Annotated in this window: 228 protein-coding genes, 4 tRNA genes and 4 pseudogenes (2 of these 236 running past the window's edge); 109 read left to right on the top strand and 127 right to left on the bottom strand. The window is 66.2% G+C overall.

What is annotated here, in order from left to right; translation table 11 throughout:
• On the top strand, positions 1-472 hold the 3' portion of the coding sequence (locus SOM26_RS04515; RefSeq protein ID WP_320451543.1) for an ABC-F family ATP-binding cassette domain-containing protein. The gene continues 1,313 nt to the left of window position 1, outside the view; only the last 472 of its 1,785 coding nucleotides appear in the window; its start codon lies off the left edge, out of view; the stop codon is at positions 470-472.
• Between the two features lie 15 nt (positions 473-487).
• Here the strand turns inward: SOM26_RS04515 and SOM26_RS04510 are convergent, their stop codons facing one another.
• The 5 genes and pseudogenes from SOM26_RS04510 to SOM26_RS04495 form a co-directional block, all read right to left on the bottom strand.
• Positions 488-1,810 carry a TadE/TadG family type IV pilus assembly protein gene (locus tag SOM26_RS04510; RefSeq protein WP_320451542.1) on the bottom strand — a complete coding sequence of 441 codons (1,323 nt, stop codon included), beginning with the start codon at positions 1,808-1,810 and terminating at the stop codon, positions 488-490.
• Positions 1,811-1,815: 5 nt separating this feature from the next.
• On the bottom strand, positions 1,816-2,376 hold the full coding sequence (locus SOM26_RS04505) for a TadE/TadG family type IV pilus assembly protein (RefSeq protein ID WP_320451541.1): 561 nt from the start codon (positions 2,374-2,376) through the stop codon (positions 1,816-1,818).
• On the bottom strand, positions 2,376-2,957 hold the full coding sequence (locus tag SOM26_RS04500) for a TadE/TadG family type IV pilus assembly protein (protein ID WP_320451540.1): 582 nt from the start codon (positions 2,955-2,957) through the stop codon (positions 2,376-2,378). Before SOM26_RS04500 ends, SOM26_RS04505 begins: the two co-directional genes overlap by 1 nt.
• Before the next feature lie 116 nt (positions 2,958-3,073).
• A complete protein-coding gene (locus SOM26_RS17615) occupies positions 3,074-3,145 on the bottom strand; it encodes a hypothetical protein (RefSeq protein WP_414712020.1) in 72 nt (23 codons plus the stop codon).
• Between the two features lies 1 nt (position 3,146).
• Positions 3,147-3,761: pseudogene (locus SOM26_RS04495) on the bottom strand (dienelactone hydrolase family protein); the annotation flags it as partial.
• Positions 3,762-3,936: 175 nt separating this feature from the next.
• Between SOM26_RS04495 and SOM26_RS04490 the strand changes: the two are divergent.
• The 3 genes from SOM26_RS04490 to SOM26_RS04480 all read left to right on the top strand — a co-directional run bounded on the left by SOM26_RS04490 (position 3,937) and on the right by SOM26_RS04480 (position 6,891).
• A complete protein-coding gene (locus SOM26_RS04490) occupies positions 3,937-4,545 on the top strand; it encodes a DUF2238 domain-containing protein (protein ID WP_320451538.1) in 609 nt (202 codons plus the stop codon).
• Positions 4,546-4,847: 302 nt separating this feature from the next.
• Positions 4,848-5,627 carry an SDR family oxidoreductase gene (locus SOM26_RS04485; RefSeq protein WP_320451537.1) on the top strand — a complete coding sequence of 260 codons (780 nt, stop codon included), beginning with the start codon at positions 4,848-4,850 and terminating at the stop codon, positions 5,625-5,627.
• Positions 5,628-5,667: 40 nt separating this feature from the next.
• Positions 5,668-6,891 carry a threonine synthase gene (locus SOM26_RS04480; RefSeq protein ID WP_320451536.1) on the top strand — a complete coding sequence of 408 codons (1,224 nt, stop codon included), beginning with the start codon at positions 5,668-5,670 and terminating at the stop codon, positions 6,889-6,891.
• Positions 6,892-6,933: 42 nt separating this feature from the next.
• On the opposite strand, the gene SOM26_RS04475 is transcribed toward SOM26_RS04480, so the two are convergent.
• The 4 genes from SOM26_RS04475 to SOM26_RS04460 all read right to left on the bottom strand — a co-directional run bounded on the left by SOM26_RS04475 (position 6,934) and on the right by SOM26_RS04460 (position 12,073).
• Complete coding sequence (locus SOM26_RS04475) at positions 6,934-8,184, bottom strand: arsenic transporter (RefSeq protein WP_320451853.1); 1,251 nt, start codon at positions 8,182-8,184, stop codon at positions 6,934-6,936.
• Positions 8,181-9,293 carry a metallophosphoesterase family protein gene (locus tag SOM26_RS04470; protein ID WP_320451535.1) on the bottom strand — a complete coding sequence of 371 codons (1,113 nt, stop codon included), beginning with the start codon at positions 9,291-9,293 and terminating at the stop codon, positions 8,181-8,183. Before SOM26_RS04470 ends, SOM26_RS04475 begins: the two co-directional genes overlap by 4 nt.
• A complete protein-coding gene (locus tag SOM26_RS04465) occupies positions 9,290-10,579 on the bottom strand; it encodes an MFS transporter (protein WP_320451534.1) in 1,290 nt (429 codons plus the stop codon). The genes SOM26_RS04470 and SOM26_RS04465 overlap by 4 nt, the downstream gene beginning before the upstream one ends.
• A gap of 222 nt (positions 10,580-10,801) precedes the next feature.
• Positions 10,802-12,073, bottom strand: a complete 1,272-nt coding sequence (locus SOM26_RS04460; RefSeq protein WP_320451533.1) for an MFS transporter — start codon at positions 12,071-12,073, stop codon at positions 10,802-10,804.
• Between the two features lie 243 nt (positions 12,074-12,316).
• On the opposite strand from SOM26_RS04460, the gene SOM26_RS04455 reads away from it, so the two are divergent.
• From SOM26_RS04455 to SOM26_RS04445, 3 genes and pseudogenes are all read left to right on the top strand, one after another.
• The gene (locus SOM26_RS04455) at positions 12,317-14,713 is read left to right on the top strand and encodes a PAS domain-containing hybrid sensor histidine kinase/response regulator (RefSeq protein WP_320451532.1); all 2,397 of its coding nucleotides are present in this window, start codon (positions 12,317-12,319) and stop codon (positions 14,711-14,713) included.
• Positions 14,714-14,764: 51 nt separating this feature from the next.
• Entirely contained in the window at positions 14,765-15,106 is a 342-nt protein-coding gene (locus SOM26_RS04450) for a VOC family protein (RefSeq protein WP_320451531.1), read from the top strand.
• A 101-nt stretch (positions 15,107-15,207) separates the two neighbouring features.
• Positions 15,208-15,546: pseudogene (locus SOM26_RS04445) on the top strand (DUF3470 domain-containing protein); the annotation flags it as partial.
• A gap of 145 nt (positions 15,547-15,691) precedes the next feature.
• Here SOM26_RS04445 and SOM26_RS04440 read toward each other — a convergent pair.
• Together SOM26_RS04440 and SOM26_RS04435 are read right to left on the bottom strand one after the other, a co-directional pair.
• Positions 15,692-15,988: a hypothetical protein gene (locus SOM26_RS04440; protein ID WP_320451530.1), complete on the bottom strand. Its 297-nt coding sequence runs from the start codon at positions 15,986-15,988 to the stop codon at positions 15,692-15,694.
• A gap of 8 nt (positions 15,989-15,996) precedes the next feature.
• The gene (locus SOM26_RS04435; protein ID WP_320451529.1) at positions 15,997-16,176 is read right to left on the bottom strand and encodes a hypothetical protein; all 180 of its coding nucleotides are present in this window, start codon (positions 16,174-16,176) and stop codon (positions 15,997-15,999) included.
• A 166-nt stretch (positions 16,177-16,342) separates the two neighbouring features.
• Between SOM26_RS04435 and SOM26_RS04430 the strand changes: the two genes are divergently transcribed.
• Complete coding sequence (locus SOM26_RS04430) at positions 16,343-18,487, top strand: TonB-dependent receptor (protein ID WP_320451528.1); 2,145 nt, start codon at positions 16,343-16,345, stop codon at positions 18,485-18,487.
• Positions 18,488-18,618: 131 nt separating this feature from the next.
• On the opposite strand, the gene SOM26_RS04425 is transcribed toward SOM26_RS04430, so the two are convergent.
• From SOM26_RS04425 to pncB, 4 genes are all read right to left on the bottom strand, one after another.
• A complete protein-coding gene (locus tag SOM26_RS04425; protein ID WP_320451527.1) occupies positions 18,619-20,397 on the bottom strand; it encodes a retroviral-like aspartic protease family protein in 1,779 nt (592 codons plus the stop codon).
• A gap of 117 nt (positions 20,398-20,514) precedes the next feature.
• Positions 20,515-21,606, bottom strand: coding sequence for a Gfo/Idh/MocA family protein (locus tag SOM26_RS04420; RefSeq protein WP_320451526.1), 1,092 nt, complete (start codon positions 21,604-21,606; stop codon positions 20,515-20,517).
• 123 nt (positions 21,607-21,729) lie between these two features.
• Positions 21,730-22,248, bottom strand: a complete 519-nt coding sequence (locus SOM26_RS04415; protein WP_320451525.1) for a hypothetical protein — start codon at positions 22,246-22,248, stop codon at positions 21,730-21,732.
• Positions 22,249-22,424: 176 nt separating this feature from the next.
• On the bottom strand, positions 22,425-23,729 hold the full coding sequence (gene pncB / locus SOM26_RS04410; protein WP_320451524.1) for a nicotinate phosphoribosyltransferase: 1,305 nt from the start codon (positions 23,727-23,729) through the stop codon (positions 22,425-22,427).
• 311 nt (positions 23,730-24,040) lie between these two features.
• Between pncB and SOM26_RS04405 the strand changes: the two genes are divergently transcribed.
• On the top strand, positions 24,041-24,286 hold the full coding sequence (locus SOM26_RS04405) for a hypothetical protein (protein ID WP_320451523.1): 246 nt from the start codon (positions 24,041-24,043) through the stop codon (positions 24,284-24,286).
• A gap of 26 nt (positions 24,287-24,312) precedes the next feature.
• Here the strand turns inward: SOM26_RS04405 and SOM26_RS04400 are convergent, their stop codons facing one another.
• On the bottom strand, positions 24,313-25,734 hold the full coding sequence (locus SOM26_RS04400; protein ID WP_320451522.1) for a DUF2254 family protein: 1,422 nt from the start codon (positions 25,732-25,734) through the stop codon (positions 24,313-24,315).
• A gap of 211 nt (positions 25,735-25,945) precedes the next feature.
• Here SOM26_RS04400 and SOM26_RS04395 point away from each other — a divergent pair, with 211 nt between their 5' ends.
• A complete protein-coding gene (locus SOM26_RS04395; RefSeq protein ID WP_320451521.1) occupies positions 25,946-27,025 on the top strand; it encodes a patatin-like phospholipase family protein in 1,080 nt (359 codons plus the stop codon).
• 37 nt (positions 27,026-27,062) lie between these two features.
• Here the strand turns inward: SOM26_RS04395 and SOM26_RS04390 are convergent, their stop codons facing one another.
• Together SOM26_RS04390 and SOM26_RS04385 are read right to left on the bottom strand one after the other, a co-directional pair.
• Positions 27,063-27,722 (bottom strand): nicotinamidase, encoded by a 660-nt coding sequence (locus SOM26_RS04390; protein WP_320451520.1) that lies wholly within the window; start codon positions 27,720-27,722, stop codon positions 27,063-27,065.
• A gap of 162 nt (positions 27,723-27,884) precedes the next feature.
• Positions 27,885-27,974: transfer RNA gene (locus SOM26_RS04385), tRNA-Ser, on the bottom strand.
• Positions 27,975-28,169: 195 nt separating this feature from the next.
• Between SOM26_RS04385 and SOM26_RS04380 the strand changes: the two genes are divergently transcribed.
• Positions 28,170-28,967 carry a DUF1134 domain-containing protein gene (locus SOM26_RS04380; RefSeq protein WP_414712009.1) on the top strand — a complete coding sequence of 266 codons (798 nt, stop codon included), beginning with the start codon at positions 28,170-28,172 and terminating at the stop codon, positions 28,965-28,967.
• Positions 28,968-29,333: 366 nt separating this feature from the next.
• On the opposite strand, the gene SOM26_RS04375 is transcribed toward SOM26_RS04380, so the two are convergent.
• Together SOM26_RS04375 and SOM26_RS04370 are read right to left on the bottom strand one after the other, a co-directional pair.
• On the bottom strand, positions 29,334-29,747 hold the full coding sequence (locus tag SOM26_RS04375; RefSeq protein WP_320451519.1) for a hypothetical protein: 414 nt from the start codon (positions 29,745-29,747) through the stop codon (positions 29,334-29,336).
• Positions 29,744-31,063, bottom strand: coding sequence for a dihydroorotase (locus SOM26_RS04370; RefSeq protein ID WP_320451518.1), 1,320 nt, complete (start codon positions 31,061-31,063; stop codon positions 29,744-29,746). The genes SOM26_RS04375 and SOM26_RS04370 overlap by 4 nt, the downstream gene beginning before the upstream one ends.
• A 47-nt stretch (positions 31,064-31,110) precedes the next feature.
• Between SOM26_RS04370 and ygfZ the strand changes: the two genes are divergently transcribed.
• Positions 31,111-31,884, top strand: coding sequence for a CAF17-like 4Fe-4S cluster assembly/insertion protein YgfZ (gene ygfZ, locus SOM26_RS04365; RefSeq protein ID WP_320451517.1), 774 nt, complete (start codon positions 31,111-31,113; stop codon positions 31,882-31,884).
• Positions 31,885-31,896: 12 nt separating this feature from the next.
• On the opposite strand, the gene SOM26_RS04360 is transcribed toward ygfZ, so the two are convergent.
• The 19 genes from SOM26_RS04360 to SOM26_RS04270 form a co-directional block, all read right to left on the bottom strand.
• The gene (locus tag SOM26_RS04360) at positions 31,897-32,358 is read right to left on the bottom strand and encodes a hypothetical protein (RefSeq protein WP_320451516.1); all 462 of its coding nucleotides are present in this window, start codon (positions 32,356-32,358) and stop codon (positions 31,897-31,899) included.
• A gap of 754 nt (positions 32,359-33,112) precedes the next feature.
• On the bottom strand, positions 33,113-34,240 hold the full coding sequence (locus SOM26_RS04355) for an OmpA family protein (protein ID WP_320451851.1): 1,128 nt from the start codon (positions 34,238-34,240) through the stop codon (positions 33,113-33,115).
• Positions 34,241-34,356: 116 nt separating this feature from the next.
• Complete coding sequence (locus tag SOM26_RS04350) at positions 34,357-34,860, bottom strand: DUF2793 domain-containing protein (RefSeq protein ID WP_320451515.1); 504 nt, start codon at positions 34,858-34,860, stop codon at positions 34,357-34,359.
• A gap of 1 nt (position 34,861) precedes the next feature.
• The gene (locus SOM26_RS04345) at positions 34,862-36,985 is read right to left on the bottom strand and encodes a phage tail protein (RefSeq protein WP_320451514.1); all 2,124 of its coding nucleotides are present in this window, start codon (positions 36,983-36,985) and stop codon (positions 34,862-34,864) included.
• On the bottom strand, positions 36,985-37,368 hold the full coding sequence (locus SOM26_RS04340) for a peptidoglycan endopeptidase (protein WP_320451513.1): 384 nt from the start codon (positions 37,366-37,368) through the stop codon (positions 36,985-36,987). Before SOM26_RS04340 ends, SOM26_RS04345 begins: the two co-directional genes overlap by 1 nt.
• Positions 37,365-38,171: a phage/gene transfer agent baseplate hub protein gene (locus SOM26_RS04335; RefSeq protein ID WP_320451512.1), complete on the bottom strand. Its 807-nt coding sequence runs from the start codon at positions 38,169-38,171 to the stop codon at positions 37,365-37,367. The genes SOM26_RS04340 and SOM26_RS04335 overlap by 4 nt, the downstream gene beginning before the upstream one ends.
• Positions 38,168-40,441: a DUF2460 domain-containing protein gene (locus SOM26_RS04330; RefSeq protein WP_320451511.1), complete on the bottom strand. Its 2,274-nt coding sequence runs from the start codon at positions 40,439-40,441 to the stop codon at positions 38,168-38,170. The genes SOM26_RS04335 and SOM26_RS04330 overlap by 4 nt, the downstream gene beginning before the upstream one ends.
• A gap of 169 nt (positions 40,442-40,610) precedes the next feature.
• Positions 40,611-41,147 (bottom strand): tail tape measure protein, encoded by a 537-nt coding sequence (locus tag SOM26_RS04325; protein ID WP_320451510.1) that lies wholly within the window; start codon positions 41,145-41,147, stop codon positions 40,611-40,613.
• Positions 41,140-41,334 carry a phage tail assembly chaperone gene (locus SOM26_RS04320; RefSeq protein ID WP_320451509.1) on the bottom strand — a complete coding sequence of 65 codons (195 nt, stop codon included), beginning with the start codon at positions 41,332-41,334 and terminating at the stop codon, positions 41,140-41,142. Before SOM26_RS04320 ends, SOM26_RS04325 begins: the two co-directional genes overlap by 8 nt.
• Positions 41,331-41,639, bottom strand: a complete 309-nt coding sequence (locus SOM26_RS04315) for a gene transfer agent family protein (protein WP_320451508.1) — start codon at positions 41,637-41,639, stop codon at positions 41,331-41,333. The genes SOM26_RS04320 and SOM26_RS04315 overlap by 4 nt, the downstream gene beginning before the upstream one ends.
• Positions 41,636-42,043 (bottom strand): phage major tail protein, TP901-1 family, encoded by a 408-nt coding sequence (locus tag SOM26_RS04310; protein ID WP_320451507.1) that lies wholly within the window; start codon positions 42,041-42,043, stop codon positions 41,636-41,638. The genes SOM26_RS04315 and SOM26_RS04310 overlap by 4 nt, the downstream gene beginning before the upstream one ends.
• Before the next feature lie 10 nt (positions 42,044-42,053).
• Complete coding sequence (gene gp17, locus SOM26_RS04305) at positions 42,054-42,443, bottom strand: tail completion protein gp17 (protein ID WP_320451506.1); 390 nt, start codon at positions 42,441-42,443, stop codon at positions 42,054-42,056.
• The gene (locus SOM26_RS04300) at positions 42,440-42,937 is read right to left on the bottom strand and encodes a head-tail connector protein (protein ID WP_320451505.1); all 498 of its coding nucleotides are present in this window, start codon (positions 42,935-42,937) and stop codon (positions 42,440-42,442) included. Before SOM26_RS04300 ends, gp17 begins: the two co-directional genes overlap by 4 nt.
• Positions 42,938-43,131: 194 nt before the next feature.
• Complete coding sequence (locus tag SOM26_RS04295; RefSeq protein WP_320451504.1) at positions 43,132-44,127, bottom strand: phage major capsid protein; 996 nt, start codon at positions 44,125-44,127, stop codon at positions 43,132-43,134.
• Position 44,128: 1 nt separating this feature from the next.
• Entirely contained in the window at positions 44,129-44,509 is a 381-nt protein-coding gene (locus tag SOM26_RS04290) for an HK97 family phage prohead protease (RefSeq protein ID WP_320451503.1), read from the bottom strand.
• Positions 44,506-44,811: a DUF6127 family protein gene (locus tag SOM26_RS04285; RefSeq protein ID WP_056431169.1), complete on the bottom strand. Its 306-nt coding sequence runs from the start codon at positions 44,809-44,811 to the stop codon at positions 44,506-44,508. Before SOM26_RS04285 ends, SOM26_RS04290 begins: the two co-directional genes overlap by 4 nt.
• Positions 44,808-45,911 carry a phage portal protein gene (locus SOM26_RS04280; RefSeq protein ID WP_320451502.1) on the bottom strand — a complete coding sequence of 368 codons (1,104 nt, stop codon included), beginning with the start codon at positions 45,909-45,911 and terminating at the stop codon, positions 44,808-44,810. Before SOM26_RS04280 ends, SOM26_RS04285 begins: the two co-directional genes overlap by 4 nt.
• Before the next feature lie 152 nt (positions 45,912-46,063).
• Positions 46,064-47,374 (bottom strand): DNA-packaging protein, encoded by a 1,311-nt coding sequence (locus SOM26_RS04275; protein WP_320451501.1) that lies wholly within the window; start codon positions 47,372-47,374, stop codon positions 46,064-46,066.
• Entirely contained in the window at positions 47,374-47,853 is a 480-nt protein-coding gene (locus SOM26_RS04270; RefSeq protein ID WP_320451500.1) for a hypothetical protein, read from the bottom strand. The genes SOM26_RS04275 and SOM26_RS04270 overlap by 1 nt, the downstream gene beginning before the upstream one ends.
• A gap of 186 nt (positions 47,854-48,039) precedes the next feature.
• On the opposite strand from SOM26_RS04270, the gene SOM26_RS04265 reads away from it, so the two are divergent.
• Positions 48,040-48,115: transfer RNA gene (locus SOM26_RS04265), tRNA-Val, on the top strand.
• Positions 48,116-48,295: 180 nt separating this feature from the next.
• Here the strand turns inward: SOM26_RS04265 and SOM26_RS04260 are convergent.
• The 10 genes from SOM26_RS04260 to SOM26_RS04215 form a co-directional block, all read right to left on the bottom strand.
• On the bottom strand, positions 48,296-50,155 hold the full coding sequence (locus SOM26_RS04260; RefSeq protein ID WP_320451499.1) for a glycoside hydrolase family 127 protein: 1,860 nt from the start codon (positions 50,153-50,155) through the stop codon (positions 48,296-48,298).
• A 293-nt stretch (positions 50,156-50,448) separates the two neighbouring features.
• On the bottom strand, positions 50,449-52,176 hold the full coding sequence (locus tag SOM26_RS04255; RefSeq protein WP_320451498.1) for a hypothetical protein: 1,728 nt from the start codon (positions 52,174-52,176) through the stop codon (positions 50,449-50,451).
• 20 nt (positions 52,177-52,196) lie between these two features.
• A complete protein-coding gene (locus tag SOM26_RS04250) occupies positions 52,197-53,273 on the bottom strand; it encodes a protein-glutamate methylesterase/protein-glutamine glutaminase (RefSeq protein WP_320451497.1) in 1,077 nt (358 codons plus the stop codon).
• A gap of 5 nt (positions 53,274-53,278) precedes the next feature.
• Positions 53,279-54,130, bottom strand: a complete 852-nt coding sequence (locus tag SOM26_RS04245) for a CheR family methyltransferase (RefSeq protein ID WP_320451496.1) — start codon at positions 54,128-54,130, stop codon at positions 53,279-53,281.
• A gap of 73 nt (positions 54,131-54,203) precedes the next feature.
• On the bottom strand, positions 54,204-54,707 hold the full coding sequence (locus SOM26_RS04240; protein WP_320451495.1) for a chemotaxis protein CheW: 504 nt from the start codon (positions 54,705-54,707) through the stop codon (positions 54,204-54,206).
• The gene (locus SOM26_RS04235; RefSeq protein ID WP_320451494.1) at positions 54,704-56,506 is read right to left on the bottom strand and encodes a methyl-accepting chemotaxis protein; all 1,803 of its coding nucleotides are present in this window, start codon (positions 56,504-56,506) and stop codon (positions 54,704-54,706) included. Before SOM26_RS04235 ends, SOM26_RS04240 begins: the two co-directional genes overlap by 4 nt.
• A gap of 48 nt (positions 56,507-56,554) precedes the next feature.
• Entirely contained in the window at positions 56,555-57,058 is a 504-nt protein-coding gene (locus SOM26_RS04230; protein WP_320451493.1) for a chemotaxis protein CheW, read from the bottom strand.
• 4 nt (positions 57,059-57,062) lie between these two features.
• Positions 57,063-59,057 (bottom strand): chemotaxis protein CheA, encoded by a 1,995-nt coding sequence (locus SOM26_RS04225; protein WP_320451492.1) that lies wholly within the window; start codon positions 59,055-59,057, stop codon positions 57,063-57,065.
• A complete protein-coding gene (locus SOM26_RS04220) occupies positions 59,054-59,422 on the bottom strand; it encodes a response regulator (protein ID WP_320451491.1) in 369 nt (122 codons plus the stop codon). Before SOM26_RS04220 ends, SOM26_RS04225 begins: the two co-directional genes overlap by 4 nt.
• Positions 59,419-59,733 (bottom strand): STAS domain-containing protein, encoded by a 315-nt coding sequence (locus tag SOM26_RS04215; RefSeq protein WP_320451490.1) that lies wholly within the window; start codon positions 59,731-59,733, stop codon positions 59,419-59,421. The genes SOM26_RS04220 and SOM26_RS04215 overlap by 4 nt, the downstream gene beginning before the upstream one ends.
• Here SOM26_RS04215 and SOM26_RS04210 point away from each other — a divergent pair.
• Positions 59,723-59,956: a hypothetical protein gene (locus tag SOM26_RS04210; protein WP_320451489.1), complete on the top strand. Its 234-nt coding sequence runs from the start codon at positions 59,723-59,725 to the stop codon at positions 59,954-59,956. The two genes, SOM26_RS04215 and SOM26_RS04210, sit on opposite strands and share 11 nt — an antisense overlap.
• 219 nt (positions 59,957-60,175) lie before the next feature.
• On the opposite strand, the gene SOM26_RS04205 is transcribed toward SOM26_RS04210, so the two are convergent.
• Positions 60,176-60,994, bottom strand: coding sequence for an arylamine N-acetyltransferase family protein (locus tag SOM26_RS04205; protein ID WP_320451488.1), 819 nt, complete (start codon positions 60,992-60,994; stop codon positions 60,176-60,178).
• Positions 60,995-61,099: 105 nt separating this feature from the next.
• Here SOM26_RS04205 and SOM26_RS04200 point away from each other — a divergent pair, with 105 nt between their 5' ends.
• Positions 61,100-62,035 carry an L-threonylcarbamoyladenylate synthase gene (locus tag SOM26_RS04200; RefSeq protein ID WP_320451487.1) on the top strand — a complete coding sequence of 312 codons (936 nt, stop codon included), beginning with the start codon at positions 61,100-61,102 and terminating at the stop codon, positions 62,033-62,035.
• A gap of 106 nt (positions 62,036-62,141) precedes the next feature.
• Here the strand turns inward: SOM26_RS04200 and msrA are convergent, their stop codons facing one another.
• A complete protein-coding gene (gene msrA, locus SOM26_RS04195) occupies positions 62,142-62,681 on the bottom strand; it encodes a peptide-methionine (S)-S-oxide reductase MsrA (RefSeq protein ID WP_320451486.1) in 540 nt (179 codons plus the stop codon).
• A gap of 80 nt (positions 62,682-62,761) precedes the next feature.
• On the opposite strand from msrA, the gene galE reads away from it, so the two are divergent.
• Complete coding sequence (gene galE / locus SOM26_RS04190; protein WP_320451485.1) at positions 62,762-63,766, top strand: UDP-glucose 4-epimerase GalE; 1,005 nt, start codon at positions 62,762-62,764, stop codon at positions 63,764-63,766.
• A 4-nt stretch (positions 63,767-63,770) separates the two neighbouring features.
• On the top strand, positions 63,771-64,610 hold the full coding sequence (locus SOM26_RS04185) for an HpcH/HpaI aldolase/citrate lyase family protein (RefSeq protein WP_320451484.1): 840 nt from the start codon (positions 63,771-63,773) through the stop codon (positions 64,608-64,610).
• Here the strand turns inward: SOM26_RS04185 and SOM26_RS04180 are convergent.
• Complete coding sequence (locus SOM26_RS04180; RefSeq protein WP_320451483.1) at positions 64,587-65,312, bottom strand: phosphatase PAP2 family protein; 726 nt, start codon at positions 65,310-65,312, stop codon at positions 64,587-64,589. The genes SOM26_RS04185 and SOM26_RS04180 overlap by 24 nt on opposite strands.
• Positions 65,313-65,570: 258 nt before the next feature.
• On the opposite strand from SOM26_RS04180, the gene SOM26_RS04175 reads away from it, so the two are divergent.
• The 3 genes from SOM26_RS04175 to SOM26_RS04165 all read left to right on the top strand — a co-directional run bounded on the left by SOM26_RS04175 (position 65,571) and on the right by SOM26_RS04165 (position 71,333).
• Positions 65,571-65,696 carry a hypothetical protein gene (locus tag SOM26_RS04175; RefSeq protein ID WP_320451482.1) on the top strand — a complete coding sequence of 42 codons (126 nt, stop codon included), beginning with the start codon at positions 65,571-65,573 and terminating at the stop codon, positions 65,694-65,696.
• Positions 65,697-66,906: 1,210 nt separating this feature from the next.
• On the top strand, positions 66,907-68,751 hold the full coding sequence (locus SOM26_RS04170; protein ID WP_320451481.1) for a methyl-accepting chemotaxis protein: 1,845 nt from the start codon (positions 66,907-66,909) through the stop codon (positions 68,749-68,751).
• A 2,042-nt stretch (positions 68,752-70,793) separates the two neighbouring features.
• Positions 70,794-71,333: a hypothetical protein gene (locus SOM26_RS04165; RefSeq protein ID WP_320451480.1), complete on the top strand. Its 540-nt coding sequence runs from the start codon at positions 70,794-70,796 to the stop codon at positions 71,331-71,333.
• 55 nt (positions 71,334-71,388) lie between these two features.
• On the opposite strand, the gene SOM26_RS04160 is transcribed toward SOM26_RS04165, so the two are convergent.
• A complete protein-coding gene (locus SOM26_RS04160; protein ID WP_320451479.1) occupies positions 71,389-72,303 on the bottom strand; it encodes a hypothetical protein in 915 nt (304 codons plus the stop codon).
• Positions 72,300-73,115 (bottom strand): HipA family kinase, encoded by an 816-nt coding sequence (locus SOM26_RS04155; RefSeq protein ID WP_320451478.1) that lies wholly within the window; start codon positions 73,113-73,115, stop codon positions 72,300-72,302. The genes SOM26_RS04160 and SOM26_RS04155 overlap by 4 nt, the downstream gene beginning before the upstream one ends.
• Before the next feature lie 124 nt (positions 73,116-73,239).
• Between SOM26_RS04155 and SOM26_RS04150 the strand changes: the two genes are divergently transcribed.
• The gene (locus SOM26_RS04150; protein WP_320451477.1) at positions 73,240-73,575 is read left to right on the top strand and encodes a type II toxin-antitoxin system RelE/ParE family toxin; all 336 of its coding nucleotides are present in this window, start codon (positions 73,240-73,242) and stop codon (positions 73,573-73,575) included.
• 60 nt (positions 73,576-73,635) lie between these two features.
• The gene (locus SOM26_RS04145) at positions 73,636-73,932 is read left to right on the top strand and encodes a helix-turn-helix domain-containing protein (RefSeq protein ID WP_320451476.1); all 297 of its coding nucleotides are present in this window, start codon (positions 73,636-73,638) and stop codon (positions 73,930-73,932) included.
• A 45-nt stretch (positions 73,933-73,977) separates the two neighbouring features.
• Here SOM26_RS04145 and SOM26_RS04140 read toward each other — a convergent pair whose 3' ends face one another.
• A complete protein-coding gene (locus SOM26_RS04140) occupies positions 73,978-75,048 on the bottom strand; it encodes a phage portal protein (RefSeq protein WP_320451475.1) in 1,071 nt (356 codons plus the stop codon).
• A gap of 17 nt (positions 75,049-75,065) precedes the next feature.
• Here SOM26_RS04140 and SOM26_RS04135 point away from each other — a divergent pair, with 17 nt between their 5' ends.
• From SOM26_RS04135 to SOM26_RS04080, 12 genes are all read left to right on the top strand, one after another.
• On the top strand, positions 75,066-75,302 hold the full coding sequence (locus tag SOM26_RS04135) for a hypothetical protein (RefSeq protein WP_320451474.1): 237 nt from the start codon (positions 75,066-75,068) through the stop codon (positions 75,300-75,302).
• 135 nt (positions 75,303-75,437) lie between these two features.
• Positions 75,438-75,668, top strand: a complete 231-nt coding sequence (locus SOM26_RS04130; RefSeq protein ID WP_320451473.1) for a hypothetical protein — start codon at positions 75,438-75,440, stop codon at positions 75,666-75,668.
• A gap of 63 nt (positions 75,669-75,731) precedes the next feature.
• Positions 75,732-75,944: a hypothetical protein gene (locus SOM26_RS04125; RefSeq protein WP_320451472.1), complete on the top strand. Its 213-nt coding sequence runs from the start codon at positions 75,732-75,734 to the stop codon at positions 75,942-75,944.
• A 216-nt stretch (positions 75,945-76,160) separates the two neighbouring features.
• Positions 76,161-77,129 carry an XRE family transcriptional regulator gene (locus SOM26_RS04120; protein ID WP_320451471.1) on the top strand — a complete coding sequence of 323 codons (969 nt, stop codon included), beginning with the start codon at positions 76,161-76,163 and terminating at the stop codon, positions 77,127-77,129.
• Positions 77,130-77,335: 206 nt separating this feature from the next.
• A complete protein-coding gene (locus SOM26_RS04115; RefSeq protein ID WP_320451470.1) occupies positions 77,336-78,691 on the top strand; it encodes a hypothetical protein in 1,356 nt (451 codons plus the stop codon).
• The gene (locus SOM26_RS04110; protein WP_320451469.1) at positions 78,688-79,209 is read left to right on the top strand and encodes a hypothetical protein; all 522 of its coding nucleotides are present in this window, start codon (positions 78,688-78,690) and stop codon (positions 79,207-79,209) included. The genes SOM26_RS04115 and SOM26_RS04110 overlap by 4 nt, the downstream gene beginning before the upstream one ends.
• Entirely contained in the window at positions 79,206-79,535 is a 330-nt protein-coding gene (locus tag SOM26_RS04105; protein WP_320451468.1) for a hypothetical protein, read from the top strand. Before SOM26_RS04110 ends, SOM26_RS04105 begins: the two co-directional genes overlap by 4 nt.
• Positions 79,536-79,539: 4 nt before the next feature.
• The gene (locus SOM26_RS04100; RefSeq protein WP_320451467.1) at positions 79,540-79,761 is read left to right on the top strand and encodes a hypothetical protein; all 222 of its coding nucleotides are present in this window, start codon (positions 79,540-79,542) and stop codon (positions 79,759-79,761) included.
• The gene (locus tag SOM26_RS04095) at positions 79,758-80,156 is read left to right on the top strand and encodes a hypothetical protein (protein WP_320451466.1); all 399 of its coding nucleotides are present in this window, start codon (positions 79,758-79,760) and stop codon (positions 80,154-80,156) included. Before SOM26_RS04100 ends, SOM26_RS04095 begins: the two co-directional genes overlap by 4 nt.
• On the top strand, positions 80,153-80,440 hold the full coding sequence (locus tag SOM26_RS04090) for a hypothetical protein (RefSeq protein ID WP_320451465.1): 288 nt from the start codon (positions 80,153-80,155) through the stop codon (positions 80,438-80,440). The genes SOM26_RS04095 and SOM26_RS04090 overlap by 4 nt, the downstream gene beginning before the upstream one ends.
• A 32-nt stretch (positions 80,441-80,472) precedes the next feature.
• Positions 80,473-80,649 carry a helix-turn-helix transcriptional regulator gene (locus SOM26_RS04085; RefSeq protein ID WP_320451464.1) on the top strand — a complete coding sequence of 59 codons (177 nt, stop codon included), beginning with the start codon at positions 80,473-80,475 and terminating at the stop codon, positions 80,647-80,649.
• Complete coding sequence (locus tag SOM26_RS04080; RefSeq protein WP_320451463.1) at positions 80,646-80,858, top strand: helix-turn-helix transcriptional regulator; 213 nt, start codon at positions 80,646-80,648, stop codon at positions 80,856-80,858. The genes SOM26_RS04085 and SOM26_RS04080 overlap by 4 nt, the downstream gene beginning before the upstream one ends.
• Before the next feature lie 22 nt (positions 80,859-80,880).
• On the opposite strand, the gene SOM26_RS04075 is transcribed toward SOM26_RS04080, so the two are convergent.
• The 5 genes from SOM26_RS04075 to folK form a co-directional block, all read right to left on the bottom strand.
• On the bottom strand, positions 80,881-81,534 hold the full coding sequence (locus SOM26_RS04075; protein WP_320451462.1) for an NYN domain-containing protein: 654 nt from the start codon (positions 81,532-81,534) through the stop codon (positions 80,881-80,883).
• 130 nt (positions 81,535-81,664) lie between these two features.
• Entirely contained in the window at positions 81,665-82,183 is a 519-nt protein-coding gene (locus SOM26_RS04070; protein ID WP_320451461.1) for a hypothetical protein, read from the bottom strand.
• A gap of 176 nt (positions 82,184-82,359) precedes the next feature.
• Positions 82,360-83,646 (bottom strand): tyrosine-type recombinase/integrase, encoded by a 1,287-nt coding sequence (locus tag SOM26_RS04065; RefSeq protein WP_320451460.1) that lies wholly within the window; start codon positions 83,644-83,646, stop codon positions 82,360-82,362.
• A 156-nt stretch (positions 83,647-83,802) separates the two neighbouring features.
• A tRNA-Lys gene (locus tag SOM26_RS04060) sits at positions 83,803-83,878 on the bottom strand.
• Between the two features lie 20 nt (positions 83,879-83,898).
• Positions 83,899-84,375 carry a 2-amino-4-hydroxy-6-hydroxymethyldihydropteridine diphosphokinase gene (folK, locus tag SOM26_RS04055; protein ID WP_320451459.1) on the bottom strand — a complete coding sequence of 159 codons (477 nt, stop codon included), beginning with the start codon at positions 84,373-84,375 and terminating at the stop codon, positions 83,899-83,901.
• A 22-nt stretch (positions 84,376-84,397) separates the two neighbouring features.
• Here folK and SOM26_RS04050 point away from each other — a divergent pair, with 22 nt between their 5' ends.
• Positions 84,398-85,072 carry a uracil-DNA glycosylase gene (locus SOM26_RS04050; RefSeq protein WP_320451458.1) on the top strand — a complete coding sequence of 225 codons (675 nt, stop codon included), beginning with the start codon at positions 84,398-84,400 and terminating at the stop codon, positions 85,070-85,072.
• A 121-nt stretch (positions 85,073-85,193) separates the two neighbouring features.
• Here SOM26_RS04050 and aguB read toward each other — a convergent pair whose 3' ends face one another.
• The 9 genes from aguB to SOM26_RS04005 form a co-directional block, all read right to left on the bottom strand.
• The gene (gene aguB / locus SOM26_RS04045; protein ID WP_320451457.1) at positions 85,194-86,042 is read right to left on the bottom strand and encodes an N-carbamoylputrescine amidase; all 849 of its coding nucleotides are present in this window, start codon (positions 86,040-86,042) and stop codon (positions 85,194-85,196) included.
• A 19-nt stretch (positions 86,043-86,061) separates the two neighbouring features.
• Positions 86,062-87,096 carry a hypothetical protein gene (locus tag SOM26_RS04040; protein WP_320451456.1) on the bottom strand — a complete coding sequence of 345 codons (1,035 nt, stop codon included), beginning with the start codon at positions 87,094-87,096 and terminating at the stop codon, positions 86,062-86,064.
• A gap of 53 nt (positions 87,097-87,149) precedes the next feature.
• A complete protein-coding gene (locus SOM26_RS04035) occupies positions 87,150-87,602 on the bottom strand; it encodes a hypothetical protein (protein ID WP_320451455.1) in 453 nt (150 codons plus the stop codon).
• 132 nt (positions 87,603-87,734) lie between these two features.
• The gene (locus tag SOM26_RS04030; protein WP_320451454.1) at positions 87,735-88,739 is read right to left on the bottom strand and encodes an agmatine deiminase family protein; all 1,005 of its coding nucleotides are present in this window, start codon (positions 88,737-88,739) and stop codon (positions 87,735-87,737) included.
• Positions 88,736-90,367, bottom strand: coding sequence for a M28 family metallopeptidase (locus tag SOM26_RS04025; RefSeq protein ID WP_320451453.1), 1,632 nt, complete (start codon positions 90,365-90,367; stop codon positions 88,736-88,738). The genes SOM26_RS04030 and SOM26_RS04025 overlap by 4 nt, the downstream gene beginning before the upstream one ends.
• 80 nt (positions 90,368-90,447) lie before the next feature.
• Positions 90,448-91,356: a signal peptidase I gene (gene lepB / locus SOM26_RS04020; protein WP_320451452.1), complete on the bottom strand. Its 909-nt coding sequence runs from the start codon at positions 91,354-91,356 to the stop codon at positions 90,448-90,450.
• A gap of 27 nt (positions 91,357-91,383) precedes the next feature.
• Positions 91,384-91,755, bottom strand: coding sequence for a hypothetical protein (locus tag SOM26_RS04015; RefSeq protein WP_320451451.1), 372 nt, complete (start codon positions 91,753-91,755; stop codon positions 91,384-91,386).
• Between the two features lie 121 nt (positions 91,756-91,876).
• A complete protein-coding gene (gene rpsD / locus SOM26_RS04010; protein WP_261271057.1) occupies positions 91,877-92,491 on the bottom strand; it encodes a 30S ribosomal protein S4 in 615 nt (204 codons plus the stop codon).
• A gap of 161 nt (positions 92,492-92,652) precedes the next feature.
• Positions 92,653-92,892: a hypothetical protein gene (locus SOM26_RS04005; RefSeq protein ID WP_320451450.1), complete on the bottom strand. Its 240-nt coding sequence runs from the start codon at positions 92,890-92,892 to the stop codon at positions 92,653-92,655.
• Between the two features lie 101 nt (positions 92,893-92,993).
• On the opposite strand from SOM26_RS04005, the gene SOM26_RS04000 reads away from it, so the two are divergent.
• The gene (locus SOM26_RS04000; protein ID WP_320451449.1) at positions 92,994-93,302 is read left to right on the top strand and encodes a chorismate mutase; all 309 of its coding nucleotides are present in this window, start codon (positions 92,994-92,996) and stop codon (positions 93,300-93,302) included.
• An 11-nt stretch (positions 93,303-93,313) separates the two neighbouring features.
• On the opposite strand, the gene SOM26_RS03995 is transcribed toward SOM26_RS04000, so the two are convergent.
• From SOM26_RS03995 to rpiB, 7 genes are all read right to left on the bottom strand, one after another.
• Positions 93,314-93,562, bottom strand: coding sequence for a hypothetical protein (locus SOM26_RS03995; protein ID WP_320451448.1), 249 nt, complete (start codon positions 93,560-93,562; stop codon positions 93,314-93,316).
• Between the two features lie 60 nt (positions 93,563-93,622).
• Positions 93,623-94,348 carry an RNA methyltransferase gene (locus SOM26_RS03990; protein WP_320451447.1) on the bottom strand — a complete coding sequence of 242 codons (726 nt, stop codon included), beginning with the start codon at positions 94,346-94,348 and terminating at the stop codon, positions 93,623-93,625.
• A 230-nt stretch (positions 94,349-94,578) separates the two neighbouring features.
• A complete protein-coding gene (locus tag SOM26_RS03985) occupies positions 94,579-94,653 on the bottom strand; it encodes a GIY-YIG nuclease family protein (protein WP_320451850.1) in 75 nt (24 codons plus the stop codon).
• A 166-nt stretch (positions 94,654-94,819) separates the two neighbouring features.
• Positions 94,820-95,287, bottom strand: coding sequence for a transcriptional regulator NrdR (nrdR, locus tag SOM26_RS03980; protein ID WP_058716666.1), 468 nt, complete (start codon positions 95,285-95,287; stop codon positions 94,820-94,822).
• Complete coding sequence (locus SOM26_RS03975) at positions 95,288-95,479, bottom strand: hypothetical protein (RefSeq protein ID WP_320451446.1); 192 nt, start codon at positions 95,477-95,479, stop codon at positions 95,288-95,290.
• An 11-nt stretch (positions 95,480-95,490) separates the two neighbouring features.
• Positions 95,491-96,789, bottom strand: coding sequence for a serine hydroxymethyltransferase (gene glyA, locus SOM26_RS03970; RefSeq protein ID WP_320451445.1), 1,299 nt, complete (start codon positions 96,787-96,789; stop codon positions 95,491-95,493).
• A 34-nt stretch (positions 96,790-96,823) separates the two neighbouring features.
• Positions 96,824-97,267 carry a ribose 5-phosphate isomerase B gene (rpiB, locus tag SOM26_RS03965; RefSeq protein ID WP_320451444.1) on the bottom strand — a complete coding sequence of 148 codons (444 nt, stop codon included), beginning with the start codon at positions 97,265-97,267 and terminating at the stop codon, positions 96,824-96,826.
• A 128-nt stretch (positions 97,268-97,395) separates the two neighbouring features.
• Here rpiB and SOM26_RS03960 point away from each other — a divergent pair, with 128 nt between their 5' ends.
• Both SOM26_RS03960 and SOM26_RS03955 read left to right on the top strand, forming a co-directional pair.
• On the top strand, positions 97,396-97,845 hold the full coding sequence (locus SOM26_RS03960) for a hypothetical protein (protein WP_320451443.1): 450 nt from the start codon (positions 97,396-97,398) through the stop codon (positions 97,843-97,845).
• A gap of 44 nt (positions 97,846-97,889) precedes the next feature.
• Positions 97,890-98,438 carry a Uma2 family endonuclease gene (locus SOM26_RS03955; RefSeq protein WP_320451442.1) on the top strand — a complete coding sequence of 183 codons (549 nt, stop codon included), beginning with the start codon at positions 97,890-97,892 and terminating at the stop codon, positions 98,436-98,438.
• Between the two features lie 148 nt (positions 98,439-98,586).
• Here SOM26_RS03955 and hemA read toward each other — a convergent pair whose 3' ends face one another.
• Both hemA and murI read right to left on the bottom strand, forming a co-directional pair.
• Positions 98,587-99,828 (bottom strand): 5-aminolevulinate synthase, encoded by a 1,242-nt coding sequence (gene hemA / locus SOM26_RS03950; RefSeq protein ID WP_320451441.1) that lies wholly within the window; start codon positions 99,826-99,828, stop codon positions 98,587-98,589.
• Positions 99,829-100,037: 209 nt separating this feature from the next.
• Positions 100,038-100,835, bottom strand: a complete 798-nt coding sequence (gene murI, locus SOM26_RS03945; protein ID WP_320451440.1) for a glutamate racemase — start codon at positions 100,833-100,835, stop codon at positions 100,038-100,040.
• Positions 100,836-100,938: 103 nt separating this feature from the next.
• On the opposite strand from murI, the gene plsY reads away from it, so the two are divergent.
• From plsY to topA, 4 genes are all read left to right on the top strand, one after another.
• Positions 100,939-101,544 carry a glycerol-3-phosphate 1-O-acyltransferase PlsY gene (gene plsY, locus SOM26_RS03940; protein ID WP_320451439.1) on the top strand — a complete coding sequence of 202 codons (606 nt, stop codon included), beginning with the start codon at positions 100,939-100,941 and terminating at the stop codon, positions 101,542-101,544.
• Positions 101,537-102,616: a DNA-processing protein DprA gene (gene dprA, locus SOM26_RS03935; protein ID WP_320451438.1), complete on the top strand. Its 1,080-nt coding sequence runs from the start codon at positions 101,537-101,539 to the stop codon at positions 102,614-102,616. Before plsY ends, dprA begins: the two co-directional genes overlap by 8 nt.
• Complete coding sequence (locus SOM26_RS03930; RefSeq protein ID WP_320451437.1) at positions 102,613-103,116, top strand: GNAT family N-acetyltransferase; 504 nt, start codon at positions 102,613-102,615, stop codon at positions 103,114-103,116. The genes dprA and SOM26_RS03930 overlap by 4 nt, the downstream gene beginning before the upstream one ends.
• 190 nt (positions 103,117-103,306) lie before the next feature.
• Positions 103,307-105,934 (top strand): type I DNA topoisomerase, encoded by a 2,628-nt coding sequence (gene topA / locus SOM26_RS03925; RefSeq protein ID WP_320451436.1) that lies wholly within the window; start codon positions 103,307-103,309, stop codon positions 105,932-105,934.
• A gap of 48 nt (positions 105,935-105,982) precedes the next feature.
• Here topA and SOM26_RS03920 read toward each other — a convergent pair whose 3' ends face one another.
• Positions 105,983-106,285, bottom strand: a complete 303-nt coding sequence (locus SOM26_RS03920) for a hypothetical protein (RefSeq protein WP_320451435.1) — start codon at positions 106,283-106,285, stop codon at positions 105,983-105,985.
• A gap of 74 nt (positions 106,286-106,359) precedes the next feature.
• Positions 106,360-107,205, bottom strand: a complete 846-nt coding sequence (panC, locus tag SOM26_RS03915) for a pantoate--beta-alanine ligase (protein WP_320451434.1) — start codon at positions 107,203-107,205, stop codon at positions 106,360-106,362.
• Positions 107,206-107,280: 75 nt separating this feature from the next.
• Here panC and SOM26_RS03910 point away from each other — a divergent pair, with 75 nt between their 5' ends.
• From SOM26_RS03910 to pgmG, 3 genes are read left to right on the top strand one after another with little or no spacing between them, the layout of a single operon-like run.
• Positions 107,281-108,105 carry a division plane positioning ATPase MipZ gene (locus tag SOM26_RS03910; protein WP_320451433.1) on the top strand — a complete coding sequence of 275 codons (825 nt, stop codon included), beginning with the start codon at positions 107,281-107,283 and terminating at the stop codon, positions 108,103-108,105.
• Positions 108,102-108,383 carry a J domain-containing protein gene (locus tag SOM26_RS03905; RefSeq protein ID WP_320451432.1) on the top strand — a complete coding sequence of 94 codons (282 nt, stop codon included), beginning with the start codon at positions 108,102-108,104 and terminating at the stop codon, positions 108,381-108,383. The genes SOM26_RS03910 and SOM26_RS03905 overlap by 4 nt, the downstream gene beginning before the upstream one ends.
• A complete protein-coding gene (gene pgmG, locus SOM26_RS03900; RefSeq protein WP_320451431.1) occupies positions 108,373-109,761 on the top strand; it encodes a phosphoglucomutase/phosphomannomutase PgmG in 1,389 nt (462 codons plus the stop codon). The genes SOM26_RS03905 and pgmG overlap by 11 nt, the downstream gene beginning before the upstream one ends.
• A gap of 356 nt (positions 109,762-110,117) precedes the next feature.
• On the opposite strand, the gene SOM26_RS03895 is transcribed toward pgmG, so the two are convergent.
• Both SOM26_RS03895 and SOM26_RS03890 read right to left on the bottom strand, forming a co-directional pair.
• A complete protein-coding gene (locus tag SOM26_RS03895; RefSeq protein WP_320451430.1) occupies positions 110,118-111,224 on the bottom strand; it encodes a M14 family metallopeptidase in 1,107 nt (368 codons plus the stop codon).
• 4 nt (positions 111,225-111,228) lie between these two features.
• Entirely contained in the window at positions 111,229-111,849 is a 621-nt protein-coding gene (locus SOM26_RS03890) for a DUF4136 domain-containing protein (protein WP_320451429.1), read from the bottom strand.
• 187 nt (positions 111,850-112,036) lie between these two features.
• On the opposite strand from SOM26_RS03890, the gene ykgO reads away from it, so the two are divergent.
• Positions 112,037-112,162, top strand: a complete 126-nt coding sequence (gene ykgO / locus SOM26_RS03885) for a type B 50S ribosomal protein L36 (RefSeq protein ID WP_003046794.1) — start codon at positions 112,037-112,039, stop codon at positions 112,160-112,162.
• Between the two features lie 9 nt (positions 112,163-112,171).
• A complete protein-coding gene (locus SOM26_RS03880) occupies positions 112,172-112,831 on the top strand; it encodes an HAD family hydrolase (protein ID WP_320451428.1) in 660 nt (219 codons plus the stop codon).
• 80 nt (positions 112,832-112,911) lie between these two features.
• Here SOM26_RS03880 and SOM26_RS03875 read toward each other — a convergent pair whose 3' ends face one another.
• The gene (locus SOM26_RS03875) at positions 112,912-113,514 is read right to left on the bottom strand and encodes a L,D-transpeptidase family protein (RefSeq protein ID WP_320451427.1); all 603 of its coding nucleotides are present in this window, start codon (positions 113,512-113,514) and stop codon (positions 112,912-112,914) included.
• Between the two features lie 197 nt (positions 113,515-113,711).
• Here SOM26_RS03875 and SOM26_RS03870 point away from each other — a divergent pair, with 197 nt between their 5' ends.
• The 16 genes from SOM26_RS03870 (at position 113,712) to SOM26_RS03795 (ending at position 127,408) form a co-directional block, all read left to right on the top strand.
• Positions 113,712-114,431, top strand: a complete 720-nt coding sequence (locus SOM26_RS03870) for a murein L,D-transpeptidase catalytic domain family protein (RefSeq protein ID WP_320451426.1) — start codon at positions 113,712-113,714, stop codon at positions 114,429-114,431.
• A 179-nt stretch (positions 114,432-114,610) separates the two neighbouring features.
• The gene (hisG, locus tag SOM26_RS03865) at positions 114,611-115,273 is read left to right on the top strand and encodes an ATP phosphoribosyltransferase (RefSeq protein WP_320451425.1); all 663 of its coding nucleotides are present in this window, start codon (positions 114,611-114,613) and stop codon (positions 115,271-115,273) included.
• Positions 115,270-116,565: a histidinol dehydrogenase gene (gene hisD / locus SOM26_RS03860; RefSeq protein WP_320451424.1), complete on the top strand. Its 1,296-nt coding sequence runs from the start codon at positions 115,270-115,272 to the stop codon at positions 116,563-116,565. Before hisG ends, hisD begins: the two co-directional genes overlap by 4 nt.
• A complete protein-coding gene (aac(6'), locus tag SOM26_RS03855; protein ID WP_320451423.1) occupies positions 116,562-117,023 on the top strand; it encodes an aminoglycoside 6'-N-acetyltransferase in 462 nt (153 codons plus the stop codon). The genes hisD and aac(6') overlap by 4 nt, the downstream gene beginning before the upstream one ends.
• A gap of 24 nt (positions 117,024-117,047) precedes the next feature.
• The gene (gene nusB / locus SOM26_RS03850) at positions 117,048-117,503 is read left to right on the top strand and encodes a transcription antitermination factor NusB (RefSeq protein ID WP_320451422.1); all 456 of its coding nucleotides are present in this window, start codon (positions 117,048-117,050) and stop codon (positions 117,501-117,503) included.
• A 16-nt stretch (positions 117,504-117,519) separates the two neighbouring features.
• Positions 117,520-118,425 (top strand): thiamine-phosphate kinase, encoded by a 906-nt coding sequence (gene thiL / locus SOM26_RS03845; RefSeq protein WP_320451421.1) that lies wholly within the window; start codon positions 117,520-117,522, stop codon positions 118,423-118,425.
• Between the two features lie 264 nt (positions 118,426-118,689).
• Entirely contained in the window at positions 118,690-118,908 is a 219-nt protein-coding gene (infA, locus tag SOM26_RS03840) for a translation initiation factor IF-1 (RefSeq protein ID WP_007403889.1), read from the top strand.
• 14 nt (positions 118,909-118,922) lie between these two features.
• A complete protein-coding gene (locus tag SOM26_RS03835) occupies positions 118,923-119,492 on the top strand; it encodes a Maf family protein (RefSeq protein WP_320451849.1) in 570 nt (189 codons plus the stop codon).
• Entirely contained in the window at positions 119,485-120,435 is a 951-nt protein-coding gene (locus SOM26_RS03830; RefSeq protein ID WP_320451420.1) for an Rne/Rng family ribonuclease, read from the top strand. Before SOM26_RS03835 ends, SOM26_RS03830 begins: the two co-directional genes overlap by 8 nt.
• Positions 120,432-120,599: a DNA gyrase inhibitor YacG gene (locus tag SOM26_RS03825; RefSeq protein WP_320451419.1), complete on the top strand. Its 168-nt coding sequence runs from the start codon at positions 120,432-120,434 to the stop codon at positions 120,597-120,599. Before SOM26_RS03830 ends, SOM26_RS03825 begins: the two co-directional genes overlap by 4 nt.
• A 31-nt stretch (positions 120,600-120,630) precedes the next feature.
• A tRNA-Phe gene (locus SOM26_RS03820) sits at positions 120,631-120,706 on the top strand.
• A gap of 340 nt (positions 120,707-121,046) precedes the next feature.
• A complete protein-coding gene (locus SOM26_RS03815; protein ID WP_320451418.1) occupies positions 121,047-122,021 on the top strand; it encodes a HamA C-terminal domain-containing protein in 975 nt (324 codons plus the stop codon).
• Entirely contained in the window at positions 122,021-124,570 is a 2,550-nt protein-coding gene (locus SOM26_RS03810) for a DEAD/DEAH box helicase (RefSeq protein WP_320451417.1), read from the top strand. The genes SOM26_RS03815 and SOM26_RS03810 overlap by 1 nt, the downstream gene beginning before the upstream one ends.
• Positions 124,571-124,874: 304 nt before the next feature.
• A complete protein-coding gene (locus tag SOM26_RS03805; protein WP_320451416.1) occupies positions 124,875-125,597 on the top strand; it encodes a hypothetical protein in 723 nt (240 codons plus the stop codon).
• 5 nt (positions 125,598-125,602) lie between these two features.
• Positions 125,603-126,427, top strand: a complete 825-nt coding sequence (locus SOM26_RS03800; protein WP_320451415.1) for a hypothetical protein — start codon at positions 125,603-125,605, stop codon at positions 126,425-126,427.
• Positions 126,428-126,634: 207 nt separating this feature from the next.
• A complete protein-coding gene (locus SOM26_RS03795; protein WP_320451414.1) occupies positions 126,635-127,408 on the top strand; it encodes a hypothetical protein in 774 nt (257 codons plus the stop codon).
• 441 nt (positions 127,409-127,849) lie between these two features.
• Here SOM26_RS03795 and SOM26_RS03790 read toward each other — a convergent pair whose 3' ends face one another.
• The 7 genes from SOM26_RS03790 to SOM26_RS03760 form a co-directional block, all read right to left on the bottom strand.
• Positions 127,850-128,842, bottom strand: a complete 993-nt coding sequence (locus SOM26_RS03790; protein ID WP_320451413.1) for a hypothetical protein — start codon at positions 128,840-128,842, stop codon at positions 127,850-127,852.
• A 116-nt stretch (positions 128,843-128,958) separates the two neighbouring features.
• Positions 128,959-129,390: a hypothetical protein gene (locus SOM26_RS03785; protein WP_149682743.1), complete on the bottom strand. Its 432-nt coding sequence runs from the start codon at positions 129,388-129,390 to the stop codon at positions 128,959-128,961.
• Between the two features lie 11 nt (positions 129,391-129,401).
• Positions 129,402-130,052 (bottom strand): hypothetical protein, encoded by a 651-nt coding sequence (locus SOM26_RS03780; RefSeq protein WP_320451412.1) that lies wholly within the window; start codon positions 130,050-130,052, stop codon positions 129,402-129,404.
• 50 nt (positions 130,053-130,102) lie between these two features.
• Positions 130,103-130,231 (bottom strand): hypothetical protein, encoded by a 129-nt coding sequence (locus SOM26_RS03775; RefSeq protein WP_320451411.1) that lies wholly within the window; start codon positions 130,229-130,231, stop codon positions 130,103-130,105.
• Positions 130,228-130,887 carry an SEN1982 family lipoprotein gene (locus tag SOM26_RS03770; protein WP_320451410.1) on the bottom strand — a complete coding sequence of 220 codons (660 nt, stop codon included), beginning with the start codon at positions 130,885-130,887 and terminating at the stop codon, positions 130,228-130,230. The genes SOM26_RS03775 and SOM26_RS03770 overlap by 4 nt, the downstream gene beginning before the upstream one ends.
• Before the next feature lie 29 nt (positions 130,888-130,916).
• A complete protein-coding gene (locus SOM26_RS03765; protein WP_320451409.1) occupies positions 130,917-133,166 on the bottom strand; it encodes a S8 family serine peptidase in 2,250 nt (749 codons plus the stop codon).
• 853 nt (positions 133,167-134,019) lie between these two features.
• Positions 134,020-134,910 (bottom strand): SDR family oxidoreductase, encoded by an 891-nt coding sequence (locus SOM26_RS03760; RefSeq protein ID WP_320451408.1) that lies wholly within the window; start codon positions 134,908-134,910, stop codon positions 134,020-134,022.
• Positions 134,911-135,005: 95 nt separating this feature from the next.
• Between SOM26_RS03760 and SOM26_RS03755 the strand changes: the two genes are divergently transcribed.
• Positions 135,006-135,827, top strand: coding sequence for a helix-turn-helix transcriptional regulator (locus SOM26_RS03755; protein ID WP_306996652.1), 822 nt, complete (start codon positions 135,006-135,008; stop codon positions 135,825-135,827).
• A gap of 121 nt (positions 135,828-135,948) precedes the next feature.
• On the opposite strand, the gene SOM26_RS03750 is transcribed toward SOM26_RS03755, so the two are convergent.
• Positions 135,949-136,833, bottom strand: coding sequence for a LysR family transcriptional regulator (locus SOM26_RS03750; protein WP_320451407.1), 885 nt, complete (start codon positions 136,831-136,833; stop codon positions 135,949-135,951).
• A 166-nt stretch (positions 136,834-136,999) separates the two neighbouring features.
• On the opposite strand from SOM26_RS03750, the gene SOM26_RS03745 reads away from it, so the two are divergent.
• From SOM26_RS03745 to SOM26_RS03705, 9 genes are all read left to right on the top strand, one after another.
• A complete protein-coding gene (locus tag SOM26_RS03745; protein ID WP_306996648.1) occupies positions 137,000-138,070 on the top strand; it encodes a catalase family peroxidase in 1,071 nt (356 codons plus the stop codon).
• Positions 138,067-138,663: a cytochrome b gene (locus SOM26_RS03740; protein WP_320451406.1), complete on the top strand. Its 597-nt coding sequence runs from the start codon at positions 138,067-138,069 to the stop codon at positions 138,661-138,663. Before SOM26_RS03745 ends, SOM26_RS03740 begins: the two co-directional genes overlap by 4 nt.
• A gap of 114 nt (positions 138,664-138,777) precedes the next feature.
• Positions 138,778-139,665: an SDR family oxidoreductase gene (locus tag SOM26_RS03735; protein ID WP_320451405.1), complete on the top strand. Its 888-nt coding sequence runs from the start codon at positions 138,778-138,780 to the stop codon at positions 139,663-139,665.
• Positions 139,666-140,072: 407 nt separating this feature from the next.
• On the top strand, positions 140,073-140,450 hold the full coding sequence (locus tag SOM26_RS03730; RefSeq protein WP_320451404.1) for a DUF333 domain-containing protein: 378 nt from the start codon (positions 140,073-140,075) through the stop codon (positions 140,448-140,450).
• Positions 140,451-140,619: 169 nt separating this feature from the next.
• A complete protein-coding gene (locus tag SOM26_RS03725) occupies positions 140,620-141,123 on the top strand; it encodes an RNA polymerase sigma factor (RefSeq protein ID WP_320451403.1) in 504 nt (167 codons plus the stop codon).
• A gap of 34 nt (positions 141,124-141,157) precedes the next feature.
• Positions 141,158-142,084 carry a FecR family protein gene (locus tag SOM26_RS03720; protein WP_320451402.1) on the top strand — a complete coding sequence of 309 codons (927 nt, stop codon included), beginning with the start codon at positions 141,158-141,160 and terminating at the stop codon, positions 142,082-142,084.
• Positions 142,060-144,480 (top strand): TonB-dependent receptor, encoded by a 2,421-nt coding sequence (locus SOM26_RS03715; protein ID WP_320451401.1) that lies wholly within the window; start codon positions 142,060-142,062, stop codon positions 144,478-144,480. The genes SOM26_RS03720 and SOM26_RS03715 overlap by 25 nt, the downstream gene beginning before the upstream one ends.
• A 40-nt stretch (positions 144,481-144,520) precedes the next feature.
• Positions 144,521-145,276, top strand: coding sequence for a putative hemolysin (locus tag SOM26_RS03710; RefSeq protein WP_320451400.1), 756 nt, complete (start codon positions 144,521-144,523; stop codon positions 145,274-145,276).
• 224 nt (positions 145,277-145,500) lie between these two features.
• Positions 145,501-146,268 carry an outer membrane protein gene (locus SOM26_RS03705; RefSeq protein ID WP_320451399.1) on the top strand — a complete coding sequence of 256 codons (768 nt, stop codon included), beginning with the start codon at positions 145,501-145,503 and terminating at the stop codon, positions 146,266-146,268.
• Positions 146,269-146,456: 188 nt separating this feature from the next.
• Here SOM26_RS03705 and SOM26_RS03700 read toward each other — a convergent pair whose 3' ends face one another.
• On the bottom strand, positions 146,457-146,897 hold the full coding sequence (locus SOM26_RS03700; RefSeq protein WP_320451398.1) for a winged helix-turn-helix transcriptional regulator: 441 nt from the start codon (positions 146,895-146,897) through the stop codon (positions 146,457-146,459).
• A gap of 70 nt (positions 146,898-146,967) precedes the next feature.
• Here SOM26_RS03700 and SOM26_RS03695 point away from each other — a divergent pair, with 70 nt between their 5' ends.
• The 3 genes from SOM26_RS03695 to SOM26_RS03685 all read left to right on the top strand — a co-directional run bounded on the left by SOM26_RS03695 (position 146,968) and on the right by SOM26_RS03685 (position 149,470).
• Positions 146,968-147,924 (top strand): aromatic alcohol reductase, encoded by a 957-nt coding sequence (locus SOM26_RS03695; RefSeq protein WP_320451397.1) that lies wholly within the window; start codon positions 146,968-146,970, stop codon positions 147,922-147,924.
• A gap of 110 nt (positions 147,925-148,034) precedes the next feature.
• The gene (locus tag SOM26_RS03690) at positions 148,035-148,883 is read left to right on the top strand and encodes an aldo/keto reductase (RefSeq protein WP_320451396.1); all 849 of its coding nucleotides are present in this window, start codon (positions 148,035-148,037) and stop codon (positions 148,881-148,883) included.
• Between the two features lie 26 nt (positions 148,884-148,909).
• The gene (locus SOM26_RS03685; RefSeq protein WP_320451395.1) at positions 148,910-149,470 is read left to right on the top strand and encodes an NADPH-dependent FMN reductase; all 561 of its coding nucleotides are present in this window, start codon (positions 148,910-148,912) and stop codon (positions 149,468-149,470) included.
• A gap of 16 nt (positions 149,471-149,486) precedes the next feature.
• Here the strand turns inward: SOM26_RS03685 and SOM26_RS03680 are convergent, their stop codons facing one another.
• The gene (locus SOM26_RS03680; RefSeq protein WP_320451394.1) at positions 149,487-150,101 is read right to left on the bottom strand and encodes a TetR/AcrR family transcriptional regulator; all 615 of its coding nucleotides are present in this window, start codon (positions 150,099-150,101) and stop codon (positions 149,487-149,489) included.
• A 47-nt stretch (positions 150,102-150,148) separates the two neighbouring features.
• On the opposite strand from SOM26_RS03680, the gene SOM26_RS03675 reads away from it, so the two are divergent.
• Positions 150,149-150,994 (top strand): oxidoreductase, encoded by an 846-nt coding sequence (locus SOM26_RS03675; RefSeq protein WP_320451393.1) that lies wholly within the window; start codon positions 150,149-150,151, stop codon positions 150,992-150,994.
• A gap of 427 nt (positions 150,995-151,421) precedes the next feature.
• Here the strand turns inward: SOM26_RS03675 and SOM26_RS03670 are convergent, their stop codons facing one another.
• The 4 genes from SOM26_RS03670 to SOM26_RS03655 are packed head-to-tail and all read right to left on the bottom strand — an operon-like array spanning position 151,422 to position 157,412.
• A complete protein-coding gene (locus SOM26_RS03670; protein WP_320451392.1) occupies positions 151,422-151,679 on the bottom strand; it encodes a hypothetical protein in 258 nt (85 codons plus the stop codon).
• Between the two features lie 6 nt (positions 151,680-151,685).
• Entirely contained in the window at positions 151,686-154,949 is a 3,264-nt protein-coding gene (locus tag SOM26_RS03665; protein WP_320451391.1) for an error-prone DNA polymerase, read from the bottom strand.
• The gene (locus SOM26_RS03660; protein WP_320451390.1) at positions 154,949-156,769 is read right to left on the bottom strand and encodes a Y-family DNA polymerase; all 1,821 of its coding nucleotides are present in this window, start codon (positions 156,767-156,769) and stop codon (positions 154,949-154,951) included. Before SOM26_RS03660 ends, SOM26_RS03665 begins: the two co-directional genes overlap by 1 nt.
• Positions 156,651-157,412, bottom strand: coding sequence for an ImuA family protein (locus SOM26_RS03655; RefSeq protein ID WP_320451389.1), 762 nt, complete (start codon positions 157,410-157,412; stop codon positions 156,651-156,653). Before SOM26_RS03655 ends, SOM26_RS03660 begins: the two co-directional genes overlap by 119 nt.
• A 462-nt stretch (positions 157,413-157,874) precedes the next feature.
• Here SOM26_RS03655 and SOM26_RS03650 point away from each other — a divergent pair, with 462 nt between their 5' ends.
• Positions 157,875-158,501 (top strand): SOS response-associated peptidase, encoded by a 627-nt coding sequence (locus SOM26_RS03650; protein WP_320451388.1) that lies wholly within the window; start codon positions 157,875-157,877, stop codon positions 158,499-158,501.
• A gap of 2 nt (positions 158,502-158,503) precedes the next feature.
• Positions 158,504-159,484 (top strand): MBL fold metallo-hydrolase, encoded by a 981-nt coding sequence (locus tag SOM26_RS03645; protein WP_320451387.1) that lies wholly within the window; start codon positions 158,504-158,506, stop codon positions 159,482-159,484.
• A 389-nt stretch (positions 159,485-159,873) separates the two neighbouring features.
• On the opposite strand, the gene SOM26_RS03640 is transcribed toward SOM26_RS03645, so the two are convergent.
• The gene (locus SOM26_RS03640) at positions 159,874-160,752 is read right to left on the bottom strand and encodes a 3'-5' exonuclease (RefSeq protein ID WP_320451386.1); all 879 of its coding nucleotides are present in this window, start codon (positions 160,750-160,752) and stop codon (positions 159,874-159,876) included.
• A gap of 26 nt (positions 160,753-160,778) precedes the next feature.
• Positions 160,779-161,546, bottom strand: coding sequence for a hypothetical protein (locus SOM26_RS03635; protein ID WP_320451385.1), 768 nt, complete (start codon positions 161,544-161,546; stop codon positions 160,779-160,781).
• Between the two features lie 125 nt (positions 161,547-161,671).
• Here SOM26_RS03635 and SOM26_RS03630 point away from each other — a divergent pair, with 125 nt between their 5' ends.
• Complete coding sequence (locus tag SOM26_RS03630; RefSeq protein ID WP_320451384.1) at positions 161,672-161,959, top strand: ArsR/SmtB family transcription factor; 288 nt, start codon at positions 161,672-161,674, stop codon at positions 161,957-161,959.
• A gap of 492 nt (positions 161,960-162,451) precedes the next feature.
• Positions 162,452-163,453 (top strand): hypothetical protein, encoded by a 1,002-nt coding sequence (locus tag SOM26_RS03625; protein ID WP_320451383.1) that lies wholly within the window; start codon positions 162,452-162,454, stop codon positions 163,451-163,453.
• Here SOM26_RS03625 and SOM26_RS03620 read toward each other — a convergent pair.
• Complete coding sequence (locus tag SOM26_RS03620; RefSeq protein WP_320451382.1) at positions 163,450-164,517, bottom strand: hypothetical protein; 1,068 nt, start codon at positions 164,515-164,517, stop codon at positions 163,450-163,452. The two genes, SOM26_RS03625 and SOM26_RS03620, sit on opposite strands and share 4 nt — an antisense overlap.
• Positions 164,518-164,582: 65 nt before the next feature.
• Here SOM26_RS03620 and SOM26_RS03615 point away from each other — a divergent pair, with 65 nt between their 5' ends.
• From SOM26_RS03615 to SOM26_RS03590, 6 genes are all read left to right on the top strand, one after another.
• Positions 164,583-165,116: a hypothetical protein gene (locus tag SOM26_RS03615; protein ID WP_320451381.1), complete on the top strand. Its 534-nt coding sequence runs from the start codon at positions 164,583-164,585 to the stop codon at positions 165,114-165,116.
• Positions 165,117-165,227: 111 nt separating this feature from the next.
• Positions 165,228-165,797 carry a hypothetical protein gene (locus tag SOM26_RS03610; RefSeq protein ID WP_320451380.1) on the top strand — a complete coding sequence of 190 codons (570 nt, stop codon included), beginning with the start codon at positions 165,228-165,230 and terminating at the stop codon, positions 165,795-165,797.
• Between the two features lie 72 nt (positions 165,798-165,869).
• On the top strand, positions 165,870-166,706 hold the full coding sequence (locus SOM26_RS03605) for a hypothetical protein (RefSeq protein WP_320451379.1): 837 nt from the start codon (positions 165,870-165,872) through the stop codon (positions 166,704-166,706).
• A gap of 67 nt (positions 166,707-166,773) precedes the next feature.
• On the top strand, positions 166,774-169,134 hold the full coding sequence (locus SOM26_RS03600) for a TnsB C-terminal domain-containing protein (RefSeq protein ID WP_320451378.1): 2,361 nt from the start codon (positions 166,774-166,776) through the stop codon (positions 169,132-169,134).
• Positions 169,135-169,160: 26 nt separating this feature from the next.
• Positions 169,161-170,117 carry an ATP-binding protein gene (locus SOM26_RS03595; RefSeq protein ID WP_320451377.1) on the top strand — a complete coding sequence of 319 codons (957 nt, stop codon included), beginning with the start codon at positions 169,161-169,163 and terminating at the stop codon, positions 170,115-170,117.
• 2 nt (positions 170,118-170,119) lie between these two features.
• The gene (locus SOM26_RS03590; protein ID WP_320451376.1) at positions 170,120-172,036 is read left to right on the top strand and encodes a TniQ family protein; all 1,917 of its coding nucleotides are present in this window, start codon (positions 170,120-170,122) and stop codon (positions 172,034-172,036) included.
• 101 nt (positions 172,037-172,137) lie between these two features.
• On the opposite strand, the gene SOM26_RS03585 is transcribed toward SOM26_RS03590, so the two are convergent.
• Entirely contained in the window at positions 172,138-173,706 is a 1,569-nt protein-coding gene (locus tag SOM26_RS03585) for a ComEC/Rec2 family competence protein (protein ID WP_320451375.1), read from the bottom strand.
• A 374-nt stretch (positions 173,707-174,080) separates the two neighbouring features.
• Positions 174,081-174,311 carry a hypothetical protein gene (locus SOM26_RS03580; protein ID WP_320451374.1) on the bottom strand — a complete coding sequence of 77 codons (231 nt, stop codon included), beginning with the start codon at positions 174,309-174,311 and terminating at the stop codon, positions 174,081-174,083.
• Between the two features lie 168 nt (positions 174,312-174,479).
• Between SOM26_RS03580 and SOM26_RS03575 the strand changes: the two genes are divergently transcribed.
• The gene (locus SOM26_RS03575) at positions 174,480-175,859 is read left to right on the top strand and encodes a hypothetical protein (RefSeq protein WP_320451373.1); all 1,380 of its coding nucleotides are present in this window, start codon (positions 174,480-174,482) and stop codon (positions 175,857-175,859) included.
• Between the two features lie 188 nt (positions 175,860-176,047).
• Positions 176,048-176,324, top strand: a pseudogene (locus tag SOM26_RS03570) (IS66 family transposase); the annotation flags it as partial.
• A 539-nt stretch (positions 176,325-176,863) separates the two neighbouring features.
• Here SOM26_RS03570 and SOM26_RS03565 read toward each other — a convergent pair.
• Positions 176,864-177,630 (bottom strand): annotated as a pseudogene (locus tag SOM26_RS03565) (IS5 family transposase).
• Positions 177,631-177,940: 310 nt separating this feature from the next.
• Between SOM26_RS03565 and SOM26_RS03560 the strand changes: the two are divergent.
• Positions 177,941-179,380, top strand: coding sequence for a methyl-accepting chemotaxis protein (locus SOM26_RS03560; RefSeq protein ID WP_320451372.1), 1,440 nt, complete (start codon positions 177,941-177,943; stop codon positions 179,378-179,380).
• 605 nt (positions 179,381-179,985) lie between these two features.
• Positions 179,986-180,159 (top strand): hypothetical protein, encoded by a 174-nt coding sequence (locus SOM26_RS03555; protein ID WP_320451371.1) that lies wholly within the window; start codon positions 179,986-179,988, stop codon positions 180,157-180,159.
• 102 nt (positions 180,160-180,261) lie between these two features.
• Here the strand turns inward: SOM26_RS03555 and SOM26_RS03550 are convergent, their stop codons facing one another.
• The 7 genes from SOM26_RS03550 to SOM26_RS03520 form a co-directional block, all read right to left on the bottom strand.
• Entirely contained in the window at positions 180,262-181,137 is an 876-nt protein-coding gene (locus tag SOM26_RS03550) for an FAD:protein FMN transferase (RefSeq protein WP_320451848.1), read from the bottom strand.
• 98 nt (positions 181,138-181,235) lie between these two features.
• Entirely contained in the window at positions 181,236-182,081 is an 846-nt protein-coding gene (locus SOM26_RS03545) for a DUF4198 domain-containing protein (RefSeq protein ID WP_320451370.1), read from the bottom strand.
• A gap of 20 nt (positions 182,082-182,101) precedes the next feature.
• A complete protein-coding gene (locus SOM26_RS03540; RefSeq protein WP_320451369.1) occupies positions 182,102-182,590 on the bottom strand; it encodes a DUF2271 domain-containing protein in 489 nt (162 codons plus the stop codon).
• A 17-nt stretch (positions 182,591-182,607) separates the two neighbouring features.
• Positions 182,608-183,237, bottom strand: a complete 630-nt coding sequence (locus SOM26_RS03535; protein ID WP_320451368.1) for a PepSY-associated TM helix domain-containing protein — start codon at positions 183,235-183,237, stop codon at positions 182,608-182,610.
• On the bottom strand, positions 183,234-183,917 hold the full coding sequence (locus tag SOM26_RS03530) for a Fe2+-dependent dioxygenase (protein ID WP_320451367.1): 684 nt from the start codon (positions 183,915-183,917) through the stop codon (positions 183,234-183,236). The genes SOM26_RS03535 and SOM26_RS03530 overlap by 4 nt, the downstream gene beginning before the upstream one ends.
• A gap of 19 nt (positions 183,918-183,936) precedes the next feature.
• Complete coding sequence (locus SOM26_RS03525; protein WP_320451366.1) at positions 183,937-186,336, bottom strand: TonB-dependent receptor; 2,400 nt, start codon at positions 186,334-186,336, stop codon at positions 183,937-183,939.
• A 198-nt stretch (positions 186,337-186,534) separates the two neighbouring features.
• Positions 186,535-187,848 carry a DUF6602 domain-containing protein gene (locus SOM26_RS03520; RefSeq protein WP_320451365.1) on the bottom strand — a complete coding sequence of 438 codons (1,314 nt, stop codon included), beginning with the start codon at positions 187,846-187,848 and terminating at the stop codon, positions 186,535-186,537.
• Positions 187,849-188,142: 294 nt separating this feature from the next.
• Between SOM26_RS03520 and tnpA the strand changes: the two genes are divergently transcribed.
• The 6 genes from tnpA (at position 188,143) to SOM26_RS03490 (ending at position 198,028) form a co-directional block, all read left to right on the top strand.
• Positions 188,143-188,517, top strand: coding sequence for an IS66-like element accessory protein TnpA (gene tnpA / locus SOM26_RS03515; RefSeq protein WP_320451364.1), 375 nt, complete (start codon positions 188,143-188,145; stop codon positions 188,515-188,517).
• On the top strand, positions 188,514-188,867 hold the full coding sequence (tnpB, locus tag SOM26_RS03510; RefSeq protein ID WP_346432683.1) for an IS66 family insertion sequence element accessory protein TnpB: 354 nt from the start codon (positions 188,514-188,516) through the stop codon (positions 188,865-188,867). Before tnpA ends, tnpB begins: the two co-directional genes overlap by 4 nt.
• A 61-nt stretch (positions 188,868-188,928) precedes the next feature.
• Entirely contained in the window at positions 188,929-190,482 is a 1,554-nt protein-coding gene (gene tnpC / locus SOM26_RS03505; protein WP_320451363.1) for an IS66 family transposase, read from the top strand.
• 381 nt (positions 190,483-190,863) lie between these two features.
• On the top strand, positions 190,864-193,290 hold the full coding sequence (locus tag SOM26_RS03500) for a hypothetical protein (protein WP_320451362.1): 2,427 nt from the start codon (positions 190,864-190,866) through the stop codon (positions 193,288-193,290).
• A 111-nt stretch (positions 193,291-193,401) separates the two neighbouring features.
• Positions 193,402-195,828 carry a sensor histidine kinase gene (locus SOM26_RS03495; protein ID WP_320451361.1) on the top strand — a complete coding sequence of 809 codons (2,427 nt, stop codon included), beginning with the start codon at positions 193,402-193,404 and terminating at the stop codon, positions 195,826-195,828.
• Between the two features lie 4 nt (positions 195,829-195,832).
• A complete protein-coding gene (locus tag SOM26_RS03490; RefSeq protein ID WP_320451360.1) occupies positions 195,833-198,028 on the top strand; it encodes a hypothetical protein in 2,196 nt (731 codons plus the stop codon).
• Here SOM26_RS03490 and SOM26_RS03485 read toward each other — a convergent pair.
• The 6 genes from SOM26_RS03485 to SOM26_RS03460 form a co-directional block, all read right to left on the bottom strand.
• Entirely contained in the window at positions 198,025-198,834 is an 810-nt protein-coding gene (locus SOM26_RS03485; RefSeq protein WP_320451359.1) for a phosphoadenosine phosphosulfate reductase family protein, read from the bottom strand. The genes SOM26_RS03490 and SOM26_RS03485 overlap by 4 nt on opposite strands.
• Positions 198,831-202,202 carry a hypothetical protein gene (locus SOM26_RS03480; RefSeq protein WP_320451358.1) on the bottom strand — a complete coding sequence of 1,124 codons (3,372 nt, stop codon included), beginning with the start codon at positions 202,200-202,202 and terminating at the stop codon, positions 198,831-198,833. Before SOM26_RS03480 ends, SOM26_RS03485 begins: the two co-directional genes overlap by 4 nt.
• Positions 202,196-203,122 carry a DUF4007 family protein gene (locus tag SOM26_RS03475; RefSeq protein ID WP_320451357.1) on the bottom strand — a complete coding sequence of 309 codons (927 nt, stop codon included), beginning with the start codon at positions 203,120-203,122 and terminating at the stop codon, positions 202,196-202,198. The genes SOM26_RS03480 and SOM26_RS03475 overlap by 7 nt, the downstream gene beginning before the upstream one ends.
• Position 203,123: 1 nt before the next feature.
• The gene (locus SOM26_RS03470; RefSeq protein WP_320451356.1) at positions 203,124-204,251 is read right to left on the bottom strand and encodes a cysteine desulfurase family protein; all 1,128 of its coding nucleotides are present in this window, start codon (positions 204,249-204,251) and stop codon (positions 203,124-203,126) included.
• Positions 204,248-204,877, bottom strand: coding sequence for a DNA adenine methylase (locus SOM26_RS03465; protein ID WP_320451355.1), 630 nt, complete (start codon positions 204,875-204,877; stop codon positions 204,248-204,250). Before SOM26_RS03465 ends, SOM26_RS03470 begins: the two co-directional genes overlap by 4 nt.
• Before the next feature lie 990 nt (positions 204,878-205,867).
• Positions 205,868-206,050 carry a hypothetical protein gene (locus SOM26_RS03460; protein ID WP_320451354.1) on the bottom strand — a complete coding sequence of 61 codons (183 nt, stop codon included), beginning with the start codon at positions 206,048-206,050 and terminating at the stop codon, positions 205,868-205,870.
• A 120-nt stretch (positions 206,051-206,170) separates the two neighbouring features.
• Between SOM26_RS03460 and SOM26_RS03455 the strand changes: the two genes are divergently transcribed.
• On the top strand, positions 206,171-206,452 hold the full coding sequence (locus SOM26_RS03455) for a DUF427 domain-containing protein (protein ID WP_320451353.1): 282 nt from the start codon (positions 206,171-206,173) through the stop codon (positions 206,450-206,452).
• 250 nt (positions 206,453-206,702) lie between these two features.
• On the opposite strand, the gene SOM26_RS03450 is transcribed toward SOM26_RS03455, so the two are convergent.
• Genes SOM26_RS03450 through SOM26_RS03435 form a run of 4 tightly spaced genes read right to left on the bottom strand, consistent with a single transcriptional unit; the run spans position 206,703 to position 209,045 of the window.
• Positions 206,703-207,602, bottom strand: a complete 900-nt coding sequence (locus tag SOM26_RS03450) for a pirin family protein (RefSeq protein WP_320451352.1) — start codon at positions 207,600-207,602, stop codon at positions 206,703-206,705.
• Positions 207,595-208,056: an NUDIX hydrolase gene (locus SOM26_RS03445; RefSeq protein ID WP_320451351.1), complete on the bottom strand. Its 462-nt coding sequence runs from the start codon at positions 208,054-208,056 to the stop codon at positions 207,595-207,597. The genes SOM26_RS03450 and SOM26_RS03445 overlap by 8 nt, the downstream gene beginning before the upstream one ends.
• Positions 208,053-208,745, bottom strand: a complete 693-nt coding sequence (locus tag SOM26_RS03440) for a glutathione S-transferase (protein WP_320451350.1) — start codon at positions 208,743-208,745, stop codon at positions 208,053-208,055. Before SOM26_RS03440 ends, SOM26_RS03445 begins: the two co-directional genes overlap by 4 nt.
• A 3-nt stretch (positions 208,746-208,748) precedes the next feature.
• Positions 208,749-209,045 carry a BolA family protein gene (locus SOM26_RS03435; RefSeq protein ID WP_320451349.1) on the bottom strand — a complete coding sequence of 99 codons (297 nt, stop codon included), beginning with the start codon at positions 209,043-209,045 and terminating at the stop codon, positions 208,749-208,751.
• A 40-nt stretch (positions 209,046-209,085) separates the two neighbouring features.
• Here SOM26_RS03435 and SOM26_RS03430 point away from each other — a divergent pair, with 40 nt between their 5' ends.
• Positions 209,086-209,700 carry a J domain-containing protein gene (locus tag SOM26_RS03430; protein WP_320451348.1) on the top strand — a complete coding sequence of 205 codons (615 nt, stop codon included), beginning with the start codon at positions 209,086-209,088 and terminating at the stop codon, positions 209,698-209,700.
• A 133-nt stretch (positions 209,701-209,833) separates the two neighbouring features.
• On the opposite strand, the gene SOM26_RS03425 is transcribed toward SOM26_RS03430, so the two are convergent.
• A complete protein-coding gene (locus tag SOM26_RS03425; RefSeq protein WP_320451347.1) occupies positions 209,834-210,598 on the bottom strand; it encodes a VOC family protein in 765 nt (254 codons plus the stop codon).
• A gap of 193 nt (positions 210,599-210,791) precedes the next feature.
• Between SOM26_RS03425 and cobS the strand changes: the two genes are divergently transcribed.
• From cobS to SOM26_RS03405, 4 genes are all read left to right on the top strand, one after another.
• A complete protein-coding gene (gene cobS, locus SOM26_RS03420) occupies positions 210,792-211,796 on the top strand; it encodes a cobaltochelatase subunit CobS (protein WP_320451346.1) in 1,005 nt (334 codons plus the stop codon).
• 5 nt (positions 211,797-211,801) lie between these two features.
• Entirely contained in the window at positions 211,802-213,625 is a 1,824-nt protein-coding gene (cobT, locus tag SOM26_RS03415; RefSeq protein ID WP_320451345.1) for a cobaltochelatase subunit CobT, read from the top strand.
• On the top strand, positions 213,622-213,867 hold the full coding sequence (locus tag SOM26_RS03410) for a ribbon-helix-helix domain-containing protein (protein ID WP_320451344.1): 246 nt from the start codon (positions 213,622-213,624) through the stop codon (positions 213,865-213,867). Before cobT ends, SOM26_RS03410 begins: the two co-directional genes overlap by 4 nt.
• Before the next feature lie 263 nt (positions 213,868-214,130).
• Positions 214,131-215,144, top strand: a complete 1,014-nt coding sequence (locus tag SOM26_RS03405) for a PepSY-associated TM helix domain-containing protein (RefSeq protein WP_320451343.1) — start codon at positions 214,131-214,133, stop codon at positions 215,142-215,144.
• Here SOM26_RS03405 and SOM26_RS03400 read toward each other — a convergent pair.
• Both SOM26_RS03400 and SOM26_RS03395 read right to left on the bottom strand, forming a co-directional pair.
• A complete protein-coding gene (locus tag SOM26_RS03400; protein ID WP_320451342.1) occupies positions 215,125-215,481 on the bottom strand; it encodes a GntR family transcriptional regulator in 357 nt (118 codons plus the stop codon). The two genes, SOM26_RS03405 and SOM26_RS03400, sit on opposite strands and share 20 nt — an antisense overlap.
• Positions 215,482-215,564: 83 nt before the next feature.
• The gene (locus tag SOM26_RS03395; RefSeq protein WP_320451341.1) at positions 215,565-216,155 is read right to left on the bottom strand and encodes a nitroreductase family protein; all 591 of its coding nucleotides are present in this window, start codon (positions 216,153-216,155) and stop codon (positions 215,565-215,567) included.
• Between the two features lie 129 nt (positions 216,156-216,284).
• Here SOM26_RS03395 and SOM26_RS03390 point away from each other — a divergent pair, with 129 nt between their 5' ends.
• Positions 216,285-217,871 (top strand): peptide MFS transporter, encoded by a 1,587-nt coding sequence (locus tag SOM26_RS03390; protein ID WP_320451340.1) that lies wholly within the window; start codon positions 216,285-216,287, stop codon positions 217,869-217,871.
• Between the two features lie 190 nt (positions 217,872-218,061).
• Here the strand turns inward: SOM26_RS03390 and SOM26_RS03385 are convergent, their stop codons facing one another.
• On the bottom strand, positions 218,062-219,054 hold the full coding sequence (locus SOM26_RS03385; protein ID WP_320451339.1) for an aldo/keto reductase: 993 nt from the start codon (positions 219,052-219,054) through the stop codon (positions 218,062-218,064).
• On the bottom strand, positions 219,051-220,295 hold the full coding sequence (locus SOM26_RS03380) for a dicarboxylate/amino acid:cation symporter (RefSeq protein ID WP_320451338.1): 1,245 nt from the start codon (positions 220,293-220,295) through the stop codon (positions 219,051-219,053). The genes SOM26_RS03385 and SOM26_RS03380 overlap by 4 nt, the downstream gene beginning before the upstream one ends.
• 98 nt (positions 220,296-220,393) lie before the next feature.
• On the opposite strand from SOM26_RS03380, the gene glmM reads away from it, so the two are divergent.
• The 5 genes from glmM (at position 220,394) to SOM26_RS03355 (ending at position 224,524) form a co-directional block, all read left to right on the top strand.
• Positions 220,394-221,734 (top strand): phosphoglucosamine mutase, encoded by a 1,341-nt coding sequence (glmM, locus tag SOM26_RS03375; RefSeq protein ID WP_320451337.1) that lies wholly within the window; start codon positions 220,394-220,396, stop codon positions 221,732-221,734.
• Positions 221,734-221,958, top strand: coding sequence for a DUF1272 domain-containing protein (locus tag SOM26_RS03370; RefSeq protein WP_320451336.1), 225 nt, complete (start codon positions 221,734-221,736; stop codon positions 221,956-221,958). The genes glmM and SOM26_RS03370 overlap by 1 nt, the downstream gene beginning before the upstream one ends.
• A gap of 57 nt (positions 221,959-222,015) precedes the next feature.
• A complete protein-coding gene (gpmA, locus tag SOM26_RS03365; RefSeq protein ID WP_320451335.1) occupies positions 222,016-222,702 on the top strand; it encodes a 2,3-diphosphoglycerate-dependent phosphoglycerate mutase in 687 nt (228 codons plus the stop codon).
• Positions 222,703-223,002: 300 nt separating this feature from the next.
• Positions 223,003-223,461, top strand: a complete 459-nt coding sequence (gene purE / locus SOM26_RS03360) for a 5-(carboxyamino)imidazole ribonucleotide mutase (protein WP_320451334.1) — start codon at positions 223,003-223,005, stop codon at positions 223,459-223,461.
• 7 nt (positions 223,462-223,468) lie between these two features.
• The gene (locus tag SOM26_RS03355) at positions 223,469-224,524 is read left to right on the top strand and encodes a 5-(carboxyamino)imidazole ribonucleotide synthase (protein ID WP_320451846.1); all 1,056 of its coding nucleotides are present in this window, start codon (positions 223,469-223,471) and stop codon (positions 224,522-224,524) included.
• Between the two features lie 3 nt (positions 224,525-224,527).
• Here the strand turns inward: SOM26_RS03355 and SOM26_RS03350 are convergent, their stop codons facing one another.
• Together SOM26_RS03350 and SOM26_RS03345 are read right to left on the bottom strand one after the other, a co-directional pair.
• A complete protein-coding gene (locus SOM26_RS03350) occupies positions 224,528-225,355 on the bottom strand; it encodes a TonB family protein (RefSeq protein ID WP_320451333.1) in 828 nt (275 codons plus the stop codon).
• Between the two features lie 39 nt (positions 225,356-225,394).
• Positions 225,395-226,326 carry the 3' portion of a DUF885 domain-containing protein gene (locus tag SOM26_RS03345; RefSeq protein WP_320451332.1) on the bottom strand. Its footprint extends 874 nt past the window's final position, so only the last 932 of its 1,806 coding nucleotides appear in the window; the start codon falls outside the window, past its right edge; the stop codon is at positions 225,395-225,397.

Here is a 226,326-nt window from a genome sequence, read left to right as displayed (position 1 = left end):
CGACCTGTTGCAGGAGGTGATCGGCGATTACGAGGGGACCGTCCTGATCGTCAGCCACGATCGCGACTTTCTCGACCGCACGGTCACGGTGACGCTTGGGCTCGACGGGTCGGGCAACGTCGATGTGGTGGCGGGCGGCTATGCCGACTGGGTCGCCAAGCGCAAGGCCGCGCCCGAGGCGAAGAAGGCCGCCGCCAAGGCCACGCCCTCCCCCGCCGCGCCTGCCCAGGCGAAGACCAAACTCAGCTACAAGGACCAGCGCGATTACGAACTGCTGCCCAAGCGGATCGAGGAGCTGGAAGCCGGTATCGCGCGCGACGAGGCCAAGCTGGCCGACCCCGATCTCTATGCCAAGGACCCCGCCCAGTTCGACCGGCTGATGAAGGCGATCGAAAAGGCGCGGGCGGACAAGGACGAGGCCGAGATGCGCTGGCTGGAACTGGCCGAACAGGTCGAGGCACTCGCGGGATAATCCCGGCTGCGCGCGTCACCGGGTGATGCGCGCGGTCGCCACGGCGGTCTGGAACAGGGCACCCATCGCCGCCGCGATATCCTGATCGGTCGACACCTTGGTATAGAGGCCGGGCGACGCACAGGCCTGGAGCGCGGGCTCGATCTTGTAGAGATAGGGCGCGACGTTCTTCTCGGACCAGGGATCACCGGTCAGCGCGTCGGACAGATATTCGGTATAGAGCACCGCGATCCGAATGCCGCGCGCCTTGATCATGTCGCATTTGGCGGTTTCGAGCGGAATCTCGGGCACCCCGCTGGCGCGATATTCGTCGCGCATCCCGTCGGTGACGATGAACATGACCCCCTGCGCCGCGGCGGTGCCGATGCCGGTGCCGGGCGCGGTGATCAACTGGCTGTTGATCTGGTCCATCGCGTCGCTGGTGCCGGTATCGGTATCCCGGAAACCGACTTCGGTCGATTGGCATGCCGATGTCGGGCATCCGTTTTTGTAGAATAACGAAGGCTTCAAATCCTTCGACTTGCTCGCCGCGTCCGCCATGTGGGGCGTCTTGCCCTGCAGAATGGCAAAGCCGCCTTTCCCCCGGAAGGTCGCGATCGCGATCTGGTATTGCGCACCGTTCTTGCTGGACGTGCTGGTCGCCGTGTCCGCCAGCTTCGAAAGCGCGGCCCCCTCCTCGTCGATGCGCAGGTTCAGGCCATAGGACTTGGCGACGCCGTAAAGATCGGTGACGTTGCCGTTCGCATCCCGGCCGGTCAGGTCATTGGTCGAATGACAGGCGAACTGGCATTTCTGCGAATTGCTCGCCGCCACCTTGGCCAGCCCGGCGCTGGTCGTGGGCAAGGCCATCGAACTCGACACGTCGAGCAGCATGTAGAAATCGATGTCGGGCGCGGTCGCGTTGGTCGTCTGGGACTGGCCCGAGATGGCGAGCGTGTTCACCCCCAGGATGGCGGCGAAGACGTTGTTCGACGTGCCCGTGTAAGTGACCACGGCATTGCGCCGCCCCATATTGTCGGTCGGCGCGGTGATTGCGACGTTCGTGATGGCGATCTCGCCCGCATTGACGAGGCTGGTGGCCTGAGCGTTGAAGACACGCAGGGCATAGGCCACCGCCGCGTCGTCGCTCATTCCCAATGCGGTCTTGCTGACGGCGGACAACGCCGCGGAATCGGCGATCGCATTCAGCTTCGTCCGCGCCTTCATCGCGCGGGCGTAATCGATCCCCATGCCGATCGAGAAGACCAGCACCGGCAGGGCCAAAGCGAACATCATCATCACCGCGCCCCGGCGATGCCGAAGCACGCCGGACACGGCGCGAAGGAAGGACAGGTTCATGAGGGTCAGCAATCCGAACAGGCGATCTGGTCCGTATTGCGCGGGACCATCCATATGATGTCGTCGAGTCTGATGGAGCCGAACGTGCCGAAGGTCGCGGCCGGGCGATAGTCATAGCTGACCTGCGCGACCAGAAAGCTGCTGCCCGGGGCGCTCATCGCGGGGTTGACCCGCACCCGTATACCACGCGGATACGGATAGGTGTTCTGCCCACGGCTCCAGATGATGAAGGTCCGGCCCTGGCTGTCGGTCGTGATCTCGGTCAATCTGATCTGCGCCGTGGCGGGCGCATAAGGCTGCATCACCTGCGCGGCGGCGAGCAGATTGGCCTGGATTTCAGCGGCCGTGGTCGTGCCGGTCGTGTTCTGCGCGACCAGGTCGGCGGCGGCGCGGGTGGTGATCGTCACCTTGCGCTTGCAGGACATGGCATCCTGCAACTGCACCCCGCCCAGATACAGGAGCAGCATGACCGGCAGCACCAGCGCGAATTCCACCATCGCCACGCCGCGTCGGTCGCGCAATATCGCAAGCCCGGCCCGGGCGCGCATCTTCGCGATCACGCGCATCAGCTATAGGCTTCCGACTTGGAGACCGATGTCGCCATCAGCACCGACTGGCCGCTGCTCGCCCCCGACAGGTCGGCGGACGGCGCGATCCGCATCGGCCAGAGATAGATGAAGCGGATCATCACCAGCGACCCCTGCGCCCCCAGGTCGTAGGAAAAGGCATTGGTCGGCTTCCCATTTTGGTCAAAGGTCAGCGCCAGGCCGTCGCCGCCCGGCACCGTGCCGGACCCCGCGCTCCGCACATCGACATAGAGCCGCGCGCACGACATGAAGCCGGGCAGCCCCTTGCACGCCGCCTGGCGGAACCGCTCGGCCAGCTGGGCGGGGGTCATGCCCTGGCCGCTCGACTGGATATCGGCGAACTGCGCCTGGCCCGTCACCACGCTGCGCGCCGATATCTCGACCGCGCTTTCCAGCGCTTCCTGCGCGAAATAGGCCAGGCTCGTCTGGAGGATCGCCAGGATCAGCGCGATAAAGGGTGTCGCGACCAGCGCGAACTCGACGATCGTCGCCCCTCGCCGATCCGACAGGATCGAACGCGTCGTGCCCGGACGGCGGCGCGATGATAAGCGAGTCAGCATAAGGCGGGAAGCATCTCTGTTTCCGCCCATAATGGTCACAAGTCGTTAAACTTCGGCAAAGAAATACGCCGCCGCAACGGAAAGCGACCGATCCGGCCGCCCCCCGTCAGTCGCCGTCAGTCAGCGCAGCGCGCGTGCGTACAGCGCCAGCGTCCAGCCCATCGCCTGCAGGAACAACGCCGGGTCATAGCGCGGCCCTTCATCGCGCAGAAAGGCATGCTGTCCCGCGACCTCATGCCATTCATAGGACGCGCCCACCTCTTCCAGCCGCGCCCGGATCACCTCGCGCCCGGCATAGGGGACGTGCGGGTCCTGCCGTCCCCAGACGAACATCGTCTCGGCCTTCAGCGCGTCCATCCGCGCCAGGCTGTCGTCATGGCGTCCCTCGCCCAGCGAGCCCGAATGGATGTCGGTCGCATAGAAGCACGCCGCCGCCCCCACGCGCGGGTCGAGGGCCGCACGATACGCCAGATGCCCGCCCAGGCACACGCCGAAGGTCCCCAGCCGTCCGTTGCACGCCGGGTGCGCGGCCAGCGCGGTCAGGGCCGCCCTCGCATCGGCATCATAGGCGGACACGGGCTTGGTGAATTTCAGGTCGTTGCCCCGGTCTGTGCCGGGCTTGTCATAGGCGAGCACCGTGCCGGCGGGCTCATATTCATGATAGACCTCGGGCACCGCGACGACATAGCCCTGCCCCGCCAGCATCGCCGCCAGCCGCCGGATGGGGGCCGTCACCTGATAGATTTCGGAGAACAGGAGGATGCCGGGGAAGCGCCCGTCGACCGCGGGGCGGAACAGGTGCATCCGCATCGCGCCGCTGCCGGGCACCTCGACATCCTGAAATTCGTCGCTGCGTATGATCATGGCGGGCCTGTCCTGATGGGATGGCCGCCCTTCGCATCCCGGGCGGGCCGGGGCAACCGGGATGCGCTTGCCCTGCTCTCGCCCGCCGCTATCGTCGCGGCATGACGGTGGGCCGATGACAGGGAGCGGGATGCGACTGGCGCTGCTGAGCGCGGTCTGGGTGGTGGGGCTGATCACCTCCGGGACGCAGCCGTTCGACCGGGCGACCTGGTGGATGGAGGTCGCACCGGTGCTGGTGGCGCTGCCGCTGCTCTGGGGCTTGCGACACCGCTTTCCGCTGACCGGGCTGGCGCTGGCGTTGATCGGGATTCACGGCCTGATCCTGATGCTCGGCGGCGCGTACAGCTATGCGCGGGTGCCCGCCGGGGACTGGGTGCGGGACTGGCTGCATCTGGCGCGCAATCCCTATGACCGGCTGGGCCATTTCGCGCAGGGCTTCGTGCCCGCCATCGTCTTTCGCGAAGCGCTGATCCGGCGGGGCGGTCTGGCGCGCGGCGCGCTGCTGACCGTCCTGGTGATCGCCTGCTGCCTGGCGGTCAGCGCCGCCTATGAACTGGTCGAATTCGGTGCGGCGATGGCGCTGGGCCAGGGCGCGGACGAGTTTCTGGGGACGCAAGGCGATCCCTGGGACACGCAATGGGACATGCTGATGTGCCTGATCGGTGCGGTGACGGCGGTGGTGACGCTGTCGCGGGTGCATGACCGGCAGATTGCGGGGCGGTAATTTGTTCGCGCGGAGGCGCGGAGACGCGGAGGTGTCTGGACCTGCCGCACCGTACTCCATCCTCTCGATCGGAAGACAAAGCCGGTCTTTTGTGGATGAAAGCAGCCTGCGGCCAGGCGGGACACCTCTGCGTCTCCGCGCCTCCGCGCGAACAAAAAAGAGATGAAGGGGAGGCCGATCGGTGGTAAAAGTCCCCCACCCAACCCCGGGAGCGTTCGAAATGATCCAGCGTCACCGCTGACGCGGCACAGACGTTTATCGGCGGCACGATCCGCCCCCTGCCCCATCATTTCGAGAGATTTATGCAACGCTTGCACAACAAGACGTGCGTCGTCACCGGCGCCGCGCGTGGGATCGGCTACGCCATCGCCCGCCGCTTTCACGACGAAGGCGCGACCGTCATCCTGACCGATCGCGATACCGACTCCGGCCGGGCCGCCGCCGACGCGCTCGGTTGTCGCTTCGAGCGGCTGGACGTTGCCGAAGAGGCCGACTGGACCCGGTTGGCCCAGGCCCTTCCCACCGCCGACGTCGTCGTCAACAATGCCGGGATCACCGGGTTCGAGGACGGTTTCGTGCCCCACGACCCGGAACATGCCAGCCTTGCGGACTGGCGCGCGGTGCACCGGGTCAATCTGGACGGCACGTTCCTCGGCTGTCGCTATGCCATCGGCGCGATGAAGGCGGCGGGTGCGGGGTCGATCATCAATATCTCGTCGCGCTCGGGGTTGGTCGGCATTCCCGGAGCCGCAGCCTATGCCTCGTCCAAGGCGGCGATCCGCAACCATAGCAAGACGGTCGCGCTCTATTGCGCACAGGCAGGGTGGAGGATCCGCTGCAACTCGATCCACCCCGCCGCGATCCTGACCCCGATCTGGGGACCGATGCTGGGCGACGGGCCCGACCGCGCGGCGAAGATGGCCGCGCTGGTCGCCGACACGCCGCTGAAACGCTTCGGCGAGCCGGACGAGGTGGCGGCGATCGCCGTCATGCTGGCCTCGGACGAGGCGACCTATATCACCGGTTCGGAATTCACCATCGACGGCGGCCTGCTCGCCGGATCGGCGGCGACACCGGGCTAAGCCTATGGCGCCGGGCGGTTTCGGCCGATAGGCTGACCCCATGAATCGCAACCTCACCGAAGACCGCCCGACCTTCGTCACCCATCTGGAATGCTCGCTGACCGGCGAGCGTTACGAGGCGGACCGGCTCCACGGCCTGTCGCGCGCCGGGCGACCGCTGCTGGTGCGCTACGACCTGGAGGCGCTCGGCCGGGCGGTGTCGCGCGACGCGATCGCCGCGCGCGAAACCGATCTGTGGCGCTGGCGCGAACTGCTGCCCGTGCGGCGGACCGACAGCATCGTGTCGCTGGGCGAGATCGAGACGCCGCTGATCCCGATTCCGCGTTCGGGCGGAGGATCGGTGCTGGTCAAGGACGAGGGGCGGCTGCCCACGGGCTCGTTCAAGGCGCGCGGGCTGGTGATGGCGGTGGCGATGGCGCGCGAACTTGGCGTGACGCGGATCGCCATGCCGACCAACGGCAATGCGGGCGCGGCGCTGGCCGCCTATGCCGCGCGCTGCGGGATCGAGACGGTAATCCTCTGCCCGGAGGAAACGCCGGAAGTGAATGTCCGCGAGATCGCCGCGCAGGGTGCCCGCGTCTGGCGGGTCAACGGCCAGATCGACGAATGCGGCGCGATCGTCGGGCGCGGCGCGACGGAGGGGCGCTGGTTCGACTTCTCCACGCTGAAGGAGCCGTACCGGATCGAGGGCAAGAAGACGATGGGGCTGGAACTGGCCGCGCAACTTGGCTGGGAACTGCCCGATGCGATCTTCTATCCAACCGGCGGCGGCACCGGCCTGATCGGCATGTGGAAGGCGTTCGACGAGATGGAGCGGCTGGGCTGGATCGGATCGAAGCGGCCGCGCATGTATGCGGTGCAGGCGAGCGGCTGCGCGCCCATCGTCCGCGCCTATGAGGCGGGCGAGGAGCATGCCGAACGCTGGGAGGATGCAGCGACCGTGGCGGCGGGGATTCGGGTTCCGAAGGCCGTCGGCGACTTCCTGATCCTGCGTGCGGTGCGCGAGTCCGGCGGCGCGGCGCTGGCGGTCGGTGACCCTGCGATCCTGAAGGCGGTGGAGGACTGCGCGAAGAAGGACGGCCTGTTGCTCTGCCCCGAGGGCGGCGCGACGCTGGCGGCGTACAAGCAGGCGGTGCGCGACAATCTGGTCGACGAGGATGAGCGCGTCGTGCTGTTCAACTGCGCCACCGGGCTGAAATACCCGATGCCGGAGGCGGGGCAGTGGCTGGACAAGGACGGGCCGATCGACCTGGGGGCGCTGTAAGCCCTTGGCCTTCGACTTCGCTCCAACCTCTTCCACAGGCCCCTACCCGATCAACAACCGCATCCCCAGCGCCGCCAGCAACGCCAGCGGCATCGCCACCGCACCGACCTTCAGGAAGGCGAGGAAGCTCACATCCTCGCCCTCGCGACGGATCGCCTGAAGCCACAGGATCGTCGCCAGCGATCCCGTCACCGACAGGTTTGGCCCCAGGTCGACACCGATCAGCAGCGCGTCGGTGACGATCTGCGGCGGATGCGCCTGGGCGATGGCGCTGCTGGCAACGAGGCCGGCGGGCAGGTTGTTCATCGCATTGCTGACGAACGCCAGCGTCGTGCCCGACACCGCCGCAGCGCGTGTCGGATCGGTCAGCATGTCGCGAAGCCCCCGCGCCACCCAGGCGATCACGCCGGTCCGGTCGAGCGCCTCGACCAGCACGAACAGCCCGGCGACCAGCGGCAGCACGCCCCAGGATACCGACTTCGCCAGCGTCACCGGCGAACGCCCGGCCAGCAGCGACACGATCACCGCCGTCGCGATCCCGGCGATCGCGGTGGGCAGGCCCAGTTCGGCATCCAGCGCCGACACGATAAGCAGCAGCAACGCGGTCAGCACTATCCCCGCAATCGCCAGCTTGCCGCCGGTCGACAGCGGATCGCGCGCCACGTCGCACTCGCACGTCCCCGCGATCCGTGCCCGCTGGATGAAACGCAGTACCGCGAAGGTTACCACAATCGACGCGATCGAGGGCAGCGCAAAGGCCTTCATCCACGCGCCCAGCGGCGGCATGTGCCCGCCGTACAGAACGAGATTGGCCGGGTTGGAGATGGGCAGCACGAAGCTGGCGGCATTGGCGATCAGCGCACAGGCAAAGAGCAGGGGTAGCGGATCGGCCTTGGCCTTCTTGGCTGCGACGAACACGGCCGGGGTCAGCACCACGGCGGTCGCATCGTTGGACATGAAGGTCGTGACCACCACGCCGGTCGCATAGACGAGCGCGAACAGCCTGGCGCGCGACCGGCCCGCCATGTTGACGGCGGTGGCCGCGATCCAGTCGAATGCGCCATGCTCGCGCGCCGTTTCGCTGAGCAGCATCATGCCGATCAGGAAGAGATAGACGTCGGTGCCCTTGGCCACCGCCTGCCCGGCCTCGTGCCAAGGCATCAGCCCCAGCACGATCAGCAGGACCGCGCCCGCCACCGCCCAGATCCATTCGGGCCAGCGCATCGGCCGCGCGATCACGCCCGCGGTGGACAGCCCCGCAATCGCCCAGGTGGCCCCATAGGCAAAGGTCACCATCCGCATCCATTCTTGTTCGGGCCGAGCTGGGCCCCGTCGATCCCGGCGATAGGCCAGGCGCCGATCGCGTGGCAATCCTCGCCCGGTGCCACGGGCAGGCGGCGCTTCGGGATGGAATGGGCATCGCGGACCAGACAGTCGATCCGGTCATGGCCCGTGCCGCAGTGGACCTCGACGGCGTTCAGCCCTTCCGCCAGGGTCACGCTCGCGCGCCACAGGCCGTCCTCGCCGCGCACCATCGGCAGGTCGATCCCGCCGACCCGCGCGACGGGATGCGCATCGTCGGTCGCGGCGAACACCCGCGCCACCAGCTCGACCGCGCCGGGCCTGGGCACCTGATGCGGATCGGTCGGCCGCGTGATCAGGCGGATGTCGCCCGGCGATACGATCTGGACATGCGGCCAGGGCGCATCCAGCCGCCGGAAGCGCCAACTGACCACCCGGTCCTGAACACAGACGATGGCGAAGCCCGGCGCCCCGCCATCCTCCTCGATCTGCGCGGTGGAGCGGGTTGCGCCGTACAGGACGCGGCCGTCGTTCAGCAGTTCGTTATAATGGGTGTGGCCGGTATCCACGAAGGTGACCTCGCCGTCGATGAACTGGCGCGCGATCCGGTCGCCATCGGCCGCCAGATCGCCGGGATAGGCATGCATGAAGATCAAGGGCACTTCGCCCGATGCCTTCGCCCGCGCCAGTTCCTCGGCCAACCGGTTGCGGTGGTGCATGGTCAGCCGGAAGTCGGGCCCGCCCGCCCCGGCCGAGACGATGTCGAGGAACAGGCAGCGATGGCCTGCGATCACCTCGGTCTCGGGCCGGTTCGCCTCGGGGATCGCGGCGTCATAGGCGGACAGGTCGCCCGGCTCGAAATCATGGTCGCCGGGGATGATCCGCCATGGCAGCGACAGCGGTGCCAGCGCGTCGATCATCCGGGCATATTGCGCGGGCGTGCCGTGATTGGCGTTGTCGCCGGGCACGAAGACGAAGTCCGCATCGCCCATCCGCGCATTCACCTGCGCGACGATGGTGTTCAGTCGGTCGAGCCCCTGCCAGTCGTCCGCTTCGTCCAGATGCAGGTCGCCGATATGGATCCAGGCGATACCGCTCATGCCTGTGCCTCCTCGGGCTTGGCTCCACCGGAACAGGCGGGGCGCAGAATGCCCGCAAAGCCGATCCACAGCCCCAGGCTCGCCACGGCAAAGCCGCCGAGGATGTAGAAGGCCGTCTGATAGCCCAGCTCCTGCGCCAGCCAGCCGCCGATCGCGGGCGACAGCGATGCGCCGACACCCTGGATGGTCATGACCGCACCCTGGCCGACATTGACCCGGCCGGTGCCGCTGAGCAGGCAGGCGACGAGGCCGGGCACCGCGACACTCTGCAACCCCGCGCCGATGCCGTCGAGCGCCTGGACCGGCCAGACGCCCCAATGCTCGATGAAGCTGCCCGCCAGGAACCCGCGCAGGGGCAAGGCGGCGAACGAGATCAGCAGGACCAGCCAATAGCCCCGCCCGGCGGCGACCTTCATCGCGACCAGGCTGGCGACGATCATCACCGCCTGCGCCACCATCACGGTCGTCGCGGTGAACATCGCCGCATCGCCCTTGCCCGCGCCGACGACGGCCATGCCGTACAGCGGCAGCATCGCGCCGTTGCCCAGATGGAAACACGCCAGCGCCGCCGCCAGGATCAGCATCGGCTTGTTGGACAGCAGTGCCTTGAAGCCTTCCGCCTGGCCGCCGTCCTGGTCATCCTCGCCTTCCTTACCCTCCAGGCCGCGTGCGGCGCGGTGGTCGATCGCCCGCTCGGGGATCGACAGGACCGAGATGATCGCCAGCACGCCGAACGCGGCGGCAAGAAAGAAGATGGCGGGCATGCCGAACTTCCAGCCCATGAATCCCGAGAGTCCCGCGCCGACCATGTTGCCCGCATGGTTCCAGGCCTGGTTGCGCCCGTTCTGCGCGTTGAAACCCTTCTGCCGGACGACGCCCAGCGTCATGCCGGTCACGGCGGGACCGATCGCCGCGCCCGCAATGGCGGTCGCCACCTGGCTGACCCCGACGACGATGCCCGTCTGCGACCAGAGGATCAGGAAGGACGCCAGCACCGTGCAGATGCCGGTGATGACGACGACCCAGCGCTTCTTGTCGGTATGGTCGATGAACGCGCCCGCCGGCACGGTCATCACCATGCCCGCCACGCCGCCCAGCGTCATGACGGTGCCGATCGGCCCCGTCTGCCACCCGCGTTGTTGCAGGAACACGCCCAGGAACGGGCCGATGCCCGCCTGCATGTCCGCCATGAAGAAGTTGAGCGATTGTAACCAGCGCGTCGCGCGGCGGCGATCGCCATCCGACGGCTGGGACGTCCGTGTATCGGGCAGGGCTGCCGTGGCCATGATAGTCTCCGCACTGTGCGGGGCCCCAACCCGGAAACACTTTGAAATATCCGGTTTTTATATAATTTATGTTGGGGCAATTCGCCAAACCTTGGCCAAGACATTGTTATTATAGCCAGAATGCTTGAATTGCGCCCATTCGACACCCAGCGATCCTGTCAGAAACTTCATCCGGCGACGATGGAACCTTTTTCCGTCACCACGGCGAGGAGGCGGCTTCCCTCACGCCGGTCGCGGCAATCGCCGTTCGACCAGCAGGACGCCGATCGCGGCCAGGGCCAGGCAGGCGGCCAGGAAAAGCATCGGCGCGGTGTCGCTGCCCGTGCCGTCGCGGATCGCGGGCACGATCGCCTGGGCGATGAAGCCGCCCAGATTGCCGACCGAGTTGATCGCGGCGAACCCCGCCGCCGCCCGCGCCCCCGACAGGAAGCGCGGCGGCAAGGTCCAGAAGGCGGGCTGCCCCGAAAAGATCGCCGCCGCGCCCAGGCTGAGGCAGGCGAAGCGCAGCGGCACCGGCTCGACCACGACGCTCAGGATCAACAACACCGCCCCCGCCAGCGCGGGGCCCGCCGCATGCCACACCGGGTTGCGATACCGTGCGGCATGGCGCGGCACCGCCCACAGGGCGATGGCGACCAAGGTCCAGGGAATGATCCCCAGCAGCCCGTTGACGGTGTTGGAGACGCCGAACCCACGAATGATCGTCGGCAGCCAATAGCTGAGCCCGTACGCCGCCAGCGGAAAGCCGATATAGACCAGGCAGAGCAACAGGACGCGGGGGTCGCGCAGTACCGACAGGATGCCGCCATGTGCGCCCTCGCCCTCCGCGTCGCCCGCCGCCAGCTCGCGCGCCAGCCAGTCCTTCTGCTCCGCGCTCAGCCACGCGGCACCGGCGGGCGCGCGCGGCAGCGCGAACAGCACGACCGGTGCCAGCGCGATGGCGGGCACGCCCGTCGCCAGGAACACCCATTGCCACCCCGCCAGCCCCAGCGTTCCGTCCTGGTCGAGCAGCAGCCCGCCGACCGCGCCGCCCACTGCATTGGCGACCGCGCTGGCCAGCATGAACAATCCCACCGCCCGTGCGCGGTAGCGGACCGGGAACCACAGGGTCAGGACATAGAGAACGCCCGGAAAGAACCCCGCCTCCGCCGCGCCCAGCAGGAAGCGTAAGGCGTAGAACACGGTCGCGTTGGGCGTGAACGCCAGCGCCACCGTGACCGCACCCCAACTGGCAATGATCCGCGCGAACCAGCGATGCGCGCCGACCCGGTGGAGCAGGACGTTGCTCGGCACCTCGAACAGGAAATAGCCGATGAAGAACAGCGACGCGCCCAGCCCGAACGCCGCCTCGCTCAGGCCCAGCGCGTCCACCATCTGCAACTTGGCATAGGAGATGTTCTGCCGGTCGATATAGGCGACCAGATAGAGCAGGCCGAGCAGCGGCATCAGCCGCCACGTGATCCGGCGGACGGTCGCCTGTTCCAGCTCGTTCATGCTCTCTCCTCGGTCGCCGTCCTTGCGTCGTTCCTGGCGCGGCTCACCGTGCGATAGAGCGCTGCGGGGACGGCGATTGTCCACAGGCTTTGCGGCGAAAGCCATCGCTAAGCCGGACAAATTCGTTTACCATGGGTTTGTTCGTGACCCGATCGACGGCGCGCGAAGCCCGAGGATCCGACCCCCGTCATGCCAGCGACGTCTCATTTCCGCGACAATCTGTGCGGGAGTGGAGCCTGCGGAATGCTGATCGCGCAGACCGACTGGACGGCCAGCGGCCTGGACAGGATCGAGGACTGGAGCGCGTCGCTGCGCACCGCCACGCTGATCCTGCTGCGCTCGCCGGTGCCCATGGTGATGCTGTGGGGCCGGGACGGCATCATGCTGTACAACGACGCCTATTCGGTCTTTGCGGGGCAGCGGCATCCCGCCCTGCTCGGCGCGCCGGTGCGCGACGGCTGGGAAGAGGTCGCCGGGTTCAACGACCATGTCATGCGGGTCGTGCTGGCGGGCGGCACGCTGCGCTATCGCGACCAGGAACTGACGCTCCATCGCCATGGCGCACCCGAACAGGTGTGGATGAACTTGGATTACTCGCCGGTCTTCGACGACGACGGACAGCCCGGCGGCGTGATGTGCGTGCTGGCCGACACCACCGACCGCATCCGGGCCGAGGCGGCGCTGAGCGACAGCGAGGCGCAGTTCCGGCTGATGGTCGACACGGTGCCGCAGATCATCTGGATCGCCGATGGCGAGGGCCGGATGAAATTCCTGAACCGGCAATTCTCGGATTACACCGGCGCGCCGTTCCGATCGATGGCCCCGGCCGAGATTGCCGATGCGTTCATCCACCCCGACGACGCACCGCATGTCGTCGCCACGTTCCAGGCGGCGCGCGACAGCGGCGGCGTCCACCGGTGCCAGCACCGCATCCGCTCCGCCACCGGGGAATATCGCTGGTTCCTCGACCTGGCGCATCCTTACCGCGATCCGGAAACGGGGCAGATCGTCCGCTGGTTCGGATCGTCGGTGGACATTCACGACCGCAAGATGGCCGAGGACCGGCTCCACGCCCTGAATGCCACGCTGGAACAGCGGGTGGTCGAGCGGACCGCCGAGCGCAATTTCCTGGCCACGCTGGTCGAGCATACCGACGTCATGGTCATGGCGATCGACATGGATTTCAACATACTGGGAATGAACCGCGCGAATGCCGACGAGTTCGAGCGGATCTTCGGCAATCGCCCGTGCACCGGCGACAACATGCTCCGCCTGCTCGACGATCGCCCCGCGCTGCGCGATGAGGTCCGCCGTGGCTGGGAACGCGGCATGCAGGGCCACCAGGTGACCTTCGTCGACGAATTCGGCGACCCCGATCATACCCGCTGCTATTATGAAGTCCTCTTCCGCCCGCTGACCGACGAGGCAGGCGCGCAGATCGGCGTGTACCAGTTCGTCAGCGACGTGACCGAGCGCGTGCGCCGCGAAACGCAGCTGGCCGAGGCGCAGGAGGCCCTGCGCCAGGCCCAGAAGATGGAGGCGATGGGCCAGCTGACCGGCGGGGTCGCGCATGATTTCAACAACCTGCTGACCCCGATCGTCGGCACGCTCGACCTGTTGCAGCACAAGCAGCTGGGCGGCACGCGCGAACAGCGCCTGATCGCGGGCGCGGCGCAATCGGCCGAGCGCGCCCGCACGCTGGTCCAGCGGCTGCTCGCCTTCGCCCGGCGCCAGCCGTTGCAGCTGATCCCGGTCGACATCGCCTCGCTCGTCGCCGGCATGGGCAGTTTGATCGCCAGCACCACGGGGCCGCAGATCCGGATCGAGGTCGACATCGCCCCCGACCTGCCGCCCGCCGATGCCGATCCCAACCAGCTGGAAATGGCGCTGCTCAATCTGGCGGTGAATGCGCGCGATGCGATGCCGGGTGGCGGCACCTTGCGCATCGCGGTGTCGCACGAGCATGCCACCGACGCGCACACCCCGACGCTCTCGCCGGGCGACTATATCCGCCTGTCGGTCGCCGACACGGGCAGCGGCATGGACGCCGCCACGCTGGCCCGCGCGGTCGAGCCGTTCTTCTCGACTAAGGGCGTGGGCAAGGGCACCGGGCTGGGCCTGTCGATGGTCCATGGCCTTGCTTCGCAACTCGGCGGTGCGCTCGATATCGACAGCCATCCCGGACAGGGCACGCGCATCGACCTGCTCCTGCCGGTCAGCGGGTCGGCGGTCGACCCGGTCGTGACGGGCCCGTCGTGCGCCGGTCCGACACGGCGCAGCGGCCGCGCGCTGCTGGTGGATGACGAGGAACTGGTGCGTCACAGCACCGCCGACATGCTGGGCGACCTGGGCTATGCGGTGATCGAGGCGGCCTCGGCCGAGGAAGCGATGCGGATCGTCGACGATGGCGCGGCCTTCGACCTGCTGGTGACCGACCATATGATGCCCGGCCTGTCGGGGACCGAACTCGCCCGGCTGGTCACGGCCCGGCGGCCGGGCGTCTCGGTCCTGCTCGTGTCGGGCTATGCGGAGATGGACGGGGTCGAGCCGACCATGGCCCGCCTGACCAAACCGTTCCGCAAGGCCGACCTTGCCGCCTGCCTGGCGCGGTTCGCGGACACGGCGGAGGTCGCCGCCTGACCCTGCGGGGCCCCGTCCCCCGCTCCCTTTCGGTACGAAGGATATGCCCCGATGCCCCACCATGTCGTCGCCATCGTGCCCGCCTGCGACATGGAGGCCAGCACCGACTTCTACCGGTTGCTCGGGTTCGAAGTGGCGGCGGATTTCGGCGGGTATCGCATCCTGGAGGATAAGCGCGGCTGGCACCTGCATCTGAACCACATGCCCGGCTGGCCGCCCAGGGTGGAGGACTATCCCTTCGGCCTCTACCTCTATGTCGATGCCGTCGCCGAGCGCGTGCGCGACCGCATCATCGAACCCGGCGCCCCCCATGCCAAACCCTGGGGCACCTATGAATTCGCGATCAGCAATCCGACCGGGGTGCTGGTGCGGATCGGGCGAGCCATGGGGTGATGGGGCGATCGCCGCCTATGCATGAGGGCGACCTTGGCCGGATTGCGAATATCCGCGGCCTGACGCATGTCTATGCTTCGGCATAAGAAGGCACTGATGACATGACAGGGGTAATCACCGACGCCTGTATCCGATGCAAATATATGGATTGCGTCGAAGTCTGCCCGGTCGACGCCTTTTACGAAGGCGCAACGATGCTCGTCATCAATCCCCTCGAATGTGTGGACTGCGGCTGTTGCATCGAAGCATGCCCCGTCGACGCCATCGTCTTCGACACCGAAGAACGCGCCCAGCCTTGGCTGGCACTCAACGCCAAATATGCGAAGCTATGGCCAAACGTCACCTTCGACGGCGGACAGACATCCCCCGACGCGGATCACTATGCGTCTCTGCCCGATAAGTTCGACCAGTATTTTTCACCGGACCCCGGCAAAGGGGACATCGGCCCACCAGCCGGGTCTTCTCGAGCGAGGCACTGTGATCGCTGCACGAGGGAGACGTCGCTGGGAAAAGTGGCGCGGCTGATCCGCTCCATCTGGCGATAGCGGCTCGTTCCAGAACGATGCCTTATGTAGAATAATCGGCTCAACTCTCGTCGGGGAAGCGCGTCGCCTGTTCCGGGAAATGCACGCTATCCGCAAAGCCACTCCCGAGATCATATAGATAGAGCGTGACCGCACAGGGCTGCTGATTGGCCCATGTCACGGCGTCTTGCACCGACACGGCTTCCAACTCGTCGTAATCGACCGTGATACTCGGATCGCTCGCCGGCGCCTGGTCCGCGTCCAGACAGCTATTGTCGTGTTCGATGGCCTCAACGATCGCGTTCACCAGCCGCCAGCGATAGGGGCGCGTGCGGCGGTCGATGATGTTCCAGATCATGACCGCCCTCAGTGCAGCTTGGCGATCGCCAGTCCGTCTTCCTTGGCGCGCTGCTTGACCGACTCCTCGCTGCGGGTCAGCGCCTTGGCGATGGCCTTCAGCGCCATGCCCTTCTTGGCGAGCGTGTGCAGCTTCTGGATTTCGTCCTGACGCCAGGGCTGGCGGTGTCGTTCAAAGCGTTCGGCCATGCCCTCTTATAGCGGGGTCGCGCGGCCCTGACCATCGCGGCGGTGCCCGGCGGATTGCATGATGGCTGGCTTACAAATGCGTCATGAAGACTGCCACGTCTTGCCATCGCATCGCGGTGCAGCAAGATAGCCCCACCGGGAGACGTTATAACATTTGGGGTTGTCGATGCGTTTTTCTGCCCTCCTTTGCTGCGTCGCGTCGTCCGCGATCGCCCTCCCCGCCCTGGCCCAGACGCGGGGCGTTCCCGCCCCCCAAAGCGCTGGCGAAACCGACGCCGCGCCCGCGGGTCAGGTCAGCGACATCGTCGTGACCGCCAAGCGGCTGGACGAGGCGCGCGAGCATATCCAGCCGAGCCTGGGCGCGTCGAACTATGAGATCACCAGCGCGACGATCAAGGCGCTGCCCGGTGGCGAGAACCAGCAGTTCAACCAGATCCTGCTCCAGGCGCCCGGTGTCGTGCAGGACGGTTTCGGCCAGTTCCACGTCCGCGACGACCATAACGGCCTGCAATATCGCATCAACGGCACCATCCTGCCCGAGGGGCTGGCGGTGTTCGGCCAGACGCTGTCGCCGCGCCTGGTGGACAAGGTCAACATCCTGACCGGCGCGCTGCCCGCGCAATATGGCCTGCGCACCGCGGGCGTGATCGACATCACGACCAAGAGCGGGCTGTTCGACAATGGCGGCACAGCGTCGATCTATGGCGGCAGCCACAACACCATCCAGCCCAGCCTGACCTATGGCGGCTCGTCGGGGAGCACCAACTATTTCGTCTCGGGCGATTACCGGCACAGCGGCCTGGGGATCGAGAGCGTCGATGGCCGGTCCAACCCGGTGCATGACGATACCGACCAGTATCAGGGCTTTGCCTATGTCGACCATATCCTGGACGACCAGAACCGGCTGTCCTTCGTCGGCGGCTATTCCAACCAGTGGTTCCAGATTCCCAATCCCGTCGGCCAGCAGCCAGGCGGCACCTGGAGCGTCGCCGGGCAGAACACCTTCCCCAGCGAGAAGCTGAACGAGACGCAGCTCGAAAAGACCGGCTTCGGCCAGATCGCGCTGCTCCACGATGCCGAGCCGCTGACCGTCCAGGCCTCGCTTTTCGCGCGCTATTCGTCGCTGCGCTACCGCCCCGACATATTGGGCGAGCTGCTCTACAACGGTCAGGCGCAGCAGGCGTACAAGCAGGACTTCGCGATCGGCGGTCAGGTCGATGCGGTCTATCATGTCGGCACCGCGCACACGCTGCGCGGCGGCCTGCTCGTCACGCGCGACCGCTCGACCAGCGCGACCAATACCAGCGTCTTTCCGGTCGACGCCACCGGTGCCCAGGCGGGCGAGCCGATCGTAATCGCCGACAATAGCGGCAAGACCGCGACCAGCTTCAGCGCATATCTGCAGGACGAGTGGAAGCTCGCCCCCAAGCTGACCCTGAACTATGGCGCACGCTACGACATATATAACGGCTATCGGCGCGAGGGGCAGTTGTCGCCGCGCGTCAACCTGGTCTGGCAGCCGGGTGACGTCTATACGCTGCACGCAGGCTATTCGCGCTACTTCGTGCCGCCGCCGTTCGAGCTGGTCGGCAATACGAGCATCGGCAAGTTCATCGGCACCAGCACCTATCCGGCGGTCACCGTCAACGACGTGCCCTATGCCGAACGCCAGGATTATTTCGACGCCGGGTTCCAGGCCAGGCTCAGCCGTTACTTCACCTATGGCATCGACGCCTATTACCGCATCTCGAAGAATCTGATCGACGAGGGCCAGTTCGGCGCGCCGATCATCCTGACGCCGTTCAACTATCGACAGGGACGAATCGGCGGGATCGAGGCGAATATGAGCTATCAGCGCGGGCCGCTGCTCGCCTATGCCAATTTCGCCGCGGCGAAGGCCAAGGGGCGCAGCATCGTGTCGAGCCAGTTCAGCTTCGCGCAGGACGATCTCGATTATATCGCGCGGCGCTACATCTATCTGGATCACGACCAGACGTTCACCGGGTCGGCGGGCCTGTCCTATACGGTATTGCCGGGCACCAAGCTGGGCGGCAGCATGATCTATGGCTCGGGGCTTCGCCGCGACGACGATGTGAACAGCATCCCCAACGGTGCCAAGCTGTCGCCCTATGCGCAGTTCAACCTGACCGCGAGCCACCACCTGGCGGGGCCGAACCTGGATATCCGGTTCGACGTCATCAACGTGCTCGACCATAAATATGAAATCCGCGACGGCACCGGTGTTGGTGTCGGTGCGCCGCAGTTCGGGCCACGCCGGGGATTCTTCGTCGGGGTGTCGAAGGCGTTTTGATAATCCTCCCCGGCACGGGGAGGGGGACCATCCGAAGGATGGTGGAGGGGGATTGCCGCTCGGGCCGTTCCGTAGACGAGCCCCCCTCCGTCAGGCCTGCGGCCTGCCACCTCCCCGTGCCGGGGAGGAACTTATAGACCGATCCCGTATTTCCGGATCCGCTCCGGCATCCGCTTGTCGAGCGCGGTCGCCAGCGCGCGGTCGCGGGCCGCTTCTGTGGTGCGGCCCAGATGCTCCTCGGCGATCGACCGGCCGTACAGCGCCCAGGGACGCCTGGCGTCGATTGCCAGCGCCGCGTCGAAATCGGCCAGCGCCGCCTGGTCGTCCTTCTGCCGCAGATGGACGAAGGCGCGGCTGTCGAGAAAGCTGGGATTGCCGGTCATTACCCGCACCGCCGCGTTGCAATCGCCCAGCGCGCGGTCCAGATCCTTGTTCGCCAGCATCCGCGCCCAGCACCGGCCGTTCTGCGCCGTTCCCCGCCGCGCATCGTCGCGGTGCGCCGCCATCCACAGGTCAAACTGCCCGATCGCCTGGTCGAAGGCGTCCGCCCCCGAATAGAGCTGCGCCATCTGCAGCCGCGCGGCATCCTCGTGCGGCAACTGGCCGTCCAGAAGGTCGAGATCGGTGATCGTCCCCGCCGGATTGCCCGCACGCAGCCGCAGCCCCGCGCGGATCAGCCGCGCCTGCGTATCGCCGGGATCGAGCGTCAGGGTGGTGTTCAGGTCGTCGATCGCCAGCACCGGCCGCCGCTGGTCAAGATAGGCGAGTGCGCGCTGCCTGGGAAAGCGCGGATCCCTGGGCGCCATGACGATCGCCCTGGTGAAGTCGTCGATGGCATGGGGCAGGTCGTGCTGGGTGACGTACATCGCCCCGCGACGGCTATACCCTTCGGCATCGGTCGGGTCGCCCGCGCCCGCAATGCCCTGCACCGCCATAGCGGCGGTCGCATCGGCATGCGCCGCCGCGTCGAACAGCCGCCCGCCGGTATAGGTGAAATAGATGCGATGCTGCAGGTTGGAGACGTACAGGCGGTGCGACACGAAGAAGTCCGCGCCCAGCAGCATGTCGGTATCGCTCAGCGCCAGATCGGCGAAATGTAGGCGCACATTGTGCAGTTCCTCATTGCCGATCTTCAACAGCTTGAACCGGGCGCTCCACCCCTGGACGACATGGCGGCCCATGCCGCTTTCCCATCCCGCCGCCACGACCCCCGGATCGCCCGGATGAACCCCCGCGCGGGCGGCGGCGCGCAGGCTCAGCACGGTCTGCGGCGCGCCGGTGTCGAACGTCGCGTTCAGCTTGGCCCCGTCCAGCTCGACCGTGCCGACGGTGTGGAGATGCGCCGCCTCCTTCGTCTCGATCGGCATTTCGAAAAAGGGCTGTCCGTTCGTCCAATAGGCCAGGGCCGCATGGCCGCAGCCCATCGGCTTGAACAGCCGGACCATGCCGCCGGGCAGGTCATATTCGACATCGCCCAGCCCCAGGACGTTCTGGCCGATCAGCCCGCTCTGGCCCAGGTCGCTGCCCGATACGGTGAACTCGACATTGGGCACATCCAGCCCGGCCAGCGTGAAGTGCCGGACCGTGGCGAGGGTGCCATCGGTCTCGCCCCCGATCCCGCCCAACCGCATCCCCTCCGGCAACGGCTTTCGCGGCAAGTCCATCTCGCGCGCGACGGCGGGCCAGATATTGCTGAAAAAGGCGCCGCTATCCAGGATGAAGGGCGAAGGCCGTCCGTTGATCCGGGTATCGACGACCGCGCGCATACCCTGCATCGTCACCGGGATCGCGGCCATCTGGCCGAGCTTGCACGGCCCTTCCGCCCAGGCGGGCGATGCCATCCCGATCACGATGGCTGCCAGTCCCGCCGCCCTGCCCCGATACCCGATCATCCGCGCCACCATCCCCATGCCAGCCTGAGGACGTCAGCATATCAGCGGCGGGAACCAGCGAAGATGACGGCGGCCTGACATTCCCGAAATCTTCCCCGTCTGTTCCTCGCCTTACAGGGGAGGAATGGTGGCCCCTTATCCCAGTGTGATCCGCCGCCCTTCGCGCGCCGAGCGATAGATTGCCTCGATCACGCGCATGTCGGCCAATCCCTCCTCGCCCGGCACCAGCGGGTCGGTGCCGTTCAGGATACAGCCCGCGAAATGGTCGAGTTGCCCCGCATGTTGTCCCTTGCCCGCCGGAACCTGCTGCTCCTCGGTCCGGCCGTCGCGGCGGACCCACATCTTCTGGCCCTCATAGGATGTCGCGGGCTCCAGCTCGATATGGCCCTCCGTCCCCGTCACCCGGTACATATTGTGGTTCGAGCTGTAGCTCGACACGCAGGTCGCCTGGATGCCGGAGGGGAAGCGCAGGAGGAAGTTGATCCGGTCCTCGACCGTGCGGAAGCGCGGGTCGCTGCGGTCGGTCGATTCGATCGCGCTGACCTCGACCGGTTCCTCGCCGGTCAGGTAGCGGGCTGCGTTCAGGCTGTAGATGCCGATATCCATCAGCGAGCCGCCGCCCGACCATTTGCGCTCGAGCCGCCACTGGTTCGGTTGCGCGTTGAAGCCATGGTCGGCAGTGATGATCCGGGTCGGCCCGACAAAACCCTTCTTCGCCAGGTCGATCGCCAGCCGGTTGTGCGGCTGAAACCGCGATCGGTATCCGATCATCAGCTTGCGCCCCGCCGCCCGGCACGCCGCGATCATCGTGCGGCACTCCGCGACCGAGATCGCCATCGGCTTCTCGCACATCACATGCTTGCCCGCCCTGGCCGCGCGCACCGTATATTCGGCGTGCAGCGCGTTGGGCAGGATCACATAAACGACGTCGATATCCGGATTGTCGCGGATGCGGTCGAAATCGGCATAGGAATAGCGGTGGCTGGCGGGAATATTGTATTTCTCGCCGAAGCGCTGGAGCTTGGCCGGGGTGCCGCTGACCAGCGCGACCAGCCGCGACTGGTCGCACTCGGCGAATTTCGACATGATCAGCTCGGCATAGCGACCCAGCCCGACAATGGCATAGCCGACCTTGCGGTCGCGCGGCGCGGCGCAGGCCCCGCTGGCCGCCACGGCCAGCCCCGCGCCCAGCCCTGCGATGATCGTCCGACGGTCGGCGTCGCGCATGTCACTCTCCCATGATCCGGCCCGTGATGCGGCCCGTGATGCGGCCCGTGATGCGGCAGGGCGTAGTTCGCCCGCCGGATCAGGAGGTTACCATGACAGGATCGTCATCACCACCGGGATGGATCAAGGGGTCGGCGGTGTGGCGACCCGCTGCGCCTCGACGATCCGGGGGTCGGACCCAAGCGTGTAGAGATAGGCCTTTCGCCCTTCCGACCCCGGCGCCAGCCGCGCGAGTTGCCGGGTCTGCTCACGCGTCAGGGCGAAGCGGACATAGCCCGCCGTAACAAGGCACCGGTCGACCTCGGCCTGAAGCGTGGATTGCAGCGCATCGACCTGCTTGTCGGGATTATACATCCGGCGCAGCAGGACCTGCCTTTGGCTCTGCGTGAAGATGTCGTCGGTCGGGACGATCGGGGACACATTGGCTTCGCGGTCCAGCACGCGGGCGCCACGCACATATCGCTGGGTCGCCCCGTCCTGCGCCACGTCGCGCCGTGCGGCCTTCAGCATGCAGTCGCGGCTGCCGCCTTCGAACACCGCTCGCGACACGCCCGGCCTGCCCCAGCTGACACGGTCCGCGCGTCCGGCATGGGCCGCGGCCGACACGCCCAACAGGGCCAGCGCTAACACGATCTTCGGCATGACCTCTCCCAAGGCTTTATCGTGCCAAGCTATCGCAAGACACGGATGCCGTCATGCCTTTCTCCAGAGCCGATCGACATTCAGCAAAATGCCACAAATCCTCCCCTGCAAGGGGAGGAATGACGTGAATGTCGTTCGGCCCTCGTCCTGTGCTTACAGCGGACGAGATACGCAGTTCACACGCTGACCGCCTTGGCCCGACGCCCATCCTCGCCGAAGATACGCAAATAGCGCGCGATTTCCGACGGCTCACCGGTGGCCTTGGCGGGGTTGTCGGACAGCTTGACGGCCGGGCGGCCATCGGCGCTGATGACCTTGGCGACCAGCGAAATGGGCTCCAGCCCGGCCTCCCCCGCCGGGTCGCAGCCGCGAAAGTCGTTGGTCAGGTTGGTGCCCCAGCCAAAGCTCATCCGCACCCGGCCATGAAAATGGCGATAGGTCGCCTCGATACTGTCGACGTCCATGCCGTCGGAAAAGATCAGCAGCTTGGTGCGCGGATCGCGGCCATGCGCCTGCCACCAGGCGATGATCTGCTCGCCCCCTTCGATCGGCGGCATGGAGTCGGGGCGAAAGCCGGTCCAGTCGGCCAGCCAGTCGGGTGCCTTGCGCAGGAACGCGCTCGTCCCGAACGCATCGGGCAGCGCGATCAGCAGATTGCCGTCATACAGTGCCTGCCACTCCTCCAGCACGCGGTAGGGTGCCGCGGCCACGCCCGCATCGTCGGAGGCGAGCGCGGCGACCACCATCGGCAGTTCATGCGCGTTGGTGCCGATCGCCTCCAGATCATTGTCCATCGCCAGCAACACATTGGACGACCCGATGAAGCGGCTGCCCAGCCCTTCCTTCAATGCCTCGACGCACCAACGCTGCCACAGAAAGCCGTGCCGCCGCCGCGTACCGAAGTCGGAAAGGACCAGGTCGGGCAGCTCGCGCAAACGCTCCACCTTGTCCCACAGCTTGGCCTTGGCACGGGCATAGAGGATATCGAGCTCGAACCGCCCCTTGCCCTTCAGCGCGGCGCGCGAACGCAATTCGTTGACGATGGCGAGCGCGGGGATTTCCCACATGCTGGTCTGCGCCCAGGGTCCGTCGAAATGCAGCTCGAACTGTCCGTCGACCGTGCGCAGCTCGTATTCGGGCAGCTGGAACCGGCCGAGCCATTCGAGGAAGTCGGGGGTGAACATCCGCCGCTTTCCGTAAAAGCTGTTGCCCGCCAGCCAGATCAGCTCCTTCTTGCCGAAGCGCAAGCTGCGGGCATGGTCGAGCTGTTCGCGCAATTCGGCCTCGTCGATCACCTCGGCCAGACGGATGCTCTTGCTGCGGTTGATCAACGAGAAGGTCGCGTTCACATCCGGGTGAAGCTGGCGGATCATCTGCAGCATCAGCAGCTTGTAGAAATCGGTGTCGAGCAGGCTGCGCACCACCGGGTCCAGCCGCCATCCATGGTTGTAGACGCGGGTGGCGATGTCGGTGACGGGCATGAACGCTCCTGGAAAGGATGGGCAGGGTCGACCGGGCAGAACCGGTCACATCGGGGCAACCCACGGAATCGATGCACGATCCCCCGCCCCCGGACAAGCGGGACCGGCACGGGCTCGTTCACCTGGAACGGCCAACTGGTCGCCCCCTGCACGGTCACCAAGACCGGATAATCCGACAAGCGCCCCGCCATCACGCCGATGGCGGGGCCGTTTCCATCGCGCACGCCAGTCATCGGCTAAAGACACCGACCAGTGCAGGAACCACCCCGGCTTTCCCATGGTTGTATCGTCGCATTTTCGGGAGATTTGCGATGGACAAGGAACAGTGGAAAGCGACCGCTATGCTGACAGGTCGTAATATTCGCACCGTATCAGGCAATCTCCTGTCCTGCGTTACCGCATTTCATCAGATGAGCGATACACAGCGAGCGGCCGTACGCATTGTCATACCCGGCTGTATCAGCATAGATCATGCGCCCGCGGTGAGAACCTTGTCGCAGGACGTCATCAAACGTCTTGCCCACCGCTTGCCGATCCGCGTCGCGCCGGCCTGCTAAACTTCGAGTTTTGGTTCGTTCGACCGCTACGGCAAAATAGTGCCGTGGCTGTCCTCATTCGTTTTCCTTTGGTCCGGCGTCAACGCGCCCGCAAGTTCGGCCGCCACATCCTCCAACCCATGGCGCTGGCAGGCCGCCGAGCATCGGGCCAGCGCATGGACCATGACGCGGGTCGGGGTATGCGATGCCGCCAGTAGCGCCGCCGTCCGCAGCGCACCGGGCAGGTCGCGGCGCTGGCTTGGCGAGACGATCGGCAGCACCGCCGTCACCGTGTCGAGCAGCAGCGCCATCGTCTGGTGCTGGCGCGACTCGCTGGCGGCGACCATCAGGCTTTCGATCGTATCGATCAGCTGGCGCGGCAGGCGGTCGTCATAGCCCAGCCGGGCGCGTCCTTCGCCGCCGCCATCCGCTCTGACCGGATCGTCGCGCCAGGTGACGATCAGATCGTGCAGCGCCTGGATCGCGATCGCGCCCACCGCCGGATCGGACCGCGCCGTCGAGATCGCGGTCCAGCCGATCGTGTGCAGGTGGTGAAGGCTGTAACCCGCATCGTCGGCGATATCGCGCTTCTGGGTCAGGACGACCGCAGCGGCCACCATATCGGCCAGCGCCTCGTGCCCCGCCGACATCACGGCCAGCGGATCGCCGATCGTGACGAAGTCGCCGATCGCGGGGCAGATCGCGATCCGCAGGTCGCTGTGCTTCGCAAGTAACTCCTCCAGCGCCCGCACATCGACCCGCGCGACATGCCCGCTATGATCGGCGCGTACGATACGCCCGCCCTCGACGACGCACGGCCCGCTGGCGGCGAGGAGTGGCAACTGCCGGTTGCGCGCCGCGACGGCGGTGTCGACGATCGCCGCGATCAGCGTTACGGGGCGCATCTGGTCGATCGTGCCATAGATCAGGACGATCAGTGCAAACAGCGCGACCGCGCCCAGGATGGTCGACATCATCACGCCGAAGATGGGCGCGCGCGTATGCGTGGTCTGGACCAGCGTGATGAGCGCGAAGAGCGAGATGCCGACAAAAAAGCCGAACCATGCCCGGTTCGACGCCCGGCGCAGATAATGGTCGACGATCTGCGAATTGAGCACGGTCGCGCCCTGCTGCACCGCCAGGATCAGGATGGAAAAGGTGATCGAGGTGACGGTGAACAGGCTGCCCGCGATCGCGGTCAGGACGCCGATCGCCGACTGGGTATCGCCGACATATTGCGCCAGCCATGTGCGAAGCGGACTCCACGACCGTTGCGGCCCGGCATGATTGTCCAGCCAGTCGATCACCTCGGCCAGCACGACGAAGCCACAGACGATCAGCGCAGGCGCGGCGATGAACTCGAACATCGACCGGTGCAGCCGCTCGATCGTCGCGCGCACCGCCCGGCGGGGCGATCGCACCGGCTTCGGCGCGGGTCGCGCGCTGCCGTCCCATCCGGTGCCGGTCATCCCTGATCCCCCCTTGATCGTGATGCGCCGATCCAGTGGCGGCCGGTGCGGGGGCTCAACCGATCGTATCCGATATCGTTTCTTCTCCCGAAAAAGTGCAGGCGTACTTCTTGTTATGCTGCACCGCACCCAAAGTCGGTGATGGTCGTTGAGGCACCATATTCCCTATCGCCGTGCCGCCCGGCCCGGCCACGCAACACCGGAGCCACTCATGTCCGACCTGCTTTCAAGCCACCCGCCCCGTAACCGTCCCGTCACCTCGAAGGCGGGTCGCCCGCGGCTCGCCCTGGCGCTTCAGGGCGGGGGCGCACACGGCGCCTATGGCTGGGGCGTGCTCGAACGGCTGCTCGACGAGGATATCGAGATCGTCGCGGTCAGCGGGGCGAGCGCAGGCGCGCTGAACGGCACCGCGCTGGTCGCGGGCCTCGCCGCCGGTGGCCGGGCGGGGGCGCTGGCCGGGCTGGAGCGGCTGTGGAAGACGGTGTCCGACACCTCGCCGCTGCGCGCCTTCGACCATCAATGGGGCGGGCCGCTGTTCGAACCCTGGTTCCGCCGCACGCTGGAGGTGTCGAAGATGATGAGCCGCTATGTGGCCCAGGTGTCGCCGCAGCTGCGCGGCATGCGTGCGCTGCGCCAGGTCGTCTCGTCCAGCATCGACCTGGGCGCACTGACCCGTGACGAGGCACTGCCGCTGTATATCGCCGCGACCGCCGTATCGAACGGCGCGGCGCGGCTGTTCGGCAATGACGAGATCACCGTCGATGCGATCATGGCCTCGGCCTGCCTGCCCGACCTGTTCGCGGCGGTGACGATCGACGGCCAGGATTATTGGGACGGCGGCTTTTCGGCCAACCCGGCGCTGGAGCCGCTGATCTTCGCGGACCACGGCGCGACCGACCTGCTGATCGTACAGATCACGCCGTTCGCGGTCGACGATACGCCGACCTCGCTGGGTGGCATTGTCGGGCGGATGAGCGATATCGGCTTTAACGCCTGCCTGCTGCGCGACCTGAAGGCGCTGACCGATGTCCAGACGATCGCCCGCAGCGCGCGGTCGACCGACCCGGCGATGCAGGCGCTGGCCGCGACCAACCTGCACATGATGCCCGCCCCCCTGGCGCTGGGCGAGCGCGGTTCGGCCAGCAAGCTCGACACGCGCTGGTCGAAGATCCAGGAATTGCGCGAGCTCGGCCGCGCCACCGCCTCGGCCTGGCTGGACGAGAATGCCGCGCAGTTCCGCCGCAGTTCGACCCTCACCGAGGACGACCTGCCCGAGGCCGTTGCCGCCTGACCGTTGCGGGGAGGGGGCCGGTAGCCCCCTCCCCGCGTCAGAAACGCACGCCCGCTGCCCGAAACTGCGCCTCGGCCGCGTCGCGCGTCGTGCCGCCGCCCGCGATCGGCATGGCGATTGCGCGGCTATGGTCCTTCAAGACGACCGCCTCGAACCCCTCGCGCCGCGCATCCAGGGCGGACCAGCCGACACAGAAGTCATAGGCCAGCCCAACGAACACGCACCGCCGCACGCCCTTGTCGCGCAAATATCCGGCCAGCCCGGTCCGCGTCGTCTTGTCGTTCTCGAAAAAGGCGGAATAGGAATCTACCGCCGGATTGGTCCCCTTGCGCAGAATCAGTTCGGCCCGGTCAACGACCGCCGCGATGTCGGGATGGAATGCCGCCCCCGCGCTGCCCTGGACGCAGTGGTCGGGCCACAATATCTGTTCGCCATAGGGCATCGCCACGCTATCGAAGGGCCGCCGCCCCGCATGGCTGCTGGCGAAGGACGAATGCCCGGCCGGGTGCCAGTCCTGCGTCACGACGACATGGGCAAAGCGCGGTGCGAGCGCGGCGATCCCCGCCATGATCGCATCGCCATCCGCCACGGCCAGCCGCCCGCCGGGACAGAAGTCGACCTGAGGGTCGATGACGATCAGCGCGTCCGCCTGGGTGATGGGCCCGATAACGATGTCGTTAACTGCGGCATCCGCCATGCCTTCATCCCTTCCGATCACGCCGATCACCAATGTCGACGACTACCACGTGGTCATAACGTAGCCGTGGCAAAGGAAACCAGACCGCGACAGGATACGCCCAAGCGGTGATCGCCAAGACTGAGAGCGGACATCAGAATTTATCGGGGTATGCCGGCAAAATGGCGGAGACGGAGGGATTCGAACCCTCGGTACGGTTTCCCGTACGACGCTTTAGCAAAGCGTTGGTTTCAGCCACTCACCCACGTCTCCGGCTGCGGCGAGGTGCGGCTATAGCGGGGCCGGTGGAGGCAATCAACCGGGGATCGGGGGGATTTTGCACGGAAAATCGACTAGGGCGACAAAAGTGGCCCGGTAAATCGATCGGGCACCACCCCGTCATTCATTGCACTGCAAGGCGCGGGCTGGTTAACGTGACCTATCGGTTCGCCGGGGGAGTTGAATGTCATGCGTGTTGTCTGCCTGGGCCTGTCACTGCCTCTATCGCTGTCGGCATCGCTGATCGGCGGGCTGGCGATGATCGCCGCCGCGCCGCTCGCCGCGCAGGTGCGCACGATCGACCCGAATCAGGGTATCGACAGCGACCTGGCCACCCAGCCGTCGCGCCCCGCACCGCGCGTGCAGGATCGCAGTGTCCCGGATCAGCGCAGCACGCCTGCGCAAGACGACACCATGCCCCCGCCGCCGCCGGTGCAGCAGACGCCGGGCACGCCGCCTGCAACCACGCCGGAAACCCGCGCGACGCAGACCACGCAGGCCGCCGACACCTTCGAGCGCGACGACCTGCTGGCGGCGGGCGAAGGCGTCTTCGGCCAGGGTGCCGAGGGGCTGGCGGGCATCATCGAGCGGATCCTGCGCGAACAGGGTCGGCCGAACGCCTATATCGCGGGGCGCGAGGCGTCGGGCGCCTTTGTCCTCGGGGTCCGTTACGGCTCGGGCGTGATGACCCACAAGGTCGAGGGGCAGATGCCGGTCTATTGGACCGGGCCGTCGCTGGGCTTCGACATCGGCGGCGACGCGAACAAGGTCTTCGTGCTGGTCTACAACCTGTACGACACGGAGGAGCTGTTCCACCGCTTCCCCGCGGCCGAGGGGCGGCTCTATTTCGTCGGTGGATTTGCCGCGACCTATTTGCGGCGCGGCAATGTTGTACTGATCCCGGTGCGCCTGGGCGTCGGTTGGCGCGCGGGCGTCAATGTGGGGTATATGAACTTCACGCATAAGGCGCGGTGGTTGCCGTTCTGATTTCAAGGCGGCGGGGAGTGCTGGAACGCCAGGTTCCACCCTCCCCCTTGAACGGACGAAGCATCGTCTGACGCAGGGTCAAGGACCAACCACCGTTCAGGCTGAACGGTGGTTAGAGTTTGATCCATCCAATCCGAAGCGCCACCCCGGCGGAGGCCGGAGTCCAGTCGGGGGGCCGTTGTGATGGTCCGGCTCGCTCCATCATATGAAGCCTTCGCAACTGGACCCCGGCCTCCGCCGGGGTGGTAACGCAACAGGTCTGGTCTGGTGGATCAAATTTTAGGAATTGGGGTTCAGGGTTGGAGCCCTGCCACCCGTCGCGCCGGATCGCTGTCGCAGGAGGCCGCCCGCCCGACAAATCGCCCCCTACCCGCGCACCCGTAGCTGATACGGCTCGCTGACCGCGATCACCGGTACGTCCCAAGGGTGCGCCGCCAGCAGTCGGTCGGCCAGCGCCCCGATATCGGCATCCGCATCATACATCGCGGTCAGGATGACGGTCGGCGACCAGCTCGCCTGCCCCACAGCACCCAGCGTCGGCACCGCGCCTGCGCCGGGGCGAAAGCCTTCATAGCCGATGGCCAGTTCGACCACCTCGCGATAGCGGCCGAAATCGCCCAGCGGCGGGGTACGTAGGATGGCGAGGAGCGTGGCGGCAGTGGCGTCCCGCTCGACCGCATCCGGATCGCCCGCGATCAGCCCGGCGAGCGTGGGTGCCGCGACCGGGCAATAGACCCGGATATCGCGAACCCAGCGCACCACGCTCACCGCGTCACTCAACCGAAATCTACCGCTTCGAAGCGCAGCGGCTGGCCGGTCGGCGCGGCGGCCAGCTGATCCTCCCACATCGCGATCTCGCCGCGAATGATGGTGCCGATCGGCTTGCCGGTCAGTTCCATGCCGGTGAAGGGCGACCAGCCGCACTTGGACTGGAGCCACTGATCCTCGATCGTCCAGCGCTTCTTGAGGTCGACGATGGTGAAGTCGGCGTCATAGCCCGCCGCGATCCGCCCCTTGCCGACGATGCCGAAGATGCGCTGCGCGCCCGCGCTGGTCAGTTCGATGACGCGCTGGAGCGACAGGCGGCCATTGGCGGCATGGTCGAGCAGCAGCGGCAACAGCGTCTGCACGCCCGGCATCCCGCTGGGGCTGCCCGGATAAGGCTTGGCCTTTTCCTCCAGCGTGTGCGGCGCGTGGTCCGAGCCGATGACGTCGGGCACGCCCTGGTTCAGCCAGTACCACAGACCGTCGCGGTGCGCGCCCGAACGGATCGGCGGGTTCATCTGCGCCAGCGTTCCGAGGCGTGGATAGGCTTCCTCGCCCGCCAGCGTCAGATGCTGCGGGGTGACCTCGCAGGTCGCGATATCCCTGTGCTGCGCGATATATTCCAGCTCGGCAGGCGTGGTGACGTGCAGGATGTGGATGCGGCGATTTGCCGCCCGCGCCAGCCGCAGGATGCGGCGGGTGGCGAGCAGCGCGCTCTCGTCGTCGCGCCAGACGGGGTGCGAGGCGGGGTCGCCCTCGATCCGCTCGTCCACGCGCGCGTTCATCCGGTCCTCGTCCTCGGCATGGATGGCCACGCGGCGATGGCCCGAGGCGAGCACTTCCGCCAGCCGCGCATCTTCCGACACCAAGAGGTCGCCGGTCGAGGCGCCCATGAAGATCTTCACACCCGCCGTGCCCGGCATCCGCTCCAGCTCGGCCAGGTCGCGGGCATTGTGGTTGGTCGCGCCGACATAGAAGGCGTGGTCGCAGAACATCGTCCTGGCGCGCGTCAGCTTGTCGGTGATCGCGTCGGCCGAATCGGTGTTCGGCTTGGTGTTGGGCATTTCGAAGACGGCGGTGACGCCGCCCATCACCGCTGCGCGGCTACCGCTCGCCAGGTCTTCCTTGTGCATCAGGCCGGGTTCGCGGAAATGCACCTGGGTGTCGATGACGCCGGGCAGGATGTCGAGGCCGGTGCAGTCGATCACGCGGCCCGCATCGCCCTTCGCGCCGATCGCCACGATCCGACCATCGCGCACGCCGACATCGGCGCGGACCGGGCCGCCAGGCGTGTGGACGGTGCCGCCGGAGAGGAGGAGATCGAAGGTCATGGCAATCGGGCCTTTCGCATGGGGTGGCGCCCTCCTACCTTGACCGCATGAGCGATTCCACCCCGACGACGCAGCCTATGGTGCCCTCCATCACCGGCGCCACCACCCTGGCCGACCGCCGCCTGATCCGGGTCGCGGGTGAGGACGTACGCGGTTTCCTGCAGGGACTGGTGACGCAGGACGTGGCGGGGCTGACGCCGGATGCGCCGCGCTGGGGCGCGCTGCTGACGCCGCAGGGCAAGGCGCTGTTCGACTTCATCCTGTGGGCGGACGGCGATGCCGTGCTGATCGATGCGGAGGCCGTGCAGGCCGAAGCGCTCGCGCGGCGGCTGGCTATGTACCGGTTGCGGCGCGCGATCACGATCGAGCCGGTTGCCGGACTGGCGGTGCATTGGAGCCGGGACGCCGACGATCGCCCCCATGACCCGCGCCTGCCCGCGCTCGGCCGACGCTGGCTGGCCCCGGCGGGCGAGGCGGCGAGCGGGTGGGCCGCGCACCGGCTGGCGCTGGGCGTGGTCGAGGGCGTCGGCGAACTGGGCGCGGGCGAGACGCTATGGCTGGAGTGCAATGCGCGCGAGTTGAACGGCGTCAGCTTCACCAAGGGCTGTTATGTCGGCCAAGAGAATACCGCGCGGATGCATCACCGCTCCAAGGTCAATCGACGGCTGGTGGTGGCGCCGCTGGGCGAGGCAGGCGACCGGACGCGGGCGACCTATCCCGAACTGGGGCTGATGGTCGAGCATCGCCGCGTGGAGGCACTGGGCGATGCATTGCGCCCCGACTGGCTGGTGACGGCGCTGTCCGAGGAAGAAGCGGGCTGAACCGGCGCGCCGCTATTTCGCGGAGGACAGGGCGCTCGCGATATGGTGAGTCGGCCGTGCCAGCACATGGCCGACCTGTACCGCGATCGTCACTGCGGCGGCGATGCCGAACAGCCCGAGTGCCGCGAATTGCAACGTCCCGGAGATGGCGCGGCTGCGCTCGATCCGTCGCGCCGTATCGATCTCGCTGACCAGACGCTGCCGGACGTGGCGGCGATCGCCGCCGACGTCGCAGGGCGCCGGGCGCGACTCCAGACGCGGTTCGTTGACCAGAGCGTCGGGGCTGATCGTGTCTTGCGTTCGAATTCCCGAGAACCGGTCGCGCGTCCAGATCACGCGGCCGATCACGACCTGCCGCCCGCGTCGGATATCAACATATTCGCCCGGCTGCAGCGGATCGTCGCAGGCGATCATCATGCCGCGCGACGAGATATTGTGAATACAGGCATCGCCCCATCCGCGCACAGACTTCATGCGGCAGGCGATCAGAACTTGTCGGCGTGCCTCACGATTTTTGTAACCGGCCCCGCCATATCTCATAGCCATTCCTTCTGGATCGAAGAATGTGTCCATAATGGACAGCACCGAAGAAAGTATGAATCGGGCATGGCGATGCTTCGGCGGGCGCAGGGACACGTCGCAAGCATCTCAGGCGGCGCGATAAATTCTATCCCGGCGAAAGGAGGTGGCGGTGCGAATCCTAGGGAGAATCGACATTCATTTCATTCCTCCTCTGGAAGGGGAGGTGGCAGGCCGCAGGCCTGACGGAGGGGTGTCCAGGCCTTGAGAGGTCGCTCAGTCCTCGTGACTGGTGACACCCCTCCACCATGTTATGCATAGCCCTCTCCCCTTGCAGGAGCGGAATGCTCGTAGGCCACTAAAGTTTGATCCACCTGCCCTGAACTATTGCCCTACCACCCCGGCGAAGGCCGGGGTCTAGTTGCGAAGGCTTCGGCGATGAAGCGCACTGGATCATCACTACCGCAGCCCCAACCGGACCCCGGCCTCCGCCGGGGTGGTCCTTCAGCTTGGCTGGATCAAACTCTAAATTGGACATGCCGCAGCCCATCGCGAGCAGTAGCCGATGGGGCAAGGCAAGGCACTTGGCCCCGCGCAAAACCCGATGCCGGTCGTCCACCACGCCCCGCCACCGACGCCGGACGCAAAAAAGGAGGCCGGCTTTCGCCGACCTCCCTCTTTATCGCAATCAGCCTAGGCTGAGCGTGGCTTACTGGCCAGCGCCCGGACCGTAGGTGATCTCGACGCGACGGTTCTGCACTTCGCGCACGCCGTCGGCGGTCTGCACGCGCAGCTTGTCGCGCTGCTCGCCGAACGCTTCGGTCGTGATCGTGCCGTCCGGGATCGAACGCGAGGTCATGTACGCCTTCACCGCGTCGGCACGACGCTGCGAAAGGCCCATGTTGTAACGCGGCGTACCCGAGGTGTCGGTGTAACCCGCAACCATCACGCGCGCATTGCCGCAGCTCTGGTACTGCGTGATCGCGTTGTCGAGGATCGACGCGGCTTCCGGGGTGACGTCCGACTTGTCCCACTCGAAGAACACGATGAACGGACCCGGCGAGCACGCCACTGCCTCGGGAGCAGGCGGCGGGGGCGGCGGGGGAGGAGGAGGCGGGGGCGGCGGGGGCGGCGGCGGCGGCGGCGGAGCTGCCGGTTCGCCGAAGTTGTACGCCACGCCACCCAGGATCGAGTGCGAACGGAAACGGCCGTCGAACGTGTTGTTCGCGACGTCGACCAGCTTGACGTTCTCGGCGTTGAAGAAGCGATACTTCAGCGTCGCGTCGATGTGGTCGGTCAGCGGAGCACGGATGCCCGCCAGAGCCTGCCACGCGAACACGGTGTCCGAGTCGTTCAGGAAGTCGGCACGACGGTTCAGGGCGTAGTTCGCCTTGACGCGTGCGACGCCGACGCCGCCGCCGACGAAGCCCTGGATGCCATCATCCGAACCGAAGTCCAGCAAGCCGTTCAGCATGAAGCTGAGCGCCGAGGTGGAGCCACCGGCCAGAGGATAGTTGCCAGCCGCAACGGTGCCAGCACCGATGCCGGTGTTGGTCAGCGTGGTCGAGCTGAAACCGTCGACGGTTGCACGACGGTAACCGGCTTCGGTTTCCAGTCGGAAACCACCGAAGTCGTAACCCATCACGGCGTCAACGTCATAACCATAGTCATGGTCGACGCTGGCGACGCCAGTGCGCGTGCCGGTGACATCATAATCGATGTCTTCGACGATCATACCGCCGCCTTCGATGCCAACGTACCACGACTTGTCGCGGGCGAGGGCAGGCGAAGCCAGGGCGGTGGAGGCGAGTGCCAGAACAATGGCAAGCTTCCGCATCATAGTCCCCTTTCTTGGTTGTCACTACGGACAGCGCAAACCCACTATCGGAGCGTTGGTTTCCACGCAAGCAAACAAAAGCCCCGGACTGTGGCATTAAAGGCACAGGATTTTGGTCAGCCGGAGGCGATCAAACCATGGTCGCGAAGCGCGGCAACGATCAAACCAAGCGCAGATCGTGCTTCTGAATCAATGACTTGCCCACCATCCGGCAAAAGGATCCCGGGTCGTTGCGTGCCGACAACTTTTTTTCCGTCCACAATCAGCTCGCGCGCCAGGACACGCCCCGTGTGCCACGCCGTCCCGTCCCATTCGGACCGGCACTGCGCCGCATGGTTCCAGACCGAAAGACCGGCGCGCGGAACCAGGAACCGCCAGCCGCCATCGGTCCATCCGGCCAGCGCCTGCGCATGTCCCGCCCAGGCACCGGTCGGCCGGGCACCGACGATCCAGGCCTGCCCCGGCTGCGCGTCGCCGGGCGGGGTATCCAGCCCGACCGCCTCGACACAGGGCTGCACGACCAGGTCGAGCAGGCTCAGCGCCTCGTTGTGCGTGGTTTCCTTGTGCGCCTGTCCCGCCGCCAGCAGCGGCAATGTCCAGCGCGGCGTCTCGTCCATCATCTCACCCCTCCCCCACGAAACCGACCAGCGGGGCCGATGCGCCCCATATTCCCAGTTGCCGGATCGTCACCCGCGCACCGTCCGCCGCCTCGCCGGTCCAGCCGGGGGTGGACAGTTCCTCGACCCGGTCGCCAATGGCGATGCGATAGCGCTCCGCCTCCTCGCCGAGCGGCACGTCGACCCCGTCGAGCCAGCGCCGGCCGATCCTGCTGCGCCGCGTCCACCCGATCGTCACACGTCCGTCCGCCGCCCGCGTGCATCGCCACCCGACCGGCGCGGGCGGCAGGATCGAGGCACCGGTGACGTCGGCAAAGGCCTCCACGCCATCGCCACCGTCGCCCACGCCATGCGCCAGCAATCGGACGCGCTTGCCCAGCATCGTCATCGGCAGGTCGATCGTGCGGACGCATCCAGGCTCCAGCATGACGAAATCGGTGCCCGGCCCGGCCCGCCCGATCTGTGCCTCGGTCCCGCGCAGGCCGCGGTACAGCCCGCTCAGCCGCCAATGCCCATCCCCCAGCGGCCGGGCAGTGGCGAACTGGATCAGCTCGCCACCGATCCAGGCGATATTGGCCCCCGCCGCCAGCGCCGCCGGGTCGGCATCGGCAAGGTCCTGCGCCACGCGCACGTCGATGCTGCCGCGCCGATCGACCAGCCGCGCGGTGCCGCCGGGGCCGATCGCCGCCACCTTGCCCATCACGCCGGGCAGCGCGGTTCCCCCGATCGCGATCCAACTGGCCCCGTCGTCCAGGCTATAGGCCAGGTTCGCCTGTCGCCAGCCCGGCCCGCCCGCCGCCACGACCGACAGTCGTGGGCTCGACAACGGATCGTCGATCAGCGACGGCACCTCGAACGCGACCAGCCGGGTCGTGCCGATCACCCGATCGACAGGCCGTGCGATCCGGCCCGGCGACGCAGGCAGCCGGGCTGCGGCCTGACCGAGCGGAACGCAGGTCAGCCGGACTGCCATCGCCTCCCACGCCGCCTCGACCACCCGCCAGCGCCCATTCTCGCCCATGATGGCGATCGTCGCGCCCGGCGTGATGGCCAGCGCATCGGGACCGAGCGTCAGCGTGCGCCGGACCCGCTCGGCCGCGCGTCGCGCCAACCGGCTTTCCGCCAGCGTCCGCGCGGTCGACGAGTCGAGCGCGGCGGCCAGGTCCAGTCGTTCGTCCCGTACACCGCCGGGGCGACGCGCGCGCTGCGTGCCGATCTGATAGTCTCGCGCCGGATCGTAATGGGCCACGGTCATGCTGGCGGGCACCACCGCCTCTGCTGCGATGGTGCGCATGCCGCGCTTTCCCGGCCGCTCCTCCCCCATCCCCTCGTCCCGGACCGCTTGCGCCGGCGCCGTGCCCGGCATCACCAGTCGCAGACCTGCGCCGTCCGCCACCCACTGGCCGCCGCCGATCTCGGCCAGCGTCGCCAGCACGGCACCGATGCTGCCGCCCCCCGCCGCGAAGCCCGCCACGGGCAATCCGGGGTCACCGCCATGGACCAGCGGCGACAGCGTCTGCGCGATCGTTCCGCATGCAACGGGACCAGCATCCGCCTCCACCTCGAAGGTCAGTTGCGGGATACGGTTGCCGAACTCGGCCAGCGCCAGCCCCTCGAATACCGCATAGGCGAGCCCCCGAAAGGCGGACGCCCGCGCGCCCTCGATCGAGGCGATCAGCGGGTCGACCGGCTGGTCCTCGGTGCCGGGATAGATGCGAAAGCCGGTCGCCACCTTGAAGTCGCCCGCGCTGCCGCGCAGCAACCGGCCATCGGCCCAGATCCGCCCCACCCGCCGGATCGCCCGCCCCGACAGGGCGACCGCGAAGTTGGCGGAATAGCTATAGCTTTCGGTGGCGGGCCGCCCCTTGCCCCCGCCGGTCAGCCCGCGCGCCTCGACTAGGTCGGTCGCCCAGATCAGCGGCCCGGCGACACGCATCGTGCCGAAGATGGCGGGCATCTGCGTGCCATAGGTCGAGGTCTGGACCGACAATTCGGCCAGACGCGGCCCCTGTCGCCGGGGCGATCCCAGCACCGCATGGTCGACCCGGTTGCCGATCAATGCCCCGATCGCACCGCCCACCGGCCCCAACAGCGCACGCCCTACCGTGCTCAAGACCAAGGTCGCCATTACCCCTCTCCCTTCCAATATCCGAGCACCGGCCAGGGCGGCACACCCGGCCGCCAGGCGACGCGGCGAAGCCCCGCATCGGCATGGACGATCCCGTCGCTTACCCGGATCGCCAGATGCAGTTGCCCCGGCCCGGCACGCAGCAGCAGGACCGCACCGGGCGCGTCCCCGCCGCGCGCGAAGGCGGCATCGAGCATCGCCGCCACCCGCCCCGCGTCCCCGCTGCGCCAGCCATAGCCGGTCGGCGCCGACCGCCCCGTCGCCAGCGCGACCAGCCCGACGCAATCGACCCCATGCACCACATCGCGACCGTGCAACCGGAACCGCACGCCGACCAGCGCCCGCGCCGCCGCCTCCACATCGTCGATAGGCTCGGGGGTCATGCGCCGGGGTATCGGGTCAGCAGGTCGATGCCCGGCAGGAACGGCTCGCCCCGGAAGTTCATGACATTGGCGAAGCGCGACAGGCAGGTTTCGAGGCGCTTGTCGCACCCCTCGACCAGTTCGATCAGCGCACCCGGCGCGACGGGGAAGGCGGGCGCGGCGGACAGCCATAGCTGCGTGCCCTCCGATCGCGCCACCGCGCCCTCCAGCCCGGCATTGTCGCCGCCGAACCAGATCAGCCGCCCCTGGCCATAGGCGTTCGCCACCGGCTCGATGGTATCGAGCGCCAGGCCGACCTCGCCGTCCCACGCCGTCACCCGCGCGAACCGCCGCCGCCCCGCCATCGCGACGCGACACCGCCGGTCGCCCAGCATCGCGCGGCAATCGGGCGAGGTCTCCTCCGCCACCGGCCGGTCGAGCAACGCCCCGACCCCGCGCAGTTCGGCGGAGAAACCACCCTCGCCCAGTTGCACCGCACCGATCGTCCCCTGGCCCAGCGGCACGGGCGCGCCCTCGCCGCTCCAGTCGACCGCGATCGCCGCCACGCTCGCCCCGTCCCAGCGCCCGCCGAGCAGATCGCGCTCGCCGATCGCCGCACTGGTCAGCGCGCCCGATGCCTCCATCAGATCGGGGGCGAGCGCACCGCCGCGCAGGATCGCACTGGGCGTCAGGCCGGGCGCGGCGCGGTAACGCAGCCCTTCGATCCACAGGTCGTGATCATGCCCGGTCAACCCGATCGTCACCCCGTCGCGACGCTCGATCCGCCAGCACAACACCCAGGTGGTCAGCGTGTCCGCACTCATGCCTCGCGCACCTCGACCAGCGGGACGGAGGCCGCCGCGCCGGCCCGAAAGCCCGCCAGGGTCACGCTCAGCCGGTCCTCGGCGAAGCGAACGGGCACGTCGAAGGTGAAGCTGGCCGTGATCGCCGCGCCGCTGGCGGGCGCGGTGTCGAGCAGAAGCCACCCGCCCGGCTCCAGGGCGAAGCCGGTGACGCTGCGGCCCGCGACCTTGGCCGACACGCTGCCAGCGACCGGCCGGGTGATGCGGCGCGACTGGTCGCCATAATGGCGGACCAGCGCGAACCGGCGCGTGCTGCCGTCGCCCCGGCCCAGCACCTCCTCGGTGCCGATGCTGTCGAACGGATCGCGCAGGCGAAAGCCCCGCGCCGGCCCCATCCGCGCCCGGAAAAAACCGAGCAGCGCCGCGATATCCTCGGCCGAGCGGAGGCCGGGGCCGACATCATAGGTCGTGCGCGCCTCCGCCCAGGCGGCATTGCGCGCCTCTCGCCCGCCCGCCCCGGTCAGGATCGCGGTCGAGAAGCCCGGCGTCACCTCCGCCTCGCGGCCCAGCGCCAGCGGGAACAGCACATCGTCGAAAGCCTGCATCTCGTCCTCCTCCCCTTCCCAGCATGCGAACCCGTCGCGCATCACCTGCGGCACCGCCCACAGGAAGGTCGCCGCCACACCCCGCGCACGCGCCGCCTCCGCCGCCCCGGCGATCCAGCCCCATTGCCCGCGCTGGTCCGCGCGCAGCACGAAGCCCGACAGATAATGCTGGCGCTCCGGGGGATAGCCGAGCCGTGCCTCGGCCAGCGCCACGCCCTTGCGGGTCGCGGCGGTGTCGCCCGCCGTCACCCAGTCATAATCCTCGAGTTGCAGCACATCGAAGGCCGGACTCGCCCAGCCGACCGGCATGTTGGCGCGCTTTGCCTCGGGCGCGAGCGGATCGAGCACGGTCGGCAGATAGGTGAGCAGATGCGTGACGCAGCCCGGCGCCGCCGCCTTCGCCGCCGCGCACAAAGCGGCGGTCGAGGCAGCCAGGCACGCCCCCGCCCGGTCGAGCGTGTCGCGCTGCGCCTGGGTCTTGCTCCCCGCCATGCTCGCCATCGGCACCGGCGCGAAGGCCGCCACCGCCGCCGCATCGTACAGGCACGGCGCGCCGTCCGAGGGGCGCACCCACCACCAGGGCTCGCCGACCTGGAACTGCGGCCGCACCCCCGCGACCTGCCCGATCGCCAGGAACGCCCGCGCGACAGCTTGAAGATAGGCCATCGCCCCCGAATGCGCCGGGCTGAGCAGCGTCGACGGCGGCTCCCAGCCGGTCAGCGCGGGCGCGCCGTCGGCGGATCGCTGTTTCCAGTCGCCCCAGCAATGCGCGTCGAACAGCTCATAGGACAGCGACCAGATCAGGTCGTAACCCAGCGCCTTCGCCTCATGCGCGAACCCGCGATGCCATGCCTCACTTGCAACGTTCAGCGCACCGCCGCTCAGGCTGGCGTACAGCCCCTCCCCGCTGCGTTCGAGCCGGAAATAATGGCTCATGCCGACATAATGGACGATGCCGCCGCGATAGCCGAGGTGCAGCATGTTGCGCAGCAAACGCTGCGGCGTCAGATGATAGCTGTCGTCATAGCCGCTGGCGATGCGGAAACCCTGTTCGGGCAGAACCGCCGCCCCGACCCCGATCACCGCGCCCGGGCCGTCACAGGCAATGCCGGTCAGCTCGGCCCAGCCCTCCTGCGGCTGGGCCAGGAAGCGTGCGCCCGCGTCGTAATCGGGTGCCACCAGCGAAACGAACATCCGGTCGACATCCCCGGCCCAGACGGGGTCGCGATCCTCGGGAAACCGGAACCCGCCTGCCAGCGAGGCGAAGTCGATGACGACCTCGGCATCCTCGGGCGTGCCGGTCGCGTAATTCCACAGCCGCACATACCAAGCGCGGGGCCGACCGTTCTCGTCGCGACCCTCGATGGTCAGCGTCGGCCCGTGCCGTGCATCGAGCGGCTTGATCCCGCCCGACCGCCAGCGGAACCGCAACCGGCAATCGCGATAGTCGCGCACCGTGTCGTAGCGCAGCAGCGGATGATCGTGCCGGTCGGCCGATTCCCAGATCAGCCCCGCCAGATCGTCAGCGCGGTAGAAGACCGTATCGACACGCACGGCATCGGGCGCGGTCGCGACCACCGCCGCCATCATCGGGCGCGGGAAATCGACCGTCCAGTAACGCGGATCGAAGCGCGACAGCATGTCGCTCCGCTGGTCGCGGCGTTCGCTATGCAGACACCATGGCATGGGTTCTTCTCCCAGATTGCGAGGCTCCCGCCCCTCCACCACCGCTTCGCGGCGGTCCCCCTCCCCAAGCCAAGCTTGGGGAGGAATGGGTTCTCAAATCCTCCCCATGTCCGATGGGGAGGGGGGCCGCGTCCGCAGGATGTGGTGGAGGGGCAAGGCCCCCGCGCCCTCAGTCCTCGGACAGCGCCGCGCGCACCGCGCGCGCCACCTGGCGGCTGGAGCGTTGCAGCACGCCGCCCGCTTCCCCCGCCCCGGCGTTGATCGTGATCGCCACCCGCACGTCACGCGCGGCCCCGCCGGGGCGCAGCGTCTCGACACGCCCGCTGCTGGTCGGCACGAAGACCTCGGGCCCGCGCTCGCCGACCAGATAGGGACGGTCGGGCGATACCGGTCCGCCGGTCGCCCGCCCCGGCAGGCCCGAGGCCAGCCCGCCCAGCAGGCCGAACAGGTCGCCATCGCCGACCGCGCCCAGCCCCTGTTTCAGCGCCGCCCGCGCAATCTGGTCGAGCACCGACAGCGCGGTCGCCTTCAGTTCCTCGAACCCGAACTTGCCGGTCCGGGCGGCGCGCAGCAGCGCCCCCTCCACCGTGCGGGCGCCCAGTTCGGCCGCGTCGCCCAGCCCGCGCGACAGCTCGGTGCGCATCGTCGCCATGTCGGCGGCGAAGCCCCGCATGTCGATGCGGGGTACGAAATCCTGTTCATCCATCCGGATACATCTCCCGCAACCGGGCGAGCGTGGCGGACGAGGATGGCTCACGCCCGTCCCCGCCCGTCATCGCCGTCACGATCCCCTGAAGCTCGGCGGGGGTGGCGCGCCAGAAGCGGTCGGGCGACCAGCCCAGCACCGCCCCCGCCATTCCCGCAAGCCGCGCCGCCGCCTCCGCGAACGTCACCGCCCGCCCAATATCTGGCGCAGCAATTGCCGCAGCACCGGCGCCAGTGCCGCCAGCCCGAGATCGACCAGCGCCTCGCCCAGTTGCTCGCGGCTCAGCCCCTCGGGCACCTCGCGCAGGCAGTGCCAGATCAGCGCCGCCGCCTCGCCGAGCGACAGCTTCCCCTCGCCCGCGCGCTCGACCAGCTCGAACAGCGGGCCCAGTTCGCCCTCCGCCGCGACCAAAGCCTGGAAGCTCGGCCGCACGACCAGCTCCGCGCCGCCGACGCGAACGCTCGCCTCGCCGCGCACCGGATTCGCGCTCACGCCGACACCACGGGGCCAGAGCTTTCCAGCGCCAGCGTGTAGGTCCGCTCACCGCCGAAATCGCCGCTGTAATCGAGGCGCGTGACCAAGAAGCGCCCGGTCATCGACCCGCCACTCTCGAAGCTCAACCGATAGGTTTCGATCGTGCCCGCCAGCGCATGGCCGCGCATCCGCGCTTCCGCCGCCGATCCGGTGAAGACGCCCGCGCCGCCCACGCTGACATGGCGCACGCCCGCGCCCGACAGCAATTCGCGCCAGCCGCCCGAATCCTTGTTCGTTACCACCACCGTCTCGCCATTGATCGACAGCTGCGTGGTGCGCAGCCCCGCCATCGTCGCGAAGGCGGGCGGCTCGGCCCCGTCGCCGATCTTGAGCAGAAAGGCGCTTCCCTTTTCGATTGCCATGTCCGTCCCCCTATTGTCCCATACGCCACAGCCGGGCGCGCCATTCGACGCTCGCGGTCCAGCGTGCCCCCGTCTTGGCCATGCGGGTCGCCATCACGGTCCAACCCCCAACCCGCCATCCGTCTGCCAGCATGTCCGGCAGCGCGATCGCCTCCACCGCCTGCATCGCGGTGCGCAGGCGGAGCGGCCGCTCGCCCTCGTCGGCCAGCGTGACGGTCACGCGCAGTTCACGCCCCTCAATTCCCGCCGCGCCCCAATCGCTCTCGCTCGGCTCGCCCAGCACCGCCTGCGGCACGCTGGCCCGCACCGGCACGGCATCGAACAGCGTCACCGCCAGCGGCTGCAATACCGTCCGCAGCTTGGCCAACAGGCCGCCGCGCAACGCCTCGCGCGCGGTCATGGCCGCCTCGGCACGTCGAGTCGCATCCCCCGCCAGGGCCGCCACAGCGCGGCGACGGCGGCGGGCGGGACGGCGGCGGCATCGCGATTGTCGAACAGATGCGCGCCCATGATCGCCACGCCGTGCGCGATCTCGGGCGGCAGCGCGGCCCAGCCATCGGCAAGTCCGGCGCGGTAACGGACCAGCGCCGCCTCGCTCGGCCGGACCCAGCCCCGGCCATCGCCGTCGATCTCGCCCAACCCGTCCGACAGGATTGCCCGCACGGGCACCGCCGACAATGCCTGCCAGTCCACCCCGCCCGCCAAGCGCTCCTCAACCATCCGCTCGACCAGCATCTGCCCGCAAAAGGATTCGGCGAGCCCCAGCGCGACACCCGCGACCCGCTCGACCAATGCGACTTCGTTCCCTTCCTCCAGGCGGAGCAGCGCACGGATTGCGCCCGCCGCGGCCGTCACGGTCGCAAGGGGCATCGCCTCCTTCGTCCCGCTCATCATGAATTCTCCTTCACCGATACAAGTTGCGACAGGCGCGACACACGGGCGTCACAGTTGGGGCGCAGAGGGTTGTTCAGCCGCTGCCCGCCTCCCCCTTGGGCACCGGCCATGCCGACCCCGCGCCCCCCGGCCGGTTCGGCATCCTCCCTGAACTACGGGGCAGCCCCTTGCGGCTGCCCCGATTTTTCACCGGTTCAGGTGGTCGCGAACTTCATCAGCTTGATCGCCTCCGAGTCGCTGACGCAGCCGCCGATTCGCCGCGTGGCGTAGAAGGTGACGAACGGCTTGTTGCTGTACGGATCGCGCAGGATCGCGGTTTCGGCACGCTCGGTGATCAGATACCCCGCCTGGAAATTGCCGAAGGCGATGGCGCAAGCATTCTCCGCGATATCGGGCATGTCCTCCGCCTCGATCACCGGATAGCCGAGCAGCGTGGCGGGCTGCCCCGCCGCGAGCCCCGGCGCCCAGAGGAACTGGCCGTCGGTCGTCTTCGCCTTGCGGATGCGTGCCGAGGTGGCGGCATTCATCACAAAGCACGCCCCCTGGCGGTACGGCGCGCGCAGCAACTGGACCAGATCGACCAATCGGTCTTCCGCCCCGGCTCCGAACGCACCCGGCGCGCCGCTGGGCAGATACTGCAGCGCGCCGAACGGACGCACCCCGTCCCTGGCGGCCGAGATGGCATTGGTTAAAAAGCCCTTGGGCCGGTTGACGCCCGATCCGTTGACGAAGGCCTGCCCCTCGGCGCGGGCGAACTCGGTCGCGATCTCGCCCGCGAGCCAGCCCTCCACGTCGAAGGCCGCATCGTCCAGCATCGCTTGGCTGGCCGACGGGTTGGCGTACAGCTCGCCCATCGGCGGGGCGAGTTCGATGAAGCTGGGCGTCGCCGTCTCGGGCCGCGCCGCCGTCTCGCTTGCCCAGCCGGACGGCGTGCCGCCGGTCGTCACCAGCTTGCGATAGCCCGCCGAGCCGACGGTCACGACATTCGCGATACCGCGAATCGGCGAGACGTTGCGCAGGACCGAGGCGATCGCCGCGTCGATCTCACGCGGCACGGCGAACCCGCCGCTGTCCCCGGTGGTGCCGGTAAAGGCCTTCAGCTCGACGGTGCTGCCGCTGCGCACATAGCCATCGAAAGCGCCGCCGCCCTTGCGCGCGCCGTCCAGCACGGGCCGTTCGATCACGTCCATATCAGTCCCCCTTGGTCAAAATGTGAATCACGCGGGCGAGCGGTTGCATCGGCACCGTCACCAGGCTGATCTCGATGAGTTCGGCCGACAGGATCGCGCGGGCGCCGCCCTGATGGACGACGCGCGGCCGGTATCCGACCGACAGGCCCGCCACCGCGCCTGTCCGGACCATTGCGGCCAGTGCCGGGTCGTCGACCGTCCCCGCGACCGACAGGCCCGTATCGTCCTCGGCCAGCGCGGTGATCCGCCCCATCGCGCTGCCCCGATGCTGCCAGAGCAGCGGCACCATGCCCGCATCGGCGAATGCGCCGCGCCGCATGACGTCGCCCGCCCGGTCCATCCGGTCCCAGACCGCGGCATAGCCGGTGAAGGAAAGGCTCATTTCAGCCAGTCCTCCATGCCCAGCCGCATCGCGATTCCCGCCAGCAGCAATGCGCCGAGCAACCGGGTCAGCCAGCCGACCGCGCTTTTCCACACCGACGACTTGGCCTCGCGCCAGGCGGTCAGCAGTTCGCGGAGTTCGGCGACATCCTCCGCGGCGTCGGCATCGGCGAGGCCCAGCCGGGTGAGTGCCCGCGTCGCGCCGAGTTCGCCCGCTTCCTCCGCGACCGCGCGCAACGTGACGAGGTCCGCGCCGCTATCCGCCGCCTGCGCCAACAGCCGCGCCAGAACATCACCGCTCATGACAGGCCGACCATCTGGCGCTTTTCCGCCGAATCGAGAAAGTCGGCCGATGCCGCCATGGCCCAAAGCATCTGGCGTTCCTCGGCCAGCGCGGTGACGCGGTTGACGTCGACCGCCAGGCTCGCGCCCTCGAACCAGCCCGCCAGCCCTTGCGCCAGCCCGCTCAGGATGGCCCCCGCCAACGGCAGGATCGCCTGCCGCCATAGCGCGCGGTTCGCCTCGCGGTAATTGGCATAGGTATTGTCGCCGGGCAGGCCGAGCAGCATCGGCGGCACCCCGAAGGCGAGTGCGATCTCACGTGCCGCCGAGGATTTGGTGGCGTTGAAGTCGAGTTCCGCCGGCGTCAGGCTCATCGCCTGCCATTTGAGGCCACCTTCCAGCAGCAGCGGACGCCCGGCATTGCCGCTTCCCGCAAACCCCTCCATCTCGGCGCGCAACCGCTCGAACTGGTCCGGGGTCAGGGTCGAGCCGTCACCCGGATCATAGACCAGCGCGCCCGATGGCCGCGCCGCATTGTCGAGCAGCGCCCGGTTCCAGGTGGCGGCCGCGTTGTGGATCGCGATCGCCCCCGCCGCCGCGCCCAGGCAGCCCAGCCCGTAATGATCGTCGAGCGGGTGGCAGCTTTTCAGATGCACGACATGGCCGCGCACCGGATCGACCGGCAACGTCGTCACCCGCCCACCGGCGCGATAGAGGAACGCGGCGGGCCAGCCGCTGGCGTCCAGCTCCATCGTCACCCGCTCGGGGCGCAGCGCGAACAGCTCGGCCACCTCGCCCTCGGCATCGCGCAGGATCTGCACATAGGCGTTGCCGTGCAGCAGCATATGCGTCGCGACCGTCTCCAGCAGCGCCTGCCCCTCGCTGCGCGCCGCGACCAGGGCGACGAGTTCGGAATGCGAGGCGGTGAGCGGCGCATCGGCCAGCCCGCCCGCGACCATCCGCACCGCGCGCTGCGCCACCGGATTGCGCAGATAGCCCTCGCGCACCTGCGTTTCATAGGACGGTGCCGAGCCCGTCAGCGGCACCCCCGACCGGGCCAAACCCAACCCGAGCAGCGGACGCGCGGCCCCCCGCCCGGTCTTGCGACCGAACATCCTCATCTCGAATCTCCTTTAGCTCCTCCCCGGTACGGGGAGGTGGCAGCGCGAAGCGCTGACGGAGGGGGGCTTCCACACAGGTCGCCCTTTGCGGCACGCCCCCTCCACCACCGCTTCGCGGCGGTCCCCCTCCCCGTTCCGGGGAGGATTACGCGCTATAAATTCCGTATCCCCGGCGCGCCCCGCCCCGACAGCATCAGCTCGGTCAGCGCCCACACCAGCGCGTCGGCCCGATCCGGCGAGCGGCCGGGCCCGTCATAGGCCCCCGCCACCCCCAGCCCGCAAAGCTCGTCCTCCAGCGCCGGGAAGCCCCGCGAATGCCACACGCGACCCTGCGCATAGAGGAACGACACCGGCTCCGCCCGCGCGGTCTTTCCGATGGAGGCATAGACCAGATGCACCGGCAGGGTCGGATCGGCGAGCCGCAGCACGCTTTCCACCATGTCGCCACCCTGGTTACGCTCGGCCACCACACGGTCCGCCCGGTTCCGCCTGGCGCACCCTGCGACCCGCGCCGCCCAGCCCTCGGGCGAAAGCCCCGCTTCGCTGGCATCCTCCAGCACATAGCCGTGCCCGTCGCGGCCCAGCCCGACCGCAACGATCCCGCAGGCATCGCCGCTGCTCGTCGCGGGCGGATCGACGCCGACCACCACCCGGTCGAGCGATGGCACCGTCCTGGCCCGTTGCCGGTCGAGCAGCGCGCGGGTCCACAAGGCCCCCTCGCGGTCGTCGACCATCTCGCCGTCGAGTTCCTGTCGCCCCAGCCGCGTGTCGCCATATTGCGCCAGCATCGCGTCTTGGAAACTGTCGGGCAGATGCGCATTGTCGCTGGTCCGCCCGATCGTCTCCACGCAATCGGGCAGCGCCATGACCTTGCGCATCAAGGGCGTCGCGCGCGGCGTGGTCGTGACCAGCACGCGCGGCCGCTCGCCCAGCCGGAGGGTCATCATCAGATTGTCCCATCCGGCCTCCCCCTTCCACTTGCCCAGTTCGTCGCACCACGCCGCGTGATGCTGCGGCCCGCGCAGCGCCTCTGGCGCGGCGGCCGAATAGGCGAAGCCGATCGCGCCCGACGCGAAATGCACCTGCCCCAGGCTGCCGATCCATTTCGGCGTCTCGCCCTTGCGCGCCACCGCCAGCAGCCCGCTTTCGCCGCGCACCATCACCCGTTCGACATCGCGCAGCGTCGCCCCCATCAGCGCGATCCGCGCACCCGGATTGTCGCGGGCGAGCGCACTCACCCACTCCGCCCCCGCGCGCGTCTTGCCGAAACCGCGGCCTGCGCGGATCAACCAGACCCGCCAGTCGCCCGGCGGCGCCACCTGTCCGTCATGCGCCCATAATTCCCACCGCTCGACCAGCTCGCGCTTCTGCGCCGGGGTCAGGGCCGCCAGCGCCTGTTCCCGCGCATGGGGCTCCAGCATCGCCAGCGTGGCGAGCCGCGCCGCCGCATCGTGCCCCGCCATCACGCCATCCCCTTCAACCGCCGCCGCGCCAGCCCGTCGAGCGCACGTTCCAGTGCCGCATCGGTTTCCGCCGCACTCGCCCGCACCGCGTCGCTCCCGGCGTCACCCGCACGGGCCAGCGCATCACGGCGCGCGAGCAGCTTCAGATAGAATTGCACCTCGGTGGCGCTGAGCGGCGGGGTGATGGAGAGGCCGGTGGTCCCCGCACCGGCCTCTCCGCCCCCCTCCCCGTCCCCGGCCGCCAACAGGGCGAGCATCCGGCGCAGCAGCCCTTCCTCGACCAGCGCGTGCGCCGTGCCGATCGCCGCGTCCCAGGCCTCGCCAAAAGCCCGGTCGCGCCGCCGCAGGGCCTGCGCACCACGCAGCGTCTCTCCCACCGCCCGTGCCGCCGCCCCCGCATCGGCGCTGATCGCCAGCGCCGCCAGGAATTGCCGTCGCCGCGCGAGCGTCCACCGCGCGCCCTCCCCCATTCCGGCCATTCCCGCTCCCCCCGAAGCACCGGAGGCCGACCGGGCCACTCCCCCGACCCCGCCCGCCTCCGATGTTCCCTTTATGTACCGGAGGCCGTCAGTTTTGTATCCAACAAACGAACCAGCCTGGTTGGTCGCGCAAAAGCGGCTTGCCAGATGCAAGGCGCATCGGCATTAGGCGGTCTTCCCGAGAGGGGGCGATTAGCTCAGTTGGTAGAGCGTCTCGTTTACACCGAGAATGTCGGCGGTTCGAGCCCGTCATCGCCCACCATTTTCCCGATTTATCGCTTCGGCAGCAACGCCCTCATATTCCTGCCCTGCGGAGGGAGGGGGACCATGCGCGGCATGGTGAAGGGGTGTCCCACCCGTGAGGATGGTCCAACCTCTCCGACCGTGACACCCCTCCGTCAGGCCTTCGGCCTGCCACCTCCTTGCCGGGGAGGAATGACGCTCAGGCCAGCTTCCAGTAGGTTGCGTACCGCTCATGCGCGATGCGGTGGTACGGGACCAGCCGTACCGGTCGGCCATCCGCGGCCGGGACGGTGAATTCCAGCGGCTTGCCCGTCGCGGCGATCTTATTCGTCAGTTCCTCCGGTTCGCCCGACAGGACCGGCGCCTGGAAGGGCGTGTCGTTATACTCGCCATATTTGCGCTCGCTGACGATGATGTCCGCCCCCGGGGCCAGATCCTGCCGCCCGAGCGCGCCTGCCAGGACGAGCGGGCCATAGGTGAAGGCGACGATGTCCGGTGCGGCGGGCGTGCTCTCGAATCCGGATTCCATGACCAGGCGCCATTCGACCGTGTCGCCGGTCTTCCACGTCCGGGTCAGTTCGGCATAGCTGCCGGGCTTGTCCGAGCGCGACACCTCCGCGCCGTTGACCAACAGGGTCGCCGTGCGGCTCCATTTCGGGTGGCGCAGCTTCAGGGTGAGTTCGGTCGGCTGGCGCAGTTTCCAGCGGAATTGCGTGTTCGCCGCCTCCGGGAAGTTCGTCACCTGGGTCAGTTCGGCCCCCTGATCCGCCCAGGTCAGGGTCGAGGGGATGAACAGGTTCACATAGAGCGTGCGGTCGTCATGGAAGTAGATCGAGTCGCGATACTTCACATGATTTTCCATCCCCGTGCCGGTGCAGCACCAGAAGCTGTCCTCCGGCGTGTGATAGAGCTTCATGTAGCCCGGCCGCGCGCCCTGGAAATAGGTCGCCATACCTGAGTCCGGGTCCTGCGAGGCGAGGATGCCGTTGTAGAGGGTGCGCTCGTAATAATCGGCATATTCGGCCTGCGGATCATGCAGGAACAGCGCGCGGGTCAGCTTCAGCATGTTATGCTGGCCGCAGGTTTCCGACCCCTTGGCCGAGAAGACGTGCTTGTCGAAATCCGCCATGGCGAAGAAATATTCGCCATCGCCGTGCCCGCCGGTCGCGTACGAGCGGGTATCCGCGACCGTCCGCCAGAAAAAGGCGGCGGCGTTGCGATACTGCTCATGGCCCGTCGCCTCGAACACGCGCTGGAACCCGATGATCTTGGGCACCTGGGTATTGGCGTGCATCCCGTCGAGGTGATCCTGCCCCTTGGCCAGCGGGTTCAGAATCGCCTTTTGCGAGAAACGCTCGGCAAGGCGGGCATAATCGCGGTTGCCGGTCATGAAATACAGGTCCGCATAGACCTCGTTCATGCCGCCATATTCGGTCTGCAGCATCGTCTCGAACTGCGCGTCCGACAGCGGCTTCGTCGCCACGACGCCCCAGTCGGCCAGCCGGATCAGCACCGCACGTGCAGGCTCGCTGCCGGTCAGCAGCGCCGCGTCGCGCAGGCCCGCATAGACCTTGTGCAGCGTGTACCAGGGCACGCCGGTGATCGGCTCGCCCCGCAGGTGCGCCGCGACCACCGCGGCCCCCTTGGGGAAAGCGCAGACCAGCCCGCTGCCCGCCGCCTGCTGGCACGCGGCCAGTTCCCCGGCGATATAGTCGATGCGCTGGCGATACCGCTTATCCTTGGTCGCGCGATAGGCGAGCGCGCAGGCCGAGAGATAATGGCCCAGCGTATGGCCATGGCAGTTGATCTCGGCCCATTGCTGCTCCGATTCCCAGCCGCCATAGACCGGCGCCTTGGGTTTCAGCCCGGCATTGGTGCGGAAATTGGCGAGCATCCGGTCGGGCTGGAGGCGCATCAGATACGCCTCGGTCATCTTCTGCGCATGGAGGAAGGGGCTGTCCGCCAGCGTGACATCGGCCATGTCGAAGGGCTGGACCGCCGTGGCGGGTGCCGTCGCGACCGGCCTGGCCACGCCCTGCGCCCAGGCGGATGCGGGCATGACCGCCCCCCATCCCGTCGCCAGCGCACCGATGCTGGCCCCAAAAGCGGCCTGGGTCAGGACGTCGCGACGCGACGGGGCGGAACAGCATGAGGACACCGATCTTCTCCGACTATTTATATTTTCCTTTTGGGTGACAGGATCGGGCGGGCGACGCAATATCTTTGTCATCCCGGCCGATAAACGCGGAAACGCAACGACCGGAATCCCGTCGCCCGTCCCGAGCGATTCCACGAAGACCTCTATTTGTCAGACAGGAAAATCACACCTGTCCGACATCGCTTCACCCCGGATCAGAACAATCCGTCATCGTCGTCATCGTCGAACGATACCGCGATCGGCGCGGGGGCGGCGGCGATCATGTCGGGCAGCAGGAAGGCGGCGTGGATGTGGCGCTCTGCCGCCATGGTGTAGAGGCTTGCCGCCCAAGGCAGCAGTTCGTGCAGCACCCGGATGTCCGCCGCGCTGAGCTCCGTCTCACTGGTGCATTCGGGCGCGACCCGGTCGGCATAGTTCAACAGCGTCTCGGCCACCTCGCTCAGGGTATCGGCAAAGGCGCGCTGGCCGCCCAGTTCCATCGCGCTGGCCTCCAGCGAGGACAGGACCCGCCGGGCATCGCCGCCGCCCCGCGTCATCGCCAGTGACGAGCTTTCGCAGGCCCGCCGCACCACCGAAAGCGCCTCGGCCAGGGCACCGCCTGTGTCCGACTCGCCGTCATGGCCGTCCTGGACCAGGTCGATCGCGCTCAGCACCGTGATCAGCCGTCCGACCGCCAGGCTCAACTGGTCTAGGCGGCTGGCGCAGGGGGCTACCTCCTTGGCGATCACCGCCACCGCGCGCCCCAGCGTCCCGTGACGACGGCACAGCAACTGGGTGTTGGTCGAGATGTCCTGGACGTTGACCGCGATGTTGCGGATGCGCCCCAGCCCCTCGGTCAGGTCGGCCAGCGTACGCCCGACAAAGCCGGTCAGCTGCGCCAGATGCCCGTCCGCATCGCAAAGCTGGTCGGTGACGTTGCCCAGCGTCGCGATGCCGTGCTCCAGCTTGAACAGCAGCTGGCCGTCGTCGCCGCCCTGCGACCCCAGCAACTCGCGCAGATGGTCCGCCAGCGGCCCCAGCCGGTCGATCGCCGCGACGATCGCCGTCAGCTCGCGGCCGAACTCGTCGGCCATCGCGTTCAGCTGTGCCGCGATCAGCCGTGCCATATGGGCCCGCGCGCCCGGCGGCAGGGCCGCGCCCCCGCCCTCGTCGGCGACGATACGGGCCAGCATCGCGATCGCATGTTCGGCGCGCTGGCGCACGCTGTCGCCGATCTGGATCGCGCCCAGGATGCGGGAGACTTCACCCTGCACGGTACGCACGATGCCGCCGACCTCGTCGGTCATGCGCATGACCGACTGGACATGGTCCTGCAAAGCGTTGGCGTTGGCGGTCAGCTCGGTCGGGATCGTCGTGCCGGTGCGCGCGCATTCGGCGGCGAGCAGGCGGTCGGCCTGCTGCACGTCGCCGACCACCCGCCCGAACTGGTCGAGCTGGCGTTCGATCTGGCGCAGTTCCTGGCGTCCGCTGGACAGTTTTTCGTCCATGCCGACGACGAAGTTGAAGAACGCCGCCTCGCCCGACGAGGCGATCTTGATGTTCATGCCATAGATGCCGAGCAGCTTCAGGATCGTGCTGACCTCGTTCAGCAGGCCGCGCAACTCGCGGGTACGTCCGGTCAGCGTCTCGACCTCGATCGCGCGGCGGCGCTGGATCATGGGCAGGCTGATGAGGCGATAGGCGACATCACGCAACTTGCCGACGGCGACGCCTGCGGTGTCGGGCGACAGCGCCTCGCGGATCGCGGTCAGCCCCTCGGCCATGCCGTCGATCGTGCCGATCGCGGTGGCCAGCGTCTCGCCGGTGTCGCGAAAGGCGTCCTCCAGCCCTCCCATCCGGCTGTCCAGCCGCTCGGCCAGCATCGCGAATGTGGTGGCGCCGCCGTCTTCGGCGATGGCGGTATCGGTGTCGATCCGGGCCATGTACATGATGTCGTCTTTCCTTAGCGGGCCGTGGCGTGGAGCAGTTCGCGCGCGACGCTGCCCAGCGGAATGATCTTGTCGTGTGCGCCGCGCGCGATCGCTTCCTTGGGCATGCCGAACACGACCGAGGTCGCCTCGTCCTGCGCAAAGGTGCGTGCACCCGCCTGCTTCATCTCGAGCAGGCCGCGCGCGCCGTCGTCGCCCATGCCGGTCAGGATGATGCCGACCGCGTTGGACCCGGCGTTGCGCGCCGCCGAACGGAACAGCACGTCGACCGACGGGCGATGCCGCGACACCAGCGGCCCCTCGCGCACCGACACGACATAGCGCGCGCCCTGCCGCTCCAGCATGGTATGGCGCAGGCCGCCCGGCGCGATCAGCACCCGGCCGCGCATCACCGTGTCGCCGTCCTCGGCCTCCTTGACGTCGACCTGGCACAGCCCGTCGAGCCGCTTGGCAAAGGCGCGGGTGAAGCTTTCGGGCATGTGCTGGACGATGACGATACCCGGCGAATTGGCGGGCAGCGCCTCCAGCACCTCGCGCAGCGCCTCGGTCCCGCCGGTCGACGCGCCGATGCACACCACCATCTCGGTCGTGCGGCTCATCGCGCGGCCGGTCGGCGGCGGCAGGACGGCGTCGGCGGTCAGCTTCTTGGCCGGCTCGGTGGTTCGACCTGCGGGACGGCGCGCGCCGATCCGCGCCTTTGCCGCGCCCTTCACCGTCTCGCGGATCATCGCATGCGCCTCGACCAGATGGTCGGCGACGCCGACACGCGGCTTCAGGATGACGTCGACCGCCCCCGCCTCCAGCGCCTGGAGCAACGTCTCAGACCCTTCCTCGACCAGCGAGGAGCACATGACGACGGGGATCGGATGCTGCGACATCAATTTGCGCAGGAAGGTGATGCCGTCCATGCGCGGCATCTCGACGTCGAGCGTGATGACGTCGGGCACCTGCTCCTGGATGTAACGCGCCGCGGCGAAGGGATCGGCGGCGGCGGCCATCACCTCGATCTGCGGATCGGCGGACAGGATCGCGGTCATCGCCTGGCGGACGCTGGCGCTGTCGTCGATCACGAGGACTCGGATTTTCGGCATGACGCTCAAATCCGCTGGAAGACGGTGTTGGCCACCGCCTTGAGGGGAAGGTCGAAGCCGGTGATCGATTCCGAATGGCCCAGGAATATCAGGCCGCCGGGGCGCAGACATTCGGCCAGACGGCGAACCACCTTTTCCTGGGTCGGCTTGTCGAAATAGATCAGGACGTTGCGGCAGAAGATGATGTCCATCGGATCGCCGACCGGATAGCGCGCATCCATCAGGTTCATCTGCGCAAAGCCGATAGCCGAGCGCAGCTTGGGTACGATGCGCATCTCGCCGCGTTTCGGATCGCTGGCCTTCATCGCATAGCGGTTGCGCAAGGCGACCGGCACCGGATCCAGCATCGACGAAGGATAGATGCCGCGCCTGGCGGTATACAGCACCTCGCTGTCCAGGTCCGTCGCCAGGATGCCGAAATCGGGCCCGCCTTGATCCTGGGCGAAGGAGTCGAGCAGCATGGCCAGCGTATAGGGCTCCGCCCCCGTCGAGCACGCGGCGCTCCATACCCGCAGGCGACGCATCCCTTCGTCGCGCAGGCGCGGCATCACGGTGCCCATCAGATATTCGAAATGCTTGGGCTCGCGGAAGAAGTCGGTCTTGTTCGTCGTGACCGCGTTCAACAGATGCTCGCGCTCTTCGTCCAGATGGCTGCCCTCGAACAGCCAGCTGCAATAGGCGCTGAGGGTGGACAGGCCGGTCGCGCGCACCCGGCGGCGCAGGCGCCCCTCGATCATGGTAATCTTGGCCGGGGGCAGGCGGATGCCGCACTCCTGATAAACATAGGCCGAAATTCGGTCGAAATCGCGGGGTTGAAGCGCATCGGCGGATACCGCCACGCGGGCCTGGCTGCTCAAAGGGACGGCTCCGGTGATAACGAGGGAAGGAGCGGTCGGCGGCATTCGCGCCGCCGACCGCGAAATAGGACGATCAGGCCGCGAGGCCGAGATCGCCGAGCGCGGCGTCGACGTCCTCGGCACCGAACAGGCGCACCGGGTCGAGCAGCGCGACGAAACCGGCCCCGCGCCGCAGGATCGCCTCGATCTGCTGCGACCGCCAGCGCCCGCCGAGTTCGGGCGAGCCCTCCACCGCATCCGCGCCGAAGGTGGCGACGTCAAGCACCCGGTCGACCACCAGCCCGAGTGCGAACGGCGCCCCGTCCGCCCCGGCGATATCGACGACCAGGATCCGCGTCTTGAGCGTCACCGCGACCGGCGTCATGCCCAGCCGGACGCGCAGGTCGACCATGGGCACCGACGCGCCGCGTACGTCGGTCAGGCCCAGGAACCAGTCGGGTGCGTGGGGCACCCGATAGGCCTGACGATGATCCAGGATTTCGCGGACCGCGGTCACGGGAAGGGCGAATTCCTCGTCGCCCAACCCGAACACCACGACCTGGACGTCGCCGCCCGCTAGGGTCGTGCCCTGGGTCATGCGGCACGTCCGAAAGCGGCGTCTTCGTCATCGGCGCCACCGTTCGTCAGGTCGAGTGCGAAGCCGCGCACCCGTGCCTGCTGATCGGCGACCGAGCCTGCGCGCGGGGCCGGCTTGGCCGGGCGCGATGCCGTCGCACGCGCCGGGGCAGGCTTGCGGACCGCCGTCTTGCCGGCGCCGCCCTGACCGCCCTTGTCGACACGGAAATAGGCGATGCTCTCCTGAAGCTCCTCGGCCTGGCTGGCCAGTTCCTCCGAGGTGGACGAGATCTGCTCGGACGCGCTGGCATTCTGCTGCGTGACCTTGTCGAGCTGCTGGATCGCCTCGTTGATCTGCACCGCGCCGATATCCTGCTCGCGGCACGCGGCGCTGATCTCGGCGACCAGCTCGGCGGTGCGGCGGATGTCGGGGACCAGCTTGGTCAGCATCTCGCCCGCCTGGGTCGCGGCGGACACGGTATCCGACGACATGCCGCTGATCTCCGCCGCCGCCGACTGGCTGCGCTCGGCCAGCTTGCGCACCTCGGCTGCTACGACCGCAAAGCCGCGACCATGCTCACCCGCGCGGGCCGCCTCGACCGCCGCGTTCAGCGCCAGCAGGTCGGTCTGGCGGGCGATTTCCTGCACGATGCCGATCTTGTCGGCGATGGTGCGCATCGCGACAACCGCCTTGGTAACGGCCTGGCCGCTGATCTCGGCGTCCTGCGACGACTGGCGCGCGATCTTTTCGGTCTGGGTCGCGTTGTCGGCATTCTGTTTGATGTTGGCGGCCATCTGCTCCATCGAGGCCGAGGCCTCTTCGGCGGCGGCGGCCTGTTCGGTCGCGCCCTGGCTCACCTGCTCGGACGAAGACGACAGCTGCTGGCTGCCCGCCGCGACATTCTGCGCCGCCTGGGTCGCGTCACCGACGACGCCGCGAAGACGCTCGACCATCGCGACCAGCGCATGGCCCAGCATGTCCTTGTCGGACAGCGGCTGGTGATCGACGGTCAGGTCGCCCGCCGCGATCGTATCGGCCAGTTGGGCGCTTTCGCGCAGGCTGACGGTCATGCGGTTGACCGTCCCGACCAGATCCTTGATCTCGTCGTTCGACGTGACGGAGATCTCGTGGTTCAGGTCGCCGACCGCCACCGCGTCGAGTGCCTGCGACACCTTGTTCAGGCCCCCGGCCACCAGGCGCGAGATCCAGAAAGCGCCCGCCGCCGCGATCAGGACGGCGATCACCGCCACCACGATCAGCAGGTTGCGCGCATTCTCGTAATTGGTCTGAGCTTCGTCGCTGGCGGTCTTCATGCTGGCCTGATTCATCTCGATCAGCTGGCCGATCGCCGCCGACATCTTGCCGGCGATTTCGCGCGACTTTTCCATCGACAGCGCGCCCGCCTCGGCTCTCCTGTTGGTCTTGGTGAGCGAACGGATCGATTCGTTTACCGGGACATAGGCCTGATAACTGCGCTGGATGTCGTGCCAGACCGGCCGCGACACCTCGGTCGAGCCCGCCAGCCCCTGCGTGATCAGCGTATCGATCTCACCGCGCGCCTTCATCAGTTCGACGTCGAACTTCTCGGTCAGGTCCACGTCGCTGGTCAGCGCCATGTTCTTTTCCATGCGCAGCGCATAGCTGATCCGCTCGTTCAACCGCTCCGAGCGGTCGAGCCGGGTGACCGGGCCTGAAATCATGGCGTCGGTCGTCTCGTTCAGCGAACCCATGCGGGCGACGCTGACTCCGACGATGACGAGGAGAAGTGTAATGATGAGCGCGAACGTCGCGCCTAGTTTCATCTTGATCGTAGCACGCATGTTTCAGGCCCCCCTGGGCTGGATTGGTGTGGATTTGGGTGTGATGGATCAGTGCACGACGACCGGCTCGCCCGCAGGCGCGGTCAGTCGGGCGAACAGTGCGGGCAGGTCGGGCAGGACGACCACGTCGCCCCCGCGCCGCACCAGGCAGCGGACATGCTCGCGTGGCCAGCGTATGCCGATGACCGGCGCCTCCTCGGCATCGTCCGCCTGCAACACGGCAACCTCGTTGACGCGGTCGGCGGTCAGCCCGATCAGGACCGGATTGCCGTCCACGGGCAGTTCGATGACGATGATCCGGCTTTCGGCGGTCAGCCCCTGCGCCTCCATGCCGAACGCCCCCCGCAGATCGGCCAGCGGCACGATGCGACCGCGAAAGTTGATGACGGCCCCGGCCATCGGATCGGCGCCGGGGACGGTGGTGATCGGCATCATGTCCAGGATTTCGCGGACGATGCCCGCCTCCAGCGCGAACGTCTCGTGGCCCAGCCCGAAGGTCAGGACTTCAAGCCCCTGCCCGGGCGTCCAGTTGGGAATTTTATGATACGGCATGGCGTTATCCAGCGGCGAGGCGCCGCTCCTCCCTGGGCTGGCTCAGCGCGATCAGCTGAGCGATGTCGAGGATCAGGGCGACCGAACCGTCGCCCAGGATGGTCGCGCCCGCAAAGGCCGCGACGTTGCGGTGGAGCGGCGACATGGCCTTGATGACCGTCTGGTGGTTGCCGATGATCTGGTCGACGACCAGGCCCACCCGCTCGGTGCCGGTGCCGACGACCACGATCTTCTGATAGGTGTCGGGCCGGGTGCCGGTGTCGAACAGGTCGCGCAGGCGGACGAACGGCACCAGCCTTTCGCGCAGCGTGATGATGCTGCGCCCGCGCGAGCGCAGATCCTCCTCCAGCGACAGCTCCAGGCATTCCTCGACCGCCGCCAGCGGAATGACGTAACGCCCCTCGCCCACCCGGACGAGCAGACCATCAATGATCGCCAGTGTCAGCGGAATGCGCAGTGTGATGGTCGATCCCTGGCCGGACACGCTCTTCACGTCGATCGTGCCGCGCAGGCTTTCGATCGTGCGCTTGACCACGTCCATGCCCACGCCGCGACCCGACAGGTTCGTGACCTGCGCCGCCGTCGAGAAACCGGGATGGAAGATCAGGCCCAGCAGCTCGTCCTCGCTCACCACCTGGCCCGGCTGGATCAGGCCATTGGCCTCCGCCTTGGCACGGACCCGCTCGACATCGATGCCGCGTCCGTCGTCGGTGATCGTGATCAGGACCTCGCCCCCCGCCTGATGCGCGCTCAGGCGGATGAGGCCGCTGGTCGACTTGCCCGCCGCCAGACGATCCTCGGGCCGTTCCAGGCCATGGTCGCAGGAGTTGCGGATGATGTGGACCAGCGGGTCGAACAGCCGCTCGATGACCGTCTTGTCGACTTCGGTGCTCTCGCCCTCGGTGACCAGTTCGATGGTCTTGCCGGTTTCGATGGCGAGGTCGTGAATCAGGCGGCGGAAGCGACCGAACAGCGTCGAGACCGGCACCATGCGCAGGATCATCATCGTGTCGCGCATCTCGCCCGCCAGCCGTTCGATCTCTTCGGAGACCGAACGCAGGCTCAGGTCATGGCCATGGCCCGCCAGCTGCGACAACCGGCTCTGCGCGATGACGAGTTCGCCGACGCGGTCCATCAGTTCGTCGAGCCGTTCGGCGGGTACGCGGACATGCTCACCCTGCGACCGGGCCGCTGCCGTCGTCCGTGGCCCGGCATCGTTCGCCACGACCGGCGCATCCGTCACCGGAACATCGGCGGTCGGGCCTGCGGAAACCACCGGTGCCGCGCCGTCATCGACGGCCGCCGCGACGGCTTCCTCGACCGCCAGCGGGGTGATCGTGATCTCCATATCGTCCATGACGAACAGGAACACGTCCTCGATCGCCTCTCGCGAAATGTCGCCGATCAGCGTGCAGTCCCAGCCGACGACGCAGTCCGCCGGGTTCAGGTCCGCGAGCGCCGGGATCTCGTCGACACGGGCGACAATGGTCGCCTCGCCCAAATCGCGCAGCTCGTCGAGCAACGCCAGCGGGTTGGTGCCGTTGGCCATCGCGTCGGGTGGCAGGCGGAACGACAGGTTCCATCCCTGCCGGGCCGGAGCCGCGACCGGGGCAGCGACGCCGCCCCCCGCCGCCGCATCGACCGCCGCCGCCAGCCGGGCCAGGATCGCCTGCCCCTCGGCCTCGGGCGCATCGCCCTCGACCAGCGCGCGCATATGGTCGCCCGCCGACAGGATCACCGACACCAGCTCGGGCGTCGCACGGACATCGCCCTTGCGGACCCGGTCGAACGCGGTTTCGCAGTGATGGGTGAAGGCGGCCAGCTTGTCGAAGCCGAACATCGCGCCCGAACCCTTGAGCGTATGGAGCCCCCGGAACACCGCATTGACCAGGTTCATGTCATCCAGGCGGTGCCCCAGGTCCAGCAGACCCTGTTCCACCTGCTCCAGAAGCTCGCCCGCCTCGATCCGAAAGGCGGCTGTCGGATCCTCGCCGCTCACCGGGCGAGAACCTTCTGCGCCACGCGGATCAGCTGCTCGGGCTGGAACGGCTTCACCAGCCAGCCGGTCGCGCCCGCCGCCTTGGCCTGCGCCTTCATCGCATCGTCCGACTCGGTGGTCAGGAAGATGATCGGCACGCCCGCCTGCGCCGGCTGCTCGCGCAGCGCGCGGATCATCTGCAGGCCGTCCATGTTGGGCATGTTCAGGTCGGTGACGATCAGGTCGAACCGCGTCGCGGTCGCCTTCGCCAATCCTTCGACGCCGTCAGCGGCCTCGGTTACCGTATAGCCCGCGCCGGTCAGCGCGATGCGGATCGCCATGCGCAGGCTGGCACTGTCGTCGACGGTAAGGATGGAAGCGCTCATTGCGGGGAGTCTCCGTGGAACCAGAATTGGGTGTGTTCGGGGTTGGTGGTGGGGGTGAAGGCCGCGCGATCGAGCAGCGCGCGCAACGGCGGGTTCGCAGGGGCCGTCAGGGCGAAATCACACGCCGCCTTCGCCGCGCTGACCCGCGCGGCCTGGACGAGCTGGATCACGCTCAGGTCGGGCGCGGCGACCTGGGACAGGTCCAGCCGGACGGTCGCGCCCGGCATGATCGCGGTGGACAGTTGCTCGGCCAGGATGCCGATGTTCGGGAGGCACGAATTCTCGTTTGCCATCACCGTGGTGATCGACATGATTGTATCCTTCGTCGTAAAAATTCTGGCGGCGCGGGCCATGCCCGCGTCGAAATTACGGCCTATGCAAGGCGCAGGTGACAAGGCCCCGGTCGGCGATCCAATGGCATATCCAATTCCCCCCGTTCATGGGTACGTCTACGCGCCAATGGTAAAATCGCTCTTAAATGAAAACGCGTTCATGACGAAAATGGCGATTTGTCTGAACGACCCAGTCGTCTAGCGTTGAGTGCCGCCGCCTGACCTATGGGGGAATGGGGGTTTTCAGCCAGAATATCGGCTTAAACCTGCGGAATATGGGCTCTGACCGTGTTCGATCAGGCGCGGGCGACTCGGGAAACCGGCCCGTGATTCGCCAGCATTTTGGACAACGAATCGGACGCTGCCGCCGGTGGGTGGTGGGCGGCGGACCGCTAACGGCACCGCACACCCACCAAAATGGTCAGTCGCCGAACAGGGTCGCGACGTCCTCGGCGGACAGGTCGATTCCGAACATCAGGCTCATGCGCATCCGATAGACCCGCGGGTCGGCGATCATCGCGGCGGTTTCGTCCTGTCCAACGCGACGGCGATAATGGCGATCGGTCAGCGAGGCGAAACCGTGCGGCAGGATGATGCTGACGATCGCGGCCTGGACGAACCGGCTTTCGGGGAAAGTCGACGTCCAGTGATTGGCCATCGCCAGATCGGCATCCCAGACCTGGTCCGTGGTGAAGCTGTATTGCGGCTCCCACCCCTCACCCGCCGAGCGGCCGTCGGTATGGCCGGGATGCCCGTCGCGCAGCAGCATCCAGCCATGCTGGGCGTCGCGCATCAGGCGGAAGCGCGCACCATCGGGCGCGGTCGCCTCGGCACCGTCGACCAGCGGCATCGGCGGGGAATAGCTGCCCCCGAACCCGGCATCGGCGATCCACGCCTGTCCGTCGATCTCGACCAGGCTGAACGTGTGCGTGGTCGGCGGCACGTCGGTCGCGCGCAGCCACACCCGCCCCAGCAGCGGCCGGGCGGCAAAGCCGTGCGCGGCCAGCGCGTCGAGGAGCACCCGGTTATGTTCGAAACAATAGCCGCCACGCTTGGCGGTCACCAGCTTGGCAAAGACGCTGGCGCTGTCGATCGCAATGCGGCGGCCCAGCCGGACGTCGAGATTCTCGAACGGAATGGCCAGGCGGTGCGCCCGTTGCAGCCGGGCCAGTCCTTCGGCATCGACGGTGACCCGAGAGGGCAGGGCGATACGGGCGAGATAGGAATCGAGGTCGAACATGCCCCGCCAGATAAGGTGCCGAACCGCGATTGTCGAAGGGGGGCACCCCGCCCCCTTCATGCCCCTCCTTAACGGGCGGCCCCCTCACGCGTATAGGCTGGCGCGATGGCCTTTCCCGACACCGATCCCACCCTGCCCTATTCGACGCCCGCGATTCGTGCCGCGGCCGATGTCCTGCGGGCGGGCGGGATCGTCGCGGTGCCGACCGAGACGGTGTACGGCCTGGCCGCCGACGCCACCGATGCGTCGGCCGTGGCGCGCATCTATGCGGCCAAGGGGCGGCCGTCCTTCAATCCGCTGATCGTCCATGTTCCCGATCTGGCGGCGGCACGGGCGCTGGCGGAATTCGACGCGGACGCGCTGGCGCTGGCCGATGCCTTCTGGCCGGGTCCGCTGACCCTGGTCCGGCCGCTCAAAGCCGGCGCGGGTATCGCCTCGCTGGTCACCGCAGGGCTGGACACGGTCGCCATCCGCGTGCCGCGCCACCGCGCGATGCAGGCGCTGCTCGCCGAAACCGGCCGCCCCCTCGCCGCGCCGTCCGCCAATGCCAGCGGCGGGATCAGCCCGACGCGCAGCCACCATGTCCGTGCCAGCCTGGGGCCGCACGTGCCGATCCTCGACGATGGTGCGACCGAGGCGGGGCTGGAGTCGACCATCGTCGCGGGCCGCACCATCCTGCGTCCGGGTCCGATAACGGCGGGGATGCTGGCGCGGGTGCTGGGCGATGTGCGGCAGGGGCCCGAGGCTCCCGCGATCGTCACCGCCCCCGGACAGCTTGCCAGCCACTACGCCCCGCGCAAGCCGCTGCGCCTGAACGTCACCGACGCGAGGCCCGACGAATGGCTGATCGGTTTCGGCGCAGTGCGCGGGCAGGACAGCCTGTCCGAGACGGGCGACCCGATCGAGGCGGCGGCCCGCCTGTTCGACGCGCTGCACCGCGCCGATGCGAGTGACCGCCCCGGACTGGCCGTGGCACCGATCCCGACGGACGGCATCGGCGAGGCGATCAACGACCGGCTCCGCCGCGCGGCGACGCGCTGATCCCGGCCGGGCGTGTGGCCGGTGTTTTTCAGGGAAAGTCGAAGGCCAACGGCCTCACGCTCGCAAACAAAAAGGGGGCCGGGCTCATGCCCCGCCCCCATCATATTTACGCCGTCACCGCCTTCGACCGCGCGGCAAAGCTCTTGCGCAGCTTCTGGAGCTTGGGCGGGATCACGGCCATGCAATAGGGGTTCGACCGGCCCGAGGTTTCCCAATAATCCTGGTGATAATCCTCGGCCGGATACCACTCCGCCATCGGTTCGATCGTCGTGACGATCGGCTTGTCGCTGCCCGCCTGGGCGCGTTCGACGGCGGCCTTCATCGCGGCGTCCTGGCGTTCGTCGGCCGGGAACATGGCCGAGCGATACTGGGTGCCGACATCGTTGCCCTGACGGTTCAACTGCGTCGGGTCATGCGTCGCGAAATAGATGTCGAGCAGATCGTCCAGCGACAGCTGCTCGGGATCGAACCCGATGCGGATCGCCTCGGCATGGCCGGTATCGCCGCTGCACACCTGCTTGTAGGTCGGGTTGGGGACGGTGCCGCCGATATAGCCGCTTTCGACCGATTCGACCCCGATCACGTCCTTGAACACCGCCTCGGTGCACCAGAAACAGCCCCCGGCCAGCGTTACATATTCGGTCACTCGGAATCTCCTTGTCGTCTTGTACACCTAGATAGGAAGCGGCTAGGCGACGGCAATCCGGAGACTGGGGGCAAAAGACGATGGCGACGATCGACGGCAAGGTGATGGTGACCGGCGGGGCGGGCTATATCGGCAGCCATGCCGTGCTGGCGTTGCTGGACGCAGGGTTTGACGTCGTCGTGCTCGACAATCTGGTCACCGGTTTCGACTGGGCGGTCGATCCCCGCGCCGCGCTGGTCGTCGCCAACGTCGCCGACGACGACGCGGTGCGCGCCGCGATCCGCGAACACCGCGTCCGCGCGATCATGCATTTCGCCGGGTCGGTCGTGGTGCCGGAGTCGGTCAGCGATCCGCTTAAATATTATCGCAACAACACCGCCGCCAGCCGCGCACTGATCGAAAGCGCCGTGGCCGAGGGCGTCGCGCACTTCATCTTCTCGTCGACCGCCGCCACCTATGGCACCCCCGAAAAGGTCCCGGTCGCCGAGAATGATCCCAAGGCGCCGATCAACCCCTATGGCATGTCCAAGCTGATGACCGAGATCATGCTGAAGGACGTCGCCGCGGCGCATCCGATCAACTATTGCGCGCTGCGCTACTTCAACGTCGCGGGCGCGGACCCGCAGGGGCGCTCGGGCCAGTCGACGGTGGGCGCGACCCATCTGATCAAGATCGCGGTCGAGGCGGCGATCGGCAAGCGTGAAGCGGTCGGCGTCTATGGCACCGACTTCGCCACCCGCGACGGGACGGGCGTGCGCGACTATATCCATGTCTCCGACCTTGCCGCCGCGCATGTCGCCGCGCTCGAACTGCTGGTCGCGCAGCCGGGTGAGAGCCACACGCTGAACTGCGGCTATGGCCGGGGCTTTTCGGTGCTGGAAGTGCTCGACGCGGTCGACCGGGTGACCAACCACAGGATCGAGCGCCGTATGGAGGGCCGCCGCGCGGGCGACCCGGCCGAGCTGGTCGCCGACAACAGCGCGATCCTGGCCGCCCTGCCCTGGCGGCCCGAACGCGACGATCTGGACGGCATCGTCCGCGACGCGCTGGCCTGGGAGCGCAAGCTCGCCGAGATGGGGCGCTGATCCCATGCGGCTGCGTTCGCTGCTGTTCGTGCCGGGCGACCGGCCGGATCGGATGGCCAAGGCGCTGGGGCTTGGTGCCGACGCGCTGATCCTTGACCTGGAGGACGCGGTCGCCCCCGATGCCAAGCCCCGCGCCCGTGCGGAGGTCGCGCAATTCCTGAGCGGCCCACGCGATCACGGCGTGTGGCTGTTCGTGCGCATCAACCCCATCGACGGACCGCTGGCGTCGGACGATCTGGCAGCGATACTTCCCGCGCGGCCCGACGGCATCGTCCTGCCCAAGGCGGAGGGCTTGGCCAGCCTGGACGCGCTGGCGGCCCAGGGTGCCGGAGACGTGCCGGTCCTGCCGATCGCGACCGAGACACCCGCCGCGCTGTTCCGGCTGGGCGAGTATGCCGGATCGCCCTTGTCGCTGGCGGGCATGACCTGGGGGGCCGAGGATCTCCCCGCCGCGATCGGCGCGACCACCGCACGCGAAGCCGATGGCAGCTACACCGCGCCCTATCAGCTGGCGCGCTCGCTGACCCTGTTCGGTGCGCATGCTGCGGGGGTGGCGGCGATCGAGACCGTCTATCCCGATTTCCGCGATCTGGATGGCCTGGCCGCCTATGCCGCGCGGGCGCAACGCGACGGCTTTACCGGCATGATGGCGATCCATCCCGCCCAGGTGCAGGTCATCAACGCGGCCTTTACGCCAACGGCGCAGGATATCGCGCGGGCGCAAGCGATCGTCGACCTGTTCGCCGCCAATCCCGGCGCGGGGGCGCTGCAGATGGAGGGCAAGATGGTCGACGCGCCGCACCTGAAGGCGGCCCGCGCCTTACTCGCGCGCGCCGCGTCCTGACGCTCCGGTCCAGGACACACGGGCGGCGGCGGTCGCCCACCACCATCCCAGCGCCCAGAGCGTGCCGAAGCACCACCCCGCCGCCACGTCCGACGGCCAGTGCACGCCCAGATAGACGCGGCTGACGCCGATCGCGCCGACCAGGAATACCGCCAGCAGCACGATCGCGTGCCGCAGTCTTCGGTGCCAGGTCGCCTGGGTGGCGAGTGCCGCCAACGTCATGTAGACCATCGCGCTGCCCGCCGCATGGCCGCTGGGAAAGCTGGCATTGTGAACGTCGACCCAGTGCGGCACCAATTCGGGCCGGGTCCGGTCGACCGCATGCTTGACCAGCGTCACGACCATGCCGCCACTGATTCCCGCCGCCGCCGTGGCGATTGCCGTCAGCCACAATCCACGCGCCAGCAGCAGCACGGCCGCGCCCGCGACCATCAGGATAAGGACCGGCACACTGCCCAGGGCGGTAAAATCCACCGCCACCGCCCGAAGCTGCTGCGAATCGCAGCAAGCCCGCAACCCGGTCAGGATCGCCCGGTCCCAGGCGAACGGCCAATGATCGACCGCCAGCCCTGCCAATAGCAACAACGTCAGCGCGATGGCCCCGGCCGCCACGCCCCGCAACGCCATCGGCATTGCGGCCAGATTGGGTGTCGACGCCGCCGCCGATTCGGGGTTGGATTCCCGTTCATCAGGACGGGTCATGCCGGTATCGCCTTCATCATCGGGCTTGTGCGACCATGGAATCGAAAGGACAAGCCGACGGCGCGATAGCCGGTCTGTCCGACCACCTTTCGCTATGTGGTGGCGTCGCGCCGACGCTCTCCATCGATCAAAGACCGGGTATTTATTTTTTACTGAGCCGATCACATTCATTCGAAAAATGGGTTTGCCTGTTAACGGTTTTCGTCTCATAGTTGAGACAGACCGGCTCTTCGACCGGTTGGAGAGGAATGCACCACCATGGACGACCACGCTATTTCGCCCCTCGATCGCCTGATGATCCTGACGCTCGGCGCCGCCGCCAGCTGGCTCGCGGTGGGTGGTGTAGCGTTTGGTGCCTCGAAACTGGTCGCGCACCTGTTCTGAACAAACGACCGATGGTCGGCCCGTGAGAGCGGGTCGGCCGTTTTGAATGTGGGCCGCGCCTGGCGAATTGGTGTCGGCCGCCGGTGCCCGATCACAATCGGGCAGACGCGCCGCTGCGCTGTCGCCTTTTCGAAAATCGAAGATTGTGCTGGTCGCCTATGGCCAGCCCGATGGCATCAGGGCCGTCGCTTCACTCTGCCGCCGCCATCCGATGGTGAGTCGGCCGCCTTACCGTGATGAACGGGCTTTTTGGCGGTTCCTTGTGGCCTCTACAAATTGACGTGAGCCGAATGCCCCTCCCCTCAATAGAGGTCGACGACTTTCGCCAGCCCCAGATCAGCGACCTGATCCCGCCCGGTCCGCACGGCTCGCCGGACCTTCGTACACGCCGTTTTTTTAACGGCCCCATCAGTTCAGCCTTACAGCTGAATTGAGAACATTCCCGAAACACCAATCGATTTGATACGCATCGGCCGCCCCGAAGGGTAGAAATCTGAATGATTACAGGCAATTCCGTTCAGGCAACGGAACATGGCGGGCGCGTAGGCCATTCCCCCGACACCTGTTTCCCAGAAGGACGTGACCATGAAATTTGCAAGTTTGCTTGCTGCCGGCCTTGCCGTTGCCACCCTCGGCTTGAGCGCCAGCGCCGATGCGCAGCGCTGGGGCCACGACGATCCGAGAGGCCCGCATGCACGCCCTGACCGACATGGCCCTCCGCACCGCGGCCCCGCTCGGTATGACCGGCACGATGGCCCGCGCTGGCAAGGCCGCAACCACTATCGCCAGCAGCGTTGCCGGGTCGAATACAGCCACCGGGCGCACAAGCGGATCCGCGTCTGCCGCTGATCTGACGGTGTGGCGCTGCCAAAGGCGCCACACCCTTCCCCGCATTTTTAATCATGCTGGCTTGGCTTCCGCCGCCGGGGGATCGTCGAGATCAAATCCCATTTATGCGGCGGCTATGTAGGCCTCCGATCGTTGTCATCTCGTTCCGCGCTTCGGGATGCGCCTGGACGTCCACCCATCACCAGAATGGGAGCGAAGAGCCCCCCTGGCCCTTCTCGGTCAAGCCGTGTGAAAACGCCATCGCCTCCGAAAACATCGGCATGCAAAGGTTTTTATTAATGAGTGTCGCGTAATCCCAGCGCTCATATGTGATCCGTCCCTCACACATGCGGAACCGATTACCCAGCGCCGGGAGAATATCGTGAAAAACCTGCGGATCAGTTCCAAACTGATAGCTTGCTTTGCCATCCTGCTCATTGCCCTGTTGATCGTGGGTGGGCTTTCCATTCACAATCAGAACGCCTTGAGCGCCGGCACCTCCGATATCGCCTCCCGCCTGGCCCGGCTGCAAAAACTGACCCATAGCATCGATACGCAGACGTCGAACGTCCGCGCCGAAGAGATGACCCATATCGTCAGCACATCGCCCGAGACGATGGCGGCGCATTACAGGGCGATGCGTGCATCGCTTGATTTGATCGACCAGTCGGTCGGCAAGGTCAAAGGGATGGAGCAGGATCCAGTCGCCAAAGCGGCGATGGATGAATTCGCGCCAATCTGGCAGCGCTTTACCGACCATTTGCAGCAGACCATTGCCCTGTCGAACCGCAACGAAACCGATGCGGCCCAGGCGAGTGCGTTGCAGGAGGTCAAGGATTATGACGCACAGAACGCGGCCTTGGGCCGGGCGGAGGAGGCATATACCGCCGCCATGGACAAAGCTCGCGTAGAGGCGGAATCGACGGCGGATACCGGACGCCTGATCACGATCGTCATGGTCGTCGCCGCCATCGGGTTGGCCATCGCGCTTCTGACCCTGTTGATCCGTCAGATCGCAAAGCCACTTAGCGCCATGACCGAGGCAATGGGCAAGTTAGCCGCGGGCGACATGAATGTCCGCGTGCCCGATGCCGATCGCCATGACGAAGTCGGCGATCTGGCCAACGCCATGGCCAAGTTCCGCGACCAGCTCGCGGCAGCTGAACGGGCAAAGGCCGAGCAGACCACCCTCATCGTCGACAGCATTGGGCGGGGGCTATCGGATCTGGCGAAGGGCGATCTGCTGACACGGGTCGATGCCGAACTGACCGGCCCCTTTGCCAAATTGAAAAGCGATTTCAACGCTGCGGCCGAAGCGTTGCAGGATGCCCTGGCCCAGGTTTCGACGGCGGTCACCGGCATCAACGGCGGTGCCGGAGAGATCCGCACGGCCTCGGACGATCTGTCGATGCGGACCGAACAGCAAGCGGCCAGCCTGGAGGAAACCGCCTCCGCAATGGAGGAGATCACCGCGACGATGCGCGCGACCGCGCAACGTACGTCGAGCGCCAACGCGGCGGTGCGGACCGCACGCGATCTGGCGGAGCAATCTGGCGGCATCGTCCGGAACGCCATCGAGGCGATGGACGGCATCGAGCGTCGATCCAACGAGATTTCCGACATCATCGCCGTCATCGACGGTATCGCGTTTCAGACCAATTTGCTGGCGTTGAACGCTGGCGTCGAAGCGGCGCGAGCCGGTGATGCCGGGAAGGGCTTCGCTGTCGTCGCCTCGGAAGTTCGCGCGCTGGCCCAGCGTTCGGCTGACGCCGCCAAGGACGTCAAGGAGCGGATCAGCGCCTCGACCGAACAGGTCTCGGAAGGCGTGCGACTGGTCGGGGAAACGGGTCAGGCCCTGACCGGCATCATCGCGCGCATTGCCGAGGTCAGTACCCTGGTGGGCGAAATTGCCGATGCCGCCGAGCAACAGTCCACGGGACTCCAGCAGGTCAACACGGCCGTCGCCGAGATGGACGGCGTCACCCAGCAGAACGCAGCCATGGTCGAAGAAGCGACGGCGGCGGCGCGTGGCTTGGCTACGGAAGCTGATGGCCTCGCACGTCAAATCGCTCGATTCCAAATTGGGCAACCGACCACCGCCTCGGCCGCCAATGTGCACGCCCTGCAAGCCCGCGTCGCGACCGCGGCTCCCCGCCTTCGCGGAAAGCCTGTCCCCATGCAGCAGGGCAATGCCGCGCTTGCGGAGGACGACTGGTCGTCTTTCTGACGGGGAAGGATGGCCTGTCAGGATCCTGAGGCCATCGCCTTGATGGTGTCCTGATGGGCCAATCCGTCCCCAGCATCTCTGCCGGTTCCTTAAGCCCGCAGTGCGACCACTGGCCAGCCGCCTCGACAATGGCGCTGAAGGATTGGGGAACAGGGCGGCACGCCGCCGCATATTGCCAGCGTGTTCCCCTTCGATCCGCTGGCCGATCCTGAACGGCAGAGAACAACCGCGTTCAGCCATGCGCATGCAATGCCGGTGTAACCCATCCTCATGCCCAATCGTCGGGCATGAGGATGCGACCATGAAGCTGACACGTGTCGTTGCTGCCGGGCTTGCCATTGCGACGCTTGGCCTGAGTGTGAGCGCGAGCGCCCAGGAATGGGGCCCACCGCCGCCACCGCCCCCCGGCCCCGGACCTGGCCCCGGTTGGGGCGGACCACCACCGCCCCCTCCGCCTGGACCGCCCCCGGCGCATTGGGGCGGGTATGACGGACCGCGCTACGGCGGGTACGGCTATGGCGGGGGATATCGTGACAGCGGCTACGGCTACCGGGGCGACGGATACGGATACCGGGGTGGCTATGGCTACCGGCAGCGCTGCTGGACCGAGTATCGCCACCACGGCCGGGAACGGGTCCGGGTCTGCCGGTGAACGACCGAGGGCCCGGCGTGAAAATCCGCGCCGCGCCCTCCCCACTACGGCGCCAAGACCTCGGGGCCGATCTCAGGGTAGCGCGCGGTGGAATCCGCGAGGCTGTAATCCTTCTCCGGCAGCTGCGCTGTACGGCACTGGATATCGGTCAGCGGCACGGTGCCACCACTTTGAAAATCAGTGCCCACAACTATGCTCCCAGGGGACATGACATGCGGGGGCACGAGGTGAGACACCTCGCGACACGTTCGCACCTGATTTTCCGTGATTTAGACAAGGGCGTGAGACACGCTGCGACGCCCTGAAACACCCCGATGGTGGGTCCGCCGCCTACCACGAACAAGGCCGAAATTGGCGGAATTTGGTCGTTTGCTAGTAGGTCGATCTAGTGGGTGCCCCCACCCGTGCCCCCCCCAAAAAAAATAATTGCTTGGATCGGCCAGATACCTGCCTGTCTTGGTTCATAGCCGAACCTAGGGGGCATATAGGGCTAATATGATCACATCCATAATCGCAGCCGTGCTAGTCGGTTTGGCTCAAGCGCCGGTGCAAATGGAGACCCGCTCACACGTGATCTCGCCAGCAATTGATATCGTGGAATCTGACATACCTCTTTTCCCGAGCAGCACTATGGACAAGAGCGTTTTGGAGCACGACTTTAGCATTGAGCGCTACGGCCGCGTTCGATGCCTGGTCGGGGAGGGCCGACTTCACACATGCAAGTCTGAAGTAGGCTCGGAATATGAGCCTAGCTTATCGCGGTTCATGATCAAGGCGATAAACAGGGCGGGCGGGTTTCGCGAATTTGCTAGGGATTTACACCACCAAGGCGCAGCTGAGGTTGATATCTCCACTCGGTTTTCGCTTCCCGGGTCTAAGTCTGGCGTCTGCATAATTTCTTGGTGCAGCCCCACGCCATTACCCCCGCAGCCCCCAGCGCTGAGGCGACCTCGATAGATCAAGCCGCTTTCTGCTCCCACGCCATGGGACTGAATATATGCAGCGTACCACGATCTGTCATAACGACGCTGACAGGACGATTCGCCGACTGATAGCGTCGAGCGCTGTCCCCTTCGCCGAGGCATTTTCATGCGCCAAGACCGCCGCCGGCCTGCCCCGCCGGCCATGCGCCAGCGTGACGAGCCGCCGCCCAATCGATGGGAGCGAGTAACGGTATCGCTCGAGTTCGGGGGATTCACCGTGCTGGCCGTCTCCGGTATGATCGCCTGCGCCTGGAGCACCGTCCGCTATTTTGCTGGATGGTCCCGATCGGTTCAAGCGCCTGATCGGCACAGCGGGCTTCACTAATTTCGTGCAAGTCCCCCGCGCCAACGGGGTGGCTTTCGCACGCCCATACCCCTTAAGTGCGAACGACCGGGGAGGCGCATTGATGTCCGATATCGAACAAGAAAATACAGAAGCAGGTACCGCCGAAGAAACGCCAGACCGGCCTGTTCCACGCCGACGCGGGGTTGGATTGGAGTATCTCGGCAAGACGCTCGCGGTTCCAGCATTGCTGGCGGCGTATTTTTTGCAGCCCGAGGTGGCCAAGTGGTCTTTCCTGACCCGAGTACAAATCGTTTTCACTCTCATGGCAAGTTTCACGCTTCTGGCGATATCCATCGACAGGATCAAAAGGTGGGCGAATGTTGGAAAGGTGCTGGTCGTTGTATGGGTTATTCTGTCCGCAGCCATGATATTCATCCTCTGGCCGCCGCTGGAATATAGCGAGTACAACGATGACCGGTGTGCTTCGCTTGAAGGGGACATGCTTTCAGCCCATCCGCGCCGTTCGGACAGTCACGATCTCTTTACGGCATTCGGATGCCGCCCTTCGCTGAAAATGCCGGTCCATGCTCTGCCGACTGATCGCGAGAAGAAGGCGGGGCACCCGCTCCCATGGGGCGGGTATCCGCCGTCGATTAGGTGACGCCATAACCATCTGTGCCGGAATACCGGCACAGATAGCTGCGCTCGCGAGATGGCTACGCCGCAACTCTCCGCTCGATCTCCAGCAGATGGTTGCCGATGTTCGGCACTGAAGAATAGGGCAGCATCGTGAGATCGCGGGCGCGGGCCTGCTCCCCTAATTCATCGAGCACTTCCAGCACGCCATTGTATTGCCGCGTTGTTATTTGGGGATCATCACGACCTTGATGCTGCACCAGCATCTCGTAGCGCCTGCTCATGCCGTAATGGTCACGCTCACGCGCCTGCTCCAAATCCCAAACCAAGCTTTTGATATGCTCGATGGTTGATTTCGACCGCTTTGCGGGAAGAGTGGCAAAGTTCGCGACCAATGCCGAACCCGAAAAGGCAATGCGAACTTGCTGGGGCGGGACGCGGGGCTGCCTGACCGCCGACTGGAATTCCGGACTGAACGCCTGCGCCAGGCCGGGACGGCGTTGCTCTACATACTCTCTGACTAATATTGGCAGTCGATCACCACGTGGCGTCCGCTTCGCCGGAACTGTCACGGTTTCGGCCCCAGCCGCCAGGGCCTTATCATACAGAGAGGACGTAGCCGACAGCCACAATTCCGCCAGCGCGCGTTCCGACTGGGCTTCACCGACCTGAACCGGGCCAAGCGAAATGCCGGAAAACGGGGGAATGAATTGTTCGAAAGCCTGCTGACCCCCAGTCGTCAGGGCTTCGCGCATTCGCTCGAACGCAACGCGGACGGCAAGCATCGCGGTGTCAGCACCAGCGTCGAACAGGCAATGCATCCGCCGCCAAGCATTCGCCTCCGCCAGATAGAAGCCGTTTGCGGATACGACCGCGATGCCGATGACCAGCTGCTCCGGCGAATCGGGCCTTGGCGAGAATAGCAAAGGAGCCCATTGGGCCCGCACATGCGTTGCCCGGCTTGGGAAGACGAGATTTGGTGCTTGGATCGTCATGCCAATAGCCCCAATGCACGAGATGCCATGCGCGGTACATGGGTAGCGCGCGCCGCCAGGAACTTGAGCACTGCATCCAAATCGCCCGCGCTGAGCAGGTCGGCGACGTGATTGCGGGTGGCAAGCCCGGCGAGCGCGGCTAGATCAAACCGGTCCGCTTCCACGCCGACATCGCGCGCCAACTCAATCCGCCTGTCTGCACTCAAAAGCGGGGTGAGCCAGCTCTGTAACTTGTTCTGGTATTCACGGTCTGCCGTCAGATTTTCGGCTTCCCAAGCTGGTCCAGTGAAGCCCTGAGCATGGTCGATCAGCCAGATTTCGTTCGCCTCACCGAACTGGAGGTTGCCCGCATTGCGGTCGACGTTCGCAATCCAGCTATCAAAGCCGTACAGCCTGCCCACAGCACTCCAGGCCGCAATCCGCTCTCCAATCAACACCTCTGTCGCGCGGCTTGGGTCAGATATATACAATTGCCTGACGGAGTTGCCGCCGACGTCAGCGGAACCGAAAACCAATCCGCCACTGCCATCAGCATAGGCGCAATTTATCCCCATGCCCGTGTCTGGGGCCGCGAACGCCAAAATCGGGAGTGGGACAGGGAGGCCCCCAGTGATGGCTATTGCGGCTGCCAAAAGCTCGTTGGCGAGCTCTTTTGGAGGAATATCCTTAATGATTGCTCTTACCAGCTGGCTTTGCAGCTGAATCGTTCCGCGATAGGTCGCGCTGACATTATCGGTGCTGAACCTCTTAGCGTCCAGCAGGACTGTGCCGACTTTTACGACATTTTCCGCTGAACCACGCTCGTCTGTCAAAGTCGCCTCCCCGATGCGCCGCGCAGCGTATGTCTGCTTTGGTCAGTCTGCAACAGGCGATAGCAGGTGCGGCAATGCCGTATTTTTTAATGAATGAAGTACGGCATTGCCGTATATATAGCTCATGCAGACGGTCATCGAAACCCAAGCCTACATCGCCTCCGCGAAGGATGCGGGCATGAGCGCGGACGAGATGGCCGCCGTTGTGGACATGATCGCCGCCAGTCCTGAGGCGGGGGAGATCATGCCGGGATGCGGTGGCGCGCGGAAGTTGCGCGTTGCCCGGCCGGGCGGCGGTAAGTCGGGCGGTTATCGTGTTATCACCTATTTCGCCGGTGACGTGTTCCCCGTGTTCCTGCTGACGGTCTTCGGCAAGAACGAGAAAGCGAACCTGACCCAAGCCCAGCGGAACACTTTGGCCGGGCTCACAAAGAACCTCATCGCAGCGTTGAGAAAATAGAAAGGATACTGCCGGACGTCAGGAGCGCGTCCGATTGTTGCTCAAACAGAAGGACTGAACATGACGACCGCATTTGATAAAATCGCCGCCGGGCTGGCCGACGCTATCGCTTTCGTCGAGGGTGATGAAAGCCGCGCCCGCGTGGCAGCGCCGCTTGATGTGAAGCGCATCCGCACGACGACGAAGAAAACCCAGGCGCAGTTCGCCGAAAGCTATCACCTGCCAATTGGAACGATCAGGGACTGGGAACAGAATCGGCGGCACCCCGACGCGCCCGCCCGGGTTCTGCTGGCTATGATCGCCGCCGAACCCGACACGGTAGAACGGCTGGTTGCAAAGGCAGCCGCCCATGGATGAACGTCGCCCCTGGCTTATCGTGTCGTCAGGCTGGTGATCGCCGGTTTAGCAGCAATGACCGGGGCCGCTGCCGCCTCCTGCGCGCCGGAACCTGGATGTGTACCATCGGCGCTGTTGGTCGACGACACGGTTGCGCCGACAGCATGGGCCTTCTTGATCGCGTAATAGCCCGCGGCCTTCACCGAATAGGTCCCGTCGCCGTTGTTGACGATCGAGGTCCCGATCTGCGCACCTGCCTCCATGTTCGCGGTACCGGGCTCGAAGACCAAATAGTTGCCGCTCATCCGCCTGCTTCAGGCCCTCGGCATAGGCCATGAGGAACTCAACATAGTCGTAGCCGCGCTCCTCGACGAGCTGGGGTAGCGACACCTTGCCGATCCGCAGGTTGAGCAGATCCGCCTGCGCATCCTTATACGGATCAACCGAGATGAAGCCGGGCGGCGTATGGCGCCAGGTCGGCGCGGCCGCCACCATCTGGGCCGCGACCGCTGCCTCATTGAAGCGCGCGGCGATCGGGCGGCAGAGCATGTGAATGACGACGTTCCACTGGATGCGCTCCATGCGCCGCCGGAAGCCGTGATGCCCGGCGCGCCAGGACGAGTAGTTGACCCGGCTGAAATCACCGGTGGCATGCTCGTACATGACCCCGGCCGCCGCCGCCGCCTGACGCAGGAACTGCGTCGACACGGCGTCGAAGCCGGTATCGGCGGGCAGCGAGTTGAAGTCCATCGTCTCGTTCGGCAGCAGCCGGGTGAACAGGCCCGGCTCCATTTTCTGCATCTGCGGACCATAGGTCGGCTTCTGACTGGGCTTGGTGCCGATCATGACGCCCGCTTCGTCACTGGTGGTGATCACACCAACCATGCAGGCGCCGATGCGCTTGCGGACCAACTCGGCGTCGAAATAGCCCTTCAGGTCCTGCGGCGGGATGATCGCCGGAGCAAGGATCGGCATGCCGCGATCCTGACCGGGGCGCAGCTTATTGAAGAGGTAGACCAGTTCGTCAGCGGGCACGCGCTCCGATTGCATCGACCAACTGCGCCACATCGCCGCGTCGCCGGGATGACGTTCGAGCAGCCACATAGCGACCCGCCCGTGGATGTGCGGTGCGGTCATCGCGCACAAGCTCCGGCATGGGGAAAGACAAACGAGCACGTGCCGACAACCGGCTGACCGCGATCGCGCTGGCGAACCTCGTCGCGGCGATCGTCGACACGATGCAGAACGCCGACCTGCCCAATGACATCGTGCACCACTTCCTCGACGAGCTCGACCGGCTGAACACGCACATGCTGCCACCGGCGGGCGCGGGCGCGTTCATGCATTTCGTCACCGATGTGCTGCGCGGCGAGGTCGTGGCCAATGATTGAGGTGACTCGTGGTACGGCGCGCCGAGTCTCAGCCGTGCGCATTTCCACACTGTCAGTAGGGCCACGCCCTAGCTTGTACTCGGATGCAGCAGTTCTATCGTCTGACCGTAGCGACCAACACGAAAGGCATTTAAAGTGGTGGACCCAATCGAAGCGCGACTGGCCGCACTCGAGTATAGCTTCCTCAGGCTTCTGCATCGGCTGGCAGATGGCCACACCATCACCCAACCGTTCGTGGAACATACGAAGCGAGAAGTTTTGGCTCGTATCGAAGCGGCTGGTGACGCCAATTCTGAGATCGGAAATGAGCTGCGTGAGGCTTTCGACAAACTGTCGGCTAAAGCAGCGAAGAACGATCCCGAGTAGGGAGTCTTCGAGATGGCTGGGACTATCGATCCATGAAGGACAAATTTCGTCAAAGGCTTCCCGATGCTCGACCCTGATATGCGCGTGCAGGCAGCCACCGGCAGCGAAGCCGCCGTGGCCTTTGCCCTCTTCCAGCACATCGCGGACAAGGATCCCGGCTCGGTCGCCGTCAAAGACGATGCGATTTCCGTCTTCCGCGAGTGCATGGCTGCGGTGGGTCGAAGCGGCGCCATCAGTCACGAGCCGCGACCGATCCGGTTGGGCGGAGGGGAGTAATCGCATCCCGTTAAGCCACGCATTTTCGAGATGGCGCCGGTTGCCACCCGAGGCATGCCAATGCTTCAGTGACGTCGGCAGGTATGTGTTGAGAAGGCCAATTATCTGGTCTCCCAAAAAATGCGACAAACTTGGCGAGGTTGCGCGCCGAGCACGTCCCCCCTCGCTCGAGCGCATCGAAAAATGAGCCTCGGTTCACGATCCTAGTAGCAATACTTGCGGGCGCTCGCCCGCGCTCTCCACCATGCACTTGCGCATATCGAGATGCGATTAGCAGGAGGTTCTGCTCATATGTCATCATTAATCAATACGGCATACATGCCGCAACCGTCAACGGCCCATCTGCCGCATGACCTGTCCGCAAATATGCGGCAATCTGCGGCAATGGAACCGATAGATTATCTCATACAGCGCGTAGCCGAACGGTTGATCGCGGTGGGAAAAAGCGAACGGCAAGCGTCACTCGATGCAACTGGATCGCCGGATGCGCTACGCTACATTCGAACCAGGCGAGCAATGCCCTCTCCGCCTCGTCTTCGCGCGATTGCAGAGGAGTTGAATACATCTGAGGACTATCTGCTGGGACGCACGGGCAAAAGCGCTCCACCACATCGCCCCCTTACCGCTGGAGATTTGCTCGGCGATCCTGATTTAATCGCAAAGGAAATCGTCAGGAAGCAAGACGAGTGGTCGGAGAAGAATCAACGATTGCGCGCCAGACACATAGAATTACCCGAGGATGTGCCCGTTTTCTCGGCGGATGTTAAATTTAACGTCTCCGGCATCCCCGAGGACGATGAATGGTGGATATCCGAAGGCATGAGCATCATGCTGGGTGTTTCAATCGATTCTTTCAAGAGACTACCTAAGCTTTTCAATTCTGAGAATGTCTACGGATTTTATATGCCTGGCATTTCTATGCGGCCGATATTCGAGGCAGGAAGCCCGGTACTAGTAGACGGAAAAAGAAATCCTTCTCCAGGCGATTTTGCACTAGTTTATATCAGTGAAGACCCCGAGTCAGTACCTCATTTTACCTATACTTGCATGCTAAAACGCTTAGTTCGATCTACAGCCGATTGGCATGAGTTCGAAGACTTCACTCCTCAACGGCGGTTTAAAGTGCAGCGCGGGCAAGTGGACTACATGCACCGGGTTTTCACACTTCAGGATTTCCTTCGTTAGGAGGTCGTGCGTCATATGCCGCTTGACGCGGCATATATGCCGAGTATATGCCGCATGCATCACCTGTCTGAATTCAGGTCGGTGATGCAGGTCAGATAGCGCGCTCGCCTCGGCAGCCTCCGCCCATCTCCTGCTCAAATGAAGCGGGGGACCATCCCCCGCACGACCAAGCGGGATGGTTTCCCGCACTATGCAGGAGATGCCAGATGGCTTCGTTACCGATCGATCGAACTTTCGCACGCCAAGCGCCGTATACGCCCAAGCCCAACATCCGCGTCGTGTTCCTGCCCGGCCCCGCCCAGACGGCGATGGCTGGCGAACTGGCGAAACTGCCTGCCGAGACGCAGGAAGCGACGCTGGAAGAGCTGGAGATCGCGGGCCTAGCGGAAGAGATGATCGCTGCGGCGGAACAGCTGCTGTCGCGCCCGATGTATGCGGCGTTCCTGAATTGGACCGAAGCTGCGGTTCGCTTCAACACCAGGTTCGATAGCGACGAAGAGGGTAACAAGCTCTGCGCCGCCAATGACGCGGCAGCCATGACGTTGGCGGATGTGCCTTCGGCGAATATCCATGACGTACTGCTTAAGACGCGCCTGCTGGCAATCGACGCTGCCGAACTCCCTGATTTTGGGTCGATGATACCCGATCAAGACCCTGAGCTGTATTCCTCTCGATTGTTCTCTACCGTGAGCCAGGATTTTGGCACGGTGTCGCCCGTCATGGCTGCGTTCAATCGGCTGGGCATGCTAGCGTGGCGGCTATCGGATCGAGGATTGGGAGCAATAGCCCCGTCCATCGGCCGCGTCATCGTCAATGCACTTCAGGCAGCCCAAGAGCGGAATGCCGCTTCGGCGGCCGCAGGTCTGCCGCTTCGCAACCTGTTGCTCGTACGCAATGCGGTTGCTGACAAGCTGAACACCGACATCAGTTTGGACGAAAATGCGGTCGGGGCCGCTTGCGCGGAAGCAGACCGTCTGGAGACGGCTATCGCGACCAGCGCAGCGACTACCGCTGACGATGCCGTCATAAAGCTGATCGCGCTCGCCCAGATCACCGCGACCGGTCGCGAAGTCGATGACACCGAGGCAGCACAGGCGATCATCGAAGCGCGTAAGCACTTCGGCATCGGCTATGCGCCCGACAATCTTACCGTGGAGATTGCGGCAGATGCTCGTCGATTTGGCGATCACGGCGCTTACCTCCAATCCGACAAGCTCCTGCTCGATACCTTCGCAAAAATGCAACGCGAGATGCAGCTGTGGTTCGATCAGGGCCCCGGCACACCGGAAGAGGATGCAGCCGCCGACGCACGCGCCTCTGCTTTGGAGGACGTGCTCTTCGCCCAGCGCGCGAACACGATCGAAGGCGTGATCGCCAAGCTTCGCGAGACCTTCCGACACCTCGACGGCAATGCCTGGTCGGATCACGCAACGCTCGACCCCGACCACCCCGAATTCCAACGGGGCGTCAAAAACACTGGCTTTTTCACCCGAGCGCTCTGGCACTCGATCGAGGATCTCGCCCGCATTGGTGGCGTCAGCCTGACGGAGGTGCGGGCATGACCGGCATGTTCGATATGAACTGGCGGATGTCCTATCCGCTGTCGCGGATCACCCGGATTACGAGGAAGGACAAGGCCCAGATCGGGGACATGGCCTACTATGTCCGCCTTGAGGGCGAGGAAACATCGGAGGAGATTTCCGAGTACGAGCACTCGAACATCATGGCGCGCCCCCTCCAGCTTTTGCCTGCGGAACCGGGGATCAAGGCACTTCGGGCATATGCTGACGGCGGTGACGAGGGCATTGATAAGACACCAGTCATTGCCTGGGCACTGTGTTTCGACGGTTCGATCCGCATCGTTACCCCGGCGGGCGTCGACGATGGCCGGATGTGGCGGGACGGCACCGGCTATGTCGAAATGCCGGATGGGACAGTGCACGCGGTCGGCGAACTCGACTACTTCTCGTTTCCCACGGTCGCCGCCTATTTTAGGCACGAGATGGCCCAGCGAAAACAGCTGGCCGCACACGAGCAGAGCAAGGCTGAATACCAGCAGAGCAAGGAGGCCCTGGCATGAGCCGCGACATCCCGATCGCTAACGCGATGCTGTGCTGGACCGGTGGCCGTCACGGCGACACGCCAGCCTGCAGGGTCGTGGCTCACCCTGACGAGAGGGGGTACTCCGATTCTTACCGGACCACCGTGGGCGCGTGCTTCACGAGCTGGGGTGAGAAGGACACGAAGGGGCAACGACTACAGCTGATGGTCGAGGCATGGCACGCCGTCATTTTCGACGCCGTACCAGCCCAGATGATGCACGAGGCACTCCTCGTCGTCCCTGAGTATCGGTCGATGTTGGCAGACGGCTGCCTGCCCTCGCAATATCTGGATGAAAGGGCATAGCACCATGGCTTGCTCCTCCTGCCTGCATTTCCTTGAGGGTGCTGCGGCTGCCTCTGAGGTTGATCCCGCCGCAACCTTCGAGGTCGTCGTGCCAGCGCAAGGCATCTGCCGCCGCTATCCGCCGCGCTGGGTGCCTGACCTCGACATGCAGAACACCAAATCGGTGTTTCCGTACGTCCACCGCGACCACGAATGCGGTGAATTCAACAGCAGGATGCCGCTTTGACCGTCGCCCGACCCAAGAAGGCCCAGAGCACGGCCAACGAACGACGCTGGCTGATCCAGGGCTACAAGCTGGGTCGGGTGCAGGCGGAGGAGATTTGTCGGGAGATGGGACGCCGGTCCGATCGCCGGACAAGCGAGGAACGGGAAGCTGGCGTTCGCGCCAGCTTCACCACCCGCACGCTCACCGCCACGGCCAACCGGATCAAGATGATGTCCCGGCCCGAGGACATCGCCGCCGCGCTGCTGCCCGACGAGGCCATCAGCGAGCCGGTGCTACCCTGCGACCTATGGCTTCCCCCGGCCGATATGCTGCGCGCCGGTACGCCGATCGCGACCCTCGCGCAGGAACTGGCCCAGCCCGGCCGCCCGCGCACCTTCCCGAAAGGAGAGGCATGATGTCGAACGCTTGCGAACAGAACTGCGCGACCTGCCGCTGGTGGCAGCGCATGGGCGCTCGCCTGTCCAACGCCATCCGTGATCCCGGCGCCGCGGCGGACACCGGCACCTGCCAGGTCCGCGCGCCCAGCGTCGCTCAGGCGGCAGGCCCCTTCCCCGTCTCGCTATTCCCTGTGACGCATGAAAGCCGCCGCTGTGGCGAATGGAAGGCCCAGAACGTCGGCGGCCCTGACGGTGGCGAGCGAGAGGATAACGTTGTCACCCCAATCCGGCGGGTCGCATGAGCGGCCCCGTAGACCGCCGCAAAGATAACCTCTTGCGCCTCGCGGACGTGAAGGCGCGGACGAAGCTCGGCCGCACCACCATCTATCGCCGGATCGCCGCGGGCACCTTCCCGCCCTCCATCCGGCTCAGCGCCGGACTGGTCGCCTGGTACGAGAGCGACATCGATGCCTGGGTGGCCGACCCGATGGGCTGGAGACGCGTCGAATGAAGAAGGGGGAAGCGGTGGAGCGCCTCGTCCGCATGTCCGAGGTGCTGGAGCGCACCCGGCTGTCCCGCGCGACGATCTACCGCAAGATGGCACGTGGCGAATTCCCACGGTCCGTGCAGATCGGCGTAAACTCCGTCGCCTGGCATTCCAGCGATTTCGAGGCGTGGCTGCGCGAACCCATGTCTTGGGAGGCGGCGCCTCTCGCATGATCACCTTAGCCCTGGACTTTTTTTACCTTTTCGGTCGATCGTCAGGGTACACATAGCCAGCTGGAGGATCATATTCGAAAGGCCGCAAGATGGTCCTCTCGCCTTCCTTCATAACAGCTTGCGGAAGCACACACTCATCGAGGTGGCGCTCGGTTAGCTTAATCTTACCGTGACATAGATCGGCAAGTTGTTTAGATGGCATCCGCCCAGGCGGCACAACGTTGATGATCTTTTTGGCGGGAAATCGATTACGAAAGGCCTTCACGGTACTGGCTTGGTCTGTATCAGCCGTAACTAGAAAGGCTACGTCGTACAGATCATCGCAGGCGTCAGCGAAAAGCGCTAAAGCCAAATTAATGTCTGTCTCTTTTTCTCTGGGCTGATCCCATCGCCGGTCGCAACTGATACAGTTCATCGGCTCCTTGGTCGTATGCCCCAGGCGTGTCTCCACATCCACAAGCCTGAGCGCGTCGACATAAGCTTGGTGTCGTACGCGCTTGCCATGGTCGCCGGGAAAAAATGCCGTGCAAAACACCGCCCGGTCTATGGATGTAGCATGTCCACGCGCGACTAATTCGCCAAGGCGGCGCAGGTTACACCATTTCAGGTAAGGCTGGCCGAGGTCGTCTGTAGCATGGTACAGATTGAAACCATCGTAATAAATTGCGCCGCGCACGCTCGCACTCCTTGACGTCCGAAGCCCATGAGCGTATATGCACACCCGCAACGCTGCATGGTGCGCCCAGCAGCCCCCCCGGAGGCTACGGTCTCCGGGGTTTTCTTTTTTCTACCTCAATAGATTAGTTTTATCCGTCATCTGCGGCACGATGACGGTGGCTATCTGCGCCTAAGAGTAGCACAGGCTCAGCCTCCGGTAGCCAATCAGAAGTTAGCTCATCCTCTTGAAGCCACCAAAAATACATATTGCCGCGGCGAATCGTGTAGAAACGATCATCCTTCGACATCATTGAACGAAAATTAGCGACAGGGTCCGCTCCGCCGAGAACCAGGCCAAGCGTCGTAACCTTTTCAATTAGGCGACCGATTGGCAAGGGTTCGCCATTCTGGCGCAACGCCAATTCGGCTGCGTCACCTTGGCTGAGCTTCTTGTGATCAAGTATCCGCTTTGCTGCAGCATCAAGGGAGCGCTGAGCAGTGGCCTTCCAATCAGACGACAGGTCGATCGACGGGATTGCGGACGTCCCGCCCATTTCCATGACCAAATCGTCGAATTTTTTGAAGGCGACAAAAGGCTGGCTAGCCAGAACAGCATCCCAAGCCTCCGCGCGCAAGGCTCGCGCCTTATCCAACCACTCGTCGCTCATCTCCGACTCCTCACACCGGCATATAGCGACCTTGGTTTAGCAATGCAAACCCAACACTGGCATGCAACAGTCTGTGGATAACTTTACCTGTGCCGTATTTTCGAACACCTAACGTGGAGGCGTTATCTGGGATATCGGGACGAACGAAACAGCGAGACAGACATGCCCTTCCCTGGTTATCCTGCACGGCTATCCCTTATGCCTCCAGTCATTAGGTCCGCCCACTCCCGCGCCAGCTCCCACCGCAGCGGCATGTACTCCGCCCGGTTATAGGCGAATTCCGCCGCCGAGATGCCACGCGGCCGGTGGGACAGCATGGCATCGATGATCGGCTGCAACTCGCGCCGCCTGCCCGCCGCCGCCGCACGTTCATTCATGATGGTCGAGAAGCTGGTGCGCCAGCCGTGCGGCACGTGCCGCCCCTGATACCCGCACCGGTTATAGGCATAGCCGATAGTGTTGGTGCTCATCGGCTGGTGGGTCGAGCGCGTGCTGTGAAAGAGATAGGGAAAGCGGCCCGTCAGGCGGTGCACGGCCCGCAGAACCTCGACGGCCTGGGGTGGCAGCGGTGAGATATGCTCGAAGGCCTCCTCGCGCTTGTCAGCCTGCTCCAGCTTCATTCTCTCGGCACTGACCCGCCAGATCGGCTCGGCCGCATCGCTGGCGCCAGTCGGGTCGCTCCAGTCGATGCCTTCGAACTCGTGCCAACGCGCCGTCGGCACGATGCCTGGCCGGACGAAGGTGAGCGACAGGAGGCGCGAAGCCAGCTTCGTGAGCGGTGCCGCGCTCGACGCGTCCATAGCGGCGTGCAGCTTGCGGATCTCGTCGATACTGTTGAGCCCCGGCTGGCTGCCGCCGATCGGCGTGGGCAGCAAGCTCTTCACCAGCGCTGGCCCGGCCGGGTCGGCAGAGCACAGCCCTTCCGGGATGGCAAAGGCGAAGACGGCCGAGACGTGCTGGCGGATGCGCTTGGCGGTGTCGATCGCCCCTCGCCGCTCGATCCGGCGCAGCATATCGAGGACCATGCCCGAGGTAATGTCCGGCAGCGGCAGGCGGCCGATCACCGGATAGACATCGCGCTCCAGCGCCTGGCGGACTTTGGTGGCCTGGACCGTCGACCAGCGACCGAGCTGGGCTTCATGCCAGCGCTTGGCAACCACCTCGAACGTCGCGCCCGCTGCCGAGTGCGCCGCCATCTCGCGCTTATGCTCCTCGACCTGCGGATCCTTGTGATCGCGCAGTTCGGCCCTCGCCCGGTCTCGCAGCTCGCGTGCCTTGGCCAAGCCCATCTCAGGATAACGACCGAAGACAATCCGCCGCTCCTTCTGGCCAAAGCGGTATTTCAGGCGCCAGGACTTCGCGCCCTTGGTCGTTACAAAAAGGTAGAGCCCGCCAGAATCTGCGAGCTTGTAATCCTTCTCGGCTGGCTGCGCTTTTCGGCACTGGATATCGGTCAGCGGCACGATGCCCCCACTTTGAAAATCAGTGCCCCCAGTCGTGCCCCCAAGGGACATGACATGCGGGGGCACGAGGTGAGACACCCCGCAACGCTTTCGCACCTGAATTTCTGTGGTTTAGCAAGGGCGTGAGACACGCTGCGACGCCCTGAAACACCCCGATGGTGGGTCCGCCGGGGCTCGAACCCGGGACCTCTCGATTAAAAGTCGCTTGCTCTACCAACTGAGCTACGGACCCTCCATCGCGGTGGATGCGACCTAGGGGCGCGGACGCCTTCGGTCAACACCATGTCGCATCTGGCGTACCGATCGGCCGTCACGCGGGTCGCGCCAGTCGGGTGCGATCGCGGCCAGCGGATGCAGCACGAAGTCGCGCGTCGCATAGGCGACATGCGGCACGATCAGCCCGCGCGAGCGCCACGCCCCGCCCGACCACAGGATGATATCCAGGTCGATCACCCGCGCACCCCAGCGTTGCCCGCGCCGCCGCCCGAAATCACGCTCTATGGCCTTCAGCAGGGTGAGCATGGCGGGCGGATCGAGCGGGCTTTCGACCAGCGCGGCGGCATTGGCAAAGGCGCGGATCGACGGCCCCACCGGCGCGGTGACGAGGATCGGCGACACGGCATAGACGCCCGGCAGCTCGGCCAGCGCCGCGCGGATTTCGTCGTGCGGCCCCCCGTGCCGTCCCGGACGGTTGGAACCCAGCGCAATCGCATAGCTTGTCGTCGTCATGTCACCCGACTACCCGAGCGCGATGTCCGACGCATCCTTTCCCGTCATCCCCTCGCCCCTGGCCGCGATCCAGCCGCCGCGCGACTGTCCGCTCTGTCCCCGCCTGGTCGAGGTCCGCCAGGCGGTCGCCGCCGAATATCCCGGCTGGTGGAACGCTCCGGTGCCGCCCTTCGGTGACGGCGAGGCGTGGCTGGCCGTGGTTGGCCTTGCGCCGGGCAAGCATGGCGCACACCGCACCGGCCGCCCGTTTACCGGCGATGGCGCAGGGCCGCTGCTCTATGGTACGCTCGCCAAGTTCGGCCTGGCCGAGGGTGAATTCGCCGCCAAGGTCGATGACGGCCTGACGCTGAACGGCGCGGTGATCCTGAACGCGGTCAAGTGCCTGCCGCCCGAGAACAAGCCGACGCCCGACGAAATCCGCACCTGCCGCTCCTTCCTGGAACAGGAACTGGCCGCGCTGCCCCGGCTGTCGGTCATCATCGCACTGGGCGAGATCGCGCACCGCTCGGTCATCAAGGCGCTGGGCGGACGACTGCCCAAGGCGCGCTTCGCGCATCTGGCGGAGCACCGGCTTCCCGGCGGCGGCCCGGTGGTGCTCGATAGCTATCACTGCTCGCGCTACAACCAGAATACCGGCCGCCTGACGCCCGAAATGTTCGAGGCCGTGTTCGCGCGCGCGGTGGCGTTGCGAGGGTAAGCTCTTCCTCCCCAAGTCTGCTTGGGGAGGCGGTGTGGAGGGGGCGGTTTTATCGAAAGCACGACACCCCTCCGTCATCGCTGACGCGATGCCACCTCCCCTTACAGGGGAGGAATAGGGCTTAGATATCCTGGACCAGCCGACCGTACAGCTCGGGCCGCCGGTCGCGGAAGAACCCAAACGCCGCGCGGTGGCGCTTCACCCGGTCGATATCGAGCGTGGCGACGATCACGCCTTCTTCCTCGCGGCCCAGTTCGGCCAGGATGTCGCCGCGCTCGTCGCAGATGAAGCTGGTGCCGTAGAAGGTCTGGCCATGCTCGTTGCCGACGCGGTTCGCCGCCACGATCGGCACGACGTTCGACACCGCATGGCCGACCATCGCGCGCCGCCACAGCCGTGCGGTATCCAGGCTGTCGTCATGCGGCTCGCTGCCGATCGCGGTGGGGTAGAACAGGATCTCCGCGCCCATCAGCATCATCGCGCGCGCGGTTTCGGGATACCATTGGTCCCAGCAGATGCCGACGCCCAGCTTCGTCGCCGGGCCGTCCCACACCTTGAACCCGGTATTGCCGGGGCGGAAATAGAATTTCTCCTCATAGCCCGGACCGTCCGGGATATGGCTCTTGCGATAGACGCCCGCGACCTTGCCGTCGGGGTTGATCATCGCCAGCGAGTTGTAGTGATGCGGCCCGTCCGCCTCGAAGAAGCTGGTCGGGATATGGACCTTCAACTCGGCGGCGAGTTCCTGCATCGCCAGCACCGCCTTGTGCTCGGCGGTCGGCTTGGCGTTCGAGAACAGGCCTTCGTCCTCCACCCGGCAGAAATACTCGCCCTCGAAAAGCTCGGGCGGCAGGATCACCTGCGCGCCTTGGCGTGCCGCCTCGCGGACGAGGCGCGACACCTCGGCGATGTTGCGGTCGATATCGGCGGTGAAGGCCAGTTGCAGCGCGGCGACGGTGATCTGGGTCATGGCCACGCCCTTTAATGGCTCAACATTCCTCCGTCACGTGCCGAGTGACCAGTCGCACGCGCAATTCGTCGAGGAAGGGGCCGGGCTCGTCGAGACGGAGCGCGATGGCGTCGACCGTATCCCGCCGCCACCGGGACCGTGGCAGCAGGGGCGGGTCGAGGCGGAGAAGCAGATTGGGCCAGGCGAGCAGCGCAACGTTCCAACTGCCCGGCGCGCGCACCGTATCGCCGTCCGGATGGAGCTGAACATGGCGGATCGCGGCATAGGGGATCGTCCGGTCGACCAGGATACCCGCCCGCACGCGTACGCCCGCCTGGGTCAGGAGCACGGGCGCGAGGCGCAAGGATTTGATCAGGCCGATCAGGTAGAGAAGCGACACGTCACTGACGACGAACAGGACCAGCGCCAGCGTCCGGCTCCAATGCGCGATCAGCAGGTGCGTCACCCCGATCTCGATACAGGACAGGGCCAGCAGGGTGATCATCATCGGCTGGAGATGCCGGTGATAGGCAAAGCCGATCGTCCCCGGCGGCACATCGGGCTTCGCCCGCCAGCGGAACAACGCCAGGTGGAGCAGTCCCGCCTCCGCTACCGCCAGCCGGGCAAACGGCCTGGGAAAGACCTCGCCCAGCAGCGAAGTCCAGCGTTCGGGATCGTGCCGGTCCCATTGCCGCACCCGCTCGACGACGCGCCACAGCCCCCAGCCACCATGCAGGGCGATCGCGATCACCGGCACCACCAGCGCCCATGGCATGGCGAGCAGCGCCGCCCGGATCGGCGGCGGCGACAGGCTGAGCACCGCCATCCCTGCCGAGGCCATCGCCGCAATGCCCGCACGCCACCCCGGCCGTCGCGCGCGCGCCAACAGCCCCAAAATCATCGCGTCGGAGGCGATCCACAGGAACAGGAGCGCCGCGGCGCGGGTGTGGCTCTGCGCAATCGGCAGGCGAAGGAGCGCAGCGATCGCGGCTATGACCAGGACAGGTGCGACAATGGGCAGGATCGTACGATGGAATCCGGTGGCAAACCCGGCGGTGGATCGGACGGCGGTCATGACGACTCCCCTGATCGGTGGCTGCCGCATGCTAGACCGTAGCGCCCCGCCGGTCACGCCGTCATACGGGGCGCCGGGGCGGGATCGAACAGGATGCGGCGCAGGACCACCGGGTAAAAATCCTTCATCTTCAGGTCGCACAGCGCCATCAGCCGCTCGTTGAGCTGGCGCGTCACCACGACATAGTCGCCCCACCGTTCCTCGATGGCGCGCGCGGTCCAGGTGCCGATATGCCGGGAATAGGTCAGGCGAAGTTCACGCGTTTCGATCACGATCGCCTCGCATCCGGGGATGCTCGCCATCAGCCGCTGTTCGCGCAGCGGCGTCAGCAGCAGTTCGTCCTCGGTCTTCAAATGCTTGGTGATGATCTGGGCGATCCGCATGCGCGCCGGTCCCAGTATGGACGCGGCGTCGGCGTAACGCATGTCGAACAGCGCCACGAGATCGCCGACGGCTGCCGCGATCTCCTCATGTTGGCTGCGAAGCAGATTGATCGTGGCTTGCAATGCGTAATTCCGATCCCGGACGAGGGATCGCGGCGCGTAACCGGCTGGCGGTTTACGGACGGTAAAGAGCAAGCCCGGCCGACGGGCGAAGCCCGCGCCTCCTCGTCGGAAGCGCGGGTCCGACATGCATGATCAGGCGATCGTCGGAATCTGCTGCGAGATGCAGTGGAAGCTGCCGCCGCCGGTCAGGATCGCATCGGCGCGCAGGCCCACGACGTCGCGGTCGGGGAAGATCGCCTGGATCGCCGCGACGCCCGCGGCGTCGTTCTCGCTGCCATAGAGCGGCACGACGACCGCCGCATTGCCGATATAGAAGTTCATATAGCTGGCGGGTACGATCTCTTCGTCGCGCAGCACGCGGCCGGGCGACGGGATGGTCACGACCTCCAGCCCCGCCGCCGTCGCGTCACGCCTGGCCGCCATATAGACCTGCCAGTTGGGGTCGTTCTCGGCCGCTTCGGGCAGGGCGATGCGGTTGGGGCCGACGAAGCGGGCCAGATTGTCGACATGGCCGTCGGTATGATCGTTGAGCAGGCCGTCGCCCAGCCATACGATCCGCGTCAGGCCCAGATCCTGCGCCAGCCGCTCGGCGATCGTATGTTCGTCCAGGTCGGGGTTGCGATTGGGGTTGAGCAGGCACTGGCGGGTGGTGACGACCAGGCCCGTGCCGTCGCCGTCGATCGCGCCGCCTTCCAGCACCCAGCCGCAAGCCTTGGCCGCGATGCCGCGCTCCTCGGCCAATCGCGCGCCGACCGTGTCGTCGCCGGGCAAGTCGTACTTGCCGCCCCAGCCGTTGAATTCGAACAGGCGTGCACTGCCGTCGCCGGTGACGATCGGGCCGGTATCACGCAGCCAGATGTCGCCGAACGGCTGAACGATCACGTCCGCGACCTCACCCGCCATGCGGCGCGCAGCCTCGGCCGCCTCGCCATCGGCGGCGACCAGGATCACCCGCTCGCCGCGGCCATCGGCATGGACGGCGCGGGCAAAGGCCAGCACCTCCTCGCGCGCGGGCTCCAGATCCTCCTCCCACAGCTCGGGATGGCTGGGAAAGCCGATCCACACCGCATCATGGGGAGCCCATTCGGCGGGCGGAGGCGTCGTCGCGTTAGGCGTCGTCACGGCTGGCGTCGTCACTGGGCATTCTTCCTGCTTTGATCGCGGATACCGCGAAATTCGGCGGTGGGGTACCAGTTGGGCCACAGGCCCGGCCGGTCGGCCAGCGTCCTGCCCAATTGATAATAGACCGTCAAATCCTCCACAGCCCCCGACCAATCCCAGTTGGGATCATATTGGTCGGCGGGCTTGTGATAGCGGTTGGCGACATAATCCTCCGCCGCCGCCTTGCCCGCCGCGATGCCGCCGACGACCTTGTCCTGCCCCGATCCGCCGTCGAGCATCGGCACGCCCAGCTTGGCGAACGAGAAATGGTCGGAGCGATAATAGCTGCCGCGTTCCGGATTGGGCTCGGCGCTGATCGTGCGGCCCTGGGTGGCGACGATCCGTCTGGCCAGGTCCTCGATCTCGGACTTGCCCTGGCCGACCAGCACGAAGTCCTTCGCACGGCCCGTGACGTTCAGCCCGTCCATGTTGACCCCGCCCACCGTGCGCGCCAGCGGAAAGACCGGATGCTGCGCATAATAGGACGAACCGAGCAGCCCGCTTTCCTCCGCGGTCACCGCCAGGAATGCGATCGAGCGCTTGGCCGGCCCTGCCTTGGCCTGCGCCTCGGCCAGCGCGACCAGCCCGGCCACGCCGCTCGCATTGTCGAGCGCCCCGTTGCAAATGTCGTCGCCATTCACCGCGTCGCAGCGGCCCAGATGGTCCCAATGCGCGGAATAAAGGACATAGTCGCCGGGCTCGGTCGTGCCGGGCAGCACGCCGACCACATTCTTCGACGCCTGGCGCCGGATCGTGTTGGCAAAGCCGCCCGACAGGGTCAGGCCCAGTGGCACCGCCCGGAACCCCTTGGTCTGCGCCGCCTTGGTGAGTGTGCCAAGGTCGCGTCCGGCGGCCTTCAGGATACGCTCGGCAACGGGCTGTTGCAGCCAGCCGATGACCTGGGACTGGTCCATATGATCGCCCGCCTCGTCCAGTTCGAGCTGCGGCCCGGTCCAGGAGGACTGCACCACCGCCCAGGGGTAGGCGGCGGGCTCGGTCTGGTGGACGATCAGCGCAGCCGCAGCGCCGTGCTTGGCGGCATTCTCGAACTTGTAGGGCCAGCGGCCGTACCAGGTCATCGCGCGCCCCTCGAACGGTCCCTCGCGCCCCATGGTCTGCCAGTCGGCATCGTTGATCAGGATGACCACCGTCTTGCCGCGCACATCGACACCGGCATAATCGTCCCAGCCCTTTTCGGGCGCGGTGATGCCGTATCCGACGAAGACCAGCTCGCTGTCCTTCACGTCGATGCGTGGGCTTACGCGATAGGTGCCGACGACCATGTCGGTGCGATAGGCCAACGAAATGGGCGCACCCTTCCCTCGGATCGTGAAGGGCTGGACGTCGTTGGCGGTGATCTCGACCATCGGCACATCCTGGGTCCATCCACCCTTGTTGCCGGGCTTCAGGCCCGCCTTCTGAAAGCGATCGACGATATAGGCGACCGTCTTGTCCTCCGCCGGGGTAGTCGGCGCGCGGCCCTCATATTCGTCGGAGGACAGGGTCTGGGTGACCGTCTTCAGCGTGTCGACCGAGATGGCGGACCGCTCCTGCGCGATGGCGGCGCCCGAGAGCAGAAGGGACAATAGGACCAGACGGCGCATGATGATTTTCCCCTTGTGTTTTGGGGCCTTGTGCCCGGTGCTACGGCACGGGGCAAGCTTGCCGGACATCGACCAAACCGTCAGTCGAGACGGCGACCGATCCGGTCATGTGTCTGGCTCCAGTAGATGGAACGCGGTCTTCCGATGACGGAGCTTTCGGGGACCATACCGACGCCAAGAGCTTCGACGGGGACGCGACTGTCGGCGGAGCGATCCCGATTGTCGCCCAGAACGAAAAAATGGCCCTCGGGAACGACCATTTCCGAAAGATCGTCAAAGGGCGCTGGCTCGCTCTTCAAAATGAAGTGGGACTTGGCCTCGCCTGGCAGACGCTCCGCCCAGAGACGCCCGTCAGCTCCATCCTTGGCCTGGATGCCGCGAGGCTGCCACTGCGCCGCCACTCCGTTGATGATCGGCACCCCGTTGCGAATCGCTATACGATCACCCGCAACCGCCGCGATACGATAGATGCGGGCTGACCCCGCGCCCTGAAACAGGACCGGCATCCCGCGTTCGAGGGGGCCGCGCCAGCCCGTATCAACGACGAATTTGTCGCCTTCCAAAAGGGTCGGCGCCATGCTGCCGGATGGGGCATAGAAAAGCCTGTACATACGGCGCGATACATCGGCCGCCTGATTAAACAGCAGGCCCGCGATTAGCCACAGCGCGACGATCACATACCATTGCGACCACCAGCACACCGGGCGCCGCATCTTGCCCCGTCGCCATGTCAGCACCATCGCCACGATGAAGATCGCGGCAATGGCTGAGATGGCCAGAGTCGCTGCAATCAACACCGCCGCATAGCTGACCAGACAAAAGCCCAAGCCGAATGTGATGAGTCCGACCAGTATGAAAGGCGCGGCAGCAAAACATATACCGCTTTTCCAACGACCAATCCGAAACAGTCCGAGCCCAGGGAACAGCAGGTTGAGCGCGGTCACGCCGATACGTGCGGCCACCGTCCTTTGCCGTTCACCTTCCAGCATCAGCCCTTTTCCATCTCTCGCCGCCCCTTAATCGCCCAGCGAATAGACCGACTTGAACTTGCCGTCCTGCAGGCCGCCGATCGTCCACTTGGACGGTGCGCCGTTGGTGAACGCCACCTGATATTGCTCGAACCGCTCGCCGTTCGCCTGCTCGGTCTTCAGGAAGGTGATCGTCTTGATCGGCCCGGCCGCCTTCAGGCCCGGTGCCATCTGGGGCAGTTGTTCCCGACATGCCTTCAACAGGCCGTCGGCCATCAGATCGGCAGGACAGGTGCCCCCTGCGACCGACGTGAACATCGCCCGAAGCTGGTCGGCATATTGCCCCTGCTCGGCGGTCTGCGCCGTGGCAGCGGATGCGCCCAACAGCGCGGCGATGGCGATCAATCCCAGGCGCATCATGTCCCTCCCCCTTTGTACGGACGAAGTATGAGAGCCCCTGCGTCATCCGGCAAGCACGGCGTAAACAAAAAGGGCGGCCCCCAAGGACCGCCCTTTCCGTAATTCGGTAAGACCCGAAAACTTAGCGCGAATAGAATTCGACGACCAGGTTCGGTTCCATCTTCACCGGATAGGGCACCTCGTCCAGCGTCGGAACGCGGGTCAGGGCGACCTTGGTGTTGCCGTCGGCGGTGACGTAATCGGGCACTTCACGCTCGGCGAGCTGCTGCGCCTCGAGGACCAGCGCCATTTCGGTCGCCTTCGAACCCAGCGAGATCTCGTCGCCGACGAAGCAGCGACGCGACGCGATGTTGCACTTCACGCCGTTGACGCGGATGTGGCCATGGCTGACCAGCTGGCGCGCGGCGAAGATCGTCGGCGCGAACTTGGCGCGGTACACGATCATGTCCAGACGCTGCTCGAGCAGGCCGATCAGGTTCTGCGAGGTATCGCCCTTCATGCGGGCGGCTTCCTGGTAGCAGGCCTTGAACTGCTTCTCGGTCACATCGCCGTAATAGCCCTTCAGCTTCTGCTTGGCGCGCAGCTGCAGACCGAAGTCTGACATCTTGCCCTTGCGACGCTGACCGTGCTGGCCGGGGCCGTACTCACGCTTGTTGACCGGGCTCTTGGGGCGACCCCAGATGTTCTCGCCCATACGGCGATCGAGCTTGTACTTCGCGCTCTGACGCTTCGACATCTTGTATTCCTTGGCAATTACGAACGACGTTGGTCCCGGTATCGCACCATGCAAGCCTTTATGGGGACAAGCGCAGGCCCACCGCTTCACCGGGATGCGGGGGCAATTGCGAAGCGGCGCGCCTAGACGAGGGGCGCGCCGGAGTCAAGCAGGGCGGTAGATCAGCGGACCGACGGGGCCGGCGAGCGGGTCATGGCATCGTCCATGGTCTTGCGCGCATTCGCCGAGATCGCGTCCCACTGCTCCTTGGTCCGGCAGACCCGGCGACCGCCCATGCGCGAACCGGTCGTTTCCTCGTTCCGGCAGATCTGCTTTTCCTTGGCCGGGGGCGGCGAGGGCGCCGTCGCCGGTTCGGCCTGTTGTCCAGCCAGCAGCAACAGCAGCAAGGTGCTCACCATCATTCCATCTCCCCATGATATGTCCTAGCGATGCTATCCCGGACCCGCGCCGATCCGCAAGCCGGACTGGACAGCGCGCGCACCGCCCGGCAGAGCCATGGCCCATGACCGAGATACTTGCCGGACCCGATTGCACGACCATGGCGCAGGTTCGTGCCGGGGTGGACCAGCTCGACCGCGAACTGGTCGCCCTGCTCGCCCGCCGCTTCGCCTATATGGACGCCGCCGCACGCATCAAGCCGACCCGCGACCGCGTGCGCGACGAAGATCGCAAGACCCAGGTGATCGACCAGGCCCGTGCCGAAGCCCGCCGCCTGGGGCTGCCCGAGGCGGTGGTGGCCGATATGTGGGAAACGCTCGTCGAAGGCTCGATCGCCTATGAACTGGCGACGTTCGACCGGACGCGGGGGTAACGGGCGGGCTGTTACAGCCCGCCGGTCCCCAGATTGCCGTCGGGCACACCGGTGCCTGCACTGACGACGTTGCGTGCCGCGCCCTGGTTGGTTTCGCTCGACCGCTGCCATTGCTGGCGGGTCAGGCAGGTCTTGCGCGTCTTCAGAAACGATCCGGTTTCGTGATACGTCTTGCAGATGACCTTGTCCTGCGGCGCGACCGGTGCAGGCGCGGGTGCGGCGGCGGTCGCGGCCTGGAGGGCGAAAAGCAAAAGCATCATAATTCGGACTCCCCGATAGATCCGGGGGTCAGACTATCACGACTCCACGGCCAGACAAGATCAGCGCTGGCGAGGCCGCGCCAGCGTCGACAGCACCCCGCGCAGGGTACGGACTTCCTGGCTCGACCAGCCGGGCTTGGTCAGCAAGGTGCGCAGCGTGCGCTTGCTTGCGGGGGTGCGGTCGGGCGGGAAGAAAAAGCCTGCATTCTCCAGCATCTCGTCCAGCTGGGCGATCATGCCGTCCAGTTCGCCCTGCGGCGCGACTTCGGGCAATTCGACTTCGGGCGGCTGGGCCAGTTCGATGCCCTTCGACCATTCATAGGCGATCAGGATCACCGCCTGCGCCAGGTTCAGGCTGCCGAATTCCGGATTGATCGGCACGGTGACGATCTTGCGCGCGATCGCGACATCGTCGGTTTCCAGCCCGGACCGCTCCGGCCCGAACAGGAAGGCGGCGCGGCCCACGGTGTCGGCGTGGATTTCGCGCGCCGCCTCTTCGGGCGTGACGACCGGCTTGGTCACGCCGCGCTTGCGCACCGTGGTCGCATAGACCTGGGCGCAATCGGCGACCGCGTCGGAGACGCTTTCATAGACCTTGGCCTGTTCCAGCACGATGTCCGCCCCCGACGCCGCCGGACCCGCCTGCGGATTGGGCCAGCCGTCGCGCGGGGTGACGAGGCGCATCTCAACCAGCCCGAAATTGAGCATCGCGCGCGCGGCCTTGCCGATATTCTCGCCAAGCTGCGGGCGGACCAGGACGATGACGGGGGGTTCGGGCTTATTCACGGTCACTCTCTCGTTCGCCCTGAGCGAAGTCGTAGGGCACGTTCCGCGCGCGGTATCGCGGCTTCTTTGAGTGTCGTCCAGTCCGATGCGATCAGCGCGGCCTTCTTGGTGCGGGACCAGCCTTTGATCTGGCGTTCGGCGGTGAGGGCTTCGTAGCGGGAGGGGAAATCCTGGGACCAAGCCAGCGTTACCGGGCGACGAGGCTGGGTGTAGCCGGGGAGTTCGCTGGTCTAGTGCTGGGCGATGCGGTGTTCGAGATTGTCGGTGTGGCCGGTGTAGAAGCTACCGTCAGAGCAGCAGAGGATGTAGGCGTAGAAGGCCTTTCCCTCAGCCTATCGCTTTTGGGGTCTGGGGCAAGGGAATCCCTTGGGCTTCGACTTCGCTCAGCCTGAACGGGGGTGGGGAGATCTCCCCTGATACAAACAACCTTTCAGGCTGAGCGAAGTTGAAGCTCACGCCCCGCCGCTCACATCACTCCCCCTTCGGCGCCACCTCTTCCACCGTGCCAGCAAAAGCCTCGAAATCCTTGGCCTCGCCAAACTCGCGGTACACGCTGGCGAAGCGGATATAGGCGACCGAATCCAGGCCCTTGAGCCCTTCCATCACCATCTCGCCGATCCGCTTGGACGACACCTCGCCCTCGCCGCTTGTCTCCAACTGCCGCTGGATGCCGGAGACGAGTTTCTCCACCCGCACCGGGTCGATCGGCCGTTTGCGCGTGGCGATGGCGATCGACCGCAGCAATTTCTCGCGGTCGAACGGCTCGCGGCGGTCCTCACTCTTCAGCACGAACAATTCGCGCAGCTGGATACGCTCGAACGTCGTGAAGCGCGCGCCACAGCCTTCGCATTGGCGACGACGGCGGATGGCCGCCCCATCTTCGGTGGGGCGGCTGTCCTTTACCTGACTGTCTTCATGGCCGCAAAAGGGGCAGCGCATTCAGATCTTCTTCTTTGCCTTGAAATAGGCGTAGCCGGCACCCGCCGCCGCGCCGAAGATCGGGCCGACGAACGGCACCGGGATCGCGACGACCGCGCCCAGCGCGCCCCACTTGGCCATGCTCTTGCCAAGGCCCGGGGTCGACTTGATGTCGCTCTGAACCTCGGAAATCTTCTGGTCGAACTTGGCCATCGGTAACGTCCTTATCCCTGATAGATCGGAAAGCGTGCGCAAAGCTCACGCACACGGGCACGAACGTTCGCCTCGACCTCCGGGTCCCCATGTTCGCCCTTGGCCTTCAGACCGTCGAGCACGTCGGCGACCATATGGCCGATCTGCTCGAACTCGGCGGTGCCGAAACCGCGCGTGGTCCCGGCGGGCGAGCCGACGCGGATGCCGCTGGTCTTCATCGGGGGCAGCGGATCGTTGGGGATGCCGTTCTTGTTGCAGGTGATCCCGGCCCGCTCCAGCGCCTCGTCCGCGTCGCGGCCAGTGATGCCCAGGGGGGTCAGGTCGACCAGCGCCAGATGCGTGTCGGTGCCACCCGCGACCAGGTTCGCACCGCGCGCCTTCAGCGTGGCCGCCAGCGTTCGGGCATTCTCGACCACCGCCGCGATATAGGTCTTGAACTCCGGCTGCAGCGCCTCGCCGAACGCGACCGCCTTGGCGGCGATGACGTGCATCAGCGGACCGCCCTGCAGGCCCGGGAAGACGGCCGAGTTGATCTTCTTCGCGATCGCCTCGTCATCGGTCATGATCATGCCGCCGCGCGGGCCGCGCAGCGTCTTGTGCGTGGTGGTGGTCACGACATGGGCATGACCGAACGGGGTCGGGTGCAGGCCGCCCGCGACGATGCCCGCGAAATGCGCCATGTCGACCATGAAATACGCGCCGACCTCGTCCGCGATCGCGCGGAACTTGGCGAAGTCGATGACGCGCGGATAGGCCGAGCCGCCCGCGATGATGATCTTGGGCTGGCACTCGCGCGCGATGCGGGCGACCTCGTCATAATCGATCAGGTGCGTCTCGGGATCGACGCCGTACTGGACCGCGTTGAACCACTTGCCCGACAGCGCCGCCTTCGCACCATGGGTCAGGTGGCCGCCCGCGTCGAGCGACAGGCCCATGATCGTGTCGCCCGGCTTGGCCAGCGCCAGCATGACGGCGCCGTTCGCCTGCGCGCCCGAATGCGGCTGGACGTTGACGAAGCCGCAGCCGAAAATCTGCTTGGCGCGGTCGATCGCCAGCTGCTCGACCTCGTCCGACGGGGCGCATCCCTGATAATAGCGCTTGCCCGGATAACCCTCGGCATATTTGTTGGTGAAGACCGAGCCTTGCGCTTCCATCACCGCCTTGGAGACGATGTTCTCGCTGGCGATCAGCTCGATCTGGGTCTGCTCGCGCTCCAGCTCGTGCGCGACGCCCGCGAAGACCGCCGGGTCGGCATCGGCCAGGGTGCGGGTGAAGAAACCATCGGGCTGGACGTCGTTAAGCGTGCTCATGCAGGGTATCCTTGGGCGGGCGATTCTGGTGCGTTCAATTATGGGCGGGCGCGGTGGACAGCATGTCGACGCGCCGCTGATGCCGTCCCCCCTCGAACGGGGTGGACAGGAAGGCGTCGAGGCAGGCCTTGGCCATTTCCTCGCCGATGACGCGCGCGCCCATGGCGATGGCGTTGGCGTCGTTATGCTGGCGGGCGAGCGCGGCCGACAGCGGCTCCGACACCAGCGCGCAGCGGCAGGCGGGATTGCGGTTGGCGGCGATCGAAATACCGATGCCCGAGCCACACAGGGCCACGCCGCGCTCGGCGCGACCATCGGCCAGCGCATCGCCGACCGCGCGGCCGAAATCGGGATAATCGACGCTGGCCGTGCCGTCCGTGCCCAGGTCGAGCACCTCATGCCCCTGTTCGCGAAGCCAGTCCGCCAGCACGGTCTTCAACGAGACGGCGGCATGATCGGATGCGATCGCGATGCGCATGGGACGGGCGCTCCAATAGGGTGAGGATGGAATGGGTGCGCCTTTACGCGCGCAGGCACGATATGGCTACCCCTTGACGCAAGCGCACGCCGCGGAACGTGCACTGTGCTTTGGGGGTTTTGCGCGTCATGAAGCCGATCCTGATCCTGACCGCCCTCTGTGCCCTGACCGCCTGTTCGCGCGAGACGCCGGAGGCGGTCAAGAACGCCGCCGCCCCCACAGCGAACACCCCCAGCGCCGCCGCCACGGCGGGGCCCGCGGGTGACGGCTCCACCTTTATCGGGGTGCCCAAGCAAAAGGCCCCCGATTATGTCGGTCGCTGGATCGGAGTGGAGGGCATGTATCTGTACATCAAACACGCCGCGACGCCGGGCCGCTATCGCATGGAGATGCAGTGGGACCTAGACCACAAGGGCGAGTTCCGGGGTGAGGCGGTGGGCGACACCATCGTCTTCGAGCGCAATGGTGTACGCGAGGTTCTGCGCCCGACCAATGGCGATGCCACTGGGTTGAAGTATCTGGCGGGCAAGGCCGAATGTCTGACGGTCAAGGCCGGCGAGGGCTATTGCAAGAAGTGACGCGCGGCCAGGCTCGCTCGTGCCGTCATGACAGGATCGCGACCGTGAACCCGCTGGCTCGCCTTGCCCCCGACACCCGCGCGCGGTTCACCAGCGCCGAGTTCCTGCGCATGGTCGAAAGCGGCGCGTTCGAGGGCATGAAGGTCGAACTGGTCGACGGCGAGCTGGAGCGGATAAATCCGCCAATGGGGGGCCATGCCCAGGCACAGGCCGACGTCTTGATCGAACTGGCGACGGTCGTGCCGAGAAACCGGCTATGCGGCGAGGTTGGGATTACGTTGAACGATGCCACCGTCGTCGCGTGCGATACCGCACTGCTGCGCCAGCCGATTGCGGAGGACCGCTTCCTGACACCGGACGACGTTCGGCTGGTGGTCGAGATCGCGCAGACGACGCAAAGCCGCGATATGGGCCTGAAGCGGATGCTCTATGCCCAGGCGGACATCCCGACCTATTGGGTGATCGACGGGATGCGCCACGTCGTCCATGTCTATGCCGATCCGGTGGATGGCGAATATAGCAGCGTCCACACGGTGCGGTTTGGCGAACCCCTGGCCGTGACCGGCAGCGACACCGCGATCACGCTCTATTAAAATCCAACCTCGATATTGGGGCCACCCCGGCGCAGGCCGGGGTCCAGTTGCCTTACCGTCGGGGCGGATACGGTCGCATCGTTTCGCGTACCAACCGCTTGGTCGCAACTGGGCCCCGGCCTGCGCCGGGGTGGAAGGGGCCGGGCTCTTACGCCGCCATCCGCAATTCCAGCCGCTCCCAGATCTCGACCAGCGCGGCCACCAGTTCGACCATCATCGCCTCGTCATGCGCCGGACCCGGCGTGAAGCGCAGGCGCTCGGTGCCGCGCGGGACGGTGGGATAGTTGATCGGCTGGACGTACACGCCGTATTCGGCGAGCAGGATGTCGCTGATCTTCTTGGCCTTGACCGGGTCACCGACCATCACCGGCACGATATGCGTCTCGCCCAGCATCACGGGCAGCCCCGCCTCGCGCATCATCGCCTTCAGCTTGGCGGCGGCGGCCTGCTGGCCATCACGCTCCACCGAGCTCTGCTTCAGGTGGCGCACGCTGGCCAGCACGCCCGCGACCAGCACCGGCGACAACGAGGTCGTGAAGATGAACCCCGGCGCATAGGAGCGGATCACGTCGACGATCATCCGGTCGGCCGCGATATAGCCGCCCATGACGCCGAACGCCTTGCCCAGCGTGCCCTCGATCACGGTCAGCCGGTGCGCGACATGGTCACGCTCCGAAATGCCGCCACCGCGCGCACCGTACATGCCGACCGCGTGCACCTCGTCCAGATAGGTCAGCGCATTATACTTGTCGGCCAGGTCGCAGATCGCCGCGATAGGAGCGACATCGCCCTCCATCGAATAGACGCTCTCGAACGCGATCAGCTTGGGCACCGCCGGGTCCGCCGCCGCCAGCAATTCCTCGAGATGGGCGAGGTCGTTGTGGCGGAAGACCTGCTTCTCGCAGCCCGAATTGCGGATACCCGCGATCATCGAGGCGTGGTTGAGTTCGTCGGAGAAGATCACGCAGCCCGGTAGGATCTTGGCCAGCGTCGCCAGCGTCGCCTCGTTGGAGACATAGCCACTGGTGAAGAGCAGCGCCGCTTCCTTGCCGTGCAGGTCGGCCAGCTCGCCTTCCAGATCGACATGGTAATGGGTGTTGCCGCCGATGTTGCGCGTGCCGCCGGACCCTGCGCCGACGTCGTGCAGCGCTTCCTCCATCGCGGCGATGACCTTCGGATGCTGCCCCATCGCCAGATAATCGTTGGAGCACCAGACGGTGATCGGCTTGGGCCCGTTATGCCCGGCAAAACACCGGGCATTCGGGAACATGCCCTTGTTGCGCAAAATGTCGATGAAGACGCGGTAACGTCCCTCGGCGTGCAGGCGGTCGATCGCCTGGGTGAAGACGCGGGAATAATCCACGCGCGCGTCCGTGCCCTCGATGCTCATGGAAAGGGAATGTAGGCGCAAGCTGCGCATGAATCGAGTCGGGAACTGCGCTCACTGTGATCGATCATGGTGGACATATTGTCCCAAGGCCCGATCGGTTCCTGATGCGGATGGTTCGCAGCTGCCTTTCCCGCCGCCAAACCAGCCTGCCGCCGTTGCCGCTCAGCGAAGGCCAATGCTCGTTCAAACGGGTGTGAGAGGCACAAGGATCAAAGAGCCTCGATCTTCGCAAAGCCCCGCGCCGCCAGTCCCGGCCGCAACGCCGCTTCGCGTTCACCCAGCCGGGTGAACACCGCCACCCCCTCGCCCGCCGAGTCGGGCCAGTCCTGACCATCGGTCAGAAACGCGATTCGCCGCGCGATCCCCGGCCCGCCATCGACGAAGCGAACCGCATGGGGTGCCGCCGCCGCCAGTTCCGCCTCGACCAGCGGGAAATGGGTGCAGGCGTTGACGATGACATCGATGGCCTCGCCACCCGCCTGCCCGAACAGTCCGTCCAGCACGGCCACGAACGCCTCGGGCGACAGACTCTCGCCACGCAGCTTCGCCTCGGCCAGTTCGACCAGTTCGGCCGAGCCGTGCCGGATCACCCGGCAGTCACCCGCAAAGCGCGCCGCCAAATCGTCGACATAGGCCTGGCGCACCGTCGCGCGGGTGCCGAGCACGCCGATCGCGCGCGTCCGGCTCATCGCGGCGGCCGGCTTGATCGCGGGCACCGTGCCGACCACCGGCAGGTCGAGCGCGGCGCGCACCGCGGGCAGCGCGATGGTCGAGGCGGTGTTGCACGCGATGACGATCAGGCGCGGATGGTATCGCTCCGCCAGCCTCCCGAGCAGCGCGGGGACGCGCGCGGCAATCTCGGCCTCGCTTTTCTCGCCGTAAGGAAACCCGGCGCTATCCGCGACATAGACGAACGGCGCGCGCGGCAACGCCTGTCGCGCAGGCCCCGCGATCGACAGGCCACCCACACCGGAATCGAAGAACAGGATGGGACGCGCATCGCTCATCAAGGCCTCATAAGCCCCGCGCGCATCCGAAACCAGAGCCCCGCCGGATTGGACAGCGCCGGAGCGATGTTCTATGTCTGTCCCGGAGCACAGGGGAAGACTATTGCCGACCGAAATCATCTGGGGGCCGCCCACCTGGGCCTTGCTGATCGGCTATCTGCTGGGGTCGATTCCCTTCGGAATCATCCTGACGCGCGCCGCCGGGGCGGGCGATCTTCGGAGCATCGGGTCGGGCAATATCGGCGCGACCAACGTGTTGCGCACGGGCCGCAAGGGCCTCGCCGCCGCGACGTTGATCCTCGACCTGTTGAAGGGTGTCGCCGCCGTCCTGATCGTGCGCCACTGGCTGCCCGGCGAAGAGCCGCTGGCGGCGGCGGCCGCCTTTGTCGGCCATTGCTATCCGATCTGGCTGAAGTTTCGCGGTGGCAAGGGTGTCGCCACGCTGATGGGCGTCGTGGTTGCGCTCCACTGGCCGCTGGGCGTCGTCTATGCGGTGGTGTGGCTGGGGCTGCTCGCGACGCTGCGCATCTCGGCCGTCGCGGGCATGGCGGCGGCGGTCAGCGCACCGCTGGCGGCGGCGGTGATGGGGCGGTTCGACCTGGTCCTGCTGCTGATCGCGCTCGCCCTCATCGTCATCTGGAAGCATGGCGCGAACATCGAACGACTGCTGGCGGGCACCGAGCCGCGTATCGGCAAGAAACGTGACTGACGCCCGGTTCGCGCAGCTCCGGCTGCTGCGGACGCATGGCATCGGCCCCGTCACCTGGCGCCAGTTGATGGCGCGCTTCGGCGAGGCGCAGGCCGCGCTGGATGCGCTGCCCCATCTTGCCCGGCGGGGCGGTGGCGAAGCACCGAAAGCCGCCGATCCGGCGGTGATCGCGTGCGAGATCGAGGCGGTTGCACGGCTGGGCGCGCGGCACGTGATGCTGGGCGAGGCGGATTATCCCGTGCTGCTCGCCGAACTCGATACCGCGCCGCCCGCACTGATCGTGCGCGGCGACATGGCGCTCGCCCAGCGCGGCGGGGTGGCGCTGGTCGGCGCACGCAACGCCTCGGCCGCGTCGTGCCGGTTCGCGCGGGGGCTGGCGCAGGACCTGGCCTCGCACCGCGTCCCCGTCACTTCCGGCCTGGCGCGCGGCATCGACACGGCGGCGCATATCGGCGCGCTCGACGGCGGGACGATCGGCGTCATCGCCAGCGGCATCGACATCGCCTTCCCGCCCGAAAACGCACGCCTTCAGGAAGAAGTGGCCACGCGCGGCCTGCTGATCGCCGAACAGCCGCCGGGCACGCAGCCGCTCGCGCGTCACTTTCCCTCGCGCAACCGGATCATCGCCGGGCTAGCCCAAGGGACGGTGGTGGTCGAGGCCGCGCCGCGCTCCGGCTCGCTGATCACCGCGCGGCTGGCGGGCGAGGCGGGTCGCGAGGTGATGGCGGTGCCGGGCCACCCGGCCGATCCACGCGCGCAAGGCTGCAATATGCTGATCCGCGAGGGCGCGACGCTGATCCAGTCGGCGGCGGACATCCTCGAACAGATTCGCCCCATCGACCCACGCATGGTCCGCGCGCCGGAGAGCCGCTACGCGCCCCCGCCACCGCAGGAGGCGAGCGACGCCGACCGCGCCCGCGTGACCGACCTGCTCGGCCCGGTGGCGGTGACGGTCGACGAACTCATCCGCCAGAGCGGGCGACCACCCGCCATCGTCCAGACGATCCTGCTGGAACTGGAACTCGCCGGACGGCTGGAGCGCCATGCCGGAGGGCGGGTGGCACTGGCATGATCCACACTGACCGCCTGACCCTGCGCCCCTATGAGGCCGCGGATTTCGACGCCTATGCCGCGATGGTCGCCGACCCGGTCGTGGTCCGCCATGCCGGGTCGCCGATGACGGGCGAAGAAGCCTGGATGCGATTGCTGCGCTATATCGGTCACTGGTCGGTGTTCGGATACGGGTTGTTCGCGGTGCTGGACCGGGCGAGCGGGGCTTATCTCGGCGAAACCGGCTTCATGGATTTTCGGCGCGAGGTGGTGCCCCGGATCGAACCGCTACCCGAAGCAGCCTGGGTCTTCACCCGCGCGGCGCATGGGCGGGGCTATGCCCATGAGGCGGCCTCGGCGGCGCATCGCTGGATGACGGACACCCACGCACCGCCCGCGACCCAGTGCATCATTTCGCCCGCCAATCAGGGATCGATCCGGCTGGCGGAGCGGCTGGGCTATCACCTTCACGACAGACCGGAATATCGGGGTGCCGCCTTGCGCTTTGTCCGAGAGGTTTAGGCATGACCTTCGACTTCGCTCAGGCTGAACGGAGGTTGGGAGACGTGGCATTTATCCCCTCACTCGTTCGGCCTGAGCGAAGTCGAAGGCCATGTGCCACCCCCACCAAGCCCGAGCCAACCCCGCTTGACGGCCCCCCGCCCCCTCCCCATCCTCGCGTACACACGTAAGGGACGTAGTTTTACCACTCATGCAGCTTGTCATCGTCGAATCGCCCGCCAAGGCGAAGACCATCGAGAAATATCTGGGTTCGGACTACCGCGTCCTGGCGAGCTATGGTCACGTCCGCGACCTGCCGCCCAAGGACGGCTCGGTCGACCCCGACCAGAACTTCTCGATGGAGTGGGAGAATTACGCGGACAAGGCGCGCCAGCTGAAGGCGATCGCCGACGAGGCCAAGAAGGCCGACCGCCTGATCCTGGCCACCGACCCTGATCGCGAGGGCGAGGCGATTTCGTGGCACGTGCAGGAGGTTCTGAAGAACCGCAAGGCGCTGCCCGACAAGGTCGAGCGCGTGACGTTCAACGCGATCACCAAGCCCGCCGTGCTGCACGCGATGCAGAACCCGCGCGAGCTGGATACCGACCTGATCGACGCGTACCGGGCACGCCGCGCGCTCGACTATCTGGTCGGCTTCACCCTGTCGCCGGTGCTGTGGCGCAAGCTGCCCGGCGCCAAGTCGGCGGGTCGCGTCCAGTCGGTGGCGCTGCGCCTGATCGTCAGCCGCGAGCGCGAGATCGAGGCGTTCCGGGCCCAGGAATATTGGTCGGTGACGGCCGATATGGAGCAGGACGGCACCCCCTTCGTCGCGCGCCTGGTCCAGTGGGAGGGCAAAAAGCTCGACCGTCTGTCGATCGGCAATGAAGGCGACGCCACCCGCGCCAAGGCCGATGTCGAGGCGGGCCGTTTCCAGGTCCAGTCGGTCGAGACCAAGCCCGCGACGCGCAACCCGCCGCCGCCCTTCACCACCTCGACCCTGCAACAGGAGGCCGCGCGCAAGCTGGGCTTCTCGGCCGATCACACGATGCGGATCGCGCAGCAGCTCTATGAGGATGGCGCGATCACCTACATGCGTACCGACGGCGTCCAGATGGACGGATCGGCCATCTCGGCGGCACGCAAGGCCGTGGCCGACCGCTATGACGCGTCCTACGTCCCCGACAAGCCGCGCATGTACCAGTCCAAGGCGAAGAACGCGCAGGAAGCGCACGAGGCGATCCGCCCCACCGACTTCTCCCGCGACCGTGCGGGCTCGGGCGATCATGGCCGCCTGTACGACCTGATCTGGAAGCGCGCGCTGGCGTCGCAGATGGCCTCGGCGCGGATGGAGCGGACCACCATCGACATGGCCGACGGCACCGGCCGCAACATGCTGCGCGCGACCGGCCAGGTCGTGCTCTTCCCCGGCTATCTGGCGCTGTACGAAGAAGGCCAGGACGACAGCCAGGACGAAGAGGCACGCCGCCTCCCCCGCCTGCGCGAGGGCGATGCCCCCGCCAAGAAGGAGGTGAAGGCCGAACAGCACTTCACCCAGCCGCCGCCGCGCTTTTCCGAGGCGTCGCTGGTCAAGCGGATGGAGGAACTCGGCATCGGGCGTCCCTCCACCTATGCCTCGATCATCAAGACGCTGAAGGACCGGGCCTATGTCCGCGTCGAGAAGAACCGCTTCTTCGCCGAGGAGAGCGGGCGGCTGGTGACGGCGTTCCTGGAGCGCTTCTTCGAGAAATATGTCGGCTACGACTATACCGCCGAGCTGGAAGAGGAACTGGACGACGTGTCCGGCGGCCGCGCCCAGTGGCAGGCGGTGCTCGACGCCTTCTGGCGCGACTTCAAGCCGCGCACCTCCGAAGTCATGGAGCAGCAGCCCTCCGCGATCACCGCCGAACTGGACCAGTTCCTTGCGCCCTATCTGTTTCCTGAAAAGGCGGACGGGTCGGACCCGCGGCTCTGCCCGAATTGCGGCGAGGGCAAGCTGGCCCTTCGCGGTGGTCGATTCGGCGCGTTCATCGCCTGCTCCAACTATCCCGAGTGCAAATATACCCGTCGATTCGCCCAGGGCGGCGAGGGCGCGGGCGAGGATAGCGGGCCCGAAACTTTGGGCCAGGATCCCGAGACCGGCCTGCCCGTCGAGCGCAAGTCCGGGCGCTTCGGCCCCTATATCCAGCTGGGCGAGGGCAAGGACGCCAAGCGCGCCTCGATCCCCAAGGATGTCGATCTCGACCTGGAATGGGCGCTTAAATTGCTGAGCCTGCCGCGCAGCATCGGCAACCATCCCGAAACCGGCGAGCCGATCACGGCGTCGATCGGGCGTTATGGCCCCTATCTGGCGCATGCCGGTAAATATGCGCGGCTGACCTCGACCGCCGATGTGTTCGAAACGGGCATGAATGCCGCGGTGGTCAAGCTGGCCGAGGCGGCGGCAGGCGGCGGGCGTGGCGCGCGCACGACGGCATCGCGCGAACCGCTGAAGGTGCTGGGCAAGCATCCGCGCACCGAGGCGGAGATCAAGCTGATGGAAGGGCGCTACGGCCCCTACGTCACCGATGGCGAGACCAATGCCACCATCCCGAAGACGGTCGACAAGGATCAGTTGACGCTGGAAGAAGCCGCGCAGTTGATCGACGCGCGGGCGGCGGCCGCTCCGGCGCGCAAGAAACCGGCGAAGAAGGCGGCGGCGAAGAAGGCACCAGCCAAGTCTGCAGCCAAGGCCACGGCCGAAAAGAAACCTGCGGCGGAAAAGAAGGCGCCTGCGAAAAAGGCGGCACCCAAGAAGACGGCGGCCAAGAAGCCGGCGGCGAAGGAACCGGGCGAAGACTGATCCCGGCCTTCCCTGCCGGGGGGTCAGCGCGCGGTCGCGTCGACGAGGTCAGGCCGCGCGCATCTGAAGCACGCTGTGGTTCAGGAAAGCGCGGGCCTGGCGCTGCGCCTCGGCGATCTCGCGCGCGGTCATGTCGCTGGCGACTTCGGACCGGGCGATCTGCGCGGGCAGGAAACCCGCCACCGCCGCCAGGTTGAACCATTTGTGCGCCTCGACGAGGTCCAGGTGCTTGCCGGCCGAGCCGGTCGAATAGGCGACACCCAGATCGTACATCGTCGCGCCGTCGGTCACCGCCCGATCGGTGAGCCGACTGTCCATCAGGAACTGCGCACTCTTGCTGCTATTGGCCATGATCCTGCCCCTCTGTTCGGACTCCTCTTGTCCAGGGGCAAGCCTATGACCGAAACGGTCACAAACTGGTTAACTCACGCACCGTCGTTCAAAGCGATATTATCGATCAGTCTGGTCGATCCCATGCGTGCGGCGGCCAGCAGGCGGCGGGGACGATCGGCCACGGTATCGGGGCTCAGCGAGGCGGCATCGACCAGCTCGACATAGTCGACCTCGAATCCGGCGGCGGTCAGCGTGGCGCGCGCATCGGAAAGCACGCTTCCCACATCCTCGCCCCGCCCGATCGCCCGCGCGGCGACGCCCAGCGCACGAGGCAGCGCCACCGCCTTGGCCCGCTGTTCCTCGTCCAGATAGATATTGCGCGACGACAGGGCCAGGCCGTCATCGTCCCGCTGGGTCGGCACGCCGACCACCTCGATCGGAAAGTCCAGATCGGCGACCATGCGGCGGATCACCGCCAGCTGCTGGAAATCCTTCTCGCCAAAATAGGCGGCATCGGGTCCGACCTGGTTGAACAGCTTGGCCACGACGGTCGCGACGCCGTCGAAATGGCCGGGCCGCGATGCCCCCTCCAGCCCCTCGGTCACGCCGGCGACGCGGATGCTCGTCGCGTGGCCCTCCGGATACATGGCATCGACGCCGGGCAACCACAGCAGGTCGCACCCCGCCTCGGTCAGCATACGGATATCGGCCAGCTCGCGCCGGGGATAGCGGCTCAGATCCTCGCCCGCGCCGAACTGCCGGGGGTTCACGAAGATCGACGCCACCACCTTGGTGCCCGGGCGCTTGGCCGCCTCGATCAGCGCGATATGCCCGGCATGGAGCGCGCCCATGGTCGGCACCAGCGCCACGCGTGTGCCCTCGGCACGCAAAGCGGCGAGCGCCTCTGCCAGGGCTTCGCGATCCCGAATGACTTGCACTGATTTTACCCCTCGTTCCCCACGCCCAGGGCTTCTATGTAGGGTGGCAACGGGGATCAATAAGGAAGCGACGAGTTGCCGGAACGGCTATCTTCAACGCACGTGATTGTTTTTGCCAATGAAAAAGGTGGCACAGGCAAATCGACGACGGCGGTCCATGTGGCGATCGCGCTGGCCGCCAAGGGGGCGCGCGTGGCGTGTCTGGATCTGGATCATCGCCAGCGGACGGTGGGTCGCTATCTCGACAACCGCGCCGAGACGATCAAGCGCACCGGGCACAAGCTGCCCATGCCCACCCACGCGACTCACACCAGCCAGACCGAGGAGGGGTTCGAGGAACTGTGGTTCGGCCTGTCGCAGGATGCCGACTTCCTGATCGTCGACACGCCGGGCCGCGACGACCATTTCGCGCGAACCGCGGCGGCGCTGTCGAACACGCTGGTCACGCCGATGAACGACAGCTTCGTCGACTTCGACCTGATCGGCCAGGTCGACCCGGAGACGTTCCAGGTGACGCGCCCCAGCTTCTATTCGGAACTGATCTGGGACGCGCGCAAGCAGCGGGCGCGGGCGGACGGCACCACCATCGACTGGGTCGTGCTGCGCAACCGGCTCCAGCATATCGAGGCGCGCAACATGCGCCGCGTCTCGGATGCGCTGACCGACCTGTCGCGCCGCGTCGGTTTCCGCGTGATCCCGGGCCTGGGCGAGCGCGTGATCTATCGCGAGATGTTCCCCAACGGGCTGACCATGATCGACGCCAAGGAATTCGGCGCGATGGGCCTTGGCCATGTCGCCGCACGGCAGGAACTGCGTGAGATGATGGCCGCGCTGCAACTGCCCGAGGGGGGCGCCGAAGCCGGCGCGGCGGGTGCGAGCCCGGCTGACGCCGCCGCATGAAATGGCTGATCGCGCTGGCGGTGATCTGGCTGGTGTGGCGCTATATGCCCCGCCCCGGTCGGGTCCGGTCCACCGCCAGGCCGGACCCGCGCCTGCCGCGCGACGAGATGGACGCGCTGGCCATACTCGACCTGCCGCCCGGTGCGGACGCCGAAGCGATCCGCCAGGCGCATCGTCGCCTGATCGGGCAGGTTCATCCCGATCGCGGCGGCTCGGCCGACCTGACGCGGCGGGTGAACGCGGCCCGCGACCTGTTGCTGGCGCGCCGTGACGGATAAGTCCGGGGCCAAGCGGACCGCGACGATCCACCCCAGCGCCTGCCGCGAATATGACGTTCGCGGCACCGTGCCCGAGACGCTGGACGATGGCGCGGCCTATGCGGTGGGGCGCGGCTTTGCGACCCGCGTGCGCCGCGCGGGCGGCACCCGCGTCGCCGTGGGCCGCGACGGACGACTCAGCTCGCCCGCGCTCGAGGCGGCATTGGTCGAAGGACTGACCGACAGCGGCGTCGATGTCGTCCGCCTGGGGGTGGGCCCCACCCCGATGGTCTATTACGCCGAAGCGACGCTAGAAGTGGACGGTGCCGTACAGGTAACGGGCAGCCACAACCCCCGCGACGACAATGGCTTCAAGATGGTGCTGCACCATCGCCCCTTCTTTGGCGAGGACGTGCAGGATCTGGCGCGCATGGCGGCGGCGCGCGACTGGACCGAGGGGGCCGGAACCGTCGAGGAGGTCGACATTCTCGACGCCTATGTCGACCGGCTGATCGCGGGCTATGCGGGCGGCGCGTACCGTATCGGCTGGGACTGCGGTTCGGGCGCATCGGGCCCGGTCATCGAAAAGCTGGTCCAGCGCCTGCCGGGTGAGCACCATACGCTGTTCACCGATGTGGATGGTCATTTCCCGCATCATCACCCCGATCCGACGGTCGAGAGCAATCTAGACGCGCTGAAGGCGTTGGTGGCCGCCAACAAGCTCGATTTCGGATTCGCTTTCGACGGCGATGGCGACCGGATCGGCGCGGTCGACGGCCAGGGCCGGGTGATCTGGGGCGACCAGATATTGATGCTGCTGGCGGGCCCCGTACTGGCCGAGCATCCCGGCGCGCCGATCGTGGCGGATGTGAAGGCCAGCCAGGCGCTGTTCGATCATATCGAGGGCCTGGGCGGACGGCCGGTCATGTGGAAAACCGGGCACAGCCTGATGAAGACCAAGATGGTCGAGACCGCCGCACCGCTGGGTGGAGAGATGTCGGGCCATATGTTCTTTGCAGGCGAATGGTACGGCTTCGACGATGCACATTATGCCGCGATCCGCCTGATCCGTGCGGCTCATCTGGCGGGCCGCTCGATGACCGAGTTGCGCGGCGCGATGCCTGCGATGGTCGACATTCCCGAAACCCGCATCACGGTGGCCGAGGCGGACAAGTTCGCCATTGTCGAGCGGGTCGCAGTGGCGCTGGCCCGCGATAGCGCGGAGGTCAATGATACCGATGGCGTCCGGGTGCGGATGGCGGATGGCTGGTGGTTGCTGCGGGCATCCAATACGCAGGCCGCGCTGACGGTGCGGGCGGAAGCCGGAGATGCCTCCGGTCTGGAGCGAGTGTTGGCGGAGCTGGACCGGTATCTCGCTGTCGAGGGGGTCCAGCGGTAAGTTTGGCGGGTGCCGAGGCGTGGCCTTCGACTTCGCTCAGGCTGAACGGGGGTTTGCATTCCAATCCACGCGAAGGCGCGAAGACGCAAAGAAGATGAGTTCGTGCGGAGGCGCAGAGGACGCGGAGGTGTCTGGCCCCGGAGCGTCTGCAGTCCTCAACTCCCGCGGACGAAGGTCAGAGGCCAACGCAGGCGAAACACCTCTGCGCCTCTGCGCGAACCCCAGCCCGAAAAAACCCCGTTCCGCCTGAGCCCTTCGGCTAGCTGGCAAGCCGGCCGCTCAGGATAAACTTCGACGCTTTGCGTCGAAGTCGAAGGCCGGGGGGAGCCCTATTCCAAGGGCTCCCCCCTCCCCGATCAAATATCCCCGATCATCTCGGAAAGAACCTCCAGGCACGACACGCCCAGCTTTGCCGAGCGTTCGCCCGACCAGCCATGGATGGCGTCGGGATTGGGGTCGTGATCCTTGAACGGCATCTCCAGCGTCACCGATACCGCACCGAACCGCTCGGCAAGCTGGTTGGTCGACATTGCCAGGTTCGCCCGGCCCGGCCCCGACTTGTCATAGCCCATCTGGGTCTGGAAATCGGGCGTGTGCGCGGCCAGGCGGCGACCGAAGCCGTAGAATTTGGCGCCGTGTTCCTCGGTCCAACTGGGAATACCCTCGAACCCGGCGATGAAGTTCGCCGGAATCGCCTCGTCGCCATGCGCGTCGATCGCGAAGTCGACGCCGGTCTGGTCCATCCGGTTCAGCACGCACAGCACTTCGGGACTGCGCTCGGGCGTCGGCTGATGCCACTCGCGGTTGAGGTTCACGCCCGCCGCATTGGTGCGCAGATGGCCGCGCCGCGTGCCGTCGGGATTCATGTTGGGCACGACATGGACGGTCGCCGCCGCCAGCAGCGACTCGGCGGCCGGGCTGGTCAGCCAGTCGAGCGCGCCCTCCATCCACCATTCCGCCATCGATTCGCCCGGATGCTGGCGGGCATAGAGCCACACCTGCTTCGGACCGTCGCCAAGGCGGAAATAATCGATCGGCTGGCCATCGAGGGTCTGGCCGATCTCTTCGTGATGCACACCGCGCGCGGCGATCCGCGCGACCAGGTCGTGATGCCGCTCCATCGTATAGGGTTCGAAATAGGCGAACCAGGCAACGTCGCTATCGCCCGTCCACTGCCATTCCAGCACGCCGTCGGCGTAGGTGGTCGGCGTCATCCGCCAATCCTGCCGGTCGGTCGAGGCGCGGACATGATAGTTCCGCCAGCCGCCCGGAAAGGCCGAACCCTCGCCGTTCAGGATGCGGAAGGTAAGCGTCCGCCCCTTCGCCCCGCCGACCCGGAAGTAGAACCACTGGTAGAAATCGGAATCCTTGTCCTTCACTATCTCCAGGTCGACACGGTCGCCGTCGATGCCGACGACGCGGATGTTCCCGCCGTCGAAGGACGCATTGATGGTCAGGGTCATGCGCTTACTTCACCTCGATCGTGCGGCCCGACTCGCCGGGGAACTTGGTGAACAGCGCATCGGCCAGCTTGGCCGCCTGTGCCTGCGCATCCAGCTTGGCCAGCGTTTCGACCGGCGCCAGGTTGCGTGCGCTGCCTTCCCAGATCGGCGACTGGTCGACGCGGCGCTTGATCTGGACCGACAATTCGGTGCCGATGATCTCCTGCGGACGGCTCTTGCCCACAGGGAAGGTCAGGCCCCCGCCCAGGCCGACGCCGCCGCCGCGACCACCCGAGAAGCTGCCGCCGCCCAGCCCGATCGAGAAGGGCGAGGGGCGCGGCGGGCCGAGCCGGTTGGCACGGGTGAAGGCGACCGTCGCGATGAACTCGGGCTGGGCATCACCCTGCGCCAGCGAATAGCCGTTGCGCAGCAGCGCGGTCTCGACCGCAGCGGCATAGGTCTTGAACTCGATGCTCGCCGGACCGGTGGCGGACAGCGGCTCGACACGGATGGTGCCGCGCGCGATCGGCTCGCCCAAATGATAGCGGATCACGTCGGTCGGCGGCATGCGCCCCCCGCCCGTGGTGGAACAGGCGGCGAGCGTTCCGGCGGCGGCCGCCAGGATCAGGAGCGAGCGGGCTTTCATGCGTTGAAGACACCTTAAAGGATGTTACGGATGGGCAACGCATGACATATGAAGGTTGATCCTGCGGCGGAAGGGGGCATCGCGGACGTGACCGGGATGTCATGCCCCAACCTTGACTTGGAGCCGCGTTGCCACTAGGCGGCGACGCTTTCCAGATCACCCTCCAGTTCAAAGAAGCGAATCGATCATGAAGATCCGCAATTCCCTGAAGTCGCTCAAGGATCGTCACCGGGACAACCGCGTGATCCGCCGTCGCGGCCGCACCTATGTCATCAACAAGACCAACCGTCGTTTCAAGGCACGCCAGGGCTAATCAGCCTTGATGCCGATCGAATCGAGCGGGACGGGCACCCTGCCCGGCTTGGCGACCGATCGGCCGACCGCCGTCATCTTCGACGTCGGTCGCGTCCTGTACGACTGGGATCCCCGAATCCTGTATCGGCGCCTGATCACTGACGATCGGGCGCTCGATGCATTTCTGCGTGATGTCGTCACCACCGAGTGGCATTTCCAGCATGACGCGGGCCGCGACTTCGCCGACACCTCGGCGGAGCTTGTCGCGCTGTACCCACAGCATCGCGAGCTGATCGCCGCCTGGGGCCCGCGCTTCGGCGAGAGCATCGGCGATCCGATTGCCGGAATGCACGAACTGGTCGCCGAACTCGATTCGGCGGGCGTGCCGCTATTTGCGATCACGAACTTCAGCCATGAATTCTGGCCGCCCTTTCGGGCGCGCGAATCGGCGTTGTTCGATCGCTTCCGCGACATCGTGGTGTCGGGCAACGAAAAGCTGGTGAAGCCCGACCCCGCCATCTACCGCCTCGCGCTCGCCCGGTTCGGGCTTGAGCCGGGGCAGGCGGTGTTCATCGACGACAACCAGGCCAACATCGATTCGGCCGCGGCGCTGGGTATCCATGCCATGCACTTCACCGACGAGGCGACGCTTCGGCCGCAGCTACGGGCACTGGGGTTGGTAGCATAAGGTTTCGTTCGCTCAGGCTGAACGAAGCTCGCTACCTAATCCCGTTCACGCCGAGCGAAATCGAAGCGCGTGGGGATCGCTCACCGCGACAACGATGCCAGTTGCGCCTGATTCGCCTGGCTGGCCTCGGTTTCCATCAGTGCCGGGTCGAAATGATCGCCGACCATCTGGTCGGTGACGACCACCGTGGTGCCGACCGACGTCACCGAAAACAGCTTCTTGGCGAAGGCCGTTGGCAGACGGATGCACCCATGCGAATCGGGAAAACCCGGATTGTTGCCGGCATGCAGCGCCACGCCGTCCCAGGTCAGCCGCTGCATGAAGGGCATGGGCGCGGAATTGTACAGGTTGCTGCGATGCATCTCGCGCTTTTGCAGGATGGGGAAGACGCCGACGGGCGTGTCCTTGCCATCCTTGCCGGTCGACACCGAGGCGGCGGCGATCAGCGAATCACCACGATAGACATAGGCCCGCTGCATCGGGATGCTGACGACCACCGTCACCGGCTGCGCGATCGGATTCACCGCCGCGGCCTGCGCATCGGACCAGACGAATCGGTTGGGGGCCAGTGCGGCGGCGGCCTGCGCGACCGCAGCGGTTCCGGGGCCCTCCTCGGCCAGCGCCGGGGCAACAGAACCGAGGGTCGTCGCGCCCAACAGGGCGGCAACAGCGAGTGCCTTCATATCCCTAATCCTTGGCGAGTTCATAAAATCTTAAACTCGTCAAGAGACTATTGGTGCCAATCTAAAATTTTTCCGTGCGAGCGGAACTTACGCCGAGTCGATGGAACGAAGCGATCAACGGATCGCGCCATGGGCAGAAAAATGGCCTGTTCTTTGCTACATAGGGTTTGCGGGAATTCTGGGGTTGAAGGACCAAAATGCACGATAATCTGGACGCGGCGCCGGGTCGGCGCGCGCTGTTGAAGAACGCGCTGGTGCTCGCCGGGGCATTGGCGGTGCCGGGGGCAGCGAGTGCCCGGGGGCGGCTGACAGCAAACGACCTGCGCCCGGTGCGACAGCCACCGCTGCCGACGCGCCCGACCATGGCCTCGCCCATCCCGGCGCAGCCCATCCTGGCCTCGTCGCGCGTCGTGCGTCCGGAACTGCTGCGTCAGGCGATGGCCTCGCTCCAGCGGCACGGATCGCGGGTCCAGCGGCGCGATCGCATGGCGATCGTCGATTTCGCGGTCGGCTCGTCCGAACCGCGCCTTCACCTGGTCGATCTGGTCAGCGGCCGCAGCACCTCGCTGCTGGTTTCGCATGGCAGCGGTTCGGACCCGTCGCACAGCGGCTATCTTCAACGCTTTTCGAACGCCTTCAATTCGAACGCGAGCAGCGAGGGCGCCTTCATGACCGACGATTATTATGTCGGCAAGCATGGCCGGTCGCAGCGTCTGATCGGGCTGGACCCGACCAACGACAACGCGCTGGGCCGCGCGATCGTGATCCACTCGGCCTGGTACGCCAATCGCGACATGATCCGCACCCACGGGATGCTGGGCCGCAGCCAGGGCTGCTTCGCGGTCGGCGAGAACGAGCTGGACCGGGTGTTCGCGAACCTGGGCCCCGGCCGGATGATCTACGCCGCCAAGGTGTAACGACCTGAAATCCTCCCTGGCACGGGGAGGTGGCAGGTCGAAGGCCTGACGGAGGGGGATCGCCACACAGGGCGTCCCTTGCGGCGCCCCCCCTCCACCGGCTTTGCCGGTCCCCCTCCCCGTTCCGGGGAGGATAAGAATTGCGATCCCCGGTGGCGGGGGTTAAGTCCCCGATCCTCATGGTCCAGCCGCTTATCATCGCCGTCCCCAAGGGACGCATCCTGGCCGAGGCGCTGCCGTTGCTCGCCGCCGCCGGCATCAGGCCCGAACCGGCCTTCACCGACAAGAACAGCCGTGCGCTGCGCTTCGCCACCGACGTCCCCGGCATCGAGCTGATCCGCGTCCGCGCCTTCGACGTCGCCACCTTCGTCGCGCATGGCGCGGCGCAGCTCGGCATCGTCGGCTCCGACGTGCTGTCCGAGTTCGGCTATTCCGAGCTGTACGCACCCGTCGATCTGAAGATCGGCCATTGCCGCATCTCGGTCGCCGAGCCCGCCGCGATGGCGGAAAGCGACGATCCGCGCGGGTGGAGCCATGTCCGCGTCGCGACCAAATATCCGCATATCACCAGCCGCCACTTCGCACGCCGCGGGGTGCAGGCCGAGTGCGTCAAGCTGAACGGCGCGATGGAGCTGGCGCCCACGCTGGGCCTGGCGCCACGCATCGTCGACCTGGTGTCGTCGGGCCGCACGCTGAAGGAAAACGGACTGGTCGAGGTCGAGGTGATCGAGGAGGTCACCTCGCGCCTGGTCGTCAACCGCGCCGCGATGAAGACGAGGGGCCAAGTCGTGCCGTTGGTCGAGGCGTTCCGCCGTGCCGTCGCCGAGAAGGAAGCCGCATGATCCGCCTCGACACCCGCGATGCCGGCTTTACGGCCGCGTTCGACGTACTGGTCGATGCCCGGCGCGAAAGCGATGCCGATGTCGCGCGCGACGTACAGGTCATCCTGCGCGCGGTCCGCGACGATGGCGAGGCGGCGGTCGCGGCCTTCACCAGGCAATTCGACGGCCACGACCTGGCTGAGACGGGCTGGCGGATCGAACCGGCCGACTGTCGTGCGGCCTATGAGGCGCTGGAGCCCGAGCTGCGCCACGCGCTCGACCTCGCCGCCGCCCGCATCCGCGCCTATCACGAAAAGCAGAAGCCGACCGACACCAACTATGTCGATGCACAGGGCGTGCGCCTGGGCGCGCGCTGGACGGCGGTGGATGCGGCCGGGATCTATGTCCCCGGCGGGCGGGCGGCCTATCCCTCCTCGCTGCTGATGAACGCGATTCCGGCCAAGGTGGCGGGGGTCGAACGGCTGGTGATGGTCACCCCGACGCCGAAGGGCGAGATCAACCATCTGGTCCTCGCCGCCGCGCATCTGGCGGGTGTGGACGAGGTCTGGCGGGTCGGCGGAGCGCAGGCCGTGGGCGCGCTGGCCTATGGCGCGGGCAGGATCCAGCGGGTCGATGTCGTCACCGGCCCCGGCAATGCCTGGGTCGCGGAGGCCAAGCGCCAGGTCTACGGCATGGTCGGCATCGACATGGTGGCGGGCCCGTCCGAGATCGTCGTCGTGGCGGACGGCAGGAACGATCCCGACTGGATCGCCGCCGACCTGCTGAGCCAGGCCGAGCATGACACCGTCACCCAGTCGATCCTGTTCACCGACGATGCCGACTTTGCCGGGCGCGTCGCCGAAGCGGTCGACCGCCAGATTCCCGAGCTCGCGACCGCCAGCGTCGCGCGCACCGCCTGGGACGCGAACGGTGCGATCGTCGTCGTCGAGTCGCTGGAGGCCGCCATGCCGCTGGTCGACCGGCTGGCCCCGGAGCATCTGGAACTGGCGGTGGACGATCCGCAGGACCTGTTCGACCGCCTGCGCCATGCGGGCTCGGTGTTCCTGGGCCGCCATACGCCCGAGGCGATCGGCGATTATGTCGCCGGGCCGAACCATGTCCTGCCGACGGGGCGGCGCGCGCGCTTCGCCAGTGGGCTGTCGGTGCTCGACTTCATGAAGCGGACCAGTTTCCTCGGCCTGACCGAGACGGCGCTGAACGAACTCGGCCCCGCGACGGTGGCGCTCGCCCATGCCGAGGGGCTGCCCGCGCATGCCAAGTCGGTGGCGCTGCGGCTGCGGCTCAACCGGTGATCGTCACGCCCGCCGCGCCGGAACATCGTGAGGGATGGCTGGCGCTGCGGGCGGCGCTTTGGGGTGAGGAAGCGGGCGATCCGGCGGAACTGCCGGATGGCGACGGTCATTTCGTCGCGCTTGCAGACGGCCGGGTGATCGGTTTCGCCGAAGCGACGGTCCGGACGGATTACGTCAATGGCTGTGACGGCTCGCCGGTGCTGTTCCTGGAGGGTCTGTTCGTTGATCCGGCCCGGCGTCGGCATGGGGTGGCACGGGCCCTGGTCGCCGCGGTCGCGCAGTGGGGCCGCGCGCAGGGCTGTGCCGAGTTCGCCTCCGATGCCGAACTCGAAAATGTCGACAGCCATGCGATGCACCGGGCCCTGGGCTTCGTGGAGACCGAGCGGGTGGTCTATTTCCGTCGGGAATTGGCGAACGCCGCGTCCCACCCCTCCCCACCAAAAAACGTGACGGATTGACGACAGCCCGGTAAAGGCCCGCCAATGACTCGCCCCAATGCCCGTACCCAGGCGCGCGCTGCCGCGCGCCTTGCCGCCGTCCAGGCGCTGTATCAGCACGACATGGAACAGACCCCGCTGGCGGCGCTGCTCCACGAATTCCACAATCATCGCATCGGCGCGACGATCGAAGACGTCGAATATGCCGAGGCCGACCTCGATTTCTTCGATGATATCGTCAAGGGCGTGCAGGCGCGCCTGGGTGAGATCGACGTGATGATCGAGGGCAAGCTGGCCAAGGGCTGGACGCTCAACCGGCTCGACCGCCCGATGAAGGCGATCCTGCGCGCCGGGACCTATGAGCTGATCGCGCGCCATGACGTGCCGGTCGGCGCGGTCATCAGCGAATATGTCGATGTCGCCCACGCCTTCTACGAAAAGCGCGAGTCGGGCTTCGTGAACGGCCTGCTCGACGCGATCGCCAAGGTCGCGCGGGCCTGACGCCGCCGCCGCCCCGATGACCGAGGCGGAGTTTATCGCCGCGTTGCGCCGGATGCCGCTGCATCCCGGTGCGCGCGGGCTGGTCGACGACAGCGCGGTGCTGACCGCCGCGCCGCTCGTCGTGACCACCGACACGCTGGTCGAGGGCGTGCATTTCCTGCCCCATGACCCGCCCGCCGATGTCGCGTGGAAACTGGTCGCGACCAACCTGTCCGATCTTGCCGCCAAGGGCGCGCTGGTCGAGGGGGTGATGCTTAACTATCCCTTGGGCGATACCGCCTGGGACCGCGCCTTTCTGGATGGGCTGGCCACGGTGCTCGCGCGCTTCCATGCCCGGCTGATCGGCGGCGACACCGTGTCGCGGCGCGGCCCCCGCACCCTGACGCTCACCGCCTTTGGCCGTGACGCCCCCGCCCCCTCGCGCGATGGTGCCCGGGCGGGCGACGCATTGTGGGTCACCGGGACGATCGGCGATGCGGGGCTGGGCCTGGCGATCGCGCAGGGAGGCCATGGCCCGGTCGCCCTGCGCGATGCCTATCGTCGCCCCTTTCCCCGCCTGACCGAGGGCCGCGCGCTCGGCCCGGTGGTCCATGCGATGATGGACGTGTCGGACGGATTGCTGATCGACGCCGGACGGATGGCGCGGGCGAGCGGGCTGGCGGTGACGATCGCGCTCGATGCCATTCCGCTGTCGGACGATGCGCGGGCGTTCGGCGGAACGGACCGTGCCGCCCGGCTGACCGCCGCGACCGCCGGGGACGATTACGAACTGCTCTTCGCCCTCCCCTCCGGGATCATGCCGCCGGTCGCCGCGACACGGGTCGGCCGCTTTTCCGCCGGTGACGGCCTGACGCTGACCGACGCCGGGCAGCCGGTCGCGCTACCGGCGCGATGGGGATATGAGCACCGATCGGAGGGTTGAAACCCCCTTTCCTCCTTTGCCCGCGTTGCTAACCCTCCTCCATCCGGCCCCTTGGGAGTGGCGCCGGCATGATCTGGATTGCCTGGGAGGCAATCCACCTGCCACTCCTCACAGGGGAGGAATTGAAGGGGGCAAACACCTTGCCCAGCCGCCACCCCACCCCCATATCCGCAACTGATTCGGCGCGCCTTTCCTTTTGAGCCCATTGCGGCTATGGCGGCGCCTCTTCGACATACCCTATAACACGACGAACCGAGGTATTTTTTGGCCAAGGAAGAACTGCTCGAGATGCGCGGCCGCGTGGTGGAACTGCTCCCCAATGCGATGTTCCGCGTCCAGCTCGAGAACGATCACGAGATCTTGGGACATACGGCAGGCAAGATGCGCAAGAACCGCATCCGCGTGCTGGTCGGCGACGAGGTGCTCGTCGAGCTGACGCCGTACGACCTGACCAAGGGCCGGATCACCTACCGCTTCAAGTGAGCGACCGGCCCCACATGCCGCTCGTCCTTGCATCGTCCTCCCCGCGCCGCCGCGATCTGCTGGCGCGGCTGGGAGTCGTGCCCGACCGCGTCGCCTCGCCCGATATCGACGAAGCCCCCCGCCCCGCCGAGCTTCCTCGCGTCTACGCGCTGCGGCTGGCGGTGGAAAAGGCGCACGCGGTCGATCGTGCCGAAGGTGAGGTGGTCGTCGCGGGCGACACCACCATCGCGCTCGGCCGCCGGATCCTGCCCCCCGCCGACACGCAAGACGTCCAGCGCAAGCTGCTGCGCCTGATGTCCGGGCGGCGGCACCATGCGCTGTCGGCGGTGTGCGTCATCGACGCCACCGGCAAGGCACGCACCCGACTGGCCGACACCATCGTCGCGTTCAAGCCGCTCTCCGAAGATGAGATCGACGCGTACATCGCGTGCGGCGAAGGGCTGGGCAAGGCCGGGGGCTATGCCATCCAGGGCCGCGCCGAGGCCTTTGTCCGCTTCCTGCAAGGGTCGCATTCGGGCGTCATCGGCCTGCCCCTGTTCGAAACCCGTGCCCTGTTGAAAGCCGCCGGACTGCCGCTTGTCTGAATGGCTCTATGAAGCTGGGATCGGTGAGGCGCGCGCCGCGCTGGTCGAGGATGGCCGCATCGTCCAGGCGGCGATCGAGCTTGCGGCCACGCTGACCGTCGGCACGGTGGCCGAGGGGCGGCTGGTCGAACTGCTCCCCGGTCGGCAGGGCCGGGTGACGCTGGCGCAAGGCGGCGACGTACTGCTCGCACCCGTGCCCAGGAGCATGACGCAAGGAGCCGCGCTGACCGTCATCGTCACGCGCGAAGCGATCCCCGAGCGCGGCCGGTCCAAGCTGCCCAAGGCGCAGGTCGCACCCGAAGAGGCCACACCCACCCCCGGCCCCGATCTGCGCGCACGAATCGCCGCCACGGGCCTTCCGGTGCGCGAAATTCAGCCACATCAGCCCGACGATCTGGAAGCGGCGGGCTGGTCCGAACTGCTAGACGAGGCCGTTACCGGTGAGATCGGATTCGGCGCGGGCGTGCTGCGCATGACGCCGACCCCGGCGATGACGCTGTTCGATGTCGACGGATCACCCCCGCACGAACCGCTGTCCATCGCCGCGGCGCGCGCGGTGGCGGAGAGCATCCTGCGCCATGGCATTGGCGGCTCGATCGGCATCGACTTCCCCACGCTGGAGGGCAAGGGCCCGCGCCAGGCGGTGGCGGAAGCGCTGGACGCCGCGCTGCCCCTCCCCTTCGAGCGGACGGCGGTCAACGGCTTCGGCTTCCTCCAGATCGTGCGCCCGCGCCCGCGCGCCTCGATTCCCGAACGGCTCGGCATCGACCCCATCGGCGCCCGCACCCGCGCGCTGCTCCGCCAATGGGAGCGCGAGCCGCCCGGCCCCGCGCCGACCTACCGCGTACCCGGTCCCGTTTACGATCGCCTGATGGCGAACCCCGACTGGCGCGAGGCGCTGGAGCGCCGCACCGGCCGCCCCCTGCAACTGGAACGCTCATGACCACCTGCCCGATCTGCGACAAGCCGACCGTCGCCGAACACGCCCCCTTCTGCTCACGCGGGTGCAAGGATCGCGACCTGCTGCAATGGCTGGGCGAAGGTTATCGCATTCCGGTCAAAGAAAATGACGAAGAGGGGCTGGACACCGGCGAAAGCCACCCGTAAAGGCACGCCTCCAATCGCAATCGCGGTTTGGGCCCAAGTAGCTCAGTTGGTAGAGCATGCGACTGAAAATCGCAGTGTCGGTGGTTCGATCCCGCCCTTGGGCACCATTTTCCTTGATCGCGCACAGCAAGAGCCGTAAATCTCTCGGTTAAGAGACGTCTGAGGCACAACAAGAAGCGTTGCAGCGACAGACCCAGCGGCTTTCGCGCCGTTTCACGCCTTAGCCCGATTATTGGCCGCGGGTAAGCGTAACCCCGTTATCCGTGGTTGCCTACCACAGCAGCCCTTCCCACTCGCGGTTCTCTCGACAGGCGGTCGCTGACGCTGACACCATGAGAAAACCTCAGCCACATTCCGAAGTGCTTTCCGGCACCCCTGTCGGATGGTCCGAGCAGGCCAGCTAGTAGCTTCCAGAGCGCCCAATCCGCTGATAGTCTTAGCTACATCTTGGAGACGCCCGCACAACAGAACGATGAACTCGAAGCGGCGCTTCGCTCGATCGGTCGCGATTGGAACAGGCTGGGGGCGCGTCTGAAGCTGCTTGACCATGCCGTAGGCACTTCCTGCCCACGCCTGTCCGCCCGCCTGCACTACCCGACGCTGCGGGACGCCACCGCTACAGTGCATGAGCTCGTCGCCGTCGCCACTCGATACCTCGCCCGGTTCTGCCTGCCACATTCCGAATTGCAGAACCTATACGCCCGGAAGGACCAGCTTTCGGTTGAAGACCTGCATGAGGCGCTCACCGATCTGGACCGGCGAGCGCGAGACCTGTTCATCCGCGCGGGAGCGGCGACCGGCCGCAGCGGCGAGGCGGGAGAACTGCTGCTATACCTGCTTACGGAATGGGTTCTCCAAGCACCTCAGATCGTCGCGAAGATGAGCCTTAAGACCAGCGTCGCAATGCCGGTGCACGGTTCCGACGGCATCCATGCGAGATACGATCCCGAAAAAGGTCACCTCCTCGTCTATTCCGGTGAGGCCAAGCTCCACACCGACCTGGGCGACGCTGTAAGGTCGGCGATCTCCTCGATCTCCTCAGCACTTCAACCTGACAAACTGGAGCACGAACTGAACTTGGTGCGTCGCGATCTGAGCCTTTCCGGACTTGACGAGCGTGCTCGTGCCGAGATGCTGTGCTTCCTGGATCCTCTGGAACCCAGTTCTTCGAAGCGCATAGACGCCGTCACGTGTCTCATCGGCTTCGATTTCGGCGGCTACGTCGGACTCAGCCCGGATGATGCCGAGTCCGTCTTCGAGTCCCGGGCGCGCGAACAGTTGGACCGCTCCGCTTCAGCGTTCGCGAAGGCGATGCGTACTGCAGGCCTGGAACATCGGACGGTCGAACTCTTCCTGATGCCGCTCCCCTCCGTGGAGCAGCTGAGGACGAGCTTCCAATCGCGGATCGGCAACGCCGCCTGATGATCCAGGATCTGGCAGACAAGGTCTGGAGCAATCCCTTGCTCCATCCCCTTGCCAGACGGCTTCAACGCGCATGGATCGCCTTCGAGATCGGAGCCCCGCAGACCGACGCGCCCGCGCCGGACGACGTGGTCAGGCTCGTTGAGGCCGCCGCGATTCTCGCATGCTCGGAACGAACCCCTCATCGACGAATGGCGCACCGCGTCGCCACGTCGGCCCTCGAACTGCACGGCACCACGTCGCTGCCATTGGACCAAGCCGTCAGGGTCGTACTGGCGCGGCTCGGCAACTTCCCCGCGTTCGCGACGCGCGCATCGGTCAGGGACGCGCAGCCGCTACTACCGTTCGGCATGCTGGCGGAGGAGATCGCGGCCGCCGACCGACGCACGATCGCGCTGGGCGATCGCAAGGTCGTGCTCACCGACTTCCAGCATGAACTATGGACGCGACTGAACGGTCGCCGGCGCGTCGCGGTCGCCGCCCCGACATCGGCAGGCAAGTCGTTCGTGCTTCAGAACTTCCTCGCCTCGCTCTTCGTCCCGGACGGCCCACGCTCGGTCCTCTACCTCGTCCCGACCAGGGCACTTATAACGCAGGTCGCCAGATCGATCCGGGCGGAGGTCGATGCGGCCGCACTTGGCGCAAAATCCCCGACCGTCGCCACCGTGCCGATCGAGAAGGCGCTTCACCTGCCTACCCGTGCCGTCTACGTGATGACGCAGGAGCGTGGGCAGATCATGCTTGCCGCCCACGCCGACTTCGCTCCCGAGGTCATCGTCGTCGACGAGGCCCACGGCGTCGCGGACGGCGCAAGGGGTGTCCGCCTTCAGGCAGCCATGACGGACCTGCTGAAGCGCAGACCAGACGCGCAGACGCTGTTCGCAAGTCCGGCCGTAAGGAACCTGGACGTGTTCGGACGCATGCTCGATCTGGACGACGTCGATGCGCTTCGTTCCCGAGAACCGACCGTCACCCAGAATTTCGTAATGGTCGACGTGGTCGATGTCGAACGTGGCGAGCTGCTGGTGAGAGTGGCGGATGCGTCGCCCGAGGACCCTCCGGTGGCGCGCGTCACGGTGGAGCGCCGCACAGTGACGCGTGTGGAGCGCTTGACCAACGCTACGTTCGCACTCGGACGGGGCGCCGCTAACATCATATATGCGAACGGAGCGGCCGAGGCGGAGGACGTCGCACTCGCCCTCGCGGCTCTTCGCAACGATGAACCTACGGACCCTGCAAGGGAGGAGCTTGCGCGCCTGGCCGCTGAAGCCGTTCACCCGGACTACGCGCTCATCGCCTGCGTCCGACGGGGCGTGGCCTTCCACTACTCCCACATGCCGACGCAACTGAGGCTCGCCGTGGAAGGCGCGGTTTCGCGCGGGGAGGTGGAGGAACTCGTGTGCACAAGCACGCTGCTGCAGGGCGTCAACCTGCCAGCGAAGAACATCTTCCTGTTCAGGCCGGAGAAGGGTTCGACAAGGCCGATGCAGGGCGTCGACTTCTGGAACCTTGCGGGCCGTGCAGGCCGGATGATGCGTGAGTTCCAGGGCAACATCTTTCTCATCGACTACGAGCGGTGGAAGGCCAAACCGCTCCAACAACCCGACGAAGCGGAGATCATCCCAGCGGTCGAGAACGGCATCTGCCGACCCTCGGATCTTCTCAGCGTGATTGAACGCCCCAGAAGGCCCGGTGCGGACCGCCCGGACCCGGAGGCGGTGTTCGTCCGACTTCTCGGGGACCTCAGGGACGGCACGCTGACGGAAACGCTGACGCGCGCGAAGGCTTCCCAGAACCTCACGGACTCGGCCATCAGCACGCTTGAGCACGTGCTTCGGGAGGCGTCAGCCGCCGTAAACCTACCTATGAGCGTTCTTCGACGCAGTCCCGACATCTCCCCCCACAAGCAGCAGAGGCTCTACAACATCTTAGCCATACGCCTCGATCGTGACGGGCCCGCGTCCCTGATCCCGCCCCATCCCGCGGACGACGGTGCGTACGAACTCTACGCCGACGCTTTGCAGGTCTGCCACCGGGTGATTCTCGGGCTGAGGCGGGAAAGCAAATTCCACCGCTTCCTGGCCGTGCTTGCGCTCAAATGGATGCGCGGACTGCCGCTGCCGCGCATCATGCAGGATCAGCTCGACCGAAACCCGAGGAAGGAGCGCAGGTTCGTGGTTAGGGAGACGCTGGAGCTGGTGGAAAAGCAGGTCCGCTTCCAGTGTGTCCGGCTGTTGGGCTGTTATCACGCCGTTCTCGGCCAGCTCCTGATCGACAAGGGCCGCCCCGATCTCGCTGCGGACATCCCGGATATGGCTCTCTTCCTTGAGATGGGAGCTGCGGATCGAACGAGCATCAGTCTTATGTCACTTGGCGTATCGCGGCCGGTCGCCACTCAGCTGGCACGACAGGCTCCCTCCCGAGGCATGGATGTGGAAGCGACGCTGGACTGGCTCGCATCGAGGCCCGCCGCTGTCACACGTCTCGGCGCAGCCGCCCGCGACGAGGTGAATAACATCATCGGGTCTGCGCGAAGTTCCGAGGGCTGACACGTTTCGGATGGTGCGTCGTCGCCCGTTTGGGGAAGTCCCCCCGAACTACGACTGATCTGGAACGGCCTGCCGGATGAAGTCGACATGCGTGGACGAGGACCGCCATGTAAAAACAACATCCTGAACCGCGGGACATCGTCCAACCGCTGCCGCAGTCGGTGCAAGGCAAAACGGGGGAAGTTGATCAGACACGGACAAGTCGATCCTCAAGATTCGCAAATCGATCCGCTGGAAAATTTGTGGAGAAGCCATCGTCTGCACATCTCGTCGAAGCCTGACAACGAGATGGAACGACATGCCAATGCCGAAGAAGAGCCGCAACGAGATCACCATCACCGACGCCCCCCGGTCCATGACCCGGACGATGGCGGGCGGCGGCGACCTCGTTCAGGTCGATGCCGTCTTCCACGTGCCGGCGGTGCATCCCGTCGGATCGGGACCGTGGAGCGAGGAGGCGGACAAGATCAGCTGGACCGACATGCCCACCGGCTACGGCTGCATCATGCGCCGTTCGCCGCTCGGCAAGTATCTCGCCGGATACGTGTCGGTCCCGCCCGGTCATCCGATGTTCGGTCGCGGCACCGGTTCCCTCAATGATCTCCTCATCGGCGTGCACGGCGGAATCGACTATGCCGCTGCCTGCCGAGCTTCCGAACCGGAAGAGGTTTCGATCTGCCATCCGTCCGGCCGGGAGAAGCGCGAACGCGTCGTATCGCGATCGAACAGGCAAACGGTGTACGAGAACGAGGCTGCAAAGGGCCAAGGCCACGCCGACGCATGGTGGTTCGGCTTCTCCTGCAATCAGATCGGCGACGTCCTGCCGGACGCGAGCTACGGCCACCAGAAGAAACAGGAGCGACTCATCGGTGGCGTGGAACCCATCTACAGGACCGAAGCCTACGTCTACCGCGAATGCGTCCGCCTCGCCGCCCAGTTGAAGGCCATCGAGGAGGGACGCGATCCGCGCGATGCGGATCCCGGCCCGTCGACGTCCAGCCACGATCCCTACCGGACGAGGGGGTGAGGATCATGGACATCGATCCCGAACTGCCGTGGGGCAACTGGCATCGCATCGAAGGCAGGTCGAGCGGCTCGGTCTTCGTCGACGACGCGACGGGCGAGACGTGGCCATCGCTGCGTGCCGCGCTGTGGTGCGGCCGCCTCGGCATGCCCACCCAAAACGGCGAGCCGCCGGCCGAATTGCTTGAACTGGTCCACGCCGTGCTCGCCGCCACCGTGCGAAGGGAGCCCGGATACCGTCAGCAGCTCGCCGATCTATTCGAAGGCAATAGGCTGTTCCAGCGCATGTTCCACCTCTGGCTCGCATCGACGGGTCTAGCGGTTCTCGCGCGGAATGGTGAAGGCGTGGGTGAACTCACGCCTGAAGGCTGGTCGGTGCTACTCATGCTGGCTGCGACCCGGCCCTACGATGTCCGACGCAACCGGCCCTGCGCTGCGACGATCGCGATGCTCCGCGAACTTGGCCTCGGCCCCGAGGATCGGGAAGTGCGGCTCGAACGGCTGGAGCGGGAGGCCCGTCGCTGGGATGCCGCCTTCCTCCGTTGCGACGAGGCGGGCAGACCGACCATCGTGCTCGCCAAACGTAGCGATGGTCCGGTGCCGATCCTGCAGACGGTATGGACGCTTGGGTTCTCGACCAGGAACCAGCGTGACGGCTTCTACGACTGGCTCTGTCGGCACCTCGACCGCTGGCAGGCCTGGGGTGATCTCGCAAGCCAATACGACTCGACCAAGCTGACGCACAAGCTCCTCGCGGTGATGACGGAATGGATCGCAGAGCGTGACCATCAGGCACCGTTCGTAACCTGGCCCCGGCGCAACGAGACGAGCTGATCCGGGAAAGAGGCGATGACTGCATCGCCCGATATGCAGACCACCGGCTCGGCGAGGGCATAAAGCGATCTTCACGCCCTCTGCGAGCCGGTCGGTCCGACATACCTCATACAAAGTCGCAAGGCCGCGCTTGCCCGGATGTGGGCACCTCTCTCGCTGCCGAGATCCACCCAACCGCGACGAGTCACACCGACCTGGGAGCCGGACATGAGCAAATGGCTGCTGCACATCGACGAGACGACCCGCGAACGAGTGATGCGCGTCATCGAGGAAGCACGGCGGACCATCGCCGATGATTGCCGCATCGTAGGGCGGATCCAGTGCGGGTTCGAGGCCATCGCCATCCGAGCGGTCGGCTCCCGCGGTGAACTGGAACAGGTGCACGTCTCGGTCGATGGCGAATGGTGCATGATAACGGCAAGGGCGATCGAGGGATCGCTTCCCGATACGTTGATGCTGACCGGCCCTCTCCTCCCTCGATCTCCGTCAGTGGTCAGCGGCGTCGACGACGTCCTGTCCAGCCTCGAGCACTGGCGTGATCGCCTGTCCGATCCGGAGACCATCCGCTCGACCGATCACGCGGCCGACATACGGCGTGATCTCTCGTATCTAGTCAGAGCCGTGGCTCAGCAGTTCGACAACCGCTGGTCGCAGGCGATCGTACGGTCGCGCGGTACCGGCCGTCATCGCATTCAACTTCGGCTCGCTGGCGACGCGAGCGGATCGACGGAAATGGCTTTCGTATCGGGAACACGCCGATCCGGCGTCGGTGGTATGAGCAGGCAACTGGTCGAAGCGATCGACGGCATCGTCGGTGACCACACGCACGTGTCGGCGTGGAACGGAGAATGCCCGGCTGACAGGCTCATCGTAACCGTAGGCTCGACGCCTTTCATCGATATCGGTGGTCCTGAGGATTCTATGGCGACGATGCGCGGCTACGTGCGGCTTCCCGCTGGCGCATTTCTGATCTCCCCGTAGGAGCGCTTGCGGTAGGAATGCCGCCCATGTTGCCAGCATAACGCCTGACGTCAGCAACAGCCGGCTCCGGCCTCATATTCATCACCCACGTATTCGGTCGAGGACCCGGAACGCCTTCGGACCGACCCCTATCAATACTACAAGTAAGTACGAGTGATTCCCTCGGATCGTCGCTTTGCCCAATGCGGCCTGTCGCCTTGCGCAACCCTGCACAATCAACCGTGGTACGATCCTCGAGTACGCCGTGCGCGCGTCGTGGAGAAAGGATGCCGCGCCGTCTCTCAAGCGGAATTTCCGATGCGCTGCTGCCACCTACGTCTCAGCTATGTCCAAGCGAAGTCGCGATCTGGGTAACGCGGGAAAGGATGAGAGGCTGACGCGGAGCGAGAAGGATAGGAAATGGGATTGAGACAAGACTTGTTGGCCGGAGCGGTCTCGGCTTCACTCGCTTGCCTTCTCCCGATGCCTGGCATTACGTCGGAACTCGTGCTCCGAGATAGAGCAATGGCCGGAGGTATCCTCGATCCAGATCCGGAGGCGAAGGAGCGGCTCGTCCACTCGCATACCAAACCTGCTCGTATTTCCCGGAACCAACCAGCCGCCCGAGTCACTTGCCAACGTTACCCGGGCTCTCCTACCATTCTTTATCAGTTCGACCGCACCGATGCGCAAAGGACGATTGTCGTCGTTGACGACTTCGATGATGGTGCGCAGCCCAAGGAAACCGAGCCTAGGCTCAACACGGACATGGGCAGGAAGCGGCCTGTAGTCATCCGCACCACGACCACGGCTCGCTTCTGCGGCGATGTTGACGGCCTGAGCGGCCACCACCAAGCCCAGAAGCGAGAGTGCCGCGGCACCGATCGAGGCCATGATCGTCCACAATCCGAACCGGAGGGAGGACCTCGCGATACCGTTGCCGATAGCCATCTCGCGAACGGCTGCCCACTGGGCGCACAGATCGCTATCCGAGGAGGTCTGGGGATTGCGGCAGTATGGTTCATAGCCGCCGGGGCTGTATCGCTGGGCATCGCCCGCAGCACCAGAGGTCGCCGCGTGGCTCTTGGTATCGTCTCCTGCGGGTTCATGGCGCTCATTGCCATCGTCGGCTTCTTTCCATGACGGCAGGATAAATGGAACGCGCCAATGAACGGACGTTCCTGGCACTTGTAAAAGCGCCGATCCATCCGGCTCCCGTCCTACAGCCTCTTCGACCGGTTGATACGGAAGCGTTCGCACATTTTCGGTCTGAGGTGCGGCATTATGAGAAACGGTGTAGGCTTGGACGCGATGCTCTACGACTTCCGGTGCGAGCTTGTACCAAGCAAGACCGCCAACTGCGACCAGAAGCAGCGAACAGAAAATTAGACCGATAACTACGATCGGATCGGCTCCCCGGAGCCAAAGGCCGTGCATCAACTTTTTTAACGACATAACCGAACGTTAGACGTGCAGCCGTTACCGATCCGTCAACAGCGTTGCTTCTGAAGTCTATGCACATGCAAAATTGGAAGCACAGCAGGCCCCTTTTGATCGATCTTCGCTCTAGATCATGAACCGCAGATCATCGAGCCCCTCAGTCGCACCGTGGTGCTTCGGTACTTGACGACCAACGTCGCGTCGGTGGTCACCGTTTCGTACCCCATCGCCCGCACGACGGCGGCGTCCAGTATCCTTACTTTCAGTCCTGGTGCCTGCCACGCGTCATGTGTGAAGGGGAACAATTCACGCGCACCCGCTGCTGGTTCGAGGACGACGACGCGCCCGGCAACTCGCGTCATGCCCGTACGCCCGTTGGCGGCGAACAGGACCGGCCCGTTCCTTCGGGCCGACCAGTAGCAGCCGGTCCCGTCCATGCCCGCCGCACGCCAGTCGCGCATGGTGGTGGCTTGAAGCGGTCCGTTCCGCTTCACTGTCGCAGCGATCGACGTTGCCGCCGTAGCGAGGCATGCCATCGTCATGAGCAGGGCCTTAAAACGCATATTCCCTCCGTTCAGAACGCCGCGCCGGTCTTCTTCGGCACCAGCCGGTCGGCCGCAGCCATGACGGCGGCATCGTCCGCCTTCTCGGCACGGGTGCCGCGGGTGGCGTTGATCATGACGGCGTCCGAGGTGTCAATGATGACGGTCGGCCCCTCGCTGAAGACGATGCTCTCGCCGCAGCGGTAGCCCGCGTCGCACCACGATCCCCGCAGCTCCGTGCCCACCATGGGACGTCCAAATTTGGCCGCCAGCTGCCTGCGCAACGCCGGCAGATCCACCGTCCTGCCGTCGATGCGGAGCGAGAAGTCGTCGACGATGGAGCCCGACTGCACCTGAGCGAAGTGGATCGTCAGGCCCTCGCCATTCGGCCCACGGCAATCGAACTGCATCGTGCCGGTGGTGTAGGGAACGGGACCGCGTGCACGGTTCCGGTCCTTGACTTCGGCGGCGACGCGAGAGGCGAAGTCGGCTTCGTTGCCGAACGGCTTGCAGGCGTAGCTCGCGGACGCGAGCGCGGTCCGGACCTGCTCGATCGGCATGCCCAGGCGGACGCCCGCGACGTCCATCCTCAACGGACTCATACCGGTGGCTGCCGGCTTGATGGGTGCGGCCGGCGTCAGCGGCATGGCGGCGGCGAGCAGGACGGCGATCATGGGGATCATGACGTGGTTCTTTCGGAATATGGTGGATGAAGGTCGGAAGGAGGTGCGTTTCAGCGCATCGACGAGGCGACGAACCCGACGATGGCGGCGGCATCGGCGACGTGGCGAGCATCCGAGGCGCGGGCGCTGCCGAACCATGATGGGGCATCCACGGTCGGCATTGCCTGCAGGGCCGTCACAGCGCGTCCCAACCGTCGTTCGTTCGTACGAGCGTGACGGTCCGTTCCTCGGGCCGAGTGATCTTCGAGCGCACGTTCTCGGGCAGGCCCGGCAACGGTTCGACACCCCGATAGGTGAAGGTGACCTGCGACACCGTGCGGCCCAAGGCGTCGGCGGGATCGGTCCAGCGGACCACGTCGACGATCTCGCCCCTGGCGGCACAGACCCCCGGAAACGCGCGCATGCCGCGCGACGTCTTCGCCTCGACCGGTCGGAAGTACGCCTTGCCCCGATCGGTCGGCGTGTAGCTGATCAGCGCCTGCCGGGTCAGCGGCAGGGTGAAGTCGGCGCGTTTCGCCAGTGCGTTCAATTCGGTGCGCGTCAGCAGGCCCTCGCGTGCGGCCTCCTCGACCAACGTACGGCTCCGGACGTCGTCCGGGTCGGCCCCCTCGACGGGAGCGACCGGCACGATGATCGGAAAGGGCTGCGTCGGGTCGTCATTCAGGATCATGCGCTGGATCGGGATCGTGCGGCAGAAGATGTCGCTCACCATCGGTTCCAGCGCCTTGCGGAAGTTCGCATCGTTCGGCGTCTTCGTATCCGAGCAGGCGGACAGCACGAGCATGGCCGCCACCGTGCCGGCTTGCGTTAGAGTCGTGTGTTTCGTCGGTGACATGCGTGGTTTTCCTTTCTGATCGGGTATGGTCAGCGGATGGTCAGGGTCGCGAAGCCGGCGGTGTCGACGGCACCGGCGACGTGTCCGGCATCGAAGGCATGGGCGACGCCGAACCGGACCGAGGAGTTAGGCGACAGCGCACGGGACCATCCGAACTCGAGGTCCAGCTCCCGTGCGTCGGGGGTGAGATCGACGGCCCCGGTCGTGGTCGTCAGCGTGCCGGAGACGAGATCGTACGACACCGGCATCAGCATCATGACGCGAGCGCTTTCGATGCGGAGCGGCGAGGATAGGCCGAACGTCGCGGTACCACCGAACAGACCGTGTGCGCCCTCCACCGCGAAGGCGGTGCCGATGACCGGACCGGTGAATCGCATCGTGTCAGATCCGCCCTCCACCCTGGTGGTGGCTGCGGTGACGCGTGCGGAGACGGGGATGCCGACGACCATACGTCGCACCGTAAGCGAGGCCATGGTGGTCCTCGCCCCACGCTGTCCAACACCGACGTCCTGGCTCATGCCCAGCACGCGACCGCGTTCGACAAGATCGGAAAGTTCGAAGCCGAAACCGGACGGCATGGCGAAGGAGGCGGAGCGCAACGATGCGCGTCCGTCGCGCGACGAACCGGACGAGAAGCCGGCGGACCAGCCGTTGCCGGACCATGCCGAGGACATACCGATCGGGGCCGCGACGACCGCGCGCAGCGGGGATCCGGCGACGCCCCCGCTACCGCCGACGACGACGTTCGCACCGAGCGTCACCAACTGGCCGGGGGCGGGTGAGAACGAGACCATCGCCGGTCGGTTCGGGCGGGCCTGCCGCCAATAGTCTGGAACGGTGGAAGTGAAGCCGAGACGGGCGTCGGTGCTCGTGGAGGCGGACGTCAGCCACGGCGGGTCGACCGGTGCGAGCATGCCGCCGGCCAGCAGTCCCGAACCACGCGTGCGGACACCGGTCGCCGCCGTCATCCGGTAGTCACGGCCGTAGCGGTCGAACACGGTCATGCCGCCAACGGTACGGCCGATCACGGACGCGCCGCCGAACGGTGCCGACATGGTCAGCGAGGAGAACTTCGCCAGCGCCGTCTGCGCAGCGACGAAGGAACTGGCCGGCGCCTGCGCCTGCATCGCCTTCCCGACGTCGAGCAGCCCCACTCCGTATAGCTGGTCGACGCCCGGAGCGCCGAGATCGGTGGCCGTGTCGAGCAGGATTCGACTGATCGCCTTGCCGCCGAGCTGCGGCCAATATTGCTTGAGCAGCGCCGCCGCACCGGCGATCGCAGGTGCCGCGAAGCTGTTGCCGGTGACGGTCGTGATGGCGCCGTCCTTGCCCACGACGTCGATGTTCGATGCGACGACCGCGAGGGTGCGGTCCGCCAGCGCGCCGGGGGTGCCGTTGCCGCTGGGGGCCTGCAGGCTCCTATCGACGCGGATGCCGAACAGGAACCAATCCTTGTTGGTCATGTCGGTGCCGACCATGTTTTCGGTGACCTGACCCGCGAAGCTGTCCTGGCCGACGTCGTTCGATACGGATTGGACGAACAGACGGTCACTCGTGCGCACCAGATTCATCGCCTTGCGCTGGTCGACGGCGATCTGGCCGCCGGCGAAGCCGTTCAAGCTCATGCTGATGACGAACGCGCCCTTCTCGACCGCGTAGGTGATCGCGGGAGCGATGAGCGCCGAGTTCGGACCGCCGCCCTCGGGTACCGGGCCGGACGTCGGACTGACGTTCGACATGTCCGGGCCTGCGATCTTGAGTGCGAGCAGGGTCGCCTCCGGCGCCACGCCCTGCATGCCCTTGGCGTCACGGGCCGCCAGCGCGACCGACGCGGTCCCGCTGCCGTGACCGTTGTTGTCCTTCAGATCGTAGCGCACGATCTCGGCGTCGCAGGTGGCGCAGCGGGCGATCTTCTGGTCGAACGAGGTGCTGTCCGCCGAGATGCGGCCCTTGAATTCGGCCTCGTCGACATTGATGCCGGTGTCGATGACGGCGATCGTCACTCCCTTGCCGGTGATCCCGCGATCATAGGCATGGGCCGCCTTCATGCCGACCACTGCACCCGATGCCCTGTACTCCGCCGTATCCGCGGCCGAGGTCGGCGTGGGTGTGGGCACCGGAGTGGGCGTCACCGATGGGGTGGGAGCCGGCGCAACACCGCCCGCCGTGTTGACGCCGCCACCGCCGCCGCACCCGGCGAGCAGCATGGTCGCGGACACGACGGCCGAATTCCTGATGATGGCGAGCCGCCTGCTGCGGCATCCGATGAGTTCACCCACGCGCGAGTCCCCGTTCGCGTCGGTGCCGATCGGCTTCCCAGCCGGCGGCACCGCCCTGTTGCCGAGGCGCGGTGCCGGCCCGTGAGCCGGAAGTTGAGAACCCGTGACAAGACGAGCGCGGACGTCTTTAAGCCGAAGCCCTGGACATACACGTCCGCCTCCCGGCCGAAACTGGTTCGGGCCGGGCATACGGCTACTTGTCATCAGGGTTCTCACGCCCCGGTCCGCCTGCTGGCGAACGCATTCGTTCTACGCCGAAGGGGTTAACAGGATCAATTGGCGTTCGGAGATTCCGAGTCGTTTTCGAGCGACGCTCATCCCGAAGCACGGGCTGCGCTTCTTTACCCCGAGAGTGGACGCACTCTTTGCCACCGCCCGCCCCTACACCACAGCCGGGCTTCCGAATGGAATGCAGGTTCGCCGCCGAACCGAAGCCCCGTCCGGTCCGTAGAGCCCGAGACGACCGCGTCCGACGTTCCGATGGAGCGCGATGCCATGTCATGCATGGAACGGGATGTCGTCACCTTCTCCCATGACGTTCGGATGATCTGTTCTGTTATGGGTGACGTCTGCGTCGCCCTAGGGTGACACAGACGTCACCCTCACTCGTCCCTGAAGCCATGCTAGTTCCATACTGTTGGCTCCAGTCGATATGGCTCGCCATTCCATGCGCGAGTGACGCCTCATTCCGGCGTAACGACCTCAACCAGCATTCTCGAAAGCGATGGTGAAACGGGGAGGCCAACGGCTTCCCAAAAACCCATTAAGTGACATTCCGAGAAGGTTGGAAGTAGCCACGCGGCGTTGCTAGGCCGCATGAGTACCCGTCGATAAATACGGACTGAGGAATACGTCAGCCTGCGGCCGTCATACCGCAGATGTCGGTGAGCAAAGTCGGACCTTCGGGTTGCCAACCCAAATGCTTCCGCGTCAACGTGCTAGATGCTGACATGTCCTTCGATGCGAATGCTGCAAGCCAGCCGAAATGCGCACCAGCCTCGTCCGTGCTCACGGACCTCAACGGCAGGCCGAACGTCTGGCCGATCGCCTCGGCAATGTCGCGCAAGCTGATCGCGCCTTCAGCGGTGCCATGGTAGCGCGCGCCGGCCTCGTTCCGCTCCAGCGCCATCCGGTAAAGACGGGCGGTGTCGAGAACGTGCGCGGCCGACCATGTGTTGGCGCCCTCGCCGACATAGGCTGAGACGCCCTTCTTACAGGCAAGCCCGATGAGGTCGCTGACCAACCCTTGCTTGCGGGTGTCATGGATCTGAGAGTTACGCAGCACGATGACGTGGATACCGCGCCCGTACAGCGCCTCCCCTGCCAATTCGGAGGCTACCCGCGGGTTGGGACTATAGGCATTGAAGACATCCTCCGATGCCGGCTCGCCCAGTGTGGTCGATCCCATGGCGGTACTGGACGTGATGATGAGCGGCTTGGATGTACCTTCCAGGCCTGCGCCCAGCGCCTCGATGGCACGCCGATCCTTCTGGCAGTTTTCCAGGAAGTCCGCAAAATTATGGTCGAACGCCGTGTGGATCACACCGTCGCAGGCGGCCGCGCCTTCTGTCAGGCTTTCCAGATCCTCGATATCGCCCCGATGCGCCTCGGCCCCCGCCGCAACCAGCGCGTCAGCGCCAGCATCCGATCGGGTGAGGCCCAACACGCGATGCCCGGCACCCAGCAGCTCGGGGATGATGTGGGAGCCGATAAAGCCGGTCGCCCCGGTCAGAAACACGCGCATCGAACATTCTCCATGGCAGATGCAGCCATATCAATCCACGCGCTATCCCGTAAAAGTAGTGAGGGTATCCTATTATAGTTACTAACGGGAAGACGATGGCGACTGACTTCGACAATGGTCTCGGCCGCTATCTGAAGGATCGCCGTAGCCGGCTTGATCCGGACGCGTTCGGCTTTTCGACACAGCGTCGCCGGACCCCCGGCCTGAGACGCGAGGAGGTGGCGCAGCGCGCCAACATCAGCCCGACTTGGTACACCTGGCTTGAACAGGGACGGGGCGGGGCACCCTCGCCCGACGTGCTGAACCGCATCGCGCGCGGGCTGATGCTGACCGACGCCGAGCGCGAGCATCTGTTCATGCTGGCGCTCGGCCGCCCGCCCGAAGTCCGTTATAAGGCAACCGATACGGTGACGCCGCGCTTGCAACGTCTGCTCGACATGATGATCGCCAGCCCGGCGATCATCAAGACCGCGACTTGGGACGTGGTGGCGTGGAACCAGGCTGCGGCGCTCGTGCTGACCGATTACGGCACGCTGCCGCCTAAGGAGCGCAACATATTGCGGCTCGTCTTCTGCAACGACCGGATCCGCGGATCGCAGGAGGATTGGGAAAGCACCGCCCGTTTCGTCGTCGGCGCCTTTCGAGCCGATGCGGCGCGGGCCGGTGCTGTGTCGGAAGTCGGCCAGCTCGTCACCGAGCTTTGCGCGACAAGCCCGGACTTCGCGGCGCTCTGGGCGGACAACGACGTGCGCTTCCACGGCGAGGGGAGTAAGCGGCTCCGCCATCCCGAGTTAGGGCCGATCGAGCTGGAATATTCGGGCTTCGCGGTCGATGGCCGCCCCGATCTTGGCATGATCGTCTACAACCCTGTCGATCCCGCCGTCGCCGATCGCGTCCGGTCGCTCGTTGCCGGGTAGCTTTGCGCTTTCGCGAAAGGGAATGGCGATCGAGACCACAACCTCAATCAGCTGATTTATGGCGAGGAGCCGGTTCCGTTAGGCTGGCGGATGCGTGCGAGCGTCCCCTTCCCTCCGCGTCCTACTTCGGGTTCTTCAAGTGGTCGATAAGGGACCTGAGCGCGGCGGACACATGCCGACGCCCGGAATAGTAAAGGAACAGCTCGCTGAACTGTGCGCGATAATCGGGCAGGCATCGGATCAGCCGTCCGCTGTCGATATGCGCCCGCGCGCCCTCTTCGAAAACGAAGGCAAGGCCGGCACCTTGCAGGGCGGCTTCGATCATGAGCGATTGATCGTTGAGGATCAGCGACCCCGTGACGTTCGTCTTGCTGATCTGGCCGTTACGCTCGAACATCCAGGGTGTCAGAACGCCGCTCGGTAGCCGGTACAGGATACAGCGGTGGTGGACGAGGTCGTCCGGGCTCATCGGCAGGTCCCGCCCGGCCAGATAGGCGGGCGAGGCAAGAACTGCGAAGTGGAAGGCCTGGTTCAGGCGCACCGCGATCATGTCCTGCTGCATGGCGATGCCGAACCGGATACCGGCGTCGAACCCCTCGGCGACGATGTCCACCATTCGGTCATTGGAATCGATTTCCACCGACAAGCGGGGATAGGTCGAGGCCAGCGCGGTGACCGCGCCGATGATGCTGACGCTGACCGAACGGGGGACGGTGAGACGAAGCGATCCGTGCGGCTCGCCCCGGAAATCATCGACGGCATCGACGGCCTGGTCGAGTTCGCCCAGGGCCTGCTTGGCACGGGAATGTAAGAGGCGGCCAGCCTCGGTCAGCGAGACGCTCCGCGTCGTCCTGTTGAGCAGCCGAACCCCCAGCCGTTCCTCCAGCGTCCGTACCGCGTGGCTGAGCGTGGACCGTGTCACCCCGCGATCGAGAGCGGCCCGCTGAAAGCTGAGCCTGTCGGCGACGGCCACGAACGCGGCGATTTCCTGGAGATTTCGGCTCATTGTTCGATATCATTCAACAGCTTATTCGGGATTGTCCATCTAATCCTTCCGAATTTTCACGGCTAGAACGCGCATGTCAGAGGCAGGCCAGCCCCCGCCGGGATGATCGGCTTGCCTCTGAATGTGCCACCCGGATCGGCTGTCCGACCGGTATCAGGAGTCGTATATGGCTGACCGCCATTCGTTGAAACGCGCCTGGCTTCCGCTGGCGAGCATCGCGGCGATCGCCGGATCGCTGGTCGCGGCCTTTGCCTGGAGCGCCGGACTGGTCGGCAACCGGATCACCACCGCGACTTTCCTGGCCGATACGCCCAAACCCTTCCCGGCGGGCTATCGTCGCGCGCATGGCAAGGGCATCTGTTTCGATGGAGTCTTCCATGCGAGCGGTGCCGCTGCGTCAATTTCGACATCGCGGGTGTTTTCACAAGCGCAGGCACGGGCCATCGGCCGTTTCTCAATCGGGACGGCGGATCCCTATGCGCCGGACAATTCGACGCGCACCGTCAGCATGGCCATGCTGATCACCGCCGATGACGGTGAACAATGGCGCATGAAAATGAACAACGAGCCGCTCTTCGCGACCCATGATGCGAAAGGCTTCCTCGCCCGAATTGCCGCCTTTGCGCCCGATCCGGCGACCGGCCAGCCCGATCCGACGAAGGTCGCGGCGTTCTACCGAGATTATCCCGAAGCCCGCCGCGTCATCGAAGCGAAGGCCAAGGCGCCGTGGCCGAGCAGCTTCGCGGGCGCGCAATATCATGCCATCCACGCCTATTTCTTCATCGGCCCCGACGGGCGGCGCCAGCCGGTGCGATGGAGGTGGCGTCCCCATGCCCCATTTACCGGCTGGAGCGTCGAGGAACGCGCCAAGGCCGATCCCGATCACCTGTTCAAGGATATCGCCGAGCGCCTGACACACGGGCCGCTGCGCTGGGACCTCGTGCTGCAACTGGCGGAGCCGGGTGACCCGGTCGACGATCCGTCGCAGCCCTGGCCCGCGACACGCCGGCAGATCGTCGGCGGCACGTTGGAGGTCACGCGCGTGGTCGACCAGGCCAAGGGCCTATGCCGGGATATCAATTTCGATCCGACCCTCGTGCCGAAGGGCATCGCGCTCACGAACGATCCGGTGCTGGCCACGCGTGGCGGGATCTACGCGCATTCCTACAATGCCCGCCTCCGCGAGATCGGCTATGGTCGTGCCACGGATGCGGTCGGCAGGGGAGCCGGTCGATGAACGACAGCGTGTCCGATGCCGCACGGGATGAAGACCAAGCGCAATGCGTCGAGGCGGACCGAGGGCATTTCAACGTCCTGGCGCGGGTGCTGCACTGGGGGATGGCGGCGGCAATCTTCGCCATGCTCTTTATGGGTGTCGGCATGACGACGTCGCTGACCTGGCGTCCGGTGCTGCTCGACCTGCACCAGCCGCTCGGGCTCGCCATCCTGCTGCTGGTCGTCGTCCGGCTGGCCAACCGGTTGCGTCACGGCGCCCCGGCGCTACCGCCCGAGACACCCCGGCTCCAGGCGCTGGCGGCGACCGCCAGCCACTGGATGCTCTACGGCCTGATGGTCCTGCTCCCGCTGATCGGCTGGGGGATGCGATCGGCCGGGGGCTGGCCCGTCAGGATGATCCAGGGATGGAATTTGCCGCCGATCGCCCCGACCGACCCGACGCTTTATGCCCTGTTGCGCGATGCGCATAGCATTCTGGCGTGGTTGCTGTTCGCGGTGGTGATCGCGCATCTGTCGGCGGCTTTGCTGCACGGCTGGATTTACCGCGACGGGGTGTTCTCGTCGATGGCGCGGGGCCCGGCGCGTTCCGCTTAGCCGACCCGCCTGACGTCGCCCGGCCCGCACACCGCTTTTCCGCAACTATTTTCCCGGCCCTCGGGCCGAACACCGACACGGTCGGAGAAAGAGCAGTACGTCATGGCAATATTGTTGACCGGAAGCACCGGCCATACGGGCATGGAAATTGCCCGCATCCTGGCGTCGCACGATGTTGCGGCGAAGGCTCTGACACGCTCGCCCGACAAGGCCCGCTTGCCCGCCGGTGTGACGCCGGTCCGGGGCGACCTGTCCGATATCGAGGTCATGCGCGACGCGCTTCAGGGGATCGAAACGCTTTTGCTGCTGGCGCCCAATGTGCCGGATGAGTTGGATCAGACACTTACGACGCTTGCCCTGGCACGGGATGCGGGCGTGCGCGGGATCGTCTATCTTTCCGTCTTCGAATGCGATCGTCATGCCGACGTTCCGCATTTTGCTTGCAAGGTCGCAGCGGAACGGATGATCGAACAATGCGATCTGCCCGCGACGATCCTGCGCTCCGCCTATTTCATGCAGAACGACCTGGAGCAGAAATCGCCGCTCTTGGATCATGGGGTCTACGGCATGCCGCTGGGGCATGTTGGCATGGCCGCCGTCGATACGCGCGACCTTGCCGAAATCGCGGCCATGCAGCTCCTGCGGCGCCACGCGGCCCCGACCCAGCTGGCGCGGGAATGCCTTAATGTTGTCGGCCCGGACGATCTGACGCCGGAGTCGATCACGCAAATCTGGAGCGACGCCCTGGCCCGCGATATCGCCTATGCCGGTGATGATCTGGACGCGTTCCAGGACCGGCTCAAGCCGTTCGTCCCGGCCGGGTTCGCCTATGATCTGGGCCTAATGCTGCGCGCCTTCCAGCGTCACGGCGCCCGCGCCAGTGTGGAAGACCGTGCGACCATGTCGAGACTGCTAGGTCGCCCGCCTAGGCGCTATGCGGCGTTCGCCGCCGAGACCGCGAAGGCCTGGGCAAGCGCGTCGACACCGGTTCGGTGTGACTGAAACGGGACGGTCATCGATCCCTCGCGCGGTGCGTAGTGGCCGGATCATTCGGTGGCATAGGCGTGGCCTTCCTCCTTCGTTCTAGCAAATGAGCGACGGCCGAGACGTCTAGGGCTATGTCATATGGGATGGTGAATCGAGAATGCGCCGCCTTTCTCGCAACAAGATGCCTGAGAAGCTTGCCCGTTCGCGCAATTGCTGCCGGTATGAGTAAGGGATGTAGCCGTTCATTCGATCGGACGTTCCGATAAACAGGTGCTGATCTGCATGGGAACATGCGCCGCTCGCTGCCCCTCGCTTTGCTGAAACGCGTCCAAGGCAACTCCACTTCCGCTCCGTCCATCGTGTGAAGGCGGCGGGAGGTCTCGCGTGCCACCCTTGCCCAACAGACGGGAGATGGAACGGTGATGCGTCGATGGGTCTATGCCGCGATCGGATTGCTCGTTTGTACAGGTGTGCCGGCGCTGATTCTGGTCAGTGCCAAGGCGTTCGCGCGGGTGCCGGGGGCCGGTAACGCATCCGGTGTCTGCGTCAGCACCGGCGGGGTGAGCATCATTGTCAATGGCGGCGGTTACTGTCGCTTCCGGGACGGACGCCTCGTCGACGAGAGGTTGCTCTTTCGCCGTCGGCAAGACCGGGCGGTCATGCCCAACCCCGCCAGCGTCAATTGCGGGCGATACGGAGGCTGGGTGGAGGTGTTGAACGGGCCGGGAGGCCAGACGGGTTGCTGCCATCTGCCGAACGGCGCTATCGTCGAAGAATGGGCGCTTTTCCATGTGCGTTGATGTCGGGAGCGCGGTCCGATCTGTCCGCGAAGACGCAGCCGTATCGCGATCACCGATAGACCACGCAGCCTCGGTCTGGCCCCGCAAGCAACACACGGTGCGCTCGAATGTCTTTCTAAAGGAACATCCACTAAGAGCCCCGGTACGCTCCACTCTCAAGTTAGTGCCGATGTCATCAAACGGGCTTGAATCAGTCTATCTCGCCAATCGTGACAAAATCGTCCGGTTTCTCGTCGCGCGTGGCGCTGGCGATGCCGCCGAGGATTTGACGAATGATCTTTGGGTAAAGATTTCAACGCTTTCACCGGGGCCGATCGCCAATCCTGTGTCGTATCTGTTCCGCGCGGCGGATACGCTGATGATCGATCGCTACCGCTCACGACGACAGGCGGAGCGGCGGGAGCAGGACTGGTACGACCTCGGCAGCGATGGTGAGGCATCGACCCAACCGGCCGGTGAGCGGGTGATCGGCGCCCGGCAGGAGGTGGCGAAGGTCGCGGCGGTATTGGCCAGGTTGGGGACGCGCCGGGAAACGGTCTTCCGACGTGCGCGAATCGACGGCGTGTCGCAACGGCAGATCGCATCCGAACTCGGCGTCAGCCTCAGCACGGTGGAAGCCGATCTGCGGATCGCGACCCGCGCATTGATCGAATTGAAGGACGAATTGCGGTGAACATGACGATCGCTCGTCCGATGAAGGATATGGTATGATGACCGGCAGGAAGGTCGATGCGCAGGCGCTGGAATGGGCGATCCGCGCCTCCGATCCCGAATTCGACGATTGGGACGGACTGACCGGATGGCTGGAGGCCGATCGGCTCAACCATGATCGGTACGACGATGCGCTGGCCGCGATCGCCGATGCGCGCGACAGCGTCGCCGCGACACCTGTCCAGACCGCGCGGGTCGCGGCCAATGACGAACGTCCGACGCGACAGGGCTATTGGCGCTGGGGGGGCGGAGCGATCGCTGCAACGCTGGTGGCGGTCGTCGGGATTTCCGTCTGGAACGATCGGGCTCAGCCCTATGCGGTGGAAACCGCACCGGGCGAGCAACGCTCGGTGCAACTGGCGGATGGCAGCGAGATCATCCTGTCCGGAGGCTCGCGCGTGACGCTCGACCATTCGGATGTGCGGACCGCCAGCGTGGATCGCGGCCAGATGCTGTTCCGCATCCGGCACGATGCGGCGCATCCCTTTCAGGTGACGGCGGGTGATACGCGGATGGTCGATCTGGGGACGGTCTTCGACGTCACGCGCGATCCGGGCCGGACCCGTGTCGCCGTCGCCGAAGGCGCGGTGATGGTCGATCCACAGGGCGCGAAGCTCCGGCTCGATCCCGGCCAGGCGGTCGTGGCAACTGGTGGCGAACTCCGTCGCCAGCGTTCGGAGGATGTAGGGGGCTGGCGCGAAGGGCGGTTGACGTTCGATGGCGCGCCGCTGTCCGATGTCGCGCGTAATCTCAGCCGTCAGCTCGGTCGCACGGTTCGCGTCGACGCGGCCATCGCCGATCGGCCTTTCAGCGGGACGATCGATATCCGTAACCTGAAGGACGATCCGGCACTGCTGGGCCGCCTGCTGGCGGTGCGGGTCCGTGTCGACGGTAGGGCATGGGTGATGGGCAGCGATCGGTGAAACAGGGCGCGGCTGCGGTCGTCATAGGGCTGCCCGTCGCCATGATCGCGGCGGCTCCGGCGTCGGCACAGACCCTTTCGATCGATCTGCACGCGGGCCGCGTCAGCGAGCAGGTGACGGCGCTCGGCCGCATCGGCGGGATCAGCGTCGTGGTGACGGACGCACGCCTGTGGTCGAGGTCGGTGCCCGCGCTGCACGGACGGATGACTGCGGTCACGGCGCTACGTCTGATCGCGACGCGCTGTGGCGGTGAGGTCGAGGCGATCGATAGCGTGCTGTTCCGGATCGTGCCCAGGCGTGCGCCAGCGCACCACCCCGCTCCACCAAGACCGCGTCCAACGCCAGCGGAGACGCCATCGCCTGCCCCCCCCGCGCCCGACATCATCGTCATCGGCAGCAAGCGCGATCTGCCATTCGGCCAGACCGCCGGGCAGGTCGTGCGCGTGTCCGGACAGGACCTCGATTTCGGCGGTGCCGGAGGAACCGAACGGCTGACGTCGCGCCTGACGACCGTTGCCTCCACCTATCTGGGGGCGGGGCGCAACAAGCTGTTTATCCGGGGCATCGCCGATTCCAGCTTCACCGGTCCGACCCAGGCGACGGTCGGCCAGTATTTCGGCGACCTGCGGCTCGGCTATAATGCGCCCGATCCCGACCTTCGCCTTGCCGATCTGGCGGCGGTTGAGGTGCTGGCCGGGCCGCAAGGCACACTCTACGGCGCGGGGTCGCTGGGCGGACTGATCCGCCTCGTTCCCAATGCCGTCGAACTGGATCGGACCGGCGGTTCGGTAGCGGTCGGCGCTTCGGCCACGACCTACGGCGCGCCAGGCTTCGACGCGCAGGGCGTCGTCAACCTTCCGATCGTGACCGACAGGCTCGGCATCAGGTTGGTCGCAACGGCGGTCGAGGACGGCGGTTATATCGACAAGCCGCTGCTCGGCCGCAACGATGTCAACACGACGCGGATCGCCGGTGGTCGCGGCACCCTCCATTGGAAACTCGGCGATGGCTGGAGCGCGGAGCTGATCGGCATCGGTCAGCGTATCCGGGGAGCCGACAGTCAATATGCCGATCGCGATGCTCCGCCGCTCACGCGCGAAACGCGACTGGTCGAGGGGTTCGGCACCGACTTCCGGCAGGGGCAATTCGTGCTGGGCGGCCGGATCGGCGATGTCCGGCTGCGGTCATCGACCGGCATCACCGCGCATGATCTGAGGGAACGCTACGACGCAACGATGGTCGGGGGTGATCCGACGATCTTCTTTCAAGCCAATCGCACGCGTATGGTCGCCAACGAAACCCGCGCCTGGGTGACGCACCGGGACGGCTCCGGATGGCTGCTCGGCATGAGCTACACTGACAATCGTACCCGATTGTCGCGTGCTTTTTTGTCATCGACCGAGCGCACGCCACTTGCCGGCGTTTCGAACACCCTCAGGGAAATTACCGGTTACGGCGAGGGCAGCGTCCGGGCGACATCAGCGATCCTGTTGACGGGCGGCCTTCGCGTCAGCCGTTCCATGCTGACCGGCGCGGCGGAGAATGCTCCCGTGCAGGCGCTGCCTGGCCTGTTCGATACGGTGGCGACACGCCACGAATGGTCGGTATTGCCTTCCGCCTCGGTCCTTCTCGATCTTCAACCGGGTGCGGCCATGTTCCTGCGCTATCAGCAGGGGTTCCGACCGGGCGGCCTCGCGGTCGACGACCAGTATGTCCGCCGCTTCGACAGCGACCATGTCGCGACGATCGAGGCGGGCTATCGTCTTGGCCGCGCCACGCGCGATCCGTTCGCCTTCTCGCTCACCGTTGCCCATACCGACTGGCGCGATATCCAAGCCGACTTCCTCGATGGTGGCAGCTTGCCCTCGACCACCAATATTGGTGACGGCGACATCTGGACCGTCGAGGCGGCCGGTTCGATACGACCGGTGACGGGGTGGCGGATCGAGGCCAGCATCTCCCTCAACGACAGCAGCATCAATGAGCGCAAGCCGATCGTGCCGCCCCTGAAAGGGACGCCGACCGATACGACCGGCGTCGCGACGCGTCTGGGGCCGATACCGAACGTCGCCAATGTCACCGCACGTCTGGGGATGGTCTATGAGGCGGCGCTGACCGACAGGGCGCAGCTGAAGGTCGATGGCTGGGCCCGCTATGTCGGTCTGTCGCGACTGGGGCTGGGTCCCGTTCTGGGGGAAGATCAGGGCAATTTCATCGACAGCGCCGTCAGCGCCCGCATCGGGTGGGAGCGTTTCGGCGTGACCGCCGGCGTGTCCAACATTCTGGACGTACAGGGCAACCGCTTTGCCTTGGGCACCCCCTTCTTCACGGGCAAGGGGCAGATTACGCCGCTTCGGCCGCGAACCTTCCGCATCGGGCTGGACGCCGCCTTTTAAGGTTTCTTCACGGTATCGGCTGCGCCGCTCCGTCATCACGGTGCTGGCACCGGCAGCCAATGGCCGTGTCAGGCAAAGCGGACGGCATGTTCAGACGCCGGCAATGCCGGCGAACGAATGGATCGATCGCCATACTTGGAACGCCGAACCGGACAAACAATCCGGCTTCGCCAGTAGGAACGAAGATATGAAGTTTGTAGCATTGATGGCCACGGGGGTGGCTTCGGCGGGAGCGGTCATGCTGTCCGTTCCGGCGCATGCGGCCCAAAAGACGGTCGAGATTGCCAATCCGGCCTCGACCTATTGTGTCTCGATCGGCGGCACGTCGTTCGTGCGCAACACGCCATCGGGCGCTGTGGGCTATTGCCGTCTTCCCAACGGGAAGGTCGAGGACGAATGGACGCTGTTCCGCAACAGCCAGAAGCGTTCCCCCACGCGTCGCAACGACGCGCATATGGGCAATCCTGCCGCGATCCATTGTTCCAGCATTGGCGGGACCAGCCTTACGCGGCGGACTTCGCGTGGGGACGTCGCGCTCTGCCGGTTGCGGAACGGCAAGACCGTCGATGCCTGGAATCTGTTCCGCAACGCCAATGGCAAGGACCATGACATGCATCCCCGGAATCGCCGCGCCGACATGACCAATCCGGCCGCCTCCTATTGCATCGAGCGCAAGGGAACGCTCGAAGCGCGTCAGGAAGCGGGCGGCACGACGACATATTGCCACCTGCCGGACGGTCGCGTGGTGGAGCAGTGGAAGCTCTTCCGCGAACAGCCAAACGGTCGCACCCGCTAAACGCCGCTGAGGTGGGCCGCGCGGTTGGGCGCGCGGCTCATAGGGCCGTTCCCCTTGTCCCTTTGACGCTGGGATATTGCCAGAAAGCGCATCGATCTCGCCTACCGGAAAAAAGTTCGAGGCAGGCCAAGGCAATTCGAAACCGGTGCCGTCTTGTGGATGTAGGGGGACGCAAACTGGTGCGGCTCGCTCGACCACAAGTTCCATTTCGAAGGACGATTTCAATGACTCTGGTTAGCACGTTCGCGCCCGCTCACCGCGGTGCGCGCCGGACCTCGGCCGCCCTGCTCGCGGGCTTCGCCGCAGCGATCGTCGTGGCGGCTCCCGCTGCCGCGCAGCAGGCCGAACCGGGTGCCTATGTGGTCGCCCGTGCCGGTGCGCAGGTCGATTCCGACGTCAAGCCGACCCAGGTGCTGGCAAAGGGCCAGACGGTGGCCAAGACGACCCCGACGCTGCCCAGGAATGTCGACCACAATGCCGGCTTCACGGGCGAACTCGGCATGGGCTATGATTTCGGTGGCGTTCGCCTTGAGGGTACGGCGGGTTACGACACCGCCAATGTCAACGTGAAGGCGCTGAGCGACAAGAAGTATGCAGGTGCGGGCCGTACAAAGTCCTTCGACCTAGGCGTTGCCGCTTATGTCGACCTGGTTCGTGACGGTCCGTTCAAGCCATTCGTTGGCGGCGGTATCGGTGCGTCGCGAGTGAATTACTCGGTCGACCGTCACTCGGTGGACAAGACCCGCGGCACACTGAAACCTGCGGTCGGTATTATCGACAAGGACTGGGGCTTCCGCTGGCACCTCGATGCGGGCGTCAACTACGACATTGCGCCGAAGACCTCGATCGAATTGCTCGGGCGTTATGCGCAAACCTCCGGGATGAAGGTCCAGGGTACGGCCATCGACGAGAATCTCACGCGCCAATCGATGGATTACAAGCTGAAGAACACTTCGACCTCGATCATGGTCGGCCTCCGTCAGAAATTCTGATGTCGGCTTGACCCTGAGTGAAGGCGCTGCTCCCGGGTTGGGAGTGGCGCCTTTACGCGTCAGTGTGATCGCCGTCTGAAAGAATGGTGGTCAAATCGGCCGCCGTTTTCTCACAAGGGAGTGGTTGGTGAGGCGGCCGGGACGTTCCCAATGGGATGGTATTTCGAGACAAAGCATGAGGCGGCGCTTCAGTCAGGCCTCTCGTCTAGATGGTTCCGGTCGAATGCGTCTCGTGAGGCGCGAAAGCTATCGACGTTCCCCACGATCCACGTCCACAGTGGAACGAGCCTGACCAAGAGTTCTAGGCCTGTGCCGGACAGCGAATATTCGACGTGCGGCACGATCTCATCGAAGTCGTGACGTATCACCAGCCCGTCGCGTTCCAAATGCCGCAGGGTACGGGTCAACATCCGTTGTGTGATGCCGTGCATACGTCGGCCGATCTCCGCGTGACGAAGCTGGCCGTAGACGCCGAGCGTGTGAATGACGCCGAGCGACCACCTGTTGCCTGCATGGGCAAGCACCTCACGCCGCACCCCGTCGTCGTCATCGCGCAGGCCGTCACAAACCGTCTGGGAGTATCGGAGGATGTCCTCCTGGCTCAGGGAATTAATGGCAGTATCACGCATGTACCCATCTTTCGCGCTTGTTCGCAGCTTGCCAGATCACCGGCAACCAAGGTGAAAACGAGCAAGAACGATGAACGATACACCCTCCACCGTGAAGTCACGGAACATCCTCGTCCTGGGTGCAGGCGAGCTTGGCATGCCGGTGCTGCGCAACCTGGCACGGCGCGCAAAGGACATCGACGGCGCGAAGATCAGCGTCCTGCTGCGCGAGAGCGCTATCGAGAGCGGCGATCCTTCGAAGCAGCGTGACATCGCTGAAATCCGCGCGGCGGGAATCGAAATCGTCCCCGGCGATCTGGTGAACGATACGATCGACGAACTGGCAGAGCTGTTTGCGCGCTACGACACCGTGATCGGCTGCGCCGGCTATGCGGCGGGGATCAACACGCCCATGAAACTCGCCAAGGCGGCGCTGCAATCGGGCATCCCCCGCTACTTCCCTTGGCAGTTCGGCGTCGATTTCGAGGCGATCGGTCGCGGTGGTCCGCAGGACATTTTCGATGCCCAGCTCGACGTGCGTGAGCTGCTGCGTTCGCAGGATAGGACCGAGTGGGTCATCATCTCCACCGGCATGTTCATGAGCTATCTCTTCGAGCCGGACTTCGGCGTCGTCGATCTGGAGAACAGCGAGGTGCGCGCCCTCGGTGGCTACGACACCGCCGTCACGTTGACGACGCCGGACGACATCGGCGTGCTGACCGCTGAGATCGTGTTCTTCGAGCCGACGATCCGCAACGAGATCGTCTTCCTTGCCGGCGACACCGTGACCTACGGCGAGGTTGCGGACAAGCTGGAAGTGGCGTTCGGTCGTCCGTTCAAGCGGTCGGTCTGGACCGTGCCTACCCTCCTGGAGGAACTGGCGAACGATCCGAACAACATGATGCGCAAGTACCGCGCAGCTTTCGCGATCGGACGCGGGATGTCGTGGCCGAAGGCAGGTACCTTTAACGATCGACAGGGCATTCCGGTGACTGACGTCGCAGCCCTGATCGCTTCCGATCTGCTGGCGGCACAGCAGGACAAGTGATGTGAACCGGGTGGCACCAGCGCCGCCCTCAGCCAAATCGATATGCCCAAGGCTGTGGGGCTGGTGTCATCGCCAGTACCGCTCCCTGCGCGCCGTATCCGGAGACTCTCATGGATAATACCGCACAGACACTGCCGTTGCGCGATGGTGCCGCCATCCCGCAAATGGGCCTGGGTGTCATGTACGTGCCCGAAGGAACGCTGCCCGCGCTGATGCGCGAGGCGGCCAAGGTCGGCTACCGCCACTTCGATACCGCGACCGTCTATGGCAACGAGGGCGAGGTCGGTGAGGGCCTGCGCTCGCTCGACCTCGACCGCAGCGAGGTCTTCGTGACCACCAAGTTGCAGGACGGCATGCACGGATATGACAATGCCCTGCGGGCCTTCGATGCCAGCGAGGCGCTGATCGGGTCGATCGACCTCTATCTTATCCACTGGCCGCAGCCCGCCAAGGACCTGTATGCGGAAAGCTGGCGCGCGCTGGTGCGCTTGCAGGAAGAGGGCCGGGTCCGCTCGATCGGCGTTGCCAACTTCACGCCCGACATGATCGATCGCATCACTGCCGAAACCGGCGTGGCGCCGGTCATCAACCAGGTGGAGCTGCATCCACGTTTCCAGCAGCGCGAACTGCGTGCCTACAACGCCGCCAAGGGCATCCTTACACAGGCGTGGAGCCCACTGGAGCACGGCCTGATCCTGAAACAGGAAGCGGTGATCGAGATCGCACAGCGCCTCGGACGGTCGGCTGCGCAGGTAGTCCTTCGCTGGCACATCCAGAGCGGCCTCGTCGTGATCCCGAAGGCAGCGGACGCCAAGCATCTGGCCGATAATTTTGCTGCCTGGGACTTCGAACTGTCGGAGGCGGACATGACCCGCATCTCTGCGCTCGACCAGAACCAGAGCTCGTTCGGCCTCGACCCCAATGTCTACCAAAGCGACCGCGGGCGCATCGAGGCCTGAGCCGCCATCATTTCGAAAGACTATTTATGACCTATCGTATTGCCACCATCATCGGCAGCCTGCGCGCAGACTCGATCAACCGCCGCGTCGCAGACGCATTGATACGTCTCGCCCCGTCGAACTTCGATTTCATCGATGTGCCGATCGGTGACCTTCCGCTTTACAATCAGGACGATGACGCAAACCAAAGCGCGGCGGTGCTCCGGATGAAGGCTGCCATCGAGTCTTCGGATGGCGTCCTCTTTGTCACGCCGGAGTACAACCGCTCCATACCCGGTGCACTGAAAAACGCTCTCGATCACGGCTCACGCCCCTATGGCAACAACTCATGGTCGGGTCGTCCCGCAGGGATCGTCGGCGTTTCCCCCGGCGGCACCGGTACAGCCGTCGCGCAACAACATCTGCGCAGCGTCCTCACGTTTTTTGACATGCCGATGTTCGGACAGCCTGAAATTTACATTCAATGGCAGCCCGATCTGGTGAGCGAAGACGGCATTTTTGCCGAGGGGAGCCAAGCTTTCTTCCAGAACTGGATGAGCACCTTCACCACGTTTGTGATGAGAAACCTCGTCCATCAGAAGGGATGAACCGAACGTCCTGGGTTTAGGCTGTTAACGGCGGTTGCCACTCCTGTGTGGAGCGCATCAGTGCGTCCGCGATGGCAAGGGCTGCCTCACGAAGTTCGTCGTCGGGTAGCTCGCCAGCGCACCAAAACGATAGGGCCCCGCGGAAGGCGAGAGCAAGATGGCGAGGCAAGTCGTTTGGTAACTGCCCACGCGAAACTCCGACACTGTCCTCGCCCGTCAATGCGAGCGCCCAAAGGGCTGCGGATCGTTCCAAGGCATCGGTCTGGGCCAGGCCAGCGGTCCCGATCGATCCCATCACGGCGCGGTTCACATCCGGCTCCTCCAGCATGACGGCGACCGCGACCGTGACCGCCAGCCTGACGCGGCCTGCCCTATCCGCTGGCGGCGTCGCCGCGGTGTAGCGCATCGCCATCGTCTCGATCCGTCGGCCGGACAGCGCGTGCATGACCCCTGCCTTGCTACCGAACTGGTTGAAGGGGGTGGCGAAGCTGACCCCCGCCTCGGCCGCCAGATCGCGCATCGAAAATCCGGCCTTGCCTGAGCGGAGCAGCCGTTCCGCCGCTTCGAGCACCCGTTGGCGGACGGGTTCTCCCCGTTCGCCAGGGGAGCCGCTGGGCTTGCTTAACGTCATACGCACCTATATCATGATATACTTATCCGGTTTTACAGGGTTATCGTATGAACGCCGCGTCGCCAAAGACCTTCCTCATCACCGGTGTCAGCTCGGGCCTCGGCCGCGCCTTCGCGAAAGGGGCGCTCGATGCCGGGCACCGGGTCATCGGCACTGTCCGGCGTGAGAGCGACGCCGATGCGTTTGCGGCGCTCGATCCCGATCGCGCTCATCCGCTGGTACTGGACGTGACCGACTATGCCGCCATCCCTGACGCCATCGCCCGCGCGGAGCGGAGGGCGGGTGCGGTCGACGTGCTGGTCAACAATGCCGGCTATGGTCACGAGGGCGTGGTCGAGGAATCGTCGATCGACGATCTCCAACGCCAGTTCGCCGCCAATGTGTTCGGGCCGGTGGCGATGATGAAGGCGGTGCTCCCCGGCATGCGCGCGCGGCGAGCGGGCCATATCGTCAACGTGACGTCGATGGGCGGGTTCATCACCATGCCGGGGATCGGTTTCTACTGCGGCAGCAAATTCGCGCTGGAGGGTATTTCGGAAGCGCTCGGCAAGGAGGTCGCCGGCTTCGGCATCCGTGTCACCGCGCTTGCCCCTGGTCAGTTCCGCACCGATTGGGCGGGGCGCTCGATGGACCGCACGCCGCGCAGCATCCCCGACTATGATGCGGTCATGGACCCGCTGCGCGCGGCACGGCAGGCCAAGAGCGGCCATCAGCCGGGCGATCCGGCCAAAGCCGCGCAGGCGCTGTTGGCTCTGATCGACGCGGAAACGCCGCCGACGCGGCTGTTCCTCGGGGCCGACGCGCTTGGCCTGGTCGATCAGAAGCTGGAGGCGATGAAGGCAGAACGCAACCGTTGGGACCAGCTCTCCCGGTCCACAAGCTTCGCATCGTGACTGGCCGCGGAGTTAGACGACATGGGGCGGCTGCGCGAGCGGCTGACCGCGATGACTGTGTCGTGAGCAACGGATTTCGACGGTCTTCCCGAAAAGGAACGGCCAGTGAGAATACCATGTCGATGGCTCAGTCGATCCGCTCCCAGTAAGCCCGTTTTCCCAAAATCCGTTCCCAAAACCGTTTTCCCAAAATGGCTTGGTCGACATGGAGTTACGGGAATGGAGGAATGCCCGATCGAAGTCGGGCGCCGAGGAGGAACTGGCGGGCAGTTGCCGGAGGTCACGGGCAGGGAGCGGTCCTCCGAGACACTCGCGCATGGAATGGCGAGTCATATCGACTGGATCCAGCACATACTTCACCGGACCCGCGGAAGGCGGGTGACGGCGATCATCGGTGGAGCCGGCACAGGCGCCCGTGTCCGGATCGTCATCGCCTGGTCGAACCGAGCTGGCGCGCGATCCCGTTCAACGCGGCGGTGCACCCTTGCGCCCTGCCGATGTCGTGCTCCGTGCTGGCCGAGTTCCAGAACATGTCGAGCGGCCAGCGCTCCGGACAGTGCGCGATTAGGCATCGCAACGCGAGACGGACCTCAATGGTGTCGACCCTGCCTCTACCCGACCTCGCCGCAGCCGAGCGCAGGATGTCGAGCGACAGCTCGATGATGATCCGCTGATGACGCGACATGGGCGATCAATGGAAGTCGCGGGACTTCACCCGCACGACGGCTTCCGGATCCATGCCGGCGGCGTGCGGTGGCCAATAGCTGTCGCGCGGCCCCGGTCTCCAGCCCGCATCGCCGCGATCGGGCGAGCCCGCATGCCGGGCGCCGTCGCCGCGCCCGGTCGCATGCGGGAAGTCCATCTGCCCGACCTGGGCGAGCAAGGGTCCGTGATCGACGATCCGGTCGCAGATGACGTGGATCACCTCCCCTTCCTTCTGCACCCTCCCCTTCATACCGATCATCGCCGCCGACATGACCGTGCGACGCTGCGCTTCGAAGCGATCGGGCCAGAGGATGCCGTTGGCTATGCCCGTCTCGTCCTCGATGGTGATGAAGAGGACGCCCTTGGCCGAGCCCGGCTTCTGGCGGACCAGGATGATCCCGGCGACCTCGACGTGGCGACCGTCCTTTACGTGGGCGAGATCGGCGCAGCGGACGATGCCGCGCCGGGTCAGGTCGGAGCGTAGGAAGGCCAGCGGATGCGCGCGCAGCGACAACTGCAGCGCACGATAGTCCTCCACCACCTCGCGTCCGTCGGAAAGCGGCCGCAGCGACACGTCAGGCTCGACTCCTTCCGGACTGAAGGAGGCTTCGCGCGCATCGGCGGCGGCGAACAACGGCAACGGCGCATCGCCGAGCCCCTTCACCTTCCACAGCCCCTGGCGACGATCCTCGCCGAGGGCATGGAACACGTCGGCCTCGGCCAGCCGTTCGATGGCGGAGCGCGGGACGCCGGCGCGGCGCCACACCTCCTCGACAGACCCGAAGGGCGCGTCCCCCCGCGCCGCTACGATCGCCGCACCATGCGCGTTGGCGAGTCCGCGAATCTGGCGCAGTCCCAACCGGACGGCGAGGTAGCGGCTGACGGTCGGCTCCAGCGTACAGTCCCAGCGGCTCGCATTGATGCAGGCAGGCCGCACCTCGACGCCGTGTTCACGCGCGTCGCGCACGACCTGCGCCGGTGCATAGAAGCCCATTGGCTGTGCGTTGAGCAGCGCCGCGCAGAAGACGTCGGGATGATGGTGCTTCATCCAGCAGCTGGCATAGGCGATCTTGGCGAACGAGGCGGCGTGGCTCTCGGGGAAGCCGTACGAGCCGAACCCCTCGATCTGTTTGAAGGTGCGCTCGGCGAAGTCGCGGGGATAGCCTCGACTGACCATCCCTTCGACGAGCTTGTCGTAGAAGTGGCTGACCCCGCCGGTGAACTTGAACGTCGCCATGGCGCGGCGGAGCTGGTCCGCCTCGACCGCGGTGAAGCCCGCGCCAACGATCGCGACCTTCATCGCCTGTTCCTGGAACAGCGGCACGCCCAGCGTCTTCTCAAGCACCGCGCGCAGTTCGGGACGCGGATAGTCGGGCTTCTCGCGTCCCTCGCGACGACGAAGGTACGGGTGGACCATGTCACCCTGGATCGGCCCCGGCCGCACGATCGCCACCTCGATGACGAGGTCGTAGAAGCGCGCTGGCTTCATCCGAGGCAGCATGCTCATCTGCGCGCGGCTCTCGATCTGGAAGGTGCCGAGCGTGTCGGCCTTCTGGATCATCGCATAGACGTCCGGGTCGTCGTCCTGCAGGTCGGCCATGCCGACGCGGACGCCCTTAGCCTCCTCCAGCAGGTTGAAGGCACGGTTCATGCAACCGAGCATGCCCAGCCCCAGCACATCGACCTTCATGAACTTCAGCGCGTCGATATCGTCCTTGTCCCATTCGATCACCTGCCGGTCGACCATTGCAGCAGGCTCAATAGGTACGAGATCATCGAGTCGGTCTTGCGTCAGCACGAAGCCGCCGGGATGCTGCGACAAATGCCGCGGTACGCCGATCAGCTGGCGCGCCAGCTGCAGCGCAAGACGCAACCGCCGGTCGTTCATGTTGAGGTTGAGTTGCGCGACCTGCTTCTCGCCAACGCCCTCCTGGCTCCAGCCCCAGACCAAGCCGGCGAGTGCCTTGGTGAGGTCCTCGGGCAGGCCGAGCGCCTTACCCACCTCGCGCACCGCGCCGCGCGCGCGATAGCGCGTGACGACCGCGGTCAGCGCGGCATGGTTGCGGCCATAGGTGTCATAGATCCACTGGATGATCTCCTCGCGCCGCTCATGCTCGAAGTCGACGTCGATGTCCGGCGGCTCTCGGCGTTCGCCAGAGACGAAGCGCTCGAAGAGCAGCTCATGCTTGATCGGGTCGATGCTGGTAATGCCGAGCACGAAGCAGACGCAGCTGTTGGCGGCGGAGCCACGTCCCTGACAAAGAATGCCCCGCCGTCGGCTTTCCGCGACGATGCTGTTCACGGTGAGGAAATAGGGTGCGTAGCCCAACTCGCCTATCAGCGTCAGTTCGTGACCGATCTGCTTGACGTACGCATCCGGTACACCGTCCGGGAACATCCGTTCGATCGCCGTGAGTGTCAGCCGTTCAAGTGCCTGCTGCGCCGTCAGCCCTTCTACCACCCGCTCGTGCGGATACTGGTAGCCGAGTTCGCCGAGGTCGAAGATGCAGGTGCGCGCGATCGCACCGGTGGCGGCGATCGCATCGGGAAATGCGGCGAAGCGGCGTTCCATCTCGGCGGGGGATTTGAGGTGTCGGTCGGCATGCCGCTCGCGCCGGTAGCCGAGCATGTCCACCGTGCACTTCTCGCGGATGGCCGTGACGACGTCCTGCAAAAGCCGAGCCTCGGGGGCATGGTAGAGGATGTCGCCGAGCGCGACCGCACGCACGCCCACCTCTCCGGCCAGCGCGGCGAGGTCGTGCAGCCGCAACGCATCGTTGGGTCGCCGGCGGAAGGCGAGGCCGCAATAGCCTCGCCCGCCGAAGATCTCGCGGAGCTCGACAAGATGCGCCGCAGTCATCGCATCCGCCTCGCCCGGCAGCAGGATCGCGACCAGCCCGTCGCTCCACGCGATGACGTCGCTCCAGCCAAGCGTGCAGCCACCCTTGCCCGCGCGCGATTTGCCCAGCGTCAGTAGCCGCGTGAGCCGCGACCATGCGGACCTGTCGGTCGGATAGAGGAGCAGCGCACGTCCGTCGTCCAGATCGACGCGGGCACCGGCGATCATCCTGACGCCAGTCGCCTTCTGCGCCTCCCACGCCCGCACCAGACCCGCGACGCTGCCGCGATCGACGATGCCGAGTGCGGAATGCCCCTGCAGTGCAGCGGCGGCGAACAGTTCGTCCGGGCTGGACGCGCCGCGCAGGAACGAGAAATGGCTCGTCACCTGAAGTTCGACATAGGTCGTCATCAGCCGAACAGCCCATGGAGGTACCAGCTCAGATCACCGGTGGCCGCGTCGACGCCGTCTCCACGACGGAACAGCCAGAAGCGCGCGCCGCTCTCGTCCTCGACGCGAAAATAGTCGCGCACCGCCCAGACCTCGCCGTCGCGAAGCCACCATTCGCCGTGGATCCGCTCCGGCCCGTCCCCCGCGACTACCGAATGGACGCTCCCCCGCCAAGTGAAGCGACGCGGCGGTGCATCGGGCAGAAGTGCGATCACACCTGTCAGCATCTCGGGCCGAAGCAGAAGGCGGACGGGACGCTTCCACGATGGCCAGCCCGCCGGTGCGGCGAGCGGCGGAGCCCGCCGCACCGCACGTTCGGGTACGTCGCTCTCTACCGGGGCGGTGGTGAACAGCGCCGCTTCACCGACTCTGCCGGCGATCTGGTCGACCAGCGTCGCGACGTCGGGCACCACCTCCTCACCCGTCAGGTCGCCTGCCACCACGGTGGCGCCCAAGGGATCGGTCCGGGTCGCGGCGAGCCGCATCGTCTCGATGCCGTCGCCCGGATCGATGTGCTCGATGCGAAGCTGGAACAGGCGCGCGAGATGGGCTACGTCGCGGGTCGCACGGGCGGTTCCTATCGCGAGCCGCTGTTCGCTGCCGTCGAGCCGTTCCGCCACCAGCAACAGTCCGCGTACGCCGAATCCTCGCCCCTGCAGGACGAGCATCATGTCCGCAAGAAGGTCGCCGATCACCTGCGCGATCGCTTCCGCCGTGCCGATCGGCTCGAGCAACTGACGCAGGACGACGGGCGTCTCCTCCGGCACGACCGGCACGATCGGCTCCGCTACCCGGCCGAGCGCTTCGTCCAGCCGGCGGACGCTGGCGAGCCCCAGCCGCCTCGCGAGCGGCCCGCGCGGCAGCGAAAGCAGGTCGGCGATGCGATCGAGACCGAAGCGCTGCGAAGCCGTTATCGCGTCCGGCGTCAGACGCAGTGCGGCGGGTGGCAACGCACCGATCGCCTGAGCCTCGCCGCCGCCCGGGACCGAGGTCACCACGTGGGGTCCGTAGCGCGCCAACGCATGCGCCGCCCCGGGCGTACCAGCTACCGCGACCCGCGCGGTGTATCCGAAGCGCTGGCAGAAGCGGACCAGCCGCGCGCAGAACCGTGCTTCACCGCCATGCAGATGAGCCGCACCGGTTAGATCGAGCCACAATCCGTCCTCACCGCTCGGAGCGGCGGTCGGTGTCCAGTGCCGGACGGCGTGCATCGTTAGGCCGTCCAGGACCGCAGCGTCCGCTGCCGGATCGGCCGGGCGGACGTCGATATCTGACACCAACGCGCGCGCTTGGGTGACCGCCATACCCGGCGACAGGCCGAGCGTGAGCGCCGCCGGACAGGCTGCCGCTATGATCTGCCGCTGTCCTATCGTCGCGGCCAGGACCAGTGGCACCGTATGAACAAGGGAGGACGGTGACGACTTGCCGACTGCGCCGGAGGGCGAAGGCCTCTTGAAGGGATGATCCGCCGCCTCCGAACGGCGGCCCAGTTCCCGCATCGTCGGTCGTTGGTGAAGCGGAAGCGCCATCGCTTCGTCGGCTATCACGGCGCGAGCATCCTCGGCCCGTGCCCAGCGCGCACCGGGTCGCCAGCCGCCGCCCCGCGGAACCGAGCAGGTGCCGGGGTCGTCGTCGACCGGCAGCAACGGCAGTGCCGGAGCGTCAGGCAGCGCGCGCGGCCGCTCCAGCCGCCGCAACCGCTCGATGGCGAGGTGCGGCAGGTAGAGCGAGGCGACCCGTGGCATCGCATGCCTCCACTTCGAGAGAGAAGCCCGGCCCACCGCGCTGGCGAGCGAGCTCGACGGTCCAGCGCGGCCGGCCGACGCCCGCCGCGTGCAGGGGCGCCGATGGCGCGCAGGCGACCCGCCATCGGGTCATCGCCGCCGATGGCTCGCCGAGCGGGCATGCGCCCGCCCTGCGCCAGCGGCGGGAGAGAAGTGCGGGCGCCCCGCCCGCCGTCGCGGCAAGCTGCAGGCGCCGGGTGGCCACCATGTCGGCGCGCTTCACCTCTCCGACGACGGCGGCGACGCCCCCGTGACGCAAGCCGTCCTCCATCACGGCCAGCACGTCCCGATCCTCCCGGACCTCGGCGAAGAGAACGGCCGATGCATCAAGTCCGGCCTGCTCCAATCCCGGGGCGTACAGATCGAAGCGGGTCACGACCCACAACACGCGCCGGGCGCGGGCGGTCGACGCACGGGCCGCGATACCGACCACGAAGAGCGTCGCGGCCGCATCGTCCGTCAGCGTCGACGTGGCCGGCGATACCTCGTGCAGACCACCGAGCGTCAATCCACCCGCCGCGAGACGCGCATCCATCTCGTCGATTTCGAACGGCATGACCGCCTTGTCGTCGGCGTACGACACCCCTGCACCCTCGCGCAGGCGGGCGATCAGCTCATCGCGCTGGTGGTTGGTGAACATAGTTGCTCCGACTCGTTTGTTCGCTTTATGTTCCAGAAAGGTAGATGGTAGGTCAAGGCGTTACGAGGACGATGCGGGTGAACCGAAACGGGATGCAGGCCGCGAACGATGTGGCGTGGGAGCGGGATCAGGGCTGTGATCACGTTGGCCGGCGTCTGCGCACCCTCGAGCAGTGCGCGCTTCACAAGCGGACGCTGCGTCTGTCGTGTCCGCGCTGCGATCATGGTCGTGTACTCGATGCCGTATGCCTGTGGTGGCTGTTCAATCGCCGCGGTTGGGACGACGCGCTCGACGCCGTAGCCAGCCATCTACGATGCGCTCGATGTCACGACGATGGAACGACGACGCGGCCGCGCATCACCGTGGGCCGGGAGCCTCCGACCGGCGAGGCGCTACCCTATCCGGACGAAGCGAGTTGGAAGAGGCTTGTCTCGCGCTACCGGTCATGATCGAGATGCAGGCATGTGCAACCTCTACAATTTGAAGGTCGATCCGCGATCGTACTTCGATGCGCTCGCCGCCGTCGACGACGCGACGAACGTATTGGCGGTTGAGAAGGACTACGCGGCACCCGGCAAACCCGGCTACGTGGTCCGACACCAGGATGGGCGGCGAGTGCTGAGCACGATGCGCTGGGGCTTTCCGACACGGAAGCCCCGGAAGCGTCCTGCCCGGGAGGGTGAGCTGCCGTACCTCTACGACTGGTGGACCAACGCGCGGAACATGCAGAGCAGCATGTGGAAGCCCTGGCTGATGCGAACGGAGCATCGCTGCCTGGTGCCCTTTACCCGTTTCTCAGAGCCCAAGACCGCCGCCGACCGTCGCGACAAGGGTGACGTCAACTGGTGGTTCACGGTCGAGGACCAGGCGATACCGTGCTTCGCGGGCTTGTGGAAGATCGATCAGGATCATGACCGCGTCTACGCGTTCTGCACGACCGAACCGAATCCTCTCGTCGCGCCCAAGCACCCCAAGGCGATGCCGGTGATCCTCCTCCCGGAGGATCAGGAGCGATGGCTGACCGCTCCCGTCGGCGAGGCTTCGAGCTTGCTGGCCGCCTATCCCTCGCAGCTGATGAGCGTCGGCTGATCATGGCCCGTAACCGATACCATGACGACCCGCCGAGCGATCACTTCGATGGCACCCGCTTCTTCAACCCCGGCCAGGAAAGCACGGATCGCGGACTGCGCGCCATGCTGCGCTGGAAGCTCGCCGGTACCGCGGCGAAATGGCCACCGATGGTACAGGTCACTCCGGCGATCCCACGGATGCGGGTCGAGGGACTGACCATCACGATGGTCGGTCATGCTTCGCTGCTGATCCAAGCGGCGGGCATGAACATGCTCACCGATCCGGTATGGTCCGAACGCGCCAGCCCGTTCCGTCGCTTCGGACCGAAGCGCGTCACTGTGCCGGGGATCGCCTTTGAAAGCCTGCCTCCGATCGATGTCGTGCTGCTGAGCCATGCCCACTACGATCACCTCGATGTCGATACACTCCGGCGGCTGCACGCCGCTCATCATCCGCTCATGGCGATGCCGCTCGGCAACGATGCCGTCGTACGTGCCGCTGTGCCCGGAGCCCAATGCATAACCGGCGACTGGTGGGACCGACTGGATGTCGGAGCCGGAATCTCGACGACGCTGACACCAGCCAACCACTGGTCGAACCGCTGGCCGAGCGACACGCGCATGACGCTTCGGAGCGGGCATCATCTGGACACGCCCGTCGGTTCGATCTGGTTCGTCGGCGACACCGGCTACGGCGATGGGCGAATCTTCGGCGAGATGCGCGAGCGGCTCGGAGGACCCGATGTCGCCCTGATCCCGATTGGTGCCTATGCGCCGCGCTGGTTCATGGCCGCGCAGCACGTCGATCCTGCCGAAGCGGTGCGGATCTTCACCGACGTCGGTGCGACACGCGCCCTAGGCATCCACTGGGGCACGTTCCAGCTCACGGACGAGGCGCGCGAAGCACCTGTCGACGAATTGGCGAATGCTCTGACCGATGCCCGCATCGCACCTGATCGCTTCGTCGCGGCCCAGGCGGGTGGTACCTACCACTTCGGATAGGACAAAAGTACCCACCGTTCGCCATGATCAACGCCAGACATCGGAACATGCACAATCGATGGCCGCCTGCGCGACGTTCACATCTTACGCCGCAAACCGACACGTCGAAACTTTTGGCTTCGCCGAAGCGGAATATCGGTGCCTTCTCGGCCTCGGATCATTGCCGGATGATCACTGCCAGAGAATGGCAGTTCTGCGGTTTGAGCGCTTTCTGGTTCTCGACCTCTAAAATCTCAACATGATCGTATCTGGCGTGGCCGATCGAGATGGTTACTTCGGTATAATGAACCACTCCCCCGTTTTGGTCCGCCAGTCAGAATGACTGCATTCAATGGTTGGAAGGTCGCCCAAAGACCCCTTATCCCCTTGAAGCAGCCCACTGGGAAAGGTCAAGAACCGGCGGCATAACGTTCGACCCACGTCACTCTGCGCATCCCGGGTTTCCGCCGACCGCCATACAGCATCAGGGAAGCCCAGTCCGCCTCCTCTCTTGCGAGTTCGTCGGCGACCTGTGCCGACCAGACACGCCGTGCCCCATCCCAACGGTAGCCGCGTTCCTTCAGCACTTCTCGCGCGGTGAACGGCGCGTCCTGCGCGTCGACGATCCACGTTGGCTTCCTCGCATTGCCGATCATACGTCCAGCCACCGTGCCCCCGAAGTCGTCGAGCGGATGGGATAGGAGATGCAGCAGAGCGGTGACATCGACCTCGGCACGGTGGGCGTCGTAGAACCATCCCATCCGACCCAGCAGCGCCGACAGCGTCCGTCCCTCGTAGCCCAGTTCCCTCCAGTCGACGTCGGCCAGGGTGCAGGCCCAAGGGCGCCCGGCCGCCATCGGGAGCCGTTTTTCGAGGAAGGGTCGGTCGAACGCCGCATTGTGGCTTACGACGAAATCGGCCGTCAGAATCATGCAGCCGGCTTCTCCGTCGGCTATCGCCCGTCCGGCCACATCGGCGTCCGTAAGACCCGTGACCCTGGTGATACTCGGCGGGATCGGCTCGGACGGCTGCTCCAGCCACGTCCGCGGACGTCCGGTCTCGACGATCCGATGCTGGGCATCGAGACGGAATCTCTGGATGGCGAGTTCGATCACCTCGTGTCTTGAATGATCGAGCCCCGTCGTCTCGACGTCAACGGCAACTCCGACCAGCGAATTGCTCCTGTCGATCCGCGTCGGTCGCCGATCCATTCGTCTGATGCGACGAAGGACCCGATAGTCATCGTGACGATCCAGCGCGCGAGCAATGACTTCGGGTTCGATCGGCACGCCGATCAGGTCGGTACGGGGAATCCTCACGCGGAGAACCGCTGTTCCAAGACCACGTCGAGTCCCGTAGCCAGGGGGGAGGACGGATCCTCGGCCACCAGCAGGAGCATGTCCGCCATGGCGGGGCTGATCATGGCAGTGGCCAGCGCCGTGGTCTGGTCGAAGCCGGCATGATAGCTGGCGGCCATCGCTGTCCGAGTGCCGAAGCGGCCAACAACGCGCTCCACCAAATCCTCTTCGCGATCGGTCACGAGCGCGTAGAAGGCGAAGAGCCGCCCACCGTCCTGCTGGGCGTCGACCCAGCAGGTCAGCAGCTTCGGGTTTCGTGGCGAAGGGAACGGTACGACCACGTCATCCATCCGCCGTTCTTCGGCGTCATCGATGTCGATGGCGCCGTCGTCCGCGAGAAGATCGTCGACGTAGGCCGGTTCGGCGTCGATACCAAGACCGAGACCGTGCAGGACGACGTTGCGGTTGAAGGCGTTCAGATCCTGACATGCATCGATCGGGCAACGGTCATCGAAGACCGTACGGGGAGTCATCATCCACGCCGCTGGATCATGCGTCATGCCGTCCAGAGCGAATCGCGCGCCCACCTCGGTAGCCGCGATGGATAGGCGCAGGAGACGGCGGCAGGTCGTCACGACCACCTCGTCGTCAGCGGCATCCGGCTCCAGCGGATCGATGTCCCAACGGCTCGAGCGGGTGGCGGTCACCTCGTGCCGAGGCGTCGTGGTGACCGTTTCGTACCCGAACCGGTCGATCTGCTGCATCTCCATCGTGACGATCTCCACCTGCCGCGGGTGACATGGACCCGCAGCCGAGAGATAGGACAGATTAAAAATGCGTCAAGATTTCTTGTCGCATATTTCCTTGTATCATCCTTTGCATTTTATAAAGCGTCAAATATATCTGGCGCATGGATGATAAAACCCTTTGCTTCGGTCTTGCCGCCCTTGGTCATCCGACGAGGCTCGCTCTGTTCCGACAGCTTGTCCGGGCGGGAGCTATAGGGCGTGGTCCGACGGCGCTCGCCGACGACGAGGGCATGCAGCGCACCTTGGTCAGCTACCATCTGCAGCCCCTCGTGGCGGCGGGCCTGGTACGTAGCCAGAAGCAGGGTCGCGACGTCGTCTACTCGATCGATGGTGACCGGCTTTCGCAGATCGCGCTGGCTTTCCAGAAGGTCGCTCTGCTGCGCCCCTGACGCACAGCGTCGCTACGTTCAGTTCGGTTCGTGACCTAGAGGTCGTGCTGGCCAAGTCCATCCGGCCGCAAATGCATTTTAGCCGATGCAGTTGGCAGGCGTACCCACTACCGCTGGTGGGAGGAATATGGTCGATCGAAAACCGATCGAGCCCGGTCGCTGGAGGTTATGATAAAGAGACCCGCGGCTGCGCCGTGCGATCTCGGATCTTCTCCTAGACCAGTACATGCTGCATGCCGCTACCGGCCAGCCGGCCGAACGCCGCGAAGCGTGCGTTTCCCGCTCCTCTAGCGAGGTGGATCGATCCCCGATGGGCCCTGCCGAGGGGGCCCGCGCTCCCTCATCTGACGTCCCGTCGGATCGTGCACGGTCCGCAGCGTGGAAGGTCTCCAACCACCCGACGCCACGGCTCCACCGACCGTGCGCGAAGCCCTCGTGCCGAGGGGGAAGGTTTGGGTTCGCGGCGCCGTCGCGAACAATCAGGAGGTGAAAATGCAGGATCCGGATCTCAGCTCCGTCGAACCGGCGCGGCGCGCGGAGATCGCGAGACGGATCGCGGAGGTCGAGGAGTATCTGCGGGCGCCGGGGGCGGCGGCCGCCGAAAGGGCAGCAGCACGCCTCGGGCTCGGGCTCTCCTCTTTTCGACTGCTCGTTCGAGTCTGGACCAGAAGCCATAGGGCCGAGGACCTGTCCGGCGCCACGCATCGTCGATCCGTGTCGAGGAGGCCCGACGCGCCCACGATGGCGCAACTCTCGCTCATCCGCGGGACGGAGGCCTCCATGCCCGACGACGTGCTTCTCGAGAAGGTGGTCGCGCAGGTTTACGCGAACGCGGAGAGCTTCGGCGCCCCGATGCCGAGCAGACCCACGGTCCGCGCTTATGCGTCGTCCTTCCGGCGCGAACGGCTTGCCGGGGTGCCTGCGGGAGTCGGCATCGCGATCGACCACTGCGCCGTCGACGTCCTCGTCTCGTGGAAGGGAAAGGCGGTCCTGCCGATCGCCACGCTCGTGCTCGACCTCGAGAGGCGTGGCGTGCTCGGTGTCGCGCTCGATCCGGTCCGGGCCGGCCCCCGCACCACAGCGGCCGCCCTGCTCGACGCCGTGTCGCGGATCGAGGCGTCCGCCGCCGTCCGAGCCGACGCCGTCCCGATCGAGATCGAACGGGACGGGCGGCCGGAGTGGGACGAGCTCCTCGACGTCGTGGAAGCCCACGGCCTGACGCGCAGCGGCGGCGAGGCGGCGCGTCTGCCCGGCGGTCTCCGGACGATCCGCCTGCTCGGCAAGGACGTGGCCGGCGTCCGCTTCAAGGCGCGCACCACGCACAGGAAACCGGAAGGCCGGATCGGTGAAGGCTTCGCCTCCGATGTCGACGACGCGCTGCAGTTCCTGCGCTCGCGGCTGATCCCCTCCGGAATCGGCGGCCCGCTCGCCGGGCTGACCGAACCCGTCAGGACCGCCCTGGCGCTCGGTCTGAAGCCGCTGACGCTGGACTAGGGCCTTTCTTCGGGGAAAGCCGCGTCCAGCAGTCCGACGAGCGGCGTCGGATCCCCGCCCCCTCCTATCAGACCCAGCCGCCGCAGCCGCCGTTCCAGAAGCTCGTTGCTACGGCGGACCTCGGTCCGCAGGAGCACTTCGACCTCGGAAGGGGAGGGAACGGCTGCCTTCGCGAGCACGTCGTTCGCGATCGGTTTCCGCCAGTCCGCCCGTCTCCTCAGGTCCAGACCGCCGACGCGCTCGCCGACGGCCTCGACGAGCGCCGACCCGAAGCGCCGTGGTTCCGACCATCTGACCGACGCCTCGCCCAGCACCTCGGCGAGATGCGCACGCATCCTCGTCATGGCCAGGAATTCACCCTCACGCGGATCCGGGACGACGACGGCCAGCGAGGGCTTCCGCACCGACAGGCGGAGCTCCAAGGCGCGCTCGGCTCCCGCGCGAGCGACGTCGGCCAGCCTGGGCGAGACGCCAGCCGAGCCCGGCGCCGCCGCCAGGATCAGACCGCTGAATTCCTCGATCAGGATGGCGCATACCAGCCACTCCGGATCGCCGCTTCCCGGCGCGACGAGATCGACCGGCGTCACGTCCAGCACGAACCGGTGACCGAAGCCCCGGCGCAGCGCCTCCGGATCACGCGCCGCGTCGCGGGCGCGCTCACGCGCGAGGCGGCGGGCGGTCGGCCTCGAGGGCGCGGCCGCCCCCCCTGCCGCCTCGTCATCCGCAGCCGCCGCCTCGGCGGGGAAGGCCATAGTCGGGATACGCCGGGCGGACCGCGTCGCGAAGCGCGCGACCGCCCGGAGGGTGCGCTGATGAGCCCAACGGGTGCGGAGGGAGTAGAGTCCCGTCCGCCCCATCCCGAGATTGCGCGCCAGCTCCGCGAGGTCGGCGCCAGGCTCGTCGGCCGCCACCACCGCCGCGAAGCGTTTCGTCAGATCGTCCCGCTCGGTCGGGCTCAGCGAGGCCCAGAACGCCAGCTCCGAAGTCGGCAGTCCGTCGGGCCAGACCCTCCGAAACACCTCCGGAACGTCGCCCCCATCGCCAAGCAAGTCTTTGTCAATCATGGACATCCAAAAAATACCGCCTGAGCTGTCTTGTGTCATTCATGAGATTGCATAGATTCTGGGTCATGAACGATCGCCCCATACAGATTAACACCGTCCGGCAGCGCCGGTCCATGCGCTGCGTCCACTCCGGAGACCGGCAAGGCGTGGGACCGGCCGCCCCGGTCGATCCGACCCAGGTGCCACCCGCCGGATCGCTGGTGAGCCTGGACCGGGAGATGCACAGGGTCGTCGCGCACATCGGTCGGCGGCTCCTGCTCGCCCACGTGGCCACCAGCACGATCTTCCTCGTGCAGGAGGGCGCGCGTGGCGATCTCCGTCTGCCGACGCGCCAGATGTGGATCGACCTCGTCGCGGCGGGGCGAGCCGCAGTGGTGAGATCGGACATGCCGGCGGAGGAGCCGACGGAATCGTCCGCGGCGAAGATCTCCTTCCAGTGCGACATGCTCGACGCCGCCGGCGTTCCGCTCGGCGCCAAGGCGATGTCGATCTGGCTCCATGCGAACTGGGGCCCCGACATCGAGTCCCGCTGGGGCCCTCACGACTCCGTCCACACGCTCCGCTTCTGGCGCCGCGAGCGCCGCAGGCAGGACGCGTGATGCCGTCTTCCCGCGCTCCCGCTGCGCCCGCCGTGCGCCGCAGCGACCGTCCGCCCCCTGGGCGGCCTTCGCATCCCGATACCCAGTCGACGCAGCAGCCAAGGAACGACCATGCCCAAGACCACCATTCTGCATCAGCGCCCCGTGATCAGCGGCGCCGTCCTGCTCCTCAAGGGCGGGCTCGGCGAGGTGCGGCGCCACATCGCCGCCGACGGCACGACCGTCGTCTCGATCGTCAAGATCGACCTCTCGGACTCGCCGAACAGCGTTCCCAGGATCATCCGCACCAACGAAGCGGCGCTCGAGCGCGCCATCGCCAGCGGCGAGGCGGAGGTCGTCGCCCTCCCGCGCACCACGCGGGTGGCGCCCCGTCGCTTCCGCCGCGCGGCTCGGCGCCGGGACGACGCGCACCTCCCGATCACCGCCCGCGCCGGCAAGCCGCCCGTCGGTCGCCACGTCCTCGACCCGCGCGGGAAGGCCGCCGAGGAGCGCCGGCTGCTCCAGATCGACGCCGCGCTCCGGCGTGCCCGTCGCCATGCCGGCGCCCTCGGGGTCCACGACCAGACCTCCGCGCGCATCGCCATGACCGAACTGCGCGCCGCAGGCGTCCTGTTCTCCGGCAAAGAGCTGCTCGCGACGAAGCGGGCCTCGAGCGTCGGGCATCGCCGCCGCCGCGGATGACGCGATCCGGGACGGTGATCCGCAAGCGGACCCGTCCCACCCCCACCCATCCCACCGACGAGGAGAAGTCCCGTGATGGACACCGCCGGAAACATCCCCGCCACCGTCCCCTCCGGCCGCGCGTCGGCCCGACGCGAGCGTGCCGTCGAGCACGTCGTGCATTCCGACCTCGTCGCTTCGGCGGCGCAGGGGTCGCCGATCGATGCCTCGAAGGTGTCCCGCCTCATCATCGTGCGCGCATCGGACGGGGGACAGCTCCGCACCGTGCTGACCGGCACCAAGGTCGTGCGGACCATCGCCTATCCGTCGCGCCGGTATCGCTGCGTCCGATACGGCGAAGCGGAGACCGAGTGCTCGATGATCGAGCAGCAGGAGGTCTGCCCCGTCACGGTCGCCGCCATCTCCCAACCGATGCGCATAGAGGCGCTCGTCGATGGCGTCTGGCTGCGCACGATCGTCGACGCGGCGGTCCTGCGCGTCAACGGCGAGCGTGCGCTCATCGAGTGCAAGCGCGACTGGTCGGGATTCCGTACCCGCGACGGCGCCATCCAGACGGTCCTCGGTGGCCTCGCCGCCCGTGCCCTCGGGTGGAGGTACGAGCGTCGGGTCCTTGCCCATTCCGGATCCCCGCGGCGCCGGGCGAACGTCTGCGAGGTGGCGTCCTGCCGTTTCGTGCACGTGTCCGACAGCCTCGTCTCGCGGGCGACCCGCCTGCTCGCCGACGGGCCCGTCGCGCTCGAGACCCTCGGCGCCGTCCTGCACAACGATCCGGCCAACGGTCGCGCGCGGGCGTACGCCCTCATGGCGCGCCGCATCGTCGACATCGACCTCGATGGCCGGCTCGACGGCCGGGCCGAATGCCGCGCAGCGCCCGTCGCCGTCGGGCGACTCCCCTCCCTTCGCCGCTGATCCGGCGGCGGGGGCGAGCCGACGAGGCGCGCCTCTGCCGCCCGAGTGGCCCGCCACGACCAGACCGATGCCGGCGGCCGAGCAACGCTCCTGCGCGACCAGCCGCACCCTTCCGGAGACGACGATGGATAAGCTCCAGATCGCTAACCTGATCGGCGCCGAGATCAGACTGCCCGACGGCCGCGAGATCCTGATAGACCGGGAGATCGGCGACGGTCTGCTGGACGTCCGTCTGCTGCCCAGCGGCGAGCTCTTCAGGATCGAGGATCCGGTCACGGGCGAGCGCCACCTGCCGGACGGATCGTTCATCGAGGATCTGTCCGCGTCTGGCGATCTGAACATCATCCGCCGACGCGACGGCCATCGTTCCACCGCACCCCTTCCCGTGCGGACGTACGAGCGGGACGAGATCGAGAAGCTGGACCCGTATGCGGAGGCGAGGCTCGGCATCGTGCGCGGGCTGCGGGACCGCGGCATCGATCCGACGTCCCCCGATCTGGGGAAGCAAGTGCGGGCGATCTGGTCGGAGAACGGATGGCAGGAGCGCTTCGGCCCGCAGCCGGAGAACCGCCGCGTCCGTGCATGGGTCGGACGCGCCGACGTGGAGCAGGTGGGCCTCGAGGACATGATGAGCCGGTCCGGCAGGGTCCCGCGGCGGTCGCCCATCGATCCGGCGCTGAACGCGATCTACGATCGGCACGCCCATGCCCACTGGTATGAGAAGAAGCGCGGCTGGACCATCGTGGACGCCACCGCCGACGCGGCCGCCGAACGGCGGAAGGAGAACGGCAGGCGCACCCTGACCGGCGAGCCGCCCCTACCGGAGATCAACCGCGAGACGATGCGCAGGCGCATCAACGCGCTGCTCTGCCGCGACGCCTACGCCGCCAAGATGGGCGAGCCCGCCGCGAGGCGGAAGTTCGACGGCGGCGGAGAGGGGCTCAGGCCCTCGCGCATCCTCGAGGTCGGCATCATGGACGAGACGGTCCTCGACTGCATCACGGTCGTGCATCGGGGCGTCGCCGGCCGTCCGTATCTCGGCGCCCTTCTGGACGCGTTCTCCCGGGCGGTCCCCGGCATCGCCATCAGCTTCACCCCGCCGTCCCACCACACGGCCGCCCTAGTGCTCCGTCGGGCAAATCGATCAAAGATCGTGCGACCCGATCGGCTCAGGAGACGTCCCGCGCTCGCGAGGATCGGGGGGAAGTTCTCCACGATCATCGTCGACAACGGTAAGAACTACGTCTCGCCGAGCTTCATCGAGACGTGCGCCTCCCTCGGCATCACCGTCCAGATCGCGCCGGTCGCAATGCCGCGCGCGAAGGCGATGATCGAGCGGTTCTTCCATACCCTCAAGCAGTATCTCCTCTCGAAGCTGCCCGGGCACACCCTCGATCCGTCCCAGCTGCGGAAGCTCGGGATCAATCCGTCGACCGAGGCGGTGCTGACGCTCGAGACGCTCGAGATGCTGATCGAGGCGTTCCTGTTCTACTACCACACGCGGCTTCACAGCGGCATCTCGACCAGTCCGGTCGAACGATGGGAGTCGTCCATGGCGCTGGGCCACCGCCACGTGCTCGATTCCGAAGCGAAGCTCGACGCCCTCTTCGGCGTCGTCGTCCACGGCCGCCGCATCACGGCGAACGGTGGGGTCAGGATGTTCTCGAACCTCACCTACAAATCAGCCGACATGCGGCGGCTCATCATCGACCGTCTGGCGGGCTCCGAACCGCACCGCAGCCGGCTGGACGCCACCACCGCCTGCACGGTCAAGGTCCGATACGATCCGGCCGATCTCGGACACGTCTGGGTGGAGGTGGGCCGCGACTGGGTCCGGCTCCGCTGCACGGATCACGAATACGCGTCGGGCCTGTCGCTGTGGCAGCACAAGCAGATCCGCGCCTTCGCCAAGCGCGAGCGACTCAGGATCGAGACCGAGGAGGACCGCCTCGTCGCACGCGCCGAACTCAACCGCAGCATCCAGGAGCATCTCCCTCAGCTCAAGATGCAGGAGCGCCGCGTCGCCGCACGCTTCGTCGAGGGCGAGGCGCCGAGCGCGGTCTGCGCGGCCGAGCACGCCGTCGCCGAGCCCCGCCACGATGGTCTCGGTCCGATCGTCGCGCACGAACCCGCGCATGCATATCGCGACGACCTGCACCGACCGCCAAGTCGTCCTTCCATGCGGTCGAACGACGCCGAGGACGACGCCCAGCCCGCCGTGAGCGCGGACGATCGCCCCGAGCCGCCCCGTTCCGCAGGTTTCACCCTGCGGGCGGATCCGTCCCGGCCCGGCGGATCGCGCCCGGACCCGAACGCCGAGGTCGCCGGCCCTGGAGCCGACGAGGCGGACCAGGACCTCGGCGGCTTCGAGCCCCCGCTCTGGGAGCCGCCCGTCGACGAGGACGAGCGCTTCAAGGACTTCAACTGATCCAGCCCGACCATCGGAGACGAAAGATGACCTTCAGCAAGGCGGAACTACAGCCGAAGACGGGTTGGCCCGAAGCCAGGGCCGACCGGTTGGACGACGCGGAGCTCTCGCGCCGCTCCGCCGCCATCCTCGCCATCTACGTCGCCAATCCCGTCCACCGCGGGCCCTTCGAGGCGATGGATCGGCTCAGGGCGCAGACCGCCGGACGTCGGGGCACCCGGCAGTACGCCATCCGCGTGACCGGAAGCTCGGGCGCGGGCAAGTCGACCCTCGCGAAGACGTTCGTGAAGAAGGTGACCGCGCGGGGGCACCACGCGGACGGGGAACGTCCGGCCGTCTACGTGGATCTCGAGCAGGCCTGCACCGTCAAGCGGATGTGGTCGTCGATCCTCCACGCCTACCACGATGGCTTCGCAGACGAGGGCAGCGTCGAATCCCTCAGGAAGCGTGCGGTCGACGCCATCCTGCGCTCCGGGACGTCGCTCCTCCTCGTCGACGAGGTCCAGCACCTCTTCTACAGGTCGAAGGACGGTCTGGCCGCCACCGATGCCTTCAAGCGTCTGCTCGACGCCGGCGTCACGTCGCTCGCGCTGCTTGGCGACGAGGAGGGCCGCAGACTCCTCGAGAGCAACGTCCAGCTCGTCAATCGGATGGTGACGCCCGCCGACATCCGGCGTCTCGATCCGGCCTCCGACGCAGACCTCGATCTCCTTGGAGAGTTCCTCAAGCGCTTCGATGCCGCGATGGTCGCGGCGAAGCTACACGACCGGCCCGCCGGACTCCACGATCCTCGACTGGTCAACATCCTCATGGAGGTCGGCGGCGGCGTCATCGGCGCCATGATCAACGTCATCCGCGAAGCATCCGACCACGCCCATCTCCGGGCGGCGGAGCGCATCGAGCCGTTCGACCTCGCGCGGGCGATCGACGGATGGAGCGACGGCCAGAACCGCGGGGCCGCCAACCCGTTCAGGCGCGCCTGAACGTGGAGGTCACACCGCCCGTCAAGAAGGTGCTGCGCGCCATCCCGCCCGAGCCCGACGAGAGCCTCGTTGGCTTGGTCCGGAGATGCGCCTTCGAGAACGGTCTGCCCTCGACGGGCGTCCTGTTGCGCGAGGCGGTGGCGGCGCCGCACGCGTGGAGCAATCTCGCGCTGCGCGACGACGTGGATGCCGACCGCCTGGCCGAAGCCATGAGGACCGCTCCCGGTGAGATCGACGCGCGGTTGTACGCCGCCCGACGCGCCGCACCCTTCGTGGGGCTGAGGGGGTTCCACGGCACGGAAGTGCGAAGCTTCGATCTCCGCCCGCAGCTGCGGCGTATCCCTGCCGCGCTTCCCGGCACCGGTCATCATCGCGCCCTCTGGCATGTGGCGACGATACCGTTCTGTCCCCAAACCGGGGAACCGCTGTTCGACCACTGCGCTCGCTGCGAACGCCGGCTGGAATGGTCGGCGGCCCGGAGGCTCGACCATTGTTCGGTATGCGGGGACGCGGCGCGCGCCTCGAGAGGGAGTCGTCCGGACGAGGCCGCCTTTCGGGAGACGTCGCTCATGACGCGCCTGCTCGATCCCCGACTGGACGCGAGGGTCGCGCTGGAGGCCACCATCCCCACCGAGCTTCACGGCCTCGGCCGAGGTGCGGTCTTCGATCTCGGCTGGTCGATCGCCCGTCTGTTCGATCGCCGCGTGAACGGCACGCGGGCCGACGATCCCTCGCTGCCGGCCGACGTGCGGATGGACGTCCTTCGTCGCGGAGCCGAGATCATCGGCGATTGGCCCGCCGCGCTGCGAACCATGCTTCGCGGGGCGGTCGCTGACGATGCGGCGCGGGCGAAGCAGGCGCTGCGCGGACTCCGCTCCATGGTTGCGAAGCGAACCGGCTGGCCCGAACAGGCCGAACTGCTCGGCCGGACGGTGCCGGAACTCATCGGCCGGGCTAGGGTGGCGATCGGAGGGCTCCACGGTCCCCTCGTCAACAGCGATGACGCGAGGCGGGAACTCCGCATCAATCCCCGCACCCTGCGCAGGCTGGTCGAAAAGGGACCGTTCGAGGCGATCGACGTCACCCCCTCGCGCCGCCTCTGCGTCGGTCTGGACCGCGCCTTCGTCGAGAGGCTCAGCGTTCTGAAGACGGACTGCGCGAGTTTCGCCGAGGCCGCGGACCAACTTGGCATAACGCAGGCGGGGGTCGCGCAGCTCGTCGACCTCGGGGAGCTGAATGAGCACTCCGACCCGGCGCTGAAGCTCCTGCGTCACGGGCGACAGGTCTCGCGCACCGGTCTCGCTGCGCTCAGATCTCGGATACATCTCCGCACCCTGCCGATCGACGCCGCGACGATCACGCTCCGTAGAGCCGCTCGGGCGATCGGTGGCGAGAAGCCGTGGGGCCTGATCCTCGCCGAGGCAGCGTCCGGTGCACTGCCCATCACGAGCCCACGCGAGATCGGGGGTTCGAACCGTCTGGTCGATCGGATCGCCATCCCGGTCTCCGAAGTACCGGCGCTCCGGCTCATCGGAGACGTCCCACAGGGTGACGGAGCCGCGGAACTCAGCAGGATCGATGCCGCGGACGTCCTGAACCTCACGCCGCGGCGCCTACTTGACGCGCTGGAACGGGAGCTACGCCATGCGGTGCTTCCCGATGGAAGGCTGCGTCGTGACGCGGTGCTCCGTCACGCCCGCCGTCACATGTCGTTCGCCGAGCTGTCCATCCGCAGCGGGAAGGGTCGGACATTGGTGAAGATGCTCGCCGCGGACGGAGTGCGCCGGCTGGGTGTTGCGGGATGGGATCGCGAAGCCGCCGAGGCGTGGCTGAAGCCGGCCCCGGAATCAGCGATCCGACGCGATCGGAACGGTCGAGCCAGCGTAGCAAACTCGGGCGACCGAATGCCGGCAACATGACGCAAGCAACGGCGATCCGTCATCTCGAGGTGTCCTGATGCGCTTGGCCGCATGGGCTTCGACCCGTGTGATCACCGGTCAGGGAGAGCAGGGGAGGCAGTTCACAACTGGACGGAGTGACGCACGGCCCTCCATGTGCCGTCGAATTCCAGCACCACATCTCGAGGCAGCGCGGCCGGTACGATGGTGGCCGGCTCCGCCAGGGGGCGAAGCGCGCTCGCCTTGTCCGCCCGCGGCATCGCGGTGAAGAGCAGCCGGGCGGGATGACCGGTGCCCAGTCTGTTGACGTAGTTCATGAATTGATCGCCTGGTCGATGAGCGGATCCCTGCTCGTGCGAAAGCAGCAGGTAAACGGGCTTCGACATCTGCGGAAAGCCCGCGTCGTCGAGCACACGGTAGAAGTGACGGCAGATGCCGCCGTGATGAGGCACCTGGATCACCGAGAGATCGCGGAGATGGCGGACCATGCGCGGATAATAGCGCCTCACGCGGTCAGATCCCACCGCGAAGCCGTCGAAGCCGGTATCGCCCGTGATGAGCACGCCCTGCTCCTCGTGATCGAAGCGCACGACGTAGCTCAGCTGGTTGCTGTCGGTCAGATCCTTTAACCGCTCGTAGGGTTGGAGTCGGGTCATCGCGAGGGCGCCGACCGGTAGTATGTCCCGTCTCTCGGCAACGAGCCTCTCGGTCGGTCCCAACAGCGTGAGCCGAGGTCCCTGCCCTCGGACCGACCTGCGGTCGAACCGACCGCTCGCCCCGTCGAAGCCGAATTCGATCGGCTGACCTTCCTCGCACCAGATCTGACGCCGCCTTATCTCGGGACGCGCTCGCAGCGCATCAACGAGACGGATCAGCGCCCCCGCGTTGATCGCGTCCGTACAAACCGCATTGCGGATCGATGCCACCGCCATTTCGAGAAGAGGCCGTTCCACGGGGCCTCGCGCCGCGAACCGCATCAGCTCCATCGGCACCACGTCAGGATGCGACAGATCCCAGACATACCGCGCGTGTCTAGCGAGCGCCCCCGTCTCAAGGACATCCCCGCCGGAGACATGCTCGACACCGGACACGGCGAGCCTGCATCGGGCGGCGCGCCTGACCCTACGGAACCGCGTCAGACCGAGCGCCTCGTCGCGGCCTCCGAGATCGCGAGAGGAATCTGCATCCGGCTCGTCCGTTCCACTGCGCAGCTCGAATACTTGCTCGAACTTGTCCAGCTGATCGAGCGTGGCTGCCTTGTTCCGCAGATAGGCACCGTACGCCTCGTGCCCTCCATCGCCAGCGAAGCGCGTCGCGAGCGTGTCCTCATCCTTCGGCGCACGCCCCGTCACGTCCGTGGACCCCGACCCCGACCTCGACAGCGTGTCGTCGGCGACCGGTGGGAGCCAGATCTCCCGGACCGGTATGGTCACGCCCCTGCCGACCAGCTCGGTAAGGCCGTCGAGATGATCCTCGTCGTAATGGGTGCCGATCACGAGGTCGAGCGGCTGTGCGGGCCCCGCCGCCCCTCCGATAGGACCGAGCGTCTCAGCGACCTCGTCTGCGACGCGAATGCCCGCACCGGCGTCGCCTCCATCAGCCAGCACCGTAACGGTCCGATCGCCACGACGAAATTCGAGGAGCATCGCGGCGCCGAGGCCAACGGAATACATGGTGATTTTGATCGACATGTCCCGTCATACCCCCGCAGAGTCCGAGCGTCATCCGGGCAGCGGTTGATGTCCCTCCGCGAGTCGAGCGACGTGATTGCCAGGTGGCGGGCGCTATCCGGCGATCCTCGATCGTTCGGCGCGACGCGGCAGATCGTCGCGCCTACCGTCGAAACAAGCAACTTTCTCGGCGAAGCACGAGGCCGTTCCTGCTGTTTGATCCGTGAGCCACCGGAACGGATCAAGGCGGCCGTCCAGTATCTGAACCCTTGCGAGGTCGGATTTCAAGCACACTGCAAACGCCGCCCCCGCTCAGGACCGCCGGAAAACCGACCAGCCGAAGACGATTAGCGCATGGCGGCAAGCGGAGAGCCTCCCCTGCCCCATCGACCGGATCAGCCGTGAAGATTATCGACGCCGCCGTCAGAGTAGTCGGCCCCTTCCGTATCGATCGTGCCGCGAACGATGCCGACGCGCCGGGAGAGCGTGGTCGCCGTCTTCGGCCGCACCGAACGACCGCGACGCCGTCCGGTCACCCCGATCCGCTCCACGAATCGGCCATAGGCGACTGGCATGTTGTTGCCCGATGCCATGTGGCTGAGCAGAGAAGCTCGGGGGTCCGACAAGGTCAGTTTTCCATTCCGGACGTTCCGCAATGGAGCGACGCACGTCGATACCGCCATCACTGCGAGCCCTCCCAAGATCGGCTCGGAAGAATTGGAGTAGCGAACCCAGGGGCCGTGGTGCGGTATGTCCCGGTTGCCGCCATGCGTTGCGAGAGGCATGATGTCGTCATGCCCGCAGCTCTGAACACCTCGGCCTACGACCGGGTTCTCATTATCGATACCCAGGTCGTCCTGGAGACCAAGCCGCTGGATCAACTACCCTGGAGCGAGTTCGGGCAGGGACCCATCCTACTGCTGGTGTGCCGCCAGGCGCAGAGTGAGATCGACGCGAAGAAGAACGATGGCCGTCTGGGCACACGCGCTCGCAGCTTCAACAAGCTGCTCGACACCTTCCTCGAAAGTCGCTCTCCCGCCGAACTTCTCGCCGTGCCGCCGCGCGTCGACGTCGCTCTCGTCGCCAACGCAAGGATCGACTGGGATGCCCTCGACGATCTTGATCGCGACGACGGGGACGACCGGATCGTGGCGCAGGCCCTGAACGCGCGTGTCGACGATCGGACGAAACTCGAACTGCTCAGCCACGACATGCGGCCGCGCGATGGCGCGATCACGCATGGTCTCGGCGCGATTAAGCTGCCCGAACACTGGCTCCGCGAGCCGGAGCCGTCTCCGGACGAACGCGAGAAGGCACGTCTGGAGCGCGAGCTACGGGTGCTCAGAACAGAGCAGCCCGAGATCAAGGTGCTCGTGGAGGCGATCACGCAGACCCCTTGGCGCAAGCTGGTCGTGCAGCCCGCATCGGAAGAGCAAAGGGCAGCGATTCAGAACGCAGTCCTGCGAGCGGCGCCCCGGCAGAACGGCGGAGATGCGTTCGGCCTCGCGTCGATCAGTCGCGATCATTCGTTCGAGGATCGCAAGAGGAAGTGGCGCGAACGACTGATCGCGCGCGACATGCCCGCCATGCATTTGGGTCTGCAGCGGCTGCACGCGCAGCAACGCGTGAGGATAACGATCGAGAACGTTGGCCCGATCACCGCCGAGGGCCTCTCGCTCGAGGTGCGCTCCGGCAACACGGAGCTGCACTCCGAACCCTACAACGTCCTCGTTTTCGGAAAACCGGCTCCTCGTCCGCGCCTCTTCCACGATCCACTTCGACACATGGATTTCGGCCGCCTCGGTCCGGCTTCGCGGCACGAGCCGTTCACTTTCTATATCGAGGAGGAGGGACCTGGTTCCGTGCTGACATGGTCCTGTTCGTCGTTCCGACAGGAGAAGTCGTTCGAGGTTGAGGTGTCGGTCGCGCTGGACGCGGGCACGAGCGGCAAGGCTCAGATCGAGGCGGTCGTCACCGCACGCAACATGAAGGGTGACAAGCGCATGCAGCTCCTCGTGCCGATCGTGGAGGCCACGATGCGCTTCGACGAGGCCGTAGACCCAGAGACGCTGCGTCTGGTCGCCGATCTGGCGTTCGACCCGCTCGACGGCCTTCAGCGTGACGACGAGGTCCGATGGATCAGAAGCGACGGGTCGGTGGTGAGGAAGGATTGATACCAGTGAGACGATGACGTCGATCGCCCCAGCGAGTTTCGCGGGCGAGATTGCCGCGCACGCGCTGCCGCGATCGTCCGGTCAGAATCGCACGGTCATCACCTCGACCCGGCGTCGTCGACCGTGTGGGACGGAATGTCCCGGTGACATGGCCCACTCATGCGGATAGGCCCACCTAGTGCACGTCGTTCGCGCTCACCCGCTGGACGGCGCTGACCCGCTATGTCGACGATGGTCGCCTCGAGATCGACAACAATGCCGCCGAGCGTTCGCTGTGCAGTATTGCCGTCGGTCGCAAGAACTGGCTGTTCGCCGGCTCCGACCAAGGCGGTCGTCGCGCCGCCAGCATCTACAGCCTCGTAGAAACCGCCAGGCTCAGCGGCGTCGATCCCGAGGCTTGGCTGACCAATACCATCAGTCGCATCGCCGACCATCCGGCCCGTCGCTGAACTCCTGCCGTGGAACTATCGCCCCGCCTGACGCGACACCGTCACCGGACGCTTCCATCAGATCACGGATGGCCGCGCGACCAACGACCCTGTCACCCCCTAGCCATCCACTGCCGAGGGCTATCTCAGGTGCTAGAATGAGGAGGCCATAGGCGTCAGGAGAAACATGCTCGGTTATAACGGAGATGCCCTTTTTGTCCTGATCCCAAATTCCTTGTAACCCGTAAATCTCGGCTTGGCGACCGGCAGGCATTTTGACCCAGAAGCGGACATCCAACGTACTACTTCCGTTTCCCAACTTCCGCCGTTCGTTCAGGAGACCCGCGTTTGATTAGGCGCTTCTACCTGTTTAGCTAGGCAGGGTATCCAGGGCTACCTGATTGGAAAACCATCCCGAGCGCTTGCCGAGCCTGAAGAGGTGCGTAGGACGATGTCATTGAAGCCGCAGGTTGTCCCACCCGGAACTGCTGTCGCATAACTGCTAAATTACGAACGTATCGTATGTACCGACTGGTGTGACACGAAGTATGTTTAGAGGCCCACGTAAGCTCGATACTAGGCATCGTGGACAAAGGGCAGCCAGAGCAGGACTGATGCGAGGCTGACGAAGCCGATGTAGGACTCGGCGGTTTTGTCGTATCGGGTTGCGACCCGTCGCCAATTCTTGAGTTTGTTGAACAGTCGCTCGATCTGGTTGCGCCAGCGGTACTTGCCCCGATCATACGCAGCCGGGTTGCGACGGTTGCGCCGAGCCGGGATCACGGCCTCAACGTTCATGCTGGTCAGGGTGTCGCGTACCGCGTCGCTGTCATAGCCTTTATCCGCAAGCAGAGCGTCGATCCGGTCGGCGATCATGCGCATCAGAGGGCCGAAGCCTTGCGTATCGTGCGCCTGGCCCGGCGTCAGGACGAAGGCGAGCGGACGACCTCTGACATCGCAGCGGGCGTGGAGTTTGGTAGTGAAGCCGCCGCGCGATCGGCCAAGCGCCTCGGTCGCGCCAGTCCCTTTTTTAGGCCCACGGCACAATGGTGTGCCCGGACAATGGTGCTGTCGATCATGTCGGCGCGACCATCGCGTTCCACCGCACCGGCCAGCGTCTCCAGCATGGCGTCGAACACACCCGTCGTCGCCCAGCGACGGTAGCGGCGAAACACGCTGTTCCACTTGCCATATTCCTCCGGCAAATGCCGCCATTGCGCACCCGTCCGCGCGATCCACATCATGCCTTCGAAAAAGGGGCGGTTGTCACCAGCGGGACGACAGCCACGTCCGCGCTCGGCCGGTAGCAGCGGCCCGATCAGCGACCATTCCTCATCCGACAAACCGATCCGCTCGCCCAAGCCTGCCCCCAAATGGCAGCCTTGAATCAGTGGCGAGGCACGCCGTCAAGCTTTGTCCACGATGCCTAGCAATATTGGTCGTTCAGAACTCGACGTGCGCCGCTTTGTGAAGGGCCGCTGGTGGCAAGGATTTCAGCGTACGTTCGGTCGCAATCCATGAGGCGTTGTTAAGCGGCGACTAAACCTCAGTTTCGTTACGAGTGTATTTAACACGGTGTTTAGCAATGCATTGCATAGGCCGCCGCTAAGCAAATAGATCACAGTTAGCTTATGACGCGCGGGGGAAAGCAGAATGATCCGTTGGTTTCAACGAGATGCGCCAATCCGCGCTAAGTTTGTTGCCCTAGCTACGGTGTACAGCGCGCTCTCCGTGCTGTCGTTGAGCGCTACGATCGGTTTGGCTGCGAACCAGCTGTCGTCTGCGTTGTCGATCATAATCGCGGCGTCTGCGCTTGGTTGCGTCCTGGTTGTCGCGTTCGTTTCCCGTAAGCTGATCTGCGACCCGTATGTTAATACGGTGGTGCGCATGGAAGCGTTGGCAGCCAACGATCTGACTTCGCCGATCCGTTATACCGAACATCGCGATTGCGTGGGCCGAATGGCGCAAGCGATGCATGTCTTCCAGAGCAACGGCAAAGCGCTCGCCATTGCGTCGGCGTCGCAACGTGAAGTTGTCGAAGCACTCGGTAGCGGGCTTGGTCGCTTGGCTACCAACGACCTTACCCACCGGATCGATCGCGCTTTCCAACCAGAGTACGAAGCGCTTCGCGTAGATTTTAATGGTGCAATGGCCGCGGTTTCCGAGACCATCGCTGCGGTGGCTTTGGCAAGCGATGGCATTAACAGCGGAGCGGCCGACATCCGTCAGGCATCTGACGACCTCTCTCAGCGCACCGAACAGCAGGCTGCCTCGTTGGAGGAGACGGCCGCAGCCATGGACGAGATTACCTCAACCGTGCGTGAAACGGCGACAAGCGCTCGCCGCGCTAACGATGCCGTGGGCAGCGCCCGCGCAGAGGCAGAAAGCTCAGGCGAGGTCGTGCGTCGCGCGGTCGACGCTATGAGCGGGATCGAACGTGCTTCGACAGAAATTAGCGATATCATCAGCATTATTGATGGCATCGCCTTCCAGACGAACCTGTTGGCACTCAACGCAGGCGTTGAGGCCGCGCGAGCAGGTGACGCAGGCAGGGGTTTTGCTGTCGTTGCAGAAGAGGTTCGCGCACTGGCGCAGCGCTCTGCCGACGCTGCCAAAGATGTGAAGTCCAAAATCGTGGCGTCGTCTGAGCAGGTAGAGGCAGGTGTGAGGCTGGTCAGCGAGACCGGTAAGGCGCTTCAGCGGATCATAGGCCGGATCGGCGAGATCAGCACGTTGGTGTCAACGATCGCAGCGTCCGCTGAGCAGCAGGCGACTGGTCTGCAGCAGATCAATACCGCTGTATCCGAGATGGACAGCGTGACGCAGCAGAACGCTGCTATGGTAGAGGAGGCTACCGCCGCTGCCCGTAGCCTTGCGGAGGAAGCTAACCGCCTCCTTGCGGAGGTCTCCCGTTTCCGTAACGGCGACGAACCTATGCGCCATACGCCCAACCGGTCCGCATCTCCGGTCTACGATCTGCAGGAACGAGCCGCGCAAATCGGTCGTGACCTGGGTAGAGCATCGCGTCGTCCGGTTACTGGCCGGCATGGAACCGCCCTTGCGATCGTCGACGAGGAATGGTCTGAATTCTAACGGCATATGGCACGCAGAGAGTCGCGGTTTCATCCTGGTATCACCGTCTATGTGCAGCAGTGGGGCTTCGTGAGCGCTGTGCCGATGCCAAGCTTCTTACGAACTTTTTAGCGGGTACGCGTAGCTTCAGGCGCCTAGCTGCTTAGACGGGAAGCCGGAGGGGGCGTTCGAGGACGAACATCCGATCGCCTTGCGCTCACTCCTCTTGCCCGCTGTAGAAACCCACGCTTGCCGACGTAATTTGAAGAAGTTGCTTCGATCATCCTGAGTTCCGCGATAGCCGTGACCTCACCGGCGGCTGACCGAAAAACGACCATTGAGCTGTCGCAAATGTCCGTTGCGCAAAAATCGGTTTCGATACACTTTTGCGACCGCAAGCGGTGATGTCCTGATGGACCCACAATCGGTCATTCGAGTGCACCCGCACGATGCCCGACTTCTGCCGTTCGTTCATTCCGTCAACGGCAGGCGTGCCACGGCCGAACAGAGGTCAACGAGTCGCATGCAATGGGGGCTTATCGAAAGGGCCGATATGCGTCAGCGCCGCCCGCCTTGCTATTTGGCCGGTAACGGCGAGCGGGAGTTGACCTACCCCACCGAACGAAATGGGAAAACAGGCGGTCTTACTCGCGCTGTTCGACGTTGGCTCCGCCAGCAGCGAGACCATGAAGATAACACTGCTGGCGGGCGGCCCGGTGCGGAGGATTGCTACGCAGCAGCAGCCCGTCATGGACCGCGACTTTGTGGGTATCATCGGCACCCGAACACGCAAGCGCTAATCCGACCAAACTAACGTCTTGCCTTATATCGGCACGGAATGATGCCGGCTCGGCACATCATTGCTACCCACTACGCACCGTTCCACGCTTTCGAATATCGCCTCAGGCTATCATACGTACAAACTTCGGTGTCAGTACCTCTTCTATCGAAGCGCCGATCTGTACAACGATACGGGCAGCAATACCCTGTTCTTTGATCAAACCTTCACCAGGATATGCGACTAGAATCGCGGTTGCCAAGGCATCAGCAAGTGCCCCGGTCCTAGCGACAACACTGACCGAAACGACCCCGTTCGTCGTTGCGCAGCCCGTGCGTGGGTCAATCGAATGATCGCCGCGGACATAGTTGCCCGACGTCGCGACGGCGCATTCGTGGAGGGCGAGACGCAGCGGCGGGCGTCCGGTCTTAATCGGATCTTCTAAATCGACCCACCACGGGTCGCCATCCGGGCGCATGCCCCGCCCGACGCATTCCCCGCCGATTTCGACCAGACAATGCCGTACCGCCCGTTCGGCCAGCAGGTTGGCGATCGCGTCGGCGGCATAGCCCTTTGCCACGCCCGACAGGTCGAGCGCCAACCCGCCCGGCTGACGAAGCCGCCGCCCCGCCGGGTCGCGCCGCAGGCGCCGCCACCCGCCGGCGGACTGCGCCTCGGCGATGGCGGTGATACCGGGTTCGGGCTGCGGTCCGGGCGGTCCGAACCCCCACAGGTCGACCAGATGGCCGATCGCGGGATCGAACGCGCCACCGCTAGCATGGGCCACTCGCAGCGACAGGTCGACCACCGCCGCGAAGTCCGGCGACAGATCGGCCCAATCACCCGGGGCAAGCGCATTGAACCGGCACAGTTCGGACGCCGGTTCCCAATGGCTCATCTGATCCACGATGGCGCGCAGCCGGGCATCGATCGCGGCGCGCAGCCCGTCGCGGTCGGCCGCCGCCGGCAGGGCGCATACCACCGTCCAGCGCGTCCCCATCGCCACCCCGGTCAGGGTCGCGACGGTCGCGCCGGGATCGTGATCGGCCAGTGCCGCCGCCGACGGTTCGGTCGGCAGGACGATGCGCGGGGTCAGGCTCAGGGCGTCATCACCTCCAGCGTGGTGACATAGCCCATGCGCCGCGCAGTCGCGCGCGCGGCGCTCGGCTTGGCATCCTCATGCGATGCGCTGAGCCAATACATCCCCGCCGCCGGCCAATCGATCGCCAACATGCCGTCGGCCCCGGTCGTCAGTTCACGCGCCCGTTCCGCATTGCGATAGCGTTTGCCGCCCGGCACCACCGTCACCTTCAGCCCCGATGCCGGCCGACCGTCGACCAGAAAGCGGAACCGTGCCTGCTCGCCTGCGACCAGTTCGTCGGGATGGGTGACGAAATCGACCTCCAGCCCCTTGCCCGTCGGTTTCAGCACCGTGCGGGTCGGTTCGCCGGCGGTCACGAAAATCTCGTTGCGGTTGCTGGTTTCGGTCAGCTTCACATCGGTCGCGTCGGCCGGGATGTCGGCGACGGTCAGCGGCGGGCGGCGCACGCCGTCGGGTCCGGGCGGTCCGCCGCGCCCGCCGACGCGCTTCTCCTCGCCATTCACCTTGAAGCTGCCCATCAGCCCCGACATCTCGGTACCGATCTTCCACGTCCCGGGCTTGTCGAGCTTCACGTCGAACACCGACCGATAGCGGCCGGTCGCGCCATTCTGCACCTGCCCGGCGCTGCCATCGGGCTGCCACACCTTGACGCCCTCCAGACGTCCCGGCTGATGATCGGCATAGAACAGGTCGTTCGATGCCGCGAAATCGACCGTCACCCAGCTATCGGTGCCGGAAAACACCGTGCCCGACGGCAGCATCCACAGCCGGTGCGCGGACACGACGGTGGGGATGGAGAACAGGGCGGCGGCAGCAAGCAGGTGGCGCGCAAAACGGGGCATGGGCAAACTCCTTCGAAGGGTCAGCGGGCGGTGAGCGTCACGGCGCCCAGTTCGTGCGATCCGCTCGCGCGGGCGGCCTTGGCCGGCACGGTCAGCGGCACCTGCACCAGTTCGCGGCCGCCGGTTTCCCGCGCGGCCTCGACGTTCAGTACATAGGTTCCGGGGCGCAGATCGGCGGGCAGCGGGATGGTGTGGGCACCGGGCGCGCGGGTCGCACCGCTCACGCCGTCGGCGGGCAGTTTCAGGCTGCGACCGCCCTTGCGCCACCACGCGCGCAGGTCGGCGAGCCATTTCGTCCCCGGCTCGGCCCCCGATTTGCGGACATCGTACCACAGCGCCAGCGTGCGCGCCGCACCACCACCCGCCGGTTCGACCCACACCGCGACGTAAGGCCGGTGATATTCGGCGACCGACAGGCGCGGGATGGTGACGGTGATCGTCCCCGCGGGCGGCGCGGGTGCGGCAGCAACGGTCGCGCCGCCCAGAACCGCCAGTGACAGGATACGCATAGATTATCTCCCGAAAATCAGTGGATCAGGAACACGGCAAGCACCACCGGCAACGCCACCCCCGCCGCCGCCAGCGGCCAGGTCGACGGGCGACGCTTGGCATGGAGCTGCAACAGCAACAGCCCGGTGATCGAGAACAGGACGCAGGCGATGGCGAACACGTCGATGAACCAGAACCACGCGGTCCCGGCATTGCGTCCCTTGTGCAGGTCGTTGAGGTAGCTGATCCAGCCGCGATCGGTCGTCTCGGCGCGGATCGCTCCGTTGGCCAGATCGATACTGACCCATGCATCGCCGCCGGGACGCGGCAGCGCGACATAGGCTTCGCCATCGGACCATTCGACGGGATGCGTCGCGACGTTCAGCGCCACCTGTCGTTCGATATCGGCAGCGACGCCCGACGGAATGGACGCCTTTGCCTCCGCCGCCTTGCCGAGCGGACGCATCAGGCCGGCGGACAATTGCCCCTGTCGTTCGGCGACCACCGGCTCGGCGGAGATCGTCGCGGCATGGTTCAGCGTGATGCCGGTGATCGCGAACAGCAACATCGCCGCGAGCGAGACGCCCGCGCTGATCCAGTGCCACGCGATCAGTTGTTTCGCCCACCATGCGCGCCAGTTGCGTCGGCGTTTGGCGGCAACGCTCATGCGTCGCCCCAGCGGCGCAGCAGGTTGTGATACAGCCCGGTCAGTTGCACCACCACCGCATCCCCCTGCCCCCGCTCGCCCCCCAGCGCCTGGACCGACTGATCGAGGTCGAACAGCAGCCGGCGTTCGCCATCGTCCCGGACCATCGACTGCGCCCAAAAGAAGGCGGCGGTACGCACGCCGCGCGTGACCGGCGTCACGCGGTGCAGGCTGGAGGCGGGATAGAGCACCATATGCCCCGCCGGCAGCTTCACCGTCTGCGGACCGAACCGGTCCTCTATCACCAGTTCACCCCCGTCATAGCTGTCGGGATCGTCGAGGAACAACGTCGCCGACAGGTCGCTGCGGATGCGGAAATCGGTGCCCCGTTTCATGCGAATGGCATTGTCGACATGCAACCCGAACGCCTCGCCGCCTTCATACCGGTTGAACAGCGGCGGAAAGACCTTCAGCGGCAGCGCGGCGGCGAAGAACAGCGGCGACCGGCCAAGCGCATCGAGCACGATGCCACCTGCTTCTCGCGCGGCCGCGCTGTCCTCGGGCAACTGTCGGTTGCGCTTGGCCAGCGCGGATTGCGGGCCGGAGGTGACGTTGCCATCGACCCATTCGCCACCCGCTATCAGCGCGCGGACGCGATGGAGGGTGGCTTCGTCCAGCACGTCTGGAATTGCGATCAGCATCCGCCCCGGCCCGCCCCCGTCAGAAGTTGTAGTAGAGGCTGAGCACCGCCTGCCGCCGGTCGCCGGGCATCGCCCAACCACCGGTTACCGCGCCGGTCGTGCCGTTCACGTTGCTGCGGATACCGGTCAGATAACGTTCGTCGGTGAAGTTCTGGACGTTCAGCTGCAAGGTCGCCCGCTCCGCGATCGTATAGGCCAGATAGGCCCGATGGATCAGGTAATCGTCCGCGCGGAACTGCACCGGCTGAAACGCATTCGGCACGTTCAGCGCGATCGATCCCTGATAGGTCAGGCCATAGCCCAGTTCGAGCCCGAACGGCAGCTTGTAGGTCGTGAACAGCGACCCGGAATGTTCCGGCGTCTGCACCAGCGTGGCGCCGGCCTGCGGATCGCGGACGCCCGCGTTCAGATCCCGGTCGGAAATCGACTGACGCACCCCGCCGTCGAGATAGGTGTAGTTGGCGAAAACCGTCCACGCGGGCAGGATCGATCCCGACAACCCGAGTGCGATACCATCGACACGCGCCCGGCCGTCGAGCACCTGCAACCCCGCCGGTAGGGCCGGATCGTTCGACGGCACCCGGTAATTGGTGCGTTCGTTGCGGAACACGGCGGCGGTCACTTCCAGCTTGCGCCCGAACAGCGCGGCCTTCACCCCCGCCTCGATATTCTCGGCGGTTTCCGGGGCAACCGCGCACGGGTCGGCGGCACCGGCCGCGTTGGGCGTGGCCGACACCACGCCGCAGCCCAGACGTACCGTCTGCGACGACGGCGTCTTCGACTTGCCGTATCCGGCATAGATGCTGACCGCCTCGACCGGATGGAACACCGCGCCGCCTCGGTAGGAGAATAGCCGCTCGTTTGATCGCTGCACCGCTTGCTGCGCGAGGGTCAGCTGCGTGCTGCCCGGCGGCACGATCGCCAGCAGCAGGTTGCGGAACCGGGCGTCCTGCACTTCCCAGCGGATGCCGCCGTTCAGTTCGAACCAGCGGTTCAGCTCGAGCGTGTCGAATGCATAGACGGCTAGGTTGTGGGTTTCCGAGCGCGACCGCGCGGTGACCGTCAAGTTGACCGGCCCGGTCCAGCGCGTGTCGGGATTGGCGATGGACAGGTCGGGCGACGTCACCGCGACACCCGCCCCGGTCCGCAACAGACTGCCGCTGGTGATGTGATAGCTCTCGATCGTGCCCGACACGCCGATATTGGCGACGTTGCGGAAACCACCCTTTTCGCCAGTCTCGTGCCGCAGGTCGATCTGATCGTAGAGCAGGTCGTTGACCTGATCGCGCGACAGTCCGCGCGGTCCTGACGGCCGCCAGTTGCCCCGCGCCAGGCCGGTCGGACAAGCAATCCCGACGGTCGCCGCCGCATTCGCGCCGACCGGCTGCAACCCGGTGGTCGAAAGACAATAGGTACCCTGCGGCGCGCTGGTGATGCTGTCCTGCGCGACTCGCTGCCACCGGGTCAGGTTGCGTACCGACAACTGGTCATCGATGGCGTGGCGGAACGTCGCGGTGAAGCGGTCGACCGTCTGGTCCTGTCGATCCAGATTGGCGATGCCGTAATAGTCGGCGCGATCGACACCGGGCAGGACGCCGCGGCCGATCGGGCTCTGGAAATACGGCACGCCATACAGCGGCGTGTTGCGGTCTTCCTGATGGACATAGGCGAGCGTCAGGCTGGTCGGACCGCCGATGCCGATCGTGACCGATGGCGCGATGCCCCAGCGTTCGAACTTCTCGACATCGCGGCCGGGCACACTGTTATGGTGATAGGCACCGGTCAGCCGTACCGCGACCAAATCGGACACGCGCTTGTTGGCGTCTATCGACGCACGGTAATAGTCGTCGGTGCCGACCGACGCCTGCACGATCGACAGATCCTGCACACCCGGCACTTTCGATACCAGATTGATCGTGCCGCCGACCGACCCCGATCCGTTGAAGACGGTGTTCGCGCCGTTATAGACTTCGATCTGTTGCAGGTTGAAGGGGTCGGTACGGCTATATTGCGCGGAATCGCGTACGCCGTCGACGGTGATGTCGTTCGCGGCCGAATAGCCGCGCAAGTTGATGGAGTCGCCATAACCACCACCACCTTCCCCGGCACCGAAGGTGATGCCGGGAATAGTCTGCAAAGCGTCGCGCAACGTCTGCAAATTCTGTTTGCGGATCGTCTGGTCGTTCAGGACCGTGATCGTCTGTGGCGTGTCACGCAACGCCGACGTTGCCTTCGGGCTTTCTACCTTCGCATCCGCAGCCTTCTGTCCATTGACGACGATCACGTCGCGATCGTCGACCCGGTCCTGCGTGGCGATCGGCGCGTTCGCCGGCCGTACGTCCTTTTCCGCCGCCAGCGCCGGCGCGGTGGCGATGAACCCGACGCAGGTCATCGCGAGAAAGCTCGTCTTTTCGATCATGTGGTCCCCCTGTCGAAGGATACAGCTATTGCGAGTAAGTCGCATAGTCAATGATAATGAGATTCATTCGTAGCTCGGCACTCACATGCGTTCGCTTACAATTTTGGCCGCCTGATGCGAACGACCCAGTTGCGGTCATTCGCGACCGTTTGGCGGCTTCCCAAGAACGGACGCCCGTTCATCGGCACAGTGCTGGATCTAGGCTCCTTGCGCCACGTCTTCCCTGTCCGACATATATCGCTCCAGCCAACGCGTTAGGCGTCTCGTGTTGTCATCTGCGGCGATCAGTCGCCCGTCCGGAAGAATGACCGTTCGGCACTCCACCGTCGTGAGCACGAGGCGATTGCCATCGCGAGCCACAAGGGACGTCTCGACAAGCGACGAGAGGAAGTGCTCTGCATCGTAGCCGGCCTCCTCGGCAAGACTCAGGACGCGCGGGTCCGTGGCGCTCAGACTCTCCTCTCTGCAGAGTAGGTCGACGACGATGTACCGGTTTAGATCCAGTTCGACAGGTTGCCAGGGAAAGGTGGAGGGGGCGTCCGAGAGCTGCTCCGCCGTCAGCTGCCAGCCGCGATATTGCCAGCCCCATTCCGTCGATCCAGGCGAGCGCTCCTGCGGCTTGGCGTCGATCAGAGGAGAGAGCCGCTCCACTTCGAGATCCTCGCCGAACCAAGGCACGATGCTATGGTAGTGCGAGATGCGGGTCCAGAGGAGCTCGAGAATAAGCTGGATTGGATTGTGGTGGGTACTGGTGACCAAAGGCCACCATCCGTTCACATCCAGGGCTGCGCAGTAGGGGTGACCGCTCATTTTGACCAGCGACGCTCCCTTCGCAATGAACAAGTTTGGAAGGGACGGAGCACCGAAGCCCAGTCGGTTCAGGTTCGCGTCAAGGAAGCGCAGAAAGCCCCGGCGCAGCTCATATTCTGTCGAGTATCCGCCATAGCCCAGCACGATCCTGATGGGTGAGATCTGGTCAGTCATGATCGTGTGCCAGATCAGCCGGTCGGCTGAATCCATGTCAGACTCGGGACCAGTCGACGGCAGGACCCTTCCTGTGCACTCAGAAAACGCACGAAGCGACGGCCCAAGGTAGAATTTGTTGCCCTCTTCGGCGCGTTGCACCCATGAGCTGTAGACCTTCGCGACCTGAAGAAGCTGATCGTGCGCGTCCGCGAGCTCACTTCCAAATAGGTTCTTCTTGACCTCGAAGGCCGCTATCACGTCGCGGACGTGCCACTCGTACACGTCGGGGACGTAAGGAACTGATCTCCCTTGGCCTCTCACGAGCATACAGTCGATCTGCCCGCTCGATGCGCCGTAACCATCGACGACAAACCCGCTGACGACCTGAAGCGCCATCGAAGCAGGAAATGTGCGATTGAGCAGCGAACGCGTGAGCCCTTCATACATCGCGCCGATCGTCGAAGCGTGCCTGATGCCGTGTTCCCCCAGCTTGGCGGCCTCGGTCTGACGCAATGCTTCCAGCATTTCCCCAACGCTTTTGATCATGCGGTTTGCTCCGGCATTTTATCGGCTGTCGTCAAGCGGATGGACGACAGCCGGTCAACGCGAGGAGCCATGCAGCACTAGGATGCGAGAGATTTCCGATGAGCTTCAGCACCTATAGGGTCGGAGCCTGCACCTTGCCTGTGCTCAAAACACACTGATAAGCGACCGGGGCGTAAGCGTGTTCAGCAGGCCGCCTTGTGGTAGCGCCGGTAGCGGGGATGCTTGTCGCCTTTGACGAGGGCGCAGGCGGTGCGGGAAGTTGCAGGTTCTACGACCAGTCATACGAGTACTCGTATGACTGGTCGGATGGAGGTGGTCGGCCGGGTGTCGGGTCGACGGCGATGGTCGGACGAAGAGAAGCTGGAAATCCTGGCCGAGGCGTTCCGGCCGGGGGTGCGGGTCTGCGACGTTATCGCCCGTCGCGAGGTGTCGAGCAGCCTGATCTATACGTGGCGCAAGCAGTTGCGGGAGGGCAAGCTGGCGGGGGCGGTGCCGTCGTTGCCGGTGTTCGCCGAAGTGCAGGTGGCGGAACCGGTTGTGCCGACACCGCAGCCGGCGCCATGTTCATCGGGGCTCATCCAGATCGAGTTGCCGGGCGGCGTGCGGGTGAGTGTCGACGCGGGCGTGGATGCGGGCGCGCTGGCACGGGTGTTGTCGGTGCTGCGATGAGCCCGATGCCAGTGCCGCTTCCGACGCGGGTGTTCCTGGCGTGCGGCGTGACCGACATGCGCAAGGGGTTCGATGGCCTGGCGGTGCTGGTGCAGCAGGTGCTGGCACAGAACCCGCATTCGGGTGCGCTGTTCGCGTTCCGCGGCAAGCGGGGCCATCTGGTCAAGCTGCTGTGGTTCGATGGCCAGGGCCTGTGCCTGTTTTCCAAGCGGCTCGACCGTGGCCGCTTCGTCTGGCCAGTGACAGCGACCGGCACGGTGACGCTGACGCCAGCGCAATTGTCGATGCTGCTGGAGGGCATTGACTGGCGGCGCCCCGAGCGGACGTTCACGCCGACGCTGGCGGGATGAAAACGGCGGTTTTGCGCCACTTTCTCTCGCTCGCCGACCTGCAATCTGCTAAGGAGACAGCGTGTCGGAAGCGCCTGTTTCCCCTGCAGATGCCGCCGCGCGGATTGCCGCGCTGGAGGCGTCGCTCGCCCGGGCCAATGCCGCACTGGCTGCCCGCGACCTGCTCATCGACACGCTGCGCGGACAGATCGCCCGGCTGCGGCGGATGCAGTTCGGTGCGTCATCCGAAAAGCTCGGCCGCGAGATCGAGCAGCTCGAACTGGCGCTGGAGGAACTGGAAACGGAGCGTGATGCGCCTGCGCCGGAGCTGGTCGACAGCGGCGTAGTGGCACGGCCTGTGCCCGTCCGCAGCCTGCCGGGACATCTGCCGCGCGAGGATGTCGTCCACGAACCGGCGTCGGGTGCCTGCACCTGCCCGGACTGCGGCGGTGCGTTGCGGCCGCTCGGTTCGGACGCGCATGAGATGCTCGACATCGTGCCGGTGCGCTGGCGCGTCGTGCGCAACGTCCGCCCCAAATACAGCTGCCGAACCTGTGAGAAGATCGTCCAGGCGCCGACGCCTGTCAGCGCCGTGGCCAGGGGCAAGGCGACCTTCGCGACGCTGGCGCATATCGTCGTCTCGAAGTTCGACCATCATCTGCCGCTCTACCGCCAGGCCGAGATGATGGCCGCGCAAGGGCTCGACATCGACCGCTCGACGCTGGCGGGCTGGACCGGACAGGCCGCAGCGCTCCTCGACCCCATCGTCAGCCGCATCCGCGACGAGGTGCTCAAGGCCGACAAGATCCACGCCGACGACACGCCCGTGCCGGTGCTCGACCCCGGTCGGGGCAAGACCGCGACCGGGCGGCTGTGGGTTTACGCCGTCGACGACCGGGCATCCGGCGGCACGGCACCGCGCGCGACATGGTATCGCTTCACGCCCGACCGCACCGCCGCGCACCCGCTGACACATCTCGCCGGCTTTCGCGGTTTTCTCCAGGCCGATGCCTATGCCGGCTATGACGGGCTCTACCGCAGCGGCGTCACCGAGGTCGCCTGCTGGGCCCATTTCCGGCGCAAGGTCTTCGACCTCCACGAGCGGTCGCCCACACCGCTGACCACCGACATCCTCGAGCGGATCGGCACCCTTTACGCTGTCGAGGCCGAGGTCCGCGGCCAGCCGCCCGACGTGCGACACCGAACACGGCAGGAGAAAAGCCGGCCGCTGGTCGACGCCTTGCGCGAGGTGCTCGATGCAGCCTTGCGCCGTCTGTCGCCCAAATCCGACATGGCTCGGGCCATCGCCTATGGCACCAAGCGCTGGTCAGCACTGTCGCGCTTCCTCGACGATGGTCGCCTGGAGATCGACAACAATATCGCGGAGCGTGCGCTACGCGGCGTTGCCGTCGGACGTCGCAACTGGTTGTTCGCTGGCTCGCGCGCAGGTGGCGAGCGCGCCGCAGCGATCTACACCGTCATCCAGACGTGCAAGGCCAACGGCGTCGACCCGCAGGTCTATATCGCCGACGTCATCGCCAAAGTCGCGGGCGACTGGCCTGCCAGCCGATGGGACGAACTCATGCCCTGGAATTGGATGCCGCCAGCAGATCAGCCGACTGCGCAAGCTGCCTGATCTGCGGTCGTCACACCACGCTTACACCGGGGCACGACGAGCCCGCTTCCGCTTCGTGCCATCCTTTCAATAGACGGCAATCTGTTTTTCCCAGTACTCTCTAGCCTCGTGTGGCTCGTGCGTGCAGCGGCGCAAATCGGTAGACCAGCCCGTCCTCCGGCATCGGGCCACCGTAGCGAGCCCCTACGCTTCGTCGCTGCGCAGGGGTTTTCAGCCGTTGCCGCGCCCCGCGCATCTCACACAGATCGTGACATCCCCATTGGATCAGGCACGTCTTGCATCTGGCGAAGTCTCGCTCAATGATGTCAGTGAGAGTTCGCATAGTCTTGACGGGGAAAGGCTTTTTGCCTCTGCGCATGCGGCGGATCGGGGGAGAAGCTGATGTCGAAGCGCGAACTGTTCATGCGGCTGCTTGCGGCGGGCACGGAAGACGAGGTTCAGGGCATTCTCGATACCGAGGGGCTCGGCGGCGATGCCACCAAGTGGACGCCTTATGGCGCCAACGAATCCTTCTACGGAGTGGTCGAGAACCAGCAGGCACATCCCGTACCGGCGCTGGTCGAGAAGATCACCAACGGCATCGATGCGATTCTTGAGAAGAAGGTGCTTCAGGCGGGACTGGACGTCCGGTCGCCGGAGGCGCCGCAGAGCGTCCGGGAGGCGCTCGACCGGTACTTCCCCGATCATAGGAACTGGGATCTGGGGGACGCCCGTCGCAGTCAGGCGCGCGATCTGCAGATCGTCGCCAGCGGTCCCCGTCGCGATACGTCGCTGCTGGTCTACGACAACGGCGTGGGTCAGGCTCCGGAGGACTTTTCAGGCACGTTCCTGTCGCTGCTCAGGGGCAACAAGAACGACGTCCACTTCGTCCAGGGCAAGTACAACATGGGCGGTGCCGGCGCGATCGCCTTCTGCGGCGACCGCCGTTTCCAGCTCGTGGCGAGCAGACGCTACGACGGTTGCCATCCGCTTGGCTTCACGCTTCTTCGCCGCCATCCTCCCGAGCTTGCGGAGGCCGCAGGCCGCAAGAACACGTGGTATGAATACCTGGTGTTCGACGGCAAGGTCCCGTCGGTCGACATTGAGGATCTCGACATCGGCCTGGAGGGGCGCCGCTTCAGCACCGGCTCCATCCTGAAGATGTACTCCTACCGGCTGCCCGAAGGCTCGCGCTCCATCATCTCGCGCGATCTGAACCTCAGCCTCAACGAGTTCCTGTTCGAGCCCGCCCTCCCCTTCCTGACGGTGGACAACAACGAGCGGTTCCCGGACAATCGCGCGCCGGTCACGCCGGTTTATGGTCTGAAGCGTCGGCTGGAGGGCGATACCGAGACGATCGAAACGCGTTTCTCGGAAGTCTCGCGGACCGGCGAGTTCGGCGAGCTGGGCGTGACCGTCTACGTGTTCAAGCCCCGGTCGCGCGGCCAGGGGGTCAAGGAGACCAAGCAGTACGTCCAGCGCGAGTACTTCAAGAACGGCATGACTGTGCTGTTCTCCCTCAACGGCCAGGTGCATGGCTCCTACTCGTCGGAGTTCGTCACGCGGGCGCTGAAGATGCCGCTGATGAAGGACTACGTGCTGATCCACGTCGACTGCTCGAACCTGCACCTGTCGGTGCGGAACGAACTGTTCATGGCGTCGCGTGATCGGCTCAAGGCAGGCGAGAAGGCCGATGCGATCCGCAAGCATCTTCGCGACATGCTCCTGGCGAGCGAGTTGAAGGAGATCGCGAAGCGTCGGAAGTCCAGTCTGGGCGTCGACTCCGGAGATGCCGGCCAGATGCTGCGGGACCTAACCCGCAACATGCCCATGAACGACGCGCTGACGAAGATCCTGCGTCAGACGTTCAACATATCGGAGCGCCAGCCCGGTACCGCCGAGAAGAAGCCGCGACCGGAACCGGACAAGCCTCGTCGCGAGCCGAAGGACGCTCCTCCATTTAATCCGCAGCGCTACCCCTCCGCTTTCAAGGCGAAAGGCGGTGACGCAACGGAAGGCGGGCTGAAGCTGTATCGACTGCCGGCCGGTGGCAGCAGGACAATCGCCTTCGCGACCGACGTCGAGAACGACTTCTTCGATCGTACCGACGATCCTGGCGACATGTCGCTCGCCGTCATGAGGCCGTCGGCAAGCGGAGGCGGCGGAGGCGGCAAGCCGGATCCGAGCGCGGAGGGCGATCTGCTCGACGTCGTGCGCACCAGCCCCTCAGAAGGTACCATTCGCGTCGGTCTGCGCGCGACGGCAGAGATGAAGGTCGGCGACACCGTCGAGATGACCGCTACCCTCACCTCCCCCCAGGGCGATCTGACCGAGACCGTACTTGTCCGTATCACCGACCCTGAACGTCAGCCGCCGCGAAAGGCGCCGGACGTCGAACCGCCCCTGGGCATCCCGGAACTGGTGCTGTGCTCGAAGGAAGGCGGCGCGGACCTGCAGTCATGGGACAAGGTCGAGGAAGTCGGCATCGGCATGAGCCACGACGTCGTGGTCTACCCCCTGGTCGACGACGACAAGCTGTCGCGCATCTACGTCAACATGGACAGCAGGGTTCTCAAGGACTTCAAGTCGGGGATCCGTTCGCCGGAAGCCGGGGAACTGGCGGACCGCCGCTACATTAGCGCGGTGTACTTCCACACCCTCTTCCTGTTCGCCACCACGAAGTCGCGCAAGTACGACCTGCGCCGTGGCGAAGGGATGGAAAGCACGGAGGTGGACTTGGCGGACTACGTGTCGGACCTGTTCAACTCGTCCTACGCCCAGTTCCTGCTCAACTTCGAAACGACGGATCTGATCGATGCCGTCAGCTGATCCGCTACCGACTCTGTCGGCGTCCGGCCTTCGGCGCGCCCTTGCAGGGCGTCGTGCTTTCAGGGCAAGCCGGTCCGGCCCGCCTCTTGGCCGGCTGAAGGGGTCAACGTCTTGAATTTCAGAGTATCTGCGCGGACCATCCTACATCTGGGATCGGAACTGATCAGTTCCGATGGCGTCGCCTTCTACGAACTCATCAAGAACTCGCTCGACGCGAAGGCAACGCGGGTCACGGTAGACGTGAAATACCGTCTTGAATTCGGGGTCTATTCGGAAATCCTGCGGGAGCTTGGCGAAGATCGAGATACGCCCGAGGTTCTTCGCGAGCGTTACATTCGATCCCTCCCCAGACGCCGCACATGGCAGCAGCTCCGCGACTACGCGCTCGGTGCTCTCGTCGCCGATGCGCCGGGGGTCGATCGGCTGGAGCGGCGGCTCGTCAGGGCGACATCCAAAAACCAGTTCCTGGTCGCGCTGCGCGAAGCCAACCAGATAGAGGTGGACGACGACGGCGAAGGCATGTCGCTTGACATCCTGAAGGACGTCTACCTGACTATCGGGACCTCCTATCGCGCTGACCAGAAGCGCGATCGGTATTCCGCTGCGGAGGATCAGGATGACGAGGAAGACGAAGATTCCGAGATCATCCTCGGCGAGAAGGGGCTCGGGCGGCTGTCGGCGATGCGGCTCGGCGATCAGGTGCTCATCGTCACCGGCCAGGAGGAGGCCTCCAACTGGAACCAGCTCGAGATCGACTGGAACGACTTCGCCGACGCGGCGGACGAGGATCTGGAGAGCGTGCACGTCGAGCCGGTCATCGGCAATGAGAAAGAGGAGGAGGAACGCGGCACGCTGATCCGCATATCCGCGCTTAAGGCCGAGTGGTCGTCCGAGAAGCTGGCGTCGCTCGCGCTGGAGCAGTTCTCGAAGCTGACCGACCCTCTCGGTGGGACCCGTGCTCCGCCGCTCGAGCTGAACTTCAATGGAGAGCCGGTGGAGATTCCTCGCTTCGCCGACTTCCTGCTCGAGCAGGCCCACGGACGCTTCCGCGCCGAGCTTCGTGTCACTGGACCAGGCGCGCCTCGGATCGACGGGACGATGGAATATCTGCTTCACGGCCGTAGACGCGCCCTGCAGCTTTCGACGATCGAGCTGAGGACCACGACCGACCTCGATGTCGCGACGATCGAGCGCATCGGCCCTTTCAGCCTCGACATGTACTGGTTCAATCGCCGCCTGCTGACGAAGATCGAGGGCATCGGCAATCTGACCGTGGTACGTCGCATCCTTGCCGCATGGTCGGGCGGCGTCTCGCTGTATCGCGACGGCTATCGGGTCAATCCGTACGGGGGCGTGAACGACGACTGGCTTGATCTGGACAGGGATGCGTTCTCGACCAGCGGATTTAAACTGAATCGGGGTCAGATCATCGGAAGGGCGCGCATAACTCAGCGCGGAAATCCGTACCTGATCGATCAGACGAATCGCGAGGGACTGAAGGAGAACCCGGAGAAGCAGGCGTTCGTTCGGGTGCTCGCTGCCGTCGTCGAAATCTATCGCCAGTATCTGAACGAGATCGACCGCGATGTCGATCGCGCACGCCGCGTCACCGCTGCGGAGGCTCTCGAGCGCTTCCGGGACGAGGACGAGCGGCTTGCTTCCCTCATGCCCGCTCTCGAGGACGCACTCCGCGGCAGCGACGCAGGCCGCGATCTCACCAGGGAACTTCGTGGCACGATTGGCCAGCTTCGTGCTGCGGCCGAGATCGTTCAGCGAGCGGCCGGCGCCCAGGAGAAGGAGCGTAGCCGGGTGCTTCACCTGGCCAGCATCGGCCTGATGATCGAGAGCCTGGCGCACGAGCTGTATCGTGCCACGTCCGCGGGCCTGGAGACGATCGCCCAGGCACGCCGCTCCCGCAATCCCGTGAACTCCGGCACGTCGCTCCGCGTCCTCGATTCCCAGCTGCGGACGCTGCAGAAGCGTCTCAAGGTGCTGGACCCGCTCAGCACGAACGCGCGTCAGACGAAAGAGGAGTTCGAGCTCGCCGGATGGATCGAGGACATCGTGGGCGGCTTCGCCAGCCGCAACGAAGGGCGACGGATCGAGATCGAGACGATCGTCGTGCCGGAAGGCGGCGAACTCGACGTCGAGGCGGTCAAGGGCATGTTCGTGCAGGTGCTCGAGAACCTGCTAGTGAATTCCGTCTTCTGGATCGGCGAGCAGCACCGGGAGCGCGTCCGGCTGAAGCTCGTGCGCGACGGCGACGATCAGCCAACCGGCAGGATCGAGGTCGTCGTGGACCTGCGTCGGCGACGCATCGTCGTCACCGACGACGGCCCGGGCATACCCGAGGAGCGCCGGGACACCGTATTCGAGCCCTTCTTCAGCACGAAGCGCCAGAAGCAGGGCAAGGGCCTGGGACTCTATATCGCCCGGGAGGTGGCCGAGTACCACGGGGGCGCACTCACGCTGGGTGAGGCCGACGAACACGGCCAGATTCATTCCGTCATCTTCGATATTGGGAACGTAGATGCCTAAGACAGTGATCGGTGAGGAAGACGACAAGGCCGAGCGGCCGACGCCTCGCAGCACGAATCCTCGTACCAACTCGCAGACGAAGCGGACCCGCGAGGAGGTGCAGGAGGATGCCGAGCAGGAGCAGGTCGAGGAACGCGCCGGCTCAGACGACCGTGCCAGCCCTTCGACGCAGCCCGACGACCAGGCGACGGAAGCGGTCGCGCAGGAGCCCACTGCGGCTGCTGCGCCGGAGCAGCAGGAGGACGGCGCAACCCCTGTGACGCCGGAGACTGCTCCCGCTCCCTGGCGAGGGATGAGCGTCGCCATCATCGACGATGCCATGCATGTGCCGACCGTCAGCCAGTTGGAGGAGAAGGATGTCGAGGCGGTCACCCGCGTCCTGACCCAGGACGCGGAGGTGCTCGCCGAACTGAAGGAGCTTGGCTGCAGCGACGAGGCGACTGTCGACGGGCGGCTGACCACGCTCGCGACGGCAGCGCACTCGGGCGTTGCGGTAGCGCTCCTCGGCAGGGCATCGTCGGAGGCAGCCCGCATGGTGGAAGAGCACCGGGCTTTCACCCGCCTGCGATCGATCCTGGAGGACGAGGTCGCGGACGTACTCGTCTGCGATCCGTTTGACGCGCTGCCAGATCTGTCCAAGCGCAATCTGATCTTGCTCGACTATTACCTGAAGGGGCCGGCCGGCGGCAGGGCGCTGTCAGTCGAGGTCGCCAACACCATCCGTTCCCAGACCGATCGGGTCCCGGATCAGCAGATCGTGCTCATGTCGTCCCTCGAGACCGTCCGGGACGCGCGCGGGGAGTTCCGCTCCGACACGAAGCTGACCGGTTCGGCCTTCGCCTTCGTTGGCAAGCCGGACTTGAACGAGCCATGGAAGGTCAAGGCTCATCTGGGGATGCTGGAACGGGCGCGTCCCTACGCTCCGGCCTTCACGAACTACAGGGCTGGCCTGGACAGCGCCTTGGAAAAGGCGCGGGACGAACTGCTCGGCCTGGTCGACGACCTCGACATCGGCGACTATGCGTTCCTGCAGAGCCGGACGCTCATGAAGGACGGTCACCCCCTGGGCGACTACGTCTTCTGGCTTCTTTCTTCCCAGTTTCTGGCGCTTGCGTTCGAGCGGGACGAGATGCGCCAGCGGCAGCGGGATCTCGATGTCCTCGAGTTGGTCGGTGGTCCCTTCGCGGCTACGGAACCGTCGACAATCGTCGCCAATCTGCTCCACAGCGCGCTTGTGTCGCGCAACATGGGGCCCCTCGCCCCCCACCCCCGAGCCAAGACGGACAGTGCCTACTCGACTTTCCCCGTCGTCCAGCTTGGCGACGTTTTCTTGGACAAGGCCCGCACCAAGGCGGTTGTGGTGATGAGCGCGGACTGCGACCTCGCCTTCTCTCCCGTCGCCGACCGCGCTCCGGACGCCGACACGCCCGTCCTGCTTCTCCCCGGAAAACCGGTGAAGGCCAAGGATCCCAAGAATGACAAGGATTCAACCACGGAGGGCCTGCTTCACCGGGAAGAAGTCTACCGGATCATCTGGAATTTCGGCAAGTATCGCTCCGTTTCGCTCGGAGAGCTTCGGAACTGGCTCGAACAGCAGGGCTTCGACGCTTCGAACCGCGATCGGCTTCGGCCGCTGTTCGGGCTGAAACTGCAGCAGGAATTCGGAGCGCACCTGATGCGAGTAGGTCCGCCGATCCTGCCGCCTACTACGATCGGAGTGGGGGGGAAGCTGGTGTCGAGCCATGACAAGTCGGTGCTCTTGGATTTCACCCCGGCGGACCTCTACGTGACCCGCACGAAGGATGCGACGGAGATCCGCATGACTACGAAGATCGTAGGAGCGCTGCGCAGGGAGAGCGACGCTATCATCGGTCAGCTCGAGGAACGGCGGGATGCCGCCCAGGGCGACAGGAAAAAGGGAGAATGGCAGAAGAAGATCGACGCGCTCACGAAGGATGTCGAGAACGACGATTTCTGGATCGGATTGCTGGATAACGTGGAACTCAACGCAGTCGGCACCGTCAAGACCGTCGGTCCGTTCGGCATCGTCATAGGTAGCGACTGGACCGACAATAAGACGCGCGTCATCCTGGAGGTCGCGGAGGCCGCTCCTGCCCACGCAACTTCGAAGCAAGGCAGGCAGAACCAGCCCCCGTCTGAAGAGCCCGTCGAGACGGGCTCGATCAGCGCCGCCGCCTAGAGCGTGCAGATGAGGCAGGCATCGCCGTCTGCCTCGTCGGTGCGCTCGGCCCGGGCGAAGACCTGCTCGAGCGTCAGGTTCTCGCCCCTCGCCTCCTTCGCCAGCTGCCGGCGACGATGCTCGTCCTTGATCGCCTGCATGCGCTCGGGACGCTCGAGGTCCGCCAGGCTCTCGCGCTCGCTCCAGGTGAAGGTGTTGCCGCTTCCCTCGTAGACCTGCTCGTACTCCTTCGCCTGCTCGTACAGATCGGGGTACGTCTCCTTCAGGCGCACCCACTCGATCTTCTGCTGATAGAAGCAGAAGAAGCACCCGGAACGGCTCCGGCCCCACTTTGTGTAGGGGGGCATGCCGACGCCGGACGAGCGCAGGATCTCCTCGATGTCCGCGAGCTTCAGCCCGTCTTCCTGAAAAGGATAGACGGGCGTGATGTTCGCCTTGTGGCTGATGTAGCCCGACCGGTTCTCGTCGGCGCGCAGGCCCACATAGTTCAGGACGGGATCGTCGCCGATGAACGTCTCGAACGGCTTGAGCTTGAGCATCTTCGTGCACCAGCGACGGTGGTTCGACGGGATCATTCCGCCGTACACGTCGAGCCAGTGATCGAAGCCCAACTCGGCGTTCAGCCGGTGGACGCGCACGCCGAGATAGTCCTCGATGCGCTCGAGATACTCGTAGGTCTCCTTCAGCTCCTTGCGCGTGTCGGAGAAAATGTATTCCATGTTCGGAACGCGATCGCGCATGTAGATGGCGAGCGCCGCGGAGTCCTTGCCGCCCGAAAGGCTGAGGACGTGTCTGACCTGGGTCATGCCTTGGCCTTAGCCTCCTTGTGGTCCATCAGTTCGGCCAGCAGCTCGGCCAGCACGCCGGCCGGGTTTTCGACGTCCGCCAGCGAGCGTCGTACCCGATCGATCTGCTCGGGGTCTACCCTGCCACCCTCGACGACGACCGCGCGTTCCTCGCCGGACGTGGTCATCATGTGCAGGCTGACCATCTGGCTGCGCTTCTTCGCCTCGCGTTCCTTGAGGAAGAGCCACCGGGAAAGCCGGCCCGCCATCTCCCGTGTCTTGAAGGAGAAGGTGTCCAGGGATCCGTCGTTCCAGTTCTCGATGCGCCGTCCGGCGATCAGACCGGCGATGCCGTCGAGCCAGCGGTCGTCGGCCTTATCTCCACCGAGCGCGCGGTCGACGAACTGCCGGAGGGGATAGTCGGTCAGGCCGTCCCGGAGCGGGCCGAACTCCGCCTCGATCCGGGTCCGCACCCCTGCCGCGTCGCGCTGGCCGAATGCGGATGCGAGCGACGCCGCCGCAAGCCGTCGCTGCGTCGGGTCGACGTCGGCAAGTTCCTGGATCGCCGCGGACAGGCTCTCCACGTACAGGGCCGCATCGATACGGCCGTCCTTCCGGACCGCGCGGCAGGCGCGCGGGAGCTGGTCGAACAGCGTATCGAGCGGGTCGCGGGCCTTCGCCAGGGCCGTCCTCACCGCCTGCGCGAGCGAAGTCGCCCGACCGGTTATCCGTGCGTTCTCCGGAAGGCGGCCGAACCAGCGGTAGAGCGCTTCGACGATCGACTTCACCTCGGCCGCCGGCCTCGGAACGTCGGCGGGCAGCGTCAGACCGGCGGCCAGACGCTCCAGGACTTCGGTTCGCTCGTCGTCCCCCCCGATCGCCCGGAGAGCGAAATGTCCGGGGTTCTTGGCGAGACGCATGAAGTGCGCGCCGGTGAGCTCGGGGACGAAGCTGTTGCGCTCCATCAGCGCGATCTCGGTGCGATGATGCAGCATGAACGCGGTGACGAGCAGGAGTGACGGGCCCGCACGGAGCCCCCACGGGGCTTCCGCAAGCCGCTCGGCGATGGTGGTGAAGGGAACGGGAGCCCCGCCCTCGAGCAGTTCGCCCAGACGATCCCAGACAGGGCGCCATCCCAGACGATGGTCCGCTTCCGGCGGCATGAAACGCCATTCGCCGGGACGCACCTCCCGATGCATGCCGGTCGCGGCGAACATGGCCAGATGGATCGTCCGCTCGGGAGGCGCGCCGGTCATTCCCAGCATCGCCTCGCCCTCCTTCTCGATCATGGTCTCGAGAAGCCGCATGCGGGCGCTCGCGACCGCCGTCGAGAGCTTCGAGCGATTGACGAGCTCGTTGCGCAGGACCGGCGCGCAGCGGAACTGCTTGTCGCAGATGGCGCTGATCCGGCGGCTCAGCGCCCCCCGGCCCCCAACCTCGATCTCGCGGCCCTCGTGGACCCAGTCCGAGCCTTCCGGCGACGCCAGCGCCGCGAACGCGTCCGCCAGCGCAGCCCGTGCCTGGCCCAGTCGCGCCGACACCTCGGCTCGGGCTAGGTCGTCCATCCGTAGCTCGGCGCAGTTCTCCGAGACCCAGCGCCACTGCCTCAGCCTGTTCGCCCATTCAAGATCGGCGGGCAGGACGCGATGGATGTGGACGAGAACGCGCGGGCCGGCCGCCTGGGAGAGGCGCAGCGCCCTCTCCGCGACTTCGGACATGTCGTCCTGCGGATGGGCCGCCAGCACGGCGACGGTGCCGTCATGGCCAGAGGGGACGGCGATGGCCGCGTCGTCGAGCGAGGATCTCAGCTGGACGGCGAATGCCCGGAGCGTGCCGCTCCGCTGGTAATGGGCGTGCGCGACGAGAGGCCGCGGCGCCGGCAGCGACGCCATCGCCTGGTCGAGCCGCTCGGCGACGGGCACGCGGATGCGCGCCTCCTCCAGCCAGTGGTCTAGGTCGACGCTCGATCGCGACCACAGGCTGTAGTCGCCCGACTGCGGCCGCCTATAGACCAGCCCCTTTGCCGACAGGGCCTCGAGGGCTTCCTCCACCAAGGCCTCGTCGATGCCGAGAGACCAGGCCAGGGAGGCGGCCGTTGCGCGCAGGGAATGGACGGGCTCGAGGACGGCCAGGAGCGCGATCGACCGCACGACGTCCGCCTCGATGCTGCCGGGATCGACCTGGGCGATCGCATCCAGCGCGAGGTGCCAGCGCCGCTCGCGGTCGGCGGAGCCGAACCTGATGCTCCCCTGCGCGGCGAAATAGTCGAAGAGGCGGGGCAGTCTGTACCAGCTAGCGGGACCGTAGTCCGTGTCCTGGACGAAGCGCTGGAAGCCGCCCGGCTCCAGCGTCTGCAGGAAGCCGAAGATCGAGCGCTCGTTCTGCCCCAGGCGCCGGGCTGCCACCGTCAGCGCCGAAAGAGCGGCCGGGTGGAGCGGGTAGAGCCCGGGAGCGAGCTGCGCCGCGTCGGAGGGGTCGCCGGTCAGCGCGCCGAAGGCGAACGCTTCCTGATAGAGCTTCCGGGCGGCGTTCTCGACGGCCGCTACGTGCTTCGGGGCGACGCGCAGCGCGCCGGCGACCAGGTGAAGCGTCTGCTCCAGGCTGTCGCCGAACGGTATCTCCTCGTACCGCTCGGCCGAACGGGTCCATTCGGCCTCGGCGAGGCCGCCGAGCGAGACGACGTACTCGGCGAAGCGGTGGTGGAGGATGCCTACCACCGCGAGCGGCGCTCCGCTGCGACCACCCGCCTTCTCGGCGAGCTGCTGGAAGACCGACGGATCCTCCGTCCTGGGATTGGCCGCCGCGTGCTCGACGTAGCGGCCCATCTCGTCGATCACGAGGAGCGTGCGCCGGCCCGACTTCGCCAGCGTCGCCTCGGCCAGGGTCGACAAGATCTGCACGGCGGATCGGGCGGTCAGGCCGGCATCGCGCTCGGCAAGTGCGGCCCCGGCAGTCGCCGCGATCTCGGGCAGTCCGGAGTCCTCGGCATGCTGCTGCACGGCGGCGAGGAGGTCGCGGGCGAAGCTCGTCCTGCGACCGCCCATGACCATGACGTCGTGCCGAGCCATCTCCGCCGCCTGAGGAATGCCAGCCGCGTGGACGATCTCCCGCGCGCGGCTTTCCGCTTCGCCCGACGCGAGCCGGCACAGTAGCAGCGCGAAGGACGACTTTCCGCTGCCGTACGGTCCGGTGATACGGAAGGCGCGCTGCGTGGAGGATTCCGACAGACCGCCGGCGAGGCGTTGCAGGGCCGATCGCGCCGCGGACGTCATGATGTATCCGTCCAGGGCCGAAGGATCGCCCAAATCCCGCATCACGTCCGTCGAGCGGACATAGCGCCGCGACAGCGACACGCGTGCTGCGATCGGCTTGGCCGAGGCCGTCACCATGCGATCTTCTCCAGTTCCTGCGGCCCCGAGCCGCCCGTGCATACCATTTCCAGACCGCCGACGCCGTCGTTGCGCAGGGACAGCCGCTTCGCCGTTCCGCAGATCTCCTCGAGGAGGTCGTGCATCGTCACCTCGTCCAGCCGGAACACCGAGCCAGGGGAAACCCGGTCGAGGATCACCGATCGGACGGACAGCGCGCCGGAAGCGCCGACATGCCGCCAGTGATCGGCGAGCGAGAAGCACAGCGTTCGCGCGTCCAGCCCGCGCTTGCGGCCACGGTTGAGCCGGACGGACGGGACGCCGCCCGACGTGACGGTGCGGAGGAGGTCGAGCTCCTGGAACGGCGAGCCGAGCGTATCCTCCAGCACCGGCGCGCCCCGATCGGTCGAGGCGTCGTAGGTCTTCAGCATGATCTCCAGATGCGCGCCGGCCGTGCTCGCGTTGATGCCGCCGCGGCCGGTGCCGGCTGATGCGGCGATCAGTTCGAGCAACCGCTGCCGAGAGACTTCCACGTCGGTCACGGCCAGGAAGGCCGCGGTCCAGGCGCCCAGGCCCCCACGGGTGGTGATCTGCCAGTGGAGGCGCCACAGCGAATCGGCCTCCTCCAGATAGGGATCCGCGCCGAGATCGGGGTCCAGCAGACGGCGACCGAACTCGGTCGGCCGGACGACGCGGCCTTCCGTCGCCGTGATGCCGAACGCCTCGCCCCAGAAGCGGATCGACCGGACCATGTTCTTGCCCAGGCCGAGCGACAGGATGGCATGCTCGTCGTCGCGGAAGAGTTCCGGATCGCGCGTCACCGCCTCGTAGAGCTTCGGAAGCCAGCCGTATCGGACGGCGAAGGACTCGTGTCCCGAGAATATCCGGGCCCGTCCCCGCTCGTCGCCTGAGGCGAGCGCCGGCTCCATCGTCGCGACCATGTCATCCAACCTTTCTGAGGGTTCCGCCGACGAGCGCGTCGACGGCCTCGCTGATCATCTTCGCCGCCGCATCGACTTCGGCGACGGTCGTCGTCCTGCCGAAGCCCATGCGGATCGAGCTCGCCGCGACCTCTTGCGCGGCGATGGCCGTCAGCACATGGGAGAGGCCGAGCGCACCGGAACTGCATGCCGAGCCGGTCGAGATCGCCAGGCCAGGCAGCATGCCCACCAGGGCGTCGGCGTCGACCCCCGGGAAGGCGACGTTCAGATTATGCGGCACACGGTGCTCGCGCGACCCGTTGACGACGGCGTCCGGGTGCGACTGGCGGATGCGGGAGATCATCCGCTCGGCCAGCGCCGCCGCATGCCGCGCGTCCTGCTCCATCTCCCGTCCCGCGATCTCGCAGGCCGCTCCGAAACCCACCGCCAGCGCGGTCGGCACGGTGCCGGGCCGGATGCCTCGCTCCTGCCCGCCGCCGGTCCCTAGGGGCTCGGGAGCGGACTCTCCGCGCCAGATCAGCGCGCCGATGCCCTGCGGACCGTAGATCTTGTGCGAGGACAGCCACGCGGCCCGGACCGACAGCGCCGTCAGGTCCAGCGGAATGCGTCCGACGGCCTGCGTCACGTCCGTCAGCAGGTCGACGTCAGCGAGTCTGCAGGCGGCCGCGATGTCGGCCAGCGGCTGCACGGTCCCGATCTCGTTGTTGACGGCCATCGAGACGACGGCGTTGAAGCCGTCCAAGCGGTCAGCGAGCTCGTCGGGATCGAGCATCCCGTCCGCGTCCACGTCGGCGAAGTGCACGTCGAGCCGCCCCAGCAAGACTTGCAGCGTCTCGAGGACGCAGGCGTGTTCGATCCGGTTCGTTAGGACGCGCGTCCCCCGCGGAAGCGAGCGCAGAGCGATGTTTGCCGCCTCGGTGGCGCCGCTTGTGAAGAATACCTCACGCTCGTGGACGCCGACGAGCTCGGCGACTTGGCGGCGCGCCGTCTCCACGGCCTCGGCCGCCCTTCGACCCAGGGCATGCGCGGCATGCGGGTTCGCCGGCTGCGCCATCCACGGCAGCATCGCCTCTAGGACGCGCGGGTCGATAGGCGTGGTCGCCTGATGGTCCAGGTAGATCGTCGTCATTGCTCGAACCTCTCGACCGCCAGCTTCAGTTCGTCGGGAAAGGCGTCGGCCAAGTCGGCGAAGATTGCGTTGCGCTCCAGCGCGGGCGCGCGCTGCAGCTTTCTGACGTGTGATCTGCGGCGTCTCCTTAGCGCCTCCCGCTCGCGGAAGTCCATGCCGACGTGGTCATAGTCATGCAGGACGACGGGCGGCGGGTAGTTCGTCCATGCACGCTCCGCCACCAGTCCGGTCTGCGTGCAGTTCGGATAGTCGGTGACGTGCCAGCCTGCCAGAGCCTCGGCATATGCCTCGTTCGGATAGCCGGTGATCATCACCGCGCAGTCCAGCCCTGCGAGCACGGCCAGCAAGCGGTGGTGATCGGCCTCGTCATAGTCGCAGGCGTAGCATCGCGCCCTCCGGCGGCTTCCCGGCCAGTATGGCGGATCGGCGAACACGAGCGCGGTGCTTGGAGGCGGATTGTCGGCGAGATAGGTCGCCGCGTCGCCGTGGAACAGCTCGACGGCGACGTCGTCGCGGCGGCGCCACATCGCGATCACGTCGGGATCCAGGTCGATCCCGACGTTCCTGGTGGCGGGCCGCTTGCGCAGCATGACCGCGCCGCCGCCCAGATGCGTCTCGATGAACATGTCGTGCGGCGGCATGAGGTTAATCAGCCTCTGGTAGACCCGCCCCTTTCCCCCAGTGTACGTCATGGATGGATCATCGCAGAAAAGCGCGATGAATGCAAATCGCCGATGCGGCCTGTCGACCTTGAAACGCGGTCTGACTTTCTCTGCTTAACGTCTCCGCGATGAGGCTAGTCCTCGTAGTTGGGAAGCACCGTGATGCGCCACAGCGGAAGCGCATCTCTGCGGCGGTCCGCCTCGTGGAGCGGCGCGAACCAGTTCGGCTTGGGAGGGTGCGAAGCTGCACGACCTTGGTTTCGTCCAATGTATGCGCGGCTAAGATGCAGCTCAGGCGCCCGATGAAATCGCAGCAATTGCCGTCTTTCTGGTCTTCCCGGAGTAGACCGAACGCTACCAACGCTACGCGCCTGAGGCCACTCTCGGCCGCATGAACAAACGGCAGATTATTGAAACGATCGCTGCAAGGCGGACAGTCCGTTTTCCACCAAAGAAACCATCCGAGCGCGGCACATATCTTCAGCGGCTTTCGATCCGAAACGGATGCGCGGCCCTTGCCGTGTTTTAGACCCACACTAGCGTTCGTTGATGTGTATCTGTCAGCAGTCGTTATCGTGTCGGCGGGTCGACACGAGCAGAAATTGCGCTATCGTTGCTGTGCGCGATCATTCCTGACATCGATGATCCCGCCACCTCTTGTGGCTTATATGTTCGCCAGTCATGCGAACGCCGGTCTATACGGCTTTGTCAGGATGCGGACGACCGTTCCGGCAGTCTCCATGACATCGACACTATCGCATACGCGCCGCGCCGAACGAGACATGCGAAGCCGTAGCCGCACATGCCCCGGCCTATGCTGGAAACAGAACTGCCGAGCGCCTCGGTCAGGGCATCGGCCAGGGCGCGATCCGATGCGGGATTCTGACTCGTGATCAGCTCGCGGTCGACCACGACGTTCGACGCAAAATTCGTGTCGGTACGCGACAGGCCCCGCTATAGCCGGATATTGCGGCGGCCCATTTCGGCCTGCGCCATCTCGTGCAGCGGTGACGCTTCGCCCCCGGCAAAGATATCGGCCAGGTCGAGCAGATCCTCGTTGCCCAGCGCGGCCACCGCCGCTTCGATTGCGGCAAGCCGATCGAGCGAACGCTGCTGGTCCGCCGCGAGGCGCTTCATTCGGGTTTTGAGCATGGACGGGGTGCTACCACGATCCGGGCGAAAACGATCCCTCATTCGACACTCGACTTGAAGATGACGCGCGCCGATCCGACGTGCTGCCCTCAGAGGAGAGATATCATGGTCGAGGCACGCTGGAACGGATCGGTCATCGCCCGGAGCGACGACACCGTGATCGTGGAGGGAAACCATTATTTCCCGGTCGAGGCGGTCGATCCGTCGGTCCTGCAACCCAGCGACACGACGTCGATCTGCCCGTGGAAGGGAACCGCGCATTACTATGGCCTGCACGTCAACGGCGCGGACAATCTCGATGCCGCCTGGTATTATCCCGATCCCAAGCCGAAGGCGGAGAATATCCGGGGCCGCGTCGCCTTCTGGAAGGGCGTGACGGTCAACTGACCGGGGCCACCATCCCACTCTTCTCCCCTCCCGCAAGCGGGAGGGGCCGGGGGAGGGCAAGGCGCCTCACCGAGACCGGACCTTAGGCCAATCGACATTCATTCTATTCCTCCCCTTGCAAGGGAGAAATGGATAAGGTGCGGCCTGAATGTCGACTGGCTCCAGTAGAAAATAGAAGGGTGGACGCGCAGAGCGCGCGCGAACTTGGCAGTTCGCTCACCCCATCATCCAGGCAGCGACATTCCGACCATCACGGATAGCTGACGGTCTTCGGGATTTCCGGGATCTCGATCCGCTCGGCGGCGTCGCCCGGCACGGTCGGAAACTCGCGCGCCTTCCAGGCCCGCTTGGCCTCATCGATCCGATCGCGGCGCGACGAGACGAAATTCCACCACACGTGCCGCGGCGTCGTGAACGCATCGCCGCCGCACAGCATCACCCGCCCGCCCGATTCGGAGCGCAACGTCGCCGCGATCCCCGGCTTCAGGATGTAGAGCCGCTGCGGCTCCAGCGTCATGCCCTCCAGGCTCGCCTCGCCCAGCGCGCAATAGACGGCGCGTTCCTCGGCACTTGCGTCGATCGGAATGCTTCCGCCCGGCTCCAGCGCGATGTCGGCATAGATGGTGCCAGCATAGGTGGTGGTCGGCGCGCGCTGTCCCCACAATTCGCCCATGATGATCCGCGCGGTCGCGCCCTGCCCCTGAATTTCGGGCAGTGCGCTCGCCGGGACATGCTCGAAGGCCGGGTCCATTTCCTCCAGCGCCTCGGGAAGCGCCAGCCAGGTCTGGATACCCGACAGTATCGGCCCCTGCGGCCGTGCGGCATCGGGCGAGCGTTCGGAATGAACGATGCCGTGCCCCGCCGTCATCAGGTTGACCGCCCCCGGTTCGATCACCAGGTCGCTGCCCAGCGAATCGCGGTGGCCGATCGCGCCGTCGAACAAATAGGTGACGGTCGCCAGATTGATATGCGGATGCGGTCGCACGTCGATGCCCGTGCCGGGCTGCAGCTGCGCCGGGCCCATCTGGTCGAAGAACAGGAAGGGGCCGACCATCGTCCGCTCCTTGTTGGGCAGCGTCCGGTGCACCTTGAACCCGCCCAGGTCGTGGGTGGAGGGTTGCAGGGTGCGCAGCAGGAAATCGTCAAACATGTCTTTGCTCCGTGGCGGTCGCCTCCGTGGCGTCGAGCAGCGCGATCAGGTCGGTCGGGAAATAAGGTTCGGCATGGGCCGCCAGTTCGTCGCGGGTAAACCAGCGCCAGCTCTGCATGACCCGCTGCTCCAGCGCGGTATGGCCCGCGCCCGATACCTCATGCGCGTCGATATCGACGCGGAAATAGCGTTCGTCGGCCTCGACCTCGACACCCTCGATGGTGCGGAACTCGACCTGACGCCGGGCCACCTGAGGTCCGCAATTGCGGTCGAGCCCGGTTTCCTCCAGCAGCTCGCGGCGTGCGGCGTCCTCGTAACTCTCGCCCGGATCGACCGCGCCGCCCGGCGTGCACCAGAAGGGCGGGCGGTCGTCGGGGGTGAAGCGGAACATCAGCGTCCGCCCGGCCGCATCGACCAGCAGGATACGCGCGGCGGGTCGGGGCAAGCGGGTCATGCGGCATCAAGCTCCGGGTAATGGCGGAAAATTCCGTCTTCGTTGAACGCCTGTCGCCGGTCGCTGTCCAGATAGGCGGCGATGCCGGGCAGGGTTTTCACGCGGTCGTACAGGGCGATCAGCGCGGGATACCGACCCTCCACCGCCGCCATGCGCCTGGGAAACATGTAGCGCAGCCCCGCCACCAGCTGGAACAGCGAGGTGTCGACCGGCGACCAGCGCCCGCCCGCCATCCAGTCCCGATCCTCCAGCGCGTCGTCGAAATAGCCGAGGAATTTCGGGATACGCTCGTCCCGGAACTGTGCGGCGGCGCGGGCGGCCTCGGCCTTCTGCTCGTGATAATAGGCGCCGGTTGCCACCGGATGGTGCACATTGTGCACCTCGGCCACCATGTCGCTGATCGTCAGTTGCAACTGGTGGAGCCAGACGCGCTCGGCCTGCGGGGCCAGATCGTGCCGCTCGGTCAGCCAGTAGAGGATGTTGGCGACCTGCGCGATCGCCTGTCCCCCGACGCGCAGATAGGGCGGCGCGAAAGGCGGACGCGCGCCTTTTCGCATGTCGAGGAGCAGCGCCTCGGCCCCCTCCTCCACGCCCCGGTCGCGGTACGGCAGACCTGCGGCCTCCAGCGCCAGCCGGACGAACTCGCCGCGTCCCGGCAGGCCGGGCCAGTACCACAGGTCATAGGGCATGGATTATTCTCCGGGTGCCGTCGCGCTGATCGCCAGCGCATGGACACGCTCGGCCAACAGATCGGCGAGCGCGTGGTTCACCATGCGCTGGCGGGCGACACGCGACTGACCGGCGAATGCGGGCGATTCCACGACGACGCGGAAATGGCTCTCGCCGGTGCCGTCATCGCCCAGATGGCCGCTGTGCATCGCGCTTTCGTTGATGACGTCGAGCCGGGTGGGCGACAGCGCCTCGGTCAGGCGAGCGGTGATCTGGTCGGCGATCGAAAGGGCGGGCGGAGCGGTGGTGATATCGGTCATCGCCCCTATATAGACGGTTTTTCGGGACAAGCGGATAGCAGTGACGCGTCGGTCGAGCAGCGATACCTCCAAATCAAAACCCGGTGCGCGTTTTCACGGCCGGGTCGAGAATAGCGACCGGGTGTGCGATCACGCCGGTTGCCAGGAAGCGGGCGAGTTCCGCGCGCCGCCGGCGGAGGGCACACGCAGCGGCGACGGGCCGGGCCGGTTCCGCTGGTTCTGCCTGGACCATGTGCGGGCGTTCAACAGCCGCTATAATTTTTTTGACGGCATGAGCGCGGACGAAATCCACCGCGCCCAGCGCCCCTATGCGGGCTGGGAGCGCGAGACGCGGGCCTTTGCGCAGAACGGCACCGATCCGGGACCGCGCTGGGCCGATTTCTCCGATCCGCTCGACGCGATCGCCGCGCGCTATCGCCGCGAGGCCGCACCCGAGCGCTCGGACGGCAAGCCGCTGTCGGGGCAGGATCGCGAGAGCCTGAAGGTGCTGGGGCTGGAGGCCGATGCGGATCGCAGCGCGCTGCGGCGGCGGTATAGCGAGCTCGTCCGGCGTTATCATCCCGACCGCAACGGGGGCGACCGGAGCCATGAGGGGCGGTTGCAGAAGGTGATCGCGGCGTATCAGCAGCTCCGCCAGGCCCCGGCGTTCGCCTGATCCTCCCCTGCAAGGGGAGGTGGCAGCGCGCAGCGCTGACGGAGGGGGGCTTCCACGAAGGGACGTCCCATGTGGCGAGCCCCCCTCCACCACCGCTGCGCGGCGGTCCCCCTCCCCGTGCCGGGGAGGATTGTCATTTCCGCCGCCCGACCAGCCCGAATCGCGCGCCCTGCGGATCGACGGCCGACATCGAAAAGTCCCCGCCCGGTATCTCCACCGGCCCATATTCGATTGTCCCGCCCAGCTCGGTCACCCGCGCCGCCGCCGCATCGATATCCGCGACCGCGAAATAGAAGCGCCACCCCGGCGTCCCGCCCGGCGGGCAGCCCATCAGTGCCCCGAGCATCACCGGCCCGTCGGCGATGAACCGGTATTCGCCCAAATCGCCCATCGGCATGCCGCCCTGATGGACCCAGCCGAAATGCCGCCCGAAAAAGGCGAGCGCGCGGTCGGGATCGCTGGCGATCCGTTCGTTCCAGACGACATGGCCGGTCGCCTCGCCGGTGCCATGCTCGACAAAGGCGCGCGACGGCTGGTCGCCCTCGGCCGCCATCAGATAGAAGGGCGCGCCCAGCGGATCGGTGACCAGCGCCATGCGCCCCACTCCCGCCATGGTCCAGGCGGGCATCAGCAGCTGACCGCCATCCTCGACGATCGCCTCGACCGATTCGTCGACATCGACGACCGGCAGATAGCCGAGCCAGACCGGACCACCCGGCGACCCCGGCGGACGCTGCATCACCCCACCGATCGCCTCCCCTTCTGGCGTCGCCAGGATGCGATAGTCGATGCCGGATATGCCGCTGTCCCCGACCTGCCAGCCGATCAGCCGCGCATAGAAATCCTGCGCCGCGACCGCATCGTCGGTCAGCAATTCGTACCAGATGAAATTCGCCATGACGCCCACCCCTTTTCGAGCCTGATCGTCCGCGCAGATGGATCTGCCGCGGCGTATCATCTCGACTCGAGAGGCAGGATGATGCCGAAAACCGCACCCCGCAATCGCGTCGCGATCGCTTTCGTGACGATCCTTGCCATTGAGTAGGGAGCCGCGCTTGGCCTAAGGCGTTTAGCGACGAGAAGAGGGCCTGATGACCGATATCCCGAATACGCTTCCCGACAGCCGCGATACGACGATTCTCGATGCGCCCGACAAGATGGTGTCGGTGCGCGACCTGTTCGGCATCGACACCGACATGGAGGTTCCGGCCTTTTCGGTATCGGACGAGCGCGTCCCCGATCTCGATCCCGCCTATGTGTTCGATCCCGACACGACGCTGGCGATCATCGCGGGCTTTGCGCACAATCGCCGCGTGATGGTGCAGGGCTATCACGGCACCGGCAAGTCGAGCCATATCGAACAGGTCGCCGCGCGCCTGAACTGGCCGTGCATCCGCATCAACCTGGACGCGCATATCAGCCGTATCGACCTGATCGGCCGCGACGCCATCGTCCTGAAGGACGGGCAGCAGGTGACCGAGTTCCGCGAGGGCCTGCTCCCCTGGGCGCTCCAGACGCCGACCGCGCTTGTCTTCGACGAATATGATGCGGGCCGTCCCGACGTGATGTTCGTGATCCAGCGCGTGCTGGAGACGGAAGGCAAGCTGACCCTGCTCGACCAGAACCGCGTCATCCGTCCGAACAAGTGGTTCCGCCTGTTCGCCACCGCCAACACGGTCGGCCTGGGCGACACCAGCGGCCTGTATCACGGCACGCAGCAGATCAACCAGGGCCAGATGGACCGCTGGAACATCGTGGTCACGCTCAACTACCTGCCCGCCGCCACCGAGGCGCAGATCGTGCTCGCCAAGTCGGGCGAGTATGACAAGCCCGACGGCAAGCAGCTGGTCGAGAACATGGTCCGCGTCGCCGACATGACCCGCAAGGGCTTTATCAACGGCGACATCTCGACCGTGATGAGCCCGCGCACGGTCATCACCTGGGCGCAGAACACGCTGATCTTCGGCGATCCGGGCTTCGCCTTCCGCCTGTCGTTCCTGAACAAGTGCGACGAGAACGAACGCGCACTGGTGGCGGAATATTATCAGCGCGTCTTCGGCAAGGACCTGCCCGAAAGCGTTGTCGGCCGGGCCTGATCTCCTTGGCGAACGAAACCCCTCTCGACCGGTTCAAGGCGGTTCTCGGCGGCACGGCACGCGCGCTCGCGCAGGAGCCGGAGGTCGAGCTTGCCTTCACCGCCGATGCGCCGACCTCGTCGGGCAAGCATATCCGCGTGCCGATGCCTGGCCGCGCGCTGCCGCCCGAACAAGTGGCGGAGGCACGCGGTTTCGCCGACGCCTTCGCGCTCAGGCTGAAGCTGCACGACACCGCGCTCCACGCTCGTGCCGCCCCGGTCGAGGCGGTCGCGCGCGCGGTCTATGACGCGGTCGAGACGGCGCGGGTCGAGGCGCTGGGCGCGCGCGGTTATGCCGGGATCGGCGACAATCTTGCCCATGCACTCGACGTCCGGTTGCGTTCGGACCCGCTGACGCGGGCGCGCAACCGCGACGAGGTGCCGCTGTCGACCGCTTTGGGGCTGCTCCTGCGCGAGCGGATGACGGGCCGCCCCTCCCCGGCCGAAACCGCGCCCGCGCTGGCGCTGGTCCGCGACTGGCTGGAGGGGGCGACCAATCTCGATGCGCTGGCGGGCGCGATGGACGACCAGAAGGCGTTCCAGGCGCTCGCCGCCCGGATGCTCGCCGACCTCGAACTCGCCGAGTCCCCCGCCGAACCCGAACAGTCCGATGAAGGCGGCGACGACCAGGAAGGCGAGGATCAGCAGAACGAGGACGAGAGCGACGAGAATGACGACCAGCAGGGTCAGGGCGAAGGCGAGGTAGAGGCGCGCGCCGAGAAGCGCGACTCGGACAGCGAGGACGGCGAGTCGCAGGACCAGAGCCAGGAATCCTTCGACGATCTCGACGGCGAACCCGGCGAGGACGGCGACGAAGGCAGCCAACCGACCCGCCCCAATCGCCCGATGAACGATCTGGCGTCGCAGTTCGACTACAGGCCCTGGACGACCCAATATGACGAGGTGGTCGCGGCCGGGGAGCTGTGCGACGCCGACGAGCTGGCACGGCTTCGCGGCTATCTCGACCAGCAGCTGGCGCATCTGCAATCGGCGGTGTCGAAGCTCGCCAACCGCCTGCAACGCCGGTTGATGGCGCAACAGTCGCGGTCGTGGGACTTCGACCAGGAAGAGGGGATTCTCGACGCGGCGCGCCTCGCCCGCGTGGTGGTCAATCCCGGCCAGTCGCTATCCTACAAGATCGAGCGCGACACCGATTTCCGCGATACCGTCGTCACGCTGCTGATCGACAATTCGGGGTCGATGCGCGGGCGGCCGATCGGCATCGCGGCCATCTCCGCCGATATTCTTGCCCGCACGCTGGAGCGGTGCGGGGTGAAGACCGAGATCCTCGGCTTCACCACCCGCGCCTGGAAGGGCGGGCAGAGTCGCGAGACCTGGCTGGCGGCCGGACGTCCGCCGCAGCCCGGGCGGCTGAACGACATCCGCCACATCGTCTACAAACAGGCCGACGAACCCTGGCGGCGCGCGCGCAACAATCTGGGCATGATGATGCGCGAGGGGCTGCTCAAGGAGAATATCGACGGCGAGGCGCTGATGTGGGCGCATAGCCGGTTGATCGCGCGGCCCGAGGAGCGGCGCATCCTGATGGTCATCTCCGACGGCGCGCCGGTCGATGATTCCACCCTGTCGGTCAATTCGGGCAGCTATCTGGAGCGGCACCTGCGCCAAGTGATCGGCTGGATCGAGAGCAAGAGCCCGGTCGAGCTGATCGCGATCGGTATCGGCCATGACGTGACCCGCTATTATGCGCGGGCAGTGACGATCATGGATGCCGAACAGCTGGGCGGCACGATCATCGAGCAGCTGGCCAGCCTCTTCGACACCGAATGAGCCGGATCGCCGCCCCGGCACACGGCTTTGTCGGGCCGGTGAAACGCTCGATCACCATTGCGGGGCACCAGACCTCGATCAGCCTGGAGCCGGTGTTCTGGACCGCGCTGGAGGAACAGGCGGTCGCCCATGGCCTGCCGCTTTCCGCGCTGGTGGCGGAAATCGACGCGTTGCGTATCGTAGCGGACGACCCGCCGAACCTGGCGAGTGCGATCCGGTCGTGGCTGTTCCTGCGGCGCTGATGGGGTTCGCGCAGAGGCGCGGAGGTGGGAGTGACCGACAAGAGCGTCCATTTCCTGAGCCCTTCTTCTTTGCGTCCTCCGCGCCTCCGCGCGAACCAAAAACCCTTCCCGCTTCCCACCCTCCGTTCCAGCTTGAGCATAGTGGAAGGCCAAAGGATGATCGTGGTCCCTGGGGCGAGGGCGGGGGGTGGGGATGGAGAAAGGCCGCGCATTGACGCCGCCGCTCGCCTACGGCAGGGCGCGCCGTCTGTTTCGGGGTTTGTGTGGCCGGGATTACCCTTCGCGATACGGGATTGCGGGTCCATCGCTGGCTGGGGCTGGCGGTCGGCCTGTTCGCCATGGCACTGGCGCTGTCGGGCACGATCCTGGCCTGCGCGCCGTTGATCGAGCGGATCGCGTCGCCCGCGCGCTATCGGATCAGCGGTGAGCAGCGCCTGCCCGCCGATCGCTATGCCGACGCCGCGCATCGTCGCCTGCGCCCCGGCGAACGGATCGCCGCCCTGTCGCTGGAGCAGGGATCGTCGCCGGTGGTGGTGACGCTCGACCGCCCCAGCGACCGGGCGCGCCGCCTGTTGTTCCTCGATCCGGCCACCGCCGGGATATTGGCCAGTGCCTGGCAGGGTGGCGGTATGCTGGGCATGTTGCGACGCGGGCATGACGGGCTGTTCCTGTCGGGCGCGGGCCGCGCGATCGTCGGCGTGATCGGGATCGGCCTGATCCTCGTGACGGTGAGCGGGCTTTGGGTGCAGTGGCGGCCCCAGCGCAAGGCGAAGCGACGCACCGACAGGGCACCGCGCTGGCACCGGATCGTCGGGCTATGGTCGACAGTCCCGGTGCTGGTGATGACGGCAAGCGGCGTGACGCTGGCCTTTTCGGGTGAGGTGGACAGCCGCGTGCCCGTCCTGCCGCTCACCCGCCCTTCGCTGCCCGTGGAACGCGTCGTCGCCAGCGCCCGGCCGCTGGCCCATGGGACGCTTGGCATGATCGCCTGGCCGACCGAGCGCTCGCCCGACTGGACGCTCTATTATGCGGGAAACACCATGAGCGTAGTGAAGGTCGCCGACGACAGCGCCGGTGCGGTGGCCGCGACCGGGCGTGCGGCACCGGTCATGCTGACCTGGGTCCAGCGGCTACATGACGGCCGTGGCATGAGCGGGACGTGGGGCGGGGTCTGGCGGACGGTGGCGACGCTGAGCGGACTGGCGGCCCTGTGGGTCGTGGCGACCGGACTGATCGCGGGTGCGATCCGCCCGAAGGTCAGACGCGCTCGACGCTGAGCAGGTCGGTCGCGTCCAGGCCGAGCAGGTCGATATGGTCGCGGATGCGCGGCCACTGCACCGACAGGAACGTCTGACGCTCGGCGGCGCGCAGGCGGTCGGCGGCGCCCGGCAGCACGAACATGCCGACCCCGCGCCGCACCTCGACATAGCCGTCGTCCTGAAAGCTCTGATACGCCTTGGCGACGGTCAGCGGGTTCGCCCCCTGCTCGGCGGCCAGCGCGCGCACCGAGGGAAGCTGGTCCCCCGTGCGATAGGTGCCGTTGAGGATACCTGCCGCGATCGTGCCGCGCAGGCGGATGTAAACCGGGCTGTCGTCGCCGCTAAGAGCTGTCATGCCGAGTTAATACAGCATGCGAGGGGCGGTGTCGAGGGCAAAGCCTGCGAACGTTTGCAATTCCGTCGCGGCCGCTGCTCGGCTTATCCGTTCCACGTCGACACGATCCGCGCCATGTCCGGGCGCGGGCGTTCCTCGAGCGGGCGGCCGGGCGTGCCGAGGAAGACGAAGCCGACGATCCGCTCGGGCGCGGTCCCGAACGCATCGCGCACCGCATCCGAAAAGGCGGGCCAGCCGGTCAGCCAGCCGCCCGCATAACCCAGCGCATGGGCGGCATGGAGCAGGTTCATGCACGCCGCACCCGCCGACAATTCCTGTTCCCACATCGGAATGTGGCTGTCCGGTCGCGGGGACGACAGCACGACCACCAGCGACGGGGCCTGGTGCGCGAACTGTTCGAGCGAGGCGATCTCGGTCGCGCCCGCCTGCGGCCGTTCGGCGCGATAGGCGCTGGTAATGACCTCCGCCAGCTTCCCGCGCGCCTCGGTCGGCACGATCACGAAGCGCCAGGGGGCCAGCTTGCCATGGTCGGGCGTGCGCGCGGCGATGGCCAGCATGTCCGCCAGTTCGGCCGCGTCCGGGCCCGGCGCGACCAGGTCGCGGGGCTTGCCCGACCGGCGCGTCGCCAGCAGCGTGAGGGGGGTCGAGCGATCGTTGAAAGCCATATCCGTCATGGCTTACATCCTTACGTCGTCGCGCATGATATTTACAGTCGCGGCTTTGGCGTTAGGTTACCAAAGCATTACGCCCCCGCGTGCGCCCCTGGTCGCACCGGGGGCGATTCCGATGGAGTGAACGCCAGCATGGCGACTGCGTATGAGGCCGCCGCGCGCGGCAAAACGGTTTTGGGCCATCCCCGAGGCCTGTTCCTGTTGTTCTTCACCGAGATGTGGGAGCGTTTTTCCTATTACGGAATGCGCGCCATCTTGGTCTTCTACCTGACCAAGCATTTCCTGTTCACCGACGAACCGGCCTTCGGCATCTACGCGGCCTATACCTCGCTGGTCTATGTGACGCCGGTGATCGGCGGCTATCTCGCCGACCGTTACCTGGGGGCCAGGCGCGCGGTGTTGGCCGGGGGATTGTTCATCGCCTTCGGCCATATGCTGATCGCGGTCATGGAGGGGCCGCAGGGTGCCCAGGGCGCCTATCTGGAGGGTTTCTACCTCGCGCTCGCCTCGATCGTCATCGGCACCGGCTTCCTGAAGGCCAATATCTCGGTGCTGGTGGGACAGCTTTATGCGCGCGACGACATGCGCCGCGATCCCGCCTTCTCGATCTTCTACATGGGCATCAACGTGGGCGGCGCGCTGGGCCCGATCGTGTGCGGCGTGCTGGGTGAGACGGTCGGCTGGGCGTACGGCTTCGGCGCGGCGGGCGTCGGCATGGTCCTGGGCCTCATCGCCTTCATCGCCCTGAAGCGCGAGTTGCACGGCGCGGGCGAAGCGCCATCGCTGCCCGTGCTGCGCGCGCCGGTCGTGGCCGGGCTGTCGCGCGAGTGGCTGATCTATCTGGGCGCGATCGTCGCCACGCTGGGTGTGTGGCAGCTGATCCAGCATCAGGATGCGGTCGGCACGCTGCTGGTCGTCTTCGCGGCCGCCACCGTCCTGTTCATCCTGTGGCGCGCGGTGTTCCAGCTTCCCAAGGTGGACCGCGACCGCATCTTCGCCGCGCTGTTCCTGATCGCGCTGTGCCCGCTGTTCTGGGCGCTGTTCGAGCAGGCGGGTTCGTCGCTGAACCTCTATACCGATCGCTCGGTCGACCGGACGCTGATGGGGTGGACCATCCCGGCCTCGGCGTTCCAGTCGGTCAACTCGATCTTCATCATCCTGCTTGCGCCGATGTTCGCCGCGTTGTGGACTATCCTGGGCAAGCGCGGGTGGGAGCCCAGCGCGCCGTTCAAGTTCGGCATCGGCCTGGTCGGGGTCGGCGCGGGCTTCATGGTGCTGGTCGCCGGGGCTGCGGCCTATGCGGGCATGCCAACGCCGGTGATCTTCGTCATCCTGGTCTATCTGATCCACACCATGGCGGAACTGTGCTTCTCGCCGGTCGGCCTGGCCGCCATGACGCGGCTGTCTCTGCCCAGCATGACGGGTCTGATGATGGGCACCTGGTTCCTGGCGACGGCGGCGGGCAACTTCATCGCCGGGCTGATCGCGCAGGCGACCGGCGGCGAGGGCGCGGGGCCCGAAAAGGTGCTCGACGTCTATACGCGGATCGGCTGGTTCTCGATCGGAATCGGCGTGGTCGTCCTGATCGTCTCGCCCTTCATCGCCAAGTTGATGCACCTCGACCTGTTGAAGGCCGATGCGGCGCTGGCGGGGACCAAGGAGCTGGCCGAACCGGCAGCGGCGGGCGTCGATACGCGGCTGGAGCAGAAGCCGCATTGATGGCAGCGGGGCGGTTCGGGATGACCGGCCGCCCCTTTTTTTCCCTCCCTGCTCTTCCGCTCACCCCCACCTCCCTTCGCACTGAGCGAAGTCGAAGTGCACGGGATGACGCCTGCGGACAGGCCGGGGCGTGGGCTTCGACTTCGCTCAGCCTGAACGGAGGTTCGGGGGTATCACTCCGGTACGCGGCTCAGAGCCGCGTCATCGCCATCGCCCGCTCGCCGTAACGCGGCCCGGCCGTGCCGCCGCGCGGGGCGGCTTCGTCCAGCTTCGCCAGATCCTCCGCCGACAGCGTCACATCCGCCGCCTTCATCGAATCCTCCAGCGTCGCGCGGCGCTTGGAGCCCGGGATCGGCACGATATCGTCGCCCTGCGCCAGCAGCCAGGCCAGCGCCACCTGCGCGGCGCTCGCGTCATGCGCGGCGGCGATGGTCTTTACCACCTCGACCAGCTTCAGGTTGCGGTCGAAATTCTCGTCCGAATAACGCGGGTCGTTCCGCCGATAATCCCCCTCGGGGAGGTCCTGGCGCGACGAGATCTGCCCGGTCAGGAAGCCGCGCCCTAGCGGGCTGTACGGCACGAAACCGATGCCGAGTTCGCGCACCGCCGGCAGAATGTCCGCCTCGACGTCACGCTCCCATAGCGAATATTCGGACTGGACCGCCGCGATCGGGTGGACGGCGGCGGCGCGGCGGATGGTGTCGGCGCTCGCCTCGGACAGGCCCAGCCGGCGGACCTTGCCCTGCTCGACCAGGCGGCCCATCGCGCCAACCGTCTCCTCGATGGGGACGTTGGGGTCGACGCGGTGCTGATAGAACAGGTCGATCGTCTCGACCCCCAGCCGCTTGAGCGAGCCTTCGCAGGCGCGCTGGACATTGGCCGGGGTGGAATCGACGCCGGTCATGCCGTTCCCATCGTAGCGAAAGCCGAACTTGGTCGCGATGACGACCGCATCGCGCTTGCCGCGAATGGCCCTGCCGACCAGTTCCTCATTGACCAGCGGGCCATAGATTTCGGCGGTGTCGAACAGGGTCACGCCCAGTTCGATCGCGCGGTGGACGGTTGCGATGCTCTCCGCCTCGCTCGCCTCGCCATACATGTTGCGGCCGACACCGGCCATCGGCATGCAACCCAGGCCCAGCGCGGAGACCTCGAACTCGGGGCCGAGAGTGCGATATTTCATGGATTATCCTCATCGATCGTGCCGCTCCAGCGCGAAACGGTCGCGGTGGCGGCAAGGTCCATGCTGACATTGCCCAGGGTCCTGAAAATGTCCGGAATCGTCTCGACCGCGATCAGCAGCCCCAACGGTGCGGCGGGCACCCCCAGCGCGACGCAGACCGGCGCGATCGAGGCGAAGAAGGTGATCTGCGACGGCAGGCTGGCCGAACCCAGCGAGACGAGGATCGCCGCCACGACCGATGCCGCGACCGCCGCCGGGCCGGGCACGATGCCGAACCAGTCGGCGATATAGAGGGCGACCGCGACGTTCATCGCGGGCTGCGTCGCCCGGAACATCGCCACCGCCATCGGCAGCACCAGGCTGGAGGTGGCAGGCGCGATGCGCAGGGTCTTCGTGCCCTCGACCATGGCGGGCAGGCTGGCCAGCGAACTCTGCGTCGAGATCGCGACCGCCTGGGCCGGGGCCAGCGCACGGGCGAAGCGGGGCAGCGGCACCCGCGCCGCGATCGCCGCGACGCCGTACGCCATCAGCATGACGATGACGCCGATCGTGGCGATGATCCCGATATAATGGACCAGCGCGCCGAACGCCGCGCTCCCCGCGCTCGCCCCCACCACGAAGGCCAGGGCGAAGACGCCGACCGGTGCCAGCCACAGCACCCAGCCGATCAGGACCAGCATCGCATCGCGGATCGCGGTGAAGAAGCCGAGCAGCTGCGCCCGCCCCTCGACCTCGATCCGGGTTATCGCAAAGGCGAAGGCGAGGGTGAACAGGATCAGCGACAGCAGCGCGTTGTTGGTCGCGGCGGCAAAGATGTTGGTGGGCACGATGCCGGTCAGGAACTCGGATATCGGGGGTGTCGGCCCGACGGGCGCGGCATGGCCGAGCGCGGTCTTCAACGCCGCCGCCGCGCCGCGCGGGATCGGCACGAGACGCAGCAGGATCGGCGTGACCAGCGCCGCCATCGTCGCGGTCAGCGTGACGAGGCCGAGGAAGGTCACGATCGCCCGCCCCGCGATCCGCCCCGCCTGCGCGGCCTGCGCGGTGGCGGCGACGCCGGTGATCAGCAGCGTGACGACCAGCGGGATGACCGTCATCTGCAACCCGTTGAGCCACAAGGTACCCAGCGGCCCCGCCACGTCCATCCCCCATCCCGCGACCCAGGGTGAGAGCGTCGCGGTCCCCACCCCGGCCAGCAGACCGGCGGCAAGACAGAGCAGGATCAGGGAGGCACGGGACATGAGGGCCCTTCGACGTCTTTGAGCTTTTGGAAAGGTCACGCTAAACGGGACGCGACCACAATCTGTTTCCTCTTTTAGACCGGCAGGGACTTGGCCGTATGGCAAGAAAATATTTCGGCACCGATGGCATTCGCGGCGCGACCAACGGCGCGGTCATGACCGCCGAAATGGCGATGAAAGTCGGCATGGCGGCCGGGGCCTATTTCCAGCGCGGCGATCATCGCCACCGCGTCGTCATCGGCAAGGACACCCGCCTGTCGGGCTATATGCTCGAATCGGCGCTCGTCGCGGGCTTCACCAGTGTCGGCATGGACGTGGTGATGCTCGGACCGCTGCCCACCCCTGCGGTCGCGATGCTGACCCATTCGATGCGCGCCGATATCGGCGTGATGATCTCGGCCAGTCACAATCCGTTCGCCGACAATGGCATCAAGCTGTTCGGCCCCGATGGCTACAAGCTGTCGGACGAGGCCGAGGAATCGATCGAGGACCTGATCGAGCAGAATGTGCCGCTGGTGCCGTCGGGCAAGATCGGGCGCGCGCGCCGTGTCGACGACGCAGCGGGTCGCTATATCCACTTCGCCAAGTCGACCTTCCCGCAGTCGCTTCGTCTTGATGGCCTGCGCGTGGTGATCGATTGCGCCAACGGCGCGGCGTACAAGGTCGCGCCCGCTGCCCTTTGGGAACTGGGCGCGGACGTGGTCGCGATCGGCGTGACCCCCAACGGCACCAACATCAATGACGGCGTCGGCTCGACCGCACCGCAGACGCTGGCCGAGACGGTGGTGGCGAGCGGCGCAGATATCGGCATCGCGCTGGACGGTGACGCAGACCGCCTGATCATCGTCGACGAACACGGCCAGGTAGTCGACGGCGACCAGCTGATGGCGATGATCGCGACCAGCTATGCCCGCGAAGGGCGGCTGGCGGGCGGCGGCCTGGTCGCCACCGTCATGTCGAACCTGGGGCTGGAGCGGCATCTGGCGGCGCAGGGCCTGGGCCTGATCCGCACCAAGGTCGGCGACCGCCATGTGCTGGAGGCGATGCGCACGCGCGGCTATAATGTCGGCGGTGAGCAGTCGGGGCATATCATCCTGTCCGACTATGCCCGCACCGGCGACGGGCTGGTCGCCGCGCTCCAGGTGCTGGCCGAGTTGAAGCGCGCGGGCGCGCCCGCCAGCGAGGTGCTGCACCGTTTCGATCCCCTGCCCCAGCTTCTGAAGAATGTCCGCTTCGCGGGCGGCAAGCCGCTGGAACATGAAAAGGTACAGGGCGTCATCGCCGCCGCCGAAGCCGAACTGGCCGGGCGTGGCCGTCTGGTCATCCGCCCGTCGGGCACCGAGCCGGTCATCCGCGTGATGGCCGAGGGCGAGGACAAGCGCCAGGTCGAGACGCTGGTCGACCGGATCTGCGACGTGGTGCGCGAGGTGGCCGCCTGATGCTCGAGATGCGGCCCGATTGCGAGCGCTGCGGCGCGGACCTGCCCCCGTCGCAGGGCGGCGCGTTCATCTGTTCGCTGGAGACGACCTTCTGCGCCGAATGTGCCGACGAACTGGACGAGACCTGCCCCGATTGCGGCGGCGAACTGCTCGACCGGCCGACGCGCATGGGCCGCGTGCTGAAGGCCAACCCCGCTGCGACGCAGGGCCGTTTCCGCGGCTGACCTCGACCCGGCGAACCCGCCGCTCTATGCGGTCCCCATCACATTGAAGGAGTTTCCATGCCCCAGCTCGTCCTGATCCGCCACGGCCAGTCCGCCTGGAACCTCGAAAATCGCTTTACCGGCTGGTGGGACGTCGACGTGACCGCGCAAGGCGCGGCGGAGGCGCGTGCGGCGGGCGCGATGATGGCCGAGAAAGGCCTCGACTTCGACCTGACCTTCACCAGCCTCCAGACCCGCGCGATCAAGACGCTGAACCTGGCACTGGAGACGATGGGCCGCCTCTGGCTGCCGACCGAGAAGCACTGGCGGCTGAACGAGCGGCACTATGGCGGGCTGACCGGCCTGGACAAGGCGGAGACGGCGGCCAAGCATGGCGAGGATCAGGTCAAGATCTGGCGTCGCAGCTTCGACGTTCCCCCGCCCCCGGCCGAGGCGGGCGGCGAATTCGATGTGTCGGGCGACATCCGCTACAAGGACATCGCGGTTCCCCAGACCGAGAGCCTGAAGGACACGATCGCGCGCGTCCTGCCCTATTGGGACGAGCGCATCGCGCCTGCGCTGCGCGACGGCAACCGTGTACTGATCTCGGCGCACGGCAACTCGCTGCGCGCGCTGGTCAAGCATCTGTCGAACATCCCGGACGACGAGATCACCAGTCTGGAAATCCCGACCGCGCAGCCGATCGTCTATGAACTGGCCGACGACCTGACGCCGACCGACCGCTATTATCTGTCGGAACGGTAATTGACGCAGGGGTTGGTCGGATGAGCGACCACCCCTGGTTTTGCCCTGTCGGGCAGGTGTCGTCCCTTGGCCTTCGACTTTGCTCAGGCTGAACGGGTCTTTGGTTTACCCAACCTCCGTTCAGGCTGAGCGAAGTCGAAGCCCACGCCCCCACGCTCCGCCAAAAATCCGCGCCGGTTCCCCCGAACGTATACGGGAGGTTGCCCCCCTCGCCGCGTCCCGCTAGTCAGCCCGCTTCTCCGGCACCGGGGCCAGAGGGGCTAAGGCGGAAGAGCGGATATGACGTCGGTCGGGATCATCATGGGGTCCACTTCGGACTGGGAAACGATGCGGCACGCTGCCGAGACGCTGGATGCGCTGGGCGTGGCGCATGAAACCCGCGTCGTCTCCGCACATCGCACGCCGCAGCGCCTGTACGACTATGCCACCACCGCCGCCGATCGCGGGATCAAGGTCATCATCGCGGGCGCCGGGGGTGCGGCGCATCTGCCGGGTATGGCCGCGTCGATGACGCACCTGCCGGTGCTGGGCGTGCCGGTGGAGTCCAAGGCGCTGAAGGGCATGGATAGCCTGTTGTCGATCGTCCAGATGCCCGGTGGCATCCCGGTCGGCACGCTCGCCATCGGCAAGGCGGGGGCGATCAATGCCGGCCTGCTCGCCGCCTCGATCCTGTCGCTGTCCGACGAGGGCCTGACCGGACGTCTCAAGGACTGGCGCCAGCGCCAGACCGACAATGTCGCCAACGATCCGCAAGGGTAAGACGATCATGCTGAAGCCGGGTTCGACGATCGGGATTCTGGGTGGCGGCCAGCTGGGCCGGATGCTGGCGGTGGCCGCGGCGCAACTGGGCTATCGCACCCAGGTGCTGGCCCCCGACGAGGACAGCGTGGCAGCGCAGACCGCGTCCTCGCTGACCCGCGCGGATTATCACAACACGGTCGTGCTCACCGACTTTGCCGCCGCCTGCGACGTGGTGACCTATGAGTTCGAGAATGTCGATGTGACGCCAGTCGAATGGCTGGCCGAGCGGTTGCCCGTCCATCCCTCGCCCGCCGCGCTGCGCGTCGCGCAGGACCGGATCGCCGAGAAGAGCTTTGTCGAGAAGGTCGGCGGCCGCCCCGCCCCCTGGGCACCGGTGAACTCCGCCGCCGACCTGACCGAGGCATTGGAGCGGATCGGCTGCCCCGCCATCCTGAAGACCACCCGCTTCGGCTATGACGGCAAGGGCCAGGCCCTGATCCGCGACATCACCGAGGCACCCGCTGCGTTCGAGGCGATCGGTGGCCCGGCGGTGTTGGAGGGGTTCATCCACTTCAGCCACGAGTTCTCGATCGTGATCGCTCGCGGCGAAGACGGACAGGCGGTCCGCTACGACCCGCCGCACAATATCCACCGCGACGCGATCCTCCGCACCTCGACCCTGCCCGCCCCGGCCGAGATCCTGGCCCAGGCCGAGGAGGCGACCGCGCTCGCCATCCGCATCGCCGAGGAATTGGGTTATGTCGGCGTGCTCGCCTGCGAATTCTTCGCGACCGACAACGGGCCCGTCTTCAACGAGATGGCGCCGCGCGTCCACAATTCGGGTCACTGGACGATCGAGGGGGCCGAAACCTCGCAGTTCGAAAACCACATCCGCGCGATCTGCGGCCTGCCGCTGGGCGACACGTCGCTGACCGGGGCCTGGGTGCAGATGGAAAACCTGATCGGCGACGACGCCTGGGAAGGCGCGCTCAGCGAAAAGGGCTCACACCTGCACCTCTATGGCAAGGGCGAGGCGCGGCCGGGACGCAAGATGGGGCATATCACCCGGGTGACGCGGTAAGGGTCAGCGAATCGCCCGCCGCACGTCGAAGGTCACCGGCACCAGAACCTGCGCCTGGATGACCTCGTTGCCCTTCATCAGGGGCCGGATGCGAAAGCGCGGATAGAGCGTCATGGCCGCCGCACCGAAGCCGCGCTTGACGGGGCGCTCGGCGATGATCGAACAGCTTTTCGGGCGGCCGGGGGTCGGCACCACGCATAGCAGCACGGCCACCCCGCTGACCCCGCCCATGCGGGCCATTTTCGGAAAGGCCTCGTCGATCAGGTCCTGAGGCGGCTTTTCGATCCATTCCGCCCAGGAAAAGCGGAGCCGCCCCTCGCCCGGACCGTCACCATCCCCGCGCCCGTTGCCCGTCCCCGAGCCCTCACCCCCCGTGCCGCGTCCGCTGGCCAGACCCTGCCCCCGCCCGTCGGAGGCCGCGGTGCCGGTGCGCAGCGGCAGGTCGGTCGTAACCTCTCCGGCGGCCGGGGCGGGCAGCTCGACACGATCGAAATGGGCCGGTGCAACCGCTGCCGGAGCCGCCTGCTGCGCCTCGGGTGCCGGCGCCTCACGGGGCGCGCCGCCCCCGGCGGTCGGACGGATCACCCGACTCTCGCGCTCGACCGGCGCGGGGGCCGGGGGTGGCGGCGTGACGGGAACCGGCGACGGTTCGGGAAGAGGGAAGACGTTCACCAGCGTCAAGCTCGGCTGGTCCGGCCTGGGCTCCGATCGGAACGGCGTCAGCCATAGTAGCAGGGCCAAGATCGCCAGATGCACCATCAGCGTGGCGATGGCCGCCGCCGATTGCCGCCCTCTGTCCTGCCGGACCGAAACGCTCCCATGCATCGCCATGATTCTCCCATGGGAGGATCATCGCGACGCCGATTCGGGTCAAGCCCGCGCCCAATCCTCCCCGATGCGTCGCAGTACGTCGAGCGGCACGCGGCCATGGCGCAGCACGGCAGTGTGGAACGCCTTCAGGTCGAACCGGTCGCCCTGTCGCTTCTTGGCGGCATCGCGAATGTCGACGAACACGGAATGGCCGAGCTTGTAGCTCGCCGCCTGGCCCGGATTGACGCAGTAGCGCTCGACCTCGCGGGTGGCGAAGCCCCCGGCCTCGCCCTCCGCCTCGACGAAATGGCGGATCGCCTGTTCGCGGGTCCAGCGCAGGTGATGAAGTCCGGTGTCGACGACGCAGCGATTGGCGCGGAACAGCAGGAACTTCAGATAGCCCAGCTGCCCCAGCGGATCGTCGTCATACATGCCGATCTCGTCCGCCAGCTGCTCGGCATAGAGCGCCCAGCCCTCGCCATAACCCGAAAAGCCGTTGATCTTGCGGATCAGCGGCAGGCGCGTGTTCGACAGCGCCAGCCCGCTTTCCATCTGATGGCCCGGCAGCCCTTCGTGATAGACGGTCGTCGCCAGGCAGAATTTGGGCCAGTCGGCACTGTCCTTCAGGTTGAAATAGACGAGGCCGGGGCGCGAGCCGTCGATCGCGGGGGCCTGCGCAAAGGCGGCGGCCGCCCCCGCCTCGGTCTGGGGCGGTACGCGGCGCACCTCGAAGCCATAGGGCGGGATGCGCTCGAACACCTGCGGCAGGCGGGTGCGGATCGCGTCGAGCCGTGCGTTACAATAGGCGATGGCGGCGCGCTTGCCCTCGTCGGTGTTGGGGTAAAGCTGGTCCGGGTTCTTGTAGAGCGCGGCCATGCGCTGGCCGACCGTTCCTTTCGTGAAGCCCTGTTTGCGAAGCAGGGCGTCGAGCCGCGCCGACAGCATCGCCGCCTGGTCGCGGCCGAAGCGGTGGACTTCGTCGGGCGAGAAGC

The sequence above is a fragment of the Sphingomonas sp. CFBP8993 genome, from assembly GCF_034044895.1.
Lineage (GTDB): Bacteria > Pseudomonadota > Alphaproteobacteria > Sphingomonadales > Sphingomonadaceae > Sphingomonas.
The sequence above is the reverse complement of the archived record's forward strand: the minus strand, read 5'-3'. Positions and strand labels throughout refer to the sequence as shown.

Coding starts and splice junctions, on each gene's coding strand:
- SOM26_RS04255 (WP_320451498.1), bottom strand. CDS start 52,176: ATGGCCCGGATCGACACCGATACCGCCATCGCCGAAGACGGCGGCGCC.
- nusB (WP_320451422.1), top strand. CDS start 117,048: ATGACTCGCCCCAATGCCCGTACCCAGGCGCGCGCTGCCGCGCGCCTT.
- gpmA (WP_320451335.1), top strand. CDS start 222,016: ATGCCCCAGCTCGTCCTGATCCGCCACGGCCAGTCCGCCTGGAACCTC.
- SOM26_RS04025 (WP_320451453.1), bottom strand. CDS start 90,367: ATGCGCCGTCTGGTCCTATTGTCCCTTCTGCTCTCGGGCGCCGCCATC.
- SOM26_RS03575 (WP_320451373.1), top strand. CDS start 174,480: ATGCCCGCAGCTCTGAACACCTCGGCCTACGACCGGGTTCTCATTATC.
- rpiB (WP_320451444.1), bottom strand. CDS start 97,267: ATGCGCATCGCGATCGCATCCGATCATGCCGCCGTCTCGTTGAAGACC.
- SOM26_RS03905 (WP_320451432.1), top strand. CDS start 108,102: ATGAAATGGCTGATCGCGCTGGCGGTGATCTGGCTGGTGTGGCGCTAT.
- nrdR (WP_058716666.1), bottom strand. CDS start 95,287: ATGCGCTGCCCCTTTTGCGGCCATGAAGACAGTCAGGTAAAGGACAGC.
- SOM26_RS04040 (WP_320451456.1), bottom strand. CDS start 87,096: ATGACCGCCGTCCGATCCACCGCCGGGTTTGCCACCGGATTCCATCGT.
- SOM26_RS04285 (WP_056431169.1), bottom strand. CDS start 44,811: ATGAGCGGTGATGTTCTGGCGCGGCTGTTGGCGCAGGCGGCGGATAGC.
- SOM26_RS04165 (WP_320451480.1), top strand. CDS start 70,794: ATGTCCGATATCGAACAAGAAAATACAGAAGCAGGTACCGCCGAAGAA.
- SOM26_RS03930 (WP_320451437.1), top strand. CDS start 102,613: ATGATCCACACTGACCGCCTGACCCTGCGCCCCTATGAGGCCGCGGAT.
- SOM26_RS03620 (WP_320451382.1), bottom strand. CDS start 164,517: ATGATTGACAAAGACTTGCTTGGCGATGGGGGCGACGTTCCGGAGGTG.
- galE (WP_320451485.1), top strand. CDS start 62,762: ATGGCGACGATCGACGGCAAGGTGATGGTGACCGGCGGGGCGGGCTAT.
- SOM26_RS04015 (WP_320451451.1), bottom strand. CDS start 91,755: ATGATGCGCCTGGGATTGATCGCCATCGCCGCGCTGTTGGGCGCATCC.
- SOM26_RS04470 (WP_320451535.1), bottom strand. CDS start 9,293: ATGAGCGGTATCGCCTGGATCCATATCGGCGACCTGCATCTGGACGAA.
- tnpB (WP_346432683.1), top strand. CDS start 188,514: ATGAGCCCGATGCCAGTGCCGCTTCCGACGCGGGTGTTCCTGGCGTGC.
- SOM26_RS04405 (WP_320451523.1), top strand. CDS start 24,041: ATGGACAAGGAACAGTGGAAAGCGACCGCTATGCTGACAGGTCGTAAT.
- SOM26_RS04480 (WP_320451536.1), top strand. CDS start 5,668: ATGAATCGCAACCTCACCGAAGACCGCCCGACCTTCGTCACCCATCTG.
- SOM26_RS04105 (WP_320451468.1), top strand. CDS start 79,206: ATGAGCCGCGACATCCCGATCGCTAACGCGATGCTGTGCTGGACCGGT.
- SOM26_RS04270 (WP_320451500.1), bottom strand. CDS start 47,853: ATGGCCGGAATGGGGGAGGGCGCGCGGTGGACGCTCGCGCGGCGACGG.
- hisG (WP_320451425.1), top strand. CDS start 114,611: ATGGTCCAGCCGCTTATCATCGCCGTCCCCAAGGGACGCATCCTGGCC.
- SOM26_RS04400 (WP_320451522.1), bottom strand. CDS start 25,734: ATGACCGGCACCGGATGGGACGGCAGCGCGCGACCCGCGCCGAAGCCG.
- SOM26_RS03805 (WP_320451416.1), top strand. CDS start 124,875: ATGCCGAAGAAGAGCCGCAACGAGATCACCATCACCGACGCCCCCCGG.
- purE (WP_320451334.1), top strand. CDS start 223,003: ATGGGGTCCACTTCGGACTGGGAAACGATGCGGCACGCTGCCGAGACG.
- SOM26_RS03655 (WP_320451389.1), bottom strand. CDS start 157,412: ATGTTCACCAACCACCAGCGCGATGAGCTGATCGCCCGCCTGCGCGAG.
- SOM26_RS04235 (WP_320451494.1), bottom strand. CDS start 56,506: ATGCGTGCTACGATCAAGATGAAACTAGGCGCGACGTTCGCGCTCATC.
- SOM26_RS03825 (WP_320451419.1), top strand. CDS start 120,432: ATGACCACCTGCCCGATCTGCGACAAGCCGACCGTCGCCGAACACGCC.
- SOM26_RS03350 (WP_320451333.1), bottom strand. CDS start 225,355: ATGGCGATGCATGGGAGCGTTTCGGTCCGGCAGGACAGAGGGCGGCAA.
- SOM26_RS04200 (WP_320451487.1), top strand. CDS start 61,100: ATGGCCTTTCCCGACACCGATCCCACCCTGCCCTATTCGACGCCCGCG.
- pncB (WP_320451524.1), bottom strand. CDS start 23,729: ATGCCCGTCACCGACATCGCCACCCGCGTCTACAACCATGGATGGCGG.
- SOM26_RS04380 (WP_414712009.1), top strand. CDS start 28,170: ATGCGTGTTGTCTGCCTGGGCCTGTCACTGCCTCTATCGCTGTCGGCA.
- SOM26_RS03715 (WP_320451401.1), top strand. CDS start 142,060: ATGGGTGATGGGCAGCGATCGGTGAAACAGGGCGCGGCTGCGGTCGTC.
- SOM26_RS03960 (WP_320451443.1), top strand. CDS start 97,396: ATGAAGCCGATCCTGATCCTGACCGCCCTCTGTGCCCTGACCGCCTGT.
- SOM26_RS04440 (WP_320451530.1), bottom strand. CDS start 15,988: ATGATCTGGAACATCATCGACCGCCGCACGCGCCCCTATCGCTGGCGG.
- SOM26_RS03680 (WP_320451394.1), bottom strand. CDS start 150,101: ATGACGTTAAGCAAGCCCAGCGGCTCCCCTGGCGAACGGGGAGAACCC.
- SOM26_RS04280 (WP_320451502.1), bottom strand. CDS start 45,911: ATGAGGATGTTCGGTCGCAAGACCGGGCGGGGGGCCGCGCGTCCGCTG.
- SOM26_RS04325 (WP_320451510.1), bottom strand. CDS start 41,147: ATGGATGAACAGGATTTCGTACCCCGCATCGACATGCGGGGCTTCGCC.
- SOM26_RS03500 (WP_320451362.1), top strand. CDS start 190,864: ATGTCGAAGCGCGAACTGTTCATGCGGCTGCTTGCGGCGGGCACGGAA.
- SOM26_RS03870 (WP_320451426.1), top strand. CDS start 113,712: ATGCACGATAATCTGGACGCGGCGCCGGGTCGGCGCGCGCTGTTGAAG.
- SOM26_RS03920 (WP_320451435.1), bottom strand. CDS start 106,285: ATGGCCAATAGCAGCAAGAGTGCGCAGTTCCTGATGGACAGTCGGCTC.
- SOM26_RS03665 (WP_320451391.1), bottom strand. CDS start 154,949: ATGACGACCTATGTCGAACTTCAGGTGACGAGCCATTTCTCGTTCCTG.
- SOM26_RS03550 (WP_320451848.1), bottom strand. CDS start 181,137: ATGGGGACGCGCTGGACGGTGGTATGCGCCCTGCCGGCGGCGGCCGAC.
- SOM26_RS04350 (WP_320451515.1), bottom strand. CDS start 34,860: ATGATGGACGAGACGCCGCGCTGGACATTGCCGCTGCTGGCGGCGGGA.
- SOM26_RS04145 (WP_320451476.1), top strand. CDS start 73,636: ATGACGACCGCATTTGATAAAATCGCCGCCGGGCTGGCCGACGCTATC.
- SOM26_RS04205 (WP_320451488.1), bottom strand. CDS start 60,994: ATGTTCGACCTCGATTCCTATCTCGCCCGTATCGCCCTGCCCTCTCGG.
- SOM26_RS03895 (WP_320451430.1), bottom strand. CDS start 111,224: ATGACCCTGACCATCAATGCGTCCTTCGACGGCGGGAACATCCGCGTC.
- SOM26_RS04355 (WP_320451851.1), bottom strand. CDS start 34,240: ATGCGGAAGCTTGCCATTGTTCTGGCACTCGCCTCCACCGCCCTGGCT.
- SOM26_RS03525 (WP_320451366.1), bottom strand. CDS start 186,336: ATGATCGAAAAGACGAGCTTTCTCGCGATGACCTGCGTCGGGTTCATC.
- SOM26_RS03435 (WP_320451349.1), bottom strand. CDS start 209,045: ATGACCGATATCACCACCGCTCCGCCCGCCCTTTCGATCGCCGACCAG.
- SOM26_RS03795 (WP_320451414.1), top strand. CDS start 126,635: ATGAGCAAATGGCTGCTGCACATCGACGAGACGACCCGCGAACGAGTG.
- SOM26_RS03370 (WP_320451336.1), top strand. CDS start 221,734: ATGCTCGAGATGCGGCCCGATTGCGAGCGCTGCGGCGCGGACCTGCCC.
- SOM26_RS03400 (WP_320451342.1), bottom strand. CDS start 215,481: ATGACAGCTCTTAGCGGCGACGACAGCCCGGTTTACATCCGCCTGCGC.
- SOM26_RS03720 (WP_320451402.1), top strand. CDS start 141,158: ATGATGACCGGCAGGAAGGTCGATGCGCAGGCGCTGGAATGGGCGATC.
- SOM26_RS03790 (WP_320451413.1), bottom strand. CDS start 128,842: ATGTCGTTAAAAAAGTTGATGCACGGCCTTTGGCTCCGGGGAGCCGAT.
- SOM26_RS03410 (WP_320451344.1), top strand. CDS start 213,622: ATGAGCCGGATCGCCGCCCCGGCACACGGCTTTGTCGGGCCGGTGAAA.
- SOM26_RS03540 (WP_320451369.1), bottom strand. CDS start 182,590: ATGCGTATCCTGTCACTGGCGGTTCTGGGCGGCGCGACCGTTGCTGCC.
- ygfZ (WP_320451517.1), top strand. CDS start 31,111: ATGAGCGATTCCACCCCGACGACGCAGCCTATGGTGCCCTCCATCACC.
- SOM26_RS04260 (WP_320451499.1), bottom strand. CDS start 50,155: ATGCCCGCATCCGCCTGGGCGCAGGGCGTGGCCAGGCCGGTCGCGACG.
- glmM (WP_320451337.1), top strand. CDS start 220,394: ATGGCAAGAAAATATTTCGGCACCGATGGCATTCGCGGCGCGACCAAC.
- SOM26_RS03380 (WP_320451338.1), bottom strand. CDS start 220,295: ATGTCCCGTGCCTCCCTGATCCTGCTCTGTCTTGCCGCCGGTCTGCTG.
- SOM26_RS03595 (WP_320451377.1), top strand. CDS start 169,161: ATGACCTTCAGCAAGGCGGAACTACAGCCGAAGACGGGTTGGCCCGAA.
- lepB (WP_320451452.1), bottom strand. CDS start 91,356: ATGCTGGAAGGTGAACGGCAAAGGACGGTGGCCGCACGTATCGGCGTG.
- SOM26_RS04430 (WP_320451528.1), top strand. CDS start 16,343: ATGCGTTTTTCTGCCCTCCTTTGCTGCGTCGCGTCGTCCGCGATCGCC.
- SOM26_RS04175 (WP_320451482.1), top strand. CDS start 65,571: ATGGACGACCACGCTATTTCGCCCCTCGATCGCCTGATGATCCTGACG.
- SOM26_RS04220 (WP_320451491.1), bottom strand. CDS start 59,422: ATGAGCGCTTCCATCCTTACCGTCGACGACAGTGCCAGCCTGCGCATG.
- SOM26_RS04490 (WP_320451538.1), top strand. CDS start 3,937: ATGACAGGGAGCGGGATGCGACTGGCGCTGCTGAGCGCGGTCTGGGTG.
- SOM26_RS04485 (WP_320451537.1), top strand. CDS start 4,848: ATGCAACGCTTGCACAACAAGACGTGCGTCGTCACCGGCGCCGCGCGT.
- SOM26_RS03745 (WP_306996648.1), top strand. CDS start 137,000: ATGGCTGACCGCCATTCGTTGAAACGCGCCTGGCTTCCGCTGGCGAGC.
- SOM26_RS04240 (WP_320451495.1), bottom strand. CDS start 54,707: ATGACCCAGGGCACGACCCTAGCGGGCGGCGACGTCCAGGTCGTGGTG.
- SOM26_RS03460 (WP_320451354.1), bottom strand. CDS start 206,050: ATGAAGCGCCTCGCGGCGGACCAGCAGCGTTCGCTCGATCGGCTTGCC.
- SOM26_RS03390 (WP_320451340.1), top strand. CDS start 216,285: ATGGCGACTGCGTATGAGGCCGCCGCGCGCGGCAAAACGGTTTTGGGC.
- SOM26_RS03530 (WP_320451367.1), bottom strand. CDS start 183,917: ATGCTGATCGCAATTCCAGACGTGCTGGACGAAGCCACCCTCCATCGC.
- SOM26_RS04230 (WP_320451493.1), bottom strand. CDS start 57,058: ATGCCGTATCATAAAATTCCCAACTGGACGCCCGGGCAGGGGCTTGAA.
- SOM26_RS03705 (WP_320451399.1), top strand. CDS start 145,501: ATGACTCTGGTTAGCACGTTCGCGCCCGCTCACCGCGGTGCGCGCCGG.
- SOM26_RS03475 (WP_320451357.1), bottom strand. CDS start 203,122: ATGGTCGCGACGATGGAGCCGGCGCTCGCCTCAGGCGACGAGCGGGGA.
- aguB (WP_320451457.1), bottom strand. CDS start 86,042: ATGACCCAGATCACCGTCGCCGCGCTGCAACTGGCCTTCACCGCCGAT.
- glyA (WP_320451445.1), bottom strand. CDS start 96,789: ATGAGCACGCTTAACGACGTCCAGCCCGATGGTTTCTTCACCCGCACC.
- SOM26_RS03610 (WP_320451380.1), top strand. CDS start 165,228: ATGCCCAAGACCACCATTCTGCATCAGCGCCCCGTGATCAGCGGCGCC.
- SOM26_RS03450 (WP_320451352.1), bottom strand. CDS start 207,602: ATGTTTGACGATTTCCTGCTGCGCACCCTGCAACCCTCCACCCACGAC.
- SOM26_RS03455 (WP_320451353.1), top strand. CDS start 206,171: ATGGTCGAGGCACGCTGGAACGGATCGGTCATCGCCCGGAGCGACGAC.
- SOM26_RS03730 (WP_320451404.1), top strand. CDS start 140,073: ATGCGTCGATGGGTCTATGCCGCGATCGGATTGCTCGTTTGTACAGGT.
- SOM26_RS03535 (WP_320451368.1), bottom strand. CDS start 183,237: ATGAGCGTTGCCGCCAAACGCCGACGCAACTGGCGCGCATGGTGGGCG.
- SOM26_RS04005 (WP_320451450.1), bottom strand. CDS start 92,892: ATGATGGTGAGCACCTTGCTGCTGTTGCTGCTGGCTGGACAACAGGCC.
- SOM26_RS04050 (WP_320451458.1), top strand. CDS start 84,398: ATGTCCGACGCATCCTTTCCCGTCATCCCCTCGCCCCTGGCCGCGATC.
- SOM26_RS04180 (WP_320451483.1), bottom strand. CDS start 65,312: ATGACCCGTCCTGATGAACGGGAATCCAACCCCGAATCGGCGGCGGCG.
- SOM26_RS03695 (WP_320451397.1), top strand. CDS start 146,968: ATGAACGATACACCCTCCACCGTGAAGTCACGGAACATCCTCGTCCTG.
- hisD (WP_320451424.1), top strand. CDS start 115,270: ATGATCCGCCTCGACACCCGCGATGCCGGCTTTACGGCCGCGTTCGAC.
- SOM26_RS03465 (WP_320451355.1), bottom strand. CDS start 204,877: ATGTTCATCGAGACGCATCTGGGCGGCGGCGCGGTCATGCTGCGCAAG.
- SOM26_RS04510 (WP_320451542.1), bottom strand. CDS start 1,810: ATGAACCTGTCCTTCCTTCGCGCCGTGTCCGGCGTGCTTCGGCATCGC.
- SOM26_RS03480 (WP_320451358.1), bottom strand. CDS start 202,202: ATGGTGACGGCCTCGGCCAAGCCGATCGCAGCACGCGTGTCGCTGTCG.
- topA (WP_320451436.1), top strand. CDS start 103,307: ATGCAGCTTGTCATCGTCGAATCGCCCGCCAAGGCGAAGACCATCGAG.
- thiL (WP_320451421.1), top strand. CDS start 117,520: ATGACCGAGGCGGAGTTTATCGCCGCGTTGCGCCGGATGCCGCTGCAT.
- SOM26_RS04000 (WP_320451449.1), top strand. CDS start 92,994: ATGACCGAGATACTTGCCGGACCCGATTGCACGACCATGGCGCAGGTT.
- SOM26_RS03760 (WP_320451408.1), bottom strand. CDS start 134,910: ATGCGCGTGTTTCTGACCGGGGCGACCGGCTTTATCGGCTCCCACATC.
- SOM26_RS04300 (WP_320451505.1), bottom strand. CDS start 42,937: ATGATGAGCGGGACGAAGGAGGCGATGCCCCTTGCGACCGTGACGGCC.
- SOM26_RS04295 (WP_320451504.1), bottom strand. CDS start 44,127: ATGGACGTGATCGAACGGCCCGTGCTGGACGGCGCGCGCAAGGGCGGC.
- SOM26_RS04135 (WP_320451474.1), top strand. CDS start 75,066: ATGGGGAAAGACAAACGAGCACGTGCCGACAACCGGCTGACCGCGATC.
- gp17 (WP_320451506.1), bottom strand. CDS start 42,443: ATGACCGCGCGCGAGGCGTTGCGCGGCGGCCTGTTGGCCAAGCTGCGG.
- SOM26_RS03625 (WP_320451383.1), top strand. CDS start 162,452: ATGCAGGATCCGGATCTCAGCTCCGTCGAACCGGCGCGGCGCGCGGAG.
- SOM26_RS03785 (WP_149682743.1), bottom strand. CDS start 129,390: ATGCGTTTTAAGGCCCTGCTCATGACGATGGCATGCCTCGCTACGGCG.
- SOM26_RS04345 (WP_320451514.1), bottom strand. CDS start 36,985: ATGGCGACCTTGGTCTTGAGCACGGTAGGGCGTGCGCTGTTGGGGCCG.
- SOM26_RS03770 (WP_320451410.1), bottom strand. CDS start 130,887: ATGTCACCGACGAAACACACGACTCTAACGCAAGCCGGCACGGTGGCG.
- SOM26_RS04425 (WP_320451527.1), bottom strand. CDS start 20,397: ATGGGGATGGTGGCGCGGATGATCGGGTATCGGGGCAGGGCGGCGGGA.
- SOM26_RS03975 (WP_320451446.1), bottom strand. CDS start 95,479: ATGGCCAAGTTCGACCAGAAGATTTCCGAGGTTCAGAGCGACATCAAG.
- SOM26_RS04090 (WP_320451465.1), top strand. CDS start 80,153: ATGATGTCGAACGCTTGCGAACAGAACTGCGCGACCTGCCGCTGGTGG.
- SOM26_RS03355 (WP_320451846.1), top strand. CDS start 223,469: ATGCTGAAGCCGGGTTCGACGATCGGGATTCTGGGTGGCGGCCAGCTG.
- SOM26_RS03880 (WP_320451428.1), top strand. CDS start 112,172: ATGCCGATCGAATCGAGCGGGACGGGCACCCTGCCCGGCTTGGCGACC.
- SOM26_RS03800 (WP_320451415.1), top strand. CDS start 125,603: ATGGACATCGATCCCGAACTGCCGTGGGGCAACTGGCATCGCATCGAA.
- SOM26_RS03630 (WP_320451384.1), top strand. CDS start 161,672: ATGGATGATAAAACCCTTTGCTTCGGTCTTGCCGCCCTTGGTCATCCG.
- SOM26_RS04505 (WP_320451541.1), bottom strand. CDS start 2,376: ATGCGCGTGATCGCGAAGATGCGCGCCCGGGCCGGGCTTGCGATATTG.
- SOM26_RS03675 (WP_320451393.1), top strand. CDS start 150,149: ATGAACGCCGCGTCGCCAAAGACCTTCCTCATCACCGGTGTCAGCTCG.
- SOM26_RS03385 (WP_320451339.1), bottom strand. CDS start 219,054: ATGAAATATCGCACTCTCGGCCCCGAGTTCGAGGTCTCCGCGCTGGGC.
- SOM26_RS03780 (WP_320451412.1), bottom strand. CDS start 130,052: ATGATCCCCATGATCGCCGTCCTGCTCGCCGCCGCCATGCCGCTGACG.
- SOM26_RS04395 (WP_320451521.1), top strand. CDS start 25,946: ATGTCCGACCTGCTTTCAAGCCACCCGCCCCGTAACCGTCCCGTCACC.
- SOM26_RS03600 (WP_320451378.1), top strand. CDS start 166,774: ATGCCGGCGGCCGAGCAACGCTCCTGCGCGACCAGCCGCACCCTTCCG.
- SOM26_RS04370 (WP_320451518.1), bottom strand. CDS start 31,063: ATGACCTTCGATCTCCTCCTCTCCGGCGGCACCGTCCACACGCCTGGC.
- SOM26_RS03700 (WP_320451398.1), bottom strand. CDS start 146,897: ATGCGTGATACTGCCATTAATTCCCTGAGCCAGGAGGACATCCTCCGA.
- SOM26_RS04275 (WP_320451501.1), bottom strand. CDS start 47,374: ATGGCGGGGCACGATGCGGCGGCGCGGCTCGCCACGCTGGCGATGCTG.
- SOM26_RS04465 (WP_320451534.1), bottom strand. CDS start 10,579: ATGGCCACGGCAGCCCTGCCCGATACACGGACGTCCCAGCCGTCGGAT.
- SOM26_RS04360 (WP_320451516.1), bottom strand. CDS start 32,358: ATGAAGTCTGTGCGCGGATGGGGCGATGCCTGTATTCACAATATCTCG.
- SOM26_RS04150 (WP_320451477.1), top strand. CDS start 73,240: ATGCAGACGGTCATCGAAACCCAAGCCTACATCGCCTCCGCGAAGGAT.
- hemA (WP_320451441.1), bottom strand. CDS start 99,828: ATGAGCATCGAGGGCACGGACGCGCGCGTGGATTATTCCCGCGTCTTC.
- SOM26_RS04500 (WP_320451540.1), bottom strand. CDS start 2,957: ATGCTGACTCGCTTATCATCGCGCCGCCGTCCGGGCACGACGCGTTCG.
- SOM26_RS03725 (WP_320451403.1), top strand. CDS start 140,620: ATGTCATCAAACGGGCTTGAATCAGTCTATCTCGCCAATCGTGACAAA.
- SOM26_RS03810 (WP_320451417.1), top strand. CDS start 122,021: ATGATCCAGGATCTGGCAGACAAGGTCTGGAGCAATCCCTTGCTCCAT.
- SOM26_RS04070 (WP_320451461.1), bottom strand. CDS start 82,183: ATGAGCGACGAGTGGTTGGATAAGGCGCGAGCCTTGCGCGCGGAGGCT.
- murI (WP_320451440.1), bottom strand. CDS start 100,835: ATGAGCGATGCGCGTCCCATCCTGTTCTTCGATTCCGGTGTGGGTGGC.
- SOM26_RS04160 (WP_320451479.1), bottom strand. CDS start 72,303: ATGACGATCCAAGCACCAAATCTCGTCTTCCCAAGCCGGGCAACGCAT.
- rpsD (WP_261271057.1), bottom strand. CDS start 92,491: ATGTCGAAGCGTCAGAGCGCGAAGTACAAGCTCGATCGCCGTATGGGC.
- SOM26_RS03995 (WP_320451448.1), bottom strand. CDS start 93,562: ATGATGCTTTTGCTTTTCGCCCTCCAGGCCGCGACCGCCGCCGCACCC.
- SOM26_RS04110 (WP_320451469.1), top strand. CDS start 78,688: ATGACCGGCATGTTCGATATGAACTGGCGGATGTCCTATCCGCTGTCG.
- SOM26_RS04185 (WP_320451484.1), top strand. CDS start 63,771: ATGCGGCTGCGTTCGCTGCTGTTCGTGCCGGGCGACCGGCCGGATCGG.
- SOM26_RS03750 (WP_320451407.1), bottom strand. CDS start 136,833: ATGAGCCGAAATCTCCAGGAAATCGCCGCGTTCGTGGCCGTCGCCGAC.
- tnpA (WP_320451364.1), top strand. CDS start 188,143: ATGACTGGTCGGATGGAGGTGGTCGGCCGGGTGTCGGGTCGACGGCGA.
- ykgO (WP_003046794.1), top strand. CDS start 112,037: ATGAAGATCCGCAATTCCCTGAAGTCGCTCAAGGATCGTCACCGGGAC.
- SOM26_RS03650 (WP_320451388.1), top strand. CDS start 157,875: ATGTGCAACCTCTACAATTTGAAGGTCGATCCGCGATCGTACTTCGAT.
- SOM26_RS04435 (WP_320451529.1), bottom strand. CDS start 16,176: ATGGCCGAACGCTTTGAACGACACCGCCAGCCCTGGCGTCAGGACGAA.
- SOM26_RS03890 (WP_320451429.1), bottom strand. CDS start 111,849: ATGAAAGCCCGCTCGCTCCTGATCCTGGCGGCCGCCGCCGGAACGCTC.
- SOM26_RS03875 (WP_320451427.1), bottom strand. CDS start 113,514: ATGAAGGCACTCGCTGTTGCCGCCCTGTTGGGCGCGACGACCCTCGGT.
- SOM26_RS04330 (WP_320451511.1), bottom strand. CDS start 40,441: ATGCCATGGTGTCTGCATAGCGAACGCCGCGACCAGCGGAGCGACATG.
- SOM26_RS04115 (WP_320451470.1), top strand. CDS start 77,336: ATGGCTTCGTTACCGATCGATCGAACTTTCGCACGCCAAGCGCCGTAT.
- SOM26_RS04450 (WP_320451531.1), top strand. CDS start 14,765: ATGCCCCACCATGTCGTCGCCATCGTGCCCGCCTGCGACATGGAGGCC.
- SOM26_RS03395 (WP_320451341.1), bottom strand. CDS start 216,155: ATGACGGATATGGCTTTCAACGATCGCTCGACCCCCCTCACGCTGCTG.
- SOM26_RS04250 (WP_320451497.1), bottom strand. CDS start 53,273: ATGCCGAAAATCCGAGTCCTCGTGATCGACGACAGCGCCAGCGTCCGC.
- SOM26_RS04335 (WP_320451512.1), bottom strand. CDS start 38,171: ATGAGTGCGGACACGCTGACCACCTGGGTGTTGTGCTGGCGGATCGAG.
- SOM26_RS03425 (WP_320451347.1), bottom strand. CDS start 210,598: ATGGCGAATTTCATCTGGTACGAATTGCTGACCGACGATGCGGTCGCG.
- SOM26_RS03690 (WP_320451396.1), top strand. CDS start 148,035: ATGGATAATACCGCACAGACACTGCCGTTGCGCGATGGTGCCGCCATC.
- SOM26_RS03645 (WP_320451387.1), top strand. CDS start 158,504: ATGGCCCGTAACCGATACCATGACGACCCGCCGAGCGATCACTTCGAT.
- SOM26_RS04215 (WP_320451490.1), bottom strand. CDS start 59,733: ATGTCGATCACCACGGTGATGGCAAACGAGAATTCGTGCCTCCCGAAC.
- SOM26_RS04390 (WP_320451520.1), bottom strand. CDS start 27,722: ATGGCGGATGCCGCAGTTAACGACATCGTTATCGGGCCCATCACCCAG.
- SOM26_RS04125 (WP_320451472.1), top strand. CDS start 75,732: ATGCTCGACCCTGATATGCGCGTGCAGGCAGCCACCGGCAGCGAAGCC.
- SOM26_RS03560 (WP_320451372.1), top strand. CDS start 177,941: ATGATCCGTTGGTTTCAACGAGATGCGCCAATCCGCGCTAAGTTTGTT.
- SOM26_RS04420 (WP_320451526.1), bottom strand. CDS start 21,606: ATGCGCGACGCCGACCGTCGGACGATCATCGCAGGGCTGGGCGCGGGG.
- SOM26_RS03685 (WP_320451395.1), top strand. CDS start 148,910: ATGACCTATCGTATTGCCACCATCATCGGCAGCCTGCGCGCAGACTCG.
- SOM26_RS04080 (WP_320451463.1), top strand. CDS start 80,646: ATGAAGAAGGGGGAAGCGGTGGAGCGCCTCGTCCGCATGTCCGAGGTG.
- SOM26_RS04100 (WP_320451467.1), top strand. CDS start 79,540: ATGGCTTGCTCCTCCTGCCTGCATTTCCTTGAGGGTGCTGCGGCTGCC.
- SOM26_RS04290 (WP_320451503.1), bottom strand. CDS start 44,509: ATGAGCCTTTCCTTCACCGGCTATGCCGCGGTCTGGGACCGGATGGAC.
- SOM26_RS03555 (WP_320451371.1), top strand. CDS start 179,986: ATGGGAAAACAGGCGGTCTTACTCGCGCTGTTCGACGTTGGCTCCGCC.
- SOM26_RS03670 (WP_320451392.1), bottom strand. CDS start 151,679: ATGTCGCGTCATCAGCGGATCATCATCGAGCTGTCGCTCGACATCCTG.
- SOM26_RS03545 (WP_320451370.1), bottom strand. CDS start 182,081: ATGCCCCGTTTTGCGCGCCACCTGCTTGCTGCCGCCGCCCTGTTCTCC.
- cobS (WP_320451346.1), top strand. CDS start 210,792: ATGACCGATATCCCGAATACGCTTCCCGACAGCCGCGATACGACGATT.
- SOM26_RS03755 (WP_306996652.1), top strand. CDS start 135,006: ATGGCGACTGACTTCGACAATGGTCTCGGCCGCTATCTGAAGGATCGC.
- SOM26_RS03440 (WP_320451350.1), bottom strand. CDS start 208,745: ATGCCCTATGACCTGTGGTACTGGCCCGGCCTGCCGGGACGCGGCGAG.
- SOM26_RS03585 (WP_320451375.1), bottom strand. CDS start 173,706: ATGTCGATCAAAATCACCATGTATTCCGTTGGCCTCGGCGCCGCGATG.
- SOM26_RS03485 (WP_320451359.1), bottom strand. CDS start 198,834: ATGACCCAGGTCAGACACGTCCTCAGCCTTTCGGGCGGCAAGGACTCC.
- SOM26_RS03835 (WP_320451849.1), top strand. CDS start 118,923: ATGCCGCTCGTCCTTGCATCGTCCTCCCCGCGCCGCCGCGATCTGCTG.
- SOM26_RS03470 (WP_320451356.1), bottom strand. CDS start 204,251: ATGACGACGATCTACCTGGACCATCAGGCGACCACGCCTATCGACCCG.
- SOM26_RS04140 (WP_320451475.1), bottom strand. CDS start 75,048: ATGACCGCACCGCACATCCACGGGCGGGTCGCTATGTGGCTGCTCGAA.
- folK (WP_320451459.1), bottom strand. CDS start 84,375: ATGACGACGACAAGCTATGCGATTGCGCTGGGTTCCAACCGTCCGGGA.
- SOM26_RS04340 (WP_320451513.1), bottom strand. CDS start 37,368: ATGACCCCCGAGCCTATCGACGATGTGGAGGCGGCGGCGCGGGCGCTG.
- SOM26_RS03445 (WP_320451351.1), bottom strand. CDS start 208,056: ATGACCCGCTTGCCCCGACCCGCCGCGCGTATCCTGCTGGTCGATGCG.
- SOM26_RS04310 (WP_320451507.1), bottom strand. CDS start 42,043: ATGGCAATCGAAAAGGGAAGCGCCTTTCTGCTCAAGATCGGCGACGGG.
- SOM26_RS04415 (WP_320451525.1), bottom strand. CDS start 22,248: ATGCCGAAGATCGTGTTAGCGCTGGCCCTGTTGGGCGTGTCGGCCGCG.
- SOM26_RS04460 (WP_320451533.1), bottom strand. CDS start 12,073: ATGAACGAGCTGGAACAGGCGACCGTCCGCCGGATCACGTGGCGGCTG.
- SOM26_RS03615 (WP_320451381.1), top strand. CDS start 164,583: ATGAACGATCGCCCCATACAGATTAACACCGTCCGGCAGCGCCGGTCC.
- SOM26_RS03740 (WP_320451406.1), top strand. CDS start 138,067: ATGAACGACAGCGTGTCCGATGCCGCACGGGATGAAGACCAAGCGCAA.
- SOM26_RS04455 (WP_320451532.1), top strand. CDS start 12,317: ATGCTGATCGCGCAGACCGACTGGACGGCCAGCGGCCTGGACAGGATC.
- SOM26_RS03520 (WP_320451365.1), bottom strand. CDS start 187,848: ATGATCAAAAGCGTTGGGGAAATGCTGGAAGCATTGCGTCAGACCGAG.